Source organism: Pseudomonas palleroniana, assembly GCF_022836895.1.
Taxonomy (GTDB): domain Bacteria; phylum Pseudomonadota; class Gammaproteobacteria; order Pseudomonadales; family Pseudomonadaceae; genus Aquipseudomonas; species Aquipseudomonas palleroniana.
In genome coordinates this window covers 2,369,680-2,600,365 of record NZ_CP092411.1, presented here as the reverse complement: position 1 = coordinate 2,600,365, position 230,686 = coordinate 2,369,680, and the positions used below count along the sequence as shown (strand labels likewise).

Sequence of the window (230,686 nt, the reverse complement as noted above, 5' to 3'; positions counted from 1 at the left end):
AACAAGGTCTGCGGCCCCGCCGTGCGCACGCTCGGCGTACCGGTCAAATCATAAACGCCGTAATACAACACCGCCCCGCTGACCCGCCGGAGCAAGTGCGGCCATTGCTTGAGCGCCAGTAACGTCGCTGCCGCCAGGTGCCCACCCGCCGACTCACCGACGACGATCACCGGCAAGTCGGCGAACTCCGCACAGTCCTCCAGCAACCAACGGGCGGCCGTCAGGCAGTCGTCCAGCAGGCCCTCGAGCGGCGTGTCCAGCGCCAGCCGATAGTCCACCGACACCACTGCCACGTCGCAGGCGTTGACCATGGCCAGGTTGAGGTCGTCATCCATCTGCGCATTGCCGATGACCCAGCCGCCGCCGTGGATATCCAGCACCACGCCCTTGGGTTGGCCGCGTGGGCGCAGGATACGCACGGGCACCGTCCCGATGAGCCGGGTTTCAGCCTCGGGGGCCTTCTTGAGCTTTTGGCTGACCCGCAACAACGCCTGGATCAAACGCGGCGTCACGCGATTGCGGATTTTAAAGCGTGGCATCCAGGCGAGTTTCTGGTTGAAGCGACGCATCTGGGCCAGTTCAGGCTCACTGGCGGACCAGGGTTTAGGCGCCATCAGCGGTTATTGCGCAGGATCGAGAAGTTCAGCGCCGCCGCCACACACAGCCACGCCAGGTAAGGGAACAGCATCAGGCCGGTGATCAGGTCCAGGCGCACCGCCAACACCACCATCGCCGCCACGGTCACCCACAGCACCGCGATAATCAGCATCCCGGCGAGGATCCGATGGGCACCGAAGAACACCGGCGTCCACAGCGTATTCAAGGCAATCTGCGCTGCCCACAAGGCCAGGACGATTTGGCTGCCGGGAATCAGGCTGAGACGATAACCGGCCCAGGCCAGCAGCAGGTAGATAAGGGTCCACGCGACCGGAAACAGCCAATTGGGCGGCGTGAAGCTGGGTTTGACCAGGGATTCGTACCAGGCGCCGGGCTTGAAAAGTAGGCCGGTACTGGCAGCGGCGATGCAGGCGAGCAGGAAGATGAAAAAAGTCATGGTCGGTCCTTGGCTGGGCATTTCATGCTTGGACGTACCGCACTCGGGTAAAAGTTCACTGGCGTACCCAAGCTAAGCAGGCGCCACAATCCTCAACCAAGGCCAACGCGCCTGGTAACTCCTGGCCTTCTGCGCAAACAATGCCGGCTCCGGATGCTGCGGGTTGATACGCAACACCCCCTGCGCCACATCCTCCAACCCGTACGGCGCATACACCTCGCCCGTCGCAATCTCCAGGCCGATGCACGTGCCCGCCACCAGGTAACGATCAATCCCCTGCCTGGCCGTGTGCAACTGCGGATAAGGCCGACCGAACCGCTGCGCGTACCAAAGGTGCACCCGCGCCTGATTCTTCACCTCAACGTTGACGCCCAGGTCCTGGAACAGCACTTCGGCCGAACGGATCACCGCATCCTCGGCCTCGTAGGACAAGTCCGTATCGAAATAAAAAACGTCGTAGTCCTTGACGCCCTGGTCAGCAGGCAGCTTCGCCTGATGATTCCACACCGCCTGGAACAGGCAGCCCGCCGTGAGGAAACACTGGTCCACCCCGAGGTCAGGCAGGCGCGCGGTGATTTCGGCGTTGATAGGGTTGGCCATGGCCAGGTCGAGCAGGGTTTTGACGGTCAATGTCATGGTCATCCCTTTCAATCGTTTTCCAGCGGCCAACTGTACAACAGGGCCACGACTCTTAGCGCAACAGATGCACCGCCAAACCGACCAGCGCGCAAGCGATCAACACCTGAATCACCCCGCGCTTGAAATAAAACAGGGCGACCGCCGCCATCAGTGCGATCAACGCGGAAGGCCAATCAAGGCTGGCGCTGAAACCCTTTGGCCACAGCACGTGATACCCGAAGAAGCACGCCAGGTTCAGGATCACGCCAACCACGGCAGCGGTAATGGCGGTCAATGGTGCGGTGAACCTGAGTTCGTTGTGGGTCGACTCCACCAGCGGGCCACCGGCAAGAATGAACAGAAATGAGGGCAGAAAGGTGAACCATGTCACCAGAGACGCGGCGACAGCCCCAGCCAGAAACATTTGATCGGCGCCAAACACCTGCGAGACGTAGGCGCCGACGAAGCCGACGAAGGCCACCACCATGATCAGCGGCCCGGGCGTGGTTTCCCCTAGCGCCAGCCCGTCAATCATCTGTGTCGGGGTCAGCCAGCCATAGTGCCCCACCGCTCCTTGGTAGACATAAGGGAGCACCGCGTAGGCACCGCCAAACGTTAACAGCGCAGCCTTGGTAAAGAACCAGCCCATCTGGGTCAACGTGCCCTGCCAGCCAAACGACAGGATCAAAACAGCCATTGGCAATGCCCACAGTGCAACGCCAAGCAGAGCGAGCGATGCCAATTTCAACCAACTGAACCGGGCATGCTCTGGGGACGGGGTGTCGTCATCGATCAAGGCCGGGCCAAACGTTCTCTTGGCGGCACTATGCCCCCCTGTTCTGAATTTCTCGGGTGCCAGGCGTCCCCCGACATAACCGATCAATGCCGCCCCCAGGACAATCAACGGGAATGGGACATTGAACGCGAAAATTGCGCTGAATGAAGCGGCCGCTATCGCCCATAGCCAATGGTTCTTCAGCGCTCGCGAGCCGATCCTGTGGGCTGCCTGCACAACGATGGCGGTCACGGCAGGCTTGATGCCATAAAACAGGCCCGCTACCACCGGCACTTCGCCGAACGCAACATACAGCCATGACAAAGCGATCAGGATAAACAGTGAGGGCAGCACAAACAGCCCACCCGCGACCACCCCGCCCCAGGTTCGATGCATCAGCCAGCCGATGTAGGTCGCCAACTGCTGAGCCTCCGGCCCAGGCAGCAACATGCAATAGTTGAGCGCATGCAGGAACCTGCGCTCGGATATCCAACGGCGCCGCTCGACCAGTTCCTGATGCATGATCGAGATCTGCCCCGCAGGCCCGCCGAAGCTGATGAAGCCCAACTTCAACCAGAACCAGAAAGACTCCCGCAAACTGACCGCCTGCGGCCTCGACAACGCTTCTTCACCCACGGGTCTCGACACCTTGCTCATTGCGCTGTTCCTCATTCACGAACCCGATGAGTTGCATAATTCGGGGGCGGTGCAATCGTTCGGCCCCGCAATGACAAGCGCTTCAAAAGTTGCGAATCAACGCCCCAAACAGATCGCCACGCGGCATTTTGTTCAACGGGATGTCGGCATTCTCGAACCATTCGCGACCGGCCTCGGGATGCGGGCCGCTCAGCACGACCACACCCTTTTCATAGATATAGCGCGCCGCCGCGACGTCGCCGTTGCGGTAGGTCGCGATGGTTTTGTAGGGCGCGGCCGGGTCGGCTGCGGGAATGTAAGGGCCGTCCTGGAAGAACACATGGTCAGGCTTTCCTTCCCACACGACCTGCACGGCCGCGTCGGCGATGCCGGGCACTTCAAAGCCGGGGCGGCCGGCTTCGCCGTCGAGGTCCTGGGGGATCAGGCCGAGGTTACCGTCATCCGCCAGATAGGCGCCCATGCACAACCCCAGGTAGCGCCCGCCACCGGCGACATAACCGCGAATCGCCTCGGCGCGCGCATCGCCCAGGCTGCGCAGGGCACCGGGAATGTCCTGGCCGCCGCCGGGCTGCACGTAGAGGTCATAGCGCGCCAGGGTTTGTGGCGTGATGTCGATGGCCTCCTGCGCGCCCACATAATCGATCTGATACTCGGGATTGAGGCGGCGCAAGGCATTCGCCACGTTCTCGGAACAGTCATCGCAGCCCGCCGGACCGCGGTAGATGGCGACGTGCTTGATGGGCGTCGCGGCCTCGGCCGGCGACGGCAGCAAAAGCGCGAATGCAATTAACGTGACGGCGACAGCTCGTAAGTTCATGACCGAAGGCTCCTGTACGGACAACGCAAAGCCTATAGCGATTGCGCCCTTCAATCCGTTAACAGTTGTAAACGCCGTGAAGCCCCTTACTTGGCAAACACATACTCCCCACCCTGCTCCACCGCCTTGCGATACGCCGGCCGCGCCTGGAATTTTTTCACCCACGCCGCCAGGTTCGGGTAAGCCTGCAACTTGCCCTGGGCCTTGGCGATTTCGCCGATGAAACTCATCTGGATATCCGCGCCACTGAGCTCATCGCCCAGCAGGTAGGCTTTATCCGCCAGCACGTCGTTCAGGTACCCCAGGTAATTGGCCACTTCCGATTCGATCCTCGGGTGCAACGGCGCGCCAGCGTCACCAAGGCGGCCGACGTAGAGGTTGAGCATCAGCGGCAGCATCGCCGAGCCTTCGGCGAAGTGCAGCCATTGCACGTATTGGTCATAGGTGGCCGTGGCGGGATCGGGTTGCAGGCGGCCCTGGCCATAATGGCGGATCAGGTAGTCGATAATGGCAGCGGATTCGATCAGAACTTGGCCACCGTCTTCGATCACCGGGGATTTGCCCAACGGGTGGATGGCCTTGAGCTCGGGCGGCGCGAGATTGGTCTTGGGGTCGCGCTGGTAGCGCTTGATCTCGTAAGGCAGGCCGAGTTCTTCGAGCAGCCAGAGGATGCGTTGCGAGCGCGAGTTGTTGAGGTGGTGAACGGTGATCATGGTAGCTCCGCTGAACGAAAGTGAGGTGTCCTGGAAAGAGACTACGCCACCGCCCGGGAGTGCCCACCTAATTTACTTGTAGTGAGCGGGCTCGCCCCGCGCTGGGTTGCGTAGCAGCCCCAAAACCAGGCACCTCGGTCTTTCTGAAACACCGCAGTGACAGGGTTTAGGGCGGCTGCGCCCCCCAGCGCGGGGCAAGCCCGCTCACTACAAACGCTCAGCCCAATCGAAAGCGCGCGGTGTTATCGCTCAATGCCCGGCTGCCTTTGCTCAAGGTGTCCGCCGCCTGATTCACGGCACGCGCGCCATCGAGCAGGCGCCCTGCCGCTTGGTCAACCTGCTGGATATTACCGCTCACTTCATCCGCCGTGGCAGCCTGTTCTTCCACCGCCGCGGCAATCTGCGCCAGGGTGTCGGTGACATTTTGTACCGCGCCTGCGATTTCGCCCAGGCGTGCCCCCAGGCCGGTGACTGACTCGGCGTCGGTCAGGGCTTGCTCGCACGCCGCGCCCATCAAGGTGACCGCCTGGCTGACGGTTGCACGCAGGCTGTCCACGGTGCCGGCGATCTGCGCCGTGGACGCCTGGGTGCGTTGCGACAGGCTGCGCACTTCATCGGCCACCACGGCAAAACCGCGCCCCTGTTCGCCGGCGCGAGCGGCTTCGATGGCGGCGTTGAGCGCCAGCAGGTTGGTCTGTTCGGCAATACCACGAATGGTATCGACCACCGATTGAATCTGCTGGCCTTGCTGGCTGACCTGTTCCAAGGCGTTGGCGGTGTCGGTCAGGCGCTGGTTGAGTTGCTGGATGCTCGCCGTAGTGCGCTGGCTGTCGCGACTGCTGTCCTCGGCAATGCTGCGGGTGTGCTGGGCACTTCCAGAGGCTTGCTCGCAACTTCTGGCGACACCCATCGAAGTGGCGGCCAGTTGGGTGGCGGCGGCGGCAATCTGGCTGATCTGGTGCTGCTGGTCTTCGACCTCGGTGAGGGTGCTGCCCGATTGTGCGTTGAGGGTGTGTACGGCCGAACCGAGTTGCTGGGTTTCGTGATTGACGCCCAACAGGCTGGTGCGCAGTTGCACCACGGCAGCGTTGAGTGCGGCGCTGATCAGCGCCAGTTCATCACGGCCTTCAACCGCCACTTCGATACACAGGTTGCCGTCGCGCAGGGACTCGGCCAGCGTGGTGATGCCGCTGGCGCTACGGCGGATCGAGGCTTGCAGGCACATGAACAGGTACAGTGCGGCCAACGCCAACAGACTGAACGTCGCCGCCACCGGAATAAACTGTTTGAGCGATTGGTCGTGGTAGTAACCCAGGCGCGCATCCAACGCGTGCAGCGACTGGCTGCGCAACGCGCCCAGGGCACCGAGCACGGCGTCGACACTGCTGTCGAACGCGGCAGTATCGAGCTTGATGGTGCCGCCGAATACGCCCTCGTCCAACGTCTTGAGTTGGTTGTCCAGCAACTGCAGGCTGCTGTCATATTGGGCAGTCCACGGCTCAAGACCCGGATATTGCTTGGCCTTGAGCGAAGCGGCGGCTTTGACCAACTGATCCCGGGCATCGCCGATACGGCCGCGCAGGTCACGCATCTGCAAGCGGCTTTGCAAGGTGAACTGCCCCGAGGCAATGGACGACTCACCGACGCTGGCGGTGCGGCCGATGCGCTCGATCAGGTCCGGCGTGTACTGGCTGGAAATCTGCATCAGCAGGTAGGTTTCCAGCCAGGGATCGAGGATCAGGCCGGTATCCAGGGTGATCTGCTCGCGCAGGGTTTGCATGGCGGTCAAGGCGGCGGTGAAGCGGTCATAACCGTCCGGCCACCAGCCCACGGCACGCAAGGACTGGGTGTCCATGCCCTTGACGGCGGCCTGCAACGCCTCGAAACGCGCCAGGGTGTCGGCGCTGGCGTGCTCAGTGTTGAACACATCGCCCAAGGCTTGCAGGCTCTGCTGGATCAGCGGGTTAGCGGCATCGACCTTGTCCATCGCAGCCTGGGCGGCAGGGGTTGGCGCACGCAGGATGTCCACGGCCTTCCAGCGCGCAGCGAGGTTGCGTTGTGCGGTGAGCTGGCTGTCGAGCGCGTCCAGGGCCAACAACTGGCGAACGCCGGACTGTTCGCTGGCAATCACCGCGAGCTTGTCGCGATAGCCCTGCCCGATCAGCCACACGCTCGCGGCCAACGGCAGCATGAACAGGAAAAACAAGACTTGGAACTTGCGTGCGAAACCGAAACGGCCGAGCAAACGGATACCCGGTGATAAAAGACTGTGCATCGCCGACCACTCCCCCAAACAGCTTAGAAATGACTAAAAGCAAAATGCCATGTCATTGATTAAACTGGCTCAAGCAAGATGTGGGCCGTTGGTGCCGAGGCCGAAAACAGGCGCTTCTACACCGACTGCCCACTCAGGCGCGCACGAAAATGGGGCGAAAGCACTCAGTGTTGCGTGCACGTCTGTAACCCGTCGAGACGGGCCTTGGAATTTTATGCTTTCAGCAAAGGATCTGCCCATGCAACGCATCATCATCCTCGGTAACGCCGGCAGCGGTAAATCAACCCTGGCCCGCGAACTGGGTAAGCGCCTGGCAGCACCGGTGGTACACCTGGACAAGTTGTTCTGGGAACCGAACTGGGTAGAGGTCGATAACGAAATCTTCCGCAAGCGGATCAGGCAAGCGATTGCCGCGGACAAATGGATCTGCGAAGGCAATTACGCACGACGTAGCTTCGACCTGCGCCTGCCGCGAGCCGACCTGATCATCTGGCTCGACACTCCGCGCACCACGTGCTTGTGGCGTGTGCTGGTACGCAGCCTGCTGGACCGACCACGTACAGACAAACCGACGGGGTGCAAGGAAAAGCTCGACAGAGAGTTCCTGGCTTTCCTGAGTTACTGCTGGAACTATGACCGCCTGAGCCGAGCAGGCATTGAGGCCGCACGCTTGACGGTCGCACCGCAGGTTCCGGTGATTCACTTACGCAATACGCGGGAGGTGGCTGAGTTTTTGATGAGACTGCCCATCCCAACAACGCTCGCTGAATCTTGCTATACGGCTAGGCCAGCACCGCTGCCGAAAACAGCCGCCCCCCGAAACTGGCATTCATTGGTCAGCAGTTGGGATGGCTTTGACCGCGAGGCCGGTCTACTGGCGATTCGGTCAGAACAAACCAGCGAGCGGTTATCAGCAATTATCGTACGACTCAATGACTGGGTGCCCCAAGTTCGCGAGGCCGCGAAAACCGCACTCGGTGACTATTTGACGCCCAAATATGCACCTTGGCTGATCGCTCAACTTCCCGCACTTCTCGCGCTCGAAATGCGCAAGCGCGAAAACCATCGAGTCACACTCGACAATCTCCAAGCGCTGCTGGCAACACCGGAATGCCTGCCACTGTGCGCCCCTGCCTTGCCCACCAGCCGTGGCCAGTGCGCTCGCTTGCTCTTTCGGGTCCTTGCTCAATCAATGACGGACGATGAACGGGAGCCGTTTCTGATAATGAGCTTGCATCACCCCGACTTCAGCGTACGTCGAGCGGCCCTTGGACGGGCCATGGAACTGCCACAAGCCGCGGCTCAACGGGCTGTCGCATTCGGACTCGCCAGCAACAGCAGCATTCTCAGGAGGCTTTCGTTTCTGGAGGCGGTCCGGATACCAACGGGTCGTACTCGGTTGATCGAAGACTTTTTAACGGACCCCTCACCGGCAACCAGGTCGACAGCGTTATGGGCCGCAAAAAAATATGGCGTCGAACCCATGCATGTCCTGCAGACGCACCTGCGTGGCAATACACCCGAGACGAAAGCGCAATGGCTGGGCGTCCTTGGACTGGCACAGGATTTGAACATGCCGGTCCCTGAAGACTGGTTGACTACGGCATTGGAGCAAAAGAGCGGCGCGGTTCGCTCACTGGTGCTGAACATCGAAGGCGGTAACCGACCTGCACGTTTAATTTGCGCGATCGCAGATCCTTCCAAGAGCGTATTTGAGGTAGCGGTCACAGGCTTGCGTTCTCAACCCTGGAGCGTCATAGCATCGGCATTTACCCGCCAACTTGAAGTCCTTTGGGCCACCTTGACCGCTGATAGACGCCAGGCGCTGCTTGGCTTGATGCCCAAATGGACTCAAGCTGGATTTCTTCTCCAGCAACTTCAAATCGCACCGACTGAGCCGTCTTCACTTGAGCAGATTCGCCTCTGGGCCGACGCCCAGGTCTATGCGATTACCGACCGCGATACGCCGAAAAACGAGCGCGACCCGATCATTGAACGGCTGATGACACTTGAGGCGGGCCGGGCATTGCCAGCCGGTATCATCTCCAGACTCACATAAGGTATGACGTGCAATACAGCGCGCACGGCCCGACGCTCCGCTTACCACTGGAAAAAAACGACAGGCAGACACCGGGACGCGGTGGGCGCAGTCAGTGCCGACGGCCTATTTGGCGAGCATATACCGACTGAAATTATTGATGTGATCATCCAGATTATCCTCAAGCATCATCCGGTACTGATCACAGAAATACTTCAGCATGGCCTCCCGCGCCTCGGCCATTTCTGCGCCGGACTTGAAATTGCGAGCACTGGCCCAGGCGTTGAAACGCGTGGTGCCGAACATCATCGAGGCACTGACCTCGCCAAGGTTTTCACAGGTCTTGAGCTGCTCGTTCGACAGTTCGATGTGCGCGTCGGCACGGTCGTAGAAGGCTTGGTCGGTGGTATCGGCCATGGCGGGGTCCTGGGTCAGCGAATGAAGGGCCGCATTGGAGCATAAGACGTCAACCTCAGGCGACCGAAGCCTGCGCCTTCACGCCAGCAATTCACTAATCCAGCGCACCTCTCGGGCCACTTCCTGCACCTTCGCCGGCGGCACCGCTTGCCGCGCCTGTTCAAAGCTGGCCAGGGTCTTGTGCTTCTGACGCAGCAGGCGTTGCCACTTGGCCAGGAACACCGGGCTGCGCGCTTGCATCTGCAAGGGGCCGAAATACAGTTGTTCGGCGCTGTAGGTCACGGGCCCGGCGCGTTCAGCCACGATGATTTCGTAGTAGAAGCGGTTCTCGTGCAACAGCTCTTCGTGCAGGATCGAGTAGCCATTGTCCATCAACCACTGGCGCAACGGTTGCTCACCACCGTTGGGTTGCAGGATCAGGCGTTCCAGGCCGCTCAGGCACGCCTTCCCGGCGTCGAGGATGTCGCGAATGGTTTCGCCGCCCATGCCGCAGAGGCTGATCGCGGTGATCCCGTCCCCCGGCTCGATCGCCGCCAAGCCATTGGCCAGGCGCACGGTAATGTGTTGTTCCAGGCCATTGTCGCGCACGGTACGTTGGGCGGCGTGGAATGGTGTGGTCGCGACCTCCCCCGCCACCGCGGCGGTGATCACGCCACGGTGCATCAACGCCACCGGCAGGTAGGCGTGATCGGAGCCGATATCGGCCAGGCGCGATTCGGCCGGCACGTTGGCGGCCACGCGCTCCAGGCGCATGGACAGCGTGTGTTCGTTCAACGGTTGGTCCTTTTCATTCCCCGGAAAATCGATCCCGGCTATTGGTCAAATGCAACACCATGGCGGCCCGCGCGGCGTCCGGGTCCTGACGCCTGATCGCGTTGAAGATCGCCTCATGCTCCAGGTTCGCCAGTTGCCCCAGCCTGGCAAAATCCGCCCCGCCGCGTTCGGCGCCCTTGACCTGGGTACGCGGAATCATCGCATTGCCCAGGTGCGCCATGATCTCGGTAAAAAACGTATTACCGGTGGCTTCGGCGATCAATTGGTGGAAGCGCTTGTCTTCCTCCACGCAACTGTCGTTATTGGCCAGTGATGCCTGATAGTCATCCAGCGCCTGGCGCATACGGGCCAGTTGTTCATCCGACCGGCGCAGTGCCGCCAGCGCCACAGCCTGCACCTCCAGGCCCAGGCGCAACTCAAGCATGTTGCGCACACTGGCGACCGTATCCACATGCAGGCGCAAGCCCTGCTGTGCGCGTGGCTCCAGCACGAAGGTGCCGATACCGTGACGCGTCTCCACCAGGCCGGATGCCTGCAATTTGGAAATGGCTTCGCGCACCACGGTACGACTTACGCCGTGCTCCAGCACGATGCTGGATTCGGACGGCAGTTTTTCGCCGGGCTTGAGTTGCCCGAGCAGGATGCGCTGGGTCAGCGCGTCGACCACGCCTTGGGCCAGGTTGCTGGAGCGTCTACGGACAAGTGTTCCGTTTTCAATGGGCATCACTGCAGGTCCACAGGGTTGGGCTGGAGGGAGCTTAACACTCCCTATCCGAGCCTGGCAGGCTAGGTTCACAAGACACTCAACTTGTATGACAACCAACTTGATCAATCTGCATTTCAACGCCCTCTGCCGCCAGCCCCAGATAACGTCGGCTTTGCTCGACAACGCTAAAAAAATCTATAACCACCAATAAACATGGGCAAATAACCATAAAATCTATTTCGATGGCGGCCTTATAAGCACAAAAACATCAATCACCCAATTGCGAATCCAAGAACACCACTTGTATGATGTCTATCAACAACACACAAACCCGCATAAAAATAAATCAGGGGGAGTTTTCGAGTCATGAGCCATTCAAATCCAGCATCCGCCGCTGCAGAAAACGAATCGGTGCTCAGCCGCACCGTCAGCAAAGTGAAGAGCCATGTGCTCCCCCTGTTCGTGATCATGTTCATCCTCAACTACATCGACCGGGTCAATATCGGCTTCGTGCGCACGCATATGGAGCACGACCTGGGCATCGGCGCCGCCGCCTATGGCCTGGGTGCCGGACTGTTCTTCATCGGCTACGCGCTCTTCGAAGTGCCCTCCAATCTGCTGCTGCAGAAGGTCGGCGCACGGATCTGGCTGACCCGCATCATGTTCACCTGGGGCATCGTCGCCACGCTGATGGCGTTCATCCAGAACGAAACCCACTTCTACATCCTGCGCTTTTTACTGGGCGTGGCCGAAGCGGGCTTTTTCCCGGGGGTGATCTACTACTTCACCCGCTGGCTGCCGGGTGTTGAACGCGGCAAAGCGATCGCCATCTTCCTCAGCGGCTCGGCCGTGGCCTCACTGATTTCCGGGCCGTTGTCGGGCGCGTTGTTGCAGATCGAAGGGTTCGGTTTCCACGGCTGGCAATGGATGTTCGCCATCGAAGGCCTGGCGTCCGTGGCGTTGGGGTTCTTCGTGTGGTTCTGGCTCGACTCCAAACCCCACGACGCCCAATGGCTGACCCGTGAAGAACAGGATGCACTGGTGAGCGCCATCGACCAGGAGCAGCGCGACCGTGAAGCGCTGACCACGGTCAAGCCGACCCTCGGCAAGCTGCTCAAGGACCGTCAGATCCTGTTGTTCTGCGCCTTGTACTTCTGCATCCAACTGACGATCTACGCGGCCACCTTCTGGCTGCCCAGCATCATCAAGAAGATGGGCGATTTGAACGACGTGCAGGTCGGTTTTTTCAACTCGATCCCGTGGTTGATCTCGATCATCGCCATGTATGCCTTCGCCGCGCTATCGGGCAAATTCAAGTTCCAGCAGGCCTGGGTTGCCGCTGCGCTACTGATTGCCGCAGCGGGCATGTTCATGTCCACCACCGGCGGACCGATCTTTGCCTTTGTGGCGATCTGTTTTGCAGCCATCGGTTTCAAGTCCGCCTCTTCGCTGTTCTGGCCAATCCCCCAGGGTTACCTGGACGTGCGCATCGCCGCCGCCGTGATCGCCCTGATCAACTCCATCGGCAACCTGGGCGGTTTCGTGGCACCGACCACGTTCGGCTTTCTGGAGCAGACCACCGGCTCGATCCAGGGCGGCCTCTATGGCCTGGCCGGCACCTCGGTGCTGGCGGCGATTCTGGTGTTCTTCGCCAAGACGTCGCCCTCTGCCGCGTTGCCTGCGCCAAGCGTTACACCAACGGCCACCGCTATCAGCAAACCTCTTTGAGCCCATTCAGGACATCACCATGACTACCCCCGTCATCACCCACTTCCAAGTCATCCCCGTGGCCGGCCATGACAGCATGCTGCTGAACCTGAGCGGCGCCCACGGCCCCTTCTTTACCCGCAATATCGTGATTCTCAAGGACAGCAGCGGCCATACCGGCGTCGGTGAAGTGCCCGGCGGCGAACGCATCCGCGAAACCCTGGAGGACGCGCGCAGCCTGGTAGTTGGCCACCCCATCGGCCAGTACCAGCGCATCCTCAACCAGATGCGCAGCACCTTTGCCTCACGCGATGCTGCGGGCCGTGGGCTGCAGACCTTTGACCTGCGCATCACCATCCATGCGGTCACCGCCGTGGAAGCGGCCCTGCTCGACCTGCTGGGCCAATACCTTGAAGTGCCGGTGGCTGCCCTGCTCGGCGAAGGCCAACAGCGCGATGCGGTAAAAATGCTCGGTTACCTGTTCTATATCGGCGACCGCACAACGACCAACCTGGCCTACCGCAACGAGGCGCACGCAGAGGACGAGTGGTTGCGCTTGCGCCACGAACCAGCCCTGACCAGTGAGGCCGTGGTGCGCCTGGCCGAAGCCGCCAAAGCCAGATATGGCTTCAACGACTTCAAGCTCAAGGGTGGTGTCTTGAGCGGCGATGCGGAAATCGAAGCGGTTACCGCCCTCGCCGAACGCTTCCCGGATGCGCGCATCACCCTCGACCCGAACGGGGCCTGGTCACTCAAGGAAGCCATCCGCCTGTGCCGTGACCAACACCATGTGCTCGCCTATGCCGAGGACCCATGCGGTGCGGAAAATGGCTATTCAGGCCGCGAAGTCATGGCTGAATTCCGCCGTGCCACGGGCCTCAAGACCGCGACCAATATGATCGCCACCGACTGGCGCGAAATGGGCCACGCCATCCAGTTGCAGTCCGTGGACATTCCCCTCGCCGATCCGCATTTCTGGACGATGCAAGGCTCGGTGCGCGTGGCGCAGATGTGCAACGACTGGGGCCTGACCTGGGGTTCGCACTCCAACAACCACTTCGATATTTCCCTGGCGATGTTCACCCAGGTCGCGGCGGCGGCACCCGGTGATATCACGGCCATCGACACCCACTGGATCTGGCAGGACGGCCAACGCCTGACGCGCGAACCGCTGAAAATCGAAGGTGGCTACGTGAAGGTGCCGGCCAAGCCGGGCCTGGGTGTGGAGATCGACATGGACGCGGTGGCCAAGGCCCACGAAGTCTATAAAGGCATGGGCCTGGGTGCGCGGGATGACAGCGTGGCCATGCAGTTCCTGATCCCGGGCTGGCGCTTCAATAACAAGCAGCCTTGCCTGGTGCGCTAGGCACGTCGTTCGATGCAGCGCATTGTAAGGTTGGCGGCTTGAGGTATCAGGGCTTGATATTTCTCAATATCGTGAATAAGTGACCAGGCCAGATCCAGCGCTGGGTGGGCTGATCGCGGGTCTCTGCGAGGGCATCCAAAATCGTGCGATTAGCCGCGTCGGTGGCAGGTACACCCAGGGTTGAGGGCGGCGGCGTTTTCTCGCCAGGGGAGTCCGACGGCGTGCTCAATCTGCCAGTGGCCGAGTCAATCGCATAACCGCAAGCCTTGCCATATTCGGTGAGGCTCCAGACACCGTTGATGACGACGGCGACTGATTTGTCGGGCGGCAGCCTTATGGCCTTGTTTGTGGTACGAACGGCATAGTCTTCGAAGCTGATTTTTTTGAAGGTGGCGAACTCGCTGCCAAGGGGCGGTTGATCATCGCCTTCATTGGAGAATTTGTTCACCATTCGCTCCAGGAACGGTATGCCGCCAAGGTTGGTGAACGCCCCGTGGTCCGGATGCAGGATGTACCGCAAAAAACCCTGATCGACACGGGTGCTGTTGATCGCCGAACCGTTCAGGATGCGAGAGGCGATCTGCGCCTCCTCTTTCTTGAAATCGAAAGTGACCCGGTAGCCGTCGGCGTCATAACCATTATTGCCACCCACCGTTTGCCGACCGTCACTGGAGCGCCGATAGTCACCCAGGATCACGGCCACTTGAGTGACATGAGCCAGGTTAGCGCCCTCCGCTTGAGCATAAGCAAACATATCCGCAATTAAGTTTCGATCCTCAATAGTAAGAAAGTCGCAGGGGTTTTGAGCCATGTTGTAGAAGGTGGCAGGTGGAAGGGCAACGGGTGGCTCAGTGCCGCGAAACAAGCGCGAAATCATCAGGTCTCGCCCGTTGACAGGTATCGACTTCAAGCTGGGCGCTGGCGTTGATTGCAACTCTTCCCATGCCGCACGCCGCTCATTGATGGTGAAAGAACCACCCGCGTCATGGGCAATCAAGCTGAGCTGGTCACGCACAACGCCTTTAAAAGGATTGCTGTCGACTCCGTTGACGAAACCTGTCGCTTGACGGGCCCGTGCCAGAAGCTCCGGATCAGTCGTGTCGGGAATCTCTACATCATGCTGTGTTTTATTGGCGAGATAGTAGGTGCCGATAATCGAATCGATTGGGTTGGTGTTCTTCTGGTCGATACGGGCTTCAGCACGCGTTGCGGCTTCATTCAACTGACGAGCAAGCGGCGAAACGCTGCTGGTTGCAGGGTCTCCACCCGTGACAACAGCGACATCCATCTTATTTTTATCAGGTAGAGCGAGGGACGGGATAGCAACGTTACCAGCCTTGCCTGCCACACGGCTGTCAGGCAAGGATGTATAAGAACTTAAAATAATCATGGGCATGCACCCCTGAACAACATTGCTATATAAGAACAACCCTGAATTATCACTACGCAAAACAGCTCACACTAAACTTGACCGAACACACATTACACTTCATTAATCCCTATATCTGAATGTTACCGAATCTACTCCCGCGGGGTGTGCCAAAGGTGGAATCCCTCCCCAGACAGAATGTCGGATAATCACTCGTGAACCGTGATTGAAAGCCTGATCATTAAAGTCCGACAGCGTTCCGGAGGTATTAGGATAAATAACGGCACAATTTTCTTGAGAGCTGTAGGGACGGTAGTAACACAGTTTCACCTCCTCCTTGATACTTTGAGGGTAATAGGTCGTTCTCCATTGGATCTCCAACAACTGCTTGGGATCGGTAAGGGTACCTGTGGGGATATCCGAGGTATTAACATAAAAACTTGTCGATCCGAAGCCTGGATCTTCATTCGAAGTCGACAGAACAAGGACAGAGCCAGGCGCACTTGTTTTAGTGATCAGTCGCTCCAACGCGAAAACTTCTCCGCTGGCAGAAATCAGCGCTGCCCCTAACAAAGCTAGAATAAAATTTCGCGCACTCACACAAAACCACAAAGCCGTCGAGCTTTTCATAATCATCACCATAGCGTCAAAAGTTGAGTACCTAAGGTTCCAATCAATCCAGCCGTATGAATCACGCTATTACCCTTGCACGTTTTATCAACTCAAGTAACCCCACAACTTCCTAAAAACACGAAGTCCTCATCTGTCATACTTGAAAGTAAGACTTCGTCAGCAACTTCCTAGTCCCGCACAGCCTCTACTCAACCCGCCCATTTCACGTCATGATGTGCCCCCCATATCAAGGACGTTAAACAATGAAAGTATCCCTCGCCGCCTGGGTACTGGTGCTTTTACCCGGTGTGGCCTGCGCGCTCCCCGTCCTGAAAGACACCACGCTCTACACCGACACCGCCCACGACTGCCAAGACGTCGATCTCGCCACCTGGCAACACCCGACCCGTGCGCTGCTGGAGAAAAACCATTTTCAGCTTGAACGCATCCAGCTCTGCAACGATGGGCACTACCCGGTTTTCCATGTGCAAGCGCCCTACGACCCGCGCGGCCAGACCAAGGATTTTTACCTGCCGTTGTATGAACGCATGCGCAAGGCCAACGGCAAATGGCCGTTCGCCCTGGTGGATAACAGCGATGCGGTAGTGGTGTATGTGAGCTACCCCAAAGACGATGGGATTTCCCTGAATTACGAGGGCTTCGAAGCGCCGTAGTCATTCGGAGCCCGAGACCTGCTGGATTTTGCTGCAACGTGAACCGGCGCCTCACGGCGCCGGTTTTTTTATCTCGCGATCAGAACGGTTTGGTCGGCAGGTATTTGCCATCCAGAGTGATCACGGCGCGGGAGCCGCCGTCCGGATCATCGACCTTTTTGACGTCCAGCTTGAAGTTGATGGCGCTGATGATGCCGTCGCCAAACTTCTCGTGAACCAGCGCCTTGAGCGTGGTGCCGTAGACCTGAATCATTTCGTAGAAGCGGTAGATCGTCGGGTCGGTGGGAATGCCGTTGCCGAGGCTGCCGCGCAACGGAATCGTTTGCAGCAGGGCGACCGCGTCCGCGTCCAGGCCCAGGGTGTCGGCCACCTTTTGCGCGGCGTCCGCCGGCAGTGGGTGCTGGCCTAGCAAGGCGGCGGTAACGAAGGCTTCATGCAGGCCGGTGCCTTCGGCAATCTGGGCGAACGACAGGTCTTTGCGGGCCTTGGCCAACAGGATGACGTCGGTCAGGGCAAGGCGGGTGTTCTGGCTGATTTGCGACTGGATCATGGTTTATCTCCGTGGGTAAACATCAGGGGTTAGTGCGAAACGGCCCGCACGCTCGGGTTGTCGGCGAGGGCGACGAATTTGCCGGTACGGTTGTCGAAGGCTTGGATGCCGCCGCTTTCGATGTCGTAGACCCAGCCATGCAGGGTCACCCGCCTCTCTTCAAGGGCAAGGCGAACCGAAGGGTGAGTCTGGATATTGGCCAATTGCGCGATCACGTTTTCACGCACCATGGCGGCGACTTTCGCGGGCACATCGACATGCTGGCGGGCCTCGTTGACCACCCGGCCAGAATCGGCGTAACGCAACCAGCCGGCTACGGCGGGCATGTGGTCCAGGCACGTGCAGGTGGCGATGGCGGTCATCGCACCGCAATCGGAATGCCCACAGATCACGATATCGCTGACTTGCAGGGCAGCCACCGCGTATTCCACCGAGGCCGACACACCTCCGGGCTCCGGGCCGTAGGACGGCACGATATTGCCGGCGTTGCGGATCACGAACAGGTCGCCTGGCTCGCGCTGCGTGACCAACTCAGGCACCAGGCGGCTGTCGGAGCAGGAGATGAACAGCGCTCGCGGGCTCTGCTGGTTGGCGAGGTCTTTGAACAAGCCGGCGCGCTCGGGGAAGGCATGGCGTTGAAACTTCAGGAAACCTTCGATGATGTCTTGCATGGGTGACTCCGTGGGTTCGCGATGCGATGGAGCAGAGGTTACGCAGCAGTCTAAATAAGGTAAAAGTCTCAAATATTATCCAGAGCATTAGATAATCTTATGAAATCAAACATGCTGGCACGGCACATCCAGTACTTTTTGGCCGTGGCACAACACGCAGGCTTTACCAAAGCGGCCGAGGCCTTGCATGTCTCGCAACCGGCGCTCTCACAGCAAATACGGCAGTTGGAGGAAAGCCTCGGCGCGCAATTATTCGATCGCTCGGGTCGCAAGACACGCCTGACCGATGCCGGCGAGGTTTACCAGCGTTACGCATTGAGGGCCGCGCAGGAGCTGCAGCAAGGTCAGCGTGCGATTCATGACGTAGGCGATTTGAGCCGGGGGTCGCTACGGATCGCGTTCACGCCCACCTTCACCACTTACCTTGTCGGGCCGCTGATGGAAGCTTTCCACCGCCGCTATCCGAACATCACCTTGAGCCTGCATGAGGTCGCCCAGGAAGCGCTGGAACGCCAGCTACTGGCCGACGAGCTGGACGTGGGGATCGCCTTTGATGAGGTGCACGCGCAGGACATCGAGGCCACCCCACTGCTGGTTGAAACCCTGGCGCTGGTGGTCGGCTGTCAGCATCCGCTGGCCGGGGAACGGACTATCGGCCTGCCGGCGCTGAACGCCGAATCCCTGATTTTGTTGAGCCAAGCGTTCGCTACCCGCGAGCAAATCGACCTCTACTTCAACCAACACGGCATTCGCCCACGCGTGGTGATGGAGGCCAACGTCATCGGCGCGCTGATTGAGGGAGTGCGCAGGACGACCCTGTCGACCCTGTTGCCCGCCGCCATTGCGCGGGCGCATCCGGGGTTGGTCGCGATTGAACTGGGGCCACAGCGCCTGCAACGCACGGCCGTGTTGATGCAGCGTAAAGGGGTGTACCCGTCAGCGGCGGCGCGGGCGTTCAGGGAGGTCGCCGAGGAAGTCGCGTCAGCGCTGGAGGCAAGCCGTTGAGCCTTCGATGGAACGCGGGCAGAGGTCACCTGTGATGAATATTCCAAGCCATTTCTTGACAAAATAAATCGCCGCATCGCAATATTCAAAGCTATTACTTGGCAAATCAAACCAAGCCCGACAGCACAACAAGGAATAGTCGATGCAAACCCATGACAGCAGTTGGGGCGAATTGCTGCGCGGCAAGAACGCCGCTCGTTCCATCGCCCTCTCCGGCGGCATAGCGCTCTATGCCACCAACACTTACATCGCCACCACTATCTTGCCGTCGGTGGTCGCTGAAATCGGCGGGTTGGCGCTCTATGCATGGAGCACCACGCTGTACGTGGTGGCCTCGATCCTCGGTTCCGCCCTCACCTCCAAGCTGTTGCAACACACCGGCCCGCGGCTGGCCTATACCGTCGCCACGCTGATCTTCATGGTCGGCGTGTTGATCTGCGCACTGGCGCCGAGCATGCCGGTGATGCTCGCAGGGCGTTTGATCCAGGGGCTGGGCGGCGGGATGTTGCTGGCCCTGTGTTATTCGATGATCCAATTGGTGTTCGAAGAACGCCTGTGGCCCCGGGCAATGGCCTTGGTGTCGGGCATGTGGGGCGTCGCAACGCTGGTAGGCCCGGCCGTGGGGGGCGTGTTCGCCGAACTGGACGCCTGGCGCTACGCCTTCGGCGCCATGGTGCCGGTGAGCCTCGCCTACATCGTGCTCACTCACCGTGCGCTGCCACCCCGTGACAACGCCACGGACAGCGCCAGCCGCTTGCCCGTGCCGCAACTGGTGCTGCTGGCCGCTGCGGTGCTGGCCGTGTGTGCGGGCAGCGTCTCGTCGCTGCCGAGCTGGAACCTGCTGGGCATTGCGGCCTGTGCCGGGCTGGTATTTCTGCTGATCCGGCACGAGTCCAGCGCCTCGATCCGCCTGTTGCCCAGGGACGCGTTGAGGTTCAACACCCCGCTTTGTGCGCTCTATGCGACCATCTGCCTGCTGGTGATCGGCATGAGCAGCGAAATTTTCATGCCGTACTTTCTGCAGCACCTGCACGGCCAGTCGCCGCTGTATGCCGGTTATATGGCGGCACTGATGGCCGTCGGCTGGACCGTCTCGGAAATCCTCAGCTCCGGCTGGACAGGCCGCAGTGCACAACGCGCCATCCTCGCCGGGCCGCTGTTTATCGTGGGCGGACTGGTGCTGCTGGCAATCACCACCCCCATGGCCAGCCTGGGCGGATGGGCACGGCTGGCGCCCATCTGCCTCGGAATGTTCCTGGTAGGTTTCGGCATTGGCCTGGGTTGGCCGCACCTGCTGACGCGCATTCTGCAAGTGGCGTCGGAGCAGGACAAAGACACGGCCGCTGCGTCGATTACCACTCTGCAACTGTTCGCCATGGCCATGGGCGCGGCACTGGCGGGCGTGATCTCCAACGTGGCGGGCATCAATGATGCGACCGGCAATGCCGGCATCGCCAATGCGGCACAATGGCTGTTCGCGCTGTTTACCCTGGCGCCGGTATTGGCTTGGGTGATGGCACGGCGCGCAACCCGAGCCCAGGCCAGCACCGGCGGGTTAACGGTGTCTTGAGCGTGGATTTCCGTATGGCATCGCCTTGCAGGATACTGGGCCGGACCAACCCCTGATGGGCGCGCCATCATTAGCGGTCGAACGCTTCGAGTGATCATGGAAAAAACCCAGCACAACTCTTTTGCCTATCAAGCCGTGTATCGCTACCTCGTCGAGTTGATCGAGGCGGCCCCTGTGCACACCGAGCAAAAACTACCGTCGCTGCGCCAACTGGCGCGGCGCCTGGGAGTGTCGGTGTCGACCACCAAGTACGCGTATGCGCTGCTTGAAGATGAGGGGCGGGTCGAAGCCAGAGCCAAGTTCGGTTACTTCATCAAAGCCCTCCCCGGCGGCACGTTGGCCCCCCGCCCTTCCAACCTGCTCGATCAGGTATTCGCCAACGCACGTCAACCGGGAATGCTGGCGCTGAGTAGCGATGCACCCGCCCTGTTGCTGTCTCTGGAAAACCCACTGTGGATGATCGAGCGCGAGTTGGCGCGGCAGTATCCGCGCTCGCTTGCGCCCCTGTACCTGCCATTCGGCGAGCCCGAATTGCGCGCCGCATTGGCCGCGCGCTACACCCACTCCACCGACCGCTACTGGCAAGCCGATGAGGTGTATATCGGCGCAGACCTGCACAGCGTGCTGGCCATTGCCCTCAATGCCCTGAACCTGGCGGGCACGGTAGCGCTGGTGGAGTCGCCCTGCTCGTGGGCGGTGTTGCGTCAACTGGAAGCGGCGAAGGTGCGTGTGATCGAGTTGCACCTCGACGCCGACGGGCGTTTCGACCTGGTGGCGCTCAGTGGCTTGCTCCGGCAAGAGCCGATTCGATTGGCGGTGTTCTCGTCGACCGTGAATATTCCCCAGGGCGGCCTGATGCCGGCGCAGGACAAGCAGCAGATCTGCCGTTGGCTGGCGGAACGGGATATCTGGCTGTTCGAGAACGACACCTACGGCGAGCTGTGTTTTGCTGCACACCCTGCGCGCTATCGCGACTTTGCAGACCCCAGCAGACTGCTGGTGTTCTCCACCTTCGACAAAGTGATCGGCTCCGAAGCGCCCTACGGGTACGTGCTATGCCGCGGGCAGCGGCCGGCGTTACAGCGGTTTTTTCTGGAGCGCGGGTTTCGCCTTTCGCCGATCCGTCAGAGAGCCATCGCCAAGCTGTTGACCTCCAAACGCATCGACGCCCATTTAAAAGCACTTCGTGCGCAGCTATTGACGCGGATGAACCAACTCAAAGCCCTGCTGGAGGTCCACGATCTGTGGCACGTTCAAGTGCCCCAAGGCGGCGCGAGTTTCTGGTTGCAGGCCAGGCGCCCGGTGCAGATGCGGCGGGTGTTCGAACCCTTGCTGGCCCGGCGCATCGTCATCGCCCCAGGTGAATTGTTCAGCCAGCATGGCGCCTGGCAGCAGCATCTGCGCCTGAGTTTTACCCTCGACTGGAACAAGGATATCGCCCAGGCGGTACACCAACTGGCCGAGGCGATCCGTCAAAGCCCGTAACAGTGACGCGCTTCGGGAAAGCGGCCATGGCGCACGTCGTCGGCAAAGCGGGCGCAGGCATCGCGAATCACTTCACTGACATCCGCATACTGTTTGACGAAACGCGGCAGGTGCCCGCTGCCCAGGCCCAGCACATCTTCGGTAACCAGTACCTGGCCGTCGCACGCCGGCGACGCGCCAATGCCGATGGTGGGCATGCTTGAGTCCAGGGTGATCTGGCGCGCCACGCCCTCGGCCACACCTTCCAGCAACAGGCTGAAGGCGCCCGCCTCGAGGTTGGCGCGGGCGTCTTCGGCAATCACCGCACCGGTTTGCGCCGTGAGGCCCTGGGCCTTGAAACCGCCCATCACATTGACGAACTGCGGCATCAACCCCACATGGGCCATTACCGGAATCCCTCGCGCCACCAGAAATTCCACCGTTCCCGCCAGCGCCTGATTGGCCTCCAGCTTGACCGCATCGCAGCCCGTGCGCGCCAGCACCTGGGCACAATTGCGGAAGGCCTGCTCGAAGGACTCCTGATAACTGCCGAAGGGCATGTCGGCAATCACACAGGCCAGCTGCGTGCTGTCGACCACGGCGCGGGTATGCCCGATGGTTTCTTCCAATTGCATGCTCAAGGTCGAGGCGCGGCCATAACCGACCATTGCGGTGGAGTCGCCGACCAGAATGAAGTCGACCCAGGGGTCGATCAGCCGGGCGATGGCGCTGGAGTATGCGGTCAATGAGACGATTTTCTGCTGGCCCTTCATCGCCACCAGTTGCGGGACCGTCATACGTTTTGTGCGGGTGTGGGTGCTCATCAGGGTCTTCCGTTTACGCTGGATACCCGACCGGATTATTGGCAAAAGGACTCGCGGTTCAATGTACAGATCGACGCTAAAAAGCGACTCAGGTAACGGGCCGTTTTTTTAAACTGATATCATCCGGGTCTGTACAACCCAGGTAAAAGACATGAATCGCCAAAAGAAACTCCAGCAGCTCTTCAAGGCCAAGGCCAAAAAGGCCAGCGCCAAATTGGCGCCGAAAAGCAAAGACAAATACATCAGCAAAGCCGACCGCGCGAAACTGGCGGCTGAAGCGGCTCAAGAGCCGACCACGTCCGCCGACACGTCCTGCTGAACCATCAGCCGGCATCAACCAGAAGGCGCAGGCTGGAAGGCGTGCCGGCTTCGTATTTGCTCCAGATGCGCCGCAGGTGGCGTGCCGAACCAAAGCCTGCGCGCTCAGCGACCGTTTCAATACCCAGGGCCGACTCGGCCAACAGTTCACGGGCCACGGCCAGTCGCAGCCGATGCAGGTAGTCGAGCGGGCTGCTACCGACGTGCTCGTGGAACAGCCGCGCCAGGTGACGACTGCTGGTGCAGGCCAACGCCGCCATGCGCGTGACGGTCCAGGCTTCACAGGGGGCGGCAGCGATGGCGTCCTGCACCCGATGCACGGCCGGATGCAGATGATTACGCCCGGCGATCCAGGGCGACAATTGCGGGTCGGCACCACTGCGGCGCATATACACCACCATGTCCCGAGCGACCGTGCAGGCCAGGCGTGGGCCGGCCAGCTCGGCAAGCAGGTGCAGCATCAGGTCGATCCCCGCAGTGACACCGGCGCTGCAACTCACCGGACCGTCAGTGACGTAAAGCCGGTTTTCCAGGACCCGGGCCTTGGGCGCCACGGCCTGCAATGTGGCGCACAGCGCATGGTGCGTGGTGCACTGGCGCCCATCCAGCAATCCGGCCCTGGCGGCACTCAACGCTCCCGCACAGACGCATACCAGCCGCTCGCCCGAAGGTGCATACACGTTCTGCAGCCACTGGGTCAGCGCCTGACTGGCCACCTCGAACGCCTGTTGGCGTGCCTTGCTCACCTTCGACGTGGAGCCCACCAACACCACCAGGGTGCCGGGTGCCAGGACCGCTGGAAGTGGAGCCAAGCCGGCCAGCGGCAAACCGATGGAGGTTTGCAGGGACTCCACCGGGCTGACGTACTGCAGGTCAAAATCGATGACGGCCGGGTCCTCGACCTGAGCCGCCAGGCGCAGCACTTCGGCTGGGCCTGCCAGGTCCAGCATCAGCACATTGGGCAGCAACACGAACAGCACCGGCACGCTCACGGTCAGGCCTCCAAGGCCTGGGCGACGGTGACGATGCGCGCAAAGCGGTCTTCGAGCACCAGCTCTGTGCGCTCGCGGATCTCGGCCGCAGTGTAGACCCGCGCACTGCGCGCGTGAGTCATGGGGAAGGTCAGCGTCGCCTCGCTGACAAAGTCGACGGTAAAGCCGCTGTCCGACGCCTGCCGCGTGGTGGTTTCGCAGCATTGTTCGGTGCGAATACCGCTGATGATCAATGTGTCCACCCCCATCTCCGTCAACCGTGCCGCCAGGGGCGTGCCGGCAAAAGCACTGTGGTAGCGCTTGTGGATGACCAAGGCCGGCTCGATCGACAACTCGCTCAAGGTTCTGACGTTGCCCGATGCCATCGAAAAATGCCCCTGGTCTTCAACATGGAAGACTTGTATCACCGGAATGCCTTGCTGGACACACCCATCAATCAGGGCCTGTTGTTTGGCAAGGTAGTCAGGCAGGTCATTTTCGGACCAGTAGGTGGAATGGCGGAACGAATGCTGGGCATCGATCACGATCAGGGCTTTGCGCTTCATGGACAGTCCTCGTGGTATGAATTTCAGACGCCATGGTAGGCGCGCCACCCGGTACGCAACAGGCACAGGCCGGACCAGCCGAGGACGGATTCGGACATCATGACATACCAGCTCTCGGCAACCGCTCGACGCCTCGCGTTGTATAGGGGGGCGGGGTATGCAATGATCCGCCCCATCATAGGTAGGGGGGGTATGCCATGGGCCATATAGCCGCGAACAAAGACAGCTTGATCAAACGCGTCAAACGCATCGCCGGGCAAATCCAGGCAGTCGAAAAAGCGCTGGAGTCAGACGCCGACTGTGCCAAGACCCTGCATCTGGTGGCCGCCACCCGTGGCGCCATCAACGGGCTGATGGAGGAAATCATCGAAGACCACGCCAGGGCCCATGTGGCCGATCCGTCCCTTAGCGAAGAAGCTCGCAACAAAGGGGTCGAAGAGTTGCTCGAAGCCATCCGGCGGTATTCCAAATGACTCTCACGCCCCACACCCACGAGCATGTATTCCTCGGTTCATCCCACGAAGAAAACGCCAGGCGCACCCTCTGGGTGGTGTTGCTGACCGTCGTCATGATGGTGGCGGAAATCGCCGCCGGCGCGTTGACCGGTTCCATGGCCCTGCTGGCTGACGGCTTTCATATGGCTACGCATGCCGGCGCCTTGGGCATTGCCGCTGCGGCCTACGCCTACGCCAAACGTCATGCGAACAGCCCGCGCTACAGCTTCGGCACCGGCAAAGTCGGCGACCTGGGCGGCTTCGCCTCGGCGCTGATCCTGGCGCTGGTATCCCTGGGCATTGCTATCGAGTCGGTGATTCGCCTGCTGCAGCCTGCCGAGGTGCAGTTCGGGACGGCGACGCTGATCGCCGTGTTGGGCCTGGCGGTGAATATCCTCAGTGCGCTGCTGCTGGGTCACGGCCATAGCCACGGGCATGACCACGACCACGATCATCACCCGCACGGCCACGACAACAACATGCGCTCGGCCTATGTGCACGTGATCGCCGATGCCTTGACCTCGGTGCTCGCCATCGCCGCGTTACTGGCGGGCCGCTACCTGGGTTGGGTGTGGCTGGACCCACTGATGGGCATTGTCGGCGCCCTCGTGATTGCGCGATGGGCCTGGAGCCTGATGAAGGCCACCGCCGGTGTGTTGCTGGACCAGACCGATGAACAGGTCGCTGCCGAGATCCGCGAGTTGGTTGAACAACCCGGCGATGCCAGGATTACCGACTTGCACGTCTGGCGAGTCGGCCCCGAGGCATATGCGGCGATTGTCAGCGTGGTCGGCCGCTCGACCAATGCCGAGAGCATTCGCGAGCGCCTTGAACCTGTCCATGAGGTGAGTCACCTCACGGTCGAATTTCACGCCGCCTAACGGCGGCCTTTACTGCGCACCCGGGTGAGACCTTGGCCAAAGATATTGAAAACCCCTGCATTTCCATCTGCCAGCTCAGCGGTGACCTGTGCGTCAGCTGCGGACGCAGCAAGGACGACATCCGCAAATGGAAACGCATGAAGCGTCCCGAGAAAATGGCCGCTGTGCAACGTGCGACGCAGCGGCTCAAGGCATTGAAGAAGGCCAGATAAGGTGGACGGATCAGGTCCGCCCGACGGACCCCGCGACCGGCAAATTACCCAGCAACCTGAGCCCGGTGCTTTTGACAAAAGTGTCGTAGTCCATCGGCTTCTGGATGCGAGTCTCGGCGTTAGGCAGCACATAGGCCCAGGCGCGTTTTGACGAAGCGTCGTACACCAGTTTGAACAGGCGCGTCGGCACCCAGACCTTGTGCGCGCCCATGGTGCTGTAGCCCGGGTCAAACAGCGGCCCAGTGAACACGAAGACATTGCCACCGGCACGGGTGGCAAATTTACGCACGTCCGCTTCGACCTTGCTCCAGATCTTGCGGTTGTTGGTCGGGTCTTGGGGCACCATGTTCGACAGCGCGAAGGATTGCGCCATGGCATTGGCACTCGGTGCGTCGGCGGCCGGGGACTGGTGACCGCGATCCATCGCCGGATGCTGGCCGCGATAGTCGCTCAGTTCTGCGCGACCGTCCTTGGGAATGCGTGGGTCCGGGTAGAACTGGTTGGTGCGCTCCTCGCCCTTGGCATCTTTCAACTGCACGGCATTCAGGCGTTCGACCACCACCAGCGGTGTCCTGCTGGTTTGCGAATAGAGCACTGCGAAGTTGTCCGAGCACAGCGCCAGGGGCTTCATCGAAACCGGCACGGTGGCAAGGTTGATCGGCGTCGCAGCGGGGAACAGATCGGCACAACCGTCAAACGTGGGCTTTTTCTGCTGGTTGGAATAGAGGTCGAGAGCGGCCCCCTGGCTGATCGAACCGGAGTGCGAGCTGTGTGCCTGGGCCGGTGGTTTGATAAAGTCCAACAGACTGCGGGCTTGTGCCCCGGTAGAGAGCAAAACAAGGGCCGACAGCCCAACTGCAATGTTGCGCAGGTGCATGGCGTGATTCTTCGCAAGAGAGTGAGGCGACAGGCTCCGAAATGCGGAGCCAAGTGACTGATATTGCCAGGATTACTGACCAGGCAAAGTCACATTAGTGCCCTGCTGCGAGCGGTTTTCCCGTCGCCCGTGCGCCGGGCTTGAAACCGTGGGCATGCGCGCCCCCGGCAATCGCAAACGACAGCACAATCAACACCAGCATGGCCCACGGAAACGATGCCACGCCCCATGTATCGAGCAATACCCCGCCCACCAGACCGCTGGCGGCGATTGCGCTGTTCCACGCCACCACATTCAGCGACAACGCCACGTCGGCCCCCTCGCCCGCCGCGTCCGCCAGAGCAGTTTGCAACAAGGTGGCGGCGCCGCCGAAACTCGCGCCCCACACCGCCACGCCAAAGTAAATCACCAAGGGCAACTGCCCCAACAAGCCGAATAGCACACTCACGGATGCAAACGTCGCCAGGCTGACCAGCACGGTCTTGCGCAACCACGCCTCGACACATTTTGCCGTAAGCCAAATGCCCGCCAGCGCGGCGATGCCAAACACCAGCAACACGCTATCCACACGCTCGGCCAGCCCGGCCGGTGCCACGAACGGTGCAATGTAGGTGTAGAGAATATTGTGCGCGAGCATCCAACTGATCACTACCGCCAACACCGGCCGCACACCCGGCGTGGTCAAGACCTTGCCCAGGGACAGACGCTGATGCGCGGCCTGCGGTGGATAGTCCGGGACCTTCGCCAGCACCCACACCATCAGCGCCAGCGTCAATCCTGACATCAGGCCGAACGTCGTGCGCCAGCCCACCAGCCCACCAACCCAAGTGCCAAGCGGCACCCCCAGGGACAGCGCAATCGGCGTCCCGACCATCGCCAGCGCAAGTGCCCTGCCCTGCTGGTGTGGCGCGACCATGCGCCGGGCGTAGCCGGCCAACAGGCTCCACGCCAACCCTGCGGCCACACCCGCGAAGAATCGCGCTACCAACGTGACGCCATAGTGAGACGACAACGCGGTGATCGAGTTGAACAGCAGGAAACCGACGATGGTCAGCAGCAACACATTGCGTCGACGCCAGCCCCGCGTCGCGATGGTCATAGGGATCACCGCCAGCACTGAACCCAAGGCATACGCGGTAACCAGTTGCCCGGCCATGGACGGGGTCACGGCCAGGCCTTCGCTGATTAATGGCAAGAGCCCGGCCGGCAAGGTTTCGGTGACGATGCAGATGAAACCGGTCATGGCCAGGGCGAGCAATGCGCCGATGGGCAAGCGGTCAGTTGACTCGGATAAGCTGAGTGAAGGTGTCACGGGGAAACTCCTCGGGGCGACTTAGATACTGATCGATACAAATATTGCGCAGCGTCGCGATGCGTTGTCAACGACTTATGTATCGACTAGTATTTATCTCGTCACCCAGAGGATTTTTGCCATGGCACAAATGGGGCGCCCCCGTAATTTCGACCGCGAACACGCCGTGGAGCAAGCCATGCACTTGTTCTGGCAGCATGGCTATGACGCCACCTCCCTGGCCCAGCTCAAGGCCGGCTTGGGTGGCGGTATCTCAGCTCCGAGTTTTTACGCGGCCTTCGGCTCCAAGGAAGCGCTGTTCGATGAGTGTGTGCAGCGCTACCTGGCAACCTACGCGCAAGTCACCGAATGCCTGTGGGACGAAAGCCTTGCGCCACGCCAAGCGATCGAAACGGCGCTGCGTCAATCAGCGCGCATGCAATGTGAAGATGGACACCCCAAAGGCTGCATGGTGGCGCTCGGCGTGATGAGTGCACCAAGCCCGGACAACGCGCGCGTTACGCAGGCATTGACGCAGTCACGCACGCGAACGCGGGCGGGCATTGTGCAGTGTGTAGAACGCGCGATCAGTATCGGGCAGTTGCCGAGCACACTGAACGCGGCGGCACTGGCCACGGTGTTTGATAGTTTTCTGCAGGGTGTCTCGATCCTGGCGCGGGACAACGTCCCCCATGAAAGCATCGACGCGGCTATCAACCATCTGCTGTTGACGTGGGATATTGCCGCCGCTACGGCGCCGCCGGTACGTCCCGGAACGCCATGACATCTGGAACGACAAACAGGCCATTACCCTCGCACGCAGCCAATCATCAGGCTTTACCCGTCACGCTGAACCTGCAATTCAGAGGCATGATCGGGGTTCTTGTACCCGTGGGCGCAGCCCGCCCTTAACTCTCCGACTCGACCACCAGCGAGTCCGTGAAGTCGAGAATGACAGTGAAACGATGTTGCACGCGAATCACTTCAATGTGCCAACCCAGTTTTGCGCATAGCTGGCGCATCAACTGCAGCCCAAGGCCATAGCCGAAGTCGTTGGACTCCTGTTGCGGCGGGATCTCCCTCATCTGATTGGCAATAAACAAACTGGGGTATTGGAAGCTGATTTCTACTTGCCCCTCCTGCGCGTACTGAAGCGCATTGCGCAGGAAGTTGCCGATCACGATGCGGCATGCGGTGGGAGGCAAGCGGCAAGGTTCGTGGCGGATGTCGATGATCAGCTCGATATCCCGGTTACCGATCAGGTAGCGATGTTTCTCAATCAATTCGCCCACCAGCTCACCCAGGTCAACGTCTGCTTCCGGCAATGGCTCGGGGCTCTCGCGGCTCATCCACAGCAATGTCTCGGCGATGAGCTGCATATTCAGCACGGAGCGCTCGATACGCTGCAAAGAGGTCGGCAGCACACCACCCGCTTGCAGGGTCAACAGTTCCATATTGGCTTTGAGCACCGCCAGTGGGGTGCGCAGTTCATGGCTGGTGTAGCGTAAAAGCCGACCTTCGCGCTGGCTGGCCGCCTGCACCTGCTCGACACTTTTGGCCAGCGCTTCGGCCAGCATATTGAATTCCTTGAAGCTGAAACCCGGTCGGCCGGCAGCCATTGCGTCAGCATTTTTCAACGTACTGGACCATTCGGCCAGGCGTCCCAACGGACGCACCAACCACCACACCAATAAGGCGATAATGAACAGCGCCGGCACGAATACCGCCAGGCTGATGAACGTGACGCTCTGCAACACCTGGTCAAAGTAGGCATCGGACAAGGGTGTTTCGACTTCACCGCCCTCCTCGTGGTCATGGTCGATGTCATACAGGTAAAGGGTTTTACCGTCCCCCAGGGGCTGCTCGAGGATGATCTGGAAGGGGGCATCGTCATCATCGGAGTAAAGATCGCCGAAGATGTGGACCGCGCCGAAGGACAGGCTCGGCGGGCTATCCAGCATCTGGCGGACGTTCTGCGGCAAAGCCTCCTTGCCGATGACGCCGGTATAGAAGTAATTGTGCGGAGGTGGCGTGCTCGGATCTTTCTTGTAGTGCCGGATAAAATATTGGGCTTCTTCTTCCATCATCGAGCTGGCGGTGTAGAGCAAGCCGCGCACGGTGAATACAGGCAGCAGGTGGCTGTAGATCAGCAACACCACCGCAATCAGTAACAGGAAACTCCCGCTGATCACCCACTTCAGGCTCAACCCATTACGCATAGGGTTTTACCTGAATACCGACCCCGGCAAGGGTATGGATCAACGGCCGGTCAAAGGGTTTGTCGACCGTCTTGCGTAGCCGATGCAGGTGCACTTTGAGCGTATTACTGTCCGGTGGCTCATCGCCCCAGACTTTTGCTTCCAGGCGCTCTCGGGGAACGGGTTCAGGACTGGCGCGCATCAGATGCTCCAACAAGGCCCAGCAGATCGGCGACAAATGCAGTTCCTGTCCTGCGCGACTGACCTTACGGGTGGACAGCTCCATCACCAAATCATCCACCTGCAGGCGGCTGGTCTGACCGCTGCGGCGCATGCTCAATGCGCGAATCCTGGCCACCAGCTCGGCCAGCTCGAAGGGCTTGACCAGATAGTCATCGGCTCCAGCGGCAAAACTTGCGAGCTTGTCCGACAACGCATCCAGCGAAGTCAGCATCAGGATCGGCGTCTGCACGCCTTGTTGGCGCAGTCGTTCACATAACTGCTGGCCATCCAGTCGCGGCAGCATGATGTCCAGGAGAATGACGTCGTAATGTTGGTTGAGAGCCAGATTAAGTCCGGCCTGGCCATTACTGGCGTGGTCACAGACGATACCGCTGAACGCCAGATACTCGATGACGGTGGTGGCCAGGTCCAGGTTGTCCTCGACCAGCAGCAGGTGAATATGCACAGTAAAAAGCCTCGGACAGGTAGTGCGCAGAGGCTTGAAGGATAACGGAAGCCGGCCGGCCTTCGAATGATGTTTACCTGATGTTAACCCTCCCCTGCTTAAGCTGAGGCTCTTCTTATCCAGAGCATCACAGCCATGAACCTGTCTTCGATGATCATCGGTGCCCTGCTGGTGTTGATTTTCTCCGCCCTGATGGCCGGCCTCCTCGCACCGAAAGCTCAGTTGATCCGCATGGGAGGCAGTAGCTGGTTTCTGGTGGGTCAGAACGTTGAGCGAACAGGGTCGTTTTATGTCGTCAGTGCGTCCTGATCACGTAAACATCAGCTATACCTATCAGTTGGTATTGTGCGTAGTGCTGATTGTTTGCGTGTCGTTGTCGATGGGGATCTATATCACTCGCGTGAATGCGTATGTTGATCAGCAACGAGAGCTGTCGCCGGTGTATCTGCACGAGTGCCATGAAGGCCGCGGCGGCTTTATTGTCTATGCTGATGGCAGACGCAGCAGTGACAAGTGTTATAGCTGCGATGAAGGTGAATCGGCGGGTGCCGACGAGGCGCAGGGCCTGCCAGGCTCACACCGTACCGGGTGGCTCGAGTACCTCCTGCCTACGGTTGAAGAGCCGCGGATTCTCAAGAGATGGGGCAACCCTCCTACCGACGCCCGGTAACACACCGGTCACAAACCGGACGGAAGGTATGTACCCCATCTAAAGTTAAGGCGCCGGGGACAGATAGACTTTATGTCGTTCACATCTGCAACACTGTTCAAGGACCGAACTCATGACTCAGCGTCAATCCGGCCGTACTTTACCCCCCGTTCCCTTGCCTTTTCGCTGGTTTGCGTTAATCCCGGTCATCCCTGCCATCGCATGGACACTCCTGCAATCAGCCTCGCCGGCCAATCTGGCGGCCTGTGCCGTACTGCTGCTGATCGGTCTTGGTGCATGCGCCTGGAGCACCCGTTCGCAGCGTGACCTGGTGCTGCGAGCGATTGCGCAGGCCAACGCAAACCCGGCAGATGCAGACGCGACACACCACGGCATGGCCGTGCGCGCCCAACTCGACGAGGTGTTGCTGGGCGCCATGCCCATCTGGGCCAAGCAAGTGGAAAGCTCGCGCTTGCAGACCGAAGACGCCATCGTCAGCCTCGCCAACCGTTTCACCGGTATTTCCACGCGCCTGCAGGACACCGTGCAGGCCTCCCAGCAAGCCGCCGGGGAACTCGATGGGCAGGCTGCCGACGGCGCGCTCAAGGTGCTGGCGCGCAGTGACAGCGAACTGAGCCAGGTGATCGACTCGCTCAAGGCCGCTCAATCGAGCCGAGACCAGACCCTCTCCCAGGTGCGCAGCCTCACCGCCTATACCGGCGAACTGCGCACCATGGCCGCCGACGTGGCGGCGATTGCGGCACAAACCAACCTGCTGGCCCTCAATGCCGCGATCGAGGCGGCGCGTGCCGGTGAAGCCGGGCGCGGGTTTGCCGTGGTTGCGGATGCGGTGCGCAGCCTGTCGAGTAAATCCAGCGAGACCGGCCAGCAGATGTCGGCCAAAGTCGACATCATTAACAACGCCATCACCCAACTGGTGCAGGTGGCCTCCACCAGCGCCGACCAGGACAGCCACTCCGTCGCCGCGTCCGAGCAGAGCATCCAGCAGGTGCTCGAACGCTTCCAGAGCATCACCGGGCGCCTGGCCGATTCCGCCGACCTGCTCAAGCAGGAAAGCTACGGCATCCGTGACGAAATGACCGAGGTGCTGGTCAACCTGCAATTCCAGGACCGGGTCAGCCAGATCCTCAGCCATGTACGCGACAACATGCACGCCCTGCATGAGCACCTGCTCCAGGCCAACCAGACGCCCGACCAACTGGCAGCCGTCGATGCCCGCCAGTGGCTGGCGCGCATGGAGGCCACCTATGCCACCGACGAGCAGCGGCGTAACCATCATGGCGATACCGCGGCGCAGCAGAGTTCACAAGACATCACTTTTTTCTAGGAGCACAGCATGGCGAAGAATGTATTGGTGGTCGATGACTCGAGCAGCGTGCGACAAGTGGTCGGCATTGCCTTGAAAAGTGCCGGCTACGATGTGATCGAGGCCTGCGATGGCAAGGATGCCCTGGGCAAGCTCAACGGGCAGAAGGTGCACCTGATCATCAGTGACGTGAACATGCCCAATATGGACGGCATCACCTTTGTAAAGGAAGTCAAGAAGCTGGCCAGCTACAAGTTCACCCCGATCATCATGCTGACCACCGAGTCGCAGGAATCGAAGAAAGCCGAAGGCCAGGCCGCAGGCGCCAAGGCCTGGGTGGTCAAGCCGTTCCAGCCGGCGCAGATGCTGGCGGCGGTGTCCAAGTTGATCCTGCCCTGACCGATGACGGCACGGAGGCCTTATGTCCATCACCTGCGAAACAGTCGACGGCACCGCCCGCCTGGGTATTGACGGCGAACTGACGATCTACACCGTGGCCGAGCTTGCCGCCGCGCTGCTGCCCCAGATTGGCGCGGCGCCACGCCTGGAAATCGACTTGTCACAGGTCACCGAAATCGACGGCGCCGGCCTGCAATTGCTCGCGGTCATCAAGCGCGAAGCCGCCGGCAATGGCACGGACCTGAGCCTTGCCGGGCAGAGCCAGGCGGTCACGAGCACCTTTCAACTGTGTGGCGGCGCGATCTTCTAGTGCGCAGCCCCGCTCAATGAGCGACAAGGAGTGTCCAGGTGAATATTGATCTCGATCAGGCACAGCAGACCTTTATCGCCGAGGCACGCGAGCTGCTGCAGGTCATGGAGCAATCCCTGCTGCAACTGGAGAGCGAACCCGGTGATGAAGATGCGATCGGTGCAGTGTTTCGCGCCGCCCATACCATCAAAGGCTCCGCCGGATTGTTCGGCTTGGCACCGATTGTCGGTTTCACGCATATCGTCGAAGACGTGCTCGACCGCCTGCGCGATGGCAGCGTAAAAGTGGATGCAGCGTTGATCGCACTGCTGCTCAAGTGCGGCGACCACATACTTGACCTGATCGAGGCGGTCGACCATCACGGTGGCGCGCTGCAGCCTGCGACACTGGAACACGGTGAGGTGTTGCGCGAAGCACTGAGCGCCTATCAGCCACTGCAGACGGCAATCGCCGTTGTGGAAAGCGCAGGCCAAGATGACGAGACCCGCGCCGAGGTGCTCTGGCATATTTCCCTGCGCTTCGGCGCAGAGGTGTTCCGCAATGGCATGGACCCGTTGTCCTTCTTGCGCTACCTCGCCACGCTGGGCCAGTTGCTACAGGTCACCCCGCTGACCGAGCGCATTCCGCCCGTGGACGCCTGGGACCCGGAAAGCTGCTACCTGGGCTTTGAAATCGACCTGCGTTCGAATGCCAGCCATGCCACCCTCAATGAAGTGTTCGACTTCGTACGCGATGACTGTGAGGTGCTCATCAGTGCCCTCGACGCGCCAGGCGACAGCAGCACCACAGCCGGCACCGAGTTGGTCACCCAGACCGCTGCCAGCCCGATGGCGACCACGCAACAGCGCGTCGCGACGACCAACGACGTCAAGCCGCGGGATGGCAACTATGTACGGGTCAATGCCGACAAGCTCGATGAACTGATCAACCTGGTCGGTGAGCTGGTCATCGCCAGCGCCGGCGCCAGCCTGTTGGCGCGCTCCTGCAACAACGACCCGCTGGAAGAAGCCGCCTCGACCGTCTCCGGGCTGGTGGAAGAGATCCTCGATGGCGCGCTGCGCCTGCGCATGATCCCCATCGGCGATACCTTCAATCGTTTCCGCCGCGTGGTGCGCGATGTCAGTCAGGAACTGGGCAAGGATATCGACCTGATCATCAGCGGCGCGGAAACCGAGCTGGACAAGACCGTCGTCGAGAAAATCGGCGACCCGCTGATGCACTTGTTGCGCAACGCGATGGACCATGGCATCGAGAACGCCGAGGCCCGACGTGCCGCCGGTAAATCGACCAAGGGTCACCTGAGCCTGAATGCCTACCACGACTCGGGCAGCATCGTGATCGAAATCGCCGATGATGGCGCCGGACTCAACCGCGAACGTATCCTGGAAAAAGCCCAGGAACGCGGGCTGGTCGCCAGCGGTGCGGTGCTCAGCGACCAGGAAATCTACAACCTGATTTTCGAAGCCGGCTTCTCCACGGCCGAGGCGGTGACCAACCTTTCCGGACGCGGTGTCGGCATGGATGTGGTCAAACGAAATATCACCCTGTTGCGCGGTACCGTCGACCTCGACAGCCGCCCCGGCCAAGGCACCGTGGTGCGCATTCGCCTGCCGCTGACCCTGGCGATCATCAACGGATTCCTGGTCGGCATCGACCATTGCACCTACGTGATTCCGTTGGATATGGTCCAGGAATGCGTCGAGCTGGACGAACTCCAGCGCCAATCCAGCCGCGACCAGGGCTACCTGGATCTGCGCGGCGAGGTGCTGCCGCTGGTACACCTGCGCGACCACTTCAACCATGAAGGCCCACCGGCCCGCCGCCAGAACGTGGTGGTGGTGCGCTATGCCGAACACAAGGCCGGGCTGGTGGTGGATGACCTGCTCGGCGAGTTCCAGACCGTCATCAAACCCTTGGGCAAGCTATTCGGTGCGCTACGCGGCATCAGCGGCTCGACCATTCTCGGCAGCGGCGCGGTGGCCCTGATCCTGGATATACCGGCGTTGCTCAACCAAATCGTACAACAGGAAGCCCGCACACCTCAGGCGCCCTCGTCGCCTGCGGTCGGCGTGCGCTGACGCATTCGCAATTCCATGGAGGTTCCCCGATGAAATGGTTCTACGATCTTAAGATTTCCACCAAATTGATCAGCGCGTTCCTGGTAGTCCTGGCGCTCACTGCGGCCATGGGCGTGTTCGCAATCCACCAGCTCGGTGCCGTCAACCAGGCAGCCCAGGAGATCAAGAGCGATTGGATGCCATCCATGCGCGCCGCGGCCGGCATGCGTTTTTTTGCAGCCAATTATCGCCTGAAGGAAAACCGCCACGTCACTACCGAGATCGCCGAAGAAAAGGCCCAGGCCGATCGCGAAGCCGATGAGACGCTGCAACAGTTCAATACCCGCATGGGCACCTACGAGCAATTGCTGTCGGGCGATGAAGAACGTCAGCTTTTGACCGGTTTGAAAAGTGCCTGGTCCACCTACCTGGCGACCAGCAAGCAGTTACTCGACTTGTCCCGGCAGAACCAGGAAGCCGCTGCGACTACCCTGCTCAGAGGGGAGTCCAGGATGCATTTCGATGAGGTGACCAGCCGCTTGCAGAAAATGGTCGAGTTCAATGAAGCCGGCGCGAGCGAAGCCGGTGACAAGGGCTTGGCGTTGTACGACAGCGCACGCGTGTCGATCATCGCGGTGCTGGTCGCCGCCCTGTTGATCGGCCTGGGCCTGGCGGTGTTCATCGCGCGGATTATTTCCCGTCCGCTGAGGCTGGCCGCGACCGCCGCCGAGCAATTGGCTGATGGCAACCTCAGCACCCCTATCGCGCCGGGCGGCAAAGATGAAACCGGCATGGTGCTCAATGCCATGCGCAACATGGTCGGCAAACTGGCGACTATCATCGGTGAAGTACGCAACGCTGCCGACAACCTGGCGAGCGCCTCGGAGCAAGTCAGCGCCACCGCACAGTCGATGAGCCAGGCCACCAGTGAACAGGCCGCCAGCGTCGAGGAAACCAGCGCGTCGGTGGAACAGATGAGCGCCAGCATCAATCAGAATACCGAAAACGCCAAGGTCACCGATGGCATGGCCAGCAAGGCGGCCAAGGAAGCCACCGACGGCGGAGAGTCGGTGCAACAAACGGTATTGGCGATGAAGAAAATCGCCCAGCGCATCAGCATCATCGATGACATTGCCTACCAGACCAACCTGCTGGCGCTCAACGCCGCGATTGAGGCTGCACGAGCCGGTGAGCACGGCAAAGGTTTCGCGGTGGTCGCCGCCGAAGTCCGCAAACTGGCGGAGCGCAGCCAGGTGGCCGCGCAGGAAATCGGCGAACTGTCGTCTAGCAGCGTGGACATGGCGGAAAAGGCCGGAAAACTGCTCGACGAAATGGTCCCGTCGATCAACAAGACCTCCGACCTGGTGCAGGAAATCAGTGCCGCGTCCGAAGAGCAGGCGGCCGGCGTGGCGCAGATCAACACGGCCATGACCCAGCTCAACCAGGTGACCCAGCAGAACGCCTCCAGCAGCGAGGAACTGGCGGCGACCGCCGAAGAAATGAGCAGCCAGGCCGAGCAGTTGCAACAGGCGATGAGCTTTTTCGTACTCGACGCCACCTCCGGCGCCGCGGTTCAAACCAGCAGTGTGGACAGCCCGGGCAACAAGCCCAGCCGCCAGCCACCCCGCCCGGCACCGCAGCCCGCCCGCAAAGCGTTTGCCTACACGATGGCCAGCGCACCGGACGAATCGGAATTTACCCGTTTCTGATGCGAGACATCGACGCGGGCTTACAGGGAGAGTGACATGGGTGCAGTGATGACTAACCGTCAGACCGCAGTGGCGACGGATGAGGATGCGCAATACCTGACCTTCATGCTCGGTGGCGAGATGTTCGCGATCGGCATTCTGGGCATCAAGGAAATCATCGAATACGGCAGCCTGACCGTGGTACCGATGATGCCCGCGTTCGTGCGCGGCGTGATCAACCTGCGCGGCGCCGTGGTGCCGGTGGTTGATCTATCGGCGCGTTTCGGCCGGGCGAACTCGCCGATTACCCGCCGCTCCTGCGTGATCATCATCGAAGCGAGTACCGAAGATGGGCAGCCGCAGGACATCGGATTGCTGGTGGATACGGTATCCGCCGTGCAGGAGATTCCGGCGGCCCAGATAGAACCCCCTCCCAGCTTCGGCGCGCGGATTCGCGCGGACTTCATCGGCGGCATGGCCAAGGTCGAAGGCAAGTTCGTGATTGTGCTGGAGGTGGGCAAAGTCCTTTCTATCGACGAGATGTCCAGCCTGGCCGAAAGCGCGCAGACACCGGCGCTCGACCTTGAGCAGCGTTGAGATACGATCATGGCCGACACTGCCTCGCTCGATGACCGTGAATTCGGTCAATTCCAATCCTGGTTGTACCGTGCGGCCGGCATCAACCTGTCGCCGGCCAAAAAAGCCTTGGTGGCCGGGCGCCTGTTCCAGCGCCTCCAGCATTATGAATTGGAGAGCTATGGGGACTATTTCAAACTGATCATGAACGACCAGCGCAAGGGCGAACTGCAAGTCGCGCTGGACCTGCTGACCACTAACGAAACCTACTTTTTTCGCGAGCCCAAGCACTTTGATTTCCTGCGTCAGCACGTCCTGCCCAAGGCCGCGCCGGGCAAAGTGTTTCGCGTATGGAGCGCGGCCAGCTCCTCGGGCGAAGAGCCCTACAGCCTGGCGATGACACTGGCCGAGGCCCTGGGCACTACGCCTTGGGAAGTGATCGGCTCGGACATCAGCACTCAGATGTTGGCCAAGGCGCGTACCGGGCATTACTCGATGGAGCGCGTCGGCACCCTGCCCCAGCCGCTGCTCACCAAATACTGCCTCAAGGGCATCGGCCGCCAGGAAGGCACGTTCCTGATCGACAAGAGCCTGCGCAACCGCGTCAACTTCGTGCAAGTCAACCTGAACGAGCCGCTGCCAGGCCTGGGCGAGTTCGATGTGATCTTCCTGCGCAACGTGATGATTTATTTCGACCAGCAGACCAAGAGCCAAGTCGTCGCACGCTTGCTGCCGCAGCTCAAGCCCGGCGGCCATTTCATCATCAGCCACTCGGAGAGCCTCAATGGTGTGAACGACACCTTGAAGCTGGTGGCGCCGTCGATTTACCGCAAGCCATGAAAAAGCCTCTCGGTGCAGCCGAAGTGGTGTTGGCGCCCGGCCAAGTCACTTTTGCGACGCGGCCGACTCGCCTGCGCACCTTGCTCGGTTCCTGCGTGGCGTTCACCTTCTGGCATCCGCAACGGCGGATCGGCGGCATGTGCCATTTCATGCTGCCGGCACGCTTGCGGCATGGTCAGCCACTGGATGGCAAATACGGCGACGAAGCGCTGGAGCTGCTGATTCGGCATGCGCGCGCCCATGGCACGCGGCCCCAGGACTATCAGGTGAAGGCGTTCGGCGGCGGCGAGATGTTCCCCACGCAGCATCGCCACCTACCGGCGCAAAATGTGGCCGCCCTGAACATCCGCGCCGCGCTGGCGCTTGCCAAACACCATCATTTGCACTTGGCGGCCCAGGACATGGGCAGTACCGGTTATCGCACTATCGTGTTCGACCTGTGGAACGGCAACGTCTGGGTCCGGCATCAACCTATGGGATTACTCAAAAACAATGCCTAACAAAAAAATCAGCGTATTGCTGGTCGATGACTCGGCCGTTGTCCGCCAAGTGCTGCTGGCGATTTTCAATGACACGCCGGATATCCACGTCATAGGCGCCGCCTCCGACCCGATTTTCGCCATGGACAAGCTCGCCCGTGAATGGCCGGATGTGATTGTGCTGGACGTGGAAATGCCGCGCATGGATGGCATCACCTTTCTCAGGAAAATTATGAGCGAGCGCCCGACACCGGTAGTGATCTGCTCGTCACTGACCCAGAAAGGCGCGGAAACCTCCCTGCAGGCTTTATCGGCCGGCGCCGTGGACATCATCACCAAACCCACCACAGGCCTGAAGAATTTCCTGATCGAATCGGGCCCGGAATTGATTGCGGCAATCCGTGCGGCGGCCAACTCCAATGTCAGTAACCTCGGCAAGCGCATCGCCAAGCCGACCCCGGCGCCCGCGGTCGCCGGCAAGCTGACGGCGGATGCGATCCTGCCCGCCGCCAACGGCCAGGCCATGGCCCAGACCACTGAACGCATTGTCGCCATCGGCACCTCCACCGGCGGCACCCAGGCGTTGGAGGCCGTGCTGACGGCACTGCCGAGGGTGTGCCCGGGCATGGTGATCGTGCAGCACATGCCGGAAAAGTTCACCGCCTCCTTCGCCGAGCGCCTGAACAGCGTATGCCAGATCGAAGTGCGTGAAGCGCGCAACAACGACCGTATCCTGCCGGGCCTGGCGTTGATCGCTCCCGGCGGCAAGCACCTGATGGTCACACGCAGCGGCGCCTACTATCACACTCAGGTCATCGACGGGCCGCTGGTCAACCGCCATCGGCCATCAGTGGATGTGTTGTTTCGTTCAGTGGCCAAATTCGCCGGCAAGAACGCCACCGGCATCATCATGACCGGCATGGGCGACGACGGCGCCCGCGGCCTCAAGGAAATGCTTGTCGCCGGCGCCGCGACGGTAGCCCAGGACGAGGCCAGCTGCGTGGTATTCGGCATGCCCAAGGAAGCCATCAAACTCAACGCCGCACAGCGCATCATGGCGTTGCAGGATATTCACCAGGCGATCCTGCATAAGTGAAGTTGGATGTAACTGCCTGGGCGACGGCACATGATGGGTTGACAGGTGCTGGCCTGGTTTTTCTCGGAGTAATAACGGGATTCGTCGGGACCAACACTGGGGCTCGTCCTTTCCGTGGGCTCACTCGCAAACGCCTTATGCGACAAGCACCGCGCTAAATACAGTCTATGGACTTGGCTCCGCTGGCCCAGTGGGCTGCGAAATCGGACGTGCGGACTGCTGGATCACAACCCAGAATGTCGAAAGTTGCCAACCTGTAAACATCGAACGGGTCCTCGGCGACTATTTGTTGAATGTCCGAGTGGCGCTCACCATACGCAAGGATGAAGCCCCCGCTCTCATCGGTGAGAGGGCCGGCAAACAGTATGATTCCGGACTGTATGTATTTGACCAGCCACGCTTTGTGGGCTTCCAAGTGAGCTTGAATTTCCTCAACAGGGCGAAGGTAGGTAAGTTTGATAGCAAACAGCATGAATTCAAGCCTCCAGACTGGGTGAGTTATTGAGCAGGGGCTGACAGGCTTGCAATGACCGCGGGCATTGCAGCTATGGCTTTTTCAACACCCTGGTCTCGTAATTGTTGACCTCTGGAGACGCCTTCGGCGCGGACGAAGTGGATATCACTAATTCCGAGAAAACCAAAAAATGCCCTGAGATAACTTTCTTGGAAATCCATTTTTTGCAGTGGCCCCTCCGAGTAGAAGCCCCCACGAGCCGAAACCACGATGACGCGTTTACCGCCGGACAAGCCTACAGGACCCTGTTCTGTGTATTTAAAGGTTCGTCCGACTTGGGCGATCCTGTCGAGCCAAGCCTTTAGCTGGCTCGATACGTTAAAGTTGTACATCGGAGCGCCGATGACCAGCACATCGCTCGCCAGGAACTCCATGACTAGAGTTTCTGACAGTTGATGCTCCTGCAAAGTGGTCTCCGTAAAATCATTGATCTCGGTTTGTCGGAATCCTGCTGCAATAGGACCGGTGAGATGCTTCAACTCATCATCGACCAGGTCGCGGTACTCCACATGCGTCTCGCGATGGCTATCTTGAAGATGTGCAACGATGGTTGAGGAAAGTCTACGGGTTATGGAGTTGCTGCCCATTATGCTCGAGTCAATATGCAGAATTTTCATGTTTGAGGACCTACTTGCTGTAGAAAACTTATGAGCACTTTTCATCGTCCGGCTTCCCTGGCGGCTTGATCGATGAACTTGGCTACCGTATCGGGATGAGAAACAAGGGACAGGTGGCTGGATCGGATTGATAAGGTCTGTGCTCCAATCTGTTTCGCGATAGCCAGCTGTACCGCTGGTAAAAGCGCCTTATCGTCAGTTGTCTGCAAGTACCAGCTCGGCTTGTCGTGCCACGCCGCGTGCTGGACCTTGCCGACAAAACAGGCTGCCGCTATAGGCTGTTGAACCGATGCAAGCAACTGCGCTTTTTTCATGGGTAAGTCCGCCGCCATGACTTGATGAAACTGCACGGGATCGTCCAGCCAAACCCAACCCTGCGCATCGGGTGTCAGGCCAGTCATAGGCGCATTCAGTCGCTGCAGAAGGCCCGCTGCTGATTCACCGCTGTCGGGCACTAAAGCGGAGAGATAGGCCAACCCCTTTACATTGGAGGCGTTACCAGCCTGCGTTATAACCGCGCCGGCCCATGAGTGTCCTACCAGCAGCACGTCACCTTGTTGTCGGCGAAGTACGCGCTGCGTTGCCAAAACATCATCTTCCAATGAGGTCATCGGGTTCTGTACGGCGGTGACGTGATAGCCCATATCATTCAGCTGCTTAATCACCGGTGTCCAGTTCGAGCCATCGGCAAATGCGCCATGTACCAGCACGATGTTGCGCACAGTGCCATCAGGTAACGCGGCCATGGCCGGGCCACCGGAGAACAACAGCGATAAACCCAGGGCCAAGCCAAGTCGGCTCAGCCAGTTCAGCGCACCGAGGCGTTTTTGTTCGTGAGGCTTCGTGTGGAGCGGCAGGTTCATGTCGGAGCGCCTTTGCAGTTGACTGTGCAAAGTTTAAGTAGGCCCAACGGGAACTGTTAGATAACAAATAAGCCACACTTCATGCAAAACTCGCCAACTTGATTGCCAAAGCAGGATTTGCCATGCGCGTTGCGATTGTTGCTGTGGAAGGTAGCCTGATGTCTGCCATCACTGGGCTGGCTGATCTGTTCTGGATGACCAATCAGGCGCTGAAATCACCACCGCCTGGTTTGGCTTCGGAAATGAGCGCCAAGATCGATGTTGAATTCGAAACGATCATCGTCAGTGCGGATGGTAAGTCGCTAAGGGATCCTCAGGGCAGGCTTATTCCCGTTGATGCCGATTTTTATGGCGCGGGGCCTCTTGATGCTGTGCTCGTGACTGGCATGGCCTTGGGGCCGGATAGGTTGCCGCCCACTTCCGACTCCCTCAAACACGCGGCAGCTTGGCTCAAAGTGAATCATCAACAAGGCGTACTGGTCGGTGGGGCGTGCGCGGGTACGTTTGTTCTGGGAGAGTCTGGGTTGCTCGACAACAGACGCTGCACCACGACCTGGTGGCTGCACCATGCTTTCAAACAGCGATTTCCAAAAGCCCAGCCGGTGTGGGGCACTGCGGTGGAGGAGCACGACGGCATCATTACCACTGGAGGACCGTTATCCTGGATTGATCTGGCCCTCTACGTGATTAGGCGCTTGGCCGGTGCCGATGTCGCCAAGTTGACCGCAGATATCTCTGTGACCGACAGCTTGCCTCTGCCTCAACTGGTTTATGCACCCCGAGGTTTTATCAATAGTGCCAATCCGCTGCTTCTGGAAACCGAGCAAATCATTCGTCATGCCAAACCCGGGCTGACGGCTGAAGAACTGGCCAAAACATTGAATCTGAGTGAGCGGACACTGCATCGGCGACTCAAGAAATTGACCAATGAGTCGCCTAAAGAACTCATTACCCGCGTGAGGATAGAAACGGCCTGCGTCCTCCTTCAGACACCGGGAGCCAGCGTTAAACAAGTGGCCCTCAAGTGCGGCTACAACGAAGATACCTCGTTCCGACGGGCTTTCATTCAACTTACGGGGATGACTCCTGCGGATTACAAGCGCTGGTCTAAAGGGCGTTGCTCCTGAGCCCAAGACTGGAGACGGAGCGGATCAGCAAGATCGGGCAGTTACCGCCGCGTCCGTTCAGCGAACTTGAAGTGAACCGGGAAAACGCTTGCAACTCAGCTACCCGCTAATGGGTAATGCTCAATACGGCACGCATGACTATGGCCATCGCCTTTACATGTCCCATCCAGATACCGGTAGTTCACACGCACCGACTGGCCTTTTTTGGGCCACTCTCGGCGTGGGATCTGGCTTTGGTAATCAGTAGTTTCTGGGATAAACGTGAGGGTCGCCCCCTCTTCCGGGCACTCTGCCGTGGTCGATGTAGGGCTCACCTTCAGGATCTGCGCCTGTAGCTTGGGGTATGGATGTTTCAATACATCAGTAACACGTAACTCCATACTGCAAATTTGCCACGATGCCGCTTGTACTGGCTGGCACAACATGAAGACAGGAAAAGCAAATAACGCGTAGCGAGCCACATGATTGCCCATTATTGATACTGCCTCGAATATTGATATTCAGGACACTATCAGATTTGAACTCATCGAATCATGGAACGATCAATCTCCTTATGCACATCCAGCCAAGTCGTTGCTCGAGCCGGCATCAACTGAAGCCGCACCCGCTGCGGCTCCTGCCGTGGGCCAGTCAGCGGCGCGGCGTCTGCAAGGCGTGGTAGCCGTAATCGGCGCGAGCTTTGTGTAAAGGAACGCCCGCCTCGATAGCGGCACGAATATGCTCTTCGGCCTGGTGGATTTCTTCGGCCACCTCCAGCACTTGGCTCAGTGAGCCGGCCGGAATCACTACCAAGCCGTCACCATCTCCGCGCAACCAATCATCTGGTTGTACCCGCACGCCGCCCAGCGTCACGGGCGCCTGGATCGCTTCGACACGCACGCGATCCTTGCCGGTGCGCATCCAGTTACCCCGGGAAAATATCGGGTAGTCAAGTTCCAACGCACGGTCGACATCGCGGCAGATACCGTCAATCACCGTCCCGGCCAGCTGCTTGCGGGCGGCAGTAGAGGTCAGCAAATCGCCCCACACGGTGGTGTCGAGCCGCGCCTGGTTGTCGATCACTACCACCTGGCCGGCCTCAAGGTCGTCGATGTAGTCACCCACCGAGCCGCCGTCCAGGCCAATAGGGCCGTAGCGCAGGGTCCAGGCTTTGCCTGTGAGGGTGAACGACCGGTCCAGAGGCATGATGTCGGTGCACTGGCAAACGATTTTCAGGCGGTCCATCGCATCGCTGAGGTCGGTGCAACTCAGGGCGTTGAGACGGGTAAAAATAGAGGTCTGCATGATGTAGCCTTCCTTGTGTCCGGTAGGTTAACGCACGATGGCGGCGGCACTGAATGCATGGATCTTGTCGACGATCTGACGGGACGCCACCCTGATTGCCGTGGTGGTATTGCCGGCGATATGCGGCGTCAGTTGCGCGTTGGGAATGTCGGTCAGTGGCGAGTCGAACCGGTCTTTTTCCAGGGAAAAGGTATCGATGGCGACCGCCTTGATGTGCCTGGGAAACTGGCGCATGAAGGCTGCCAGCTGGTGTTCGTCGACGATCCCGCCGCGAGCGGTATTGATGAGGATTGAACCTTGGCGCATCTGCCCGAACTCGGCGGTGCCGAACAAGCCGCGGGTCAACGTGGTGAGCGGCACGTGGATCGAGACGATGTGCGATTCAGCCAGTAACTGCGCAAGGCTTGCTCGTCGCTCAAGCTCAAGGCTGCGCGCCACCGGTTCGGTAAAACGCTCGGACCCGGTAGCGATCACCTTGATGCCCAGCGCCGCCGCCTTACGTGCCACCTGCCGGGCAATGCTTCCGGTGCCCACCAGCCCAAGCGTGAGTTCGGCGTATTCGGAGGTAGGTGCCAAGGTGCCTTTTGCCCAATGACCGTTGTGCGTTTCGGCGTTGTAATAATCCAGGTCACGAGATAGAAACAGCGCCTGGGCCAGGACGTACTCGGCAACAGCGACCGCGTTGGAGCCTGGCGTGTTGAGTATCGTAACGCCGCACTGCTCGCATTCGAGCCGATCAATATGGTTAACCCCGGCGCCGGCCTGGGCAATGGCGCGCAGTGGCGTGGCCAACGCGGGCGAACTGGCGGCACGGATCAGGCTGGCACCGAGGGGGATGTTCAGGCGCGTCTTGAACACGCTGTAACCCCTGGCTCGACTCACGGCGGCAATAAAGGCAGGCTCGTCGTGACAGTCGATCTCGGCATATTCAATACGCGTAGTGTAGTGCTGCCGGATGCGCTCTTTATCCGCGAAATAGTGCAGGTTGAGAGTGACGTTCAGGCCCAGCTCAAGAAAGCGATCGACTTCCTCAAACAGCAATGGCGGGCCGGGGGCATCGAGTATCAGGATAGTAAATGCCATACAGTTGATCCTCTTGGAGGGTAGCGCCTGCCGATACCCAGGCTGCCCTGGGTATCGGGGCTAATCACCAGTTGAAATGGTGGGCGCTGGTGGGATCGACCAGACCTGCATCGGTACTCACGGCCGCGAGGAACCCGCTGTAGAAATCATTCAGCGATGAGGACTGGATGAACGCGGGATTGCTTTTGGCGTAGATAAGAAACAACCGATAGATTCTCAGGTTCTTTTCCTTGCGGTAGACCTCTGCCTTGAGGCTAGGCCACAAGTTGAGCAAGCTGCTTTCCTTGATTTTCCAAGGATCCGCCGGCTCGGTGCCGGTGGTGGCCTTGTACACGAAGCGCTTACCTTCAATCACTTCCAGGTGCAGGCTGGCCAGCAGTTGTTCGGCCGTGCCGATGGCTTCGGTCTTCAAGGCTTCAGCCAGCGCCAGGATGTGGGCTTTCTCCGGGATGCTGCCGGTCAAGGTCAGCCAGGCGCATTTCAGGTCGGTTCGCGCAATGGCATAGGCCATGCCTTTGACGTAGGTGTGAAAGCTCTCATCCTCGTTGAAGGCCTTCGACAAGTGCGTTACCGGCTCTTGCGCAAACTGCCCGACGCCGATCAGTTCGCTGTGCAACCCACCGGCCAGCAAGGCGCGGGTCCAGGGAATCGCACGAATGGCATCGGGTCGCGACTCGAACACCTTGATGTTGAAGATACGAGAAGGCGGTCGGGTGCCCTTGGCTGTGGCCCTGACCACGTCAAATCGCGCCAGGTCACGTAACAGAGAGGGCAACGCCGGATGCTCGAAGAACGTCGCCTGGTAGCGGCGCACTACTTCCCCCCAACGTTGAATCCTCCCGGCAATGACCTCTTCTGACGGTTGCGGCTGGGGCTCGGCGTGCATACGGTACAACTGGCTGAGAAAGTTGGCGGACTGGTTGCGGGTCAGCAGATGAGCGCGCATCTCCGCGCACCCGGCCAGCATGAACCGGGTTTCCGGCCCCTCCAGCGCGCCGAACTCCTGCAAGGTTTCTGCAATCACTCCATTACACCGCGCGTGTTCCCCGCCCATGATGACGTGGACGACCACCTCGATACCGTAGCGGGCCGCGATCAACTTGTGCTGGTTAGCAATCGCCATATTCAGTTTGTGCATGGCCTTGCCGCCTTGCTTGCCCGTGTCGCTGGGGCCAAACGTGATGTATTGGCGGTTGCCGCGTGCTGCCAGATGCCGGCGGTACACTGGGTTTTCGTACACCTCATGCACCGTGGCAAGCGTGCGCTCGGCACCTGCCAGGTCTTCGGGTTGCAGGGCGATGTCTATACCGTCCCGCACCTGGGCCGCCTTCATCAGGAACAACACCTCCAGCGCGCTAAGGGCCGAAGTGTACTCGGCGATCCCGTGGATTTTCATGCGGTCGCGGTAACGGTCAATCATTTCAAACCGCTCGAGCGCGTTGCGCGCATCGTGCATACGGATATAACTCGGGTCCTGCTCCATCAGCGCAATGTAGTCCTGACCGGCGTATTGCTGAGCTTTCTTGGTGTAAATCGATGTGGTGCGTTGCAGATACCCTTGCCACAGGGCAGCCGGAGCCTGAGCCTCCTCGCCTTCCAGCGCAACCTCAAGCGCGGCCTGGCGCGCACGCTCATCCAGCTCGTGATAGTGCCGGCCCTGGCCCAGGCCGATGGTTTCCAGCCATTGACTGGAAAGAATCTCATCGACCACGCTACTGAACATCTCGGCGTTTTCACGAAACTCGATATCCAGGTAGTGAAAGCCAAACGCATGCACCCGCAGCAGCAGGCGGTCGATGGCAACCGGCTGGGTAAAACGGATGCTGCCCAGTGCCTCGATCAGCTCGGCGGGCTGTTCGAAACGCTCAGGGTGATCCTTACCCAGACGTGCACGAATATCTTCCAGGCGATGCTGTGCACCGCCGTCCTTTATCAGGCTGTCAATATCAGCGATGTAGCGGTTGCGCAGCGCGGTTTCCAAGGCCACAACCAGCGTTTCGGTGTGCTGGTTGGTGTCATAGGGGCGACCATCCTTGTCGCCATATAACCAGGTAAACAAGGTCAGCCATTTTTCCCGCGGCGCCAGGCCCAGGGCGTGATGTACGTCGGGCAACGCGTCATACACACTGTCGGCGTAAAAAATCTGCGACTCGATATCAGTGCCATTACTGCCCGACCATACGGCGTTGTACAACTCCAGCAGAAGCTGCGCAGTGACTTGGGGCTTTTTGAGGCCACGGTCTTCAACGTGTTGTGCCAGTTTCTGCAAGACCAGCACGACAGAATGCTTGAGTTGGTCGGTCTCTTTGCACAGCAGCCCCAGGCTGATATTTACCCCGGACGGCGCTGCAATCAACTGCGAGTCGAGCGTGAGTAACTGACGGGGCAGGCTGGCTTGCGAAGCAATCTGGGTCGCCACACTCCTGACCGATAATTCGAACAGCAGTTGCTTGATCAGCAACAACTTCCAGAACGCCTCGACGTCTTTGCTGGAGCGGGACTCGAAGAATGCCTTACCCAAAGCAGCCGCCAATTTCGAATCAGCCTTGTCCAGATACGACAGCGTATCGATTTCGGCGTAGATCCTCAGGCAGGCTCGGGTGTGCGGGGTCTGGGAAGCGTCGTCCGTGTTTGCCTTGAGTGCGTGCTCAAGTGCTCGCCATAGAATGTCATGTAGTAAAGCGGGGTTAGTATGGCCGAGTGACGGGCGAGTTGATGCATTTTCCAGTATGGAGTTGATCACATGATTCATGGGTTCGAGCCTCGATAATTATACAAATCCCTTGTTTCGCATTGCGCCGAACAGACGCACGCAAAATCATCACTGTCCCAGGCTCAACCCACTGCGCCGCAACGAACGGAACTCACCTGTTCGCCGACAGAAAGCCCTTTTGTCGGTGCCGAAAACGGCAAAAAATGAAACAATTTGTTACATTCGTGCGCAATAAAGCATGCTCCGAAATTTTCAACAAAAGACCTTTTTGGAATAGACGGTTAGGAAAAAATGATAGGAAACCAATAAAAACCACAGTACTGAATTCTGTTTCAGAGCCGATGTTTTTTCTAAAATCCTGATTATTCGAAATTTAAATCCATCCACTCAACAATGTTCGCCCCGGAAAAAATGTCGCGTAGGCACGATCTGCAAGCCCAACCTAAATAATTCTTCATAAACACGACTTTATGAAAAACAGCATAGGGTCCTTGGATATCAATCAGAATCAGATCAATTGGCGCCAACCCTGGTTTTAGTCGGCGTGCCTTGGTTGAAACCACTGCAGCGATTTTCATGTAATCGCAGGATTAGGGACGCAGTCACGCTGGTCGCGCTGCGCGCTTTGATCACCCCGAAGAAATCCAGGGCAAAAAAAAAGCCTGCATCGCTGCAGGCTTTTCTCTATCTGGCTCCACGACCTGGACTCGAACCAGGGACCCAATGATTAACAGTCATTTGCTCTACCAACTGAGCTATCGCGGAATGCGCCGTATGTTACTGATTAAAAAGAAGAAGTCAAGCATCGAGACGCATTTTGACGAATTCATCCTGATAACCGGTAGCCGCCCTACTCCGAATGGGCCATTTCCTTGGCCAAATCCAGCCAGGCACGCGCCGCCGGCGGCAGGTGGGCGCTGGCGCGCCAGGCCAGGGCGATGTGCCAGTCGGTGTGGGGTTCGTCCAAGGGGATCAGGGCGATACCGGTGGGTTGATGCATGTGCGCCAGCATGCGCGGCAGGAACGCGACGCCCAGGCCCGCCGAGACCAGGTCGACGATAAAGTCGATCTGCCCGCTGCGGGCCGTGACCTTGGGAGTCACGCCTTTGCGCTCGCAGGCGGCGAGGATCTTGGCGTTCAGGGCGAAGCCGGCTTCGAACAGAATGAACGGTGAGTCCGCAAGGTCGGTGAAGTCGATGCGCTTGCGCCAGGCCAGCGGGTGGTTCATGGGCAACACGGCCATCAGGGGTTCATTGCGCACGGGTTGGAAGTCGAACCCTTCATCCGTGGGCAGCAGCAACGCCGCGAGGTCAATCTCCCCGGCTTCCAGGCACCCGCGCAGTTTCTTGCTGCCGTACTCGGTGAGTTCGATTTCGATGTCGGGGTAGCGCCTGCGGTAGGTGGCGAACATGGCCGCGAACAGTACGCCGCAACCCACCGGGGGCAGGCCGATGCGCAGCTGGCCACGCTTGAGGCCGCGCAAGTCATTGATCTCGGCCACCAGGTCATTGCTCTCGGCGAGCAGCACCTGGGCGCGACGGTAGACAATTTCACCGGCGGCGGTGAGTTCGTTACGGTGGCCCAGACGATTAAAAAGCGGCGCGCCCAGTTCATCCTCCAGCGTCCTGACGGCCTTGCTCACGGAGGACTGAGTCAGCGACACCACCTCGGCAGCCTGGGAGAAGCCGCCCTGGCGCACCACTTCGACAAAGGCACGCAATGCTCGTAGGTTCATCGGTATTCCTTTTGCGACTGGCTACCATTGATAAAAGTTGTTTTTATCATGCCAGATTATTGCCTATCCTGAATCACCTTGCCCTGTGGAGCCCCTCTTCAATGATCATCTCGTCCGCCTCCGACTATCGCGCAGCCGCCAAGCGCAAGCTGCCGCGCTTCCTGTTCGACTACATCGACGGCGGTGCCTACGCCGAACACACGATGCGCGCCAACAGTTCGGACCTGGCCGAGATCAGCCTGCGCCAGCGTGTCCTGCGCAATGTGGATAGCCTGAGCCTCAAGACCACCCTGTTCGGCCAGCCCCTGGACATGCCGGTGATCCTCAGCCCGGTGGGCCTCACCGGCATGTACGCGCGGCGCGGCGAAGTGCAGGCGGCCAAGGCAGCCGCCAATAAAGGCATCCCCTTCTGCCTGTCGACGGTGTCGGTGTGTTCGATTGAAGAAGTGGCGTCTCAAAGCGCGCAATCAATCTGGTTCCAGCTGTATGTCCTCAAGGACCGTGGCTTCATGCGCAACGCGCTGGAACGGGCCCAGGCGGCCGGGGTGACGACACTGGTGTTCACCGTGGATATGCCCACGCCAGGCGCGCGCTACCGCGATGCACACTCGGGCATGTCCGGGCCATTCGCGGCGTCGCGGCGCATGCTGCAAGCCGTCACCAAGCCGCAATGGGCGTTCGATGTGGGGTTGCTCGGCCGCCCACACGACCTGGGCAATATCTCCAGGTACCTGGGCAAACCCACCCACCTGGAAGACTACATCGGCTGGCTGGCCAACAACTTCGATCCCTCCATCAGTTGGAAAGACCTGGAGTGGATCCGTGAGTTCTGGAAAGGCCCGATGATCATCAAAGGCATCCTCGATCCGCAGGATGCCAAGGACGCCGTGAGCTTCGGGGCCGATGGCATCGTGGTCTCCAACCACGGCGGGCGCCAGCTGGACGGCGTGCTGTCCACCGCCAAGGCCCTGCCACCGATTGCCGACAAGGTCGGCGATGACCTCACCGTGCTGGTGGACTCCGGCATCCGTTCGGGGCTGGACGTGGTGCGTATGCTCGCCTTGGGTGCCAAAGCGTGTCTGCTGGGCCGCGCCACCGCCTACGCACTGGCTGCCGACGGCCAGCACGGGGTGGAAAACCTGCTCGATATCTTCGCCAAGGAGATGCGCGTGGCAATGACCCTGACCGGGGTCACCTCGATTGAGCAGATCGACCGCACGACCTTGGTCTAAGCCCGCCGTCAGCCAAATAACTGACGCAAGCAGGCGACAACCCCACTGAGTTATAAAAGCAATTCATTGATTTGTAAGACGTTTTATACAGCCAAAAGGATTTGGCACGAATCTCGCTCTAATCCCTGCCAAGCAGGTTAAGCGATGACAAGACGTGCGGCAGTGCCCCGGGGTTATAACCCGGACTAAAGCGGTTTAAACTGTTCCTATTGTTTTACGCAACTGACGGAACAGTAAGACGCTTGGCTTCTGCCATTCTCATCCAGCCTGTAAGACAGTTCAGTGCTTAGAGGCCGTCCAACTATGAAAACACCCACCCAGACCAACGCAATTGACTTCGACAGTGCCAAATTGCAACGTCTGGGGTTTGGTCAACCCTCCCTGCGGCCGCAGCGTCCCATCACCCTTAACCAATTGCGCCAGCAGCTGAACCAGCAATTGCAGGTCAGCCTCGAGCCGGAGCGTATCCTCGGCCTGTTCTTTCGCGAAATCCAGCGCCTGGTCCCCGTGGATGCCCTGCAGTACCGTCACGCAACCAGCGACCTGCGCCTGGAGTTCGGCCATCGCGGCCATCATTCAGTGAGCTACAGCCTGAGCCACGAAGGCGAGCACTTGGGTGAGCTGATCTTTCGCCGCAACCAGCGCTTCATGGAAGACGAACTGCACCAGCTCGAATCCCTGCTGGCGACCCTGCTCTATCCGATGCGCAACGCCCTGCTCTACCGCGCAGCCACGCGCAGCGCCCTGCGTGATCCATTGACTGAAACCGGCAACCGAATCGCCATGGACCAGACTCTGCAAAGGGAGATCGACATGGCCAAGCGGCACCTGAGCCCGTTGTCCTTGCTGATGCTGGACATCGACCACTTCAAGCGAATCAACGATACCCACGGTCATGCGGCTGGCGATAGCGTGCTGCGCGAAATCGCCACCACGATCAAAAACCAGTTGCGCAACGTGGACATGGTGTTTCGGTTTGGCGGGGAAGAGTTTCTGATCCTGCTGTCGAATACCGGCCGAGAGGCCGCCGCCATGGTCGGCGAACGTTTGCGCCAGGCAGCACAGGCACAGGATTACTGGGTGGAGGGGACGCGGATCGAATTGACGGTGAGCCTCGGCTGCTCAACCTTGTTGGCCGCCGAGTCGGCTGAAAGCCTGCTGCGCCGGGCCGATAACGCTTTGTACGTGGCCAAGCGCGAAGGCCGTAACCGCTTGGCGATGGCGGGGTAAGCCCCCGCCATCACGCTTGCATCACGCCTCGCTGGCGACGCGTGCCGGCCGCTCGCGAACGGCCGCGAGCATCTTGTCGTTGTCTTTTTCCAACCGCATGCAGCTTTCCAGAAACAGGTACATGTAGTCGTAGCTCTTGCAGACGGCCTGGCGCAACTCGACCTGCAAGGCCTTGCTCGGGTTCATCCCGGCCAGGGTGCAGATGATTTCCAGGGCTTCCCAGGGGTGGGCGTCGTCGTACTGGGCGTGCATCTTCAGCCACTTCATCGCACGCTTGCGGTCTTCCTCAGGGAAGGCGGCGGCATACACACCGGTCGAACACACCACGGCGGACCACTCCCCAGTCGCCCCCTCGATGGCATAGTTGGTTGCGGCAATTGCAACGATCAGCGCATCGGACGAACTGGTATGCCAGCACCAATGGCTCAGGGCATGCAATTCCGGCGGTACATTCTGCGCCTGCAACTCCTCCAGGCTCACGCCATGGGCACGCGCCCAATTCACCCAATAGTCAGCGTGGTTCAGTTCCACACGAATATTGCGCATCAGCCAACGTCGCGCCATATCCTCCCCAGGATGGCGGGCAAACTTGGTCTTGGTGAGGTTCTGTGCCATGTACAAGGCAAACTGTTCCACCACCGGCCAGCCACCAATCAGGTAGTGGCGCATGGTCTTGGCGCTGAGCGTGTTGTCGCGCATGCGCTGGTACAGTTCGTGCTCGACAACTCGGCGCTTGCTCTCGCTACAGTCCTGGATCAATTGTTGCGCCCAGGCGGGGTAACTCGAGGCTTCCATAAGCGGGCCGGTTCTGTTGAATGTGTCGATCACTGTAGGGCTCCTTTTTTAGTGTGATAGTACAGACCAGCAAATGTTTCAGCGGAATGTGCCGGGCGCCTTGAATAACAGAGGCTGCGGACGCACAGGTCGACACTGCAAGCTATCAAAGGTAAACAATTGCGGGCGTTCAATCAGGTAGCCCTGAGCGTAATCCACACCGATCTCAAGTAACGCCTGTTCGATGTGCGTGGTTTCAACAAACTCGGCAATTGTGCGCTTACCCATGACGTGGCCGATGTGATTGATCACTTCGACCATGGCGCGGTTAATCGGGTCGTCCAGCATATCCTTTACGAAACTTCCATCGATCTTCAGGAAGTCTACAGGTAAATGTTTGAGATAAGCGAATGAGGACATTCCGGCGCAAAAGTCATCGAGGGAAAAATGGCAACCTAAGGCTTTGAGTTCATTAATAAAACGGATTGCACTGCCGAGATTGGCAATAGCACTCGTCTCTGTTATTTCAAAACATATCATTTCAGGCGGGATGTTATAAGCCGCGAATTTCTCATGTAAAAAACCCAGGAAATCGTCATCACCAATGGTAATGCCTGACAGATTGATCGCACACATGGCCATGGGCCGGCCCGGACGCTCATGCATGCACTTGGCGATGATCTTGAACACGTTCTCGACCACCCAGCGGTCCAGCGATGTCATCAGGCCGTAACGTTCGGCGGCCGGGATAAAGCTGTCGGGCAAGATGATGCGCCCCCCTTCATCGTGCAGTCGCAACAGGATTTCGATATGCCCACTGCCGGCGTCGGTATGGCCCAGCGGCGAGATTTCCTGGGAGTACAGGCAAAAACGGTCTTCCTCCAACGCCATGTGCAGGCGCTGCACCCAGGCCATCTCACCGAAACGCAAAGACAATTCCGAGTCATCGGCATGGTAGACCTGCACTCGGTTGCGGCCCTTTTCCTTGGCCATGTAGCACGCCATATCTGCCGCCCGCAACGACGTTTCGAGGGTGGTCGGGGTTTGTGAGATGTGCACCAGGCCGATACTGACGGTGGTCATGAAGGGCCGTCCCTTCCACACAAAATGCAGGCTCTGCACGGTATGGCGCAGGCTTTCGGCGATTCTTTCGGCCACCGGCGCCGGACAGTTCTCCAGCAGGATGCCGAACTCGTCGCCGCCCAACCGAGCCAGCGTGTCGCCTTCGCGCAGGTCCGACTGCAGCAGCGCACAAATATGACGCAGCAACTCGTCACCGGCCGCATGACCACAGGTGTCGTTGACCAGCTTGAACTGGTCCAGGTCGAGGAACATCAACGCATGCCGCCCACCCTGCTGGCGCCCCACTTGTTGCAGCACCTGCTCCAGGCGGTACTCGAACTCGCGACGGTTGGCCAGGCCGGTCAAGGCATCATGGGTCGCTTGCCACGACAGGTTGGCGATGTACTGGCGCTCCTGGGTCATGTCGTGCAGCACCAGCACCGCACCGCTGACTTTGCCGGCGCTGCGGATCGGCGCCCCCACCAGCGTCACCGACACCGTACTGCCGTCCAGGCGCTGGATCAGCTTGGAATGTTCGCTGCCGCCACCGAGCCGGCCCTTGATGATGCGCTCGATCAGGGTAAAGCCGTCGGGCTCGGCGCTTTCGTCCAGCAGGTTGAACAACGCCGCCAGGGGCAGGCCTTGGGCCTGGGGGTTTTTCCAGTGGGTCAACGCCTCCGCCGCTGGGTTCATGTAGGTGATGGCGCCATCGACGTCGGTGGTGATCACCCCGTCACCGATCGACTCCAGGGTGATCTGCGCCCGCTCCTTCTCGACTTGCAGGGCATTGGCGAAGGCATGGCGCTGGGCCAGAAGCTTGTGGGTACGCAGCAGCGCCAGAACAATCAGCCCCAACGCGGTGGCCAGGTTGGTGATCAGCAACAGCCGCAAAATCATCCGCGAGCCCTCGCCCAAGGCATCGCTGAATGCCTTGGCCGCCGGGGTCACGCCGTCATTGATCGCAATGATGTGCGCCTTCCAGTCGCGCACGTTGTCGCCACTGACTTGATTGGCGCTGATCGCCCGGTGCATCGACTGGGCCAGTTCATCCAGCTGTACCAGGTAGCCATCGCCCACGGTCCACAGTGCGATGGCTTTTTCCAGGTAGCTGAAATGGCGAAAGTTGAGGTACAGCCAGATCAGGCTGGAAACGTCATCCGGGTGGTTGCCACCCTTGAGAATACCCAGGCGCGCTGCGGTGAGGTCGGGGACGGGACGGTCGAGGGCAATGCGCAGCTCGTGCCCGCCCTGTGGCACGGCGATAGCGTGCTGATACTTGAGGTAAGTGGCTTCGTCGCGATTATCGGCGTAGAGGGTCAGGTAATAGATGGCATCTTTCTGCCCCTTGGACCAAAGACTTTCGCCAGCCACATAGCCACGCACCGCTGAAAGCACGTAGAGACTGACGCAACCCAACAATGCCTGGAACAGCACAACGGCAATAAAAGGCCAGACAATGCCCAACAACCGTGGTGTTCCGAGAGTTCGTTTTTGCTTCATGAAGTCCCTTGCACATGCACAGCTGAATACGCACGCGAAAATCCGCCCCCGACAGCACAGCCTAAGCTAACTCAACGCACTTGTTGCAGGTGACCATACAGCTTGGCGTACAACCCGCCATCGGCAATCAATTGCTGATGGTCGCCATCTTCGGCGATATGCCCACCATCGAACACCAGTACCCGATCGGCCTGTTTCACCGCCGACAGGCGATGGGCGATAATCAGTGTAGTACGCCCGCTGAGAAACCGCGCCAGCGCCTGATGCAGGTTGTACTCGGTGGCGGCATCCAAAGCAGAGGTCGCCTCATCCAGAATCACCACCTTCGGCTCGGCCAGCACCATCCGCGCTATTGCCAGGCGCTGGCGCTGGCCACCGGAAAAGCGCACGCCGGAACGCCCCACCACGCTGTCCAAGCCCAAGGGCAACGCCCTGACGGTAGCATCCAGCTGGGCGATCTCCAATGCCTGCCAGCAGGCCTGGTCGGAACGGGTACGGCCCATGGTCAGGTTGGCGCGCACGGTATCGTTGAACAACGCCGGATGCTGCAGCACCACCGCAACGTTTTCACGAATGGTTGCCAGGCCGATCTCCTGCTGGGTGGCACCGCCAAAACGGATACTGCCCGCCTGCGGGGTATACAAGCCCAGCAGCAGTTGTACCAAAGTACTCTTGCCGCCACCACTGGCACCGACGATGGCGACCTTCTCTCCGGGCGCAATACTCAGGTTAAGCTGGTCGAGGACTAAATCTTCGCCGTAGCCGAAATTGAGGCCCCGTACATCAATACCGACCGTTTCATGCCCGGTAAACGGATCTTCGCCACCGGCATATTGCGGCTCATCGGCGCGCGCCAGCAGCTCGTTGATCCGCGTCAGCGCCCCACCCGCCGCGTAGTAGGCGTATTGCAGGTTCAACAGCTGCTCCACCGGGCCGATCATGAACCACAGGTAACTGAACACGGCGAGCATCTGGCCAATGGACAGGTCGGAAAACAACACGGTGAGCATCGCCGCAGCCCGGAAGATGTCGATACCAAACTGGAACAACAACCCGCTGGCGCGGCTGGAGGCGTCGCTTTTCCATTGGGAATTGATCGCATAATCGCGCACTTCCAGGGCACGCTGGCCGAGGCGCCCGAGGAAAAAGCCCTGGCGGTTGCCGGCGCGCACTTCCTGGATGGCGTCCAGGGTTTCGGTCAGCGCTTGGGTAAAGCGTGAGGTGCTGTCGTTTTCCAGCTTCTTCAGGTGTTTGACGCGTTTGCCCAACTGCACCGTGGCGTAGATCACCAGCGGGTTGAACAGCAGGATCAACAACGCCAGTTGCCAATGCATCCACACCAGAATGGCCGAGGTGCCCACCAGAGTGAGCATGGCCACCAGGAAGCGGCTGAGGGTTTCACCGACAAATTTGTCCAGAGTATCGAGGTCGGTGACCAGATGCGTGGTGACCGTGCCGCTGCCCAGGCTTTCATATTCGCCAAGGGAAATGCGCTTGAGCCGTTCGATCAGGCGCACGCGGATGCGGTACACGATGTCTTTGGCCAGCCGTGCGAACAGCCGCGCCTGCACGACGTTGAATACCAGCGCACCGCAGCGCAGCAGCAGGGTCACCAGCAGCATCAGGCCGATATAACCGGCGGCTTTCTGCCAGCCCAGCGGTAAGACGTGGTTCATCACCTTGAGCGCGGCGTCGCCGTGGCCCAGCAGTACTTCATCGACCAGCAGCGGCAACAGCAACGGAATGGGCACACTGCACAGGGTCGCCAGCACGGCGACGCCGTTGGCGAGCCACAAGGATTTCTTGTGACGCAGGGCCAGGCGACGGATTTCCGCCCAGGTCAGGCGATCAGTGCGTTTGCTCGGCTCGAGGTCAGGCTGGTCATGCACAGGTTGCTCGCTCCAGCCATCGAGCCAGCAACGGCGACAGCTCGGACAGCGGCTGGTAACCATTGGTCAGCAAGGCCAACTGGCCATTGCGCTCGGCGAGCAGCGTCGGGAAACCGGCGATGCCCAGGTCCTGCACCCAGGTGAAATCGGCGGCCGTCGCCGCGTGTTGCTCGGCGCGGTCAAACTCACCGGCAAACTCGATGCGCGGGATGCCCGCCTTCTCCGCCAACTCCACCAGCACACTGGCGAGGGTCACATCGCGGCCCTCGACATAAAACGCACGCTGGATCAGCCCCAGCAGCTTCCACGCGCAATCCGGCGCCAGGCTGCGTGCAGTGACGATGGCACGGCACGCAGGCTCGGTGTCATAGACGAAACCGTCGGGCAATGCGCCTTCAAGCTTGAACGGCTGGCCGGTGGCCTCGGTGACCGCCTGCCAGTGCTCCAGGATGTAGCGTCGGGTCGTAGGCTCCAGCGCCGCGCCGCTGCCGGTGCGCAAGCCGCCCACCACCAGGTGCAGCTCCACGCCGGCGGCCTGGGCCTGCTCCACCAACGCCTCGGCCACCGGGGCAAAGCCCCAGCACCAGGAACACATCGGGTCCATTACATAGAGCAGGCGCGCGGACATGGCTCAGGCCTCGGAAGGGGTTTGCTTGTAGTTGAAGCCAATCGGGTGCGGCATATTGCGGGCCTTGGCCAGTTCAATCTGCTTTTGCCGGTCGATCGCACTGCGACGGGTCTTCTCCGGCAGCTTATCCCAGCAATGCGGGCAACTGATGCCGGCCACATAGTGCTCGGACGCACGGTCTTCGACGCTTACCGGCGTGCGACAGGCATGACATTGATCGTAGTCGCCTTCGCTCAAGTCGTGGCGGACCGTCACGCGATTGTCGAATACAAAGCAGTCGCCCTGCCATTTGGTTTCTTCCTGGGGTACCTCTTCGAGGTATTTCAGGATGCCACCCTTGAGGTGGTAGACCTCATCGAAGCCTTCGCTGAGCATATAGCTCGACGCTTTCTCACACCGAATGCCGCCGGTGCAGAACATCGCGACCTTCTTGTGCTTGGCTGGGTCGAAGTTGGCTTTGATGTAGTCGGGAAATTCGCGAAAACTGGTGGTTTTCGGGTCGATCGCGCCTTCGAAGGTGCCAATGGAGACTTCGTAGTCGTTACGGGTGTCGATCAACAGCACTTCCGGGTCGCTGATCAACGCGTTCCAGTCCTTGGGGTCCACATAGGTGCCGACTTTCTTGTTCGGATCGACGCCTTCGACGCCCAGGGTCACGATCTCTTTCTTGAGCTTGACCTTGGTGCGGTAGAACGGCTGCTCGTCGCAGTACGATTCCTTGTGGTCGATGTCGACCATGCGCGGATCGTTCTTCAGCCAGGCGATCAGGCCATCGATGCCTTCGCGGCTGCCGGAAACAGTGCCGTTGATGCCTTCTTCGGCGATCAGCAAGGTGCCTTTGATGCCGTTGTCGACCATTGCCTGCAGCAGGGGTTCGCGCAGAGCGACGTAATCTTCGAGGGTGACGAACTTGTACAGTGCCGCCACGACAATCGGTTGAGTCATGGGTGTTCTCTCCAGGTGGCTACCCTCGTAAAGGGTGAACCGGATGCAAAAAAAACGCGCCGGCTAAGCGGCGCGTTGCGGATTCTAACAAATGCCCGGTGTCAGAGACACCCGCTCATTAATCATGCCCGCCGGCGCAGGTCGGCGAGGCCGGGGCTGCGTCGATTTTCGCCCATTCGTCAGGCGTGTAGGTATGCAGCGCCAGCGCATGAAACTCGCTCATCAGATCACCCAGGGTGGCGTAGACCTTCTGGTGGCGCTTGACGCGGTTGAGCCCCTCGAACTGCGGGCTGACCAGCACGGCCTTGAAGTGGGTCTGCAACCCGCGGCTGTGCATGTGGCTTTCATCCAGCACACTCAGATGATCGGAGCCCAGGGCGGCAAGCGCCGTTTCGATACGCTGTTGCATGGTCATTCCTGCTTACTTCTTCTTGGCCGGTGCGGCGGCTTTCGGCATCAGCTCGTTGGTCATGTCTTCCAACAGCTTGTTCACGACCGGCACGGCGCTTTCCAGCTTGGCCTGGGTCATCTGGGCCGATTGCTGGGTCAGTTGCGGCATTTTTTCCAGGACTTTCTTGCCCAGTGGCGACTGGTAGAAAGCGACCAGGTCCTTGAGCTCGGACTCGCTGAAGTTGCTGGTATAGAGCTTGACCATGTCCGGCTTCAGCTTCGGCCAGCCGATGGCCTGGTCCAGGGCGGCATTGGCCTTGGCCTGGTAGCTGTCCAGTACGGACTGCTTGGCGGCAGGCGCCTTGGTCTGTTCGAAACGCTGGGCGAACATTTGCTGCACTTGCATGTACACCGGGGTACCCAGCTTGTCGGCGTGGGCCAGGGTAAGGAAGGCTTCGGCACTGGCGTTGTGGCTGGCGGTATCGGCAAGAACCTGGCCGCTGGCGCAAACCAGAGCAACCGCGGTACAGATGGCACGAAGACGAGTCATCGAGTTTCCTTTTCTAGCAGGCGAGGTAAGACCCCAAGGGCGCCCATTCTGCGCCTAAAAAACCTTATGGCTCAACCCCGCCCCTTGTCGGACGTGGATTTGCCGATGAAAAGTCTTTTAGGGAACCCGCCCGGCCGATCACAGCCTAAACTGCGCAAACGAACCTGAAGGAGTGTGCCCGATGAGCCGTATCGAAACCGACAGCCTGGGGGAAGTTCATGTCCCGGAGGACGCTTACTGGGGCGCGCAGACCCAACGTTCGCTGGTGAATTTCGCCATCGGTGAACAACGCATGCCGCTTGCGGTGCTGCACGCCCTGGCCCTGATCAAGAAGGCCGCTGCACGGGTCAACGACCGCAACGGCGACCTGCCCGCCGATATCGCCCGCCTGATCGAACAGGCCGCCGACGAAGTGCTCGACGGGCAGCATGACGATCAATTCCCATTGGTGGTGTGGCAGACCGGCAGCGGCACCCAGAGCAATATGAACGCCAACGAAGTCATCGCCGGCCGTGCCAACGAGCTGGCGGGCAACAAGCGTGGCGGTAAAAGCCCGGTGCACCCCAACGACCACGTCAACCGCTCCCAGAGCTCCAACGACTGCTTCCCCACGGCCATGAGCATCGCCACCGTGCAGGCCGTGCATCAACGGCTGCTGCCCGCCATCGCCAATCTTTCCGGCGGTTTGGCGGAGCAAGCGGCCAGGCACATGAAGCTGGTGAAAACCGGTCGCACCCACATGATGGACGCAACGCCGATCACCTTCGGCCAGGAACTCTCGGCCTTTATTGCCCAACTCGACTACGCCGAACGCGCGATCCGTGGCGCCCTGCCCGCCGTGTGCGAGCTGGCCCAGGGCGGCACCGCCGTCGGCACCGGGCTCAATGCGCCCCACGGTTTTGGCGAGGCGATTGCTTCCGAGCTGGCGGCGTTGTCAGGCTTGCCGTTCGTCACGGCCCCCAACAAGTTCGCCGCCCTCTCCGGCCATGAGCCTTTGGTGACCTTGCACGGCGCGCTGAAAACCCTGGCCGTGGCGCTGATGAAAATCGCCAACGACCTGCGCCTGCTGGGCTCCGGCCCCCGCGCCGGGCTGGCCGAAGTGAAGTTGCCGGCCAACGAGCCGGGCAGCTCGATCATGCCGGGCAAGGTCAACCCGACCCAGTGCGAGGCGCTGACCATGCTGGCCTGCCAGGTACTGGGCAATGACGTGACCATCGGCCTTGCCGCCAGCCAAGGGCATTTGCAGTTGAACGTCTACAAACCGGTGATCATCCACAACCTGCTGGAATCGATCCGCCTGCTGGCCGATGGCTGCAATAACTTCCAGGAGCACTGTGTCGCCGGTCTCGAGCCTGACGCTACGCAGATGGCCGAGCACCTGGAGCGCGGGCTGATGCTGGTCACGGCACTCAACCCGCACATCGGCTATGACAAGTCGGCAGAGATCGCCAAGAAGGCTTACGCCGAAGGCCTCACACTACGGGAGGCCGCGCTGGAGCTGGGCTACCTTACCGATGAAGAGTTCGAGCAATGGGTCCGCCCTGAGGACATGCTCGGCAACTAGGAGGCCATGCGCAAGCGCCGGGCCTTGAGCCCGGCGAGCAACGACGGAGCCAACGCCACCGTCGCCGAGCCCAGCACCACCACCAACGCCCCGGCATAGCCCAGGGCGTTGATCTCTTCGGCCTGCACAGCGTCCGGCCACCACCACGCGGCCAGGGCCACCGCGACAAATGTCACCAGGGGCGTGAGCGCCAGGGTCGCACTGACCCTGGACGCTTCCCAATGGGCCAACGCCTCGGCGAAAGCGCCATATGCCACCAGGGTGTTCATGCAGCAGGCCAGCAACAGCCAGCCTTGCAGCGGGCTCAGGTCCAGCGCTTCCAGTGGATGCGCCCAGGGTGTAAGCAGCAAGGCACAGAACAGGTAGATCACCATCATCACCTGCAGCGAATTCCACACCGTCAGCAGTTGTTTCTGGCCCAGGGCGTAGAACACCCAGATGGTGGTGGCCAGCAGGATGGTCAGCACCCCGGCGGTGTAGGCCCCAAGGGACGTCAGCAGTTCGTCCAGGCGCTGGTTGAAGAACAGGCCAAAGCCGATGATCAGCACCACCAGGCCCAGCCCCTGCCCCAGGCTGAAGCGCTCCTTGAACACAAACACGCTGGCGACCATCAGAAAGATTGGCCCCATCTGCACCACCAGTTGTGCGGTACCAGGGCTGAGCATCTTCAGGCCAACCAGATACAGCACGTAGTTGCCCACCAGGCCGCACGCCGCCATGACCACCAGCCAGCCGCCCCTGGGGCCGAGCACCTGGCGGCTGGGCAAGCGTTTGGTGAGGGCGAGGTAGACGAACAAACAACCGCCGGCCACCGTCAGGCGAAACCAGGTGACGGTGATCGGGTCCATGACCTGCAACACTTGCTTGAGTTTGATGGGCAGAATGCCCCACAGCAGCGCGGTCAGCAGGGTCAGGAGAAAACCATAGACCCAGCGGCCGGAAGAGATGTGCATGAGTGCCCCAGAAGCCAGAGGGAGTGGAGCCGCATTCTAGGGGCACCCGATGCACTTTGTGTAGCGAAGATCAGCGCACCGCTTCGAACAACCCGGTCGCGCCCATGCCGCCGCCCACGCACATGGTCACGATGCCATAACGCAGATTGCGTCGTTGCAACTCACGCACCAGGTGCCCCACCTGCCGCGAACCGGTCATGCCGAAGGGGTGCCCGATGGCGATCGAACCGCCGTTGACGTTGTACCTGGCATTGTCGATTTCCAGGCGATTACGCGCATACAGGCACTGCGAGGCAAACGCCTCGTTGAGTTCCCACAGGTCGATATCCGCCACCTGCAAGCCCTTGGCCTTGAGCAGCTTGGGCACCGAGAACACCGGGCCAATGCCCATCTCGTCCGGCTCACAGCCCGCCACCGTGAACCCACGGAAAAACGCCTTGGGCTTGAGCCCCAGCGCCAGGGCTTTTTCCAGGCTCATCACCAAGGTCATCGAGGCGCCGTCGGACAACTGCGACGAGTTGCCCGCCGTGACCGATCCATCCTCGGCAAATACCGGTTTCAAGCCTTGCAGGCTGGCCAGCGTGGTGTCCGGACGATTGCAATCATCACGGTCAACCACCCCCTCGAGCACCTGCACTTCACCCGTGTGCTTGTCCTCAACCTTGTACTTCACGGCCATCGGCACGATTTCATCACTGAACAGACCCTCAGCCTGGGCCTGGGCCGTGCGCTGCTGGCTCTGCAGGGCATACAGGTCCTGCTCTTCACGGCTGACGTGATAACGGCGCGCGACGATCTCGGCGGTCTGGCCCATGGGAAAATACAGACCCGGCACCTGCTCCTTGAGCAACGGGTTGATCAGGTGATCGGTGTTGACGCTTTTCATGGTCAGGCTGATGGACTCGACGCCACCGGCAATAATGATATCGCTGCAACCCGAAGCGATCTGGTTGGCCGCAATGGCAATCGCCTGCAAACCCGACGAACAGAACCGGTTGAGGGTCATGCCTGCCGTCCCGGTGCCCAACTGCGAGAGCACCGCCACGTTACGCCCGATGTTGTAGCCCTGGGCGCCTTCGTTGGAGCCGGCGCCGACAATGCAATCCTCCACACTCGCCGGATCGATGCCATTGCGTGCGAGCAGCGCGTTGACGCAATGGGCCGCCATGTCATCGGGACGGGTCTGGTTGAACTTGCCGCGAAAGGATTTGGCCAGGCCGGTTCGCACACTGTCGACGATCACTACTTCACGCATGGGCTACCTCGATCTTGTCATTATTGGGAGAGCCCTCGAGGATAGATCCGAGCCCTCCCAACCGCGACGATCATTCACCCCGCGTATGCAAAACCATGATGGTGTAGTGAGCGGCGGGGCAAGCCCTATGCCAGTCAATTAAGCGATAAAGCGGGCGATGAATAAATTGTGGGAGGGGCGGTGCGACGATTCGACTTGCTCCCGATAGGCCGCGCAGCGGCCTCAAAAATGGGCCTGCTACGCAGTCCATCGGGAGCAAGCCCCCTCCCACAGTGACCGCGTTAATCCTTAACTGACTGGCATTAGGGCAAGCCCGCTCACTACCGTTTCTTGTCGTGCTTGTCGGATTTGGCGAACGCTTCTTCCAGCGCCCGGTTGATCGTGCGCAGCACCTTGACCCGCGCCCAGCGCTTGTCATTGGCCTCCACCAGGGTCCAGGGCGAAACTTCGGTGCTGGTGCGGTCGACCATATCGCCCACGGCGGCGCGGTAGTCGTCCCACTTGTCGCGGTTGCGCCAATCGTCCTCGGTGATCTTGAAACGTTTGAAAGGGATATCTTCACGGGCCTGGAAGCGCTCCAACTGCGTCTCCTTGTCGATGGCCAGCCAGAACTTGACCACAATCACGCCCGCGTCGCGCAGTTGCTCTTCGAAATCGTTGATCTCGCCGTAGGCACGCATCCAGTCGGCCGGGGAACAGAAACCCTCGACGCGCTCCACCAGTACGCGGCCATACCAGGAACGGTCGAACACGGTGAACATGCCGCGTGCCGGTATTTTCTGCCAGAACCGCCACAGGTAAGGCTGGGCGCGTTCGTCCTCACTGGGCGCGGCAATCGGCACGATATGGTATTGGCGTGGGTCGAGCGCCGCCGCCACACGACGGATCGCCCCGCCCTTGCCCGCCGCATCATTGCCTTCAAACACGGTGACCAACGCGTGCTTGCGCATGCGCTTGTCGCGCATCAGGCCGGAGAAACGCGCCTGTTCGGTAATCAGCTGTTCTTCGTAATCTTCTTTTTCCAGACGCTGGGTCAGATCGAGGGCGTCCAGCACGCTCTTCTTGTCCACCGAAGCGATCAAGGGCGCCGGGTTCATGCCGCTGGATTTACCTTTGGCCAGCTTCAAGGCGTTTTGCAACCCTTCGAGCAGCAACTTGCCCACCGTGAGGCTGCGGTAATGGGCATCGACCCCTTCGATCACATGCCACGGCGCGTAGTCGCGACTGGTTCGGCGCAGGATACGTTCACCGAAATGCACGAACTTGTCGTAGGTCTTGGATTGCTGCCAGTCCAGCGGGCTGATGCGCCAGCTGTGCAATGGGTCATCCGCCAGAGCCTTGAGGCGAGCCTTCATCTGCTTCTTGGACAGGTGAAACCAGAACTTGAAGATCAGTGCCCCTTCATCACAGAGCATCTTTTCCAGGCGCTCGGCACCGGCAATGGCCTGATCGAGACGGGCGTCCTTGATCTCGCCGTGCACCCGGCCTTGCAGCATCTGGCTGTACCAATTGCCGAAGAACACCCCCATGCGCCCCTTGGCAGGCAACTGGCGCCAGTAGCGCCAGGCCGGAGGCCGGGCCAATTCTTCATCGGTCTGCTGGTCGAAGGTGCGCACCTCGATCAGGCGCGGGTCCATCCACTCATTGAGCAGCTTGACCGTCTCGCCCTTGCCGGCGCCTTCGATGCCGTTGATCAGGATGATCACCGGAAAACGCTTCTGCTGCTGCAGTTCATACTGCACTTCCAACAACGCTTCGCGCAGCGCCGGCACTTCGGCGTCGTAGGTGTCTTTGTCGATGGCGTGACCGATTTCGGCGGATTCGAACATGGGGCAGCTCCGTTTCAAGATGGCTCAAGACTAGCGGATTGGGCTGCAGTGCGCGGGAGGAAATTCGATGTGCACTTGCCTTGGGTCAATTCAACGCCCCGTGATCGGCTAGAATGGCCGCCTTGCCTTTGCCGCTGTTTTTTATGAGTTGCCCATGACCCCCATCACCCACGCCCAGCTCGACTGGGATGACCAAGGCCGCCCGCACTCGCGGGTGTTCGACGATGTGTACTTCTCCGATCAGTCGGGCCTTGAAGAAACCCGTTATGTGTTCCTTGAGCAAAATCGTTTGCAGGAGCGCTTTGCCGCCTTGCCGGTAGGCGGGCATCTGGTGATTGGTGAAACCGGGTTTGGCACCGGCTTGAATTTCCTGTGCGCCTGGCAACTGTTCGAGCAACACGCGGTAGCCGGTGCACGGCTGCATTTCGTCAGCGTGGAAAAATACCCCCTCAGCCACGCCGACCTGCGACGTGCCCTCGCCCTCTGGCCCGAACTGCAACCGTTCGCCGAACAACTGCTGGCGCAGTACATCGCCATCCACCCGGGTTTTCAGCGCCTGGTGCTGGATAATGGCCGCGTGACCCTGACGCTGTTGATCGGTGATGTACTGGAACAATTGCCGCAACTGGACGCGCAGATCGATGCGTGGTTCCTCGACGGTTTCGCCCCGGCGAAAAACCCAGAGATGTGGACCGCCGAGTTGTTTGCCGAACTGGCACGCCTGGCCGCGCCGGGCTCGACCATCAGCACCTTCACCAGCACCGGCTGGGTGCGCCGTCTGATCAATGCCGCCGGGTTCAAGATGAAGCGCACGCCGGGTATCGGCCACAAGTGGGAGATCCTGCGCGGGGAATTTATCGGTTGGCCGAGCGAAGCCCCACCACCACCGGCAACCAAGCCCTGGTTCGCGCGACCGGCGCGTTCTCAAGGCGAACGTAAAGCCCTGGTGATCGGTGGCGGCCTGGCCGGTTGCGCCACCGCCGCCAGCCTGGCTGCACGCGGTTGGCAGGTGCACCTGCTGGAGCGCCATGAGGCACTCGCCCAGGAGGCTTCCGGCAATCCGCAAGGCGTGCTTTACCTCAAGCTTTCAGCCCACGGCACTGCCTTGTCCCAGATGATCGTCGCCGGGTTCGGGTACACCCGTCGTTTGCTGGAACATCTGCAGCGCGGGGTGGACTGGGATGACTGCGGTGTGTTGCAACTGGCCTTCGATGCCAAGGAAGGTCAGCGCCAGGCGCAACTGGCCAATGCGTTTGCCCCGCAGTTGCTGCACCCGCTGAACCGGGAAGAGGCGCAAGCCAAGGCGGGAGTGGCACTGGCACACGGCGGGCTGTTTTACCCCGAAGGCGGTTGGGTACACCCGCCCGCCCTGTGTGACTGGCAAGCGCGTCAGCCTGGCATCAGCGTGCAGCCCCTTCACGAGGCGCTCGAACTGCGCAAGGTCGATGGTCAATGGCAGGCCTGGGGCGGTGAACAGCTGCTGGCCAGTGCACCGGTGGTGGTATTGGCCGGTGCGGCCGAAGTCCAACGCTTCGCCGACCTGCCCCTCAAGCGCATCCGCGGGCAAATCACCCGTTTGCCGCAAACTGTCGAGAGCGCCGCACTCAAGACGGTGGTGTGCGCCGAAGGCTATGTGGCCCCGCCGCGCCTGGGCGAACACACCTTGGGCGCCAGCTTCGACTTCAAGAACGATGACCTCACGCCCACGGCCGCCGATCACGCCGGCAACCTGGCGCTGCTCCAGGACATCAGCGCAGACCTCGCCCAACGGCTGCATGCCGAAGCCCTCGACCCTGCCCATCTGCAGGGTCGCGCAGCCTTTCGCTGCACCAGCCCGGACTACCTGCCCATCGTCGGCCCGCTGGCTGATCGCGCGGCGTTTGACCGGGCCTACGGCATATTGCGTAAAGACGCCCGCCAGGTGCCGGATACGCCCTGCCCCTGGCTCGACGGCTTGTACGTCAACAGCGGCCACGGCTCTCGCGGCCTGATCACCGCGCCACTGTCGGCCGAACTGCTGGCGGCCTGGATCAATGACGAGCCACTGCCGGTTGCCGCCAGTATTGCCGAAGCCTGCCATCCGAACCGCTTTGCCGTGCGCGCGTTGATCCGCGCAAAAGCAGGCTGAGCGCCCCTCAGGGCAAGGGGCAGAGCCCCAGGTCATCGATGCGCAAGGCATCCTCGCTCAGGCGCCGGATCTCGGCCGCCTGGGCTTGTTGCTGCTCGTGCAGGATCACGTTCATCTGGTCGCGATAATCGATGTCACTCAGGGTCAGGCTCAAGTCGAACACCTCGTTCACACGCCGGTTGTACGGCTCATTCAAACGCTCGAAACGGCTGCCGAAGACGCGCTTCAGATAGTCTGTCCAGAACGGCAGCTCGACCAGATAATTCAACAGGCTCGACGACATTTCAGCCGTCCTGACTTGCTGCTCGGCGCTGTCCAGCGCACTGGGCGTCACCCCACCCAGGCGCGCAAATCGCATATGCAGGGGTTGCCCCGGCAGGTGGAAGCGGTCGACCAGCCCAGTGCGATAAGCGAGGCTGACTTCCAGCGGATCTACCGCAGGGTTGCTGTCACTGTGGCGGCGCGCGATACCTTCCAACTGGTCCAGTCGAAACAATCCCCTGGCCAGTTTCAGCAACGGTTTGGCCGTCAGTACCCGGCCCTCGATCAAGCGCGTGGCGTCGCTGATCTCCGTGAGCACTTCCAGTGTGCTGAAATTGTTGGCCGCCGCATCATCGCAACGCAGCGGTGTAGCGGCGCGCTGAAACACCTCCTCGCGCAAATCCTCGTCGTCGGCGGCGGCCATCAGCACGCGCCACACTCGTCGATCGAGGTCTTCATGCACAAAGCGCGCATCCGCCGTGCCGCCCAGTTCGGCGAGCAAGTTGAACAGGCCGTCGGAGCCCGGCTCATCCGCGAGGCCTCGCCACACCCGGTTCTTTTCAGCGTAATAGCTCACGCCTTCATCGCCTAACCACAGCTCCCGGGCGCGCTGTTCGCTCAAGCGCGCAAGGTCATCCTCAAGGAAACCCATGCCGGTGCCGTGGTTGCGCCGATAATTCTTCAGCGCCAGTCGGCTGGAGAATGACAGCGGGTTGAGCCGCAGGTTGAATGCCTCGGTAAACCGTCGGGGCATGGTGAACAACCAGTCCGGCAATACCTGGATTTCGTTCTGGCGCAAGTCGACATGCTCCAGCCACGGCAACCGCCGGCAACCCTCGGGAAAGTCGGTGAGCCTGCAATTGCGCAGCAGCAGTTCGCGGAGGTCGAGCATTTTCCCCACTTGTGGCACATCAATCAGCGGGTTTTCGCTCAGGTTCAGCGAGTGCAGGTTGCGCAGGTCGGCCAGCTTGCGAAGGGTGTGTTCGGTCAACTGCAACTGATTGTTGGCCATGTGCAACCGCACCAACTGCGGCATTTGCCCGAGCACCTCGGGCAGCCGCGTGATGTGATTCTGTGTCAGGTCGAGGGTGTGCACCGCCTTGAAGTGCTTGAGAAAATACGCAACGTCATCGCCCAGGCGCATATTTCTCAAAGACAAACGCTGAACATGCTCGAATTGAATGGACGCCGGCAACGTCGGCAAGCCTCCCAACAGCATGCCGTCGAGTTCAAGGGTCGGCACACGCAAGCCGTGCTCGTCGCGCGCCAGGCTCATCCGCCGCCAGCACTGCTCGATCAGCTTCATGGCCTGGAGCCGGCTCAGGCGCTGATCCCAGGACGCAATCGCTGCGCTGTTACTCGGAGCCCGCTGATTGCTCCAGGTTTTCAGCGCCCCGTGCAGTGAGGCGAAGTCACGCTCAAGCGCCTCCACCCTCATGGCCCGGGACACGTGGTCTTGGCCGGCGCCCTCGATCAATTGTGAAACTTCCACGTCGCTCAAAAGCGGATACAACTTTTTAAGCTTACGCACCAGCGCCGGCGGATGCGCGGCGGGCGTCCTCAGTTGCGCTTGAATACAGGATGACGGCGCGGCTTCAGGCATGCCCCGCTCTGGCCACAGGTAGCCCTTCACGCGGTGCCGTTCGCCCTGGGACTTGAAACGCAGTTGGCTGCGCAGTTGACTGCCGGTGCGCGCGCCAGCCAGGCGCAAGGCAGTGCGCTGGGGATCCAACAGGCAATCGACGATTGCCTCATACAAACCGTCCGGGCCGGTGATGTGCGCGCCGAGAGTATGACCTTGCTCGTCAAACACCTGAAAACCCTCGGCGGACTCGACGATCGTACGGCGCACTGCCGCGCCGGCAGGCCCGACCTGCTCAAGGAGGCGTCCGGTCAAATGCCCTTCGCGCACCTGGAACGAAAAATCCCGTGGCCAACCCGGCAAACGCTCAAGCGTGCCCAGCGCAATACGTCGCGTCCCCGCGTTGGCCAATTGCGGCCAATAAAGGCCCATCAGCGCCTGGTCCTCGTGCAATTTATCCAGGATCTGTCGGGTTTTGCGCGCCAGGCGCAACGGAACACGGCCGCTCTCGTGCAAGACCCGGCGATCAGTCGTGCGGGCCTGGGAGGCCAGCTCCCAGGCCACTCGGCGTGGCAACTGGGGATACTGCGCGATCAAAGGCTCCAGTTCCCCCTGGGCAATACCTTCGTAATCCTGATAAAGACGATGGTGCAACTGCGCATGCTGTGTGTTGACGGTCGCCAGCAGCTGCTTTCGAAGCACCTCGGGCGCCTGTTCCCGCGCAACGGTTTGCCCAAGCAGCTGTGTACGTTCTTCACTGCTGAGCGCTTGCAGCAGCACGTCCATCACCTGACCCTCCTTGAGCTGTTGCTCGCTGATAGGAACAGGCAGGCCCTCATCGTCGAAGGGTTCCCGGAACGCCAGGCTTTCGAGCACATTGCCCGGCTCGTCGCGCACCTCAAAAAAGCGCCGCTTGGGCCACCCCGGCATCAACGGCAAGGCGAGCATTTGCACACGGGCGGTGGCAGCATCGGCGCGCGCGCCCTGCTCAAGCGTATAGGCCAGCGCGCCGATTTTATGATGCAGGCGCCAGCGCGCTACGGCGTTCTGAACACGCTCCGGCAAGGGTTCGTGCTCCAGGGCCAGATGTTGCACGTCGGCCAGTGCCAGTTCGGTGATGGCCGCGAGGCTGTTCAACGGGTCCTCGGGTACTGCACTCAAGGAGGGATCGATCCGCCTCAGGTTATAAGAGGGCGAATGCCAGTCCTGCGGACGCTCGAATGCGTGCTGCCAGCCACCCTGCCGGTTATGCTCCAGGGGCGGGCGCCAGGCCTCAGGTCGTCGCGGGTGCAGGGCGCGCCACTTGCCCATGACCGGATCAAAGCTGATCGCGTACAGCGCGCCATCGATGTTCGCATAGGCACTGCCGTTGGCCTGGTAGATGCCTCTGGAGTCGACGTCCCATCCGCGCTGGAACATTTCCGGCGGCTGACTGTACGGCGCCAGCCGCGGGCGCCACAGCCTCGAGCTCTGATCCTGCAAGGCGATGGGCTCGACTTTTTCAAAGAACCGCGAAGACCGGGTGAGCTGGCGTTTGAGGCTGCCAACGACTTTCCCGCCTGCGGCGAACAGCATCATGCCCACAATGTTTTCCGCCACGTTGAACAAGTGGTGGAGCGCCTCGTCCTTCTCGCCGTGAGCCCAGTCCTCGACGCCTTCAAACACCTCGCCGAGCAGTTGGCCGACAGCCACGCCCATCATCAGTTGGCCCAGTACCGGGACGACAAAACCCGCTACGTTGAGCATGTTCAGCCCGATATCCAGATAGGTTTGCCGGCGTTGCTGCCAGGCCTCTTCATCCACTTCGGCCTTGGGCACCGCCAATACCAGGGCATCGAGCTGGATCTTGCCGATACAGGCCTGAACCAGGAAATCCGACAACCGTACCTGTATCGGGATCACTCGTAACGGGCCGACCTTGCGCGCCGTATCGTAGCGCTGGAAAAACTCCAGGCGCTCAGACTCATCCAGATAAGCCCCGAACGTCTTGCGGTAAGACTGCGCTTGCAACATCAGGCTCAGATAAAGCTTGAAGTCCTCCAGGTGCGCGTATTCGTACCATGGGCGCAGCGGTTCGTTGGGCATGTAGACCACAAAATGCCTGGTCGGCAATTGGCCGGGGGGCTCCCGGCTGAACAACATGACGCCCCACAGGCAGACGCCGTCGATATTCAGGCCTTGCCAGATCCACGGCTCATTGGCCGGAATCGAACTGTGCGATTCATCCGCCGGCTGGTCAGCCTTGATCAGGTTGAGCAACCCGTCGTAGGTCGGCTCGCCGAGGTAACCCTTGGCATAGGCGATATGCAGGTCCATTTGCAGGTCGAGGCTTTTGGATTCGCCAAGATCAAAGATTGTCCGATTGAAACCCTGCCCATCGGCGCCCGGCCCCCGCAGGTTGAATACGCTGCGCACGTGAGCCTGGTAGGCCGCCCCCAGATCCAGCTCACGGCAGTAGCCGACAAACTCGGTAACCGTCATGCCGGCGATGGCCTGCCCGGTAGCCGCGCTGCGCAGCAGCGCCGAAGCGGACAAGCCACCAGGTTCGGCCTGGCTCTCGGAAAAGTTTTTCATCGCCGCCTGCACCAGGCTGAGGGTCTCGACCGTCACGGTCTCTTGCAGGGCGCCTCCCAGGTCCGCGCCGACGCCCGACAAGCTGCGTTTTGACAGCTCCAGCGTGTCACGCTCCACTTCCACGCCCGCTACGCCCTTGCCCAGTAAAAAAGTGCGTAATCGCTCAATGCAAAACCTGTCCAGCGACTGCAGGCGCCCGAGCCGTTGCTGAGCACGCAGGCGCGTCTCCTGGCTGTCACGGTGGGTTTGTTCGATCGCTCGCAGAGTAGTGGACTTGGCCTCCAGCAGCCAATGCGGCAGCGTGGCCTGCAGCGCCCGGGCCTTGCCCAGGTCGCCGGTCATCTCCAGCAGGGCAGCCTCCATCTCGGCTTGGGTCACAGGCTTTGCGGCATTGAGCAACTCGCGTCTCGGCACCATCGACAACGTCTTCCTTTGCGTTGAATAACGATGGATACGATAAGCGCGAAATACAGGAAAACAGATTCGAATACCCCCGCATTGTCCTGTGCGATCAATGCAGATTTTCTATGCAAACTTGCGTTATTTGACGCCAATTCGCTGCACACCGCGCCCGACAAGGACCGGGCAAAAACCGATCGCGGCCATTTGCCTTATAACTTATCGGTCTAAAACTCCCACAAATGCCTCGGGTCAGTTTCAGGGTATGCGCCCTCACGGCGCTGTGAGTTTTTAGTCTCCCCAACGGAAAAACCGGTAAGGAATTTATGTGTGGATTAGCTGGCGAGCTACGTTTTGATCATCAACCTGCCGACCTGGCAGCAATAGAACGCATCACCCATCACTTGGCCCCGCGCGGGCCGGATGCCTGGGGCTTCCACGCCCAAGGCCCGATTGCGCTTGGCCACCGTCGCCTGAAAATCATGGACCTGTCGGACGGCTCGGCCCAACCGATGGTCGACGCCCATCTGGGCCTGTCCCTGGCCTTCAACGGCGCCATCTACAACTTCCCGGAACTCAGGGCAGAACTGGAAGCCCTGGGCTACGCCTTCTACTCCGGCGGCGACACCGAGGTGCTGCTCAAGGGCTATCACGCCTGGGGCGAAGCGCTGCTGCCCAAGCTCAATGGCATGTTTGCATTTGCCATTTGGGAGCGGGATGCCCAGCGCCTGTTTATTGCGCGTGACCGTCTCGGCGTGAAGCCGTTGTACCTGTCGCGCACCGGTCAGCGCTTGCGCTTTGCTTCGGCGTTGCCGGCACTGCTCAAGGGCGGTGACATCAACCCGATCCTTGACCCGGTGGCACTCAACCATTACCTGAATTTCCACGCCGTGGTGCCGGCGCCGCGTACCTTGCTGGCCGGCATTGAAAAGCTGCCACCGGCCAGCTGGATGCGCATCGACGCCAACGGCAAGACCGAGCAGAAAACCTGGTGGACCCTGCCCTACGGCCCGCATGAGGATGAACGCAACCTCACCCTCGAAGACTGGACCGACCGCGTCCTCGACAGCACCCGCGAAGCCGTGGCGATCCGCCAACGTGCCGCCGTGGATGTCGGTGTGCTGCTCTCCGGCGGCGTCGACTCGAGCATGCTCGTCGGCCTGCTGCGCGAAGTCGGCGTAGAGGGCCTGTCGACCTTCTCCATCGGTTTTGAAGATGCCGGCGGCGAGCGTGGCGACGAGTTCCAGTACTCGGACCTGATCGCCCGGCACTACAACACCCGCCACCACCAGTTGCGCATCGCCGAAAGCGAGATTATCGAGCAACTGCCCGCGGCCTTCCGTGCCATGAGCGAGCCGATGGTCAGCCACGACTGCATCGCCTTCTACCTGCTGTCGCGGGAAGTGGCCAAGCATTGCAAAGTGGTGCAGAGCGGCCAGGGCGCCGATGAGTTGTTCGCCGGTTACCACTGGTATCCGCAGGTGGACGGCGCCAGCGATCCCTACAGCGCCTACCGCGAGGCGTTCTTCGACCGCAGCTACGACGACTACGCCGCCACCGTCGCCCCGAAATGGCTGACCGCCAACGACGCTGCGGGCGACTTCGTGCGCGAGCATTTCGCGATGCCGGGGGCGGATGCCGCAGTGGACAAGGCGCTGCGCCTGGACAGCACCGTGATGCTGGTGGACGACCCGGTCAAACGCGTCGACAACATGACCATGGCCTGGGGCCTGGAAGCGCGTACGCCGTTCCTGGACTACCGCCTGGTGGAACTGTCGGCTCGCGTGCCAGGCCAGTTCAAATTGCCCGATGGCGGCAAACAGGTGTTGAAAGAGGCGGCGCGCCGCGTCATCCCCAGCGAAGTCATCGACCGCAAGAAAGGTTACTTCCCGGTGCCGGGTCTCAAGCATTTGCAGGGCGACACCCTCAATTGGGTGCGCGACCTGCTGCTCGACCCCAGCCAGGACCGAGGCCTGTTCAACCCGGCCACACTGGACCGCCTGCTCACCGACCCGCAAGGTCAACTGACCCCGTTGCGCGGTTCAAAACTGTGGCAACTGGCGGCGCTGAACCTGTGGCTCAGCGAACAAGGAATCTGATCGATGAAACCCCATGCAGCGGCTTACAGCCAACGTTTGCTCAAGGGCCAGGCGCCGTCCTACGAGCGCCTGCAAGCCCGACTGGCCGAGGATGGCAACCCGCACCACGCTGAACCGATTGCCGTGCATTGCGGCTGGGGCCGGTTACTGATCGGCCATACGTTTCCCGACCCCGCCAGCCTGGCCGAAGAACTGCTCAAGGAGCAGCCTGGGGAGCGCGATATCGCGTTGTACGTGGCTGCGCCTCAGCAGATTCTCGGGCTCGACCCGCAACAATTGTTCCTCGACCCCTCCGACACCCTGCGCCTGTGGTTCACCGACTATCGCCCGGCCACCCGCGTATTTCGCGGCTTTCGCATACGCCGCGTACAGACCGATGCCGACTGGCAGGCGGTCAACCTGCTGTACCAGGGACGCGGCATGTTGCCCGTCGACGCGGCCCGTCTCACGCCCCGCCACCAAGGCGGCCCGGTGTATTGGCTGGCCGAAGACGAAGACAGCGGCGCGGTGATCGGCAGCGTGATGGGCCTCAATCATCAGAAAGCCTTTCACGACCCGGAACACGGCAGCAGCCTGTGGTGCCTGGCGGTCGACCCGCAGTGCACTCGCCCCGGCGTGGGTGAAGTACTGGTGCGCCACTTGGTCGAGCATTTCATGAGTCGTGGCTTGAGTTATCTCGACCTGTCGGTGCTGCACGATAACCGCCAGGCCAAGAACCTTTACACCAAGCTGGGTTTCAGGGCGCTGACCACGTTTGCGATCAAGCGCAAGAATGGCATCAACCAACCGTTGTTTCTGGGGCCGGGTCCGCAGGCGCAATTCAACCCCTATGCACGGATCATCGTCGAAGAAGCCCATCGCCGGGGCATCGATGTACAGGTTGATGATGCCGAGGCCGGCTTGTTCACCCTCAGCCATGGCGGGCGCCGTGTGCGCTGCCGTGAATCCCTCAGCGACCTGACCAGCGCGATCAGCATGACCTTGTGCCAGGACAAAAGCCTGACCCACAAAGTACTCAAGGCGGCGGGTTTGAACTTGCCGGCACAACAATTGGCAGGCAGTGCCGATGACAACCTCGAGTTTCTCGATGAGCACCAGCGCATCGTGGTCAAGCCGCTGGACGGCGAGCAAGGCCAGGGCGTGGCCGTGGACTTGCAGACCATCGAAGACGTGCAACAGGCCATCGAGGCGGCACGCCAGTTCGACAGCCGGGTGCTGCTGGAAAGCTTTCACCAGGGCCTGGACCTGCGCATTCTGGTGATCGGCTTTGAAGTGGTCGCCGCCGCGATCCGTCGCCCGGCCGAAGTCACCGGCGATGGTCACCACAGCATCCGCGCCTTGATCGAGGCCCAAAGCCGTCGCCGCCAAGCGGCCACCGATGGCGAAAGCAAGATCCCGCTCGATGGCGAAACCGAGCGCACGCTGCATGCCGCCGGCTATGACTACGACAGCATCCTGCCACCTGGCCAGACCCTGGCGGTGCGCCGCACGGCCAACCTGCACACCGGTGGCTGCCTGGAAGATGTCACCGCGATCCTGCATCCCACCCTGGCGGATGCCGCCGTGCGAGCCGCCCGTGCCCTGGACATCCCAATGGTGGGCCTGGACCTGATGGTGCCCGCGGCAGACCAGCCCGAGTACGTGTTTATCGAAGCCAATGAGCGCGCCGGCCTGGCCAACCATGAGCCGCAACCCACTGCGCAAAAATTTGTGGACTTGCTGTTTCCCCACAGCTGAACGATCCGACCTTAGGAGTCTTTATGAGCCGAACCATCCCCGAACCGGATCTGAACTACCTGCAAAAAGTCCTCCTGGAAATGCTCGCCATTCCCAGCCCGACCGGATTTACCGACACCATCGTGCGCTACGTCGCCGAACGCCTGGAAGAACTGGGCATTCCGTTCGAAATGACCCGGCGCGGCACCATTCGCGCCACCCTCAAGGGCCAGAAAAACAGCCCGGACCGTGCCGTCTCCGCGCACCTGGACACTATCGGTGCGGCGGTACGGGCGATCAAGGACAATGGCCGCCTGAGCCTGGCGCCGGTGGGGTGCTGGTCGAGCCGGTTTGCCGAAGGCAGCCGGGTCAGCCTGTTTACCGACAACGGTGTGATTCGCGGTAGTGTGTTGCCGCTGATGGCCTCCGGGCATGCCTTCAACACCGCAGTGGATGAAATGCCGGTGAGTTGGGACCATGTGGAACTGCGCCTGGACGCCTACTGCGCCACCCGCGCCGACTGCGATTCGCTGGGCATCAGCGTGGGCGACTATGTGGCCTTCGACCCATTGCCCGAATTCACCGAGAGCGGGCATATCAGCGCCCGCCACCTGGACGATAAAGCCGGCGTCGCGGCCTTGCTCGCCGCCCTCAAGGCCATCGTCGACAGTGGCGAACCGTTGCTGATCGACTGTCACCCGCTGTTCACCATCACCGAAGAAACCGGCAGTGGCGCGGCGGCCGCCCTACCCTGGGATGTCAGTGAATTCGTGGGGATCGACATCGCGCCGGTCGCACCCGGCCAGCACTCCAGCGAGCACGCCGTGAGCGTTGCGATGCAGGACTCCGGTGGGCCGTATGACTATCACCTGTCTCGCCACCTGCTACGCCTGGCCAATGACAACGAGCTGCCGGTACGCCGCGACTTGTTCCGTTACTACTTCAGCGATGCCCACTCGGCCGTCACCGCCGGCCACGACATCCGCACCGCCCTGCTGGCCTTCGGCTGCGACGCCACCCACGGCTACGAACGCACGCACATCGACAGCCTGGCCGCGCTCAGCCGCCTGTTGGGCGCCTACATTCTCAGCCCGCCGGTATTCGCCAGCGATGCACAACCGGCCCAGGGCTCTCTGGACAGGTTCAGCCATCAGCTGGAACACGAGACGCAGATGGAGAGCGACACTCGCGTGCCGTCGGTGGACAGCCTGGTCGGTCAGAAGTCCTGACGCTGCTGGTAACCAGGGCCCCGGCGCAGTAGGATCGCCGGGACCCTACCTCTGAGGCTTGTATGCTGATTCCCTACGATGCACTTGAAGTCGATACCCTGACCCGGCTCATCGAAGACTTCGTCACCCGCGACGGCACCGACAATGGCGACGACACGCCGCTGGAAACCCGCGTACTGCGCGTACGTCAAGCCCTGACCAAGGGCCAGGCGCTGATCGTATTCGACCCCGAGAGCGAGCAATGCCAGTTGATGCTCAAGCACGATGTGCCCAAGCATCTGTTCGACTGAGGACGTTTCAGGGGTTGGTGGCGGTGTGGGGTTGGGCTGCCTGGCGTTCGAGTATCTTCTGGTAGACCTCGGCACGGTGCACCTTGACGCCCACGGGCGCCGCGATACCGAATTTTACCTGGGTACCGTTCAGTTCGAGGATATGCAAAGCGATGTCATCGCCGATGGAGATGATTTCGCCTATGGCGCGGCTTAAGACCAGCATGGCGGTTGTCCTTTTGGAGTGACAGGACCTTGACCATGCGCGCTTGAATAGGGCCCAGCAATGGCTTGCGGTCAAATCAGGCACTACCTACATCAACAGGTAATTTGCCTGACAGACCGCACGCTAATCAGCCCTTAACGGCTTGCGCCTTGGCCCGCATCTTGTCGGCCATCAGCGTCATTTCGTCGTAGAGCAATTGCGGGTTCTTTTGCTTCAAGGCCCAGGCCATCCGCCCCTGCTCATGGGGCAGAATCATGAATTCACCTGCGGCCACGCGCTGGTAGATGTAATCGGCAATGTCTGCCGCCGAGATCGGCGAGCTTTCCAGCAACTTGCCCACCTGCGCCTTCATCGCCGGGGTCGGCCCCCGGAAAGAGTCGAGCAGGTTGGTCTGGAAAAACGACGGGCACACCACATGCACTCCCACTTCCTGCTGCTTGAGTTCCACCAGCAGACTTTCCGACAGCGCCACCACACCGGCCTTGGCCACGTTGTAGTTGCTCATCGCCGGCCCCTGCATCAGCGCCGCCATCGAGGCGATGTTGATGATCCGGCCCTTGCTCTTCTCCAACAGCGGCAGGAACGCCTTGCATCCCTTGACCACGCCCATCAGATTGATTGCAATCTGCCAGTCCCAATCCTCCAGGGACAATTCGGCGAAGAAGCCGCCCGACGCGACCCCGGCATTATTGACGATGACATCAATGCCGCCGAGCTTCACCTCGCACGCTTGGGCAAGCGCCGTGAGCTGGCTGTAGTCACGCACATCACAGCGCTGGGTAAAGCCATCACCACCGGCCTCGCGCACCTGCTTGAGGGTTTCCTGCAAGCCCGGCTCGCTGACATCCGACAAGGCCAACTGCCAACCTTCACGGGCCCAGCGCAGAGCGATTTCACGACCCAGCCCGGACCCGGCGCCAGTGATCATCATGCGATTTTGCATAGAGAAGTTGCCTTGTGTTCTCGGTAGTAGTGCTCGGCAGTGTAGCGAAGGTTTTTCCCGTACCCACGCACCATCCAATTGATGAATGCCTCGGGCAAACCGGCGAGCGGGTACGAGGCCGGCTTATCGGGTAAGTTCAATCTTTTTCAACTAAGCCTGGCTATTTGCGAGCGCATTAAAAGAAATAAGAAAGTTTGCAAAATGCTTTAAAGAAACAGGGAATTTTCTTTAAAGGGGCACAGTCGGAGTTATCAAGGCGTCCGTGAACAACTGGCGGGCCTCTCGTTAAACAACCGGTCTTTACCCAAGGCCAATAAGGAAGAAAACATGAGCCTCATTCTGATCATTATCCTGATCCTGCTGTTGGTCGGCGGCTTGCCGGTGTTCCCTCACTCGCGTAATTGGGGCTATGGCCCGTCGGGTATCCTGGGTGTCGTGCTGGTCGTTCTGCTGGTGTTGCTGTTGCTCGGTCGCATATAAGCGCGGCCCAAAAAAAGAGGCCTCATATAGAGGCCTCTTTTTTATTGCCGGTTAATTAGTCCGGCTTGCCATCCACCACACCTGCCGTGTTATCCAGCAGGCTCTTGGTTGCGGTTTGCAGGAACGATTCGAGCTTCTGCTTCAACGCCGCCTCATCCGGCGAGTCCGGAATGACTTTGCCGGTCGGGTTTTCGCCCAAGCCGTATTCCCACAGCTTCGGTGGCATGTCCTTAGGCAATACCAACACGCGGTCGTCGGTGAGCAAGGCCACGGTCTGGTCGCTGCCCGATGGCTTGATCACGCCGAAGCCTTTGTCGCCTTCCGGCAGGTTCAGCAAGTCACGGCCCCAGCACTGGTGCAGGGTGTCACCGCCGAGGCGGCCCATGATGGTCGGCACGATGTCGATCTGGGTGCCCACGGTGTGGTCACGCACGCCGAACTTCTCCTGCATGCCCGGTGCAATCATCAGCATCGGCACGTTGAAGCGGCCCAGGTCCATCTCGGTGATCTGCTGTTCGTTACCAAAACCGTGGTCGCCCACGACTACGAACAGGGTTTCCTTGAAGTACGGCTCTTTACGGGCTTTTTCAAAGAACTGGCCCAAGGCCCAGTCGGAGTAACGCATGGCGGTCAAATGCTCGTTGAGGCTGCCACGGTCGGTGACTTTCTCTACCGGCAATGGCGTCGGCAACGCGTACGGCGTGTGGTTGGACAGGGTTTGCAGCAGTGCGTAGAACGGCTTGCCGCCTTCGCGGGCTTTCAACTCTTCCAGGCCACGGTTGAACATGTCCTGGTCGGACACGCCCCAGGTCGGGTCGGAGAACACCGGGTTGACGAAGTCGTTACGCCCGATGAAGTTGGTCATGCCCTGGTTGCTGAAGAAGCCCGACTGGTTGTCCCAGGCGAAATCGCCGTTGTAGACATACACGTCGTCAAACTTGCGGGCACTGAGCAACTGCGGCAGGCCCGATAGCTTGTGGCTGCCTTCGGGTGTCTGCATCAGGTATTCGAAACCCGGCAGGTTCGGGAAGCAGGCCATGGTGGCGAACATACCCTGGTGGGTGTGGGTGCCGTTAGAGAAGAAGCGATCGAACAGCAAGCCTTCCTTGGACAGTTTGTCGAAGTACGGCGTGATATTGCCCGGACGACCCAAGGCGCCTACCGAGTGACCGGCAAAGCTCTCCATCAGGATCACCACGACGTTCTTGATCGGCAGGGTCTTCTCGGCCGGTGGCGTGAAGTCACGGCGCACGGCGGCGCTGGCGGTGTCTACCAGCTTCTCATGGGCCGGCAGCAGCAACATGTCGCGCACGGTCCGGGTCGCCAGCGGCTGGTCCAGGGTGGCCTTCCAGATGTTGGTACGCTCTTCGGAGAAACGCGCCTTGGCGGCGGCAATCAGCGACAGGGTGCCGTTCAAACCCAGCTGGTTGGCGAAATTCGAGTCGGTGGTGTAGACATCCCCCCAACGCAGCGGCGGGCCCTGGCGCAGGGTGCCGCGAATGGCGACGGTAGCAATCAACAGGCAGACCACGAACACCGCAATGCGGGCGTACCACGGCGCCACCTGGCGCGTGCCGATGCTGCCGCCGCTGAACGGGCCACGGGGGCGCGTTGCGCGGTCGGCACCTTTAAAGGCCATGCTCAGGATCAGCGTACCCACGGCCCAGGCCAGCAGGTAACGCACCACCGGGAAACCGTACCAGAGCATGCTCATCACGGTTTTCGGGTCTTCCTTCACGTATTGGAAGACCAGGCCGTTGAGGCGCTGGTGGAACTCGCGGTAGAAGTCCATTTCCATCAGGCCCAGGAACAGGGCAATGCTGGACGCGACGGTCAGCCACAAACGGAAGAAACCCCGCGCCGCCATGGCTCGCACGCTGAACAACGCCAGCAGCAGCGGCACCAGCGCATACATCACAAAGCGGATGTCGAAGCGCGTACCGTTGGCGAACGCTTCGAGGAAGGTCGAGGCCGGCGTATCGAGGATCATCTCACGGTTGTAGACCAGCAGCGCCAGGCGCAGCAGGGAGAACATCACCATCATGACCAGTGCGCAAAGCAGTGTGTACGCCAGATGGGATTTGACGGTCGGTTGCAGCAGGCGATTTGAAGCTCGCTGCTGATTCAGGGCGTCCGGGTTTGCCATGTCGTTTCAGGACCCATTGGAAGTTTAAGTTTCGAAGTAATGCAGTGGCGCGAATGGTGCCCGATCAACGGCGGCAAGGCTATTAATTACTGAACGCGCACCACTGCCCCACCGTGAATGGCACTCGAAATAGAGCCTTTGGATGGGAAATGAAGCCGGCGAATTGTCTTGGATGAGATGTGAAAATTTCGTGCACCGAATATTTCGACACACAAATTTCCCAACTACTGGGAAAGCAAAAGGGGGCTTGCTCCCGATGGCGGTGTAACAGTCAACGAATGTGTTAACTGAAACACCGCCATCGGGAGCAAGCCCCCTCCCACATTATTCACTGTAGCCATATATGGACTGTGGCCACTCCAATGGAGTGACTTGTCAGATCCGCACGTTGCCGCGCGGCCCGGCAATTGCCCAGATGATCAGGCCCAATACCGGCAGCAGAAGGATCAACAAGATCCACAACACTTTGGCGCCCGTGCTCGCGCCGCTTTTGAACACGTTGATGATCGCCCAGATATCCAGCGCCAGAATGATCAGGCCGATCAGGCCATTAAAAGTGGAACCCATGGTGTCGCTCCTAAGTGAGGGCATGCACTTGTAGGATAGTCAGCCCTGGCAGGGGTTCCGTTTTATTTCAGACGTGTACGGCAACGCGCAGGGCTTCCAGGGACGGCTCGGCCTTGATCCCCACTTGCGCGCACAGTTCCAGCACCCGTGGCAGGTCGTTGCCGTACACCAGCACCGCCTGGATTTCGTCATCGAGCAATTGGCTGAAATTCATCAGCACGTAACCGCCCTCTTCCTGGCTGAGGGCACTCATCTGGATCTGAATGCGGTTCAGCGCGGTGAGATCGTCGGTCTTGGCCAGTTGCTTGGGTTTGAGGTTGAACGCCACGCCCGGACCGAACGAGGCAACGATCTGCGCAAACAGGTCGCCGTAGGTGTCGGCCTGGAACAGTGCAGTCTCCGGCAAGCTGCCGACCACCACCCACTCACCCAACGGGATAGGAAACGTATCGTCGTAGTTGATATCCGGGTTGGCGGCCAGAAAAGCCACAGGGTCGGCGTAGGCCTGGGCCGCCTCGTTGGCGATGCGCGCCACTTCGTCCTCGCCCATGACGCCGGCGCTGATTTTGCTGATGAGTTCGACGAGGGCGGTTTTCATGGGCGGATCCTGTGGCGGGCGGGTTTTCGAGGGCGCGTAGCCTACACCAGTTTCTGCAACTGCGCCGCCGTATCCACCGCCCCCATGGTCTGCGCCGCCGCCAGCGCGGTCGCGCCCTGGGCATCGACCGCCTTGGGGTCAGCGCCCTGGCCGAGCAGGTAATCGACCATTTCAACGCGATTGAACATCGCCGCCATCATCAACGCCGTGCGGCCGTCCGAGGACGCGGCATCCACTGGCGTGCCGCCTTCGATCAGCGCCTTGACCACCGGCAGGTTGCCCTTGAACGCTGCGCCGGCGATCGGCAGTTGGTTCTTGTCATTGGCGATCTGCGGGTCAGCCTTGAATTCCAGCAGCACCTTAACCGCCTCGGCATGACCATGGTAGGCCGCGAGCATCAGCAACGTGTCGCCGTTATGGTTGCGAAAGTTGGCCGGCAAGCCTTTCGCCAGCAACGCCGCGAGCATGGCGGCATCGCCTTTGCGGGCCACATCGAAGACCTGTTCGGCAAATTCGGCGGCTTCGTCTTCGGTCATTTGTTTGGCGTGGTCTGACATGCGAGGGCTCCATAAGGGGTGCTGTATAGGGTGCCAGTGTGGCGGCTGAGTTCCTCACGGTCATGGCTTTTTTGTCAAAAGCCCTCATAGGCAGAATCAATAGCGGAACTGGCCACCCTGAATCTGCGCCAGCAATTGCCCGGTCATCGGCACGTAGCAGTCCGAACCCGGCAGCCACGCGTAGACAGGATCATTGCCCGACTTGCCAGGGTCGAAGGCCTCTTCCTTGAGCTTGACCTTCTGGTATTTGAAAGTGCCGGTGGTTTCCATCTGCACCTTGATCCGCAGGAACAACGGTACTGCATAGTGTGGCAACTGGCCGTGGGCGAATTGCAGCAACTCACGCATATCCAATGACGCCAAGGACTCGCTGGGCGTGATCGCGACCATGCCCGCACGGCCATTGGTGTTTTCGATCTCGACGCCGTAGGCCACCACTTCGGCGATCTGCGGGTGCTGCAGCAGCACGTTCTCCACTTCGGTGGTCGACACATTTTCGCCCTTCCAGCGATAGGTATCGCCGAGGCGGTCGACGAATTGCGCATGGCCGAAGCCGATACTGCGCAACAAGTCACCCGTGTTGAAATAGCGGTCACCCTTCTCGAACACGTCGGTGAGCACCACCTTGCGGTTCTTCTCCGGATCGGTGTAGCCGTCGAAGGGCGACTTTTCATCGATCCTGGCCAGCAGCAACCCCTGCCCGCCCGTTTGCACCTTGCGCATCAAGCCGTCGTGGCCACGCAGCGGCTCGCCCGAGTCGTGGGCGTAGTCCACCAACGCCCAGTGCTGCAGGCAAAAACCGATGGTGTTGTCGAAATTCAAGACATTGGTGAAGCCGATATTGCCGTCACTGGCGGCATACAGTTCACAGACATGCTCAACCCCGTAGCGTTGCTTGAACTGCGCCCACACCCCCGGACGCAGGCCATTGCCAACCATCTTGGTCACCCGATTGTCGCAGTCGTGCGCGCTGGGCGGCTGGTCGAGCAGGTAACGGCATAGCTCACCGACATAGCCCAGGGTGGTTGCGTTGAATTTGCGCGCATCGTCCCAGAACTGGCTGGCGCTGAATTTGCGGCGAATGGCGAACCCCGACGCCCCGACGATCGCCGAGCCCCAACACACACACAAGCCGGTGCCGTGATACAGCGGCAAGGTGCAATACAGGACGTCGTCCGTGCCCATGTCCAGGGCAATGCTGCCGAAGCTGACGGCGGTTTTGGTCCAGCGCCCGTGTTTCATGATCCCGGCCTTGGGCAAACCGGTGGTCCCGGAGGTGTAGATATAGAAGCAGGGATCGTTGCAGAAGATGTGCCCGGTGCTGTCGGGGTTGTCCACCGAACAGCCGACGCTGGCGGCCATCAGGTCAACATAGCCATCCGGTACCGCGCTCGTGGCTTGATCCGCGACAAACCAGGTCCTGGCCGCTTCGATCGCTACCTGATCACGCACTGCCGTGTGGGCGGCCACCAACTCCGCGCCCACCACGATCGCCACCGGGCTTACCAGGTTCAGGCTGTGCACCAGCGTCGCCTGGGTTTGGGACGTATTGAGCATGGCGCAAACCCCGCCCAGCTTGGCCACGGCCAGCACGGTCAGGAGCAATTCGGGACGGTTTTCGATAAACACGGCAACCACATCCCCCTTGGCGACGCCCTGGGCGCGCAGGTGGTGCGCAATACAGTTGGCGCGCTGGTTGGTTTCGCTGTAACTGAGCACACTGTCGCCGTACAACAGTGCGGCGCCGTGTGGATTGCGCAGCACCGCCTGTTCGAAATGCCAACCGAGCCCGCAAGGCTGTTGGGGGTCAGTGACATTCGCCGCACGCATGCCCCGCACCACCCTTGGCAGGGCTCGAACAATGGCAGGCACCTTACGCAGCATCATGCCCCAGGTGATCATGTCGTCTTGCTGATGGCTCATGGCGGACGTCCTTTTTCTTATTCTTGGTCTGACCCACAACAACGCTGCTCCTGTAGGCAGGAGCCCAAACGTCTTGCAGGAAAATACGCCAGCGATTCTGTGGGTGTACACGCAGGATTTGAAAAGTTTTGTATCCCGGCCAGGCAAGACACAAAAACGGAATTTTGCGGCGAGCCAGCAGTCATTAACCGTAAGCGCAGTACGAAATGTTCGGCCTCGATAACGCAAAATGCAGGATGCACGATGGCCATTCATGCAAATTGCACGAAACCGAAAATCTATAAATTTTATAACTTATTGATTTATAAAGACTTTTTAACCATCGCAATACTGGCACAATCACTGCACCTATCACTCCATGCTTGCCCACTTGAGCCAACGGAGCTGATAGACATGAGCCTGATCCAAGACAAATTCGCCTCTGTATTCTCCCAATACGAAGTCACCACTCAGCCGCGTCCCGATGGCGGTATCCTGTTGACCCTGCGCAACAGCGAAGGCAAACAGGTCAAGCGTTCGATTTCCTATCAGCAGCTGCACACCGCCGATCAACTGACCTGGGTGATCAGCGCTATTCGCCGTGACCTGGCCGAACAAGCCAGTGAGCTGCCGCAGATTTCGATGCTGCAAAGCCAGAACCGCTTTGCCCTGCCGACTTACCATTCGGCATAAACCCCACGTATAAAAAAGGGCCGCGACGCCATCCAGCGTCGCGGCCCTTTTTGCTGTGCGTCAGCATAAGCCCTGGCGGGCGGCTTCGTTCATCGCCTGTACCCGGTTGGTCACGTCCAACTTGCCATAGATGTTGCGCAGGTGGAATTTCACCGTCGCTTCGGAAGTGGCGCGGATCTGGCTGATCTCCCAGACAGTCTTGCCCTCCGAGGCCCAGCGCAGGATCTCCAGTTCCGCTGGGGTCAAAGGTTTGCCGGACAAACTCATGCGCTTTCTGATCGCCGTCGGCAGGCTGACCAGCGGGTGACCTGACTTGACGGGGCCACTCATTGCTCTCTCCTTTCGTTTACAGAATCCTTGTCACCCTTCGGATTCCTCCTATTGACAGGCGACATAAATATCGAATCCGGAGAGAGTTACATAACGAATGGAATGAAAGCGCAGAACACAAAATAAACAGCCAAACCTTACAAGTAATTAAGCTTGTTCCCACAGCAATTTCAAACTTACCGGGGTTGAACATTCAAATACTGGTGGTTAGTCATCCAGCCCTGGAAAAAGACGCGCAAGGGTGTCACCGGTAAAATCAGGCACTTGCCCTTCAACCGTGTTGAACAAGCGCAGCGTCACACAGTGCGGGTTGTCCCCCATATCGAACCAATGGGGCAGGCCGGCGGGGATCACCAGCAGGTCATTTTTTTCACAGCGCACACCGTACACGTAGTCGCCAATGTGCAGGCTGAACAGGCCTTGGCCCGCAATGAAGAAACGCGCTTCATCTTCTCTGTAACGGCGCTCGTCAAGGAACTGGGCGCGCAACTCATCCTTCTGTGGGTGGTCACGGGTCACGCTGACCACCTCTACGCCCGTATAGCCCAGGGTGTCGATCTGGGGCTGATAGGCCGCGATCATGGCCGTTTCGCTGGCGCCCTTTTCAATGACGCCAGGTTGCCAGCGCTCGAACCTCACGCCGTGTTCAGCCAGGGTCGAGCGGATATCGTCAAAGTGGGTCAGCACCTTGTTCGGGGTATCGGGTGTGGCGACGGGGTAGACGGCTACATAACTCATTGCACGGTTCCTTGGTTCGGCTCTTGCAATCGAAGGCCCATGATAACGGCAGCGGCCAGGGCCGCGACGCTGGCAATACTAAAGGTGAAGGTCGGCCCCAACAGATTCCAGCTATAACCGGAATACAGCGCGCCGACCGCCCCGCCCGTGCCGGCCAAGGCTGCGTACAGCGCCTGGCCCTGGCCTTGCTGGCGGTCGCCGAAGCTGCGTTGCACAAAGGCAATCGCCGCGGCATGAAAACTGCCGAACGTGGCGGCGTGCATCACTTGCGCCAGCAACAGCACCCAGAAAAACTCAGCCAGTGTCCCCAGCAGCAACCAGCGCAGCGCTGCCAACAGGAAACTGGCCAGCAGTACCCGGCGTACCGAAAAGCGCGCGAGGATGCGGCTCATGGCCAGGAACATCAGTACTTCGGCGACCACCCCCATCGCCCACAGCAGGCCGATCACACCTCGGCTGTAGTCCAAGTGTTCAAGGTGCAGCGTGAGGAAGGTGTAATACGGCCCGTGGCTCATTTGCATCAAAGCCACGCAGAGATAAAACGCCAGCACCCCGGGACTGCGCAATTGCCTGAGAAACCCGTCACCGGCCAGGCGGTTGCCCTGGGCGGCTGGCTGCGCGTTGGGCACCCACAGGCTGGCGCCGATGATGCCGGCCATGATCACCACGACCACCACCGGGTAAATATCCAGGCTCAGCCAGTCGAACAGGCGCCCCATGATGACCACGGTCAGGATGAAGCCGATGGAGCCCCACAGGCGGATCTGACTGTAACGCGAGGTCTGTTTTTGCAGGTGGGCCAAGGTGATCACTTCAAACTGCGGCAGTACCGCGTGCCAGAAGAACGCATGCAGCGCCATCACCATGGCCAGCCAGGCGTAGGTCTTGCTGACGAATATCAGTGAAAAGCTCGCCAGGGTGCACACCGCGCCAAACCGCACGATGGCCAGCCGCCGGCCACTGTAGTCGCCGAGCCAGCCCCACAGGTTCGGCGCCACGCAGCGCATCAACATGGGGATGGCCACCAATTCGCCGATCCGTGCGCTGGGGAAACCCAGGTGATCGAAGTACAACGCCAGGAATGGCGCCGTCGCCCCAAGCAGGGCGAAATAGAACAGGTAGAAGCTGGAGAGGCGCCAGTATGGGAGAGCGGGATTCATGCGTAGGGCTGCTTCGCAGCCCAGGGCGAGCAAGCTCGCTCGCCACAGGAGGCTCGCTCAACACCACTGGACGTCACAGCTGGCCCAGCACCGGGGTACTCACCTGTACATCGGCGTTCTGCCCACGATTGCGCAGCAGGTGGTCCATCAGCACGATGGCCATCATCGCCTCGGCGATCGGTGTGGCGCGGATGCCCACGCACGGGTCATGACGGCCCTTGGTGATCACGTCCACCGGGTTGCCGTGCACGTCGATCGAACGGCCAGGCGTGGTGATACTCGATGTGGCCTTGAGCGCCAGGTGCGCAACAATCGGCTGGCCGGAAGAAATACCGCCGAGGATGCCGCCTGCGTTGTTGCTCAGGAAACCTTGCGGCGTCAGTTCATCACGATGCTCGGTGCCGCGCTGGGACACGCAGGCGAAACCGGCGCCGATTTCCACGCCCTTCACCGCGTTGATGCTCATCAGGGCGTGGGCCAGCTCGGCGTCCAGGCGGTCGAAGATCGGCTCGCCCAGGCCCGGCTTCACACCCTCGGCGACCACGGTGATCCGGGCGCCGACGGAGTCCTGATCGCGGCGCAACTGGTCCATGTAGGCTTCCAGTTCCGGCACCTTGTCCGGGTCGGGGCTGAAGAAGGCGTTATCTTCAACGCTGTCCCAGGTCTTGAACGGGATTTCGATCGGGCCCAGTTGGCTCATGTAGCCACGGATGACGATGCCCTGGGTGGCCAGGTATTTCTTGGCGATGGCACCGGCCGCCACGCGCATTGCGGTTTCGCGGGCCGAGCTGCGGCCACCGCCGCGGTAGTCGCGTTCGCCGTATTTGTGATGGTAGGTGTAGTCGGCGTGGGCCGGGCGGAACAGATCCTTGATCGCCGAGTAGTCCTTGGACTTCTGGTCGGTGTTGCGGATCAACAGGCCGATGGCGCAACCGGTGGTGCGGCCTTCGAAGACGCCGGAAAGGATTTCGACTTCGTCGGGCTCTTGACGCTGGGTGGTGTGACGGCTGGTGCCGGGCTTGCGGCGGTCCAGGTCACGCTGCAAGTCCTCCAGGGACAGCTCGAGGCCAGGCGGGCAGCCGTCGACAATGGCGACCAACGCCGGGCCATGGCTTTCGCCCGCGGTGGTGACAGTGAACAGCTTGCCGAAGGTATTGCCGGACATGCAGGGCGCTCCGTGAAATCAGTTGAATCAAGTCAACCGTAATAACTTAAGGCGGCCAGTATACGCAGGCTATCGGACTAGTTCATCCTCGAAACCTTACCGGTAGACGTTGGTCCAACCGGCACCTTCCTGATAATGGCGCGATGATGCTACGAGTTTTGCTTTTGACCCTCACCCTGTTTTCCAGCCTTGGCTTCGCCGCCTCCCCTGTCGTGCTGCAACGGCCTATCAGCCTGGACACCGGCAGCGGCGAGTTATTCGGTTCGCTCCTGCTGCCCAAATCCGACAAGCCGGTGCCGGTGGTACTGATCATCGCCGGCTCCGGCCCCACTGACCGCAACGGCAACAGCGCCGACGGCGCACGCAACGACAGCCTCAAGCGCCTGGCCTGGGTGCTGGCCCGCAATAACATTGCCAGCGTGCGCTACGACAAGCGCGGGGTGGCCGCCAGCCTCGCCGCAACCCCGGACGAGCGCAACCTGACCCTCGACGCCTATGTGGCCGACGCCGTGGCCTGGGGCAAGCTGCTCAAGCACGACACCCGCCTGGGCCCGCTGATCGTGCTGGGCCATAGCGAAGGCGCGCTGGTGGCCGCCCTCGCCGCGCCGCAACTTGACCCCGCGGGCGTCATTTCCCTCTCCGGCAGCGCCCGGCCGGTAGACCAGGTGATTCGCCAGCAACTGGCCGACCATCTACCTCCGGCCCTGCTGCTGCGCAGTAATGAGATCCTCGATCACCTCAAGGCCGGTCAAGTGGATGCCGATGTGCCTCGCCCGCTGGAAGGTATTTTCCGACCCAGCGTGCAGCCTTACCTGATCAGCCTGTTTCGCGCCGATCCTTCGGCCGCGTTCGCCAGATTGAAGATGCCGGCGCTGATCATCCAGGGTACCCACGACATTCAGGTCGGCGTCGCCGATGCCCAACTGTTGAAAAAAGCCAAGCCGGACGCGCAACTCACGGTAATCGAGGGGATGAACCACGTGATGCGCATCATCCCCAAGGATGTGAAGGAACAACTGGAGTCCTACAACGACCCGCAACTGCCCCTCGCGGCCGAGCTGGGCCAGCGCATCGTGCGCTTTATCGACGGACTTGGGCCCCGTTAAGCGACTATTTGCCTCCAGTCCTGAAGAACGCGGCCGATAAGCCCAGAGTCGACAGTAAAAAGACTGCCGACTCGCAAGGCTTGGACAGGATCGCACCGCATGACAACCACCGAAGCTACACCAGAACCTACCGCCGACACCCCGGCTGAAAAAACCGAGGCCGTCGAGGCGGCGGCGCTGCCGTGGGCGGACGTACAGGCCGAACATTTCAAGATGCTGCGCCTGGCGCCGCTGACCACGGACCGCGCGACCGGCGCACGGCCCTTGCGCTTTGTGCAATTCGGTTATGCCGAGCGCCACGACAAACATCGCAGCCTGTTGCGCATGGTCATCCAGTTGCCGGCGCAACGCGTGCGCCGTGAGCAGAACCACCTGGATATCTGGGTCGATCACGATACCCACCGCGTGCACTTCGGCCCGGGCAACAGCCTGGAAATCGAACCGGCCAACCGCGGCCTCGGCCGTTTCCTGGTCGCCCAGGGCGCGGCGTGGGCCAAAAAGAAGTGGTCACACTACCGCGTCGACGGCGTGGACCTGGCCAACAAAGACGCCCTGAATGAAGCCACGCGCCTGCGCCGTGATCATTTCCTGCGCATCCAGGGTTTTGACGTGGCCTACGCCGACGTACAGCACCTCAAAGGCAACGTGCAGCCGGGCAAAGTCAGCGAAGTACTCGACAGCTGGAACACCGAGAAGGTGCAGTTCGTGGAGATTCTCGAGGCCGCACAGATGCTGCAACAGGCCGAGCACAACCTGGCCGAGCATGAAGTGAAGTTGCGCAAGGAAGAGGAAAAGGTCACCAAGTTCAAGCGTGAGGACAGCGGGTTGCGCTTCACCATCACTTGCCTGGTTGCGTTTACCGTGTTTCAGGCAGGCTTGCTGATCTGGATTGCCACGCACCGCTGACAGCGGGATGAAATGCAATAAACAGTGGGAGGGGGCTTTCCCCCTCCCACATTGATCGGGTTCACACTGACCGGCTTAGACCCTGGCAGCAAACACTGCCTGATGCGCCCGGCACTGTTCTGCCGTGAGCATGAATACGCCGTGGCCACCGCGCTGAAAATCCAGCCAGGCGAAGTCCACTTCCGGGTACAACGCCTCGACGTGCACCTGGCTGTTGCCGACCTCGACGATCAGCAAGCCCTTCTCGGTCAAGTGGTCCGCCGCCTCGGCCAGCATGCGCCGCACCAGGTTCAAGCCATCATCACCGCAAGCCAGGCCCAGCTCCGGCTCGTGCTGGTATTCCTCCGGCATGTCGGCAAAATCTTCAGCATCCACATACGGTGGGTTGGACACGATCAGGTCGAACCGCTGACCCGGCAGGCCGTCAAAGCCATCCCCTTGCACGGTGTAGACTCGCTCATCGACGCCATGGCGCTCGATGTTCTGGTTGGCGACTTCCAATGCCTCAAAAGACAAGTCGGCCAGCACCACCTCGGCCTCCTGGAATTCATAAGCACAAGCAATACCAATGCAGCCGGAGCCCGTACACAGGTCGAGAATGCGCGCCGGTGGCTGGGCCAACCAGGGTTCGAAGCGGTTTTCGATCAGTTCGCCGATCGGCGAGCGCGGGATCAACACGCGCTCGTCGACGATAAACGACAGGCCACAGAACCAAGCCTCTTTCAGCAGGTAAGCCGTGGGTAGACGCTCGTGGATGCGGCGATGCAACAAACGCTGCACATGGGAGATTTCCTCTTCTTCGAGGTTGCAGTCCAGGTAGCTGTCGGCAATTTCCCAGGGCAGGTGCAAGGCGCCGAGCACCAATTGCCGGGCTTCGTCCCAGGCATTGTCGGTGCCATGGCCGAAAAACAGATCTTCCCCATGGAAACGGCTGACAGCCCAACGGATATGGTCGCGCAAAGTGCGCAGGCGGGATGTAATCACGGGGCAGACTCCTGGAAAAAACGACTGGCGATTCTAACAGCCTTCGCCTGTCCCTTCGATGTACGAAAACACCTCACCACCCGTCGGATTTCATTCCATTTGCCATCATTGGACTCAACAAGCCACCCTCTTGACATCGCTGCACGTCAACAACGGCGTACCTTACGATGGTAGCGATTCACAGAACCGCTCAGCCAGTGGACAATGTCACAAAAGCCCCCCTCACAGGAGCCCCAGAATGTCCGTTCCAAAGACGATGTTTCAACTCAGCGGTCGTGGTTATGCAGCAGCCAACCTGAATCATGCGACCCTCGTGATCATCGACGCCCAAAAGGAATACCTCAGCGGTCCGCTTGCCCTCTCCGGCATGGATGCAGCCGTCAGTCATATCAAGCAACTGGTGTCATCAGCCCGCAACGCCGGGCGCCCGATCGTGCATGTGCGCCACCTGGGTACCGTCGGCGGCCTCTTTGACCCGCAAGGCGAGCGCGGCGAATTCATTCCGGGCCTGGAACCGCTCGGTGACGAAACCGTTATCGGCAAGCTGTTGCCCAGCGCCTTCCACGGGACCGGCCTGGAAAAACACCTGCAGGACCTCGGCTCCCTGGACTTGATCGTCTGCGGTTTCATGAGCCACTCCAGCGTCAGCACCACCGTGCGCGCCGCCAAGAACCTGGGCTTTCGCTGCACCCTGGTGGAAGACGCCTGCGCCACCCGCGACCTGCCTTACAAAGGTGGCGTCCTGAGTGCCGAGCACGTGCAACAGACCGAAATGGCCATCATGGCCGACAACTTTGCGACCTTGGCGTTGACCAAAGATCTGATCTGATCGACATCTGATGAGCGGCGTGGCGTGTTAATCGCCCCGCTCATCCGCAATGCCCTCTCATTTGGCGCATTTACCTCTCTCCCAGGAACAAGTTGTGTATCTTCCGGTCGAAGGGCCGATACCCTGGAGGAAAGGTCGGAATGAAGATATCCGATGGTTTTGATGCTCGTCGCTTGCGCCCCAAGGGCCCGAGCAACTGGCGTCTGCGCCTGGTCGCCGGCTTTGCCGCGCTGTTGGCGATAGTAGGTCTGCTGTTGGCCGGCGCTGGTGGTGCCGGTTTGTCGGGGCACTCACCCGCCCTGGGTGAGCTGAATACCAGCCCTGGCGGTTCGGCCATTTTGTTGGTGGCCGGCCTGTTGGTACTGTGGTTGGGCGTGTGGTTGTGGCGTCGCAGCCGTCGACGGATGCGCCAACCCTTGTCACTGAACATCGCTGCACACCTGATGAAAAAGCACGACTGATGGCGCTTGGATAGCGTTTCCTGCGCCCTGGCCGCCGCGATTTAGGTAAACTGCCCGCCCTTCGCGGAGGCCGACATGCAAGACGACGATTTTTCCCTGTTCAAAAACGAGCTGCGCGGCGTCAAGCCGATCAAGCACGACCGCGCCGACACCGGCAAACCCAAGACCGACCGGGCGCAGATTGCCAAGTTGCGCCAGGCCGCGACTGTGCGCGCCGATGCCACCACCGTCGACGGTCTGTCAGACCAGTTCGTGATCGATGTCGGCCCCGAAGACGAGTTGATGTGGGCCCGCGACGGCGTGCAGGAAAGCCAGATGCGTAAACTCAAGGTCGGGCAGATCCCGTTCGAAGGCAGCCTTGACCTGCACGGCATGAACGTCGAAAAAGCTCGCGAAACCCTCTGGGCCTTCCTGGCCGAAGCAACGAAATTCGAAATCCGTTGCGTGCGCGTCACCCACGGCAAGGCGGTGCGGCTCGACGGCAAGCGCCCGATGATCAAGAGCCACGTCAACACCTGGTTGCGCCAGCACCCCCAGGTACTCGGTTTTACCTCATGCCAGGCCCGCCACGGCGGCGCCGGCGCGGTGTATGTGATGCTCAAGCGCACCATGATGGAAGGGCGCGACGAGTAACCGGATAAGGCGAAAACACTGAGTTGTTCGTTTTTCGTAGCGGCCGGATAACGTGAAAGGCCGCACATTTACGAAAATCGAATGTTGAAGCTCAAAAATTGACCAAATAGTATTTCGCTCCAACCGAGCGCTCACCTTATGGATATCGTCCTGCACCCGCTCGGTGCCCAGGTTTGTGCGGACGATTAAACATTGAGGTTTGCCATGCGTCTTTCCAAGCTCGCTCCATCCGCAGCACTGCTGAGTCTGATCTGCCTCCCCATCCATGCCGCTGACTTGACCGCACTGACGGGCGCTCTCTCGTCTGCTCTGGGTGGAGCAAACACCAACAACAACACCAACAACGCCAGTATCGCCTCCTGCCAGCAACAGATCCGCGACCTGCAGGCGAACCTCAACGCGGCGAATGCCAAGGGCGATACGTTGCGCGCCAGCGCGTTTCAAGCCGCGCTGACGCAGACAAACAAAACCTGCAGCAATACCGGCTATAACGCCCAAGCCCAAGTGAACACCGACCCACAGCGACAGCAAAACGTGAATAAGGCCGCCGATGCGATCAATGCCATCGGCGGCCTTTTCAAATAGGCCCTGAGTCATCTGAAAAGCCCGCGATTGCGGGCTTTTTTTCAACTGCAAACTGGCTGGTCACGAGCAGCAGGTGCGTCACGCTACCGCACCGAAAAACGGGCATCCGGACGCATGCAGAAGGGGTTTTCTGACCGACAAACCCTGCACGCGGCGCTCGTCGCATTGAAGGGCAATACAACTGCCGCCACACTTACGCTACCATGTGCCCAATGGCAGGTATGAACCAACGCTTGATTGGTAAACATTTTTGGTACAGGCAGAAACCGTACCCTTCTAGAACCCATACGGAATAAAGCTCTGTGACATTGGAACAGAATTACACCGCGATCCTCGGCCAGCTCGGCGAGGACGTTTCCCGCGAGGGCCTGCTCGACACGCCAAAGCGTGCCGCCAAGGCGATGCAGTACCTTTGCCGCGGCTATGAGCAGACCCTGGAAGAAGTCACCAACGGTGCCTTGTTCAGCTCTGACAACAGCGAAATGGTGCTGGTCAAGGACATCGAGTTGTACTCGCTGTGCGAACACCACCTGTTGCCGTTTATCGGCAAGGCCCATGTTGCCTACATCCCGAGCGGCAAAGTGCTGGGCCTGTCGAAGGTCGCGCGGATTGTCGACATGTATGCGCGTCGCCTGCAGATCCAGGAAAACCTCAGCCGCCAGATCGCCGATGCCGTGTTGCAAGTCACAGGCGCCCTGGGCGTGGCGGTGGTGATCGAGGCCAAGCACATGTGCATGATGATGCGCGGTGTGGAGAAACAGAATTCATCGATGATCACTTCGGTGATGCTCGGTGAATTCCGCGAAAACGCGGCCACCCGCAGCGAATTCCTCAGCCTGATCAAATAACAGGTTGGGTAAGAAAAAACCGGCATTCATCGCCGGTTTTTTTTCGCCCGCGAAATTCAGGTAAGCTGCGGCCCCTTCTGTATCGGGCAAGAGGTTTCAGCCATGTTCGTCAAAGCACTTCGAGTGGGCCTCGGCCACGTCATCATCGCGGGCGACTTGCTTACCCGTCCGCGCAAAAAGCAGCGTTCCGCCGAACAACAGGCCACGGTCAACGCCGCCGCCAAGGACCTGACCCTGTATCAGTTCCATGCCTGCCCGTTCTGCGTGAAGACCCGTCGCACCCTGCACCGCCTGAATGTGCCGGTGGCGTTGAAGGACGCGAAGAATAACGAGCACGACCGCCAGACCCTGCTGGAACAAGGGGGCAAGATCAAAGTGCCGTGCCTGCGCATTGAAGAAAACGGCGAGACCACCTGGATGTATGACTCCAAGGTGATCATCGATTACCTGGACAAGCGTTTCGCCGCGATCTGACTGACCGATACCGATCAAATAGTGGGAGAGGGCTTGCCCTAACACCAGTCAGTTAAAGCTTAACGCTGTCACTGTGGGAGGGGGCTTGCTCCCGATGGCGGTGTGTCAGTCACGGTTTCTGAACCTGACACACCGCTATCGGGAGCAAGCCCCCTCCCACAGTTTATCCATCGCCCGCTCTATCGCTTACTTGCCCCCTCCCACAGTCAGCGTGTCGCCAAATCCAGATCCAATAACGCCGAACCCAGGCACTTGCCATGCGCATCCAGCGCCAGCGAACGGGTGACGCCACCGCGCAGAATCCCGGGCAACACGAAGTTCAGCGCCTGCACGTTCGGCAATTCATAACGGCGTACCGGCGCTGCACCCGGCTCGCGCAGACCGGCAAAATACTCGGCCACGCGTTCGGCTGTCAGCTGTTCACATAGCCATGGGTAGTCTTCGGCGCGGTAGGCAATGATCGAGATATTCGACGTATCGCCTTTATCCCCGGTGCGGGAATGGGCCAAGGTATGCAACTTCATGCCTGGATCCTCGGGTTGACCACACTACGCGGCACCATCAACGATGCCACCGCCACTACCTGGCGTACGCTCTTGCTCGCACCGCCGCCGCCTGACGGGCCGTTGGTGTAGAGGGTTTCCACTTCATTGCCGACCCGCACCGCCTCGTCGCGATCTTCGCAACGGGCAGCGACGCGCAGGCGGACTTCCCAGGGTTCGACGCTGCTGCGCGGGCCGTGCAGTGAATCCATGCCGATCAGTTCGGCCCGCACGTCCTGCATCTTCACGCCCGTCCAATCAAGGCGCTTGAGCACGATATCCCGGGCCAACTGCGCCCGTGCGACCGCACCCGGCCCGCCGTAGGACATCTGCCCCTCGCCAATCCAACCGTCCAGGTAACCGACGCTCACCTTCAACTGCTCGGGCCGTGCATGCCCAGCGGCACCCTGGGCGCGAACGCGATCAATCCCCTCCTCCACGAACGCCACCCGAGAGAAGTCCGCTGTCACGTCCGGGGTCAAGTACGCCGCCGGGTCATGCACTTCGTAGATCAATTGTTCGGTGCAGGTGGCACGGCTGACCCGCCCGCCGGAACCTGAGACTTTGGTAATCACCGCCTCCCCCTCGGCATCCACCTCGGCCAAGGGAAACCCCAGACGGGCGAGGTCTGCCACATCCTTCACACCGGGATCGGCAAAATACCCACCACTGACCTGCCCCGCGCACTCCAGCAAATGCCCCACCAACGTGCCGCGCCCCAGGCGCTGCCAATCATCCGCCGCCCAGCCGAACTCAAACATCTGCGGCGCCAGAAACAACGAAGGGTCAGCCACCCGCCCGGTAATCACCACGTCGGCATCCGCGTGCAGCGCCTGCAAAATAGCGTCGACCCCCAAGTAGGCATTTGCCGAAATCAGCCGCTTGCCCAAGGAGCCCAGGGTCTGGCCGTTATCCAGCCGTTGTTCGGGCCGCAGGGTCGCCAAGACATCGTCGCCGATTGCAGCCACTACCCTGAGGTTCAACCCCAACTCATCGGCAATTCGCCGCACTTCAATCGCCGCCGCGACCGGGTTGGCTGCGCCCATGTTGGTGATCACCCGCAGGCGACGACGCCCCGCGTGCCGCCCCACAAATGGCAACACACGGCGCATGCGCTCACTCAACAACGGGTCATAACCGCCCTGCGGGTCGCTGATGCGTGCTTGCTGCGCCAGCGCAATGGTGCGTTCAGCCAGGCATTCGAACACCAGGTAGTCCAGGTCACCCTGTTCGGCCAGTTCCACGGCAGGTTCGATACGGTCACCGGAATAGCCGGCGCCGGAACCGATGCGCAAGGTTTTCATCTCAAATCACTCCCAGGAGCAACGCGGTCAGGGTCATCAACACCGACGCGGCAAACAGAAAAGGGATGGTAAAGCGCTGGTGATCGGCCAGTTCTATCTTGCACAAGCCCACCAGCAGGAAGGTCGCCGGGGTCAGCGGGCTGACCGGGAAGCCGGTGGTGTGTACCCCCAGCAACGAAGCCTGGGCCACTTGCAGTGGGTCGACACCCAGTGCCTTGCCGACTTCGGCGATCACCGGCATTACGCCGAAATAGTAGGAATCGGGGTCAAACAGCAGACTCAACGGCATGGAGATAAAACCCACCACCGCCGGGATCAGCTTGCCGTGGCCCGCAGGAATCTGCGCCACCGCCACCTCGGCCATCGCCTTGAGCATGCCGGTGCCCTGCATGATGCCGGTGAACACGCCGGCGGCGAGCAGGATGCTGGCCATGGTCAGCGCGGTCTTGGCGTGGGCGTCGATGCGCGCACGCTGGGCGTCCACGTTCGGGTAGTTGATGCACAGCGCCACCACGGTGCCGAGCATGAACATCACCACCGGGTCGACCCAGCCGGCAATCATCACCACCATCACCAGCACGGTGAGAATCAGGTTGGCCCAGAACAGCCGAGGGCGGCGCAGCTGGATATCCGCGTCACTGAGCACCCGCTGCGGCACCGCATCCACCGTCGAGCCGGCGCCCAGGCCCAGGCGTTTTTCCTCACGCCGGCCCAGCCACCAGGCACACGCGAAGACAAATACCAGGCCGACGACCTGCACCGGAATCAGCGGCTGGAACAGATCCGCCACCGGCACATGCAGCGCGGCTGACGAGCGCAGTACCGGCCCGGTCCACGGCAGGAAGTTGACCCCGGCCGCCATGGCACATACACAGGCCAGGATGCGCTTGTCGATGCCCAGCCGCGTATACAGCGGCAGCATCGCCGGCACCGTGACCAGAAAGGTCACCGCGCCGGAGCCATCCAGGTGCACGAGCAGCGCCAGGGTCGCGGTGCCTACAACAATTCGCGTAGGACGCGTCCCTACCGTACGCAGGATGCGATCAATGATGGGGTCGAGCATGCCGGCATCGGTCATGATCCCGAAAAACAGGATGGCAAAGACAAACATGCCCACCACCGGGGCGACGTTCTTGATACCGGTGATGATGAAGGCGCTGGTTTGCAGGCCGAACCCGCCGAGCAGCGCGGCGATGATCGGCAAGGCGATCAGGGCCACCAGCGGTGAGAGGCGTTTGCTCATGACGGCAGCGAGCAGGCACAGGATAGTAATGACACCCAGGGTTGCGAGCATGGGGGACTCCAGAGCGGCCTGGTTGGCCGGTTATTGTTTTCCCTGGAGTATTGGAAGCGGGTTAGTCTTTGTAAATTGGAATATTCACCGACCAGCGTTCGGAAAAACAAAATGAAGCAATCCCAATGAAGAATTCAATCCAACACATCCAGGCTTTCCTTGCCGTGGCCCGCACCGGCAGTTTCACCAAGGCGGCCAACGAGCTGCACCTGTCACCTTCGGCCCTGACCGTGCAGGTGCAACAACTGGAGGACTGGCTCGGCGTCGCCCTGCTCGACCGCAGCCCGCGCCACGTCAGCATCACCGCCGCCGGCCGGGACGCGCGCGGCCCCATGGAAAAACTGCTGCTGGACCTGGACAACATCGTCACCGGCTCGCGCGATCTGGCGGCCCTGCGCCGAGGCGTGGTCACCATCGCCGCCCTGCCTTCGGTGTGTGCCGGTGCCCTGCCGCCGGCGTTGCGGCTGTTTCGTGAACGTTTTGCCGGGATCGAGGTACGCCTGCACGACTTGGTGGCCCATCGCATTCATGCGCAGGTGCGTGCAGGTGAAGTGGATTTCGGGATTGGCGTACGCGCAAGGCTCAGCCATGGCCTGGACTTCGTACCGGTGCTCAATGACCGCCTGTGTGCCTTCGTGCCGGTGGATCATCCCCTCACCCGCCATCGCCAACTGACCCTGGAGCAACTGGCGGACCAGCCGATCATCCTGACCGGCCGAGACAGCAGCGTGCGCGAGCAAGTGGATGAGCTATTCGATCAAACACGTTTGACGATGAATGCCGGCATGGAAGCCAACTACATGTCGACAGTGCTGGCACTGGTACGCCAAGGGCTGGGGATCAGCGTACTGCCGGAGTCGGCGGCGGACAGCCTGGAAGGCCTGAGCCGTATCCGTATCGATCATCCCGGGGTGAGCCGGGAGATCGGCTTGATCAGACGTAGCGGCCTGGGCTTGAGCCCGGCTGCGCAACGCTGTTTTGACCTGCTGGGCGAACAACTCGCTCCCTAGCGCCACGCCCGGCAAAGCGATGCTGGTGAGTCACTGCCCGCACGCCGCAATCGCGCACCTCAGCCCAGCATCGGCACATGCCTGGGATGGCTGGCAACGCGAGCCAACCAGGCCTGCACCCCCGGATAAGCGCCCAGGTCAAAACCACCTTCATGGGCCACATGGGTGTAGGCATACAAGGCTACGTCGGCAATCGAGAACTGCTCTCCCACCAGATACGGCGTGAGTTGCAGTTGACGCTCCATGACTCTGAGCGCCTTGTAGCCGCCCTTGTGCAGCTTCTGGTATTCCTCCAGGCGCTCTTGCGGCAGGCCCAGGTAAAACTGGATAAACCGCGCCACGGCAATGTACGGCTCATGGCTGTACTGCTCGAAGAACTGCCATTGCAGCACCTGGGTGCGCAGGCGCGGTTCGGAGGGCAAAAACTCGCTGCCATCGGCCAGGAAGTTGAGGATCGCATTGGATTCCCACAGGCAGGTGCCGTCTTCCAGTTCCAATACCGGAATCTTGCCATTCGGGTTCTTGGCCAGGAACTCGGCGGTCTGGGTGTCGCCGTTGAGGATATCGACATCGACCCATTGGTACGCAATGCCCAGCAGATTGAGCATCAACTTGATCTTGTAGCAGTTGCCCGACTTGTAATCGCCATAAACCTTGTACATGGGGCTCCCCTTATGCCGCTTGCGCGTGCTGTGCTTGACGGACCACCGCGGCCAGGCGCTTGAGACCTTCGTCCAGGCGGGCCGGGTCAATATGGCTGAAATTGAGTCGCAACGAGCCCGGATGCTGATCCGGCTCGGAAAAGAACGGTTCACCGGGCATGAACGCGACGCCCTGCGCCAATGCTTGCGCCAACAAGGTGCGGGTATCGAGGGGTTGTTTCAAGGTCAGCCAGAAGAATAATCCGCCCTGGGGCACTTGCCAGTCGGCCAGTTCGTTGAAATGACGCACCAACGCGGCCTGGAATGCGTCGCGGCGCTCACGGTAAAAACTGCGCAATTGCACCAGGTGCTGCTGGTATTTTTCAGTGCCGATCCATTGCATCGCCTGCCACTGGCCGACGCGATTGGTATGCAGGTCCGCTGACTGCTTGAGCTTGAGCAGATGCGGGAACAAATCCGGGCTGGCGATCAGATAACCCACGCGCAGGCCGGGCAACAATGTCTTGGAAACCGTGCCGGTGTAGATCCAGCTGGCTTTTTTCAGGCGCCCGACGATGGGCTGTGCGCTGCCGCCATCAAAGGTCAGTTCGCGGTAGGGCTCGTCTTCGATCAGGGTCACGCCGAACTCATCGAGCAAGGCGGCTACGGCTTCGCGCTTGGCCTCGCTGTAACGCACGGCCGACGGGTTTTGAAAGGTCGGAATCAGGTAGATGAACGCCGGTTGATGGCGTTCAAGGCTGGCGCGCAATTGCGCCAGGTTGGGGCCGTCGGCTTCCAGTGGCACGGTGAGGCAGTCGGCGCCGAACAGTTGGAAGATCTGCAGCGCGGCCAGGTAGGTCGGACCTTCCAGCATAATCGGCGTGCCCTTGTCGATATACAACTTGGCCGCCAGGTCCAGGGTTTGCTGGGACCCGCTGACCACCAGTACCTGGCTGGCCTGGCACGCCACGCCCAACGCACGGGCCTCGGCCGCCAGCAATTCGCGCAGCGCAGGCTCGCCTTCGCTCATGCCGTATTGGCCCATGTTCAGCGGCATATCGTCCCAATTCAACGCGGGCAACATCGCTTCGGCAGGCAGGCCACCGGCGAAGGACATCACCTCCGGGCGCTGGGCCGCCGCGAGGATTTCACGGATCAAGGAGCTTTTGAGGCGCGTAACACGTTCAGAGAAGGCCATAAGGTCACCGCTAGCGAAGCCTGTGGGAAATACGTCAAACTGGTTGACCGAAATTACGACGACTTGCACGGATACGTCAATATGCTTGACCTTAAAAACCCCACCGCCCAGCAAGCGGCCATGGAAGCGTTCTTCTTCGGCTACCAGGCCTTTACGGCCAAGGCCGACGAGATGCTCGGACGCCGTGGCCTGAGCCGTGTGCATCAGCGCATCGTGTTTTTTATCGCGCGCTACCCGGCAATCAGCGTGAAGCAACTGCTGGAATTGCTCGGCGTGAGCAAACAGGCGCTGAACATGCCCCTGCGCCAATTGCAGGAAATGCACCTGGTCAACAGCGTTGCGTCCGAGACCGACAAGCGCAAACGCCTGTTGGAACTGACCGAAGAAGGCCAGCGTTTCGAGCAGTCATTGCGCCGCGAGCAAGTGAAGTTGTTGCAGCGCGCCTTCAACGAAGCCGGGGAAGACGCCGTGACGGGATGGCTGGCGGTGAATCAGGCGCTGAGTGCGGCGAATTAGCCTTTCATCATCTTTTGCGCAGCTGATCGAAAACATTATTTGCTTTATTTGTATACAAAAGCATAATCCTCTGCGTGCGAGTTCCTGACCTATTGGTCAACAAAACCCGCCAGTACCTCAAAGCGCTGTTGCCCACATTCGTGACCGGCGCGGGAAATAACAATAAAACTCTTGAGGAGTACTCGCTGTGGATAGCCGCAAATCCGAAGCCCCTACGCTGGAAATCGCCCCGCCTGGCAACAGTTGGCTGGAACGCCTGTTCAAACTCAGCTTGCATGGCACCACAGTGAAGACCGAACTGATCGCCGGCCTCACCACCTTCATCACCATGGCGTACATCATCTTCGTCAACCCCAACATCATGGCCGACGCCGGTATCGATCACGGCGCGGCATTCGTCGCCACCTGCATCGCCGCCGCGTTGGGCTGCCTGTTGATGGGCCTGTACGCCAACTGGCCCGTGGGCCTGGCGCCGGGCATGGGCTTGAATGCGTTTTTCACCTACACCGTGGTCGGCACCATGGGCTACCACTGGGAAACCGCGTTGGGTGCCGTGTTTATTTCCGGCGTGCTGTTCATGGGCCTGACATTGTCCCGCGTGCGCGAATGGCTGCTCAACAGCATCCCGGTCAGCCTGCGCCATGCCATGGGCGCGGGCGTGGGCCTGTTCCTCGGGGTGATTGGCTTGAAAACCGCCGGCATCATCGTCGACAGCCCCGCCACGCTGATCAAGCTCGGCTCGCTGCACGAACCGGCACCGCTGCTGGCGGCCGTGTGTTTCCTGTTGATTGCCATCCTCAGCTACCACCGCGTGTTCGGTGCGATCCTGATCAGCATCATCGCCGTGACCCTCGCCGGTTGGGGCCTGGGCCTGGTGCACTACAACGGCATTCTCTCCACGCCGCCGAGCCTGGCACCGACCTGGATGGCCATGGATGTGAAGGGTGTATTCAATGTCAGCATGATCAGCGTGGTATTCGCTTTTCTTTTTGTACACATGTTCGACACCGCAGGTACACTGATGGGCGTCGCGCAGCGCGCCGGGCTGGTCAATGCCGACGGCAAGATCGATAACCTGTCCCGCGCGCTGAAAGCCGACAGTGCTTCCAGCGTGTTCGGTGCCATGGTCGGCGTGCCGCCAGTGACGAGCTACGTGGAAAGCGCTGCCGGTGTCGCCGCCGGCGGCCGCACGGGGTTGACGGCCGTGACCGTAGGCGTGCTGTTTGTGGCGGCGATGTTTTTTGCGCCGCTGGCCGGGATGATTCCGGCCTACGCCACGGCCGGGGCGCTGATCTACGTGGCAATGTTGATGATGGCGAGCATGGCGCATATCCATTGGGATGAAGCCACCGACAGCATCCCAGCGATTGTCACCGCGATCATGATGCCCCTGACTTTTTCGGTCGCCGACGGTATCGCCCTGGGCTTCATCACCTATGTGGCGCTCAAGGCAGGCACCGGCAAGTACCGCGAAATTTCCGTGAGCCTGTGGGTGCTGTGCGCGATCTTTATCGCCAAATTCATATTTCTATAAAAAGGGAGTGACTGATGAACCTGGAAACCTGGCTACTGTTCAGCGGCGCAGCGTTGGTGGTGATCCTGATCCCGGGGCCACTGTCATTGTTGATGATCAGCAACAGTCTCAACTACGGCCTGCGCCGTTCGTATCCAGCGTTTCTCGGTGGGGTGTTTGCCTCGATCTGCCTGTTAAGTGCCTCGGCCCTGGGCCTGGGCGCCCTGTTGCTGGCATCGGAGCAGTTGTTCAGCGCTTTGAAGATCCTCGGCGCGGCCTACCTGTTCTACCTCGCCTGGCAGAGCTGGCAGCAATCTCGCCAGCCAAGCCAGGCGGCCGTGGTGCCGCAGGCGGTAGCGACGCCGCGCTTTCGTGCGCTGTTTGGCCGAGCGTTTGTGCTCGGCGCCAGCAACCCCAAGGACATCCTGTTCTTCGCCGCCTTCCTGCCGCAATTTCTCAGCAGCCAGCAGCCGTTCCTGCCGCAACTGCTGATCATGATCGCCACCTGGACCCTGCTCGACCTGCTGTGCAAACTGGCCTACGGGCTCAGTGCCCATGGCGCTGCGCGTTACTTGCGCAGCGGCAAAGGCCAGAGCTGGTTCAACCGCGTCAGCGCCGGGCTGTTCGGCGGCGCCGGGATGGTGTCGTTGGTCAAGGCGACGGGGCCACTTTGACGAAATAAACGCTGGGTGGGATCTTGCCTGAAACAGGCCATTGAATGCCCGCCACGATCCGCACCAGGCGCCCCTCTTCCAGAGCACGCTTGACTCGCGCGAATATCATCGAGCTCGGATGACGGTTGATGGCTTTATTGAACCAATCATCCGTCAGCCCGCCACGCAATATGATGGACGCTCGCTCAACCCAATGAATGGCGATGTAGTACAGCTTGTTTGAAAGAGGATGGGTGGCGACCAATTCACTCGTGGGCTTTCTGCCATGCCTGACGCTCATCTCCTCTACATCGAAACCCTGCTGTTGCAGCACGCGCCGGACCGCCGGAAGCTGCGCATTGTTTCGTTCGAGTGCCAGCTTACTGCGGGCGGGCCGTAATGCGGGGTCTAACCCAGTCACGCGAAAATCGATACGAGTAAAGCCCGGGGTCTTGTCGTTGTAACCGACAAACAGAGACACCCCGCGCCTTTCGGTGGGCCGCAACATTCTCAGCAAATCATCCGTCTGACCGGGCCTTGCAGGGGCAGCAGGCAACCACTTGTCCAAGGTCGCACGGATATTGAGCAGGTGAGTGGCCGTTGCAGGGCGCCGTGGGCCTGACAACTCAATCATTCTTGCAACCGTGAAGTCTTGGCTTTTACGGGTCAGGGTGGGAAACGCCTCCCCCACGTACTGCGTCAGCGGCTTATCGAACAGCGGCAGATGAAGCTGCCACCCCTGGGCTGAAGTGCGTGAGGCCGGAAGAGGCTGCTCACTCGGCGCCGTGCGGGTCCAACGCTCGATGTCGGCACTGGCCAAGGACACCAGCGGTTCATCCCTTGTAATAAACACGATGCGGTTCAACGGTGCCTGATCGCCCTGGGGAAGCAGCCGGTAATAACCGCTCAAAGGATCCACCAGGCTGGTATTCGCGGGCGCCACTCGCAGGGCGTTGTAGGAAATGCCTGGGCTGGCCAGAGGTACATGAAACACCCCGGGCGCCGGGGAACTCAATTGCTCGGTAACCGGAATCTGCATGCGCCAATCCAGCCAATGGGTCGCCGGGTTGGATGACTGCAGGATGGCGTCCTCCGTCGCGGTGCGTAAAACCGGTGGCCACCAGTCAGGCGGTGCTGACGCGGGCGCACGCCAGGGGTTGAGCACGCCTGAACTCGTCCCGGCCACCGGTTGGGGGGCGTCTGCGCCGAGTAACCGCTCGCTCTGTCGAGGACTGTTCAAGATCAATTCATTCTGGCCGGCGACCCGGGGGTTCTTCAAGCGAAACGCCGGCTCGTTGCCGCGTCGGTAGACCGGATAATGGTGCGTGTCGTCAGCCACAAATGACGCGCCGTCCTTCACATGGATGCCGAACCGATCCGGCCCCTTCAACGCCACGGCCCCTTTGGGCACGCCCTTGATTTTGAAATGTTCCAAGGCTTTGAGCTGCATCACGGGGGGCGGCGCAAGCCGGGTTGAGCCACCCTGCGCGGACATGCGCAGGCGATGAATACGCCCCAACGCAGCTCTTGCGATGGGGCGAGCGACACGCGATGTGCCCTGCCCTGCCGGCTTCGGGCCGGGCATGACATTCACTAGCAGGTCGACGATCAAAAAACTGCTCATGAAGCCCACATCGACAGCATCGTGCGCATCGCCAAAGCGATGGTAGTGGCGCGCCGCAAGCAGCAGCTCATACACATCATTGAGCACGCCGAACAAGGGAAAGAAAAACTGCGAGAGAAACGCGACGATCCGGCGAATGCGAGTCTGGCCCTGCTCACCCAGCCGCTGCGCTCGGTACTGTTCCAGCTCTTGGCCGGAACGGCTGGATGCCTGAGCCTGGCGCTGCAGTTCGAGCACGTTGGCTTGATACAGCAAGGCCTGGGCATCGCTGTGGGAGGTGGCGACAATCGCCAGCCAGTCCTGCGGATCACTGGCGATCTGTTCATGGATGATGCTTTCTATCTCACTCAGTTGCGCCGTGGGCTCCAGGTGCTTGATGTTGAATGAGCGAATGAACTCGATCCCCTGCAGGATCCCCTTGACCATGGAAACGCCCGGCAAGGGATAGGGGATATCGAACACCCCAGCAGGCGTAGCGGCCCGAGCCGGATGATGAGTGAGCGCCTCAAACGCCCAGCCGGGTGCGACCTGCCGCGCCAGCAGCCTGACGTTGCCAGGCAGTGCGCCGACTCGATTCAACTGCGCTCGGGCCTGTTCCAGGCTGCCGTACTCAGTGAGTACCCACCCTTGCGGAGCTTCGGGCCAATAGACCACACACTGATCAGTGAGCAGGTCTTGCACCACCACCAGCCCTGCGATGTAGCGATCATGCTGCATGGTGTGCCCTACCAGGTGCACCACATGCAATTGCAGCGCGGGCTGGAGCGTTCGCGTCGCCAAGGCGCTGCGCAACAACGCCTGCGCACTCGCCGTCAGTCCCTGCTGAGCCGCCGAGTAGGGATGCTGTGCAGCACCCGCTTGCAACGTGCGATTCAATAACGCGGGAATACGCCCCTCAGTCGCTGTGGGGGCAGCACCGGCAGGCGGATAAAACACTGATTGGATCAACCTGTCGTACTCGCCACCGATATCCAGTGAAGCCACCATGGGGATCAGGTAGGCGGCGTTCAGGCGTTCTTGCCACTGGGGTTGCAGATAGCGGGCGCGGTTGAATCGCCAGTGTGTCCAGGGCGCCAACGGGTCCAGGTTATGCAGCGCCAATTGCAGCAGGCTGAACGTCGTGCGCTCAAGGGTAGCGGTCAATATGGGTTTGCGGTCCCCGACTGAGCAGCGGCTTTCCCACCCGCAAAAGCTGTCCTGCACATCATCGGGCAGATCAATCAACGGTTGCTCGATATCCAGCTGCGCCGGCATGCCATCCTGGCGCAGGCGGTCCGTCAGCGCACGGCGGGCAAACGAGCCGAGGTCAGGCAGGCAGTCTTGCAGGTGACGGGCGAAGGCGAAGGCGCTGCTCAACTGCAAACGCCACAAGCGCCTGAAATGCTTGCGCTGGGCACGGGATGCAGCGGCCAACCAGGCCGGTATTTTCTTCGACTCAGACGCGACCTTGCGCATCAGTTCAACATGGGTATGCGCCTGGTTCAGCGCGCTGTTCGCCGGGACCATCAATTGGCCTTGCAGCTCGAACATCAACAGCGAGCGGCTCAACCCGGCATCCGTCACTTCACTGAAAATACGCGCGATGTCCTCAGTGCTGCTGTGCAAACGGTCGTAGGTCCCAAGCAGTTTCTTGAGGCCGGTGAGGGCAGGCTTGCCGGGGATGTCGAGGTAACGCACGTTCAGGGTTTCACGCGCAGCGTGGGCGCGCAGGTCGCGGCGCTTATCGTGCTCCACGCAACCCCATAGCACCGAATCGTCACGGCTGCTCAAACTCACCTTGAGGCTCTGAGTCAAGGCATCCAGCCCGGAAAATGCAAGCAGGCCACCGGCTGCACCGAACGCGTACACCACCACAGGTCGCTGGCGGGTCGGGACCCTCACGGCGGCGGCGGTCGTGATGACCCAGACGTTGTGCAGGGGGTAATAGGCATCGGGTTCGTTGCCGATGGCGATGGACATCACTCGGGTCTGACTGCCCGGACGTCGGGAGGCCAGAGGCTGGTCTATGACTTCAATCATCAGCGCCCGATGCGCGCTACCCAGCAACTGGAGCCGGTGCTGCAGCTCAACCTCAGAGCGCAGCGCCTCGGCTTGAGCATTCAGGAACAACGAAACACGTCTGGGCGTACCTGCCCCGCCGGGCCGCTCGGCCCAAAAAACCAGGTCGAGTGCACGTTGCGGCGCATCCTGCATCAAGGCTTTCAACGCTTGCGCATGAACATCTCGCTGGCTCATCAGTGACCGCAACGCCTGATAGGCTGGCGTCTGTGCACTGGGATCATCCGTGGCCAACAGCGTGACCAAACCCTTTTCGTAGCGTTTGACCTGCCGCTCCACCGTCAGCATCGCCAGCGTGGACGCCGTGCTGGCAAACACAATCTCTGCCTGCCGGCGTTGGCGGTCCCAACGCAGTAATTGATCACGCAGCAGACCCAGCCGAGCGCCGCCGACCTGTTGTTGGCGTGCGCCTTCCACATATGCAAGAAGAGCCCTGGCCTGCAGCGGTTGAGGCCGAGGCCGAGCGGTTGAAAACACCTGCGCGAGATTGACCTGCATCGCACAGGCCAACTCATTGGCCCATTGCCCACTCAATAACGCCTCGGCCCCTTGCGCCAGGGCGTCGCCGGTCACTGCGTGGCCACGCACGAAGCGGGTTGTCGGGGACAAGTCCGCCGGCGGGCAGGCGCCATTGCGCTGATCCAGGGGTAAACACTGCCACAGTTCGTGAAAGCGCTCGCGGCCCAACTCCAGCAAGCCGCATTGAAGGACGTCGAAGCTGGGGTATTCATGAAAATTGCGCCCTCCACCCGGCAGGTAGAGGACATGGGGCGCATCAACGGGCTCGCCTTCACGGTATAGATGCAAGGCACCGGGAATCGCCAGCGCAGGTGAGCCGGGCCACAGCAACCGACCCACTTGCACACTGGCCCAGCTACCGCCGGCACGCTGCCGGGCTTCGGCGCTCGGGGCGTCGATGACCGCCTGGACCATCAGCATTCCCGCGCTCGATAACTCGTCGAGTTGGCGCGCGATGAAGGCGCGATCGGCGAAGAGCTGTGTGTGCAACGCAGCCCAACGTTCCCGCCGCGTCAGCCAGGAACCCTGCACCAGCGTGTCCCAGTAGGCTTTTTGCGCGCCGGCCAAGACCTCGAGCAGCCCCATCGCACACAGTCGTTGCAAGGCTTGCAATGGGGTGTAGGGCAAGCGCCGGCGCGGGCGGCCCTTGATGCTCAACGCGGTAAACGCGTTGACGTTGACCGCCACCGACGGCTGCACCAGCGAGAACAAGGCCCGATCAGTCAAGGTATCGACCTTTTGCGCTGCCCGGGGTGGCTTCGGTTCGGTAAAAATCAGGCTGTCCGGGTCCATCTCGAACGCTTTGCGCAGCTCGGTTCGCAACACATTCAGCACTTTGGGTGAACGACCGAGCAGATGAACCAGCGCTTGGGTCGATTCGCTGCACCGCAGGTCGGCAAGGGCGATCTGATTGATCAGGCGGCTGTGGTGTGGATGGGTGTTGATTCGCCAGCGCAATTGATCGCGGATGCCCTGGAGTGCGGCTTCGGCGGCCACTGCTGAATCATCGGTGTCGAGGAGCGGACCCATGGTGCTTTCTTCTCAATGAGGAAAGCACCCAGCCTAGGCAACGCCGTCGGCCCAAGGGCGCTAGATAATTGATCCCATGCCCCATAAAAAAGCCCGCAGTGTGGGCGGGCGAAAACCAACGAAGAGCTTTGGGGGTGTGAAGCGAGGTGACGCTAGCTACCGCGATAGGTGGAGTAGCTGTAAGGCGAAATCAGTAGCGGCACATGGTAATGCTCCTGTTCGGCGTTGATCCCGAAGCGCAACACCACCACATCCAGGAAAGCCGGCTCCGGCAGTTGCACGCCACGGGCGCGGTAGTAGTCACCGGCGCTGAATTGCAGTTGGTACACGCCGCTGCGGTAGGCATCGCCTTGCAGCAGGGGCGCATCGCAGCGGCCATCGCTGTTGGTGTGTGCGGTGGCGACGCGTTCAAGCTGCGCGCCTTCGACGCGATACAGCTCTATCTTGATCGCGCTGCCGGGGCAGCCGTGTGCGGCATCCAAAACGTGTGTAGTCAAACGTCCCATGGCGTCGGCGCGCCTCCCGTGGTCAGTTAAAGAGTGAGCCGCACTTTTTCAGGGCAGCGAAAAAGCCGGCGATGGCTGATTAAGACACTTTTTAAAAAAATTGTACACAATAAAAATCACAAACCTTTGCATCAGTCCGCGCCTGGTACTCAAACAGGCGATTCATACGTAATCCTTGCTTTTAAACGACCTTTTGTCCATTAGCTGACCAACCAGGCAAGTTTCTTGCTACACCATTCACACAGCGTCCCGCAGAAAAAATGCAGAAATGCGGGCTTACAAAGTGGCTGATAAGTTGTATACAATCACTCATCGCCAACACGACGAACAAGAAGGAAGACTGCAGTGAGCGCTGACTACCCACGCGACCTGATCGGTTACGGCAGTAACCCTCCTCACCCCCATTGGCCGGGCAAGGCGCGCATTGCGCTGTCTTTCGTACTCAACTACGAAGAAGGTGGTGAGCGCAATATCTTGCATGGTGACAAAGAGTCCGAAGCCTTCCTCTCGGAAATGGTCTCGGCCCAGCCGCTGCAGGGCGCACGCAACATGAGCATGGAGTCGCTGTACGAATACGGCAGCCGGGCCGGTGTGTGGCGCATTCTCAAGCTGTTCAAGGCATTCGATATTCCGCTGACCATCTTCGCCGTAGCCATGGCCGCCCAACGCCATCCGGATGTGATCCGCGCCATGGTCGACGCCGGCCATGAGATCTGCAGCCATGGCTATCGCTGGATCGACTACCAGTACATGGATGAGGCCCAGGAACGCGAGCACATGCTCGAAGCTATCCGCATCCTTACCGAATTGACCGGCGAGCGCCCACTGGGCTGGTACACCGGGCGCACCGGCCCCAACACGCGGCGTCTGGTGATGGAGGAAGGCGGTTTCCTCTACGACAGCGACACCTACGACGATGACCTGCCCTACTGGGAACCCAACAACCCCACCGGCAAGCCACACCTGGTGATCCCCTACACCCTGGACACCAACGACATGCGCTTTACCCAGGTGCAGGGGTTCAACAAGGGCGATGACTTTTTCGAGTACCTCAAAGATGCGTTCGACGTGCTTTACGCCGAAGGCGCCGAGGCCCCGAAGATGCTTTCGATCGGCCTGCATTGCCGCCTGATCGGCCGTCCTGCGCGCCTGGCTTCGTTGAAGCGGTTCATTGAATACGTCAAGGGTCACGAGCACGTCTGGTTCACTCGCCGGGTGGACATTGCGCGTCACTGGCAAGCGACCCATCCCTATGCGGGAGCGGCGAAATGACTGCATTCCAGAGCCTGAAACCCTCGACCCTGGGCCGCGACGAATTCGTCAACGCCTTCGCCGACATCTACGAACATTCGCCATGGGTGGCCGAAAAGGCCTTCGACCTGGGCCAGGATGCGTCGATCGACCAGATCGAGACCCTGCACCAACGTATGAGCGATATCCTGTTGAGCGCCGATCACGCCAGCCAGCTGGCCCTGATCAACGCTCACCCGGACCTGGCCGGCAAAGCCGCCGTCCAGGGCCAACTGACCGCAGCCAGCACTGATGAACAGGCCGGCGCGGGGATTCACCAGTGCACGGCCGAAGAGTTTTCTCGCTTCACCGAGCTGAACGAAGCCTATAAGGCCAAGTTCAAGTTTCCCTTCATCATGGCGGTAAAAGGCAGCAACCGGCACCAGATCCTGGCCGCGTTCGAAACGCGCATTCACAACCCGGTGGACACCGAGTTCAAATGCGCCCTGGCCGAGATCAACAAGATCGCGTTGTTCCGATTACTGACCCTCTAAACGACCATCCCCAGCCACTCAATCCAAGGCAGACAAGAAGAATGAAAGCGCAACCCGTACCTTTCGAAAAGTTCGTCAACCTGGCCGATGCCCGCCTGGGCACCAAGATCCTCTCGGTGACCGATGACTGGTTCGCCGACGCCAACCGCCTGTTCCAGCCGACCCCGGCCGTGTGGAAGGAGGGCGTTTTCGATGACAACGGCAAGTGGATGGACGGCTGGGAATCACGCCGCAAGCGCTTCGAAGGCTACGACAGTGCCGTGATCCGCCTGGGCGTACCGGGCTCGATCAAGGGCGTGGACATCGACACTTCATTCTTCACCGGCAACTACCCGCCGTCGGCGTCCCTGGAAGCTTGCTTCCTGGCCTCGGGCGACCCTGACGAAAACACCCAGTGGGTGGAAGTGCTGTCAGCCGTCGAGCTGCAAGGCAACAGCCACCACTACCATGAAATCAACAACGACCAGGCGTTCAGCCACCTGCGCTTCAACATCTACCCGGACGGCGGCGTGGCCCGTCTGCGTGTGTACGGTGTGCCGTTCCGCGACTGGTCGTCGGTGGGTGACAACGAACAGGTCGACCTGGCTGCCGCACTGAACGGCGGTCGCGCCCTGGCCTGCTCCGATGAACACTTCGGCCGCATGAGCAACATTCTGAACCCGGGCCGTGGCATCAACATGGGCGACGGCTGGGAAACCGCGCGTCGTCGTACACCGGGCAATGACTGGGTGATCGTCGCCCTGGGCCATCCGGGCGAGATCGAGAAGATCATCGTCGACACCCTGCACTTCAAGGGCAACTACCCGGACACCTGCTCGATCCAGGGCGCATTCGTGAAAGGCGGCACCGACAGCCAGATCGAAACCCAGTCGCTGTTCTGGCGCGAACTGCTGCCGGCGCAGAAGCTGGAAATGCATGCCGAACACACCTTCGCCGAACAGATCAAGGCACTCGGGCCGATTACCCACATCCGCCTGAACGTGTTCCCGGATGGCGGTGTGAGTCGCCTGCGTGTCCTCGGCAAAGTCGCCAAGTAACGCCTGAGCGGACGCGGAGCGTCCAGGGCAACGTTCCCACGCAGAGCGTGGGAGCGATCAATAGACAAGATTAAGAAGACAGCCATGCGCACACTGATGATCGAACCCCTGACCAAAGAAGCCTTTGCCCCTTTCGGAGACGTTATCGAAACCGATGGCAGCGATCACTTCATGATCAACAACGGGTCGACCATGCGCTTTCACAAGCTGGCGACGGTAGAAACCGCCACGCCAGAAGACAACGCGATCATCAGCATCTTCCGCGCCGACGCGCTGCCGATGCCGCTGACCGTGTGCATGCTGGAGAGACACCCGCTGGGCAGCCAGGCTTTCATTCCGCTGCTCGGCAACCCCTTTCTGATCGTGGTCGCGCCACTTGGCGATGCACCTGTATCAGGCTTGGTCCGCGCCTTCGTCACCAACGGCAGGCAGGGCATCAATTACCATCGCGGCGTCTGGCACCACCCGGTGCTGACGATCGAAAAGCGGGATGACTTCCTGGTGGTTGATCGCAGTGGCACAGGCAATAACTGCGATGAGCATTTTTTCAAAGAGGATGAGCGTTTGATCCTCGCCCCCCACCAATAAGAGAAGGTCTGATCACCCGACAACAAGGGTGACAGGCGAGAGGTAAAGACTGTGGAAGCACATCTGTTGGAATGGCTGAACCTGAGCGTGCGCTGGGTTCACATGATCACCGGCGTCGCCTGGATCGGCGCATCCTTCTATTTCGTCTGGCTGGAAAACAACCTCAACCGCGTCAACCCCAAGGACGGCCTGGCCGGTGACTTGTGGGCGATCCACGGAGGCGGTATCTACCACCTGGAAAAATACAAACTGGCCCCACCGACCATGCCGGACAACCTGCACTGGTTCAAATGGGAAGCCTATTTCACCTGGATGTCGGGCATTGCGCTGCTGTGCGTGGTGTTCTATTCCAACCCGACCTTGTACCTGCTCGCCCCCGGCAGCAGCCTCAGCGGCCCGGAAGGCGTACTGCTGGGCATCGGCTCGCTGTTCGTCGGCTGGTTCGTCTACTCCTTCCTCTGCGACTCGGCCCTGGGCAAGCGCCCTGCCCTGCTCGGCTTGATCCTGTTCGTGCTGTTGATTGCCGCCGCGTACGGTTTCAGCAAGGTGTTCAGCGGCCGCGGCGCCTACCTGCACGTGGGCGCCGTGATCGGCACCATCATGGTCGGTAACGTGTTCCGCATCATCATGCCCGCCCAGCGCGCATTGGTGGCGGCCATCGCGCAAAACCGCACGCCTGACCCGGCCTTGCCGGCCAAGGGGCTGCTGCGTTCGCGACACAACAACTACTTCACCTTGCCGGTGCTGTTCATCATGATCAGCAACCACTTCCCGAGCACCTACGGCAGCCAATACAACTGGCTGATCCTGGCCGGTATCGCAGTGGCGGCGGTGTTGGTACGGCACTACTTCAACACCCGGCACAACAGCCAGAAGTACGCGTGGACCTTACCGGTCGGTGCGCTGGCGATGATTTGCCTGGCCTACGTGACCGGCCCGAAACCGCTGGCCACCACCCCGGACGTAGCCAAGGCCCCCGCCGCCATCGAGTACCAGCCGTTGCCGGAAACAGCGTTGGGTGGCGGCCTGAAACCTGCTGCGCCGACGGCACCCGCAGCTGAACCGGCGGCTGCACCCGCCCAGGCCACGATTGATTTCGACAAGGTGCACGGGGTGATCCAGGAACGCTGCGCCGTGTGCCATTCGGCCAAGCCCACCAGCCCCCTGTTCAGCACGGCCCCGGCCGGCGTGATGTTCGACACCCCGGCGCAGATCCAGCAGCAGGCGGCGCGCATTCAAGCGCAGGCCGTGGCGAGCCAGATCATGCCGCTGGGCAACATCACCCAGATGACCCAGCAGGAGCGGGATCTGATTGGCACCTGGATCAACCAGGGGGCCCGCACCAACTGATTGGTTCACACAGTTCCAATGTGGCAGGGGCTTGCCCCCGATAGCAGTGTGTCATTCAAAACATCAGTGACTGAACCACCGCCATCGGGGGCAAGCCCCCTCCTACAGATTGCGCTCCAAACAACACAACAATAAAAAGATTCGAGGTGTTGCATGTCCCAGTTAGAAACGCAGCCCCCTGCCGCGCCCGCGATGGTGCGCCTGCCCCTCTTGCAACTGCTGCTGGTCGGCCTGCAACACGTCTTGCTCATGTACGGCGGCGCCGTCGCCGTGCCGCTGATCATTGGCCAGGCCGCAGGCCTCAGCCGTGAAGAAATCGCCTTCCTGATCAACGCCGACCTGCTGGTGGCTGGTATCGCCACCCTGGTGCAGTCGTTCGGCATCGGCCCGGTGGGCATTCGTATGCCGGTGATGATGGGCGCCAGTTTCGCGGCAGTCGGCAGCATGGTCGCCATGGCCGGCATGCCCGGGATCGGCTTGCAAGGGATCTTCGGTGCAACCATTGCCGCTGGGTTCTTCGGCATGCTGATCGCACCGTTCATGTCCAAGGTGGTGCGCTTTTTCCCGCCGCTGGTGACCGGTACGGTCATTACCGCCATCGGCCTGTCGTTGTTTCCGGTGGCCGTGAACTGGGCCGGTGGCGGCAGCGCCGCCGCCACGTTCGGCTCGCCGATTTACCTGGCGATTGCCGCGCTGGTACTGGCCACTATCCTGCTGATCAACCGCTTCATGCGCGGTTTCTGGGTGAACATCTCAGTGCTGATCGGCATGGCGCTCGGCTATGGCTTGTGCGGCATGCTCGGCATGGTCGACCTCAGCGGCCTGGCGCTGGCACCGTGGGTGCAAGTGGTGACGCCGCTGCATTTCGGCATGCCCAAGTTCGAATTGGCGCCGATCCTGTCGATGTGCCTGGTGGTGGTGATCATCTTCGTAGAGTCCACCGGGATGTTCCTCGCCCTGGGCAAGATCACCGGCCAGGAAGTCACGCCAAAAATGCTGCGCCGTGGTTTGCTGTGTGATGCCGGCGCATCATTCTTCGCCGGCTTCTTCAACACCTTCACGCATTCCTCCTTCGCCCAGAACATCGGCCTGGTACAGATGACCGGCGTGCGCTGCCGCTCGGTGACGATCATGGCCGGGGTCTTTCTGCTGGTGCTGAGCCTGCTGCCCAAAGCGGCCTTTCTGGTGGCATCGATTCCACCGGCAGTGTTGGGCGGTGCAGCGATTGCGATGTTCGGGATGGTGGCGGCGACCGGCATCAAGATCCTGCAGGAAACCGACATCGCCGATCGTCGCAACCAACTGCTGGTGGCGGTGAGCATCGGCATGGGCCTGATCCCGGTGGTGCGCCCGGAGTTCTTCGCCCAGCTGCCGCTGTGGATGAGCCCGATTACCCACAGTGGGATTGCCATGGCCACTCTCAGCGCATTGTCGCTGAACATACTGTTCAACATCCTCGGGGGGGCCGAACGACCCGCTGTCGCCCCTACCCACTGATTCCTTCGTTAACAATAAAAACAATAACGAACAGGGAACCTCCCATGCACGCCATTCACCTGGGGCCGGCCACAAGCCGCGCCCCATTCTCGCCCCACGCGCTCTGTTACGGCGCACTTGAGCCAAGGCCAGAGAGCCAGTATTCTCCGCGCCCGCTCGAATCGACTCAAAAAAAAACAGCGAATGTAAAAGCTGACTGCAAGGCCAACTTATCCGGGCCTAATGTCTGCGGCCAACGTGCACTGAAAACCACTGGACTCGACTGCATCAACTGCAGCCGAAGGCGTTTTATTGGTTTTTTAAACAGCTTGGCGCAGCTCTTGCTAAAAGCATTAAAGCTGACCAAACAGACGATTTTTGCAGCGAACCAAAGGCGCCACACCAGAGCGCCTGCGTAGAACAAAAAACCTAAAACTTTGACTCGGGAGCACCGAATGAAACCTATGTTGAAAGGCCTGATGCTGGCAGGTTCCCTGCTGGCCGGCGGCCAAGCCGTAGCCGGCGATTTGTTGCAGTGGCAGAACAACAGCCTGACCTACCTGTGGGGCAAGAACTTCACCATCAACCCGCAGATCCAGCAAACTGTCACGTTCGAACATGCCGATGCCTGGAAGTACGGCGATAACTTCCTGTTCGTCGACCGCATCTTTTACAACGGCAAGGAAGACGGCAACGTCGGCCCGGACACTTATTACGGCGAGTTCAGCCCACGGCTGTCATTCGGCAAGATCTTCGACAAGGACCTGTCTTTCGGCCCGATCAAAGATGTATTGCTGGCTTTCACGTATGAGTTCGGCGAAGGCGATAACGAGTCATACCTGTTCGGCCCGGGCTTTGACCTGAACATCCCGGGTTTCGACTACTTCCAGTTGAACTTCTACCAGCGCCAGACCGAAGGCAATCGCCCGGGCGACAACATCTGGCAGATCACACCGGTCTGGTCGTACACCATCCCGGTTGGCGACTCGAATGTGCTGATCGATGGTTTCATGGATTGGGTGGTGGATAACGACAAGACCTCCCGTGGCACCTACCACGCCAACCTGCACTTCAACCCACAGATCAAATATGACTTGGGCAAGGCGCTGCACTGGGGTGAAAAACAGCTGTATGTCGGTATCGAATACGACTACTGGAAGAACAAGTACGGGGTTGAAGACAGCGGCGCATTCAAGACCAACCAGGACACGGCGAGCCTGCTGGTCAAGTATCACTTTTAACTGAACCTGTGGGAGCGGGCTGCTCGCTCCCACATTCAGCTTGGGGACAACCCCAGGAACCGAGTGATTTCCGCGCGCTTGGCCAACGCATCGCGCCGCCCCAGCTCGATCAACTCGCTGCAATAACCGGCCTCGAACAGCAAGTAACTCAATACCCCCGCCCCGCTCGTCCTGGTCGCCCCCGGCCCACGCAGGAACAGGCGCAACGCCGCCGGCAATTCCTGGCGATGCCGCGCCGCGATTTCATCGATCGGCTGGCTGGGTGCAATCACCAACACTTCCACCGGCGCCACTCCGGGGGCGACCTGGCTGAATTGGTTCAAGCGCTCCAGCAGCTCGATATCACTCTCCAGGCTGTCGATGAAGGTGCTGTTGAGCATGTGCCCCCCAATCTGCGCCAGCGTCGGCTGTTGACCGGTGTAGGTGCGTTGCGTGGCAGGCTCATTGCCCCGTGGGTTGCCGCTCACGCCCACCACCAGCACCCGGCTCGCGCCCAGGTGCAAGGCCGGACTGATCGGCGCCGACTGGCGCACCGCGCCATCACCGAAATATTCTTCGTCGAGCTTGACCGGCGCGAACAGCAAGGGGATCGCCGAACTGGCCAACAGGTGCTCCACCGTCAACCGGGCGGGCACACCGATACGCCGATGGCGCAACCAGGCGTCGATGGTACGACCGCCCTGGTAGAACGTCGTCGCCTGCCCGGACTCGTAGCCGAAAGCCGTCACCGCCACGGCATGCAAATGCTGTTTGCGGATGGCCTCGTCAATACCGTGCAGGTGCAGTTTGTCGTTAAGCAGCTCGCGCAGTGGCGTGCTGTTGAGCAGCGCCACCGGCACCTGCGCTCCCAGGCCTAGCAGGCTGTGAATGAAAAAGCGACTGGCCTGGCGGATCACACCCGGCCAGTCGCTGCGCAGCACCAGATGGCTGCGAAAACCCTGCCAGAAGGCGGTAAGGCGTTGGATTGCGGCGGTAAAGTCCGTAGCGCCGCTGGCCAGGCTCACCGCGTTGATCGCCCCGGCGGAGGTGCCGACAATCACCGGAAAAGGGTTCGGCGCTCCCGGCGGCAACAGCTCGGCAATCGCCGCCAACACCCCCACCTGATACGCCGCTCGCGCCCCGCCGCCGGAAAGAATCAAGCCTGTGACCGGTTCAGCTGGGCGCATTGCGTCACTCCATGGGGGAAGTCAGGGTTTACCGACGGCGTTTTTCGTAGAGCTTGGGTTCACCCGGCGGCCGGCTCTTGAAGCGGCGATGCGTCCACAGGTACTGCTCGGGGCATTCGCGTACCGAGGCTTCGACCCACTGGTTGATGCGCAGGCAGTCGATTTCATCGGTTTCGCCGGGGAAGTCCGTCAACGGTGGGTGGATCACCAGGCGATAGCCACTGCCATCGGCCAGGCGCTCCTGGGTGAACGGCACCACCAGTGCCTTGCCCAGGCGCGCGAATTTGCTGGTGGCGGTGACGGTGGCGGCCTGGATGCCGAACAGCGGCACGAAGATGCTCTGCTTGGCGCCGTAGTCCTGATCCGGTGCGTACCAGATCGCGCGGCCGGCGCGCAGCAACTTGAGCATGCCGCGCACGTCGTCACGCTCGACGGCCAAGGAATCGAGATTGTGCCGCTCGCGCCCCCGCCGCTGGATAAAATCGAACAGCGGGTTCCCATGCTCGCGGTACATGCCATCAATGGTGTGCTTCTGCCCGAGCAGGGCGGCGCCGATTTCCAGGGTAGTAAAGTGCAGGGCCATCAGGATCACGCCCTTGCCTTCCAGTTGCGCCTGCTTGAGATGCTGCAACCCTTCGACATGGGCCAACCGTGCCAGGCGCGACTTGGGCCACCACCAGCTCATGGCCATTTCAAAGAAGGCGATACCGGTGGACGCAAAGTTTTCCTTGAGCAGCCGCTGGCGTTCCTTGGCGGACTTTTCCGGGAAGCACAGTTCCAGGTTGCGCTCGGCAATACGGCGACGATCGCCGGCCACGCGATACATGCCGGCGCCGAGTAAACGACCAATGGTCAACAACGCCCGATACGGCAACTGAGTGATCAGCCATAGCAGGCCGAGTCCCAGCCATAACAGCCAAAAACGCGGGTGAAAAAATGCAGCTCGAAAACGCGGGCGATCCATTACAGATTCCGGTAAAGACATGGGCCGCGCATTCTACAACGGTTCGACCCGGCTTGCGGCCCGCGGATGTTCTCGTTATAAGTCTCGACACTTTTCGTGACAAGCCGCTTTTGCCGACCATGAGCCAAACCGAACCGCTAGACCAAGATCCCGTGTTCCAGCTGAAAGGCAGCATGCTCGCCATCACCGTACTGGAACTCGCCCGCAACGACCTCGACGCCCTGGACCGCCAACTGGCCGCCAAGGTCGCCCTGGCACCGAACTTTTTCAATAATGCCCCATTGGTACTGGCCCTCGACAAACTGCCGGCCGGCCAGGGTGCCATCGACCTGCCCGGGCTGATGCGCGTGTGCCGCTCCCATGGTTTGCGGACCCTGGCCATTCGTGCCAGCCGTATCGAAGACATTGCCGCAGCCATCGCCATTGAACTGCCAGTACTGCCGCCGTCCGGTGCCCGCGAGCGTCCGCTTGACCCAACCGAAGGCGAAGTGAAGAAAAAACCGGAAAAACCGCCTGAGCCGACGATCAAGCCTACAAAGATCATCACCTCGCCCGTACGCGGTGGGCAGCAGATTTACGCCCAAGGCGGCGACCTGGTAGTGGTCGCCTCGGTCAGCCCGGGGGCGGAACTTCTGGCCGATGGGAACATCCATGTATACGGCCCAATGCGCGGACGTGCCCTCGCCGGCATCAAGGGTGATACCAAGGCCCGTATTTTTTGCCAGCAGTTGACCGCTGAGCTAGTTTCCATCGCAGGCCAGTACAAGGTTTCAGAAGATTTGCGCCGTGATCCGCTGTGGGGGGCCGGGGTGCAGGTCAGCCTGTCGGGCGACGTGTTGAACATCATCCGGCTTTAACGGATACTGCCGCATTTTCCAAGCATCTCTAGACTCTGATAGCACAGCGAAACCGGCAAGATTTGCGTAGGAATAAGTTAAGACTGGCGCTTCCCCTGCGGAAACAACGGTTTTTTCCTACAAAGGCTGTCCGCCTGCGGCGAGTTTCAAGAGATGTTTTTCAGGGGCTGAAAAGTCCTTTTTCCTTAGGGGTGAAACACCTTGGCCAAGATTCTCGTGGTTACATCCGGCAAGGGTGGTGTGGGTAAGACCACCACCAGCGCCGCTATCGGTACCGGCCTCGCTCTGCGCGGCCATAAAACAGTTATCGTCGACTTCGACGTCGGCCTGCGTAACCTTGACCTGATCATGGGCTGCGAACGCCGCGTGGTGTACGACTTCGTCAACGTCGTCAACGGCGAAGCCAACCTGCAACAGGCCCTGATCAAGGACAAGCGCCTTGAAAACCTGTACGTGCTGGCCGCCAGCCAGACCCGTGACAAAGACGCGCTGACCAAAGAAGGCGTAGGCAAAGTCCTGGCCGAGCTGAAAGAAACCTTCGAATACGTGGTATGCGACTCCCCGGCGGGTATCGAAACCGGTGCTCACCTGGCGATGTACTTTGCCGACGAAGCCATCGTGGTGACCAACCCCGAAGTGTCTTCCGTACGTGACTCGGACCGCATGCTGGGCCTGCTGGCCAGCAAGTCGCAGCGTGCCGAAAAAGGCGAAGACCCGATCAGGGAGCATTTGCTGCTCACCCGCTACAACCCTGAGCGCGTCAGCAATGGCGAAATGCTCGGCGTTGAAGACGTGAAGGAAATCCTCGCAGTGACCCTGCTGGGCGTGATCCCGGAATCCCAGGCCGTGCTGAAGGCTTCCAACCAGGGTGTCCCGGTGATTCTCGACGACCAGAGCGACGCCGGCCAGGCGTACAGCGATGCCGTCGATCGCCTGCTGGGCAAATCCGTGGAACATCGCTTCCTCGATGTCAAGAAGAAGGGATTCTTCGAGCGTATCTTTGGAGGCAACTAAACAATGAAATTTCTCGACTTCTTTCGCGCCAACAAGAAGCCAACGACCGCGTCGGTCGCGAAAGAGCGTCTACAGATCATCGTGGCGCACGAACGCGGCCAACGCAGTACACCGGACTACCTGCCAGCCTTGCAGAAGGAACTGGTCGAGGTGATCCGCAAGTACGTCAACATCGGCAACGATGACGTGCATGTCGCCCTGGAAAATGACGGCAGCTGCTCGATTCTGGAACTCAATATCACCCTGCCCGATCGTTGATCGAAAGGGCGGTCGCCACGGCGGCTCGGTCACCTTGATCCCTGTTGGGGAACGGGGTGGGCGAGCCGCCGTTGGCGTTTGTTACGAGGCTGTTTGATGCCGCTGTCCAATATTCACATCCTGCATCAGGACGACGCCGTCCTGGTGGTGAACAAGCCGACCCTGTTGCTCTCCGTGCCCGGCCGGGCCGATGACAACAAGGACTGCCTGATCACCCGCCTGCAGGAAAACGGCTACCCCGAAGCCCGCATTGTCCATCGTCTGGATTGGGAAACCTCCGGGATCATCCTGCTGGCTCGGGACGCCGACACCCACCGCGAATTGTCTCGTCAGTTTCACGACCGCGAAACCGAAAAAGCCTACACCGCATTGGCTTGGGGCCAGCCTGAGCTGGACAGCGGCAGCATCGACCTGCCCTTGCGCTACGACCCGCCGACCAAACCCCGGCATGTCGTGGACCACGAGTTCGGCAAGCATGCGCTGACGTTCTGGAAGGTGCTGGAGCGCTGCGGCGACTGGTGCCGTGTGGAACTGACGCCAATCACCGGACGCTCGCACCAGCTGCGCGTGCACATGCTGTCGATCGGCCACCCGCTGCTGGGTGACGGCCTGTACGCCCATGAACAGGCCCTGGCTGCCTGGCCGCGGTTGTGTCTGCACGCAAGCATGCTCAGCTTCACGCATCCGCAAAGCGGCGAGCGGTTGCGCTTTGAGTGCCCGGCCCCGTTCTAAGCCGGCAATGCGCTCAAAATGTGGGAGGGGGCTTGCTCCCGATGGCGGTGTGCCAGTCCATGGATTCAGTGACTGACACTCTGTTATCGGGAGCAAGCCCCCTCCCACATTTGTTCTGTGCACTTTTCGCCACCAACGGTAAACTCCGCGCATTGCTGTCTGGAGCTATTTATGCGCGAAGCGTTGAATCAAGGCCTGATCGACTTCCTCAAGGCCTCCCCTACTCCTTTTCATGCCACTGCCGCTCTCGCCCAGCGTCTGGAAGCGGCCGGCTATCAGCGTCTCGACGAGCGCGAAACCTGGGCTACCGAAGCCAACGGCCGCTATTACGTCACCCGTAACGACTCCTCGATCATTGCCTTCAAGCTCGGCCGTCATTCGCCGCTGCAGGGCGGGATCCGCCTGGTCGGCGCCCACACCGACAGCCCGTGCCTGCGGGTCAAGCCCCAGCCGGAGCTGCAGCGCCAGGGCTTCTGGCAGCTGGGCGTGGAAGTCTATGGCGGCGCCCTTCTCGCACCGTGGTTCGACCGCGACCTGTCCCTGGCCGGCCGCGTCACCTTCCGCCGTGACGGCAAAGTCGAAAGCCAGTTGATCGACTTCAAGCTGCCCATCGCCATCATTCCCAACCTGGCCATTCACCTGAACCGTGAAGCCAACCAGGGCTGGGCGATCAATGCCCAGACCGAGCTGCCGCCGATCCTCGCGCAATTCGCCGGTGACGAGCGCGTGGACTTCCGCGCCGTGCTCACCGAGCAACTGGCACGGGAACATGGGTTGAATGCCGATGTGGTGCTCGACTACGAGCTGAGTTTCTACGACACGCAAAGTGCAGCGGTGATCGGCCTCAATGGCGACTTCATCGCCGGCGCACGCCTCGACAACCTGCTGTCGTGCTACGCCGGCCTGCAAGCCTTGCTCACCAGTGACAGCGAAGAAACCTGCGTGCTGGTGTGCAACGACCACGAAGAAGTCGGTTCCTGCTCCGCGTGCGGCGCCGATGGCCCGATGCTGGAACAGACCTTGCGCCGCCTGTTACCCGAAGGTGATGAATTCGTACGCACTATTCAGAAATCACTGTTGGTGTCGGCAGACAACGCCCACGGCGTGCACCCGAATTACGCCGAGAAACACGACGCCAACCATGGCCCGAAACTCAACGCCGGCCCGGTAATCAAGGTCAACAGCAACCAGCGCTACGCCACCAACAGCGAAACCGCCGGCTTCTTCCGCCATCTGTGCATGGCCCAGGAAGTCCCGGTGCAAAGCTTTGTGGTGCGCAGCGACATGGGCTGCGGCTCGACCATCGGCCCGATCACCGCCAGCCACCTGGGTGTGCGTACCGTGGACATCGGCCTGCCGACGTTTGCCATGCATTCCATTCGCGAGCTGTGCGGCAGCCACGACCTGGCGCATCTAGTGAAAGTGCTGGGTGCGTTCTATGCGAGCCACGACTTGCCCTGATGCCTGATACTGGGGAAATGTGGGAGGGGGCGCGGTCACTGTGGGAGGGGGCTTGCTCCCGATAGGCCGCGCAGCGGCCTCAAAAATGGGCCTGCTATGCAGGCCATCGGGAGCAAGCCCCCTCCCACATTTTGATTTGGGTGAACCTGACCTGCATCATCTGCACTTTCTGCAATCCGACCTAGACTTGTCAGTATTCCCACTCCGACAAGGCCGTCGCCCCATGATCTCCATGTCCTCTTTCCACGCCATGCTTATCCCGATTCTGATCGGCATGATCATGCTGGCCGTGGGTTTCAACTTTCGTGACAAGCCCCTCGGCGTATTCGGCATGTGGATCGGCATGCTGCTGATCCTGGGTACCGTGGTGTACAAGATCCTCGCCAAACTGGCGGAATGACAAATGCACTCGCATTGGGCATAGCGGCCTCGTACACTCGGTCAATTCGTCGTTTCCAAGGTTGACCGCCTCGTGTTCTCCCGTCTGTTCGCCCTGCCCTGCTCTATCCTGATCGCCCTGCTCACGCTGTTGCCGCTGGCGCCTGCCCAAGCCGTGAGCTTGCCCGGCCTGCTGGGCAGCACCACCAAACCGCAACCCCAGGCCGAAGTGCCCCTGGGGCAGTCGCTGGATGAGGTGATCAAGACCCTGGAAAACGACCAGCAGCGCACTCAGCTGCTGAGCGACCTGAAGAAGCTGCGCGAAGCCACCCAAAAGGCTCAACCCGCCGCCGAACAAGGCGTACTCGGGCTGATCGGCGGCACCCTGGCGGGTCTTGAATCGCAGTTTTCCGGGGCCGACAGCCCGTTGGGGCGCTGGTCCAATGAAGTCGACCAGGCCAAGGATGAACTCGGCGCCCTGATGCTGCCGGCCAGCGAGTGGCTGCCGATCATTTTCGGCTTTGCCGTGATCCTGGCGGTCTGGAGCCTGCTGGCGGCGGCGCTCATCTGGCTCAGCCACCGCGTACGCGAACGTTTCGGCCTGCCGGAAGAACTGCCGCAACACCCGCGCACCTGGGACATGGTGCGTTTCGCCCTGCGCAAGCTGGGCCCCTGGATGATCGCCTTGATCATCACGGTTTACCTCAGCTACGCCCTGCCCTCGTCCCTGGGCAAATCCCTGGCGATGGTGCTGGCCTATGCGCTGGTGGTCGGCACCTGTTTCTCGGCGATCTGTGTGATTGCGTTCTCCGTGCTCGACGGTCCGCACCGCCACCGCGCCCTGTATATCCTGCGCCACCAGGCTTTCCGCCCGCTGTGGTGGATCGGCAGCTTTGCCGCGTTCGGCGAAGCCTTGAGCGACCCACGGCTGGTCCAGGCCCTGGGGCAGCACCTGGCTCATACCGCCGCGACCGTCGCCAATGTGATGGCGGCGCTCTCCACCGGCGTGTTTATCCTGCGTTTCCGTCGCCCCATCGCGCACCTGATTCGCAACCAACCGCTCTCGCGCCGCCTCACCCGCCGCGCCCTCACCGATACCCTGTCCATCATCGGCACCTTCTGGTATTTGCCGGCGCTGCTGCTGGTGGGCATTTCGCTGTTCGCCACCTTCCTGTCGGCGGGCGACACCAGCACGGCGCTGCGCCAGTCACTGTTGTGCACGGTGTTGCTGGTGCTGTGCATGGTGATCAACGGCCTGGTACGCCGCCACGCCCTCAAGCCGCAACGCGGGCACAAGCGTCATGCCTTGTACTCCGAACGCCTGAAAAGCTTCGTCTACACCCTGGCCCACCTGCTGGTGTGGCTGGTGTTCATTGAACTGGGCCTTCGTGTGTGGGGCCTGTCGCTGATCCGCTTTACCGAAGGCGACGGCCATGAGATCAGCGTCAAGCTGTTCGGCCTGGGCGGCACACTGCTGTTTGCCTGGCTGATCTGGATCCTCAGCGACACGGCCATTCACCACGCCCTGACCCGCTCGCGCAAAGGCCTGGCCAACGCCCGTGCGCAAACCATGATGCCGTTGATCCGCAACGTGCTGTTCGTGACCATCTTCATCATCGCCGCTATCGTCGCCCTGGCGAACATGGGCATGAACGTCACGCCACTGTTGGCAGGTGCCGGTGTGATCGGTCTGGCCATCGGTTTTGGTGCTCAGTCGCTGGTGGCGGACTTGATCACCGGCCTGTTCATCATCATCGAAGACTCCCTGGCCATCGATGACTACGTGGACGTCGGCGGCCACCTCGGCACCGTCGAGGGCCTGACTATTCGTACCGTGCGCCTGCGCGATATCGACGGCATCGTGCACACCATCCCGTTCAGTGAAATCAAGAGCATCAAGAACTACTCGCGGGAGTTCGGCTATGCGATTTTCCGGGTGGCGATCCCCTACAACATGGAAATCGACGACGCGATCAAACTGATGCGCGACGTCGGCCAAAAAATGCGCAACGACCCGCTGCAACGCCGCAATATCTGGTCACCGCTGGAGATTCAGGGGGTGGAAAGCTTCGAATCCGGCAGCGCCATCCTGCGGGCACGCTTCAAAACCGCGCCAATCAAGCAGTGGGAAGTGTCGCGGGCGTTCAACCTGTCGCTCAAGCGTCATCTGGATGAAGCCGGGCTCGATCTGGCGACACCGCGCCTGAGTGTGCAGGTGGTCACTGCCGGCAGCGTGCAGGAGAAAGATCCACAACAATAAAGAGGGAGAGGTCCTTATGCGTTTAACCGGTCTGACACACCCATGGGTTTTCGGCGTGTTGTGCGGGGTCGCCAGCAGCGCGGTGATTGCCGCCGGCGGCGGTCAGGAAAGTGCCCGGGAAGAAATCGCCGCCCAAGCCAAAATACTCGAACCGGCGTTGCTGGAAACCCGCCGCGATCTCCACGCCCATCCCGAGCTGGGCAATACGGAACAGCGCACCGCCGAACTCGTCGCCAGGCAACTGCGCGACTTGGGCCTTGAGGTCAAGACCGGCGTGGCGCGCACCGGTGTCGTCGGCATTTTGAAAGGCGCCCTGCCCGGCCCGACCGTGGCGTTGCGCGCCGACATGGATGCGTTGCCGGTCAAGGAAGTCGCCGACCTGCCGTTCGCCTCCAAGGCCAAGGGCACCTACCTGGGCAAGGAAGTCGACGTGATGCACGCCTGCGGCCACGACGCCCATACCGCCATCTTGCTGAGCACGGCGAAAATCCTCAGCGGTATGCGCGACCGCCTGCCCGGCACCGTTGTGTTCTATTTCCAACCCGCTGAAGAAGGCCCAAGCGACTTCATCCCCGACGGCAAAAACACCTGGGGCGCGAAGATGATGGTGCAGGAAGGCGTGATGAAGGCCCCCAAGCCGGACGCAGTGTTCGGCCTGCACGTGTGGGCCGGCGTGCCCGCCGGGCAGATCGCTTACCGTCCTGGTCCGACCCTGGCCAGTTCCGATGACCTGCGCATCAAGATCCTCGGCAAACAGACCCACGCCGGCCGCCCGTGGGACGGCATCGACCCGATCACCGTCGGCGCGCAGACCATCGTCGGCCTGCAAACCGTGGTCAGCCGCCGTACCGACATCTCGTCATTCCCGTCGGTGGTCAGCATCGGCACCATCAATGGGGGGACGCGCTATAACATCATTCCCGAATCGGTGGACATGAGCGGCACGATTCGCTCCTACGACTACGGCATTCGCCGGAAGCTGCACGCGGATGTGCGTCAGACGGTGGAGAAAATCGCTGAAAGCGGGGGCGCCACGGCCGAAGTCACGATCATCGAGAAATACGACCCCACCATCAACAACCCGGCCCTGACCGAAAAGATGCTGCCAAGCCTGCGCTGGGCGGCCAAGGATGATGTGGTGCAAGGCCCGTTGGTGGGCGGTGCCGAAGACTTCTCGTTTTATGCCAAGGAGGCACCGGGGCTGTTTGTGTTCCTGGGAGTGACGCCACGGGATCAGGACATGAGCAAGGCTGCGCCGAACCATAACCCGGGGTTCTTTGTGGATGAATCAGCGTTGGTGGTGGGCGTGAGGACGCTGGCGTCGTTGGCAACAGACTACCTGTACACCCGCTGAAACACCGCTGTGGCAAGGGAGCTTGCTCCCTTGCCACAAAACTGGATCAGCCGGCCAGCGCCGCACCGTCCATCTTCTGGCGCAGGCTCAGCGGGCGCATGTCGGTCCAGACCTCCTCGATGTAGGCCAGGCACTCTTTCTTCATGCCGCTCTTGCCCACGGTGCGCCAGCCTTCCGGCACGGCCTTGTAGTCGGGCCAGATGGAATACTGCTCTTCATGGTTGACCACAACCTGGAAGAGGATGTCGTCGCGGTCGAATACTGAGGTCATTGCTGTTCTCCATCGCTCAAAGGCTGGCTGCGCACCACGCGCAGCGCTGATATTTGTAGAAACGTACCAGGTGTACGAAAAATTAGAGGCTGGCGAGCGCTGCCACCACGGCACGCCCGAAGATCTCGGCCACACGGTCGATCTCGGCAGCGGTGATCACCAGGGGTGGCAGGAAACGCACCACGCCGCCATGACGGCCACCCAGCTCCAGGATCAGACCGCGCTTGAGGCACTCGCGTTGTACCAGCGGTGCCAATTGACGGTGTACCGGTGGATGGCCCTGGATATCGAGTGTGCCGTTCGGGTCCACCAGTTCCACCCCGAGCATCAACCCACGCCCACGAATGTCACCCAATTGCGGCACATCCCGTTGCAGGATGCGCAGGTGTTCAGCCAGGCGTTCGCCCATGGCGGCGGCGTGGCCGGCCAGGTCGTTTTGCTTGAGATGGCGCATCACTGCCGAACCTGCCGCCATCGCCATCTGGTTGCCACGGAAGGTCCCGGCATGGGCGCCCGGCAGCCACGTGTCGAGCCAGTCGCGATACACCACCACCGCCAACGGCAGGCTGCCACCGATGGCCTTGGACATCACCACCACGTCCGGGATGATGCCGGCGTGCTCGAAGGCGAACATCTTGCCGGTACGGCCGAAGCCGCTCTGGATCTCATCGACGATCAGGGCCACCCCGGCCCGTTCGGTGATGCGCCGCAGGCCGCGCAGCCAGTCGAGATCGGCGGGAATCACCCCGCCTTCGCCCTGCACCACTTCGACAATCACCGCGGCCGGCAGCGTTACGCCGGCTTCCGGGTCATTGAGCAGGTTTTCCAGGTAATGCAGGTTGACCCGCACGCCTTGCGCACCGCCCAGGCCGAACGGGCAGCGGTAATCGTAGGGGTACGGCAGAAATTGCACGCCATTGGCCAACAAGGCGCTCAACGGTTTCTTCGGCCCCAGGCTGCCCATCAGGCTCAGTGCGCCCTGGCTCATGCCGTGATAACCGCCCTGGAATGACAACACCGTACTGCGGCCGGTGGCGGTGCGTACCAGTTTCAGCGCGGCTTCCACCGCATCCGTGCCGGTCGGCCCGCAGAACTGGATTTTCGCTTCCCGCGCCAGCGCCGGCGGCAGCAGGCCGAACAGGTCCTGCACGAATTGGTCTTTGACCGGGGTGGTCAGGTCGAGGGTGTGCAGCGGCAGTTCATCGCTGAGTACCTGTTGAATGGCCTCGATCACCACCGGGTGGTTATGGCCCAGTGCCAGGGTGCCGGCACCGGCCAGGCAATCGATGAAACGCCGCCCCTCCACGTCCTCCACATAGATGCCCTTGGCGCGCTTGAGTGCCAGCGGGATACGGCGTGGGTAACTGCGGGCGTTGGATTCCTGTTGGCGTTGGCGGGCCAGCAGTGGCGTTTCCTCGAAGTGGTAGAGGGTTTCGTGCAGTTGGGTGTCTTCGGTGCGAATGGTGGCGACGGACATTTCTCGATCCCTCAATACGCGGGTGGGGTGAGCAGACGGGTGATCCGTGGGTCTACGGATGGCATGTTCTGAAGACGCACCAGCGGCGGGGGGATTTAGGGGAACGCAATGCTTATGCGTTTTTCGGTAACGCCCGCCCAGGCCATCAGATCCCCCGGTAGCGCTCATTCAACGCATACAGCACCGCACACGTTTCCCCATCCAGCTCCCCGCGATAATCCCGCGACCGAAAGTGCATCTGAAATGCCCGGGTGCGCTGTTCAAATGCCTGGCGATTCTTCGCCGGCGCATAGCCATAGCGCTGGAAAGCCCGCTCCACCTCGACCTCCGGCGGCAGCCCGAGGCAAAACCGGCGTTGGTACATGGCCCGCGTCGCCTCATCGAACCAGGCGCCGATCCCCGCTTCATACAAGCAACGCCAAGGCAGTTGCGGCCCCGGGTCACGCTTGCGCCAATACGCCACGTCCGAATGGCCCAGCACGTCGGCCGGCCCGATCTGTGGGTAGCGCCCCAGAATGTCACCCAACAAGGCAATCAACATATCGACCTGCGCCGCCGGGTATGCCGGAAAAGTAAACACGCCGCCGTCATCGCGCGCCAGGTTGACGATCTCGATGCCAATCGCCCGGCTGTTGAGATTGTCCCGCCCTTCCCAGTGACTTGCACCGGCATGCCAGGCGCGCTTGTCTTCGGGTACCAGGCGAAATACGCGCAACTCGTCATAACCGCTGGCGCGATAGCCGGGCTCATTCGGGTCGGGCAACAAATAGTGCGCGCTGACGCCGCCCTGGGTCAGCATATTCAGGGATGAGCCGAACGGCGCCGCGGTGTAATGCAGCACCACCTGCCGCACGGGCTCGCCGTGACGTTCATTGAAATCCTTGGAAGGGAAACTGCTATCGATGATCAACATAAGGACCGTCCTTTTTCACTACAGGCCGACTCATTCAGCCCGTTCGAGCACAAAAAAATTACCGCCATCCTGAAGCGCTCAAGCTCAGGCGGGCGGTAACTATTTGGCACTTGAAAAAGAACGGCTCAGCGCCGCAGTGGCATCCCCAAGTCGACGCGCAGGCCATCCGGCCGGCTGTCGAACTTCAACGAGCAGGAACAACGCTGGACGATGGCCTGCACAATTGCCAGGCCCAGGCCGCAGCCCTCGCTGTTGCCGTTGCGCCAGAAACGTTGCGTCAGGTATTGCAGGTCCTCGCTGGAGATCTGTTTGCCATGGTCACGCACCCGGAAGATCACGTTATCGGTCGCGGTCAGCACGCTCAGTTCCACCCGCGTATCCGCAGGCGTGTGACGCAGGGCGTTGTCCAGCAGGTTGCGCAGCGCCGCGACCGCCAGGCCCACCGGCATTTCAACCGGGGTGGCCGAGAGGTTGTCGGGCAGGATCAGGTCAATGCGCCGGTTGTCACCCGCATTGGCGTCCTGGATCGCCAGGCGTGCGACTTCCTCGGCACTGGAGTGCATGCCGTCATCGAACGACAGGTTGCCCTCCACCCGCGCCAACAGCAGCAGTTGCTCCAGGGTACGGTGCAGGCGGTCAGCGCCTTCCTCGGCATGGGCCAGGGACTGGTCGCGGGCCGCGCCTTCGGTCATGCGCGCCACCTGCAGGTGGGTCTTGATCGCCGTGAGCGGGCTGCGCAGCTCATGGGCGGCGTCGCCGGTCAGACGGCGTTCGCGCTCGATGGTCTTGGCGATGCGTTGCAGCAGTTGGTTCTGGGTGTCGAGCAGCGGCTTGAGTTCGCTGGGCAACGGGTGGATCTGCAGCGGTTCAAGGGAGTCGACACTGCGGCGCATCAAGGCATCACGCATGCGATTGAGCGGCACCAGGCTCTGGCCGATGCCCAGCCACAGCAGGCACAGGCAACCCAGCAAGGCCACACCGACCGGCACGGACGCCGCCAGCAGGATCGACAGGTTCAACGCCTCGCGCTCCACCTGGCGGTCGGCGGTGGTGATCAGCAGGTCGCCACGGGACAGGGTGAAACTGCGCCAGCTCACACCGTCGATGACCTGGTCGCGAAAGCCGCTCTGGCGCGACTCCAGCCCTTCATCCGGGGTGGTATGGCTGCGTGCGAGGATCTCGCCCCGCAACGAGCTGACCTGGCAAGCCATGCCGCCCGGTACATTCAGTTGTTCGGTGCGCAAATGTGCACCGCCACTCACACTGGCCAGGCCCGGCATCTGCTCGGTCAGCCCCGCCACCATGCGGGCCGACGCCACCAGGCGTTGGTCGAGAGAGAACATCATCTGGTTGCGCAGATCGTTGAGCATCCAGGCGGCCGCCAAGGCCCAGATCAACACAAAAGCGGCGCCCAGCTTGAACGTCAGGCGCAGGCGCAGGCTCATCACGAAGCGTTGTCTCCCGCCGCCGGGCCGTCATCCGCCGTGCCCAGGCGATAGCCCAGGCCGCGCACGGTCTCGACGATACCGTTACCCAATTTGCGCCGCAGGTGATGGATGTGCACGTTCAACGCGTTGCTTTCCAGTTCATCGTTGAAGCCGTAGACGCTGTCCTTGAGCTGTTCGCTGGAGAGCACGCGGCCCTTGTTGTGCAACAAGGCTTGCAACAGCGCCTGTTCGCGACGGGACAGGTCCACCGGCTGGCCGCCCAGGAAGGTCTCGCGACTGCTCGGGTCATACGCCAGCCGGCCATGTTCGATCAGGTTGACGCTGCGCCCCGCCACACGCCGCAACAGGGTTTGCAGACGGGCGGCGAGTTCGCGCAGGTCGAAGGGCTTGAGCAGGTAATCATCGGCGCCGGCTTGCAGGCCGTCGACACGGTTGGTCACCGAATCGCGCGCGGTGAGGATCAGCACCGGGATTTCCAGGCCCTGGCTGCGCTGTTGCTGCAACAGCTTGAGGCCGTCCTCATCGGGCAGGCCGAGGTCGAGCACCATGATGTCGAACGTCGCCGCCTTGAGCATCGCCCGCGCCGCCGCGGCCGAAGCGACGCGCTCGACGGTGAAACCCTGGGCGGTCAGGCCGGCCACGATACCGCTGGCGATCAGTTCGTCGTCTTCACAGACCAGTACGTGCATGCTGAACCCTTCATAAAAGATGGGGAGATTAAAGTCTGGGCGGATTAAGCGCAGATTATGCCGTGAAAAGAGGCGCGCTCAGACTTTCCCTACACTCTAGAATAGCGCCGGTTAATCATCGGTTAATCAACGCCACACATTGTGTGCCTCACTTGCATCGAACTAAGGCTTGACCATGCGGCATCTGTTTACCTTTTTGCTGGTGTTGTTCGCGGGGTTCGCCCAGGCCGCGCCGGGCAGTAATCCTTTCGAGACCAAACCCGACTTCCTCCCGGTGGGCAAAGCCTTCACGTTTACCTCCGAGCGCCTGGAAACTGGCGAGACCCAGCTATATTGGCAGATTGCCGACGGTTATTACCTGTACAAGCAGCGCATGAAGTTCGACGGCCTGGCCGACAAGCCCGCGCTGCCGCAGGGTGAAGCCCATAGCGATGAGTTTTTTGGCGAGCAGGAAGTGTATCGCCAAGGCCTGGAAGTGAAGATCCCGGCGGGTGTCACCGGCCAGGTCAAACTCGGTTGGCAGGGCTGTGCCGATGCCGGCCTGTGCTATCCGCCGCAGTCGATCACCGTGGACCTGGGCGGTAACCCTGCCGTTGCCGCCACCACCCAGGCCCCGGACCAGAGCCTGGCCAGCGGCCTGCAACAACGCAGCCTGGGCTGGAGCCTGCTGGTGTTCTTTGGCTTGGGCCTGCTGCTGGCGTTCGCGCCGTGCTCGTTGCCGATGTTGCCGATCCTCGCCGGCCTGGTCGTCGGCAGCGGCGCCAGCCCGCGTCGTGGTTTCGCCCTGGCCAGCAGTTATGTGGTGTGCATGGCCCTGGTGTATGCAGCGCTCGGCGTGTTGGCTGCGCTGCTTGGCGGCAACCTTGCCGCGTTGCTGCAAACCCCGTGGATCCTGAGCAGTTTTGCCGCGCTGTTTGTGATCCTCGCCCTGCCGATGTTCGGTTTCTTCGAGCTGCAACTGCCGGCCTTCCTGCGTGACCGCCTGGACAACGTCAGCCGCCAGCAAAGCGGTGGCAGCCTGGTGGGCGCGGGCATGCTCGGTGCGCTGTCCGGCCTGCTGGTGGGGCCGTGCATGACCGCGCCGCTGGCCGGCGCCCTGCTGTATATCGCCCAGAGCGGCAATGCGCTGCACGGTGGCCTGATTCTGTTCGCCATGGGCATCGGCATCGGCGTGCCGCTGTTGCTGCTGGTGACGGTGGGTAACCGCTTCCTGCCCAAGCCAGGCACCTGGATGAATGTGCTCAAGGGCATCTTCGGCTTCCTGTTCCTGGGCACCGCCGTGCTGATGATCCGCCCGGTCATCAACGAAAGCCTGTGGCTCGGCCTGTGGGGCGCACTGGCGCTGGTCATGGCCTACTGCGGCTGGATATTGGCCCGCGAATACGGGCTGGCCGCCAAGGTATTGGGTGCAGGCTCGCTGGTGCTGGGCCTGTGGGGCGCGGTGCTGGTGGTCGGCGCGGCCGGTGGCAGCGATGACCTGTGGCAACCGCTGAAGGTCTATAGCGGCTCGCGTGTCGCCGCCGCAACGACTGGCCATGATGCGTTCATGACCATTAACGACCCGGCCGTGCTGCAAAGCCAGCTCGACGCCGCCAAGGCTCAAGGCCAATGGGTGCTGGTGGACTACTACGCCGACTGGTGCGTGTCGTGCAAGATCATGGAAAAACAGGTGTTCGGCAAACCTGAAGTCATGGATGCCCTGAAAGACGTACGCCTGCTGCGCCTGGACGTCACCGCCGATAACGCGGCCAGCCGCGCCCTGCTCGGCCGCTACCAGGTGCCGGGGCCACCCAGCTTCGTGTGGATCGGCCCGGACGGTGAAGAACGCCGCGCCCAACGCATCACCGGCGAAGTGGATGCCGCCGGCTTCCTGCAACGTTGGACACACACCCGGGACGCGCTCTGATGCTGACCCTGACCATCGGCACCTTCGCCATCGCCCTGAATCACATCCTGTTGATCAGCGCGCTGATTCTCGCCACTTTGGTGGGTTGGCGCGTGGCCAAGCGTGGCGGGGAAAACCCGGAATCCGTGCTGTTCAGCCTGTTCCTGCTGGGCATGCTGGTGGCACGCGCCAGCTTTGTGCTGATGTACTGGAACGAGTACCGCAACGATTGGTTGCAGATGGTCGACCTGCGCGATGGTGGCTTTCTCGCCTGGCCCGGCGTGATCGCGCTGGTGCTCGGCGCGCTGGCCTACGGTTGGCGTCGCCCGCCCCTGCGTAAACCACTGAGCGCCGGGGTTATCACCGGGCTGGTGTTCTGGGGCATGGGCAGTATGTCCTTGAGCCTGTACGACAAAGGCGCGCAGTTGCCGGACATCACCTTGCGCAATGCCAATGGCGATGTGGTGCAACTGGCTGATTACAAAGGCGGCCCGCTGGTGATCAACCTGTGGGCCACCTGGTGCCCGCCGTGCCGCCGCGAAATGCCGGTGCTGGAACGCGCCCAACACCAACGGCCCGACGTGACCTTCCTGTTCGTCAACCAGGCCGAAAGCATGCAAAGCGTCAGCACCTTCCTCGCCACCCAGGGCCTGACCCTCGACAACGTGTTGTTTGACGCCAGTGGCCGCCTCGGCCAGGCCGTGGGCTCCATGGCGTTGCCGACCACCCTGTTCTACCAGGCCGATGGGCGGCTGATCAACAGCCACCTGGGCGAGCTGTCCCAGGCCAGCCTGGCCCGCGCCATGGAACCCTTCGACTCAGCCCCTGCCGCCACAAGGAAACCGACATGCCAAGCCTCCGCCACCTGCTGACCCTGCTGCCATTGACCCTGGCCGCTACCCTGGCCCAGGCCGAAGACTGGCCGGCGCCGATCAAACAGATCGAAGCCAAGGGCGCCAAGATCCTCGGCAAGTTCGACGCCCCCAGCGGGCTCACCGGCTACGCCGCGCAATACCAGAACCGCGGCATGGCGCTGTACCTGACCGCAGACGGCAAAAGCGTGCTCGCCGGCAACCTGTACGACGCCCAGGGCAACGACCTGAGCAGCGCGCCCCTGGAAAAACTCGTGTACGCGCCGATGGCCAAGGAAGTCTGGGCCAAGATGGAACACAGCAACTGGATTCAGGACGGCGATAAAAACGCGCCGCGTATCGTCTACCTGTTCAGTGATCCCAACTGCCCCTACTGCAACATGTTCTGGGAACAGGCCCGCCCGTGGGTAAAAGCCGGCAAGGTGCAGCTGCGCCACATCATGGTCGGCATCATCCGCGAAGACAGCCCCGGCAAGTCGGCCGCCCTGTTCGCCGCCCAGGACCCGCAAAAAGCCCTGGCCGAACACGAAGCCGCCGGCAAGGGCAGCAAGTTGCAGGCGCTGGAGAAGATCCCGGCCGCGATCGAAGCCAAGCTGGATGCCAATATGAAGTTGATGGATGAGTTGGAGTTGTCGGCCACCCCGGCGATTTTTTATCTGGATGACAAGGGCGGGTTGCAGCAACAGCAAGGGGCACCTTCGCCGGAGAAGTTGGGGAAGATTTTGGGTAGCAAATAATCGTCCCATCCCCCCAATGCAAAACGCTCCTGCCAATGACAGGAGCGTTTTCTCCTTCAGTACTTGATCGCAGCCCTATAGGTGCTCCACCTTGAGTTCCGTCATACCAAAGTCGTTACCGTCCGCCCCTGAGGCAACCAACGTATGAACTTGCAATACCATTGATGAGCCAGTGGCTACAAAGGTCCCCTCTATTTTTTTCCAAGACATTGAGAAGGTACTTGACGCAAGGTAGTTTCCATTAACCACCAGTGCCAATACTGGCAGTGGCGCTGCCCCGTTATAGGAACAGCCGAGCATGCTGAAACGGTAACTGCGCCCGACCTCAAGTCCAGTGAAGTTTTTATATAAAACGACGCCAGAACTGCCTGAACTGAGTGTGCCGTTGGCTATGCAATACTTACCAAGTTGGTATGAGAGTTGGTTTTCGCCTTGACTCGCAGGCCCGTCAAGCCAGCCATTGCGGCCGTTGCTGAACGGCGTGAAATCGTAGTACGACGATTGGAATATCAAACTCAACGACGGGAAAATTACCGTGTTACTTTCACTCGCACCACCGTCTGGAGTGCTATTGAACGTGAAGGTTAATCGAGAGCCGTGCTTCAAGACCGCCAAGTGCGATCTTGGCACTATATCTTTCATCCCCTCACTGACGTTTGTCACTGCTTTTGCCAGATACACATTGAAAGCGTAAGGACTGCCATTTTGGCGTGTCCCGACACCGCGCATCCAGGCTTTTTGACCAAGCAGAATGAACCACCATTTCTCTACCTCAATATCTGCGTTCCCGACGAACGTACCCAAGCTCAGGATGCCGTCCTGAGTCGCAACGGGTACTGCCTGTCGTACCACGGGAGTCGGTAACCGGTGGGGAATACCGACTTTCAGCCGCAAATCTTCCGAAGTGGCCAACTTGCAGGCACTGCTAACCGTGTAATTGATTGTGACCGTGGTACCGATAGCTTCAATCACTGCTTCACGCGGTAAAGGGAAGTTTACAGGCCCTGGTCTGGTGCCCGGCTTGGGCACCACTGGCCAACAGCTGCCATCCTTTTTCAACCAGCAAAGGCTGATTTCCTGCCGGTGGCTCATACGCTGAAAATCGACGACGACATCTACACCTTCGCGGCCATTGTAGGGTTCCAGGTCATCCTCCACCGCCTGAACGACTTTGGGCTTGCCTAATTGCAGGTCCTCTTGAGTAATATTGAACGTTGTCGTCGGCGCGTCGATGGCCTGTGCGCGATCAGTGACACCACAAAAGCTCGCCGCAAAGTGCAATTTAAAATCGCTGCAATCTGCCAGCTCTTGTAGCGCTTCCCTCAGGATGGGTGTATCAACCCCATGCATCTTCCAATCATCCGTGACAGGCGCTCCCATCAGTATGTCGATACGATGGTCGTTGCCGTCTTCATCTTCACCTGTGATCCACATCCAGCAGCATTCCGAGCATGCAGCGTAGCCCCAGACAGGTACAAAAGCTGTCGCGTCACCCGCGAAGGTATTCAGATCCAACGTGGCAAGGGTTGCGTCTTCAATCTCCGCCGCAGATAGCAGAGGGGCCATTACGTTGACCACCCTTTCAGGTGATGATTGTACTGCCTCACTATTGGGGAACTGAATGGTGTAGGACAGCGTCATCGGTTTGTTGAAGAAACAGGCGACAACACAGGATGGCAACTTGGCGGACGCCAGCTCCCCACCTTCATCAATCGTGACACAGCCGAGCGGCTCCGGTCCGTAACCGACCCCACTCGCATAGAAACAAACCTTATCCTGCGCATATGTATCCAGGTTAGCGGCGTCTATATCACCACCCCCCTTGGTGAGTTCGGGGTTAAGGCACCATTCTTCGTTGTAGGGCACCGACTGCCGAAGATGTGGAGGCGGCAAGTTTTTAAGCACATTATCCACAATGAAAGCAGCAGTTCGGCGCTTTTGGATTTCGAGAGCGTTTTCGGGCAGGAGCGTCTCCAAGTGAGGAGGAACAGGAGCAGGAGGCTTGGCCGCAAGTTTACTGGTGAGCCAGCCACACTGGAGGGTTAGCGACCGCCATGGCTTACGTCGTGCCAGCCAGCCACGCGCTATGGGAAATTGGAGTATGTAGCCCGGAGTTGCCTCTTCAGGAGTCAATTCATGGCCATTAGTCACAGTGTAGAAAACGTGCTTGAGGGCCTCCTGCTCGGTGGCAGCGGTGCAGTAAACTCTATCGCCCGCTTTGGCAAGAGGGGGCACCGGCACGAGGACGGTTTCATCGTCTGGGTGATCGTGCATGTCATAGGTAGGCGTGTTATTTACATTTTTTTCGTGTAGCAAATATGGAGCGAGTGCCTCACTTTCACTGGCTGAGTAAAACGATATTCCTACTTCTTTAACCGACGATGTAGCCGCCTGCCCTTGCGACTTCCCTTCATAGGAAATGAGAGCCGTGAACCCCATGAGTGGCGTCAGGTAATCTAGAGGGATGTCTATCTTCCTGGCGCCCGCCTCACCGCTTGAATCTACAAGATCCTCCAGCACCAACTCAGGCGCCTCCTTTGCGCGGAACTTGACGGTGATAGTCGAACTGTCCATTCGCGAATCAACGGTCAGATATGAACCCGGCATATTGGGGGGCGTAACGGTGCTATCCACCTCACTGGAAATGAGTGGGGCATCCACTTCCAGAGCCTTGGGTTTGACCGATTTGGACGTTTTCACAACGACCGGATCTGAAGGGACTTCGTGCGTTGTTTTTTCTTTTGTCATGACAAGAACTCCTTGTTCCATGGGAAATCCCCTCAAGTCAGAGACCGAGGGGTTTCCTCAAGTGAGCCCTTTTGACATCCGCCTGCCTACTGTCAGAATTGACAGTTCCGACACAACGTCACGCTATATCCGACTAACGGCCGCCTCACAATCCCTCCAATTCCGCCATCAGGTCACTCAACCGATCCACCTTCTCGGCACTGATCTCATTGGCCGCCAACCCGTCGATATATTCAGCCAACTCCGCCACCGTACTGCACTCGAACATCGCCCGCAGCGGCACATCGCGCTGCAAGGTCTTCTGCACCCGCGAGGCAATTTGCGTGGCCAGCAATGAATGCCCGCCCAGTTCGAAGAAGTTGTCCTGCACCCCCACCCGCTCAACCTTGAGGACCTCGGCCCAGATCCCGGCCAGGGTGGTTTCCAGTGCGTTGCGCGGTGCCAGGTAGTCCCGGCTGTGCAACTGGCCGATGTCCAGCGCCGGCAGGGCCTTGCGGTCGAGTTTGCCGTTGGCGTTGAGCGGCAGGCGGTCAAGCCAGAGCCAGTGCAGCGGCACCATGTATTCCGGCAGTTCGGCGCGCAGGCGCTGCTTGATGCGGTCCAGGCGTTCACTGGGGTTCAGTGTGGCATCAGCCGCCACCAGGTAGCCGACCAGATGCTTGCCGTTGACCCCTTCCTGCACGCCGACGGCCGCGTCGCGTACTTCGGGTTGCTCGTGCAGGCGGGCTTCGATTTCACCCAGTTCGATGCGGTAGCCGCGAATTTTCACTTGATGGTCGATACGCCCGACGTACTCCAGCACACCGTCACTGCGACGGCGCGCCAGGTCGCCGGTGCGGTACAGGCGCTCGCCCGGTGCGCCGAAGGGGTTCGGCACAAATACCGGGGCCGTACGCAGCGGATCGCTGACATACCCACGCCCCACCCCCGTACCCGCCACGCACAACTCACCGACCGCGCCCTGCGGCACCAACTCCAGCGCACCATCCAGCAGGTACAAACGATTATTGTCGGTCGGCGTGCCTATCGGTAGATAGCTGCCACGGGTCGACGCCAGGTCGACGCGGAAAAACGCTACGTCATCCGAACACTCCGCCGGGCCATAGGCGTTCACCAGCGCAATCTCGGGATAACGCTGCAACCACTGGTGCGCGAGCTCCGGTGGCATCGCTTCGCCGGTCGGCAGCATCCAGCGCAGGCCGTCGAGGCTGATGCGATCCTGGGCGAGCATACCCTGGATCAGTGACGGCACGCTCTCCAGCACTGTGATGCCTTGCGCCTGGACATGCTCCAGCAAACCTTGCGGATCATGGGCCAGCGCGTTCGGCACGATGTCCACCCGTGCGCCAAACAGCGGCGCGGTGAGGAATTGCCACACGGAAATGTCAAAGCTTTGCGAGGCAGTCTGGGCGATCACGTCCGCCTCACTCAGTTGCAGGTACGGCACCTTGCTCAACTGGTTATTGAGCATGCCGCGCTGTTCGACCATCACGCCTTTGGGCAGGCCGGTGGAACCTGAGGTGTAGATCACATACGCGAGGTTGTCCGGGCCGCTGTAGACACCTGGGTTTTCTCCACGGCCCGGAACGTCCTCCCATACCAGCAACGCGCAATCGGTGCCCTCCAGCAGTTCGATGGCCAGTTCGCGACACGCCTCGGTGCACACCAGCAGCGGTGTGCGGCTCAAGTCGATAATGCTGCGCAGACGCTGGCCCGGCAGCCCGGGGTCCAGCGGCAGGTAACCGGCACCGGCCTTGAAGCTGCCGATGATCATGCCCAGCAGGTCGAGGCTGCGTTCGGCCAGCAACGCCACCGGTTGATCCAGGCCGACACCCGCCGCGATCAGCGCGTGCCCCAGGCCATTGCTGCGACGGTTCAACTCGGCATAGGTCCAGCGTTGCGCCAGGCAACTGGCGACAATGCGTTGGGGATGGGCAGCCACCTGTTCCTCGAACAGTTCGATATAGCTGCGCTCCAGCGGGTAAGCCTGCTCGCTCTGGTTGCAGCCTTCCACCAGGAACTCGCGCTCTTGCTCGCCGATCAGGGGCAGCTCGGCCATGTCGCCATGGAAGCCCTGCACCAGCGCCAGCAGCAGGCGCTTGAACTCGCCAAGCATGCCTTGCACGGTGGTTTCATCGAAATAACGCTGGTCATAGGACAGGTGCAGACCGAGGTCATCGCCGGGGTAGCACACGGCGGTCAGCGGGAAGTTGGTGTGGGTGCGACCGGAGTCCGACGTGGCGTTCAGGCTTTGCGCATGGTCCAGCACCGAGACCTCCACCGGAGCGTTTTCGAACACGAACAGGCTGTCGAACAGCGGCTGGCCCTTGGGCAGCTCGCTGTGTTCCTGGATCGTCACCAGCGGCAAGTACTCGTACTCACGCAGTTGCATGTTGCTGTCGAGCAAGCCGGTCAACCACTGACGCACGCTGCAAGGCTGGTCGTCCTCGGGCAGTTTCACGCGCAACGCAATGCTGTTGATGAACAGGCCGACGGTGCGTTGCATCTCGGGCATTGCCACCGGGCGGCCGGCCACGGTGACGCCGAACAGCACGTCACGCTCGCCGCTCAGACGCCGCAACACCAAGGCCCATGCCGCCTGGGCGAAGGTATTGACGGTGAGCTGGTGGGCCTGGGCCAGTTCGCGCAATTGCGCGCCGTCACGAGCCTCCAGGCGGGTGTAGCAATCGCCGACCACCATGCCGCCGCTGTGGCCCGCGTGTTCACGCAGGAAGGGGCGGTCGCTGGGGATCGGTGTGGTGCGTTCGAACCCCTGCAGGTTCTGTTGCCACCATTGGCGCGCCTGGTTGAGATTCTGACGTTGCAGCCAGGCAATGTAGTCGCGGTAGCGCGGTGGCGTCGCCAGTTGCGCATCGCGGTGCTCGCCCAAGGCCATGTAGATCTCAAAGAAGTCATTCATCAACAGCGAACGGCACCAGGCATCGATGAGGATGTGGTGGTTGCTCATCATGAACCAGTAGCGCGCTTCACCCACGCGGATCAGGCGCAGGTGGAACGGCGCCTGCTTGAGCAGATCGAAACCGGCTTCGCGTTCGGCCTTGAGCAAGGCTTGCAGGCGCGGCTCCTGTTGCTCTTCGGCATCGTGGCTCCAGTCCAGGTATTCAAACGGTGTGCTGCCCGGCTTGTGGATCACTTGCAGCATGTCTTCGCCGACGTTCCAACAGAACGACGCACGCAAGGCTTCGTGACGGGCGATCACCGCCTGCCAGGCCTGGGCGAAACGCTGCGGGTCCAACGCGCTGTTGATACGGTAGCGGTCCTGCATGTAGTAGAGACCGGTGCCCGGCTCCAGCAGGGTGTGCAGCAACAGGCCCTCCTGCATCGGCGTCAGCGGGTAGACATCCTCGATGGCGTTGGCCGGCACCGGCAAGCCATCCAGTTGTGCCTGGGTCAGGTGCGCCAGGGGGAAGTCGGACGGCGTGAGGCCACCGGCGTCGTCCTTGAGGCAGTGCGCGATCAGGCTTTGCAGTTCGGCCAGGTAGCCCTCGGCCAATTCGCGGATGGTCTGGCGATCGTGACGCTCGCGGCTGAAGGTCCAGCGCAGGACCAGTTCCCCGCCATACACCTGGCTGTCGACGCTCAACAGGTTGGGCAGCGGCGCATCCGGGTCATGGGCAACACCTGCCGACTCGTCCAGCGGGTGGAACAGTGCATCGGCACCAAAGCTCTGGTCGAACTGGCCGAGGTAGTTGAAGGTGATCTCGGCGCTCGGCAGCGCAGCCATGGCCTGTTTGCACAGGTCGTCCGCCAGGTAGCGCAGCACGCCGTAACCCAGACCTTTGTGCGGCACGCCGCGCAGTTGCTCTTTGATGGCCTTGATCGCAGCACCCGGCTCCTCAAGTGGCGTCAGGCGCAACGGATAGGCACTGGTGAACCAACCGACACTGCGGGTCAGGTCGATCTCATCGAACAGGCTTTCGCGGCCGTGGCCCTCCAGCTGGATCAGCGCCGAGGCGTGGCCGCTCCAGCGGCACAGCACGCGGGCCAGGGCGGTCAGCAACAGGTCGTTGACCTGGGTGCGGTAGGCGCTCGGGGCCTGTTGCAGCAATTGAAGCGTGTGCTCGGCATCCAGGCGCACACTGACGGTATCGGCATCGCGATTGCGCAGCGAGCCGTGTGCACGATCCACCGGCAAGGCCACCGCCGGGCCTGCCAGTCGGGCCTGCCAGGTGCCCAGTTCTTCACGCAACGATTCGCTGCCGGCATACGCCTGCAGGCGTGCCGCCCAATCCCTTAGCGCACTGGTCTTGGCCGGCAGGCTGACGGACTGGCCATCGCTCAGTTGGCGATAGACCGTTTGCAGGTCTTCAAGCACGACGCGCCACGACACACCATCCACCACCAGGTGGTGGATCGCGATCAGCAGGCGTTGTTGACCTTGCGGACCATCCACCAACAAGGCACGCAGCAGCGGCCCATGGGCCAGGTCGAGGCTGCGCTGGGTGTCGGTGAACAGCGCCGTGCATTGATCCATATCGCGCACGTGCGCCTGCATCAGTACGCCGCCTTCGGGCACCGCCAAGTGCTCGGCGTGCCATTGGGCATCGCGCTCGGTGAAGCTCAGGCGCAGGGCATCGTGGTGTTCCAGTACCGCCAACAGCGCTTGCTCCAGGCGGTGCGGATCGAGCAATTGCTGCGGCGCAAGCAGCAACGCCTGGTTCCAGTGCTGGCGATTGGGGATATCGGTATCGAAGAACCAGTGCTGGATCGGCGTGAGCCCGGAACTGCCGGTCAATACGCCCTGCTCCGCCTTGACCTGCTGCGAACGCGTGGCGATGGCGGCCAGGGTGCGGACCGTCTGATGCTGGAACAGGTCGCGAGGGCTGAAATGAATGCCCGCCTGCCGCGCACGGCTGACCACCTGGATCGACAGGATCGAATCGCCGCCCAGCTCGAAGAAGTTATCGTCCAGTCCGACCTTTTGCACGTTCAATACCGCGCACCAGATCGCCGCCAGGGTTTGCTCCAGCTCGCTGCGCGGCGCGACATACTGTTGGCGGTTGGCCTCCGGGTCCGGTTGCGGCAAGGCCCGACGGTCGAGCTTGCCATTGGCGGTCAACGGCATGCTGTCGAGCACGATCAGGTGCGCGGGCACCATGTAGTCCGGCAATTGCGCCTTGAGGTGAGCCTTGAGCGCGTCACGCAAGCTGGCGTGCTCGGCGTCACTGGCCAGATACGCCACCAGTTGCTTGCCGCTCGGCGAATCCAGCGCCAGCACCACGGCTTCGCGCACGGCTTCGTGTTCCAGCAGGCGGGTTTCGATCTCGCCCAACTCGATGCGAAAGCCTCGCACCTTGACCTGATGGTCGATACGCCCCAGATACTCCACCTCGCCATCGGCGCGTTGGCGTACCAGGTCACCCGTGCGATACAGGCGGCCACCACGGCCAGCAAACGGATCGGCCACAAACCGCTCCGCCGTCATGCCCGCGCGCTGGTGGTACCCCAGGGCCAGGCCGGCACCGCCGACGTACAACTCGCCCGTCGCACCTTGCGGCACCAGGGCCAGGTCGGCGTCGAGAATGTACGCCAGGCGGTCACCGATGATGCTGCCGATCGGCACACTGCCGGCGCCCGCCTCCAACTGCTGCGGCGCCAGGCTGGCCAGCGGCATCACCACGGTTTCGGTCGGGCCATAGGCGTTGAAGAACACCTGCGGCTGGAAGGCCGCCCGAATGCGCTGCAAGTGCTCGCCGGTGAGCGCCTCGCCGCCGGTGATGCACATGCGCACCGGCAAGGTCTGCTGCTGGGTGGCCAGCCATTGCGCCAACTGGCTGCCGTAACTCGGCGTGAAGCCCAGGATGTTGATGCGATGGGTGCGGATCAGCGCGCAGATTTCCTCGGCGTCCCACTGGCCCTGGGCGCGCAACACCACCTGTGCACCGCTGAGCAGCGGCACCAGCAGACGCTCGGTGGCGGCGTCGAAGTTGATCGAATAGAAGTGCAGCTCACAGTCATCCGCACGCATCCCGAAACGCTCGATCACCGCCTGGCAATGCATGGCGATTTCACCATGGCACACCACCACGCCTTTGGGCTTGCCGGTGGAGCCGGAGGTGTAGATCAGGTACGCCTGATGCTGTGGCAGGTTGAGCAATGGCGGCTCGGTCGCCGGATAGTTGGCCAGTACCGGCAGATCCTCTTCCAGGCACCAGCACGCCAGCGTGGCCGGCAACTCGCCAAGGGCTTCGAACATCGCCGCATCGCTGAGCAACAGGCCAATGCCGCTGTCTTCGATCATGTAGTGCAAACGGTCGAGCGGGTATTCCGGGTCCAGCGGCACATAGGCGCCGCCGGCCTTGAGAATTGCCAGCAGGCCGATGACCATTTCCAGCGAGCGCGGCAGCGCCAGGCCCACGCGCACCTGTGGGCCGACTCCGCGCTCGCGCAGCATCCAGGCCAGGCGATTGGCGCGTTCGTCCAGTTCGCGGTAGCTGAGGGTCACCCCGGCAAAGGTCAACGCGGGCGCATCGCCCCGCTTCGCCGCTTGCTGGCTGAACAGCGTGTGGAGGCACTGGTCGAGACGATGTTCACCCGCCGCAACGCCCAGGCTGTGCTGCAATGCACGTTGCTCAGCAGCGCTGAGCAGCGGCAGCTCGCTGAGGCGTTGTTGCGGATCGCCGATCAAGGCTTCCAGCAGGTTGCGCCAGTGCTCGGCCATGCGCGCGATACGCGGCTCGTCGAACAGGTCGGTGCTGTAGGTCAGGCAGCAACCCAGGCGCTGGTCGAGGTCGGTGACTTCCAGGTTCAAGTCAAACTTGGTGGCGCGGGCATCGTTGGCCAGGTACTCGACGGTCATGCCGGCCAGTTGGCGGCTTTGCTGGAACTCCCAGCGCTGCACGTTGCACATCACCTGGAACAACGGGTTGTACGCCGCGCTACGCGTAGGTTGCAGGGCTTCCACCAGATGGTCGAACGGCAGGTCCTGGTGAGACTGGCCCTCGATCACCGTATGGCGAACCTGCTCGAACAACTCGCCGACACGCATTTGCCCGTCGAGTTGGCAACGCAAGACTTGGGTGTTGAGGAACGCACCGATCAGCCCTTCGCTTTCCGGGCGGATACGGTTGGCCACCGGCGCGCCGATGCGCAGGTCGGTCTGGCCGCTGTAGCGGTAAAGCAACACGGCCAGGGTGGCGGTCATGGTCATGAACAGGGTCAGGCCGCGCTCGGCATTGAAGGCACGCACGCGAGCGGCCAACGCATCGCTCAGGTCGAAGCGGTACAACTCGCCCTGGTGGCTTTGCACCGGTGGCCGTGGACGGTCGGCGGGCAGTTCGAGCAAGGGGTGCTCATGGCCCAGTTGCGCCGTCCAGTAATCCAGTTGACGCTGGCGCTCACCGGACTCCAGCCACTGGCGCTGCCAGACGCTGTAGTCCAGGTATTGCACCGGCAACGGCGCCAGCGGCGAATCGCGCTCGTCGATGAAGGCTTCATAGAGCGCGCTGAGTTCACGGGCGAAGATGTCCATGGCCCAGCCTTCGGTGACGATGTGGTGCAGGGTCAGCACCAGGTAGTGCTCCTGCTCACCGGCCTTGACCAGGCAGGCACGCAGCAACGGCCCGGTTTCCAGGTTGAAGGGCGTGTGGGCTTCATGCTCGGCCAGTTGTTGCAGGCGTTGCTGGCAATCGGCTGGAGCGAGTGCCGAGAAATCCCGCCAGTCCATGCGCAGGCCGGTCTGGCGCGAGACCTTCTGATACGCCACGCCATCGACACTCGGGAAGGTGGTGCGCAGGGTTTCATGGCGCATGATCAGGGCTTGCAACGCCGCCTCGAAACGCCCCACATCCAGCACGCCGCGCAGGCGCGCCATGCCGCCGACGTTGTAGGCCGGGCTGTCCGGTTCCATCTGCCAGAGGAACCACATGCGTTGCTGGGAATAGGACAACGGCACCGGCACGCTGCGGTCGACCCGGGCGATGGGGGCTTGCTGGTTGCGATGGCCCGCCGCCTGGATCAGCCCCACCTGCTCGGCGAAAGCGCCCAACTCGCTGGCTTCGAACAAGGTGCGCAGCGGCAGTTCGACGTCACACGCCTGGCGGGTGCGGGAAATGATTTGCGTGGCCAGCAACGAATGCCCGCCGAGGGCGAAAAAGTCATCGCGCAGGCCGATACGGGGCAGGCCCAGCACTTCGCGCCAGATCGCTGCTATCTGCTGCTGCAACGGGGTCTCGGGTTCGATATGTTCACGCAGCTGCCACACCGGCTCCGGCAGCGCACGCCGGTCGACTTTACCGCTGGGGCTCAGCGGCAGGGCATCCAGGCGCATCAGCAGCGCAGGCACCATGTATTCCGGCAGCTCGGCGGCCAGGGCGGTTTTCACGGCCTGCTCGTCCAGCCCGGCCGGCGCGGTGTAATAACCGATCAGCTTGGCCTCACGCACCAGCACCACGGCCTGGGCAATGCCCTCTTGGGCCAGCAGGCGCGCTTCGATTTCTTCAGGCTCCACACGGAAACCGCGCAGCTTGACCTGTTGATCAAGACGCCCCAGGTATTCCAGCACACCGTCGGCGCTCCAGCGGGCGCGGTCACCGGTGCGATACAGGCGGGTGCCGTGTTGGTCTGCGACAAAACGCTCAGCCGTCAACCCGGCGCGGCCGAGGTAACCCCGCGCCAGGCCGATACCACCGATGCACAACTCACCCGGCACACCCAATGGCACCAGGTTGAATTGCTCGTCCAACACGCGGCAGATCACGTTGCCCAAGGGTCGGCCAATCGGCGAGCGCTCGCCGTCTGCCACATGGCAGTGCCAGTGGGTGACGTTGATCGCGGTTTCGGTCGGGCCATAACGGTTGTGCAATTGCACGGCTGGCCATTGCGCCAGCACCCGGTTGCGCAGTTCGGCAGGCAACGCCTCGCCCCCGGAAAACACGCGACGCAGGCTGGTGCATTCACGCGCCAGGGGCTCGTCGATAAACAGCTGCAACAGCGCCGGCACAAAGTGCAGCGTGGTCACGCCGTGCTCTTGTACCAATTGTGCGATGCGCTGCGGGTCGCGATGTTCGCCGGGGCCGGCCAGCACCAGCCGGCAACCGGTGATCAGCGGCCAGAAGCACTCCCACACCGACACGTCGAAACTGATCGGCGCCTTTTGCATCAGCACGTCGGTTTCATCCAGGCAATAGGTGGCCTGCATCCACTGCAAGCGCTCGGCCAGGGCCGCATGGGTATTGCCCACGCCCTTGGGCTGGCCGGTGGAGCCGGAGGTGTAGATCACATAGGCGAGGTTGTCGCCGTTGAGGTGCAAGCCCGGCGCCTGGCTCGGCCAGCTGTCGAGGTGCAGGCTGTCCATGGCGATCACGCACACGCCGTCGGCCGCCGGGAGTTGCTCGAGCAAGGCAGTCTGGGTCAGCAGCAGTTCGACGCCGCTGTCGTTGAGCATGTAGGCCAGGCGCTCGGCGGGGTAGTCCGGGTCCAGCGGCACATAGGCGCCGCCCGCCTTGATGATCGCCAACAGGCCGATCAGCAGCTGCGGTGAACGCTCGGCGGCGATGGCCACGCACACATCCGGGCCAACGCCTTTGTCACGCAGGTAATGCGCCAGGCGGTTGGCCTGGTTGTGCAGTTGGGCGAAGCTCAGGCTGCCGTCCTGCCAGACCAGCGCGGTGTTGTCCGAAGCCTGCTGGCTGAACAACTCGGGCAGCCAGCGGGTGGCCGGCGCGCACGGCGCCTCACTCCAGGGAGCCTGCTCGTTGGTGTGCATCAGCGTCAGCTCACCAATGGCCCGCTGCGGCTGCTCGCACACCGCGTGCAGCAGGTTGATGAAGTGCTCGGCCAGGCGCTGGACGGTGCGGCTTTCGAACAGCTCATCGGCGTAGTCGAACGACAGGCTCAGGCGCCCATTGCGGTCTTCTTCGCTATGCAATTGCAGGTCGAACTTGGCTTCGCGACTGTGCCACGGCAACTCATCGGCCAACATCCCCGGCAAGCGGCGCAAAGCGCTCAGGTCACGTTGCTGATGGTTGAACATCACTTGAAACAGCCCTTGCTCACGGGCTTGCGGGAAGGCTTCGAGCAACTGCTCGAAGGGCAGATCCTGATGGGCCTGGGCTCCCAGCACCGAGTCGCGAGTGGCGGCCAACAGCTGATCGAACGACAGGCGCCCCTCCAGCTCGGCGCGCAGCACCAGGGTGTTGATGAAAAAGCCGATCAAGCCCTGGGTTTCCTGGCGCGGGCGGTTGGCATTCGGCACACCGATACGGATATCGCGCTGGCCGCTGTAGCGGTGCAGCAGGCTTTGGAACGCCGCCAGCAACAGCATGAACGGCGTCGACTCGTGGGCCTGGGCGGTCTGGCGAATCGCTTCGCTGAGGCCCGCGCTCAGGCGCACGCTATGGCGCGAGGCGCTGTGACGCTGCTGCGCGGAGCGCGGATGGTCGGTGGCCAGGCTCAGCGCCGGGTGCTCCTCGCCCAATTGCGCCCGCCAGTACGCCAGTTGCCGCTGGCCTTCGCCCTCGGCCAACCATTGGCGCTGCCAACTGCCGTAGTCGGCGTATTGCAGGGCCAGCGGCGGTAGCGCCAGGGGTTGGCCCTGAGTGGCGGCGGCATACAAGCGGGAGAATTCGTCGATCAGGATGTTCAGTGACCAACCGTCGGCGATGATGTGGTGCAAGGTCACCAGCAAGTGGTGATCTTCATCGTCCAGGCGCACCAGGGTCACCCGCAGCAGCGGGCCTTTCTCCAGGTCGAACGGCGCGCGCGCCAGGTCTTCACGGATCTGTTCGGCACGGGATTCACGCTCGGCAACCGGCAGGTCGCTGAGGTCGATCCGTTGCAGGTCGAACTCGGGGCTTTTGTCGACACGCTGGAACGCCTGGCCGTCACGCTCGTAAAAGCGTGTACGCAGGGCTTCGTGGCGCTGGACCAATTGCGCAAAACTGCTGCGCACCGCGTCTTCATCCAGCTCGCCACGCAAGCGCAGCCCACCGGGAATGGTGTAGGCGCTGCTGTGAGGGTCCAACTGCCAGGTGATCCACAGGCGGTTTTGCGCCAGCGATTGAGGCAACTCGTCCTGACGTGACAGGGCGTGAATCGCGCCTTGGGCAACGCCACCGTCCTGTTGCAATTGCGCTACGTCGGCGGCAAACGCCGACAGGGTCGGCGCTTCGAACAGCAGGCGCAGGTTCAGTTCCAGGCCCAGGGCTTCACGCAAGCGCGCCACCACCTGGGTAGCAGTAATGGAGTTGCCGCCGAGCAGAAAGAAATGATCATCCGCCGCGACTGTGTCGACCTGCAACTGCTCGCACCAGATCGCTGCGATCTGCTGTTGCAACGGCGACTCCAGCGCCGCATCACTGGCCTTGGCTTGCACCTCGGGGAACTGCGCATAACTGTCGAGGCTGCCATCGGCGTGGCGAAGCGCGCACGCCGCACGCTGCAGCTTGCCGCTGGAGGTCTTCGGCAAGGCGCCGGGGTTGAGCAGCACCACCACGCTCGGGGCTTCCTGGCAGGCCTCGGCCACGGCTTGGCGGATGGCCTTGATCAGCGCCTCGGGCGCCAGGATTTTCTGCACGCTGCGGCTGATTTCAGCGGCGATGCCGATGCCCTCCAGGCCCTGATGCTGCACCGCAAATGCAGCGACCCGGCCCTTGCGTATGCCTTGCACTTCGCGCTCGAGGGTTTGCTCGATGTCCTGGGGATACAGGTTGTGGCCGCGCACGATCAGCAGATCCTTGAGCCGGCCGGTGATGTACACCTCACCGTCGCGAATGAAGCCCAGGTCACCGGTGCGCAGCCAGGTACGGCCGGCCTGTTGCACAAACGTCTTGGCGGTGGCTTCGGGGTTGCGCCAGTAACCGTGGGCGATGCTCGGCCCGGTGGCCCAAAGTTCGCCGACGTGGTTATCGGCTAACGCCTTGAGCGTGTGCGGGTCAGCGATCAGCACCGCATGTTCCGGTTGGCTGGTGCCGCAACTCATGATCGCACTGCCCTGCCCTGGCTCAGCGCGGTTGGCGGCCAGGGCCTGTTCGTCCATGCGCATGGCCGGGATGCCCTGCCCTCGCGTGCCGCCGGCGACAAACAAGGTCGCCTCGGCCAAGCCGTAAGAAGCAAAGAAATGGTTTGAAGAGAAACCGCACGCCGCGAACTTCTCGGCAAAGCGCTCCAAGGTGTCGAGGCGGATCGGCTCGGAACCCGAGTACGCCACGCGCCAGCGGCTCAAATCCAGGCGCTCCAGGGCTGACTCGCTGACCCGCTCGCTGCACAGTCGATAGGCGAAATCCGGCCCGCCACTGATGGTGCCGCCGTATTCGCTGATCGCTTCCAGCCAGCGCAATGGTCGCCCGAGGAAATAGGCCGGCGCCATCAATACACAGGGCACGCCGCTGAAAATCGGTTGCAGCAGCCCACCGATCAGGCCCATGTCGTGGTACAGCGGCAGCCAGCTGACAATCACGTCATCCGGGTTCAGGTCGATACCAAACCCGCGCCGGATCAGCACTTCGTTGGCCACCAGGTTGCCGTGGCTGACTTGCACGCCCTTGGGCAACGCCGTGGAGCCGGAGGTGTATTGCAGGAAAGCGATGTCGTCAGCCTGCAATTCAGGCTCGATCCAGCCGTCGGCGACCGCGCTATCCAGGTTGTCGACGCTCAACACCGGCGGCGCATTCTCGATCCGGGCCAGGCCATCGGCGAGGCTGGCGATGGTCAGCAGCAGGCGCGGCTCGGCATCCTTGATGATCGACAGCAAGCGTTCCTGATGATGCCGTCGCGTGGACTCCGGCGGGTAGGCCGGCACCGCGATCACCCCGGCGTACAGGCAACCGAAGAACGCCGCGACGTAATCCGGGCCGCTGGGGAACAACAGCACCGCACGCTCACCCAGTGCCGCATTGGCTTGCAAGGCGGCGGCGATGGTGCGGGCACGTTGGTCCAGGTCACGGTAACTGAGCACTACGTTGTGCTCGGCGGATTCGGCGAGGAAGCGCAGGGCGACCTGGTCCGGGGTCTGCGCGGCGCGACGTTGAAGGGACTGGACCAGGGTGCGGGGAAGTTCGAAGGCGTCCATCATGGGGTTCCTGCCTGAAATCGGCTTACGGGAAAATCGAAAATTGGAAAGCGTTCAGCCGGCGATTCGCTGCCGCGTCGTGCCAGTGCGCCAACGGCTCAGGTGCTCATCGGCATAACGACGCAGGCAGCGCAGCACGGCGCTTTCGTGCTGCACGAGAAAGAAGTGATGGCCGTCGAACATGTCCAGGGAGAAGCCACTGGCGGCATCGATCTGCCAGTCCAGCAACTGGTCGGCACGCACGCTGTCTTGCTTGCCGCCGAACACATGGATGGGCATGCCCAGCGGCTCGCGCTCGCCATACTTGAAGCTGCCGCACAGCAGGAAATCGGCGCGCAGGATCGGCAGCATCAACTGCATCAATTCAGGGTTGGCCAGGGCTTCTTCGGCGGTGCCCTGTAGCTCACGCAGGCGGGCGAGCAATTGTTCGTCGGTCTTTTCGATGGCGTATTCACTGACATCGCGACGGGCCGGGCCAGCCGTGCCGGAGGCGAACAACGCCAGTGGCGCGGGCGCATCGCGCAGGCTTAGCGCATGGGCCAACTCAAAGGCCAGCAGGCCACCGAGGCTATGACCGAACAGCGCGTAGGGGCCATCCAGGTGGTGGCTGATTTCATCGGCTAGCTGGGCCGCCAATGCCTTGATATCACGCTGCAAGGGCTCGTCCATGCGCATGCCGCGCCCTGGCAACTCCAGCGGGCACACTTGCAGCCAGTCCGGCAAGGCACGGCGCCAGCGGGCGTAAACCGAGGCGCTGGCGCCCGAATGGGGCAGGCAGAACAGGCGCAGTCGGGTGGGTGTGCTCATGGTTTGAGGACTCCCCACTGAAACACGCTGTTTGCACGGTAAAAACCCATTTCGCCCTCCTGCGGGTGCTGATCCTTGGCCGTTTCGCTAACGGACCTGTCACCCATGAGAACGGACGGAGCCGGTAAATAATTAGTCGCCCGGGACGCGCGAGACGCGGTTCACACCTTGCAGAAAGGCATAGGATTAGTTCTTTCTCTCATTTGACAATAATTATCATTAAGCATAATTTGTTGCCCGATGTGTAGGAGGCTTCAGCACGGACGCCCTCCCCTAACCTCTTTTGCGACAAGGTGAATTTCCATGACGGAACCAGTATCCACAGGCAGGTGCGACTCACCGCTTCTCCAGGCATTCGTCGACAATCGACTGATCCTGGTGAAGATTGCGGCCAGAATTACCGGCTGTCGCTCCCGCGCTGAAGACGTCGTGCAAGACGCCTTCTTCCGCTTGCAGTCAGCGCCGACGATCACTTCATCGTTCAAGGCCCAACTGAGTTATCTGTTCCAGATCGTGCGCAACCTGGCGATCGACCACTACCGCAAGCAGGCGCTGGAACTCAAGTATTCGGGACCGGAAGAGGAAGGTCTGAATGTGGTGATTCACGGTGCATCACCGGAAACCTCGCACATTAATTTCAACACCCTGGAAAACATCGCCGACGCCCTGACGGAGTTGCCCCAGCGTACCCGCTATGCGTTCGAGATGTACCGCCTGCACGGCGTGCCGCAAAAGGACATCGCCAAGGAGCTGGGCGTATCGCCGACCCTGGTGAACTTCATGATCCGGGATGCGCTGGTGCATTGCCGCAAGGTGTCGGGCAGCCACAGCGATACGTTTGCGCGGCGGGTGTAGGTTCAGGGCACCGGCATCACATCGATGCGATACGGCTCGAAAATCTTCAGCATCTGGCCGTTATCGCGCAAATGCTTGAGCAACGCGGCGAACGCCTCCCCGGTGATCGGCGCTTTCGGCCGCAGCAAGGCATAGTGGTGATACACCTGGTCGATACGTTCCGAGACCAGGAATTTCCCCGCCATGTCCGCATTGCGCACCATGAAGTCACTCAGGTACGAACGCGTCACCAGCGCGATATCGGCACGCCCGCGCACGACCATCAGCAGGTTGCTGTCATGGGAATAGGTCAGCGTGGCGTTGAAATGTTCGGCCAGGTATTTGGGGTCGGCGTTGAAGTTGGCGAAGGCGTAGTGATAACCGCTGAACACCGCGAGGCGCTTACCGGTCAGGTCGGCGAAATAACGCTGGTCGCGCTCAGGCTCACGCTGGGCGACGAAAATTTCCGCATCCTCCAGGCCCATGTCGACACTGGTGTGAGGAATATCCTTCCAACCCCAAGCAGGGTTTTCGAAGATCGCCATATCGACCCGGCCCTGCTCGAAGTCCCTGAAACGCCGGGGGATCGAGGTCGGCACCAGGACAAACTGGTAGTCGCTTTGCAACGTATTCAGGGCTTCGACCAATTGCGGCAGTATCCCGGTGTCGGCCCCTTGTTCGGGACGCACGGTGTAGGGCGGAAAATGCGCGGCACCGATCCTCACCAGTTGCGCAGCAGAAGCCGGCATCCAGCCTCCGGTGCCCACGGCCCATAATGTAAGTCCTGCAGCCAGCCGCCATGGCGATAACATCAAGGCACACACCGTTTAAACTCTGATATCAGTAAGCTAGGCGTTTTTCTCAGGCGAGACAACTTTCGTCGCCAAATTAACAGCTTGCGCCTCAATCGGACTTCAGCACCATCAGCAGGGCTTCGTCAGCCAATTGCTCAAGTGTCAGGCTGCCCTGGGCACGAAACCAGGTGGTGGTCCAGGACAAGGCACCGGTCAGGAAGCGCCGCGTAATAAACACATCCCCCTTGATGTACCCGGCGGCCTTCGCCTCCTCCAGCACTTGCAGCCAGATATTTTCGTACACATCGCGCAGCGCCAATACCCTGGCCTGGCCTTCGGCCGACAGTGAGCGCCATTCGTAGACCAGCACCGCCATGGCCTCGCCACTGCCGCCCATGATCGACTGCAATTCGCAGCGGATCAGCGCCAGCACCCGTTCGCGCACGTTGCTCGCCTCCTCGAGGGAAGCACGCATCATCGCGGTGTTGTAGTGGATGGTTTCCTCCATCACCGCACGCAGAATCTCGTCCTTGCTCTTGAAGTGATGAAAGATGCTGCCGGACTGAATGCCCACGGCGCCGGCCAAGTCACGCACCGTGGTGCGTTCAAAGCCCTTGTTGCGAAACAGGTGAGCCGCGGTTTGCAGCAATTTGCCCCGGGCGCTGTCGGGGTCGGTCAATTGGCCGCCATCGACCATGGTGCGCATCACCCGCTGGGCTTTGTGCTCATCCATGCTGCTCTCCTTTATTTCTACTAACGTCTTGGGCGGCAATTTAGGCTGTGACCGCCACCCAAGCAAGCGCTTGGGCAGAACTTGTGTCGGGAGTTTACAAACCAAGCGCTTGCTTGGTAGTCTCGACCCAGCCATTCGAGGAAGGATTTCTCATGAGCAAGACGGTTCGTATCGGCTGCGCCAGCGCTTTCTGGGGCGATACCAGCACGGCTGCCGCCCAGTTGGTGCATGGCGGCGCGCTGGACTACCTGGTGTTCGACTACCTGGCGGAAGTCACAATGTCGATCCTCGCCGGGGCGCGCTTGAAAGATCCCCAGGCCGGCTACGCCACCGACTTCGTCGAGGTGCTCACGCCACTGTTGGCCGAGATCCAGCGCCAGGGCATCCGCGTGATCAGCAACGCCGGCGGCATCCATCCACAAGCCTGCGCTGCGGCGCTCCAGGCGGCCTGCGATGAAGCCCGGCTGCCGCTGAAAATCGCCGTGCTGCTGGGCGACGACCTGCAACCCCGGCTCAAGCAACTGCACGGCGTCACCGACCTGTTCAACGGCGCGCCGCTGCCGCCGGCCTGCGTGTCCGCCAACGCTTATCTCGGCGCTCCCGGCATCGTCCAGGCGCTGGCGCTGGGTGCCGATATCGTCATCACCGGCCGGGTGGTCGACAGCGCCGTGGTCAGTGCCGCACTGGTGCATGAGTTCGGCTGGTCCTGGCAGGACTATGACCGCCTGGCCCAAGCCGCCCTGGCCGGGCACATTATCGAATGCGGCGCACAGTGCACCGGCGGCAACTTTACCGATTGGCGCGACGTGCCGGACTACGAACACATCGGTTTCCCCATCGTCGAGGTGAGCGCCGACGGCCAGTTCACCGTGAACAAAGTCGAGGGTACGGGCGGATTGATCAGTGAACTCAGCGTGGCCGAGCAACTGCTGTATGAAATCGGCGACCCGCGTGCGTACCTGTTGCCCGATGTGATCTGCGATTTCAGCCAGGTGCGCTTGCAGCAACAGGGCAAAAACTGCGTACGCCTGCACGGCGCCATGGGCTTGCCGCCGACTGCACAGTACAAAGTCAGTGCCACTTACCTGGATGGCTTTCGCTGTACCGCCAGTTGCCTGCTGGCCGGGATCGATGCGGTGGCCAAGGCCGAGCGCGTCAGCCAGGCAATCATCAACAAGACGTCTGAGTTGTTCAGCCAGCGCGGTTGGGGCCCCTACACCGAAGTGAATATCGAACTGCTGGGCAGCGAAGCCACCTATGGCGCCCACGCCCGACGCCACGATAGCCGCGAAGTGGTGGTGAAGCTCGCCGTGCGCCACCCGAACAAGCAGGCACTGGTGCTGTTCGCCCGTGAAATCGCCCAGGCGGCGACCGGCATGGCGCCGGGCTTGACCGGCATCGTCGGTGGGCGACCTTCGGTCTACCCGTTGATCCGACTGTTTTCGTTCCTGGTCGATAAAACCGTGTGTGAGACGCTGGTCGAGTGCCAAGGCCATCGCCACGCCTGCGCGTTGCCGCCCGTGCATGCGCTCGCCACGCCGGCCGCACCGCTTGATCCACCCAAGCCTCAAGGCCGCGCAGATGCCAGCGTACCGCTGGTGAAACTGGCCGTGGCGCGCTCCGGGGACAAGGGCAACCACAGCAACATCGGCGTGATCGCCCGCGACCCCGAGTACCTGCCGTGGATCGCCGAAGCGCTGACCCCGGAAGTGATCGTCGATTGGATGAGCCATGTGCTCGACCCCCTGCATGGCCGCGTCGAGCGCTGGTATTTGCCCGGCAGCCACAGCCTGAATTTCCTGCTGGAAAATGCCCTGGGCGGCGGTGGTATCGCCAGCCTGCGCATCGACCCGCAAGGCAAGGCGTTTGCCCAGCAACTGCTGGAAATCCCCATTGCCGTGCCGCAGCACATTGCCGATCAACTTCGCTAAAGGACCGTTGCCGTGGCCTTCGACTCGATCTTCAAAGCCAACCTGTTCCAAGGGCAAACCGTGATTGTCACGGGAGGCGGCAGCGGTATTGGCCGCTGCACCGCCCATGAACTGGCGGCCCTGGGCGCCCAGGTAATACTCGTGGGGCGCAAACCGGAAAAACTCCAGGCAGTAGCGGCGGAGATAGCTCAGGACGGTGGCAACGCCCACTGGCAGGCTTGCGACATTCGCGATGAAGCGGCGGTCAAAGCACTCGTCAGCCAGCTCATCGGCGAGCACGGGCCGATCCACGGGCTGGTGAATAACGCCGGCGGCCAGTACCCATCGCCACTGGCCTCGATCAACCAGAAAGGTTTTGAAACCGTACTGCGTACCAACCTGGTCGGCGGCTTCCTGATGGCCCGTGAAGTGTTCAACCAATCCATGAGCCAGCACGGCGGCGCCATCGTCAACATGCTCGCCGACATGTGGGGCGGCATGCCTGGCATGGGGCACTCCGGAGCGGCCCGTTCGGGTATGGACAACTTCACCAAGACCGCCGCGTTCGAATGGGGTTACGCCGGTGTGCGGGTCAATGCCGTGGCGCCGGGCTGGATTGCCTCCAGCGGCATGGACACTTACGAAGGCGCGTTCAAGGCGGTGATCCCGACGTTGCGCGAACACGTGCCGCTCAAGCGCATCGGCACCGAGTCGGAGGTCAGCGCCGCCATTGTGTTCCTGCTCAGCCCCGCCGCGGCCTTTATCAGCGGCAGCACCCTGCGCATCGACGGCGCCGCCAGCCTGGGCAGCCGCGCCTGGCCGCTGCACAAGGCGCAGCCACCCAGCGCGTCGTTCAACGGTTTCCATCGTGCCTCTGTGCCCGATGTGCTCAAGGCGGAGCAATAAAACCATGCCGGTGATCGAAACCCAGATCGACATCCATAGCCCGCAATTCGCGCAAAACCGCGAAGCCCTGTTGACCAGCCTTCAACAACTGCACCAACTGCAACAGCAGTTGCTGAGCAAAGCGCAGGAGGCCAGACCCAAGTTCGAGCGGCGCAACCAACTGCTGCCCCGCGAACGCCTCAACCTGCTGCTGGACCCCGGCGCACCGTTCCTTGAACTGGCGAGCCTGGCCGGCTACAAACTCCACGATGACAAGGACGGTAGCGCCGCCGGCGGTGGCTTGATCGCCGGCATCGGCTACGTCAGTGGCGTGCGCATGCTGGTGGTGGCCAATAACAGTGCGATCAAGGGCGGGACTATTTCCCCCACGGGCCTGAAGAAATCCCTGCGCCTGCAACAGATCGCCATGGAGAACAAACTGCCGGTGGTGACCCTGGCGGAAAGTGGCGGCGCGAACCTCAACTATGCCGCCGAGATTTTTGTCGAAGGCGCCCGCAGCTTTGCCAATCAGGCACGCATGTCGGCCATGGGCTTGCCGCAGATTACCGTGGTGCATGGCTCCGCCACGGCGGGTGGGGCCTATCAGCCCGGGTTGTCGGATTACGTGGTGGTCGTGCGCGGCAACGCCAAGCTGTTCCTCGCAGGGCCGCCTCTGCTCAAGGCCGCCACCGGCGAAGTGGCGACCGATGAAGCCTTGGGCGGTGCGCAAATGCATGCGCAAACCGCCGGCACGGCGGAGTACCTGGCGGAAAATGATGCGGACGGCGTGCGTATCGTGCGCGAAATCGTCGCCCTGCTGCCCTGGAATGACCGACTGCCGCCCGCCCCGAAGCGGCCTTACACAGAACCGTTGTATCCCATCGACGAACTGCTGGGGTTGATCCCCGACGACCCGAAAAAGCCCTACGACGTGCGTGAAATCCTCGCACGCCTGGCAGACGGCTCCGCCTTTCTCGAATTCAAGGGCGAGTTCGACGCCCACACCGTGTGCGGGCACTTGCACATCCAGGGCCGTGCGCTGGGCGTGATCGGCAACAACGGCCCGATCACGCCCAAGGGGGCCAGCAAAGCCGCGCAGTTTATCCAGCTATGCGACCAGAGCCGCACGCCGCTGCTGTTCCTGCACAACACCACCGGCTTCATGGTCGGTACCGAATCGGAGCAGCAAGGCGTGATCAAGCATGGCGCGAAAATGATCCAGGCCGTGGCGACGGCGCGGGTACCTAAACTCACGATTGTGGTCGGCGGCTCCTACGGTGCCGGCAACTACGCGATGTGCGGCCGCGGCCTGGACCCAAGGTTCATCTTCGCCTGGCCCAACAGCCGCACGGCGGTGATGGGCGGAGCGCAGGCCGGCAAGGTGTTGCGCATCGTCACCGAAGCCAAGCAACTGAAAGACGGCCTGGTGCCCGACCCCAAGGTGCTGGCCATGCTGGAACAGGTCACCGCACAGAAACTCGACAGCCAGTCCACTGCGCTGTATGGCAGTGCCAACCTGTGGGATGACGGGCTGATAGACCCCCGCGATACGCGCACGTTGCTGGGGTTGCTGCTGGATATCTGCCACGAAGCCGAGGTCAGGCAGTTGCAGCCCAACAGTTTTGGCGTGGCGCGTTTCTAACAGGAGAACAACAACAATGATCTTCACCCAGGAACACCAGGAACTGCGCCGCACCGTCCGTGCCTTTGTCGACCGCGAGATCAACCCGCATGTGGATGAATGGGAAAAAGCCGGGCGCTTTCCCATCCACCACATCTTCCGCAAGGCCGGCGAGCTGGGCCTGCTGGGCATTTCCAAGCCTGAGGCATTCGGCGGCATGGGCCTGAACTACAGCTATTCGATTGTCGCCGCCGAAGAATTCGGCACCATTCGTTGCGGCGGTATTCCCATGTCCATTGGCGTGCAAACCGATATGTGCACCCCGGCCCTCGCCCGCTTCGGCTCCGATGAATTGCGCGACGAGTTCCTCCGACCAGCCATCAGCGGCGAACAAGTGGGCTGTATCGGCGTCTCGGAAACCGGCGCCGGCTCCGACGTGGCCGGGTTGAAAACCCATGCACGCAAGGACGGCGGCGACTACGTGATCAACGGCAGCAAGATGTGGATCACCAACTCCCCCAGCGCCGACTTTATCTGCCTGCTGGCCAACACCTCCGACGACAAACCGCACATCAACAAGTCGCTGATCATGGTGCCGATGAACACGCCCGGCATCCGTGTCAGCCCGCCCCTGGAAAAACTCGGCATGCACAGTTCCGAGACCGCGCAGGTGTTCTTCGATGACGTGCGCGTGCCCCAGCGCAACCGTATCGGCCACGAAGGCGCGGGTTTCATGATGCAGATGCTGCAATTCCAGGAAGAACGCCTGTTTGGCGCGGCCAATATGATCAAGGGCCTGGAGTACTGCATTGACAGCACGATCGACTACTGCAAGGAGCGCCAGACGTTCGGCAAGGCTTTGATCGACAACCAGGTGATCCACTTTCGCCTGGCTGAATTGGCCACCGAAATCGAATGCCTGCGCGCCCTGGTGTACCAGGCCACCGAGCAATACATCAAAGGCCAGGACGTCACGCGCCTGGCCTCCATGGCCAAGCTCAAGGCCGGGCGCCTGGGGCGCGAGGTCAGCGACAGTTGCCTGCAATACTGGGGCGGCATGGGCTACATGTGGGACAACCCGGTGGCCCGCGCCTACCGCGACGTGCGCCTGGTGTCGATCGGCGGCGGAGCCGATGAAATCATGCTGGGCATCCTCTGCAAACTGATGGGCACCTTGCCTGGTAAAAAGTCATGAATACCCTGTTGCTCGAAGCGCATCACGGCGTGCTGCACATCACCCTCAACCGCCCCGAATGCCGCAATGCGATGAGCCTGGAAATGGTCAATGAACTGCGCACAGTGCTGGCAGGGTTGGACAGCCAGATACGGGCGTTGGTGATCACAGGCGTCGGCGGGCATTTCTGTGCCGGCGCGGATGTGAAGGACATGCTCCACGCCGGCGATCAGTTACAGGCGTTGAATCGGGCGTTCGGCACGCTGTTGCAGCAAGTTGAAGCGCTGCCGCAAGTGGTAATCGTGGTGTTGCAAGGCGCGGTGCTGGGCGGCGGGTTTGGCTTGGCGTGTGTGAGTGATATTGCGATTGCCGATCATCAGGCGCAGTTCGGCTTGCCGGAGACCCGCCTGGGCCTGCTACCGGCGCAGATAGCGCCGTTTGTGGTCAAGCGAATCGGGCTGACCCAGGCACGCCGATTGGCGCTGACGGCGGCGCGGTTTGATGGGATGCAAGCTGAGCGGTTGGGCGTGGTGCATTTTGTCGAGACGGATCCGCAGGCCCTGGCGCAGCGCCTGGATGAGGTGTTGGGCGAGGTGCTCAAGTGCGCACCCGGGGCGAATGGACGGACCAAGGCGCTGTTGCTGGCTAGCGTGGATGAGCCGCTCGAGAACGTATTGGATCGGGGGGCACAGTGGTTTGCCGAGGCCGTCAGGGGGGAGGAAGGGATCGAGGGGACACAGGCCTTTGTACAAAAGCGCCAGCCTGAGTGGTGCAAATGATGCCATCGGGAGCAAGCCCCCTCCCACCGTTGGAATGCACTTCAACAATGTGGAAGGGGCTTGCTCCCGATGAGGCCCGAACCGACACCCCATCAACCAAGGGATAACTCAATGCCCGCATTCAGCAAAATCCTGATCGCCAACCGCGGTGAGATCGCCTGCCGTATCCAGCGCACCGCCCAAGCCCTGGGCTACCGCACCGTGGCCGTCTACAGCGACGCCGACGCCGAGGCGCTGCATGTCCAGATGGCCGACGAAGCCGTCAACATCGGCCCCGCTCCCGTACAACAGTCTTACCTGGACATCCCGGCCATTCTCGATGCCGCCAGGAAAACCGGCGCCGACGCCATCCACCCCGGCTACGGCTTCCTCTCCGAAAACGCCCCATTCGCCAAAGCCTGCCTGGAAGCCGGCTTGACCTTCATCGGCCCCAGCGTCGAGGCCATCGAACTGATGGGCAGCAAACGCCTGTCCAAACTCGCCATGCTCGACGCCGGTGTGCCCTGTGTTGCGGGCTACCAAGGCGAGCAACAAGACAACGCCACGCTACAACAGCAAGCCAACCGCATCGGCTACCCGCTGATGATCAAAGCCAGCGCCGGCGGCGGCGGGCGCGGCATGCGCCTTGTGCAGGATGCCGACGCCCTGCTGGAGAATCTGCACACCGCCCGCTCCGAAGCCAAAAACGCGTTTGGCAGCGACGAACTGATCCTCGAACAAGCGTTGATCGAACCGCGCCACGTTGAGATCCAACTGTTCGGCGACCAACACGGCAACCTCATCTACCTTGGCGAGCGCGACTGCTCGATCCAACGCCGTCACCAGAAAGTCATCGAAGAAGCCCCCTGCCCCATCATGACGCCCGCGTTGCGCCAGGCCATGGGAGAAGCCGCCCTCAAGGCCGGGCGCGCGGTGAATTACGTGGGTGCGGGCACCGTGGAATTTTTGCTCGACCGCGACGGCCGGTTCTACTTCCTCGAAATGAACACCCGCCTGCAGGTGGAACACCCGGTCACTGAACTGATCACAGGCCTGGATCTGGTGGACTGGCAGTTGAAAATCGCCGCCGGCGACCCGCTGCCGCTGGAACAGGCCGATGTGCGCCTGAGCGGCCACGCCATGGAAGTGCGCCTGTATGCCGAAGACCCGGCCCAGGGCTTTGTGCCGCAAACCGGCGAGGTGCTGCGCTGGGAGCCGGCCGCCGGTGTGCGGACTGACCACGGCGTACTGCAAGGCCAGCGCATCAGCCCGTTCTATGACGCGATGCTCGGCAAGATCATCGCCCACGGCACTACCCGTGAAGAGGCCCGACGCAAGCTGCTGCGCGCAGTGCAAGACACCCTTCTGCTGGGCGTGACCACCAACCAACGGTTGCTGGCCGACCTGCTCAAGCATCCGGATTTTATCGCAGGCGATTTCAGTACCGGCTTTATCGCCGAACACTTCAGCGAAGTCCCGCCTCAGGCCGCGACAAAAGAACAACTCGCGCTGGCCGCCGCGCTGTTTTATCAACACAGCGCCAGTGCGCATGCACCGGCTCTGGCGGGCTGGAGCAACAATCCCAGCGCCAGTGCGCCTTGGGCCTGCCGCCTGGAGGTCAACGGTGAAATCCACAACGTCAGTGCCGCCCCCCTGCGACTCAGCACAGATGGCGGGTATGCCACCCTGGAACTCGACGGCATTCGCCGACGTGTCGCCTACCACCTTGAGGGCACCCGGTTATGGCTGCCGGGTCTCAGCATTACCCACTGCACCCAGCCAGTCGCCGGCCGCCAGACGAGCGCCGGCAGCGGCACGGTCAAAGCGCCGATGGACGGTGCCATTGTCGACATCCGCGTGAGCGCCGGGCAAACCGTCACCAAAGGCCAACTGCTGCTGGTGCTCGAAGCGATGAAAATGGAGCATCCGCTCACCGCCGGCATCGATGGGGTCATCAAAGGCGTGCAGGTGATGACCGGCGATCAGGTGCGCAATCGCCAAGTGCTGCTGGAGATCGAATAGCGGCAGCCCTGGGCCTCGATGAAAAAACAGCGCGGAACTACAAGGTCACGCTACGCTCTATCCCCATCAGGAAACAAAGAGTACGGGAACCTGCGCGATGCCTCATTGGCTGATTATTGACCTTGAAGCCACAACGGATGAAGGCGGCTGGCCCGTGACGGAGATGGAAGTCATCGAGATCGGCGCCAGCCTGGTCAACCGCCAGGGCCGCGAACTGGATCATTTCCAGCGTTTTGTGCGGCCGCTGCGTCGCCCCTTGCTGACGCCCTTCTGCCGCCAACTGACCCATATCACCCAGGCCAATATCGATGCTGCCGCCCCGCTCAGCGAGGTGTGGCCACTGTTCGAGCGCTGGCTGGGCCAGCATCAGACACGCCTGGAAGGCTGGGCCAGCTGGGGCGACTACGATCGCGTGCAACTGGAACTGGAATGGCAGCGCAATGACCTGACCAGCGTCCTGGCGCAAACGACCCACGTCAATCTCAAGCAGCGCTTCGCCAAGGCCCGGCGCCTGGACAAGCCGCTGGGGCTCAATGGCGCCCTGCAATTGGCGGGGATGCAGTTCCATGGCCAGCAACATCGCGCGCTGGAAGATGCACGCAACACCGCGCGCCTGCTGCCGTTGATTTTGCCGGTCTAGGCAGCTCCTCCGGGCTTGGGCATACTGGCCGACCTTTCCAGACCCTTTTTCCGAGGATTCACCCATGTTTAAAGTCAATGAGTACTTCGACGGCACCGTCAAGTCGATCGCTTTCGGCACCGCAGAGGGTCCGGCGACTATCGGCGTGATGGCCCCGGGTGAATACGAGTTCGGCACCGCCCAGCGTGAAATCATGCACGTGGTATCCGGCGCACTGACCGTCAAACTGCCGGAAGCCAGCGAGTGGGAAACCTTCGCCGCCGGCAGCCAGTTCAACGTACCGGCCAACAGCAAGTTCCAGCTGAAGGTCGCGGTGGACACCGCTTACCTGTGCGAATACCGCGGCTGAGTTTCAGCCCGACAAAAAAATGCCCGTCTCGCAGGAGACGGGCATTTTTTATTCCAGGATCGTGACCGGCATGCCGACTTCGAGATAGCCGATGCCATCGTTGACCAGGTTCTGGCCGAACATCGCGCCACTTTCCGTCTTGCGATAGCTATCGAGCGTGGCGAAAGGTTCGCGGTCGGCGCTACGCTCGCCGGTGGCGGGGTCGATCGTAGTGAGAATGCAGCGTGAACACGGTTTGACCACGCGCAACTCGATGTCGCCAATGCGCAGGCGCTTCCAGCCGTCTTCGGCAAAGGCTTCCCCCCCTTCGATCACCAGGTTGGGACGAAAACGCAGCATCTCCATCGGGCGGCCAACGTGCCGCGAAAGATCGTCCAGAGAGCCCTGGCCGATCAGCAACAGCGGGTAGCCGTCGGCAAACGCCACTTGATCGTCGTCGTTGCCGAACCCCGCCTCGGTGGTACGGGCGCGGGCCAGCGGCATCTGCACCAGCCGCGTGGGCTTGCCGATAAACTCACTGACCCAGGCGGCGGCCGCATCCCCGGCATCCGGCACGCGCAAGGTATCGCGCCAGATGGTCACGCCGCGCAACTCGGCGTCACTGCCGGGCAAGGCCACCTCAAGCGACGCAACGCCTGGGGTGCTGAGGGTCAAGCCACCGGCTGCGTTCCACAGCGCCGATAGCTGGCTCATCTTCGCCACCGCCCGTTGCGTCAGGAAACGCCCACTGGCCTCGTCCACCAGCATCCAGCGTCGGTCCCCTTCCAGCCCCAGTTTATCCAGGCCGATCCGCTGCAAGACCTCGGCCTTGCCGGACTTCAAAGGGTAACGGTACAACGCGCTGAGACGAAGCATGAGCCTGCTTTCCTGGAGGATAAAGCGCCACCCTATACGAGCCGCCCCCCCAGAATCAAAACCACCCTTGTAGTGAGCGGGCTCGCCCCGCGCTGGGGGGCGCAGCCGCCCCAAATCCAGGCACCTCGGTTTTTCTGATACACCGCGGCGTCCCTGTTGGGGCGGCTGCGCCCCCCCAGCGCGGGGCAAGCCCGCTCACTACAGATCCAGCGTCAGGCGTTGGCGGACTACGTCCACCAGTTTGTCCGGCTGGAACTTGGACAGGAAGTTGTCGCAGCCGACCTTCTTGACCATCGACTCGTTGAAGCTGCCCGACAGCGAGGTGTGCAGCACCACATAGAGGCCGCGCAAGCGTGGATCGTTGCGGATCTCGGTGGTCAGGCGATAGCCGTCCATCTCAGGCATTTCGGCGTCGGTGAAGATCATCAGCAGTTTGTCGGTCATCACCTGGCCGCTGTCGGCCCAGGTCTTGAGCATATTCAGGGCCTTGAGGCCGTCGCTGGCGATGTGCATCTTCACGCCGAGCTGCCCGAGGGTGTCGCGCAGTTGCGCCAGGGCGACATTGGAGTCATCCACCAGCAGTACTTCGCGGCCACGGGCGCGCTCCAGCACCGGGTCTTCGAGTTTTTCCCGGGAGACCTTGGCGTTATACGGCACGATCTCGGCGAGGACTTTTTCCACGTCGATGATTTCCACCAACTGATCATCGACCTTGCTGATGGCGGTCAGGTAATGCTGACGCCCGGCGCTGGTCGGCGGTGGCAGGATGGCTTCCCAGTTCATGTTGACGATGCGGTCCACGCCCCCCACCAGGAACGCCTGTACCGAGCGGTTGTACTCGGTGACGATAATGGTGCTGTCGGGCCCCGGCACCAGCGGGCGCATGCCGATGGCCTGGGACAGGTCGATCACCGGCAGGGTCTGGCCCCGCAGGTTGACCACGCCACACACGAATGGATGGCGCTGGGGCATCAGGGTCAGCTTGGGCAGTTGCAGGACTTCCTGCACCTTGAACACATTGATCGCGAACAACTGCCGCCCGGCCAGGCGAAACATGAGAATCTCCAGGCGATTCTCACCCACCAGCTGCGTGCGTTGATCTACGGTGTCGAGAATGCCGGCCATTAAAAGCTCCTGATGTGCGCGTTGAATTCACGCTGAGAAATTGTGCAACTCAGTTAAGACTAGTTATCGGCGGCAATCGCCAGACCTTGACCCCAGTAAAATGCCACGTAAATCAGTTGATGTCACACTGACATCATGGTTTACTGAATTGCGCCTTCATCCGGCATTGCCGCAACGTCGCGCGACACCCGAATCGACTTAGGGTTCCATCGTATAAGGGATTCCCCTATACACAATCAGGTCCAACCTGATATTCGCGATATCTAATAGCCATTAATGTGACGCCATTCTCATTGCATGAATGGAGTCAGGCTTTTGTTTGCCACACCAAGCCCACATCCCACGGGTCTTCCAGGCACTCTGTCGGCGGCAACTAAAGTTGTGCAATCGCCCCGGACAGCGAGGGCCACGCGCGGCTTTTGTGGTCAATTCAATAACGTTCCTACTGCAATCTCAGAACCGACCTACAGATTCCAGTCATATTTCAGCAGTAGTTTTACGCCATTCACCCGGTGCGACATCTCATCACCCGACCTTATGTTGCGGAGACTTACATGATGAATAGCGCAAACGAATGGCAAACCACACTTCCCGAGTTCCTGCTGGAAGCCGAAATGCTGCTGGCCAAATCGGAAGAGTGCTTGAGCCACCTGCATTTGATTCGCAACGACAGCGATGCCATCGACTGCATGAAAGCCAGCCTCGCCAAGCTGGCGGAAAAAGCCGAAGGTCTGGCATTGCAGGCGATCAGTGAATTCTCCAGGCATCTGCAATGCCTGATTGCCAACGCCGTGAACCCCATGCAATTGCATGATCAGGCACTTGACGCCCTGCACGACTGCCTGACGCTGCTGGCCTGGCAACTGGAGTTGATCGACACGCGCACCGGCGAACTGGCGCTGGATGAAAGCGAACAAACAACGCTGATTGCGACGGTCACCTTGCAAATCCCACAAAAAGACTTCGGCAATAAGCCACAATCACGTTCGCACCACACGGTTTGAGCAATGACCAGGTCGTATTTAATCGGTTAGTTATCTAAAAACGACCTTGGGTTAGTCGGTCGAGGCGATCTTGCGCGGCCGATATATCAATTAGCCATGTCTGCAACCCGGTTCATTAATACAACTACTCACTCACTTTGAACTCTGGGATTACCACTCAGGGTATTGGCTTGGTTAATAAGCCAATCGAGCGAGGCGCCAGGCGACCGACGGTAATAGTGGTGGTACTATGCCCCGCTCGAAGTGACTCAACTTCATCATGTCCAAAAACGATTCGGCACCGTATTCCAAACAAAGGCCTGTCACCCCCCATGACCGGCTTTCCCGCAGCGAACCTTCATTGGCTCCATCCGCTATGTACGCCAGCCTCAAGTCACTCATCACAAGGTCCGTGTCCCGCAGCAATGCCCGCCGCCTGGTCCTCGCCTTGTGCCTGTGCTCGTTGCTGGTCAGCCTGTGGGCCTATAGCCACAACGCCCCCCTGCCGCTCTCGATCCTTCTGCTCAACCTCATCACCTTGATCGTGGTGGGCGTTCAGCAATGGCACTCGCGCAAATCCATCAAGTTCCAGCCCCAGGAACTGGCCGACCGCCTGCTGCAAGTCCAGGAAAACGAACGCCACCGGCTCAGCCGCGACCTGCACGATGACATCGGCCAATTGCTGACCGCCGCCAAACTGCAAAGCGAATGGCTCAAGCGCCGACTGCCGGACGACCTGCAAAGCCAATGCACGGTGCTGTGCAATACCCTGAATGAGACCCTGGCCAAAGTGCGTGACGTATCGGCGATTCTCAACCCGCGCCAGTTGGCCAGCCTGGGCCTGGAAGCCAGCCTGCGCGCGCACCTGCTCAAGACCCTGGAAAACACCCCGATCCACTGGAGCCTGGAATGCCAGCAACGGTTGACCGGCATCCCCGAAGAAATGGCCGTGGCCGCCTTTCGCATCACCCAGGAAGCGGTGACCAACATGCTCCGCCACGCCCAGGCGCAGAACCTGCGGGTGCGCCTGCAGCGCCTGCCCGAAGGCTTGTCGCTGATGATCTGCGATGACGGCCGTGGCTTTTCACCCGCGCCCAACCCGGGCCTGATGGGCCAGCGGGGCATGGCCGGCATGGTCGAACGGATCGATCAACTGGGAGGCTCTTTGTCCGTCAACAGCCAACCCGGCCAGGGCACACGGATCGACGCACTTTTCCCCTGGGCGCCCCGCGCCCTCGAACGGGCCAGCGCCCCTAAGGCTCTTGAGTGACTTGCACACTACTCCTGGTGGATGACCACGCTCTGATCCGGGCCGGCGTGCGCGCGCTGATCCAGGATATCCCCGGCTACACCGTGATTGGCGAAGCCGACGATGGCGCGCAAGTGCTGGAAGCCTTCAGCACCTTGCAGCCGGACATCGTGCTGCTGGACCTGTCGATGAAACACACCGGTGGCCTGGATGCCTTGCAGCAGCTCAAAGCGGCCTACCCCAAGAGCAAGGTGCTGATCCTGTCGATGCACACCGACCCCGAGTTGATCATGCGCGCGCTGGAGTCCGGCGCCCACGGCTATCTGCTCAAGGACACCACGGCCAACGAGCTGGAACACGCCTTGCTGGCCCTGCGCAATAATGAGCGCTACCTGAGTCCCGCCATTGCCCACACCGTGATCAACCAGGCATTGATCCGCAGCCAGGGGCCGGCCTCTCCCGTCGCCCACAACCACACCCTCACGGCACGCCAGCTGGAGATCCTGCGCTTGATCGTGCGCGGTAAATCTACCCGGGAAATCGCCCAGGGACTGGGCTTGAGCATCAAGACGGTGGAAGCCCATCGCTCGCAGATCATGAAACGCCTGCAGATCTATGACGTCGCCGGCCTGGTGTTATTCGCCGTTCGCGAGCAGATCATCAGCCTGGACGACTAGGGGCGAGCCCAGCGGCAAGTGCACGCGCAAGGCCTTGGGCAACGCACTGAAGCGCAAATCGTCGCCCTGCAGCGGCTCACCATCCAGGTTGATGTACAACCCTTCGGCCACCTTGATTTCGACCCAGGGCAAACGTGCCCGCACAAACATATTGTCCAGGCCCCAGCCGTCACTCATCAGGGTCAGCAAAGTGCCGACCACTTCCTGGGGCGCCGGCAGAATGCTGATATCCAGCAAGCCATCATCGGCCAACGCGCCCGGGCACAACACATGCCCACCGCCCGCTTGGCGACCGTTGCCGATACCGAGCGCGAGCAGATCACCTTTCCAGTGAAAGCCGGGGCCTTCCAGCTCACCATAGGCCGCCTTCAATTCGCTGAATCGGGTCAGGCCGGTGAACAGGTAGGCGGCGCCGCCCAGGACCTTTTTCAGGTCTTCCGAGGTATTGGCGGTGACCTGGCTGCCGAAGCCGCCAGTGGCCATGTTGAGGAAGATTTGCCCGCCGGCCTGGCCGAGGTCGATGGCCCGAGGTGGCACGTCCAGCAGTGCCAATGCCTGTGCAGGTTCCAGCGGCACGCCGGCGGCGCGGGCAAAGTCGTTGGCGGTGCCCAGGGGCATCAGGACCAGGCTGGCGTCGGTGTTGGCCCGGGCCATGGCTTCGGCGACGTCACGCAGCGTACCGTCGCCGCCACCGGCGATGATGTGGGTGTAGCCGTCAGCCAGGGCTTCATTGACCAGGCGTTGGGCGTCGCCGCCTTCCCATGTGACCCGCACGGCCAACTCATCACCCTGCTCGCGCCGAGCCTGTACGGCCGCGCGCACGTCCTCGTTCAAGGCTTGTTTGCCGTGAAGGATCAATAGAGCTTTGGGGCTGGTCATGGGTGGGTGACTCCAGGGGTTGAGGGTTCCTGAAGGATGTGGACATTCGGTGAGGGGGAAAAAGTCATTGGGTGAGGGAAATTAATTCGTTGGGCCCGAACAACGACACTGTACGAGGGGGCTGCCGATGAGGGTGGGCCAGTGGATGAATCGGGTGCCTGACCCACTGCAATCGGGAGCAAGCCCCCTCCCACAGGTAAGGACCCACTCAGCTCTTGTGAAGCTTGCTCATCAACTGCGCCTCCGCCTGGGTCAACCCACACGACTGCGTCAGCTCATCCACCGTAGCGCCCATGCCGACCAACTTCGCCGCCTGGGCGAACGACAAGCTCGTCGGGTCACGCTGTTCAATCTGCGCCAGCTTGTCCGGCAATGGCCCGAGGATGGCGCGCAGTTCATGCACCTCATCCCCCACCTTCACCGTCGTTTGCTGAAAGTGATCAACACGCTTGACCAGATCGATGATGCGTCGGTCACGCAAGGCATCGCGCTCAGCCTGCTGCTGGGCCAATTCCCGTTGCTGGCGCAGGTAGCGCAGCAGGAAAGCCAAAGTCCCAGCCCACAACAGGGCCAGGACAATCACCGCCGCCTCGAAGAACAATCAGATGCTCTCCAGTTCCGACCATTCTTCTTCGCTCATCATCTTGTCCAGCTCAACCAGAATCAGCAGCTCGTTGTTCTTGTTGCATACGCCCTGGATAAACTTGGCGGATTCTTCATTGCCCACGTTCGGCGCGGTTTCCACTTCCGACTGGCGCAGGTAAACCACTTCCGCCACGCTGTCGACCATGATCCCGACCACTTGCTTGTCGGCTTCGATGATCACGATACGCGTGTTGTCGCTGACTTCGACCGTGTCCAGGCCAAAACGCTGGCGGGTGTCGATCACCGTCACCACGTTGCCGCGCAGGTTGATGATGCCCAGCACATAGCTTGGCGCCCCCGGAACCGGAGCGATCTCGGTGTAGCGCAGCACTTCCTGCACGCGCATCACGTTGATACCGTAGGTTTCGTTGTCCAGTTTGAAGGTAACCCATTGCAGGATTGGATCTTCCGAACCTTGTGCGGACGCTGATTTGTTCATGCTTAGAACCCCTTCAATGCCGGCTCAACCGGCGTGTGTGCTTCGCTAACCGCATTCGCATGCGGGCCTTATTGTTCAATCAACTGCGCGGGTGCGCAGGCATCGACTTGACGGCACCGCTGGCGATCAATTCGGCCAGTTCGGCGACGTCGAGCAATGCGCACATATGTTCGATCACGGTGCCTGCCAGCCAGGGTCGTTGGCCACGGTGGCTGCGCCATTTGATTTCGTTCGGGTCCAGGCGCAACGAGCGGCTGACTTGATGCACCGCCAACCCCCATTCGTAGCCCTGCACCGAGATCACGTATTGCAAGCCCTGGCGAAAATCGTCGCGGTAGCGATCGGGCATCACCCAACGGGCGGTATCCAGCACTTTGAGATTACCGGCCTGGCTGGGCAGGATGCCGAGGAACCAATCCGGTTGCCCGAACAACGGTGTCAGTTCCTGGCCTTCCAGAGAATAGATCGAACCCAGGCACACCAACGGCACCGCCAGGGTCAGCCCGGCGACATCGAATAACAGGCATTCGAAGGGCTCGGCGGCCCAGTATGGGCGGCCGTCACCGGTGTCCGGCGGCGGTGTGATGCTCGGTGGCAGGTGCACATCTGCAACGGGCTCAACCACGACCGGCTCGACCGGCGCCACAACCGGCACTGCCGCCACGACCGGCGCCACCACAGGGGCGACCACGACATAGGCGTCACGCGCCTGCTCTTCCAATACGGCCAGCTGGAATTCATCCAGCATAGTGTCTGCGGCGATCGCCGGTTCAGGTTCCAGCACCGGTTCCGGCGAAGGTTCCTCGGTCGCATCCTGCAGCAAGGCGTCCAGGTAGGACTCCAGTGCCAATTGCGGCCGGGTCTTGAGTTTGACAGGACGGTTCATCAAGCCACCTGCGCTACAAGCTGCTGGGCCAGCAGGTGCTTGAGCAACGCACGATAAGCCAGCACGCCACGGCTTTTGCCATCGAACTGCGAGGGCGTCAGGCCCGCGCGGCTGGCGTCACGCAAGCGCGTGTCGACCGGGATGTAGCCATTCCAGATGGTGTCCGGGTAGGCATCGCGTAATACCCGCAAGGTGCCGAGGGACGCTTGGGTACGGCGGTCGAACAAGGTCGGCACAATGCAGAACGGCAGCGCCTGTTTACGCGAGCGGTTGATCATCGCCAGGGTACTGACCATGCGCTCCAGGCCTTTGACAGCCAAGTGCTCGGTCTGCACCGGGATCACCAGTTGCTGGCTGGCCGCCAAGGCGTTGACCATCAGCACGCCGAGCAACGGCGGGCTGTCGATAATGGCGTAGTCGAAGTCCTGCCACAGCTGCGCCAGGGTCTTGGCGATCACCAGGCCCAGCCCGCTCTGCCCCGGCGACTGGCGCTCAAGGGTCGCCAGCGCGGTACTGGAGGGCAGCAGGGAAATGCTTTCGTTACTGGTGGGCAGCAGCAATTGCCCCGGTAAGTCGCTGGGTACGCTGCCCTTGTGCAGGAACAGGTCGTAGCAACTGTGCTCCAGCGCATCCGGGTCGTAGCCGAAATAGCTGGTCATGGAGCCATGGGGGTCGAGGTCGACCACGACCACACGCTTGCCCGCTTCGGCCAGCAAGCCGGCTAAGGCGATGGAGGTGGTGGTCTTGCCGACTCCACCCTTTTGATTGGCAACTGCCCAGACTCTCATTCGGTTGGTTCCTCCCGGTGGGCAAAAGCGCGACCGAGACATTGCATCAGTTATTGAGCCAGTGACGGGGAATTGACGCTCCCCTGCCGAACCGGCGGCTTGACCACAGGCGGTGCAGTTTGTGTGCCAGCCCGCCTCAATGCCGCATCCGGTGTTGCATTAGCCGTTCCCGTACCCGTCAGGCTACGGCGTACATCGAGGTTGCGCGACACCACCAATACCACACGGCGGTTACGTGCGCGGCCTTCGGCGGTCGCATTATTGGCCACCGGCTGGAATTCACCATAGCCCACCGACGCCAGGCGCTCAGGGTTCACACCCTGCATCGCCAGCATGCGCACGATACTAGCGGCGCGGGCCGATGAGAGCTCCCAGTTGGTCGGGTACTGCGCGGTGTTGATGGGGAAATTGTCGGTAAAGCCTTCGACATGGATCGGGTTTTCAAACGGTTTGAGAATCGCCGCCACCTTGTCGATGATGGTGAACGCCTGATCGCTGGGCATGGCATCGGCACTGGCGAACAGCAGGCTGGAATTAAGCTCGATCTCCACCCACAGCTCATTGCCGCGCACGGTCATCTGGTTGGACTTGATCAGGTCACCGAACGCGGCGCTGATATCGTCGGCGATGCTTTTGAGCGGGTCGCTGGTGCCGCCGATACCGGCGGCGACTTCATCGCTGTCGTTGACCAGCGGCTTGGCCGGGGTCACGGTCTTGGGTCGTTCATCACCGATGGGAATCGGCTTGATCGAGCGATCGGTGTCGTTGAACACCCCGATCAGCGCCTGGGAAATGACCTTGTACTTGCCTTCGTTGATCGACGAGATGGAATACATCACCACGAAAAACGCGAACAGCAAGGTGATGAAGTCCGCGTAGGACACCAGCCAGCGCTCATGATTGACGTGTTCTTCAGGCTCGCGACGGCGACGGCTCACAGGCAGACACCTCTCTGACCAAGATTGACCGCTTCATTGTGATTGTGGCGAGCGAGCTTGCTCGCGCTGGGACGCGAAGCGGCCCCAAAACCAGGCGACGCGCTCCATCTGAAGAAATAGGTAGGCTGTATTGGGGCTGCTTCGCAGCCCAGCGCGAGCAAGCTCGCTCGCCACAGGTTGATAGCCATCGCCATCAATCCATGAAGCCCTGGAGCTTCAATTCGATGGAGCGCGGGTTCTCGCCCTCGGCAATCGACAGCAAACCTTCCAGCAGCATCTCCCGGTAACGTGACTGACGCATGGCGATCGACTTGAGCTTGCTGGCCACCGGCAACAGCACCAGGTTGGCACTGGCCACGCCATAGATGGTGGCGACAAATGCCACGGCAATGCCGCTGCCCAATTGCGACGGATCGGCCAGGTTGCCCATGACGTGAATCAGGCCCATCACCGCACCGATGATGCCAATGGTCGGCGCGTAGCCGCCCATGCTTTCAAAGACTTTGGCCGCGTTGATGTCACGGCTTTCCTGTGTGTAGAAATCCACTTCGAGGATGCTGCGGATCGCTTCCGGTTCGGCGCCGTCCACCAGCAGCTGCAAGCCTTTGCGCGCGTAGCTGTCGGGCTCGGCATCGGCCACGCCTTCCAGACCCAGCAGGCCCTCCTTGCGCGCGGTGAGGCTCCAGTTGACCACACGATCGATGCCACCGAGCAGGTCAATACGCGGTGGAAAAATGATCCACACCAGAATCTGCATGGCACGCTTGAACGAGCTCAGGGGCGATTGCAGCAAGGCTGCGCCCACGGTGCCGCCGATCACGATCAACGCCGCCGGGCCGTTGGCCAAGGCGCCGAGGTGGCCGCCTTCGAGGAAGTTGCCGCCGATGATCGCGACAAACGCCAGGGTGATACCGATCAAGCTCAACACATCCATCAGAGGCAGGCCTCCGCCAGGTGCTTGCCGATGTCGTCCAGGCTGTACACGGCGTCGGCCAGGTCGGCCTTGACGATGGCCATGGGCATGCCATAGATCACGCAGCTGGCCTCATCCTGGGCCCAGACCGTGCTGCCCCCCTGCTTGAGCAGGCGTGCGCCTTCACGGCCGTCGGCGCCCATGCCGGTGAGCACCACCGCCAGAACTTTGTCGCCGTAGGACTTGGCCGCCGAACCGAAGGTGATATCCACGCACGGCTTGTAGTTAAGGCGTTCATCGCCCGGCAGGATTTTCACCGCGCCACGGCCATCCACCATCATCTGCTTGCCACCCGGCGCCAGCAACGCCAGGCCAGGACGCAGGATGTCGCCGTCTTCGGCTTCCTTGACGCTGATGCGGCACAGCTTGTCCAGACGTTCGGCGAAGGCTTTGGTAAACGCGGCGGGCATATGCTGCACCAGCACTATCGGCGCCGGAAAGTTGGCCGGCAGTTGGGTCAATACGCGTTGCAGGGCGACCGGGCCGCCGGTTGAGGTACCGATAGCCACTAGCTTGTAGGCTTTGCGCTTGGGCGCGGGCGAATGAGCGCTCGGCGCCGAAGCACGGACGGGAGCCACGGCGGGCCGCGCCACTGGCGCAGGCGCCGGACGCGCGAATGAGGAACTGGTCGGCGCAGGTGCCGCAGGTGCCGCAGGTGCCGCCACTGGCGCAGGCGTGCTGAACAGGCTGCGGCGGTTGCTGCGGGAAATGCTGTGCACCTTCTCGCACAGCATCTGCTTGACCTTCTCGGGGTTGCGCGAGATGTCTTCGAAATTCTTCGGCAGGAAGTCCACCGCACCCGCGTCCAGCGCATCCAGGGTTACCCGGGCACCTTCATGGGTCAGCGACGAGAACATCAATACCGGGGTCGGGCAGCGTTGCATGATGTGGCGAACTGCCGTGATGCCATCCATCATCGGCATCTCGTAGTCCATGGTGATCACGTCCGGCTTCAACGCAATGGCCTGATCAATCGCCTCTTTACCGTTGGTGGCCGTGCCGACCACCTGAATGGTCGGATCGGCGGAAAGAATTTCCGAGACGCGGCGGCGGAAGAAACCCGAATCGTCCACCACCAGGACCTTGACTGCCATAAACACTCCGTTAGGTGGGGCGGCACGATTGCCCAACCCCCACCAGAATCAAATACGCCGAGCGGCGTAACGCTTGAGCATGCTCGGAACATCGAGAATCAGCGCGATCCGACCGTCACCGGTGATGGTCGCACCCGACATGCCCGGGGTTCCCTGCAGCATTTTGCCCAAAGGCTTGATGACCACTTCTTCCTGGCCCACCAGTTGATCGACCACAAAGCCGATACGCTGGGTGCCCACGGACAGGATCACCACGTGGCCTTCGCGTTGCTCTTCATGGGCAGCCGACGCAACCAGCCAGCGCTTGAGGTAGAACAGCGGCAGCGCCTTGTCACGCACGATCACCACTTCCTGGCCATCCACCACATTGGTGCGCGACAGGTCGAGGTGGAAGATCTCATTGACGTTGACCAGCGGGAACGCGAACGCCTGGTTGCCCAGCATCACCATCAGGGTCGGCATGATCGCCAAGGTCAACGGCACCTTGATCACGATCTTCGAGCCCTGGCCCTTGGTCGAGTAGATATTGATCGAGCCGTTGAGCTGGCTGATCTTGGTCTTCACCACGTCCATGCCGACGCCACGACCAGACACGTCGGAAATCTCGGTCTTGGTCGAGAAGCCCGGGGCGAAGATCAGGTTGTAGCACTCGGTGTCGGTCAGACGGTCGGCGGCATCCTTGTCCATCACACCGCGCTTGACTGCAATGTTGCGCAGGATGGTCGGGTCCATGCCCTTGCCGTCATCGGTGATCGACAACAGGATATGGTCGCCTTCTTGCTCGGCCGCCAGAATCACCTTGCCGCCGCGGGACTTGCCCGAGGCTTCACGTTCTTCAGGGGTTTCGACGCCGTGGTCGACTGCGTTGCGCACCAAGTGGACCAGCGGGTCAGCCAGGGCCTCGACCAGGTTTTTGTCGAGGTCGGTTTCTTCCCCCACCAGCTCCAGGTTGATCTCTTTCTTGAGCTGGCGCGCCAGGTCACGAACCAGGCGCGGGAAGCGGCCGAAGACTTTCTTGATCGGCTGCATCCGCGTTTTCATCACAGCGGTCTGCAGGTCGGCGGTGACCACGTCGAGGTTCGACACGGCCTTCTGCATCGACTCGTCGCCACTGCTCAGGCCCAGGCGTACCAGGCGGTTACGCACCAACACCAGTTCGCCGACCATGTTCATGATGTCGTCCAGCCGCGCCGTGTCCACGCGCACAGTGGTTTCGGCTTCGCTGGCCGGCTTTTCGGCCACTGGTGCAGCGGCGGCACGCGCCGGTGCAGGCGCTGCAGCGGCCGGCGCAGCAGCAGGAGCCGGCTTGGCGGCAGCAGGTGCAGCAGCAGGTGCAGCAGCAGGTGCAGCAGCAGGTGCAGGTGCAGGTTTCGCCGCTACCGGGGTAGCGGTCGCAGCCGCCGTCGGGGGTACTTCACTGAACTTGCCCTTGCCGTGCAATTCGTCGAGCAAGGCTTCGAATTCGTGCTCGGAGATCAGCCCGTCGCCGGCTGGCTGCGCACTGGCAGGCGGCGTAACAGGCGGCTTGGCAGCCGTCGGCGCAGCCGCTGTCGCGGCAACTTCCGGCAGGGCTTCGGCCGCGAACGTGCCTTTGCCGTGCAGTTGGTCGAGCAACGCTTCGAATTCGTCGTCGGTAATGTCGGTGCTGGCCGGGGCCGCAGGCGCTTCGGAAGCTGCGGCAGGCGCCACGGCATCGGCGGCGAACTGGCCCTTGCCATGCAACTGGTCGAGCAAGGATTCAAATTCGGCGTCGGTGATGTCTTCGCTGGTCGGCACGGCAGCAGGTGCCGCCGGAGCTTCGGCTTCGGCCTTCGCCGCGCTGAGGGAGTTGAGCAGTTGCTCGAACTCGCTATCGGTCACATCCGGCTCAGGCTCGGCAACCGGTTCCGGTTCCGGGGCGGCTTCCACCGCCGGCGCGGCCGAGGTGTCGGCAGGCTCTGCGTAGCGCGCCAGGGCGGCCAGCAGCTCGGGCGTGGCAGCCGTGATCGGCGCGCGTTCACGGACCTGGCTGAACATGCCATTGACCGCATCCAGGGCTTCGAGAATCACGTCCATCAATTCCGAATCAACGTGACGCTCACCCTTGCGCAGGATGTCGAACACGTTCTCGGCGATGTGGCAGCACTCCACCAGCTCATGGAGCTGGAGGAAGCCGGCGCCCCCTTTTACAGTGTGAAAACCGCGAAAAATTGCATTGAGCAGGTTCGCATCATCCGGGCGGCTTTCCAGCTCGACCAGTTGCTCGGACAGTTGCTCTAAAATTTCGCCGGCCTCTACAAGGAAATCCTGAAGGATCTCTTCATCGGCGCCGAAGCTCATGTGGGTGCTCCTTAGAAGCCTAAACTGGACAGCAAATCGTCTACGTCATCTTGACCGGATACGACGTCTTCACGTTTATCGGCATGAATCTGCGGACCTTCACCCTTGGCGAGATGTTTTTGTGGATCTTTTTCCGAAAGGATCGCTGCGCGGTCATGTTCGATACCGGCAAAGCGGTCGACCTGGCCGGCCATCAGCACCAATTTGAGCAGGTTGCTTTCCACTTCGGTGACCAACTGGGTCACACGCTTGATCACTTGACCGGTGAGGTCCTGGTAATCCTGGGCCAGCAAAATGTCGTTGAGGTTGCTGGAAACCGTACGGTTGTCCTGCTCACTGCGCGACAGGAAACCTTCAACCCGACGCGCCAATTCACGAAACTCTTCGGCGCCCACTTCGCGACGCATGAAGCGGCCCCAGTCAACGCTGAGGGCCTGGGCTTCGTTGGCCATGCCGTTGACCAGCGGCGTGGCGTTTTCCACCAGGTCCATAGTGCGGTTGGCCGCCGCCTCAGTCAGCCTGACCACATAGGACAAGCGTTCGGTGGCATCGGTGATTTGCGAAATTTCTTCGGCCTGGGGCATGTGCGGGTCAATCTGAAAATTGACGATCGCACTGTGCAGCTCACGTGTCAGCTTGCCCACTTCCTGATACAGGCCGCGGTCACGCGTCTGATTGAGCTCATGGATCAACTGCACCGCGTCGCCGAACTGACCTTTTTCCAGGCTTTCGACCAACTGGTGGGCATGTTTTTTCAGAGTCGACTCAAAGTCTTTCTGTGATGATTCTGTATGCTCCATAGCTCCCCCTGCGATGGCGTTAGCCGTGGATGCGCTCGAAGATTTTTTCGATCTTCTCTTTCAACGCCTGTGCAGTGAATGGCTTGACCACGTAACCGTTGACCCCGGCCTGGGCGGCTTCGATGATCTGTTCACGCTTGGCTTCGGCGGTCACCATCAACACGGGAAGGCTGCGCAATTTTTCGTCGGCGCGCACGTGGCGCAACAAGTCGATACCGGTCATGCCCGGCATGTTCCAGTCCGTTACCAGAAAGTCGATGCTCCCACTGTTGAGGATCGGGATCGCCGTAAGGCCGTCATCCGCCTCGACCGTGTTGGTGAACCCAAGGTCACGCAACAGATTTTTTATGATCCGCCGCATCGTTGAGAAGTCATCAACGATGAGGATTTTCATGTTCTTGTCCAATTCGACCTCCAAGCAGTCTTAAACGCGCCCAGCACCTGGACGCGCCATTTCAATCAACAGGCGTTACACAACAAAGGACTGCCCAGGGCACCACGGCACGACCCCGCAAAAGCCTTCGACTTTCGCGGCGCGTCTACAGTGTCCCCACACTGCCTGTCAGCGCGCGCGCCACTCCCCCAACCGCCCCCGCAAGCGGGCTGCGCACTGGCTATGCAGCTGGCTGACACGCGATTCGCTGACCCCCAGGACCTCACCGATTTCCTTGAGGTTCAGCTCTTCGTCGTAGTACAGCGCCAACACCAGTCGCTCACGCTCCGGCAAATTGGCAATCGCGTCCGCCAACGCCCTCTGGAAACGCTCATCTTCCAGGTCACGCGACGGTTCGAGATGTGCACTCGCGCCGTCCTCGTGCAGCCCTTCGTGTTCGCCGTCCTGCAACAGGTCGTCGAAACTGAACAGGCGGCTGCCCAAGGTATCGTTCAAAATCCCGTAATAATCATCGAGACTCAATTGGAGTTCGGCCGCAACTTCATGATCTTTAGCGTCACGACCGGTTTTTGCTTCAATTGCGCGAATGGCATCACTGACCATTCGCGTGTTGCGGTGTACCGAACGCGGCGCCCAATCCCCTTTACGGACCTCATCGAGCATCGCGCCACGGATACGGATACCCGCATACGTCTCGAAACTCGCACCCTTGCTCGCGTCATATTTGGTCGACACTTCGAGCAAGCCGATCATGCCGGCCTGGATCAGGTCTTCCACCTGCACACTGGCCGGCAGGCGCGCCAGCAAGTGGTAGGCAATGCGCTTGACCAAGGGCGCATAACGCTCGATCAATTCGCCCTGGCTGTCACGTGCCGATTTCTTGTAAAGGTTATAGCCGCTGGCTGTCATAGCACCGGTCCTGCGCTCGTCTGATGCACCAATCGCTCGACGAAAAACTCCAGATGCCCCCGCGGGTTGGCAGGCAACGGCCAGGTATCGACCTTCTGGGCAATAGCCTTGAACGCCAACGCGCATTTGGAACGAGGGAACGCTTCATAGACCGCACGCTGCTTTTGCACGGCCTTGCGCACACACTCGTCATAGGGAACTGCGCCAACGTATTGTAAGGCGACATCGAGAAAACGGTCCGTGACCTTGGTCAACTTGGCGAACAGATTCCGGCCTTCCTGCGGGCTTTGGGCCATGTTGGCCAGCACGCGGAAGCGGTTCATGCCGTAGTCACGGTTAAGCAGTTTGATCAGAGCATAGGCGTCGGTGATCGAGGTGGGTTCGTCGCAGACCACCAGCAATACTTCCTGCGCGGCGCGCACGAAGCTGACCACGGATTCGCCGATCCCGGCGGCGGTGTCGATCACCAGCACATCGAGGTTGTCGCCGATATCGCTGAACGCCTGGATCAGGCCGGCGTGCTGCGCCGGGCTCAGGTGCACCATGCTCTGGGTGCCCGAGGCGGCAGGCACGATACGAATGCCTCCGGGGCCTTGCAGCAGCACATCGCGCAGCTCGCAACGGCCCTCGATCACATCGGCGAGGGTGTGTTTGGGTGTCAGCCCCAGCAGAACGTCCACGTTCGCCAGGCCCAGGTCAGCATCCAGCAGCATGACGCGACGGCCAAGTTCTGCCAGGGCCAGGGACAAATTCACCGACACGTTAGTTTTCCCGACGCCACCTTTGCCGCCGGTCACCGCGATCACCTGTACAGGATGCATGCTGCCCATTTTATTTCTTTACCTTGTCTTGCTTAGACGCAGGCTACACGGCTTGGTCGCGTGAATCGCTTGCAGACCATCAATGTAGATACATTTCACAGTGCTCATCCTGCCTCACCCCACCCGTTTTGCCGGGTTGTGGTAAAGGTCGGCGAACATATCAGCCATCGCTTCCTCGCTAGGCTCTTCTTGCATTTGCACGCTGACAGCACGGCTGACCAACTGATGACGACGCGGCAGATGCAAATCATCTGGAATCCGCGGGCCATCGGTCAGGTAGGCAACCGGTAATTCATGACCGATAGCCAGGCTCAACACCTCACCCAAGTTTGCAGTTTCGTCTAGTTTGGTGAGGATGCAACCCGCCAGGCCGCAACGTTTGTAGCTGTGGTACGCAGCGGTAAGAACCTGTTTCTGGCTGGTGGTTGCAAGCACCAGGTAATTTTTCGCCTTGATGCCACGCCCGGCCAGGCTTTCCAGCTGCATGCGCAGCGCCGGATCGCTGGCTTGCAGGCCGGCGGTGTCGATCAACACCACGCGCTTGCGCAACAGCGGGTCAAGGGCATTGGCCAGGGACTGGCCCGGGTCGACGTGGGTCACCGGCACATTGAGGATGCGCCCCAGGGTCTTGAGCTGTTCCTGGGCGCCGATACGATAACTGTCCATGCTCACCAGCGCGATACTCGACGCGCCGTACTTGAGCACATACCGGGCGGCCAGCTTGGCCAGGGTGGTGGTCTTGCCCATGCCGGCCGGGCCGACCATGGCGATCACACCGCCCTCTTCCAGCGGTTCGAGCTCCGGGGTGACGATCATGCGGGCCAAGTGGGCCAGCAACATGCGCCACGCCTGGCGGGGCTCTTCGACCTCGGTGGTCAGCGCCAGCAGGTCGCGGGACAGCGGGCCGGACAGGCCGATACGCTGCAAGCGACGCCACAGGTTGGCCTGGTGCGGCTTGCTGCCTTGCAACTGTGTCCAGGCCAACGAACCCAACTGCACTTCGAGCAGTTCACGCAGGCCGTTGAGTTCAGAGCGCATCGAGTCGAACACGCGCTGGTCGACCGCAGCCGCCGGGGCCGGCGCTGCGGGACGTGGCGGTTCAACGAAGGTCGGCTCGACCAGCGGCTCGGCGGCCGTCAGCGGCAGGCCGGCGAACAATTGGCGATTGGTGGTAGCGTCGCTGTCGCCACGCATGCTCAGCTCGGCCTGGGCCGACACAATGCGCGAGGCGGTCTTGCGCAACTCGTCTTCGAGTTCCATGTTCGGCACGCGCGGCGCCAATGCCTGGGGGGTGTAATCCAGGGCAGCCGTCAGCTCGACACCGCCGGCAATGCGACGGTTACCGATAATCGCGGCATCGGCGCCCAGCTCATCACGGACCAGTTTCATGGCCTGACGCATATCGGCGGCGAAAAAACGCTTAACTTGCATAACCCACTACCCTCAGCCGTTGGGCCCTACTGTCGCGACGATAGTCACTTGCTTGTTGTCAGGAATTTCCTGATAAGCCAAAACGTGCAAATTCGGTACTGCCAGGCGTCCGAACCGCGACAACATCGCTCGAACCGGGCCCGCCACCAGCAGAATCACCGGATGGCCCGCCATTTCCTGGCGCTGCGCCGCTTCGATCAACGAACGCTGGAGTTTTTCAGCCATGCTCGGCTCCAGCAGAACGCCCTCTTCCTGGCCTTGTCCGGCCTTCTGGATACTATTGAGCAATATTTGTTCCAACCTGGGCTCCAAGGTGATCACAGGCAGCTCAGACTCAATGCCTACAATGCTTTGCACGATGGCACGGGACAAGCCGACGCGCACGGCGGCCACCAGAGCGGCAGTATCTTGACTCTTGGCGGCATTGTTGGCGATGGCTTCCGCGATGCTGCGAATGTCGCGCACCGGCACTTGCTCGGCGAGCAACGCCTGCAGCACTTTGAGCAACTGCGACAGCGACAGCACCCCCGGCACCAGCTCTTCGGCCAGCTTTGGCGAGGCTTTGGCCAGCAACCCCATCAATTGCTGGACTTCCTCATGGCCGATCAGCTCATGGGAGTGCTTGTACAGAATCTGGTTAAGGTGGGTGGCAACCACCGTGCTGGCGTCCACCACCGTATATCCGAGGGATTGCGCCTGGCTGCGCTGGCTGACTTCGACCCACACCGCATCCAGGCCGAAAGCCGGATCTTTGGCGGTAATGCCATTGAGCGTACCGAACACCTGGCCGGGGTTGATCGCCAGTTCGCGGTCCGGGTAGATCTCGGCTTCGGCCAGGATCACCCCCATCAGGGTCAGGCGGTAGGCACTGGGGGCCAGGTCGAGGTTGTCGCGGATGTGTACGGTCGGCATCAGGAAGCCCAGGTCCTGGGACAACTTCTTGCGGACCCCCTTGATGCGTGCAAGCAACTGGCCGCCCTGGTTACGGTCCACCAGAGGGATCAGGCGGTAACCCACTTCCAGGCCGATCATGTCGATCGGGGTGACGTCGTCCCAGCCAAGCTCCTTGGTTTCCTGGGCGCGGGCCGGCGATGGCAACAGTTCCTGCTGACGGGCGATTTCCTGCTGAGCCAGGACCTTCACCTGGTTCTGCTTGCGCCAGAACAGGTAGGCAGCGCCAGCCGCCATGGCCGCCATGCTGAGGAACGACACATGCGGCATACCCGGCACAATGCCCATGATCGCCATAATCGCTGCCGCCACCGCCAGCGCCTTCGGCGAGGCGAACATCTGGCGGCTGATCTGCTTGCCCATGTCTTCGGAACCCGAAGCACGGGTCACCATGATGGCTGCGGCTGTGGATAACAACAGTGATGGCAATTGCGCCACTAAACCGTCACCAATGGTCAGCAAGGCGTAGACCTTGCCCGCATCACCGAACGTCATGCCGTGCTGGAAGATACCGACCGCCATGCCGCCGATCAGGTTGATGAACAGAATCAGCAAGCCGGCAATGGCGTCACCGCGCACGAATTTGCTGGCACCGTCCATGGAACCGTAAAACTCGGCTTCCTGGGCGACTTCCGCACGGCGCGCCTTGGCCTGGCCCTGGTCGATCAGACCGGCGTTGAGGTCGGCGTCGATAGCCATCTGTTTGCCAGGCATTGCATCGAGGGTAAACCGCGCGCTCACCTCGGAAATTCGTCCGGCACCCTTGGTCACCACCACGAAGTTGATGATCATCAGGATCGCGAACACGACGATACCGACCACGTAGTTACCGCCGATCACCACCTCACCGAAGGCCTGAATCACCTTACCGGCGGCGGCGTGGCCGTCCTGGCCGTGCAGCATCACCACCCGGGTAGACGCCACGTTCAGTGCCAGGCGCAACAGCGTGGCAACCAGCAGGATGGTGGGGAAAACCGCGAAGTCCAGGGGCCGCAGGGCGTAGACGCACACCAGCAGCACCACGACCGACAGGGCAATGTTGAAAGTGAAGAACACGTCCAGCAAGAACGGCGGCATCGGCAACATCATCATTGCCAGCATCACCAGCAACAACAATGGCACACCCAGATTGCCCCGCGAGAGGTCAGTCAGGGTGCCACGGGCCGTGCTGAGCATTTGAGAGCGATCCACCGGTATTCCTCGTGTCCCTTGAAGCAAAGTTTTGACGCCGGGAGGCGTCCTGCAGGCCGGGTTGCAAGAAGCCTTCCAACTTTTGCTTCAAGGGACAGATCGCCCTCAGCGAGGGCATGTTGCCGGATTTACGCGGGGCGCACGTTTTCCGCCTGAGGGCCTTTTTGCCCCTGGGTTATTTCAAACTCCACTTTTTCACCTTCGCCAACGGTTTTGAATCCTTCACCTCGAATCGCGGAATAGTGGACAAAAACGTCAGCCCCGCCACCCTCCGGAGTGATAAAGCCGAAGCCTTTTTCCGCGTTAAACCATTTCACAGTGCCTGTTGCCATCGCCGTTCTCCTGACTTATCACTCAAGAACTCGCGGGATAACCCTGACGCCGACTGCATAAATACCGTCGGGTCGGTGTATCCCCTGAAACTCCACGTGCTGGCCCACCGCGAGCCGAATGCAGCGCGAACCGATGAGATCCACTTTCACGTCGTCCTCACCTTTCAGGGCAATCAAACCTTTTCCGGAGTGCGGGTCATAAGATTTGACCTTGCCTCTGAGTAGTTTCAAAACCATTCTCCCTGCATCTCGTTTACAGCCTGCGCGCAGTGCTTGAGGCAATAGAACCGCGAGGGGGCTTTGCTGACTACTGTCAAAGTTGACAGGTAGCGGGCATTCACGACGAGTGGTATGCAGCCCGCTCCTTCCGTCAAGGTTTGGCGAATTAGCGTGGCTTTCAGGAATCCCGACGCAATTCCGGCGGAATCGGCAAGTCCTTGAGGGGATCTGGACGCTTGCCCTTGCCCGCTCGGTATTGGCGGATCTGATAGACATACGCCAGCACCTGGGCCACGGCCAGGTACAACCCGGCGGGAATCTCTTGATCGAGATCGGTGGAATAGAAGATCGACCGCGCAAGCGCCGGCGACTCCAGCAGCAGGATGTCGTTGGCCACGGCGATTTCGCGGATTTTCAGGGCCGTGAAGTCGCTGCCCTTGGCCAGCAGCATCGGCGCGCCGCCCTTCTCCGGGTCGTACTTGAGCGCCACGGCGTAGTGAGTCGGGTTGGTGATGACCACATCGGCATCGGGCACCGCCGCCATCATCTTGCGCTGGGACATTTCGCGTTGCAGTTGCCGGATACGCTGTTTGACCTCGGGGCGTCCTTCCTGGTCCTTGTGCTCGTCGCGCACTTCCTGCTTGGTCATCAGCAGTTTCTTGTGGCTTTCCCACAGCTGGATCGGCGCATCCACCGCCGCAATGATGATCAGCCCGCAGGCCATCCACAGCGCACTCCAGCCCACCACTTGTACGCTGTGGATAATGGCTGACTCCAACGGCTCGTGGGCGATGCGCAGCAAGTCGTCGATATCGGACGACAACACCGTCAGCGCCACGAACAGAATCAGGATGAATTTGGCCAGCGCCTTGAGCAACTCAACCAGTGCCTTGCCGGAAAACATACGCTTGAGCCCCGGCCCCGGGTTCATCCGGCTGAACTTGGGCGCCATGCTGCCGGCGGCAAACAACCAGCCACCCAAGGACACCGGACCGATCAACGCCGCCAGCAGCAGCGTGATCAGCACCGGCTGCACCGCCAGCAGGGCGATCTTGCCCGAGTGCAGCAGGTACAGGCCCATGGCGCCGGGGCTCAGCAACACCTCACGGGGCAAGGCGAAGTTGAGCTTCATCAGCTCCATCAGGTCCAGCGCCAGGCCGCCGCCGTAGATCAACAGGCCACCGGCGCCGGCCAGCATCACGGCGAGTGTATTGAGCTCTTTGGAGCGGGCAATCTCGCCCTTTTCCCGGGATTCCTTCTTACGTTTCTCCGTGGGGTCTTCTGTTTTGTCCTGACCACTCTCGCTCTCGGCCATGGCTCAGCGCGCCCGTGCCAGATCACGTAAAAACTGCAAGGCGTCGGTCGCCAGCGGTTGATACTGATTGAGAATGTCAGCCATGCCGACCCAGAAAATCCCCATGCCCAGCACCAGGGTCAGCGGGAAACCGATCGAGAAGATATTCAACTGCGGCGCCGCACGGGTCATCACCCCAAACGCGATGTTGACCACCAGCAGCGCGGTGATTGCCGGCAGCACCAGCAACAGCGAAGCGCCCAGCACCCAAGTCAGGCGACCGACCAACTCCCAGAAATGGTTGACCACCAACCCCGAGCCCACCGGCAAGGTGGTGAAGCTCTCAGTCATGACCTCGAACACCACCAGATGGCCATTCATCGACAGGAACAGCAACGTCACCAGCATGGTCAGGAACTGCCCGATCACCGCTGCCGACACGCCGTTGGTGGGGTCGACCATGGACGCGAAGCCCATGCCCATCTGGATCGAGATAATTTGCCCGGCGATCACAAACGCCTGGAAGAACAGGGTCAGCGAAAAGCCCAGCAATGCGCCGATCAGGATCTGCTCGGCAATCAGCAACAACGCGCTGAGGTCCAGGGCATTCACCGGCGGCATCGGCGGCAGCCCGGGGACAATCACCACGGTAATGGCAACGGCAAAATACAGGCGGATACGTCGCGGGACCAAGGTGGTGCCGAACACCGGCATGGTCATCAGCACCGCCGTCACACGAAACATCGGCAAGATGAAAGACGCCACCCAGGTACTGATCTGGGTGTCGGTCAAAGCCAACACGGATTGCATGGGCAGGTCAGCCGATCAACTGCGGAATACTGCCGTACAACTGCAGGATGTATTCCATGAAAGTGCGCACCAGCCACGGGCCGGCGACAATCAGGGTGACCAGCATCACCAGCAGGCGCGGCAAGAAGCTCAAGGTCTGTTCGTTGATCTGGGTCGCGGCCTGGAACATCGCCACCAGCAGGCCGACCAACAGGCTCGGTACCACCAGCACGGCGACCATCATGGTGGTCAGCCACAGCGCTTCACGGAACAGGTCGACCGCAACTTCTGGAGTCATCGCGCTATACCCCTCCGAAACTGCCGGCCAACGTGCCGATAATCAGCGCCCAGCCGTCCACCAACACAAACAGCATGATCTTGAACGGCAACGAGATGATCAGCGGCGACAGCATCATCATCCCCATGGCCATCAACACACTCGCTACCACCAGGTCGATGATCAGGAACGGGATGAAGATCATGAAGCCGATCTGGAACGCGGTCTTCAATTCGGACGTGACAAACGCCGGCACCAGGATAGTCAACGGGGCCTGATCCGGGGTGGCGATGTCGGTACGCTTGGACAAACGCATGAACAGCTCAAGGTCGCTGGAGCGGGTCTGCGAGAGCATGAAGTCCTTGATCGGCCCCTGGGCCTTGTCGATCGCGTCCTGGGCGGTGAGCTTTTCCGCCAGGTACGGTTGCAGGGCTTGCTGGTTCACCTTGTCGAATACCGGCGCCATGATGAACAGCGTCAGGAACAAGGCCATGCCGGTGAGGATCTGGTTCGACGGCGTCTGCTGCAGGCCCAGGGCCTGGCGCAGGATCGAGAAGACAATGATGATCCGCGTGAAGCTGGTCATCAGCATGACAAACGCCGGGATAAAACTCAGCGCGGTCATGATCAGCAGGATCTGCAGGCTGACCGAATATTCCTGCGCCCCGGCGGCGTTGGTGCCCAGCGTGATTGCCGGGATCGACAACGGGTCGGCGGCCCACGCCAATGGCGCAGCCAGCAACAGCATGAGCGTCAATAAAACGCGCATTACTTCTTATCCTTCTGATCCTTGCCCAGCAACTCCATCAGGCGCTGGGCGAATTCTGGCGTGGCGGCCTCGGTCTTGGCCGCTTCCACCGGCGTCTTGAGCACATGCAGCGCAGTGATGCGGCCCGGTGTGATACCCAGCAGGATCTGCTCCTCACCGACCTGCACCAGCACCAGGCGATCACGCGGGCCGAGGGCCCGCGAGCCGATCATCTCGATGACCTGACCATTGCCCGGGCCGATGCGCTGCACACGACGCATCAACCAGGCCAGCACGAAAATCAAGCCGACCACCAGCAACAACCCCAGCACCAGCTGGGTCAACTGGCCGCCGATGCCACTGCTGACCACGGGAGCCGCTGCCACTTGCGCGACCGGCTCCGCCGCCAGGGCGCTCAATGGCAGCGCCAGTAACAGTCCCGCCATCGAAGACTTCATATCAGCGCAACTTCTTGATGCGTTCGCTCGGGCTGATCACGTCGGTCAGGCGAATACCGAACTTCTCGTTGACCACCACCACTTCGCCGTGGGCAATCAATGTCCCGTTGACCAGCACGTCCAGCGGCTCACCGGCCAGGCGGTCGAGCTCGATCACCGAACCCTGGTTGAGTTGCAGCAGGTTGCGGATGTTGATTTCGGTACTGCCCACTTCCATGGAAATCGACACCGGGATGTCGAGGATCACGTCCAGGTTCGGCCCGTCGAGGCTCACCGGGTTGTTGTTTTTCGGCATGCTGCCGAATTCTTCCATGGGCAGGCGAGTGCCGGCGGATGAGCTGGCGGCGTCGGCGGCCAGCAGCGCGTCGATATCGTCCTGGCCTACATCGCCGGTCTCTTCCAGGGCTGCCGCCCATTCGTCAGCCAGAGCCTGGTCTTCGGCGGAAGTGTTTTCGTGTTCGGTAGCCATTACATGTCCTCGGCGAAGCAAACATTCATCAATAAATTAGGGCGGGTCAGCGGCGGTTGATCGGTTCGATCACTTGCAACGCCAGGTTGCCCTTGTGGGAACCGAGCTTGACCTTGAACGACGGCACACCATTGGCCCGCATGATCATTTCTTCGGGCAAGTCCACCGGAATGACGTCCCCCGGCTGCATGTGCAAAATGTCGCGCAGACGCAACTGGCGACGGGCGACGGTGGCGTTCAGCGGCACGTCGACATCCAGCAGGTCTTCGCGCAGGGCCTTGACCCAACGCTCGTCCTGGTCGTCCAGGTCGGACTGGAAACCGGCGTCGAGCATTTCACGCACCGGCTCGATCATCGAATACGGCATGGTCACGTGCAGGTCGCCGCCACCGCCATCGAGTTCGATGTGGAAAGTGGAGACCACAATGGCCTCGCTGGGGCCGACGATGTTGGCCATGGCCGGGTTCACTTCCGAGTTGATGTACTCGAAATTGACTTCCATGATCGCCTGCCAGGCTTCCTTCAAGTCGATAAAGGCTTGCTCCAGCACCATGCGCACCACACGCAATTCAGTCGGGGTGAATTCACGGCCTTCGATCTTGGCGTGACGGCCGTCGCCACCGAAGAAGTTATCCACCAGCTTGAACACCAATTTAGCGTCAAGGATGAACAACGCGGTGCCGCGCAACGGCTTGATCTTGACCAGATTGAGGCTGGTGGGCACGTACAGCGAGTGCACGTACTCGCCGAACTTCATCACCTGCACGCCGCCCACCGCCACATCCGCCGAGCGGCGCAGCATGTTGAACATGCTGATACGAGTGTAGCGGGCAAAACGCTCATTGATCATTTCCAGGGTCGGCATGCGTCCACGGACGATGCGATCCTGGCTGGTCAGGTCGTAGCTTTTGATGCTGCCGGGCTCGGCAGCCATGTCGGTCTGTACCAGACCATCGTCGACGCCATGCAACAGCGCATCGATTTCATCCTGGGACAGCAGGTCTTGCACGGCCATGTCGTGATCCTACTGCAATACGAAGTTAGTGAAGAGCGCCTGCTCGACCACGACTTTGCCGAGCTCTTTCTGGGCCACTTCCTGCACACTGGCAGTGACCTTCTGACGCAGCATTTCCTGGCCCACAGGGGTGGCCAGGGTGTCGAAGCTCTGCCCGGAGAACAGCATCACCAGGTTGTTGCGGATCACCGGCATATGCACCTTGAGGGCGTCCAGATCTGCCTGGTTACGCGCCAGCAAGGTGATGCTCACCTGCAGGTAGCGTTGATGACCGTTCTGATTGAAGTTGGCGACAAAGGCCGGAAGCATCGGCTCGAAGATTGCCGGTTGCTTGACGTTAGTGGCGGTTTCGGCGGCGGGGGCCGGTTTGCTGGCACTGCTGTGCATGATGTACCACGTGCCGCCAACAGAGGCGCCAATGGCCAGGAGCAGGCCCAGCACAATCACCAGGATCAGCTTGAGCTTGCCTTTGCCTGCGGGTGGAGTTGCTGCGTCGTCGCTCTTCGCCATGCCAATAATCCGTCACTATTCGGGGATTCATAGATCTACGGAAAGGCAAGAGCAAGTGTTATGCCAGAGTTGTCTGCCATGCAGGCCCAGCACATCAAAGTGGGAGCAAGCCCCTCCCACAGGTGGTTACGAATCAGGCGTAGTAATCAACCGCGCTGGACCCGATCACGCTGGAAATGACGGGCGCCGCTGTTTCAGCCACGTCGATGTGCCCACTACTCTCGCCGCTGTCCCCGCGCCTGCCACTGCCACTCAAGCCGGCCTGGGCCTGAGCCTGAGCTTGTTGCTGCTGCTCCTGGCCACGGGACTGGTCGGAAACGTTGACGTCCACCTGCCCCATGCCCTGCTGGGCAAACATCTCCCGCAAACGTCCGGACTGGCTTTCCAGGGCCTCGCGCACCACGGCATGGCCGCTCATGAACTGGACCTGAGCCTGTTGGTCCGGCGTCATGTTGACCTTGATATCCAGGCGCCCCAGCTCTGCCGGCTGCAATTGGATCTCGGCCGACTTGAGGCCGGCGCTGGACAGGTACATCACGCGGTTGACCACTTCTTCGGTCCAGCCGCTCTGGTGCATGGCCAGCGGCGCATTGGCCACCGGCGGCAAGGCGTTAGCCGTTTTCGGCGTGGCGGCCTGGGTCAGCGCGGCCAGGCGGTTGGCGAAGTCATCGACGCGGGTATCGCTGCTGGCCTCTTTCAAATCCTTGAGGCCACTGTCTATCAGCCCGCTGAAGGCTTTTTCACCGCCATCGGTGCTGTCCTTGGTGGCCTGTTGATCGACCATTGTCGCCAGGCCGGCCGCGAAACTCTGCGCAGCGGTCGGTTGGTCCTGGGTCGGCGCCGATGGGGTTTTCTGCGGCGCCTGGCTGCTGGCCGACACGTGCCCGCCCTGCTCCATTGCCAAACGCACGGTCGGCATCGAGTCCAGTGGGTCGGCCGACGGATCGAACGCCGGCTGCGGGGTGTCATCCGTCGCCGCGACGGGTGCGGCAACCACCGGCTGGGCCTTGTCATCCTTGGCCGCGGCAGCAGGGGCCGGGGTTTCCACAGGAACAGGCACAGCTACCACCGGGGTGACGGCGGCAATCACCGCCGGGTCGACCACGGGGTCAACGGGAGGTTGCTGGACCAGGGACGGGTCGGTGGGCTTGGCGTCGTCACTGCCGGCGCTGTCATCGGACTTGGCCGGCGGGTTGGCAGGCAAGGGATTGCCGCTATCGGCAACCGCTGGCTTGCTGGCGGCAGGCTTGTCGTTGCTATCCACCGACGAGGCGCTGCTAACCGAAGGCTTGTCACGGGTGGATTGGGTCGGGGTGTCGCCGCTCTTCACCGACGACTTCGAACCTTGGCTGGCGAACACTTGAGCAAAGCCAGGGCCCTTGTCCTGCGGGGCCGCAGCAGCTGCCACAGGTGTAGCGGCGGGCGCTTGAGGCTTGGCTGCGGGGGCAGCCTGGAGGAGCGAGTTGGGGGCGACTGGCATAGGTAAAGGTCTCCACTGCACAGGGGTCGGGGATGCTGTGCCAGGAGGTAGAGCAAGAGTCGGGCCAGGTTTGTGTCTGTGCGTATGCAGGACGTCGACTTACGCTTCTTTAACAGCTAAAGCCCAAACCGCTGCTTCTCCGACTCATACATAGGCCGAACCAGAGCAAACTCACGGTCAATCTGATCCACCAGCGCCCCCAGGTCCGCCGTCGCCCCAACCGACTCCACTTCCAGCCGCTGGCACAGCTGCGCCAACCGTACCGCCCCGAGGTTGCCGCTGCTGCCCTTGAAACTATGGGCGATTCGCCCCAGCGCCTTGGCGTCATCGCGCGCCTTGCGCAGGGCTTCGACGCGCTTCTGCGAGTCGTCAAGGAAGGTGTCGAGCAACTTGGGGTACTCGCTCTCCATGACGTCCTGCAAACCCGACAGCACTTCAGGGTCCAGATGAATCTCAGCCACTTGCTCGCTCCTTGATCAAGAATCGGCGGATTATGCCAGAGCCTTCCAGCAAAACTCCACGCAGACACTGCGCCCGCCGTCCGTCCAGCGTACATCGCTGCTCAGCTGGCGCACCAGGCTCAAGCCTCGACCAGACAGACGGTTCAAATCCAGGGGCCGCTTCAGCACCTGATCCACGTCGAAGCCTGGGCCACTGTCTTCGACGCGCAGGATCAGCTTGCCGCCCGTGGCGGTCGGCATCACTTGCATATGTACCCGCACATGACCGCTGTCCAGTTGCGCCAGGCGCTCATTGCGCTGACGGTAGTAGTCGGCGAATCCCTGGGCGTCGCGCTTGAGCTGCGAGTCCAGGCCCAGCACGCCGTGCTCCAACGCGTTGGAATACAGCTCGGCCATCACGCTGTAGAGCGCCCCGCTCTGCTCACGCAGCCCCTGAATCTCCAGCAGCAGCTGCAACAGGTAAGGCAAGGGGTTGTAGCATTTGAGGGTCTGGGCGCGAAATTCGAAGCTCACCGACCAATCCAGGGGGCATGGCTGATTGCTGTCGGCGTATATGGGCTCGGCCGCACGCAACGGCTGGCCGGGCTGCAAGGTGATTTCCACCATGCTGACATCATCGCGCGCTTCACCACGAAAGGCCGCCAGGGCCTGTTCAATCTCTTCGAACAGGCGGTCGGGCTCGCGGTTGGCGGCGAATACCTGCTGCAGGCGCTCCGCGCCGAACAGTTGGTCGTTGGCGTCGGCAGTATCCAATACGCCATCGGAGAGCAAAAACACCCGGTCGCCGAGGGCCATGGGCAAGACCTCAATGCGGTCATCGAACGTCTCCACCGACAGCACACCCAACGGCAAGTGCCGCGACATCAACGGCGTGCGCCCGCCCGTCGCGACCTCATGCACATAACCTTCCGGCATGCCGCCATTCCACACCTCGACCACGCGCCGCTGTGCGCTCAGGCACAACAGGGTGGCGCAACAGAACATGTCCACCGGCAGGATGCGTTTGAGCTTGGCATTCATCTCCCGCAGGATCTGCACCAGCTCGTAACCCTTGGCAGTCATGCCGTAGAACACTTCCGCCAGGGGCATGGCACCCACGGCGGCAGGCAGGCCATGGCCGGTAAAATCGCCGAGCAGCACGTGCATGTCGCCAGACGGCGTGTACGCCGCCAGCAACAGGTCGCCATTGAACAGCGCATAGGGTGATTGCAGGTAGCGAATGTTCGGCGCGTGGTTGATGCATCCCGAATGGGCGACCTTGTCGAACACCGCCTTGGCCACCCGCTGCTCTTGCAGCAGGTACTCACGATGCCGGGCGATCTGATCGCGCTGCTGAAGAACCGTGGCCTGCAGGCGCCGCAAACGGTCCATGGCATTGATCTTGGCGGCCAGGATCAGTGGGTTGTAGGGTTTGGGCAGAAAATCATCCCCGCCGGCATCCAGGCACTCGGCCAGGTCGGCGCTTTCGCTGAGGGACGTAAGAAAGATCACGGGGACCAGCGCTTCCCCCGCCAATTGCTTGATCCACCGCGCAGCCAGGAAACCGTCCATCACCGGCATCATCGCATCCATCAACACCAGTTGAGGTCGCTCACGCGCAAACACTTCAACGGCTTCCTCGCCATTGGCTGCGGTGAGCACGTGATGCCCCTGGCGCCGCAAGATAGTCGCCAGCAGCAGCCGGTCGGTATCGCTGTCCTCGGCGATCAGGACAGTCAGCGGCTCGGACATCGGGGCCAGGACTCTCAATTGATGTCGAACAGCTTGTCGAAGTTAGAGATGGCGAGGATCTTGCGCACGTCGGGACTGCAGTTGATCAGCGTGACCTGCGAGTCGTCACCGCCTGCGTGGTCACGCAACAACAGCAGCATGCCCAAGGCCGAGCTGTCCAGGTAGGTGGCTTCTTTCAGATCGACGGTGTAGGCGTCGGGGACCTTGTAGAAACGCTCGTAAGCCTCACGAAAATGCTGGTGGCTGCCGAAATCGAATCGGCCCTTGATTGCGATCGTCAACTGCTTCCCATCCAGGGATACTTCTGATGTCACCGACATACGACTGTTTCCTTGTCATTGGCCATGTGTAACAAGGTTTAGCAGGCGAACCCGATCTCGGCAAATGCAGGAGCAGCCCCACACCTAATACTGCGACTGACGGGGCAGACGTTGTGACAGCTCATCCAGCAACTTTTGCTCGCGCTTGTCCTCAATCGCCCGCGCTTCGTCGATATAGCGCTGCACCAGCTTGCGCAGGCCCTCGACCCGGGCAAACGCCTGCTGCCAGCTTTCGCGGGCCTTCTCAAGGTTGTTCTGGTGCCAGGCCAGACTCTGGCGCTGCTGGGCGACCGCCGTCTCCAACTGATTGAGAAAGCCCTGATAGCCCATCAACCACTGGCCGGACACCCCTTGGCTGCCGCGCTCGATCCACTGTTGCTGGTATTCGCCGCGAAAGCGCTCCAGGTCGCCCAGCTTGCTTTCCGCCAGGCGGACCTGGCCTTGAAAATAGCCCAGGCGCTGGGCGGCGGTCTTTTCGGCCTTTTCGGCCATGTCCACCACCGGCGCCAGCCGTGAAGAGCGGGTGCTGGCCATAGCTTAGCCGCCTGGCGCCGGGGCGAAGATCGAGCCGAGGTGCGCTTCGCTTTCACCCATGCTGATTTTGTCGTTGAGCCCCTGGCGCAGGTAGGTCACCAACTGCGGTTGCAGGGCGATCGCCAGGTCGGTCTCGCGATCCCCGCCGGCCACATAGGCGCCGACGCTGATCAGGTCGCGGCTCTGTTGATAGCGCGACCACAACTGCTTGAAATGCTGCGCGCGGGCCATGTGCTCCGGCGTGACCACCGCCGGCATCACCCGGCTGATCGAGGCTTCGATGTCGATGGCCGGGTAATGCCCCTCCTCCGCCAGGCGCCGCGACAGCACGATGTGGCCGTCAAGCACGCCTCGCGCCGAGTCGGCGATCGGGTCCTGCTGGTCATCGCCTTCGGACAACACGGTATAGAACGCGGTGATCGAACCACCGCCCGCCTCGGCGTTACCGGCACGCTCGACCAGTTTGGGCAGCTTGGCGAACACCGACGGCGGATAACCCTTGGTGGCTGGCGGCTCGCCGATGGCCAGGGCGATTTCCCGCTGGGCCTGGGCGAAACGAGTGAGCGAATCCATCAGCAACAGGACGTTCTTGCCCTTGTCGCGAAAATACTCGGCGATGCGCGTGCAATACATGGCGGCACGCAGACGCATCAAGGGCGCATCATCCGCTGGAGACGCGACGACCACCGAGCGCTTGAGGCCCTCTTCACCCAGGCTGTGCTCGATGAACTCCTTCACCTCGCGGCCCCGTTCGCCGATCAACCCGACCACGATAATGTCGGCTTCGGTAAAGCGCGTCATCATGCCCAGCAGGACCGACTTACCCACCCCCGTACCGGCGAACAGGCCCAGACGCTGGCCGCGGCCGACCGTCAATAAACCGTTGATGCTGCGAATGCCCACGTCCAGCGGCACGCTGATGGGGTTGCGATTGAGCGGGTTGATGGTGGGGCCATCCATCGGCACCCAGTCTTCGGCCTTCATGCCGCCCTTGCCGTCCAGGGCGCGTCCGGCGCCATCGAGCACGCGACCCAGCATGCCCATACCCATCGGCAGGCGCCCCGTGTCAGCCAGCGGCACCACGCGGGCGCCCGGGGCAATGCCCGCCAGGCTGCCGACCGGCATCAGGAAAATCTTGCTGCCGGAGAACCCCATGACTTCCGCTTCGACTTGCACCGGGTGGTAGCTGTCGTCGTTGATCACCATGCAGCGGCTGCCCATGGCGGCGCGCAGGCCCTCGGCTTCGAGGGTCAGGCCCACCATGCGCAACAGGCGCCCTTCGAGGATCGGCTGGCCGGGCAACTCGGTGGCCTCGGCGTAGCTACCCAGGCGCTTGGCGAAGCTGGTGCGATCAAGGCGCATCAGGGGCGTCCAGGTCTACGCTCAGGTCAGGTTCGGCCGGATGCAGGGCCTGCTCATGGAGTTGATCGAAGAGCTTGGCCATGATCTGGGTGATACGGGTTTCCACCGTCGCGTCGATGCGGCTGTGCTCAGTCTCGACCCGGCAACCGCCAGGCTGCAACGTCGCGTCTTCAACGATGCGCCAGGTTTCTTCATGGCGCTCGCGCAAGGCTTTGACCTGCTCGAAATCCTGCGGGTTGATGTACAGCCGAACATTGCCGACGCCCAACGGCAGCAGCTTGAGGGCTTCGCGCATCACGCTTTCGATATGGCTGGAGTCGAGCACCAGTTCGCGCTGGATCACTTGGCGGGTCATGTGCTCCACCAGGCGGACCATGGCTTTTTCAAGCTGGGAATCCTGCTCGGCGATCGGGTCGAACAGGCTGCTCATCAAACGCTCAAGGCTGGCGAGCTGGACACTCAGCGCCGCCTCGGCTTCCTGGCGGACTTTGAGGGTGGTACTGCGAAAACCGTCTTTTTCCCCCGCCGCGAAGCCCTCGTTGTAGGCTTCCTGGCGGATGGCCTCCAACTCTTCGAGCGTCAGTGGCTGGACTTCCTCCAGCGGCACTTCTTCCATTTGCACTGGGGGCTCTTCGACCGGCTCAGGCTCGGGTTCCGGTACATGCGGATCGAAACTGGGCAACGACCAGATATCGAACCCGCCGACGTCCCGCGCGCGAATCAGATCGCTGGGCGCCTCATCTTTGCTCGACATGGGACGCGCCTTAGATCATTTCTTCGCCGCCCTTCCCGCCGAGAACGATTTCTCCGGCTTCGGCCATACGGCGGGCAATGGTGAGGACTTCCTTCTGGGCGGTTTCCACGTCGCTGACGCGTACCGGGCCTTTGGCTTCCAGGTCGTCGCGCAACAGTTCGGACGCACGCTTGGACATGTTCTTGAAGATCTTCTCTTTGACGTTGTCGTCGGAGCCCTTGAGCGCCAGCACCAGAACGTCCGAGGACACTTCGCGCAGCAACGCCTGGATGCCACGGTCGTCGACATCGGAGAGGTTGTTGAACACGAACATGAGGTCTTCGATCTGGCCGGACAGGGTGTCGTCGATCTCGCGGATCGAGTCCATCAACTGGCCTTCCATCGAGCTGTCGAGGAAGTTCATGATGTCGGCCGCACGCTTGATACCGCCCAAGGTGGTGCGCGAGGCGTTGGAGTTGCCCGAGAACTGCTTCTCCAGAATCGTGTTGAGTTCTTTCAATGCCGCCGGCTGCACGGTGTTCAGCGACGACACGCGCAGGATGATGTCCAGGCGCACTTTATGGTCGAAGTGGCCGAGGACTTCACCAGCCTGGTCCGGGTCGAGGTAAGCCACGACGATCGCCTGGATCTGCGGGTGTTCGTAGCGGATCACGTCGGCAACGGCACGCGGCTCCATCCATTTCAGGCTGTCGAGGCCGCTGGTGTTGCCGCCGAGCAGGATGCGGTCGATCAGGCCGTTGGCCTTGTCTTCACCCAGCGCCGAGGTCAGCATCTTGCGGATGTAGCTGTCGGAGCCGACGCCCAGGCTGGTCTGGTCGCCGACGATCTCGACGAACTCGCTCATCACCTGCTCGACTTGCTCGCGGTGCACGTTACGCATCTGCGCCATGGCCACGCCGACGCGCTGAACCTCTTTGGGCCCCATGTGGCGTAGCACCTGGGCGGCGTCGGTTTCACCCAGGGACAGCAGCAATACCGCCGCTTTATCGACCCGGGTGAGCTTGGCAACAGCGGCTCGATTATCACTCATCTGCGTTGATCCACTCTTTCACGACCTGGGCCACACGACCCGGATCTTCTGCCACCAGACTTTTGATTGCGTTCAACTGAGCGTCATAGCCTTCGCTCGGGCTTGGCAACAGGATGCTTTGCGGGCCGCCCAGGCTGACGCGGTCGTTGGCCAGTTCGCCATCCAGGCCGCCCATGCCACCCAACTCGACGTCGCTGCCACCGAAGGCCGCCAGTTGTTTCTTGCCGTTGCCGGTAATGTTGTTGAGCACCGGACGCAGCACGCCAAACACCAGCACCAGGATGAACAACACGCCCAGCACTTGCTTGACGATGTCCCAGAACCACGGCTGAGTATAGAACGCAGGATCGGCGATCACCTCTCCCCGTTCGGCGGAGAACGGCATATTGATCACGCTGACGCTGTCACCGCGGCTGGCGTCGAAACCGACAGCGTCCTGCACCAGGCGGGTAAAGCGCGCCAATTCGTCGGCGCTCCAGGGCGCACGGGTCACCGCGCCGTCAGCCGGGTTGACCTTGACCTGGTCATCGACCACCACCGACACCGACAGGCGGTTGATTTTGCCCTGTTGCTGCTTGGTGTGGCTGATGGAACGGTCGAGCTCGAAGTTCTTGGTGGACTGGTTACGCTTGTCCGCCGGGTACGGGGCGAGCATCGGCTGGCCGGTGGCCGGGTCCATGATCTGCTGACCATTGGCGTCCAGCAGCGGCTGGCCAGGCTGAATCGCGCCGGCAGTCGCGGCAGCGCCACCGGTGGTTTGCGGTGCCGACGCCGGGGCCGGAGGCTGATTGCTCAAGGCGCCCGGCACCCCTTGCGGGCCATTGCTGGCGGTGCGTTGTTCGCTGGTGGACTGCTCGCTACGCAGGGCGGGCTGGTCGGGGTTGAACTGTTCGGAGGTCGACTCGACGGCACTGAAGTCCACATCGGCGGATACTTCAGCCTTGTAGCGGTCATTGCCCAGCACCGGTTGCAGGATATTGTGCACACGCTGGGTGAGCATGCTTTCCATGCGGCGGCTGTAGTCGAACTGCTTGCCGGCCTGGGTCAACGCCGAGTTCTCGGCCTGGTCGGACAGCAGGTTGCCTTTCTGGTCCACCACGGTAATTTGCGACTTGCTCAATTCTGGAACGCTGGTGGCCACCAGATTGATGATCGCCAGGACCTGACCCGGCTCCAGGGAGCGACCGGCAAACAGTTCGACCAGTACCGAGGCGCTTGGCTTGCGTTCGTCACGCACGAACACCGAGCTTTTTGGGATCGCCAGGTGCACGCGAGCACCCTTGACGTTGTTCAGGCTGGAGATGGTACGCGCCAGCTCGCCTTCCAGGCCGCGACGGTAGCGAGTGGCTTCCATGAACTGGCTGGTGCCCAGGCCCTGGTCCTTGTCGAGGATCTCAAAACCGATGTTGGCGTCGGAAGGCGTCACGCCGGCGGCAGCCAGCTTCATGCGCGCGCGGGCGACGTCGTCGGCCTTGACCAGCAAGGCGCCGGAGTTGGGTTCCACGGTGTAGGCGATGTCGGCGGCGGCGAGGGTTTCCATGATCTGCTTGGAATCCATGCCCGCCAGGCTGCCGTACAGCGGCCGGTAATCGGGTTGCTGCGACCACAACACCACGGCAAAACCAATCGCCACGCTGGCTGCCAGGCCGACCAACAGGCCCACCTGACGCAACATGGTCATTTCGGAAAGGTTTTCCAGGAACGACAGGCCAAACAGCGGCGGCTTGCCGTCTGCCTTGGCGGGTGCGTTGTCCACGACTGCTTCTGCCATGACTTAAATCTCGTCCTTAAACCGGCATCTGCATGATGTCTTGATAAGCTTGAACCAGCTTGTTACGCACTTGGGTCAAGGCCTGGAAGGAAACACTGGCCTTTTGCGAGGCGACCATCACATCGGTGAGGTCCACGCCGCTTTTACCGATTTCAAAGGCGGTGGCCAACTGGTTCGACGCTTGCTGGGTATCACTGACTTTGTTGATTGCCTGACCGAGCATGTCGGCAAAACTGCTTTGGCCCAATTCCGGCGCGGGCGCGACGGATTTCGGTTGAGCCATGGCATCCATTTGCATGGAGCGCATATCCAACATCAACCGATTGAACTCAATACCCTGGCTCATGACCTTCTCTCTCTGACGACCCGCAATTTTTTGACACTACGCAGCGGTTACTACAGGTGGTAGCAACAAGGGTGCCAGATCCGTGGCGACTCGTAAGAAAAGGCGACAAGCCATGTCAGCCCAAGTATTTGTCAGGTAGCGAAAAGATACGCTTCCACATCCATACCGGCGTCACGCATCTGCGCCAGCTTGTAGCGCAACGTGCGCGGGCTGATGCCCAAGCGCTCGGCGGCCTCTTTGCGACGGCCACGCTCGGTACGCAAGGTGTCGATGATCATCTGGAATTCGCGGCGCCGCAGATCATCCCCCAGGGCACCGCCGGTTTCGGCTTCAGCGACCACCGGCGCGGGCGCCAGGGTGGGCAACGGTGCCGCCGCACTGCCCATGGCCAGGCAGAAGTCTTGCGGCTGGATCAGCCCGCCCTGCTGCAAAATCAGCGCACGCTGGATCGCGTTGTCCAACTCCCGCACATTACCGGGCCATGGATAGCCGATCAGGCAAGCCTGGGCTTCAGCCGACAGCCGCGCCTGGGCATGCTTCATTTTTTTGACGTGGTTATTCAGCAGGCGCTCGGCCAGCGGGATGATATCGGCCGGACGCTCACGCAACGGGCGCCAGGCCAGCGGAAAGACCGAGAGCCGATAGAACAAGTCTTCCCGGAACCGCCCCGCCGCCACTTCGCCCGCCAGGTCGCGGTTGGTCGTGGCCACCACGCGGATATCCAGCTGGATCGGCTTGCGCGCACCGACCCGCTCCACCTCACGCTCCTGCAACACCCGCAGCAGTTTGGCTTGCAGGCCCAGAGGCATTTCGGAAATCTCGTCGAGCAAGATAGTGCCGCCATCGGCCTGTTCGAACTTGCCGGCCTGGGCCGCGATGGCGCCGGTGAACGAGCCCTTTTCATGACCGAACAGGGTGGCTTCGAGCATGTTGTCGGGGATGGCCGCGCAGTTGATCGCAATAAAGGGTTGCTTGGCACGACTGGACTGCTGGTGGATATAACGCGCCAACACCTCCTTGCCGGTGCCGGACTCGCCGGAAATCAACACGGTGGAGTCGCTGCGCGCCACCCGTGCGGCCAGCTCCAGCAATTGAGCACTGGCCGGTTCAAAGGCAATCGGGCCTTCGCTTTCGACGGCAGGCATCACCCCCAGGGCATGCCGGGCAACCAGTTCCATCAAGGCTTTGGGCTCGAAGGGCTTGACCAGATAATCAGCCGCGCCCTGACGCATGGCGTCCACCGCGCGCTCCACCGCGCCATGAGCGGTCATCAGCAATACCGGCAACTGCGGCTGACGCGCGCGCAGCAGGCCGAGCAACTGATGACCGTCCATGCCCGGCATGTTGACGTCGCTGACCACCAGGCTGAACGCCTCTTGCTCGACCGCCTCCAAGGCTTCCTCGGCAGAACCGACTGCCCGGTAGTCATGGCCCGCCAACAGCAGCGTGTCAGCCAATGCTTCACGCAGGGCGCGATCGTCTTCCACCAATAAAACCTTGATAGCCATAGCTTCGTTACTCCGCGCTTGCCGGGCTGGTAAACAGCGGCAAGGTCATCAATGCACAGGTGCCACGCCCCAATCGGGAGTGCAGGTGCAATTCTCCCTGATGGGCACGTGCCACCGCCTTGACTACGGTCAGGCCGAGGCCGGTACCGTTGGTCTTGGTGGTAAAAAACGGTTCGCCCATCCGTTGCAACACGACTGGGTCGATGCCGCTGCCGCTGTCACTGATGCACAGCCGCAGGTTTTGCCCGCGCGGGTAGAGATGCACCTTGAGCCGCGCATCCGCGCCGCTGGCCTGGATGGCGTTTTCAATCAGGTTGAGCAAGGCACCCACCAAGGTGTCGCGATTGCACAGCAATTCGCCGAGATGGCTATCGCACTGCCAGCGCACATTGACGTCCTGGATATGGGTGGCAGCCGCCGATTGCAGCGATTGCATCAGCTCTGCCGGCGTGACGCGGTCGGTCAGCGGCAATTCGCCACGGGCAAACACCAGCATGTCGCGCACTTGATGCTCCAACTCGTGCAGGCGCTCCTTGAGGCGCCCGGCAAATCGCTGGTGGGTGGCAGCCGGCAACTGCTCATCAGTCAAATGACTGGCGTAGATCAGCGCCGCCGACAAGGGCGTGCGGATCTGATGCGCCAAAGAAGCGACCATCCTGCCCAGTGACGACAAGCGTTCATGACGGGCCAGCTGGTCTTGCAGGTGACGGGTTTCCGTCAGGTCGTTGAGCAGCACCAACTGTCCGGGCTCGGCGTCCAGGGAGCGGGTGGCAATGGACAGGCGGCGCCCGTCTTTCAGGGAAATTTCGTGGCCGTCATCTTCACGCGGGGCAAAGCAGCGGGTGATGACTTCTCGCCACAACTCGCCTTCCAGCGGCAGGCCGAGCATGTCGCAGGCGGCCGGGTTGGCTTCGCGCACACGCCCTTGGTCGTCGATGACGATCACGCCACCGGGCAACAGGTCGAGGAGGTTTTGCAGACGGTTGGCCAGGCGCTCTTTTTCCGCCAACTCTTCCATGCGCTGGGCGCTGACCACCGCCAGCTCGCCCTTAAGCTCGGAAACCCGGGCTTCCAGCAGGCTGTAGGAGTCGGTCAGTTGGCTGGACATCTGGCTGAACAGCGAAAACGCCTGCTCCAGGCCCTGCCGGCTCTGCTGCTCTACAGATGGGGCGCCCCCCGCAAGATCGGGGGACGAAGATAGTTGGGCGGCGTGGGGCATCATGCTCTCTCGCTGGCTGACCGTCAGTTAAACGGAACGTTGCGAGGGCTGTAGCAATACCCGTGCCGAAAAAAAACTACTGGAATATCAGTAGTTTAAAAAACAGGCGTCAATCATCCGCCTGTTCGTCACCTTCTTTGCGACTCATACCGTACTTGCGCATCTTCTCCACCAGGGTGGTACGACGAATGCGCAGGCGCTCGGCGGCCCGCGCGACGATGCCATTGGCGTCGTCCAGGGCTTGCTGGATCAAGCCTTGCTCGAGGTTGCCGAGGTAATCCTTCAGGTCCAGACCTTCCGGCGGCAGCATGGCCGTGGCGCCGAAGTCCGGGGTATGGCCATTGATGGCTACGCGCTCTTCCATGTCGCTGCGCAGGCTGTCCACCAACTGCTCGTCTTCGTCGTCGACGTAGCGGAATTTTTTCGGCAACTCGACCACGCCGATCACACCGTAGGGGTGCATGATCGCCATGCGCTCGACCAGGTTGGCCAGTTCACGCACGTTGCCCGGCCAGCCGTGGCGGCACAGGGACATGATCGCAGCAGAGTTGAAGCGAATCGAACCGCGCTTTTCGTGCTCCATGCGCGAGATCAGCTCGTTCATCAGCAACGGGATATCCTCGACGCGCTCACGCAGCGGGGCCATCTCGATCGGGAAAACATTGAGGCGGTAGTACAGGTCTTCGCGGAAGCTGCCCACCTCGATCATGCTTTCGAGGTTCTTGTGGGTGGCCGCGATGATGCGTACATCGACGCTCTGGGTCTTGTTGCTGCCCACGCGCTCGAAGGTGCGCTCCTGCAACACGCGCAGCAATTTGACCTGCATCGGCAGCGGCATATCGCCGATTTCGTCGAGGAACAGAGTGCCGCCATTGGCCAGTTCGAAACGCCCGGCACGGCTGGTGATTGCGCCGGTGAAAGCGCCCTTCTCGTGGCCGAACAATTCGCTTTCAAGCAGCTCCGCCGGGATCGCCCCGCAGTTGACCGGCACGAAGGGCCCGTCGCGGCGCTTGGAATGGTAGTGCAGGTTGCGTGCGACCACTTCCTTGCCGGTGCCGGACTCACCGAGGATCAGCACGCTGGCATCGGTGTCTGCCACTTGCTGCATCATCTGGCGCACGTGCTGAATCGCACGGCTGGTACCCACCAGGCTGCGGAACAGGTTGGGTTCGCGGTGGCGGCCACGCTCACGGGCTTGGTCGTACATCTCGCGATAGACCTGGGCGCGGTGCAGGGAATCAAGCAATTTGCTGTAGCTGGGCGGCATTTCCAGGTTGGAAAGCACACGGCGGCGCTGGTCTTCCGGCAGGTCCACGGAAGAAATATCGCCCATCAGCAACACGGGAAGGAACTCATCCCAGGTTGACAGTGTCTTTAACAAGCCCAAAACAGCGCCAGGAGCGTTTACCGTCCCGATCAGCACACAAATGACTTCACGGCTCGACGACAGCGAGCTGACCACCTGCTGCCAATCATGGCTGCCGCAGGGCAAATTTTCTTCACCAAGAAAATTTAAAATCACCGCTAAATCGCGGCGACGGACGCTATCGTCATCAATCAGCAGAATTTTGGTTTCACGCCACATGCAATAGCAACTTCCCTAGTAAAACTTCCTGCCCCAAAGTGAGGGCAATCTAGACGGCTGTAAGACTTCTTACCCTATAGACGTCTGAAATCTGAAAACAGCACTAGTTAAGTCAAAAATGCTGGCACAGTCAAATATATGACGCACCGTTCGGACCAACAGAGCCCGTTCAGCCGAACAGATGGTAAACCTTCGACGCACTTTCCGCTCGATTGATCTGCGACATCTCTTCGAAAATCGCCTGGCGTTCGCCAGTCGTCACCTCAAGCAACTGCTGATAAACCGCCAGCAGGCTTTCCAGCTTTTCCCGCAAGGCATCTTCGTCAACCGGCACATTGTTGAGCGCCTCATCGATTACCGCACGGCAACCCAGATCCAGCTCACCAATGGCATCCCAGTTGCGCTCAGCCAGGGCATCGACCAAAGCGTCGCGGGTCTCGTCAATCCGTTGCAGGGCGTGGCTCATGACATCATCCTCAGGCCCAAGGGCCTACAGTGTTGCAATACCGTCCCAGCCTTCCTTGAGCGTAATCATCAGGCCGGCTACTTCGTCGATCATGGTGACATCGTTCTTGCTGTTGGCTTCCAGCAGGCGCGTAGTCATATAGGCGTACAGATTATCAAGTTGCTGCAACGCGGCCGGATCGTCGGTTTTCTCCGGGTTCAGGCCGTCACGCAAACCGATCAGAATGTCGATCGCCTTGCCCAACAGCAGGCCTTTTTGCGCGATATCACCACGAGCCATGGCGCCTTTGGCCTGAGCCATGCGATCGAGTGCGCCCTCCATCAACATCTGAACAAGACGGTGCGGGCTGGCCTCGGAGACTTGGGCATGGGAATTGACCTTCTGGTATTGGCGAAGGGCTCGCATGGGATTCATGTTTCTACCTCGTGACAGGCAACAGCTAAAAAAGATGGGCTCTGATTATTATGTCGACGGCGCCGCAAAAAACTTTAAGCCGACGGTCTGGCGAAGGGCACGCCCGAACAAGGTAATCACCTTGCCGGGCGACCTCAGTGAGGATCAACTGGTCTTCGGATTATTCAGTGCGTTAAGTGTGGTCATGACGCTGGAGCGCTGGCTGGTAAGCTGAGCGACCAGGTTGTTCATGGTGGTGTACTTGGCCGTCAGGCTCGTCTTCAACGCAGCCATACGCGCCGTCAAAGTATCCTGCTGGGTTTGCAGATCCTTGATGTTGCTCGACAGCGTCGACGAACGCGTAGCCAGAACCCCGGTACCACTCAGCGCATAGCTGTCGGTCGCGGACTTCATGCGCGCAAGCAAACCCGTGTCACCGTTAAAGATACCGCCGATGTCGGTAGGATTGGTCAGCACTGCGGCATTGAAGATCTTGTCATCGATACTCAGCTTGCCGGTTTTCTGATCCGTATTCACACCGAACTGGGCCAGGGATTTCAACGCCCCTGTCCCGCCCATTGCGTTCAGCTCAGTACGGATGGCCGACTGCAAAGTGCGCATGGTGGCATCGCCCGTCAACGCAGAAGACGTTATGGATCCGTCGGCGTTGGTGGTCACGGCGGTTTCAGTGTTGATTGCCGTCATCAACGCGTTGTAGGTGTCGACAAAGCCCTTGACCGAACTCTTGAGGGTGTCGTTGCTTCTTGCCACTGTGATGGTCGAAGCGACGCGTTGAGCCGTTGGATCGGTAACCCCGGTCGGCAACGGCGACACTGCCGTCAACTTGATGCTCACACCACTGATCGCATCGGTCAGGGTATTACTCTTTGACTCCTGAGCCGTACCGTCAATGGTGTACTTCGCGTTCTGTGGAGCGCTACCGACGACCGACGTACCGGCTTCCAGGCCAGAGTTGCCCCCCACTGTAATATCAGTACCGGCGCCAGTATTGGTCGACGTCAGCACCATACGAGAGCCGGTGGAGTCAGTCAGGATGTTGGCACTCAAGCCCGAACTGCTCAGCTGTGCGTTGATAGAGTCCCGCACCTGCTGCAAGGTGGCGCCCGGTGGCACGCTGACAGCGTAGTTCTGGCCCGACTGCGAAATCGTCAGCGACGTGGATGTGGTGCCGGTATTGACGACCGTCTTCGCACCGCCGGCGTAAGTCTGGGTCGCAATCTTCGAGGCCGTCGCCAATTGGTTGACCACCAACTGATAACTACCCGCAGAGGCACCCGCACCCAAGGTAACGCTGGAAACAGTGGCATCCGATGTGGTTGCCGTCAGGCCGCCGATACTGGCGTCCTTGGCCATGTTGTCCATGGCTCCACGAAAAGCGTCGAGCGCCGCTTGAATTTTGCCGATCGAGGACAACTGGGCAGTCGACGTCTGCGTCTGCTTATTGATCTGCGACTGCTTGGGTGCCTGTTCCGCGTTCACCAACGCCGTCACGATAGCTTGGGTATCGATGTTCGTAACTGGGCCGCTAACCGATATATCACCCATGACTGTTCTCCTGATCCGGGGGCTGGCGCTTTCTTGACGGACGACGCCTCAAGCAGCAACAGCAACAAAATTCATGCCAGCTCAGACTTTCGCGTCAAACAGCACGCTACTGGCGTCGTGAAGGCTTTGCGCGAGCTTCAATGCGGCTTCCGAAGGGATCTGACGGATCACTTCACCGCTGTCGGTCGCAATGACTTTGACCACCACTTGATGGGTAGAGTCGTCGATTGAAAATTCCAGGTTGCGCTGGGCATCCTGAACAAATTTGCGAATATCCGCCACCGCCTGTTTAAGGTCGGACGGTTTCGAGTCCTGCTGGGTTTCGACCGCGGCAACCGCAGGCTTGACCTTGGTTGTCTGCGAGTCGTTGCTCACAGGGGCAGGCGCGCTCTGCGGCGGCGCCGCAGGATAAGACAGGTTCAACTTGACGCTCATGTCCATGTCCAGTCACCTCATCACGCAAAAGACAAAAGGGCACGTAAACGCGCCCTTCCGTCAGTCATCTACCCATGGCTATTACTGAAGCAGCTTCAGTACAGCGGAAGGCAGTTGGTTGGCCTGGGACAGGATCGCAGTGGAAGCCTGTTGCAGGGTTTGTTGCTTGGTCAGCTGAGCGGTTTCAGCAGCGTAGTCAACGTCCTGGATCTGACCGCGAGCGGCGGTGGAGTTGTCTGCAATGCTCTGCAGGTTGGCAACGGTGTTGTCGAAACGGTTTTGTACAGCACCAAGGCCGGCACGCTGGGAGTCGATGTCCGAGATCGCCTGGGTGATCACGTCGATCGCGTTTTGCGCGTTGGCAGCGGTAGTAACGTCGGTGTTGTTGACGGTGGTTTTGGTGGAGTTGGCAGCGGTAGCAGCACCGGCAGCGAACACACCGGCTACACCCGCGCCGTTCAGCGCGTAGCTGCTGGAGGAGTTCAGCGAAACAGCACCGGTAGCAATGATAGCGGTGGCGGCCAGTGCAGTAGCAGTACCGTAGGTACCGGTGCCGTCTTTGGTTGCAACCGAGATACCAGCAGCACCGGCGTCACCAGCGTTGAAGGTCAGGTTCTCACCGGTGTCGGACTTGACCGACAGAGCGTTGGTCGCCGAATCGTAGTTAACGCTGATGCCCAGCTTGGCAGCGTTGGACTTCAGTTGGTCAGCCAGGTCGGACGTTTTGGTCACGCCAGTGAACTGAACGGCTGCACCGCTGCCCACTTGCAGGGTGAAGTTAGCGTTCGGAGGAGTAGCCGCAGCAATGGTAGCCGCGTTCACGGTGAACTGAGCTTCGGTGCTGGCGGTAGCAGCCAGGCCGCCGACGGCGCCGTTCATTTGAGCAGCGATCTGCTTGGCGGAAGCGCCAGCTGCCAGGGTAACGGTTGCAGACTGGCCACCACCGGTAACGGTGATAGCACCACCGGCGATACCGGTTGCGGACGGCGTCTGGGCCTGGGTTTTCAGCTGTTGCGAACCGATGTTGTTGGCCGCTACGTTACCGATGCTCATGTCGATGGTCTGGTTGGCGTTGGCGCCGACCTGGAACGACGTGGTACCAAAAGAACCGTCCAGCAGGTTCTTGCCACCGAAGGTGGTGGTGGTTGCAATACGGGTCAATTCAGCAGTCAGAGCGGCGTATTGAGCCTGGTTCGACTTACGGTCTTCAGCACTTGGCGAGCCGTTGGCGGATTGCAGAGCCAGGGTACGCATGCTTTGCAGGATGTTGGTGGACTGCTGCATCGCGCCTTCAGCGGTCTGGGCAATCGAGCTACCGTCGTTGGCGTTTTTGATCGCAACGCCCAGGCCGTTGATCTGGCTGGTCAGACGGTTGGAGATTTGCAGGCCGGCCGCATCGTCTTTGGCGCTGTTGATACGCAGACCGGAGGACAGACGCTGCATGGAAGTTTGCAGAGCGCCGGAAGCCCTGTTCAGGTTGTTCTGAACGGTCAAGGAAGCAAGGTTAGTGTTTACTGTTAAAGCCATGACGAAATCCTCGTGGGTGGTGTACTGCGGCTTCCGGCCCTGGCAACCGCCGGGTGTGGCCTAGAGAACCTTCGTAATAGTTATCGTCGTGAAAGCAAGTTGCTTGAGGACTTTTTTGATTTTTTTTACTAGCACGATGCCACCCTTTGCAATTCAAGCAGTTACGATAGCTCAACCCCCCGCATTTGCTGGGTTTTCTGGCGCCAAATAAAAAACGCCCAGGTTCTTTCGAGCCTGGGCGTCTTTTTGTGCAGTGCTATCAGAGCATCACGAACGATAGAGAATCGCCGAACCCCACGACAACCCCACTCCAAAGCCGCTGATGGCGACACGCTTCCAGCTGCCGTCCAGCATGTGCTTTTCCAGCAACAGCGGAATGCTCGACGACACGGTGTTGCCGGTCTCGACCATGTCCTTGATGAACTTCTCAACCGGTGCATCTTCGAAACGCCGGGCCACCGCGTCGACAATCGCCGCACTGCCCTGGTGAATGCAGAAGGCATCGATTTCGTCAGCTGCAAGCTTCGACTCGTCGAGCAACTCGTGCAAATGCGCCGGCACCTTGAGCAAGGCAAAGTTGAACACCTGGCGACCATTCATGAAGAACACGCCGTCGCTGACCTTCAGGTGTGGCGCACCGGAGCCATCGGTGCCGAACTTCGACTTGCCCAGTAACCACGGTGCATCCTCGCCCATCCAGGTGGCGGTGGCAGCATCGCCAAAGAGCATGGTGGTGTTGCGGTCTTCCGGGTCGACGATCTTCGAATACGGGTCGGCGGTGATCAGCAGGCCGTTTTTCAGGCCAGTGGCTTCCATGAAGCCCTTCATCGCATAGATACCGTAGACGTAGCCGGAGCAGCCCAGGGAGATATCGAACGCGGCCACATGGGTCGGCAGGCCCAATTTGTCCTGGACGATGGCGGCCGTGTGCGGCAAGCCTTCCTCGTCGCCGTTCTGGGTCACGACGATCAGCGCGTCGATGGATTCGCGCTTCAACTGCGGGTTGTTGGCAAACAGAGCGTTGACCGCCTCGACGCACAGGTCGGAGGTTTCCTGCGCAACATCCTTGCGCGGCAGGAACGCCGAACCGATCTTGCCAATGATGAAATCTTCATCCTTGGCGAATTTGGCGCCCTGGGCGTAGTTATCCACCCCGTCTGCCGGCACGTAACTGGCGATGCTTTTTATGCCAATCATTGTGGCTTCCCAATACTAAATAGCTGGAGAACACCCCAGGAACTGCGCCCGGAGTGCTGACAATAAAGGGGAAAACCCCGTAAAAAACTCGCTGAAAGCCGCCTCGCAAGGACCCTGTGACGACTTATCCTTTTCACACGATACAGTGAAGATGCGCTTAATGACTCACAGGTCACTCAATTTTGTTCGCTTTGTGCAAAACCGCGCAACGTTCCTGACACCCGAAACGACAACGGCCCACCCTGTTGCCAGGGTGGGCCGTTGGTCTGGACGCCGATTACATGCGGCTGAACAGGCTCAACTGCGAGATTTTCACGAAGGCCAGCTGCGAGGCTTGCAACATGGTCTGCTGCAAGGTCAGGTCAATGGCCGCCTGCCCCATGTCCACGTTCGCCAGTGACGACATGGTGGTGGTGTTGGCCAGGCCCAGGCTGGTGTTTTCCTGGCTCTGGATATCCAGGGCATTGTTACGCGCACCGATGGAGCCACGTACCTGGTCGATCTGCGCGGTCGCATTCGCCAGGTTGGCGATGCTGGTATTGACCACGTCCTTGAGCTGATTCATCGCCACCTGGCTGCCATCCGACGGCGTTTCCAGGGCCTTGCGCAACTGGCCCAGGGTATCCAGGGCATTCATGTTCTTGTTACTGGTGGCGCCGACCGAAAACTGGTCGCCGGCACCCGGCGTGCCACTGATGCCGAAGGTCACCCCGGCCGTGGTGACCGAAGTGGCGCCGGCGGCGATGGTGCCGCTGGCAATGGCCTTGCTGTCAGTGCTGTAAGGCTGGGCGAACACCTGGTAATCGGTACCACTGGTGAACTTGATCACCGCACCCGAGTTGGGAAAGGTGCTGGCATACGCCGCCTGGTCCGTCACACTGCCGCCGGTCAGCTGCGCCGTGGACGGGTTGCTGGCCGTGCGCGAGACACTGAACGTATCCGGCTTGCTTTCCAGGGTGAACACCTTGCCCGCTACCAGCGCATCCGAAGCGGCACCGGGCGCGACACTCGCCCCCAGGTTCAGCGAGATGTCGAACTTGACCCCACGCAGGTTGACGCTGGAAGCGCCCTCCTTGGTGGCGTCAAACGTGCCGTTACCGGGGATCTCGGACGTCACGTCGTTACCGTCCTTGTCGGTCACGCTGTATTGAGTGCTGCTGGCGAAGGTCAGCTTATACGGCTGGCCGTCGGCAAAGTTCTTGATGTAATTGGTGCTGGAGGTGACCAGGCCTGCCGAAATCGCCACCTTGCCGTCATTGACCGCCGGCGGCAACAACGTGGTCTGGGTACGACCGGTGTTGGACGAACTTTCGAGCAGGGCCTTGCCGGTATCGCCCATGGCGATCGACAGGTTGCTCGATACCTGCAGGCTCAGCGGCGTCTCATCACCCTGGTAGGTGTAGGTGCCGTCGTTGTTGCGTATATAGGGCGGCGTGTCGGTCTTGGACCCGGAGAACATGTAGTTGCCACTGGAGTCCTTGCTGTTGAGCAGGCCCAGCACGTGATCTTCAAGCGCGCCGACCTTGCTGGCCAGCGCCTTGCGGTCGTCATCGCTGAGGCGCTGGTTACCGGCCTGCAACGCCAGCTCACTGGCCGACTGCAACGCAAGGTTGATGCTCTGCAGTACCGTTTCTTCGTTACCGAGCGAGTTCTGCAAGGTGGTGATGTTGCCGTTGAACTGGCCCAGCATGTCCTTCTGCTGCTGCAACATCAGCAATTGGGCGGCCGCCACCGGATCATCCGAGGCAGTTTGCACCCGAATACCGGAACTGGCCTGGTCCTGAGCCTTCACCACGCCCGAATAGTTATCCTGGTACTTGCTGGAGCTGGTGTCGAAATACTGCTGTGTAGAGATACGCATCGTTCCAGACTCCTTTAAAGGGCGTTGATCAGCGTGCTGAAGGTTTCTTGCGCGGCCTTGATGATCTGCGACGACGCGGTGTAGTACTGCTGGAACTTGATCATGTCGCCCGCCTCCTCGTCCAGGTTGACCTGGGACACCGAGTTGCTGGCCGCCTTGTTCGCCGCCAGCAAGGCGCCGGTGGCGGTGGTGTCGGTGTTGGCCTGGGCGGCCTTGGAGCCCACCTGGGACACCAGCCGGCTATTGGCGCTGACCAGGCTCACGCCCGCGTTGCCATCCACCGCACCGACCGTCGCCTTGGTCTGCAAACCCAACAACTCCTGAGCGTTGCGACCATCGGAGGTGGCGCCGCTGTTGAAAGAAAAGGTCGTGCTGTCGCCATTGGCCGGCGTGCCGGCCACCGTGGTATCGAAGTTGAAGCTCTTGCCCGGAATCAGCGCCCCGGTGGCATCGCGCATGGGCACATTGATGCTGATCTTGTTGCCCTGGCCCGGGATGATGCTGCCGGTGCCGATCGGGTTGCCTTGTGCATCGCTGACGGTATATGGCTGGGTACCGTCCGCCGCCGGCTTGCCGAAGACCATCTTCACCGGCATCGAGTTTTCGATCCCGGTGCGCAATTGCGCGGTCGCGGCACCACCGTTGATATCAATGGGCACGGTCAAGGTAGGCGGTGTGAACGTGCCGGCGCCAGTGTTGGTCTTGCTGGCATTACCAGCCAAGGGTGCCGCAAACGCGAGCTTGTTCGGATCCTTGAGTTGGACGCCGATATTACTGGCCCCCGTGGCCGTCGGGCTGACTTTGAAACTGTCACCGGCCGCTACGGGACCGGCGCCGTTCAACGCCAGGGTAAAACCATCAATCACCGGCGGCGGCGTGGTCGTGGTGTCGAACGAGCCCATCGCCTTGCCGTCCGAACGCACCACGTTGTACAGGTTGCCGCTGGTGAAGGTGACCTTGTAGTCGAAGGTCGACAGCTTGCTGGTGTCGGTAATCGTCACATTCAGATTGCCGGAGCCTGCACTGTTACCCGCAGCCGCCTGGCTGCGCTGGGCAATGGTGGCCGCAGTGTTGATATCACTGAACAGCGAGGAGCCGAAATCACTGTTCAGGTCCAGGCCCTGCCCCAACTGGGCGTTGACGCTGTCGGCGGTAGCAATGGCGATGCGTCCCAAATCGTTGATGGCCGGCATCAGCACATCACCGCGATAGCGCAACAGGCCACCGATGCTGCCGCCGGAAATCACCGAGCCGATGTCCATCTTCGTATCGCCCATGTTGAGCTGGATGGTGTACTGGCTGTTATCGGTCTTGCTCGGCACCGCTGAAATGGTATTGGCGATATTGCCCTCTACCAGCGACTGTCCGGTGCCGGTGGTGATACTGAACTGGCCGTTCTTCTCGGTAGCAGTGACGCCAATCAGCTCATTGAGCGAACGCACCGCCTCGTTACGCGCATCCAGCAGGTTGGCCGGCGCACTGGTCGATGATCCCTGGGCGGTTGTGATCTGGTTGTTGAGCGAGGCGATCGACGACGTCAGCTTGTTGACCTGATCACTCAGCGTACCCAGTTGGCTGTTGATGCCTTCTTTCTGCTGGGTCAACTGTGTGGAAATCGAGTTGAAGCGGTTGCTCAAGGTCTGCGCGCTGGTCACCAACAGTTGCCGCGCGGAAACATCGCTCGGCGTGGCGGCGGCGGTTTGCAGGGATGAAAAGAATGCACTGAGCGCAGCGGACATACCCGTGGATTTGTCCGACAGGGTTTTGTCGATCGCCGCGGCCTGGCCCGCGTACGCGGTGGCATCGCTGTTGAGCGCGGTACTGCTCTGGTAGGCGGCTCCCAGAAAATCGTTATAAATGCGGCGCACGTCCGCCAGGGTCGTACCGCTGCCGATGAACACCCCACCGTACTGGTTGTTGGCGCTGGCGTTCTGGGTGGTCTGCTGGCGCGAGTATCCCGGAGTATTGACGTTGGCAATGTTGTTACTCAGGACCGACAACGATCCTTGAGAGGCGTTAAGCCCTGACATCCCGATACTGAGCAAACTCATGATTCAGACCTTATAAATGTGTGGTCGCGCCCGCGGCAGCGTAATTCTGGTAACTGTTCATCGTTTTAGCGATCTGCGAAATCTTGCTGGCGTAGTCCGGGTCGGTTGCATATCCGGCTTTTTGCAACTCGCGTACAAACCGCTCCGGGTTGTCGGCTGATTTCACAACTTCTTTATAGCGATCATTGCTTTGCAGCAATGTCACGAGATCATGGAAGCTGTCCTGGTAGGAGTTATAGGAACGGAACTGCGCCGTTTCCTTGACCATCGCGCCATTGCGAAACTCACTGGTGATCGCGCGTGCCTGGCCACCCTGCCAACTCTGGCCGGCCTTGATACCGAACAGGTTATGGCTGCTGCTGCCGTCTTCGGCGCGCATCACCGATTTACCCCAACCGGTTTCCAGGGCGGCTTGCGCCACCAGGTACTTCGGATCGATACCGATACGCGCCGCCGCCGCCTTGGCCATCGGCAACATGGTGGCGACGAACTCATCCTGCGAACTGAAGGCTTTCTTCGCCGGCGCCAGTGGCGGCTGGGCGATGGCACGGCCATACACCTGCATGCGCCCGCTCGGTACGGCGAAGCTATGGGCGGCACTGTTGACCACGTTGTCATCGGCAGCGCTGTTGCGCAGCGGCGCAGTCTTGGCGACGGTGGCGACCTCCGTACTCGGCACGATGCCCGCCAGCAGGCGATCGGTCAGCTTGCTCGGCAAGGCAATACGGCGCTGGTTCATCAGTTCCATATCATTGGCGTGGGCATTGCTGCCTTCCGGCACCGCCACACGGTAAGCCCACAAAGGACGCTGGCCGTTGGAACGACCCAATGGGCCTTCGGCTTGCGTGCCTGCGGCAATTTCAGTCGGCACATCGACTTTCTTGACCGGCGCATCCGCTGCCGGGCCTTGCAAGGTGGCCGCCTGGGCGTCCACCGGTTTGTTCTTCTGCATCTGACGCATGAGCACGTCGGCCAGGCCGATACCGCCACCTTCGCGCGACAGCGAGACCGCCAGTTGCTGGTCGTACATTTCCTGATACTGCTTGGCGGCCGGGGTGTTCATCGGGTTGTCCTTGCCCAGGGCGTCGGTGGCCGAGCGCATGGACTTGAGCATCTCGTTCAAGAACAGCGACTCGAACTCCTGCGCGACTTTGCGCATGTTGCCGTCGCTGTTCTTATCGCCCACCTTGAGCTGGTTAAGCCGGTTCAGGTCGGAGTAAGCCCCCGAATCCGCCGTGCTGCTGATCCCACTCTTGCGCATATCCATGGCCATGGCCTCAGATCACTATCAGGTCGGCTTGCAGGGCGCCGGCCTGTTTCAGAGCTTCAAGGATTGCCATCAAGTCGCCGGGCGCTGCGCCCACCTGGTTCACCGCACGGACAATCTCGTCCAGGGTGGTGCCGGGGCCGAATTTGAACATCGGCTTGGCTTCTTGCTGGGCATTGACCCGAGAACGGGGCACCACCGCCGTCTGGCCATTGGACAATGGCCCAGGCTGGCTGACGATCGGGTCTTCGGTGATGGTCACGGTCAGGCTGCCATGGGTCACCGCCGCCGGCGACACCTTGACGTTCTGACCGATCACGATGGTGCCGGTACGCGAGTTGATGATGACTTTGGCCACCGCCTGGCCCGGGTCGACTTCCAGGTTTTCCAGGATCGACAGGTAATCCACGCGCTGGCTCGGGTCCAGCGGCGCGGTCACACGGATCGAACCACCGTCGATGGCCTGGGCCACGCCAGGGCCGAGCATGTCGTTGATCTTGTCGACTACGCGCTTGGCCGTGGTGAAGTCGGAGCGGTTGAGGTTCAGGGTCAGGCTGTTGCCCTGGTTGAAGCCGCTCGGCACGGTACGTTCCACCGTGGCGCCGCCAGGGATGCGCCCGGCCGACGGCACGTTGACGGTGATCTTGGAGCCGTCGCGGCCCTCGGCGTCAAAGCCGCCCACCACCAGGTTGCCCTGGGCGATGGCGTAGACGTTGCCATCGATACCCTTGAGCGGCGTCATCAGCAAAGTGCCGCCGCGCAGGCTTTTCGAGTTACCGATGGACGATACGGTAATGTCGACCACCTGCCCCGGCTTGGAAAACGCCGGCAGGTCGGCGCTGATGGACACCGCCGCCACGTTCTTCAATTGCACGTTGCCCGAGCCCGGCGGCACCTTGATGCCGAACTGCGAGAGCATGTTGTTGAAGGTCTGCAGGGTGAACGGCGTCTGGGTGGTCTGGTCACCCGTGCCATTAAGCCCGACCACCAGGCCGTAACCGATCAACTGGTTGGAGCGCACGCCGGAGATACTGGCGATGTCTTTCAGGCGCTCGGCCTGGGCGACTGCGCTCAGGGACAGCAACAGTGCCGCCGCCATCAGCTGTTTGAGTTTCACAATGACCACCTAGAAAGGGAACAGCGGGCTAAGGAAGAAACGGTCGAACCAGCCCGGCTGACTCGCATCGGCAAACGAACCCGTGCCCGAGTAGGTAATGCGCGCATCGGCAATCCGCGTCGACGACACGGTGTTGTCGGTGGAAATATCATCGGCCCGCACCATGCCCGCAATACGCACCAGCTCGTCACCGGTGTTGAGGGTCATCCATTTCTCGCCGCGTATGGCGATGATGCCGTTGGGCAATACGTCGGCCACGGTCACAGTGATCGAACCGGTCAAGCTGTTGCCCTGCCCCGCCGCACTCTTGCCGTTGGTAGCGCGGTCACCGGAATAACCGGCGTTCAGGCTCAGGTCACCGCTGCCCAGTGGGTTGTTGGTATTGGGCACACCCCCGAACAACGAGGTCAGGCCGATGCTGGTCTTGCTGGTCTTGCCGACCTGCGAGTTGGCGTTCTTGCTGGCCTGGGTCTTCTCGTTCAGGGTGATGGTGATGATGTCCCCCACCCGGAATGCCTTGCGGTCGCTGTACAGGTTCTGTTCAAAACCGGCCTGGTAGATCGAGCCATTGTTGGCCGCCGCCGGCAACGGTGTACGAGGCAACACCGGCGCGTAGTACGGGTCATTGGGTTTCGGCGTCGGGGCGACACAGCCCGCGAGCACGGCGATCCCACTCAATGCCAGAACAGAAACATAGCGATTCATGACCCTTACCTCACGGTGTTGCAGGCGCCCTCAAGAGCGCCCCATAGACTTGATTACAGATTCTGCGTGACGAACGAGAGCATCTGGTCGGCAGTGGAAATCACCTTGGAGTTCATCTCGTAGGCGCGCTGGGTGGTGATCATGTTGACCATCTCCTCAACCGTGCTGACGTTGGAGGTTTCCAGAGTGCTTTGCAGGGTGGTACCAAAACCGTTCAGGCCCGGGGTGCCGATTTGCGGCGCGCCGCTGGAAGCGGTTTCCAGGAACAGGTTGTTACCCATGGCTTGCAAGCCGGCGGGGTTGATGAAGTCCGCGGTTTGCAGGTTGCCGATCACTTGCGACGCCGGGTTACCGGCCACGGTGATGGACACGGTGCCGTCGTTGCCCACGGTGAAGGTCTTGGCGTTGGCAGGAACCACCACGGCCGGCTCCAGGGCGAAACCGTTGGCGGTGACGATCTGGCCGTTGGAATCGAGGTGGAACGTACCATCACGGGTGTACGACGTAGTGCCGTCCGGCTGCAGGATCTGGAAGAACCCCCGGCCATTGATGGCCATATCCAGTGGCTGACCGGTTTGTTGCAGGTTACCGGCATTGAAGTTCTTCTGGGTGCCGACGATCTGCACACCGGTACCCAATTGCAGGCCCGACGGCAGCTCGCTGTCCTGGGTCGATTGAGCACCTGGCTGGCGCTTGATCTGGTAGAGCAAGTCCTGGAACTCGGCGCGATCACGCTTGAAACCCGTGGTCGACACGTTGGCCAGGTTGTTGGAAATGGTGGTCAGGTTGGTGTCCTGGGCGGACAGGCCTGTCTTGGCAACCCATAGAGCCGGAAGCATGTTGTTCTCCTTCGTGCGCCTGTTTGTTGGCGCCGCGTTGCAAAATTAGTCGTCAGTCGTCGCCGGCTTCAGCTCATCGATAGAACGCGAGTCATGGCCTGGTCGTCTTCCTTGGCGCTGTTCATCATCTTGATGTGCAGCTCGAATTGTTTGGAAAGCGCCAGCACCGAGGTCATCTCTTCCACCGCATTGACGTTGCTCGCCTGCAGGAAACCCGAGGTCAGCCTGACGTTCGCGTCGGCCTGGGCCGGCTTGCCGTCCTTGGTGTGGATGGTGCCATCGAGGGCCTTGGTCATGTTCTTGAGGTCGGGCTGAACCATCTTGATACGGTCTACTTCCGCCATCACCCGTGGGCCTTCGCCCATGGCGCGGATACTGATGGTGCCATCGGCGCCCACTTCGATTTTCTGCTGGGGCGGCACGGCAATCGGGCCACCGTTGCCCATGATCGGCATACCGTTGCCGGCCCGCAGCACGCCCAGCGCATCCACATTCATGCTGGCGCTGCGCACGTAGGCTTCGCCGCCATCCGGGGTTTGCACGGCCATCCAGCCGTCGCCGCTGACAGCCACGTCCAGGTCGCGGCCGGTTTCGATCATGGCGCCCGGGGAAAAGTCGGTGGCAGGCCGCTCGGTCATCGCAAATGCCCGCGCAGGAAAGCTGTCACCGAACACCGGCATCGAACGCGCCTGCTCCAGGTCACGTTGGAAACCATTGGTGGAAATGTTCGCCAGGTTGTTGGCATGGGCCTTCTGCGCCAGTGCATTCTGGCTGGCGCCGGTCATTGCCACATAAAGGTACTTGTCCACGCTCTTTCCTCTTTCTGACGGACGCTTGCCGCCCACCGCTGTACTGACGAGGCTTAAGCAATTTGCGAACCAACTTTTAAAAAGAACCTGAAGTCCAGGCGGGGCGGGGGTTTTCGGGGGTGTCTTTAAAATTCAGGATCAGGGAGTAGTCGGAAAAACGGCGGACTTATGCCGCCTGCGGCAAGCGCCGGTCTTATCGGCGATAGAGATCAAATGTGGGAGCGGGCTTGCTCGCGAATGCAGTAGACCTGTCACACATGTACTGACTGACACTCCGCATTCGCGAGCAAGCCCGCTCCCACATTTCTGACGGGGTTTTGTCAGTGAGTTATTTGTCGGACTTGAGGATTTCGTAATCACGCAGCTTATTGGCGATGGTGGTGTGAGACACCCCCAGACGCTTGCCCAATTGCCGGCTGCTGGGGTGCTCGGCGTACAGGCTTTCCAGCACCGCCTTCTCGAACCGCCCGACGATCTCTTCCAGGCCGCCGTCCAGGGAAAAATCGCCAAGCGGCTGACGCACGCCGTAGTCCGGCAAACGAATGTGCTCGGCCTTGACCGTGCCGCCATCACACAACGACACCGCCTGGAACAACACGTTTTCCAGCTGCCGCACGTTACCCGGCCAATGGTAGTGACTGAGGCGATCCATGGCAGCCGGCGCCAACTTAGGCAATGCACAGCCGATTTGCCGGCTGGCCTGATCGAGGAAGTGCTCGACCAACGGCGCCAAGCCATCAAGGCATTCGCGCAAGGGGGGGATGTGCAGGGACAGCACGTTGAGACGGTGATAAAGGTCCTGGCGGAACTCGCCGCGCGCGCACAACTCGGACAAGTCCACCTGGGTGGCGCAGATCACGCGCACATCCAGGTACACCTCCTCATCACTACCTACACGGCGGAAGCAACCGTCCTGCAAAAACCGCAGCAACTTCACCTGCAAGCGCGCACTCATTTCCCCCACCCCGTCGAGAAACAGCGTACCGCCTGCCGTCAACTCCAACAGCCCCAACTTACCCTCGGCCCGTGCGCCTTCAAACGCACCAGGGCCGTAGCCGAACAGCTCGGTCTCGGCCATCGACTCCGGCAAGCCTGCGCAATTAAGCGCCATCAACGGCGACTGCCCACGCGGGCTCGCCAGGTGGCAAGCCCGGGCCAGCAGTTCTTTACCGGTGCCGGTTTCCCCTTCTATTAATAGCGGCGCATCCAACGGTGCCATGCGCCGGGCTTCACGCACCACCGCAGCCATGACCTTGGAGCTCTGGAAAATACTGTCAAAGCCGCGCAGTTCCTGCTTGCGCACGTTGTAGATGCGTTCACCGACACGGTCGGCACGGTGCAGCGTCAACACCGCACCGGCCATGGCCTCGCTGTCATCGTGCTCGGACGATTGCAGCGGTGCGATGTCCGCCAGAAACACGTCACCCTTGACCTTGACCCGCAGGCCGTTGATCCGCGACTTGCTGGCGCGCACCAACTCCGGCAGATCGAAGTCTTCGGCATAACGCGACAACGGAATCCCCGGCACCTCGTCCACCCGCACCCCGAGCAACTGCGCGGCGGCACGGTTGGCGGCAACGATGGAACCGCCCATGTCGATCGACAACACCGGAAACTCCAGGGCGCCGAGCAGCGCGTTGAGTTCCATGTGCCGCCGTTCGCTGGGCATCAGCCCGACGCGCTTGACCCCAAACACCCCGGCTATCGCCTCGAATTGCGGGCGCAGCGCCTGGAATTGCATGTTCACAAGGTTGGGGCAAAACAGATAGATCGCGTTGCCATGCTCACCGCCGACTTCGCCCTTGGCGACGTTGACGCCGTACTCTACCAGCAGGTTGAGAATGTCCCGCAGGATGCCGATACGGTTCTGGCAGTGCACTTTGATACGCATGAAAGGGCTCGAAAAGTGGGAAGGCGCCGCGTCTTTTTGTCACTGGGCGCAGATATTCGTCAAGATTATGTGACACCTTGCGCACGTTTCACAGCCCAGCGCAAAGATTAGCCTTACACCTGTAACGAATACTTTACGAAAACCGGTATATTTTCCTACGCATCACCGCTGAAGGTAGGTGGAATCCAACGCCCAGCAGGTTATCAATAGCTCATCGCAGGACATAACAAGAACGAATGCCTAGCAGGAGAGCCGTATGAAGCAGACGCAATACGTGGCCCGCGAGCCCGATGCGCAAGGTTTTATCCACTACCCGCCGGAAGAACACGCGGTGTGGAACACCCTGATCACTCGCCAGTTGAAAGTGATCGAGGGCCGCGCCTGCCAGGAATACCTGGACGGCATCGACAAGCTCGGCCTTCCGCTGGATCGCATCCCGCAACTGGGTGAGATCAACCAAGTGCTGGCCGCAACCACCGGCTGGCAGGTCGCCCGCGTACCGGCATTGATCCCGTTCCAGACCTTCTTCGAACTGCTCGCCAGCAAGCAGTTTCCAGTGGCGACCTTTATTCGTACCCGTGAAGAACTGGACTACCTGCAAGAGCCGGATATCTTCCACGAGATCTTCGGCCACTGCCCGCTGCTGACCAACCCCTGGTTCGCCGAATTCACCCACACCTACGGCAAGCTCGGCCTGGCGGCCACCAAAGAGCAACGGGTATACCTGGCGCGCCTGTACTGGATGACCATCGAGTTCGGCCTGGTAGACACGCCGCAAGGCCGACGTATCTACGGGGGTGGCATTCTGTCTTCGCCCAAGGAGACGGTGTACAGCCTGTCGGACGAGCCCGAGCATCAAGCCTTCGACCCGCTGGAGGCCATGCGCACCCCCTACCGTATCGACATCCTGCAACCGCTGTATTTCGTACTGCCTGAGCTCAAGCGCCTGTTCGAAGTGGCGCAGGAAGACATCATGGCCATGGTCGAGCGCGGGATGCAGTTGGGCCTGCATGCGCCGAAATTCCCGCCCAAGCCCAAGGCTGCGTGAACCTCATCGATTAAGGCCAGGTGAGTCTGTTCCCTGGCCCCGCGTTGCTTTAGGGTGACGCTACTGACCTTCAAACATTCGAATTCAGGACACCCCCATGACCAACTTGAACCAAGCCCACTGCGAAGCCTGCCGCGCCGACGCCCCGCAAGTCAGCGATGAAGAGCTGCCGGTACTGATCAAGCAGATCCCCGACTGGAACATCGAAGTCCGCGACGGTGTGATGCAGCTGGAAAAGGTTTTCCTGTTCAAGAACTTCAAGTTCGCCCTCGCCTTCACCAATGCCATGGGTGAAATCTCCGAAGCCGAAGGCCATCACCCAGGCTTGCTTACCGAGTGGGGCAAAGTCACCGTGACCTGGTGGAGCCACTCCATCAAGGGCCTGCACCGCAACGACTTCATCATGGCCGCACGCACTGACGAAGTGGCCAAGACTGCCGAGGGCCGCAAGTAATGCACTTCGATGCCATTGGCCGCGTGCCCGGCGACCCGATCCTCGGACTGATGGACCTGTACGCCCAGGACACCCACCCGAACAAGTTCGACCTGGGCGTGGGCGTCTATAAGGACGACCAGGGCCTGACGCCGATCCCTCATTCGGTCAAGCTGGCCGAGCAACGCCTGGTGGACACGCAGACCACCAAGACCTACATCGGCGGGCACGGCAACCCTGCGTTCGGCAGCCTGATCAGCGAGCTGGTGCTGGGCGCCGATTCCCCGCTGATCCGTGAACGCCGTGCCGGCGCCACCCAGACCCCTGGTGGCACCGGTGCCCTGCGCTTGAGCGCCGACTTTATCGCCCACAGCCTGCCCGGTCGCGGCGTGTGGCTGAGCAACCCGACCTGGCCGATCCACGAAACGATCTTCGCCAAGGCCGGGATCAAGGTCAGCCATTACCCCTATGTGGGCACTGACAATCGCCTGGATGTGCAGGCGATGCTCGCCACCCTGTCGACTGTGCCCAAGGGCGACGTCGTGCTGCTGCACGCCTGCTGCCATAACCCGACCGGGTTCGACCTGTCCCAGGAGGATTGGCGCCAGGTGCTGCAGATCGTGCGCGAGCGCCACTTGCTGCCACTGATCGACTTCGCCTACCAGGGCTTCGGCGACGGCCTGGAGCAGGACGCCTGGGCAGTGCGGCTGTTTACCGCCGAGCTGCCTGAGGTACTGATCACCAGTTCCTGCTCGAAGAACTTCGGCCTGTATCGCGACCGTGTCGGCGCCTTGATCGTGTGCACGGCAGACGCCGAGAAACTCACGGATGTGCGCAGCCAACTGGCGAATATCGCACGCAACCTATGGTCGACGCCGCCGGATCATGGTGCGGCAGTGGTCGCGACTATCCTGGGTGACGCTCAACTTAAAAAGGTGTGGAGCGACGAAGTCGAAGCCATGCGCTCGCGGATTGCCCATTTGCGCGCGGGCTTGGTCGAGGCATTGGCGCCCCATGGCTTGGCCGAGCGGTTTGCGCATATCGGCGCGCAGCGCGGGATGTTTTCCTATACCGGCTTGAATGCCGAACAGGTGAAACAACTGCGCGAGAAGCACAGCGTGTACATGGTGAGTTCGGGGCGTGCCAGCGTTGCAGGGATTGATGCCAAGCGGCTGACCCTGTTGGCCCAGGCCATCGCCGACGTTTCCAACTGAAGAAACCCGGACTGAAAATGTGGGGCTTGCTCCCGATGGCTGTCTTTCAGCAACTGAAGTGCTGACTGACACAGAGCTATCGGGGGCAAGCCCCCTCCCACATTCGGACAGGGTTGAACACTAGCCGGCAACCATCTCGGCTTTGAGCTGCGCCTCTTTCGCCTGCGCATCCGCCAAGCGGTACAACTCGATACTCCCATCCCAGTGCTCGATCAACGCCGTGCACGACTCTACCCAGTCCCCGCAGTTGAGGTAGTCCACCTCGCCCACCTTGCGAATTTCGGCATGATGAATATGCCCGCACACCACGCCATGCAGCTCGCGCCGGGTCACTTCGTGGGCAATCGCTTCTTCGAAATCGCTGATAAAACTCACCGCCGTCTTGACCTTATGCTTGAGGTAGGCCGACAGCGACCAGTAGCCATAGCCATACCGCGCGCGCCAGTGGTTGAGCCAGCGGTTCAGGGTCAGGGTAAATTCGTAGGCCGAGTCGCCGAGGAACGCCAGCCAGCGGTGGTAACGGGTGATCACGTCAAACTGATCGCCGTGGATCACCAGCAGATGGCGACCATCAGCGGTCACATGCACCGCTTCATCCACCAGTTGGATATTGCCCAGGATCAGCTTGGAATAGCGGCGCAGGAATTCGTCGTGGTTGCCGGTGACGTAAATCACCTCGGTGCCGCGCTTGGCCATGGTCAGCAGGCGCCGGATCACATTGGTATGGGCCTGGGGCCAATACATGCCGCCGCGCATCTTCCAGCCGTCGATGATGTCGCCGACCAGGTACACCTTATCGGCGTGGTACCCCTTGAGGAACTGCGACAGGTGTTCGGCCTGGCAATCCCGGGTGCCCAGGTGCACGTCGGAAATCCATAGGGTACGAACCCGTTGTTTGCGGCTGGGTCTGGCGAACTCGGCACTGGTCATGGGCATCCCTCGACGGTGTTTTCGCGAGCTTGCGCCCTCGCGATTAATAGCCCATGACAGCTTTGCGTCAGTGCGATGACAGCGCCGGGCACCTGCGAAGCGTTGTAGACTGCGCACTTGTTGCTCTGGAGACCGCGATGAGACCGTCCCTCACGCTGCGCCACTACGTCGAAGCCCCCCTCGCCCACAGCCATGACCATGCGCAATTGGTGTTCGGCCTGTCCGGGCATTTGGACCTGGAGGTGGATGGCCGTGGCAGCCAGGTGCACGAAAGCAGCGTGATGGTGCTGCCCTTCAACGCCCATCATGCCTGCGGCAGTCGCGACGGCAGCCGCTGCCTGGTGCTGGATGTGCCGACTGAGCACTGGCTGCTGCAATCTCTGGGCGAACACGCCGATGCCAGCCGCCGCCTGCTGGATCAGCCGACGCGCCTGGCGCTGGATGCCCGGCAAAACCAGTTGGTGCAATGGCTGGCCCACAGCCCGGTGGAAGACCCGTTGATTGTCCAGCAAGGCGCCGTGTTGCTGCTCGCCAGCCTCAATCATCCGCAGGCCCAGCCCTTGCCTGGCCGACGCCTGCCGTATGCAGCGTTCAATGCGCATATCGAGCGGCACGTCGCGCATCCCCTGCAAGTGGCGGACCTTGCGCGAATTGCCGAGCTGTCGGTGGCGCGCCTGCATGCGCGCTTCATGGCCGAATGCGGGCAGACGCCGATGGACTACATTCGCACCCGCCGCCTGCAGAAGGCGTTGAAGCTGCTGCGCGAGACCGTGCTGCCTATCGGAGAAATCGCTGATTGCGTCGGCTACAGCTCACAAAGTGCGTTTGCCGCCGCGATGCTGCGGGAGTTCGGCGCATCGCCCGGCAGGTTGCGTCGCTCATCCTAGGGAAGAGCCTTGCGATAAAAATCGCGAGCCGCACGACAGACGCCCCCCTCGGCAACCCTCTAGACTGCGTTTCTGTTACCCGTCGGTTCAAAGGATCGCAATGACTCCCCGCTCAGCCCTCGGCGCCCTGCATATTGGCGCATTGATGTTTGGCCTCACCGGTGTTTTCGGCAAACTGGCGGCCGCCTCGCCGGCCATCATCGTGTTTGGCCGTGCCGTGTTTGCCGTGATCGCCCTGGCCCTCTTCGCGCGGCTTGCCAGCAACACGGCCTGGAAAAGCCTGGAGCTGCGCGACTGGCGTCGCTTGCTGGTCAGCGGCGTGCTGCTGGCGGCGCATTGGGTGACCTTTTTCATGGCGGTCAAGGTGGCGGGGGTCGCCGTGGCGACCTTGGGGTTTACCGCATTCCCGGCGTTTACAGTGATCCTCGAAGGGTTGATCTTCCGCGAGCGCATTCGCCCCAGTGAATGGCTGCTGGTCGCGCTGGTCAGCGTTGGCCTGGTGCTGGTGACGCCGGACTTCAACCTCGCCAGCGAAGCCACGGGCGGGTTGCTGTGGGGCATCGCCTCCGGCCTGCTGTTTTCCCTGTTGTCACTGAACAACCGCGCCAGTTCCGGGCGGATTCCTGCGGTACAGGCGGCGCTGTGCCAAAACATGGTGGTAGCCGCCTGCCTGTTGCCCGTGGCCGCGCCAGGGCTGGCGGATGTGCGAGCCATCGACTGGCTCTGGATCGGACTGCTGGGCGTGTTCTGTACCGGCCTGGCCCACAGCCTGTTCGTCGCCAGCCTCGCCGTCATCAAGGCGCGCACCGCCTCGGTGGTATTCGCCATGGAGCCGGTCTACGGCATCACCGTGGCCTGGTTGCTGTTTGCCGAGACCCCAACGCTGCGCATGCTGCTGGGCGGTGCGCTGATCATCGCCGCCATCGTGCTCTCCGGCTTGATGGGCAGCGCCAGCCAGGCCAAGCAGCCCGCGGCTACGGCCTGATCTATACTTCAAACATCCGCAACAGTCGGTAGTCGTTCAACGGATAAAAGACACCTCGACGACAGCCATGGCCGTTTCTGAAGTTGCTGCACGCGAGTGGTCACTCCCTTTACGCGATGCAGGGGTTTCACCATGGAAATGTTCATCAGTTTATTGGTTCAGATCATCAGCGGTGCCATCGGCGGCAACCTGGCCGGCATGACCCACCAGAGCCTCGGCAGTACCGGGCTCAACTCAATGGTTGGCGGCTTGGGCGGGCTGGTACTCGGCCAGTTGCTCTCCTGGCTGCTTGGCGCACCGGCAGGCGACGCACTGAACGTTGCGGCGCTCGGCAGCAACATCGTCGGGAGTGGCTTCGGCGGCCTGGTGCTGACGTTTATCATCGGTTTCATCAAGAACAAAATGGCTGCCAAATAGCAGCGCCACGCGGGGTCACCGTTCGTAGGTGGCGGTGACCTCGGTATTCAGGATGCCCGATCGTTATGGCCCAGGTCGCGTTGTGGGTCGATCTGGTCGCGTACGCGCTGCTTGAGTACCTTGGCCTCCGGGAAGCCCCCATCCACCTTGCGCTCCCAGATCTGCACGCCCTCACAGGTGATGCGAAAAACGCCGCCGGTGGCCGGCTCCAGTACTACACGCCCCAGGTCGTCGGCAAAGGTGCTCAACAACTCCTGGGCCAGCCATGCCGCGCGCAACAGCCACTGACACTGGGTGCAATAGGTGATGACGATCTCGGGTTTGCTTGCAGACATAATTTGAGAGGTTCCTGACGTAACGGGCTCGGAAGATCGAGTGGCTATAATACCGACCTTTATCGCCCAGCCTTGAGATTCATGATGCGCCGCCTGCTGTCTTGTCTGTTTCTATGTCTGCTCCCCCTCCTCGCCAACGCCGTTGAGACGCCCCGCCCCAAGATCGGCCTGGTGTTGTCCGGCGGTGCCGCCCGTGGTCTGGCGCATATCGGCGTGCTCAAGGCACTGGAGGAGCAGGGTATCCAGATCGATGCGATTGCCGGCACCAGCATGGGCGCAGTGATTGGTGGGCTTTACGCATCAGGCTATAAAATCGATGAGCTGGAAAAACTCGCGCTCGATATCGATTGGCAACAGGCACTGTCCGATGCACCCCCACGGGAAGATGTGCCGTTTCGCCGCAAACAGGATGATCGCGACTTCCTGGTCAAGCAGAAGCTCAGTTTTCGCGACGACGGCAGCCTTGGCCTGCCACTGGGCGTGATCCAGGGCCAGAACCTGGCGTTGTTGCTGGAAAGCATGTTTGCCCACACCAGCAACATCCGCAATTTCGACAAACTGCCCATTCCTTTCCGTGCCGTGGCCACCGACATCACCACCGGCGAGAAAGTGGTGTTCAACAAAGGCCACCTGCCTCAGGTGATACGCGCCAGCATGTCGATCCCTGCGGTGTTCGCCCCCGTGGAACTGGACGGCCGGCTGCTGGTGGACGGCGGCATGACCGACAACATCCCGCTGGATGTGGCGCGAGAAATGGGCGTCGACATTGCCATCGTGGTGGACATTGGCACCCCGCTACGCTCACGCAAGCAACTGGCGACGGTGGTAGATGTACTCAACCAATCCATCACCCTGATGACTCGGCGAAACTCCGAAGAGCAACTCAAGGCCCTGCATCCCAAGGATGTACTGATCCAGCCGCCGCTGGCGGCCTACGGGGTGACGGATTTCGGTCGCGCCAGGGACATGATCGATGCCGGCTACCGCGCCACTCGTGCCCTCGACGTCCGTCTGGCCCACCTGCGCCCCGCAGCCCCCGTGGACCCGCAACTGGTGAGTGCCCGCACACCGGGCGAACGCACGCCGATCATCACCGCGATCCAAGTGGAGAACGACTCGAAAATCAGCGATGACGTGATTCGCTACTACATCCGCCAAGCCTTGGGTGAACCGCTGAACCTGGGTCGCCTGCAAGCGGACATGGGCACTTTGTACGGCCTGGACTACTTCGAGCAGGTGCAATACCGCGTGGTCAAGAAAGGTCACGACAACACCCTGGTGATCAGCGCACGGGGCAAGCGCAGCGGCACCGACTACTTGCGCCTGGGCTTGAACCTGTCGGATGACCTACGCGGTGACAGTGCCTTCAACCTCGGCGCCAGCTACCGCATGAATGGCATCAACCGGCTTGGCGCCGAATGGCTGACACGGGTACAGATCGGCGATCGCCAAGAGTTGTACAGCGAGTTCTACCAGCCAATGGACACCGGCTCACGCTATTTCATCGCGCCTTATGTCAGGGCCCAGGCGCAGAACGTTGAACTGATTCTGGACAACGACCCCATCTCCGAATATCGCCTGGAGCGTTACGGTTTCGGCCTGAACGTAGGGCGGCAGATCGGCAACAGCGGCGAGATCCGCTTCGGCGTCGGGGAAGCTTGGGGCAAGGCGGACGTGCGCATCGGTGACCGGGACCTGCCGAGCGTCAGTTTCAGCGAAGGCTTCTATGAACTGAAGTACTCGTTCGACTCCCTGGATAACGTGTACTTCCCCCACTCCGGCGAAGACATCGGCCTGGCCATCCGCGAATTCGAGCCCGGCCTGGGTTCGGACCAACGCTACCGCCAATGGGAATTCAAGCTGGACAAAGCCATGAGCCACGGCCCGGACACGCTGATACTGGGCGGGCGTTATGGACGCACCCTGGATAAA

At 61.0% G+C, this 230,686-nt stretch carries 207 protein-coding genes, 1 tRNA gene and 1 pseudogene (2 of these 209 running past the window's edge); 83 read left to right on the top strand and 126 right to left on the bottom strand.

Features of this window, described 5'->3' with window-relative positions:
- The 7 genes from MJP36_RS11930 to MJP36_RS28100 form a co-directional block, all read right to left on the bottom strand.
- A protein-coding gene (locus MJP36_RS11930; protein ID WP_244385415.1) for an alpha/beta hydrolase crosses the window boundary here: on the bottom strand, positions 1-614 show its 5' portion. It extends 358 nt beyond the left edge of the window; the window shows 614 of its 972 coding nt (coding positions 1-614); the start codon lies at positions 612-614; its stop codon lies beyond the left edge, outside the window.
- Positions 614-1,054 (bottom strand): tryptophan-rich sensory protein TspO, encoded by a 441-nt coding sequence (gene tspO, locus MJP36_RS11925; RefSeq protein WP_060755810.1) that lies wholly within the window; start codon positions 1,052-1,054, stop codon positions 614-616. Before tspO ends, MJP36_RS11930 begins: the two co-directional genes overlap by 1 nt.
- Positions 1,055-1,126: 72 nt before the next feature.
- A complete protein-coding gene (locus MJP36_RS11920) occupies positions 1,127-1,690 on the bottom strand; it encodes a nucleotidyltransferase family protein (protein WP_090372344.1) in 564 nt (187 codons plus the stop codon).
- Positions 1,691-1,745: 55 nt separating this feature from the next.
- Positions 1,746-3,104 carry a chromate efflux transporter gene (gene chrA / locus MJP36_RS11915; RefSeq protein ID WP_244385414.1) on the bottom strand — a complete coding sequence of 453 codons (1,359 nt, stop codon included), beginning with the start codon at positions 3,102-3,104 and terminating at the stop codon, positions 1,746-1,748.
- 82 nt (positions 3,105-3,186) lie between these two features.
- Positions 3,187-3,921, bottom strand: coding sequence for a BPL-N domain-containing protein (locus MJP36_RS11910; protein ID WP_244385413.1), 735 nt, complete (start codon positions 3,919-3,921; stop codon positions 3,187-3,189).
- A gap of 86 nt (positions 3,922-4,007) precedes the next feature.
- Positions 4,008-4,634 carry a glutathione S-transferase family protein gene (locus MJP36_RS11905; protein ID WP_244385412.1) on the bottom strand — a complete coding sequence of 209 codons (627 nt, stop codon included), beginning with the start codon at positions 4,632-4,634 and terminating at the stop codon, positions 4,008-4,010.
- A 217-nt stretch (positions 4,635-4,851) separates the two neighbouring features.
- On the bottom strand, positions 4,852-5,544 hold the full coding sequence (locus MJP36_RS28100) for a methyl-accepting chemotaxis protein (RefSeq protein ID WP_411985054.1): 693 nt from the start codon (positions 5,542-5,544) through the stop codon (positions 4,852-4,854).
- Between the two features lie 1,603 nt (positions 5,545-7,147).
- Here MJP36_RS28100 and MJP36_RS11895 point away from each other — a divergent pair.
- A pseudogene (locus MJP36_RS11895) lies at positions 7,148-7,657 on the top strand (AAA family ATPase); the annotation flags it as partial.
- 1,416 nt (positions 7,658-9,073) lie between these two features.
- Here MJP36_RS11895 and MJP36_RS11890 read toward each other — a convergent pair.
- The 3 genes from MJP36_RS11890 to MJP36_RS11880 form a co-directional block, all read right to left on the bottom strand.
- Positions 9,074-9,364 carry a DUF3144 domain-containing protein gene (locus MJP36_RS11890; RefSeq protein WP_060755816.1) on the bottom strand — a complete coding sequence of 97 codons (291 nt, stop codon included), beginning with the start codon at positions 9,362-9,364 and terminating at the stop codon, positions 9,074-9,076.
- A gap of 78 nt (positions 9,365-9,442) precedes the next feature.
- On the bottom strand, positions 9,443-10,138 hold the full coding sequence (locus MJP36_RS11885; protein ID WP_244385410.1) for a tRNA (adenine(22)-N(1))-methyltransferase: 696 nt from the start codon (positions 10,136-10,138) through the stop codon (positions 9,443-9,445).
- 13 nt (positions 10,139-10,151) lie between these two features.
- Positions 10,152-10,862: a FadR/GntR family transcriptional regulator gene (locus MJP36_RS11880; protein ID WP_244385409.1), complete on the bottom strand. Its 711-nt coding sequence runs from the start codon at positions 10,860-10,862 to the stop codon at positions 10,152-10,154.
- Between the two features lie 348 nt (positions 10,863-11,210).
- On the opposite strand from MJP36_RS11880, the gene MJP36_RS11875 reads away from it, so the two are divergent.
- Both MJP36_RS11875 and gudD read left to right on the top strand, forming a co-directional pair.
- A complete protein-coding gene (locus MJP36_RS11875) occupies positions 11,211-12,572 on the top strand; it encodes an MFS transporter (RefSeq protein WP_060755819.1) in 1,362 nt (453 codons plus the stop codon).
- 19 nt (positions 12,573-12,591) lie between these two features.
- Positions 12,592-13,917 (top strand): glucarate dehydratase, encoded by a 1,326-nt coding sequence (gene gudD, locus MJP36_RS11870; RefSeq protein WP_244385408.1) that lies wholly within the window; start codon positions 12,592-12,594, stop codon positions 13,915-13,917.
- A gap of 46 nt (positions 13,918-13,963) precedes the next feature.
- On the opposite strand, the gene MJP36_RS11865 is transcribed toward gudD, so the two are convergent.
- The gene (locus MJP36_RS11865) at positions 13,964-15,307 is read right to left on the bottom strand and encodes a hypothetical protein (protein WP_244385407.1); all 1,344 of its coding nucleotides are present in this window, start codon (positions 15,305-15,307) and stop codon (positions 13,964-13,966) included.
- An 854-nt stretch (positions 15,308-16,161) separates the two neighbouring features.
- On the opposite strand from MJP36_RS11865, the gene MJP36_RS11860 reads away from it, so the two are divergent.
- Positions 16,162-16,572 (top strand): hypothetical protein, encoded by a 411-nt coding sequence (locus MJP36_RS11860; RefSeq protein ID WP_244385406.1) that lies wholly within the window; start codon positions 16,162-16,164, stop codon positions 16,570-16,572.
- A gap of 79 nt (positions 16,573-16,651) precedes the next feature.
- On the opposite strand, the gene cynS is transcribed toward MJP36_RS11860, so the two are convergent.
- Positions 16,652-17,122 carry a cyanase gene (cynS, locus tag MJP36_RS11855; protein WP_060755824.1) on the bottom strand — a complete coding sequence of 157 codons (471 nt, stop codon included), beginning with the start codon at positions 17,120-17,122 and terminating at the stop codon, positions 16,652-16,654.
- 29 nt (positions 17,123-17,151) lie between these two features.
- Positions 17,152-17,793, bottom strand: a complete 642-nt coding sequence (locus MJP36_RS11850) for a carbonic anhydrase (RefSeq protein WP_060755825.1) — start codon at positions 17,791-17,793, stop codon at positions 17,152-17,154.
- A gap of 111 nt (positions 17,794-17,904) precedes the next feature.
- On the opposite strand from MJP36_RS11850, the gene cynR reads away from it, so the two are divergent.
- From cynR to MJP36_RS11835, 3 genes are all read left to right on the top strand, one after another.
- Positions 17,905-18,798 carry a transcriptional regulator CynR gene (gene cynR, locus MJP36_RS11845; protein WP_244385619.1) on the top strand — a complete coding sequence of 298 codons (894 nt, stop codon included), beginning with the start codon at positions 17,905-17,907 and terminating at the stop codon, positions 18,796-18,798.
- A gap of 142 nt (positions 18,799-18,940) precedes the next feature.
- Entirely contained in the window at positions 18,941-20,368 is a 1,428-nt protein-coding gene (locus MJP36_RS11840; RefSeq protein ID WP_244385405.1) for an MFS transporter, read from the top strand.
- Positions 20,369-20,464: 96 nt separating this feature from the next.
- Entirely contained in the window at positions 20,465-21,853 is a 1,389-nt protein-coding gene (locus MJP36_RS11835; RefSeq protein WP_244385404.1) for an aminotransferase-like domain-containing protein, read from the top strand.
- On the opposite strand, the gene panB is transcribed toward MJP36_RS11835, so the two are convergent.
- Positions 21,841-22,656, bottom strand: a complete 816-nt coding sequence (gene panB, locus MJP36_RS11830) for a 3-methyl-2-oxobutanoate hydroxymethyltransferase (protein WP_090369740.1) — start codon at positions 22,654-22,656, stop codon at positions 21,841-21,843. The genes MJP36_RS11835 and panB overlap by 13 nt on opposite strands.
- Positions 22,657-22,807: 151 nt before the next feature.
- Between panB and MJP36_RS11825 the strand changes: the two genes are divergently transcribed.
- Positions 22,808-22,975: a DUF2986 domain-containing protein gene (locus tag MJP36_RS11825; RefSeq protein WP_081087054.1), complete on the top strand. Its 168-nt coding sequence runs from the start codon at positions 22,808-22,810 to the stop codon at positions 22,973-22,975.
- 4 nt (positions 22,976-22,979) lie between these two features.
- Here the strand turns inward: MJP36_RS11825 and MJP36_RS11820 are convergent, their stop codons facing one another.
- Positions 22,980-23,966, bottom strand: coding sequence for a GlxA family transcriptional regulator (locus MJP36_RS11820; RefSeq protein WP_244385403.1), 987 nt, complete (start codon positions 23,964-23,966; stop codon positions 22,980-22,982).
- 2 nt (positions 23,967-23,968) lie between these two features.
- On the bottom strand, positions 23,969-24,511 hold the full coding sequence (locus MJP36_RS11815) for a cysteine hydrolase family protein (protein ID WP_244385402.1): 543 nt from the start codon (positions 24,509-24,511) through the stop codon (positions 23,969-23,971).
- Positions 24,512-24,708: 197 nt separating this feature from the next.
- Between MJP36_RS11815 and MJP36_RS11810 the strand changes: the two genes are divergently transcribed.
- From MJP36_RS11810 to MJP36_RS11800, 3 genes are read left to right on the top strand one after another with little or no spacing between them, the layout of a single operon-like run.
- Positions 24,709-24,984, top strand: a complete 276-nt coding sequence (locus MJP36_RS11810) for a metal/formaldehyde-sensitive transcriptional repressor (protein ID WP_060755830.1) — start codon at positions 24,709-24,711, stop codon at positions 24,982-24,984.
- Positions 24,981-25,886, top strand: a complete 906-nt coding sequence (gene dmeF / locus MJP36_RS11805; RefSeq protein ID WP_198763405.1) for a CDF family Co(II)/Ni(II) efflux transporter DmeF — start codon at positions 24,981-24,983, stop codon at positions 25,884-25,886. Before MJP36_RS11810 ends, dmeF begins: the two co-directional genes overlap by 4 nt.
- Before the next feature lie 32 nt (positions 25,887-25,918).
- The gene (locus tag MJP36_RS11800; RefSeq protein WP_090369728.1) at positions 25,919-26,098 is read left to right on the top strand and encodes a DUF1289 domain-containing protein; all 180 of its coding nucleotides are present in this window, start codon (positions 25,919-25,921) and stop codon (positions 26,096-26,098) included.
- A 10-nt stretch (positions 26,099-26,108) separates the two neighbouring features.
- Here the strand turns inward: MJP36_RS11800 and MJP36_RS11795 are convergent, their stop codons facing one another.
- Both MJP36_RS11795 and MJP36_RS11790 read right to left on the bottom strand, forming a co-directional pair.
- Positions 26,109-26,975, bottom strand: coding sequence for a DNA/RNA non-specific endonuclease (locus MJP36_RS11795; protein WP_244385401.1), 867 nt, complete (start codon positions 26,973-26,975; stop codon positions 26,109-26,111).
- Positions 26,976-27,069: 94 nt separating this feature from the next.
- Positions 27,070-28,287, bottom strand: a complete 1,218-nt coding sequence (locus tag MJP36_RS11790) for an MFS transporter (protein ID WP_060755834.1) — start codon at positions 28,285-28,287, stop codon at positions 27,070-27,072.
- Positions 28,288-28,408: 121 nt separating this feature from the next.
- Here MJP36_RS11790 and MJP36_RS11785 point away from each other — a divergent pair, with 121 nt between their 5' ends.
- The gene (locus MJP36_RS11785) at positions 28,409-29,050 is read left to right on the top strand and encodes a TetR/AcrR family transcriptional regulator (RefSeq protein ID WP_060755835.1); all 642 of its coding nucleotides are present in this window, start codon (positions 28,409-28,411) and stop codon (positions 29,048-29,050) included.
- Positions 29,051-29,174: 124 nt separating this feature from the next.
- Here the strand turns inward: MJP36_RS11785 and MJP36_RS11780 are convergent, their stop codons facing one another.
- Together MJP36_RS11780 and MJP36_RS11775 are read right to left on the bottom strand one after the other, a co-directional pair.
- Positions 29,175-30,485, bottom strand: a complete 1,311-nt coding sequence (locus MJP36_RS11780) for a sensor histidine kinase (protein ID WP_244385400.1) — start codon at positions 30,483-30,485, stop codon at positions 29,175-29,177.
- Positions 30,478-31,152, bottom strand: coding sequence for a response regulator transcription factor (locus MJP36_RS11775; protein WP_244385399.1), 675 nt, complete (start codon positions 31,150-31,152; stop codon positions 30,478-30,480). Before MJP36_RS11775 ends, MJP36_RS11780 begins: the two co-directional genes overlap by 8 nt.
- 135 nt (positions 31,153-31,287) lie before the next feature.
- On the opposite strand from MJP36_RS11775, the gene MJP36_RS11770 reads away from it, so the two are divergent.
- From MJP36_RS11770 to MJP36_RS11720, 11 genes are all read left to right on the top strand, one after another.
- Entirely contained in the window at positions 31,288-31,461 is a 174-nt protein-coding gene (locus tag MJP36_RS11770) for a hypothetical protein (RefSeq protein WP_199777924.1), read from the top strand.
- Positions 31,442-31,822 (top strand): hypothetical protein, encoded by a 381-nt coding sequence (locus MJP36_RS11765; protein WP_104994365.1) that lies wholly within the window; start codon positions 31,442-31,444, stop codon positions 31,820-31,822. Before MJP36_RS11770 ends, MJP36_RS11765 begins: the two co-directional genes overlap by 20 nt.
- Before the next feature lie 112 nt (positions 31,823-31,934).
- Positions 31,935-33,149: a methyl-accepting chemotaxis protein gene (locus MJP36_RS11760; RefSeq protein WP_244385398.1), complete on the top strand. Its 1,215-nt coding sequence runs from the start codon at positions 31,935-31,937 to the stop codon at positions 33,147-33,149.
- A 9-nt stretch (positions 33,150-33,158) separates the two neighbouring features.
- Positions 33,159-33,527 carry a response regulator gene (locus MJP36_RS11755; protein WP_003174214.1) on the top strand — a complete coding sequence of 123 codons (369 nt, stop codon included), beginning with the start codon at positions 33,159-33,161 and terminating at the stop codon, positions 33,525-33,527.
- Positions 33,528-33,549: 22 nt separating this feature from the next.
- Entirely contained in the window at positions 33,550-33,837 is a 288-nt protein-coding gene (locus MJP36_RS11750; protein ID WP_198763415.1) for an STAS domain-containing protein, read from the top strand.
- A gap of 38 nt (positions 33,838-33,875) precedes the next feature.
- Positions 33,876-35,915 (top strand): chemotaxis protein CheA, encoded by a 2,040-nt coding sequence (locus MJP36_RS11745; RefSeq protein ID WP_244385397.1) that lies wholly within the window; start codon positions 33,876-33,878, stop codon positions 35,913-35,915.
- Between the two features lie 29 nt (positions 35,916-35,944).
- Positions 35,945-37,603: a methyl-accepting chemotaxis protein gene (locus tag MJP36_RS11740; RefSeq protein ID WP_244385396.1), complete on the top strand. Its 1,659-nt coding sequence runs from the start codon at positions 35,945-35,947 to the stop codon at positions 37,601-37,603.
- 36 nt (positions 37,604-37,639) lie between these two features.
- A complete protein-coding gene (locus MJP36_RS11735; protein ID WP_244385395.1) occupies positions 37,640-38,179 on the top strand; it encodes a chemotaxis protein CheW in 540 nt (179 codons plus the stop codon).
- A 9-nt stretch (positions 38,180-38,188) separates the two neighbouring features.
- Positions 38,189-38,998 carry a CheR family methyltransferase gene (locus tag MJP36_RS11730; protein WP_244385394.1) on the top strand — a complete coding sequence of 270 codons (810 nt, stop codon included), beginning with the start codon at positions 38,189-38,191 and terminating at the stop codon, positions 38,996-38,998.
- Complete coding sequence (gene cheD / locus MJP36_RS11725; RefSeq protein ID WP_060755843.1) at positions 38,995-39,498, top strand: chemoreceptor glutamine deamidase CheD; 504 nt, start codon at positions 38,995-38,997, stop codon at positions 39,496-39,498. Before MJP36_RS11730 ends, cheD begins: the two co-directional genes overlap by 4 nt.
- On the top strand, positions 39,491-40,573 hold the full coding sequence (locus MJP36_RS11720; protein ID WP_060755844.1) for a protein-glutamate methylesterase/protein-glutamine glutaminase: 1,083 nt from the start codon (positions 39,491-39,493) through the stop codon (positions 40,571-40,573). Before cheD ends, MJP36_RS11720 begins: the two co-directional genes overlap by 8 nt.
- A gap of 154 nt (positions 40,574-40,727) precedes the next feature.
- Here the strand turns inward: MJP36_RS11720 and MJP36_RS11715 are convergent, their stop codons facing one another.
- The 3 genes from MJP36_RS11715 to MJP36_RS11705 are packed head-to-tail and all read right to left on the bottom strand — an operon-like array spanning position 40,728 to position 42,567.
- On the bottom strand, positions 40,728-41,045 hold the full coding sequence (locus MJP36_RS11715) for a YciI family protein (RefSeq protein WP_244385393.1): 318 nt from the start codon (positions 41,043-41,045) through the stop codon (positions 40,728-40,730).
- Positions 41,046-41,071: 26 nt separating this feature from the next.
- The gene (locus MJP36_RS11710; protein WP_104994367.1) at positions 41,072-41,704 is read right to left on the bottom strand and encodes an FMN-dependent NADH-azoreductase; all 633 of its coding nucleotides are present in this window, start codon (positions 41,702-41,704) and stop codon (positions 41,072-41,074) included.
- Positions 41,705-41,745: 41 nt separating this feature from the next.
- Positions 41,746-42,567, bottom strand: a complete 822-nt coding sequence (locus tag MJP36_RS11705) for an alpha/beta fold hydrolase (protein WP_244385392.1) — start codon at positions 42,565-42,567, stop codon at positions 41,746-41,748.
- Between the two features lie 122 nt (positions 42,568-42,689).
- Here MJP36_RS11705 and MJP36_RS11700 point away from each other — a divergent pair, with 122 nt between their 5' ends.
- Positions 42,690-43,694, top strand: coding sequence for a GlxA family transcriptional regulator (locus MJP36_RS11700; protein ID WP_104994369.1), 1,005 nt, complete (start codon positions 42,690-42,692; stop codon positions 43,692-43,694).
- A gap of 630 nt (positions 43,695-44,324) precedes the next feature.
- On the opposite strand, the gene MJP36_RS11690 is transcribed toward MJP36_RS11700, so the two are convergent.
- The 5 genes from MJP36_RS11690 to MJP36_RS11670 form a co-directional block, all read right to left on the bottom strand.
- Positions 44,325-44,978 (bottom strand): RraA family protein, encoded by a 654-nt coding sequence (locus MJP36_RS11690; protein WP_060755848.1) that lies wholly within the window; start codon positions 44,976-44,978, stop codon positions 44,325-44,327.
- Between the two features lie 27 nt (positions 44,979-45,005).
- Positions 45,006-46,061, bottom strand: a complete 1,056-nt coding sequence (locus MJP36_RS11685; RefSeq protein ID WP_104994370.1) for an NAD(P)-dependent oxidoreductase — start codon at positions 46,059-46,061, stop codon at positions 45,006-45,008.
- Between the two features lie 64 nt (positions 46,062-46,125).
- A complete protein-coding gene (locus tag MJP36_RS11680; protein ID WP_244385391.1) occupies positions 46,126-48,813 on the bottom strand; it encodes a phosphoenolpyruvate carboxylase in 2,688 nt (895 codons plus the stop codon).
- Between the two features lie 650 nt (positions 48,814-49,463).
- Positions 49,464-49,539 (bottom strand) — tRNA-Asn (locus MJP36_RS11675).
- Between the two features lie 85 nt (positions 49,540-49,624).
- Positions 49,625-50,509, bottom strand: a complete 885-nt coding sequence (locus tag MJP36_RS11670; RefSeq protein ID WP_104994372.1) for a LysR family transcriptional regulator — start codon at positions 50,507-50,509, stop codon at positions 49,625-49,627.
- A gap of 101 nt (positions 50,510-50,610) precedes the next feature.
- Between MJP36_RS11670 and lldD the strand changes: the two genes are divergently transcribed.
- Positions 50,611-51,741, top strand: coding sequence for an FMN-dependent L-lactate dehydrogenase LldD (gene lldD, locus MJP36_RS11665; RefSeq protein ID WP_090369670.1), 1,131 nt, complete (start codon positions 50,611-50,613; stop codon positions 51,739-51,741).
- Between the two features lie 303 nt (positions 51,742-52,044).
- The gene (locus MJP36_RS11660) at positions 52,045-52,971 is read left to right on the top strand and encodes a GGDEF domain-containing protein (RefSeq protein ID WP_104994373.1); all 927 of its coding nucleotides are present in this window, start codon (positions 52,045-52,047) and stop codon (positions 52,969-52,971) included.
- Positions 52,972-52,992: 21 nt separating this feature from the next.
- Here MJP36_RS11660 and MJP36_RS11655 read toward each other — a convergent pair whose 3' ends face one another.
- The 7 genes from MJP36_RS11655 to MJP36_RS11625 all read right to left on the bottom strand — a co-directional run bounded on the left by MJP36_RS11655 (position 52,993) and on the right by MJP36_RS11625 (position 60,709).
- Positions 52,993-53,766: an iron-containing redox enzyme family protein gene (locus tag MJP36_RS11655; protein WP_218580644.1), complete on the bottom strand. Its 774-nt coding sequence runs from the start codon at positions 53,764-53,766 to the stop codon at positions 52,993-52,995.
- Between the two features lie 78 nt (positions 53,767-53,844).
- Positions 53,845-56,307: an EAL domain-containing protein gene (locus MJP36_RS11650; protein WP_244385390.1), complete on the bottom strand. Its 2,463-nt coding sequence runs from the start codon at positions 56,305-56,307 to the stop codon at positions 53,845-53,847.
- A gap of 71 nt (positions 56,308-56,378) precedes the next feature.
- Complete coding sequence (locus tag MJP36_RS11645) at positions 56,379-58,196, bottom strand: ABC transporter ATP-binding protein (protein WP_060755928.1); 1,818 nt, start codon at positions 58,194-58,196, stop codon at positions 56,379-56,381.
- Positions 58,189-58,791 carry a DsbA family protein gene (locus MJP36_RS11640; protein ID WP_178126907.1) on the bottom strand — a complete coding sequence of 201 codons (603 nt, stop codon included), beginning with the start codon at positions 58,789-58,791 and terminating at the stop codon, positions 58,189-58,191. Before MJP36_RS11640 ends, MJP36_RS11645 begins: the two co-directional genes overlap by 8 nt.
- Before the next feature lie 36 nt (positions 58,792-58,827).
- Positions 58,828-59,769: an oxygen-dependent tRNA uridine(34) hydroxylase TrhO gene (gene trhO / locus MJP36_RS11635; RefSeq protein WP_090369661.1), complete on the bottom strand. Its 942-nt coding sequence runs from the start codon at positions 59,767-59,769 to the stop codon at positions 58,828-58,830.
- 118 nt (positions 59,770-59,887) lie between these two features.
- The gene (locus tag MJP36_RS11630) at positions 59,888-60,184 is read right to left on the bottom strand and encodes a BolA family protein (RefSeq protein WP_060755931.1); all 297 of its coding nucleotides are present in this window, start codon (positions 60,182-60,184) and stop codon (positions 59,888-59,890) included.
- A gap of 6 nt (positions 60,185-60,190) precedes the next feature.
- Positions 60,191-60,709 (bottom strand): DUF2059 domain-containing protein, encoded by a 519-nt coding sequence (locus MJP36_RS11625; protein ID WP_060755932.1) that lies wholly within the window; start codon positions 60,707-60,709, stop codon positions 60,191-60,193.
- 181 nt (positions 60,710-60,890) lie between these two features.
- Here MJP36_RS11625 and MJP36_RS11620 point away from each other — a divergent pair, with 181 nt between their 5' ends.
- Positions 60,891-62,273 (top strand): class II fumarate hydratase, encoded by a 1,383-nt coding sequence (locus tag MJP36_RS11620; RefSeq protein ID WP_104994375.1) that lies wholly within the window; start codon positions 60,891-60,893, stop codon positions 62,271-62,273.
- On the opposite strand, the gene MJP36_RS11615 is transcribed toward MJP36_RS11620, so the two are convergent.
- From MJP36_RS11615 to pap, 3 genes are all read right to left on the bottom strand, one after another.
- Positions 62,270-63,226 carry a DMT family transporter gene (locus MJP36_RS11615; RefSeq protein ID WP_104994376.1) on the bottom strand — a complete coding sequence of 319 codons (957 nt, stop codon included), beginning with the start codon at positions 63,224-63,226 and terminating at the stop codon, positions 62,270-62,272. The genes MJP36_RS11620 and MJP36_RS11615 overlap by 4 nt on opposite strands.
- Before the next feature lie 70 nt (positions 63,227-63,296).
- A complete protein-coding gene (locus MJP36_RS11610) occupies positions 63,297-64,481 on the bottom strand; it encodes a thiolase family protein (RefSeq protein WP_060755935.1) in 1,185 nt (394 codons plus the stop codon).
- A gap of 320 nt (positions 64,482-64,801) precedes the next feature.
- Positions 64,802-66,310, bottom strand: a complete 1,509-nt coding sequence (pap, locus tag MJP36_RS11605; RefSeq protein ID WP_205343456.1) for a polyphosphate:AMP phosphotransferase — start codon at positions 66,308-66,310, stop codon at positions 64,802-64,804.
- Between the two features lie 154 nt (positions 66,311-66,464).
- Between pap and mnmC the strand changes: the two genes are divergently transcribed.
- Positions 66,465-68,438, top strand: a complete 1,974-nt coding sequence (gene mnmC / locus MJP36_RS11600; protein WP_244385389.1) for a bifunctional tRNA (5-methylaminomethyl-2-thiouridine)(34)-methyltransferase MnmC2/FAD-dependent 5-carboxymethylaminomethyl-2-thiouridine(34) oxidoreductase MnmC1 — start codon at positions 66,465-66,467, stop codon at positions 68,436-68,438.
- 7 nt (positions 68,439-68,445) lie between these two features.
- Here the strand turns inward: mnmC and MJP36_RS11595 are convergent, their stop codons facing one another.
- A complete protein-coding gene (locus MJP36_RS11595; RefSeq protein ID WP_244385388.1) occupies positions 68,446-73,272 on the bottom strand; it encodes an NEL-type E3 ubiquitin ligase domain-containing protein in 4,827 nt (1,608 codons plus the stop codon).
- A gap of 308 nt (positions 73,273-73,580) precedes the next feature.
- On the opposite strand from MJP36_RS11595, the gene MJP36_RS11590 reads away from it, so the two are divergent.
- The 4 genes from MJP36_RS11590 (at position 73,581) to MJP36_RS11575 (ending at position 78,588) form a co-directional block, all read left to right on the top strand.
- Positions 73,581-75,353 carry an N-acetylglutaminylglutamine amidotransferase gene (locus tag MJP36_RS11590; RefSeq protein WP_244385387.1) on the top strand — a complete coding sequence of 591 codons (1,773 nt, stop codon included), beginning with the start codon at positions 73,581-73,583 and terminating at the stop codon, positions 75,351-75,353.
- Between the two features lie 3 nt (positions 75,354-75,356).
- Complete coding sequence (ngg, locus tag MJP36_RS11585) at positions 75,357-77,090, top strand: N-acetylglutaminylglutamine synthetase (protein ID WP_060755939.1); 1,734 nt, start codon at positions 75,357-75,359, stop codon at positions 77,088-77,090.
- 23 nt (positions 77,091-77,113) lie between these two features.
- The gene (locus tag MJP36_RS11580) at positions 77,114-78,298 is read left to right on the top strand and encodes an osmoprotectant NAGGN system M42 family peptidase (protein ID WP_090369643.1); all 1,185 of its coding nucleotides are present in this window, start codon (positions 77,114-77,116) and stop codon (positions 78,296-78,298) included.
- A 62-nt stretch (positions 78,299-78,360) separates the two neighbouring features.
- Complete coding sequence (locus MJP36_RS11575; RefSeq protein WP_003192759.1) at positions 78,361-78,588, top strand: YheU family protein; 228 nt, start codon at positions 78,361-78,363, stop codon at positions 78,586-78,588.
- Between the two features lie 7 nt (positions 78,589-78,595).
- On the opposite strand, the gene csrA is transcribed toward MJP36_RS11575, so the two are convergent.
- Together csrA and MJP36_RS11565 are read right to left on the bottom strand one after the other, a co-directional pair.
- On the bottom strand, positions 78,596-78,793 hold the full coding sequence (gene csrA / locus MJP36_RS11570) for a carbon storage regulator CsrA (protein ID WP_060755941.1): 198 nt from the start codon (positions 78,791-78,793) through the stop codon (positions 78,596-78,598).
- A gap of 127 nt (positions 78,794-78,920) precedes the next feature.
- Positions 78,921-79,736: an SDR family oxidoreductase gene (locus MJP36_RS11565; protein ID WP_090369641.1), complete on the bottom strand. Its 816-nt coding sequence runs from the start codon at positions 79,734-79,736 to the stop codon at positions 78,921-78,923.
- Between the two features lie 327 nt (positions 79,737-80,063).
- Here MJP36_RS11565 and MJP36_RS11560 point away from each other — a divergent pair, with 327 nt between their 5' ends.
- The gene (locus MJP36_RS11560) at positions 80,064-80,216 is read left to right on the top strand and encodes a DUF3309 family protein (protein WP_015885095.1); all 153 of its coding nucleotides are present in this window, start codon (positions 80,064-80,066) and stop codon (positions 80,214-80,216) included.
- A gap of 55 nt (positions 80,217-80,271) precedes the next feature.
- On the opposite strand, the gene MJP36_RS11555 is transcribed toward MJP36_RS11560, so the two are convergent.
- From MJP36_RS11555 to MJP36_RS11535, 5 genes are all read right to left on the bottom strand, one after another.
- Entirely contained in the window at positions 80,272-82,362 is a 2,091-nt protein-coding gene (locus MJP36_RS11555; protein WP_244385386.1) for an LTA synthase family protein, read from the bottom strand.
- Between the two features lie 375 nt (positions 82,363-82,737).
- Entirely contained in the window at positions 82,738-82,929 is a 192-nt protein-coding gene (locus MJP36_RS11550; RefSeq protein WP_003172956.1) for a PLDc N-terminal domain-containing protein, read from the bottom strand.
- 67 nt (positions 82,930-82,996) lie between these two features.
- Positions 82,997-83,527 carry a hypothetical protein gene (locus MJP36_RS11545; protein ID WP_060755944.1) on the bottom strand — a complete coding sequence of 177 codons (531 nt, stop codon included), beginning with the start codon at positions 83,525-83,527 and terminating at the stop codon, positions 82,997-82,999.
- A 41-nt stretch (positions 83,528-83,568) separates the two neighbouring features.
- Positions 83,569-84,084, bottom strand: coding sequence for an ankyrin repeat domain-containing protein (locus tag MJP36_RS11540; protein WP_060755945.1), 516 nt, complete (start codon positions 84,082-84,084; stop codon positions 83,569-83,571).
- Positions 84,085-84,180: 96 nt separating this feature from the next.
- On the bottom strand, positions 84,181-86,007 hold the full coding sequence (locus MJP36_RS11535; RefSeq protein ID WP_244385385.1) for a long-chain-acyl-CoA synthetase: 1,827 nt from the start codon (positions 86,005-86,007) through the stop codon (positions 84,181-84,183).
- Between the two features lie 393 nt (positions 86,008-86,400).
- On the opposite strand from MJP36_RS11535, the gene MJP36_RS11530 reads away from it, so the two are divergent.
- Positions 86,401-86,679 (top strand): DUF3509 domain-containing protein, encoded by a 279-nt coding sequence (locus tag MJP36_RS11530; RefSeq protein ID WP_060755947.1) that lies wholly within the window; start codon positions 86,401-86,403, stop codon positions 86,677-86,679.
- 60 nt (positions 86,680-86,739) lie between these two features.
- Here MJP36_RS11530 and MJP36_RS11525 read toward each other — a convergent pair whose 3' ends face one another.
- The 4 genes from MJP36_RS11525 to aroC form a co-directional block, all read right to left on the bottom strand.
- Complete coding sequence (locus MJP36_RS11525) at positions 86,740-87,009, bottom strand: response regulator transcription factor (protein ID WP_060755948.1); 270 nt, start codon at positions 87,007-87,009, stop codon at positions 86,740-86,742.
- 207 nt (positions 87,010-87,216) lie between these two features.
- Positions 87,217-87,747: a 1,2-dihydroxy-3-keto-5-methylthiopentene dioxygenase gene (locus tag MJP36_RS11520; RefSeq protein WP_244385384.1), complete on the bottom strand. Its 531-nt coding sequence runs from the start codon at positions 87,745-87,747 to the stop codon at positions 87,217-87,219.
- Positions 87,744-88,907, bottom strand: coding sequence for an MFS transporter (locus MJP36_RS11515; RefSeq protein ID WP_244385383.1), 1,164 nt, complete (start codon positions 88,905-88,907; stop codon positions 87,744-87,746). Before MJP36_RS11515 ends, MJP36_RS11520 begins: the two co-directional genes overlap by 4 nt.
- Before the next feature lie 73 nt (positions 88,908-88,980).
- Positions 88,981-90,072 carry a chorismate synthase gene (gene aroC, locus MJP36_RS11510; protein ID WP_060755951.1) on the bottom strand — a complete coding sequence of 364 codons (1,092 nt, stop codon included), beginning with the start codon at positions 90,070-90,072 and terminating at the stop codon, positions 88,981-88,983.
- Between the two features lie 143 nt (positions 90,073-90,215).
- On the opposite strand from aroC, the gene MJP36_RS11505 reads away from it, so the two are divergent.
- Positions 90,216-91,178, top strand: a complete 963-nt coding sequence (locus tag MJP36_RS11505) for an alpha/beta hydrolase (protein WP_104994385.1) — start codon at positions 90,216-90,218, stop codon at positions 91,176-91,178.
- Between the two features lie 99 nt (positions 91,179-91,277).
- The gene (locus MJP36_RS11500; protein WP_060755953.1) at positions 91,278-92,084 is read left to right on the top strand and encodes a hypothetical protein; all 807 of its coding nucleotides are present in this window, start codon (positions 91,278-91,280) and stop codon (positions 92,082-92,084) included.
- A gap of 75 nt (positions 92,085-92,159) precedes the next feature.
- Here the strand turns inward: MJP36_RS11500 and prmB are convergent, their stop codons facing one another.
- On the bottom strand, positions 92,160-93,068 hold the full coding sequence (gene prmB / locus MJP36_RS11495) for a 50S ribosomal protein L3 N(5)-glutamine methyltransferase (protein ID WP_060755954.1): 909 nt from the start codon (positions 93,066-93,068) through the stop codon (positions 92,160-92,162).
- A 238-nt stretch (positions 93,069-93,306) separates the two neighbouring features.
- Between prmB and MJP36_RS11490 the strand changes: the two genes are divergently transcribed.
- The 6 genes from MJP36_RS11490 (at position 93,307) to MJP36_RS11465 (ending at position 96,898) form a co-directional block, all read left to right on the top strand.
- On the top strand, positions 93,307-93,897 hold the full coding sequence (locus MJP36_RS11490; protein WP_060755955.1) for a cysteine hydrolase family protein: 591 nt from the start codon (positions 93,307-93,309) through the stop codon (positions 93,895-93,897).
- Between the two features lie 140 nt (positions 93,898-94,037).
- On the top strand, positions 94,038-94,358 hold the full coding sequence (locus MJP36_RS11485; protein ID WP_244385382.1) for a hypothetical protein: 321 nt from the start codon (positions 94,038-94,040) through the stop codon (positions 94,356-94,358).
- A 75-nt stretch (positions 94,359-94,433) separates the two neighbouring features.
- A complete protein-coding gene (locus MJP36_RS11480) occupies positions 94,434-94,991 on the top strand; it encodes a Smr/MutS family protein (RefSeq protein ID WP_244385381.1) in 558 nt (185 codons plus the stop codon).
- Positions 94,992-95,195: 204 nt separating this feature from the next.
- Entirely contained in the window at positions 95,196-95,576 is a 381-nt protein-coding gene (locus MJP36_RS11475; protein ID WP_060755958.1) for a DUF1090 family protein, read from the top strand.
- A 302-nt stretch (positions 95,577-95,878) separates the two neighbouring features.
- Positions 95,879-96,424, top strand: a complete 546-nt coding sequence (gene folE, locus MJP36_RS11470) for a GTP cyclohydrolase I FolE (RefSeq protein ID WP_003175229.1) — start codon at positions 95,879-95,881, stop codon at positions 96,422-96,424.
- A 102-nt stretch (positions 96,425-96,526) separates the two neighbouring features.
- Positions 96,527-96,898, top strand: coding sequence for a glutathione S-transferase N-terminal domain-containing protein (locus tag MJP36_RS11465; RefSeq protein WP_244385380.1), 372 nt, complete (start codon positions 96,527-96,529; stop codon positions 96,896-96,898).
- A 206-nt stretch (positions 96,899-97,104) separates the two neighbouring features.
- On the opposite strand, the gene MJP36_RS11460 is transcribed toward MJP36_RS11465, so the two are convergent.
- Genes MJP36_RS11460 through MJP36_RS11450 form a run of 3 tightly spaced genes read right to left on the bottom strand, consistent with a single transcriptional unit; the run spans position 97,105 to position 100,038 of the window.
- Positions 97,105-97,422 carry an AtuA-related protein gene (locus MJP36_RS11460; RefSeq protein ID WP_060755960.1) on the bottom strand — a complete coding sequence of 106 codons (318 nt, stop codon included), beginning with the start codon at positions 97,420-97,422 and terminating at the stop codon, positions 97,105-97,107.
- Positions 97,419-98,744: an acyclic terpene utilization AtuA family protein gene (locus MJP36_RS11455; protein ID WP_244385379.1), complete on the bottom strand. Its 1,326-nt coding sequence runs from the start codon at positions 98,742-98,744 to the stop codon at positions 97,419-97,421. Before MJP36_RS11455 ends, MJP36_RS11460 begins: the two co-directional genes overlap by 4 nt.
- 1 nt (position 98,745) lies before the next feature.
- Positions 98,746-100,038 (bottom strand): CitMHS family transporter, encoded by a 1,293-nt coding sequence (locus MJP36_RS11450; protein WP_060755962.1) that lies wholly within the window; start codon positions 100,036-100,038, stop codon positions 98,746-98,748.
- A 125-nt stretch (positions 100,039-100,163) separates the two neighbouring features.
- Here MJP36_RS11450 and MJP36_RS11445 point away from each other — a divergent pair, with 125 nt between their 5' ends.
- Positions 100,164-101,048, top strand: a complete 885-nt coding sequence (locus MJP36_RS11445) for a LysR family transcriptional regulator (RefSeq protein ID WP_244385378.1) — start codon at positions 100,164-100,166, stop codon at positions 101,046-101,048.
- Between the two features lie 59 nt (positions 101,049-101,107).
- Here MJP36_RS11445 and MJP36_RS11440 read toward each other — a convergent pair whose 3' ends face one another.
- Together MJP36_RS11440 and MJP36_RS11435 are read right to left on the bottom strand one after the other, a co-directional pair.
- Complete coding sequence (locus MJP36_RS11440; protein WP_090369609.1) at positions 101,108-101,710, bottom strand: glutathione S-transferase family protein; 603 nt, start codon at positions 101,708-101,710, stop codon at positions 101,108-101,110.
- Between the two features lie 10 nt (positions 101,711-101,720).
- Positions 101,721-102,887, bottom strand: a complete 1,167-nt coding sequence (locus tag MJP36_RS11435) for an aminotransferase-like domain-containing protein (protein ID WP_104994388.1) — start codon at positions 102,885-102,887, stop codon at positions 101,721-101,723.
- Between the two features lie 81 nt (positions 102,888-102,968).
- Between MJP36_RS11435 and MJP36_RS11430 the strand changes: the two genes are divergently transcribed.
- The 3 genes from MJP36_RS11430 (at position 102,969) to MJP36_RS11420 (ending at position 105,590) form a co-directional block, all read left to right on the top strand.
- Positions 102,969-103,403 carry a MarR family winged helix-turn-helix transcriptional regulator gene (locus MJP36_RS11430; protein WP_104994389.1) on the top strand — a complete coding sequence of 145 codons (435 nt, stop codon included), beginning with the start codon at positions 102,969-102,971 and terminating at the stop codon, positions 103,401-103,403.
- Between the two features lie 187 nt (positions 103,404-103,590).
- Complete coding sequence (locus tag MJP36_RS11425) at positions 103,591-104,937, top strand: NCS2 family permease (RefSeq protein ID WP_060755967.1); 1,347 nt, start codon at positions 103,591-103,593, stop codon at positions 104,935-104,937.
- Positions 104,938-104,951: 14 nt separating this feature from the next.
- A complete protein-coding gene (locus MJP36_RS11420; RefSeq protein WP_205343439.1) occupies positions 104,952-105,590 on the top strand; it encodes a LysE family translocator in 639 nt (212 codons plus the stop codon).
- Here MJP36_RS11420 and MJP36_RS11415 read toward each other — a convergent pair.
- A complete protein-coding gene (locus tag MJP36_RS11415) occupies positions 105,568-110,799 on the bottom strand; it encodes a dermonecrotic toxin domain-containing protein (protein ID WP_244385377.1) in 5,232 nt (1,743 codons plus the stop codon). The genes MJP36_RS11420 and MJP36_RS11415 overlap by 23 nt on opposite strands.
- Before the next feature lie 152 nt (positions 110,800-110,951).
- Entirely contained in the window at positions 110,952-111,305 is a 354-nt protein-coding gene (gene uraH, locus MJP36_RS11410) for a hydroxyisourate hydrolase (RefSeq protein WP_060755970.1), read from the bottom strand.
- Positions 111,306-111,650: 345 nt separating this feature from the next.
- Between uraH and puuE the strand changes: the two genes are divergently transcribed.
- The 7 genes from puuE (at position 111,651) to MJP36_RS11375 (ending at position 118,781) form a co-directional block, all read left to right on the top strand.
- On the top strand, positions 111,651-112,577 hold the full coding sequence (gene puuE, locus MJP36_RS11405) for an allantoinase PuuE (RefSeq protein ID WP_060755971.1): 927 nt from the start codon (positions 111,651-111,653) through the stop codon (positions 112,575-112,577).
- On the top strand, positions 112,574-113,089 hold the full coding sequence (uraD, locus tag MJP36_RS11400; protein ID WP_060755972.1) for a 2-oxo-4-hydroxy-4-carboxy-5-ureidoimidazoline decarboxylase: 516 nt from the start codon (positions 112,574-112,576) through the stop codon (positions 113,087-113,089). Before puuE ends, uraD begins: the two co-directional genes overlap by 4 nt.
- A gap of 41 nt (positions 113,090-113,130) precedes the next feature.
- The gene (gene alc, locus MJP36_RS11395) at positions 113,131-114,126 is read left to right on the top strand and encodes an allantoicase (RefSeq protein ID WP_090369595.1); all 996 of its coding nucleotides are present in this window, start codon (positions 113,131-113,133) and stop codon (positions 114,124-114,126) included.
- Between the two features lie 84 nt (positions 114,127-114,210).
- Positions 114,211-114,714 carry an ureidoglycolate lyase gene (locus MJP36_RS11390; RefSeq protein ID WP_090369593.1) on the top strand — a complete coding sequence of 168 codons (504 nt, stop codon included), beginning with the start codon at positions 114,211-114,213 and terminating at the stop codon, positions 114,712-114,714.
- Between the two features lie 51 nt (positions 114,715-114,765).
- On the top strand, positions 114,766-116,064 hold the full coding sequence (locus MJP36_RS11385; protein WP_244385376.1) for a urate hydroxylase PuuD: 1,299 nt from the start codon (positions 114,766-114,768) through the stop codon (positions 116,062-116,064).
- 153 nt (positions 116,065-116,217) lie between these two features.
- Positions 116,218-117,561 carry a nucleobase:cation symporter-2 family protein gene (locus MJP36_RS11380; protein ID WP_060755976.1) on the top strand — a complete coding sequence of 448 codons (1,344 nt, stop codon included), beginning with the start codon at positions 116,218-116,220 and terminating at the stop codon, positions 117,559-117,561.
- Positions 117,562-117,995: 434 nt separating this feature from the next.
- A complete protein-coding gene (locus tag MJP36_RS11375) occupies positions 117,996-118,781 on the top strand; it encodes an outer membrane protein OmpK (protein ID WP_090369585.1) in 786 nt (261 codons plus the stop codon).
- A 35-nt stretch (positions 118,782-118,816) separates the two neighbouring features.
- Here the strand turns inward: MJP36_RS11375 and MJP36_RS11370 are convergent, their stop codons facing one another.
- Entirely contained in the window at positions 118,817-119,947 is a 1,131-nt protein-coding gene (locus MJP36_RS11370; RefSeq protein ID WP_161549155.1) for a patatin-like phospholipase family protein, read from the bottom strand.
- A 28-nt stretch (positions 119,948-119,975) separates the two neighbouring features.
- On the bottom strand, positions 119,976-120,911 hold the full coding sequence (locus tag MJP36_RS11365) for a lipid A biosynthesis lauroyl acyltransferase (RefSeq protein WP_060755979.1): 936 nt from the start codon (positions 120,909-120,911) through the stop codon (positions 119,976-119,978).
- 119 nt (positions 120,912-121,030) lie between these two features.
- On the opposite strand from MJP36_RS11365, the gene minC reads away from it, so the two are divergent.
- From minC to MJP36_RS11325, 8 genes are all read left to right on the top strand, one after another.
- Entirely contained in the window at positions 121,031-121,768 is a 738-nt protein-coding gene (minC, locus tag MJP36_RS11360; RefSeq protein ID WP_060755980.1) for a septum site-determining protein MinC, read from the top strand.
- 201 nt (positions 121,769-121,969) lie between these two features.
- Positions 121,970-122,782 carry a septum site-determining protein MinD gene (minD, locus tag MJP36_RS11355; protein ID WP_060755981.1) on the top strand — a complete coding sequence of 271 codons (813 nt, stop codon included), beginning with the start codon at positions 121,970-121,972 and terminating at the stop codon, positions 122,780-122,782.
- A gap of 3 nt (positions 122,783-122,785) precedes the next feature.
- Positions 122,786-123,040 carry a cell division topological specificity factor MinE gene (gene minE / locus MJP36_RS11350; RefSeq protein ID WP_010208824.1) on the top strand — a complete coding sequence of 85 codons (255 nt, stop codon included), beginning with the start codon at positions 122,786-122,788 and terminating at the stop codon, positions 123,038-123,040.
- 96 nt (positions 123,041-123,136) lie between these two features.
- Positions 123,137-123,772, top strand: a complete 636-nt coding sequence (locus MJP36_RS11345) for an RluA family pseudouridine synthase (RefSeq protein ID WP_005789965.1) — start codon at positions 123,137-123,139, stop codon at positions 123,770-123,772.
- 171 nt (positions 123,773-123,943) lie between these two features.
- A complete protein-coding gene (locus MJP36_RS11340) occupies positions 123,944-125,233 on the top strand; it encodes a M18 family aminopeptidase (protein ID WP_161549153.1) in 1,290 nt (429 codons plus the stop codon).
- A gap of 232 nt (positions 125,234-125,465) precedes the next feature.
- Complete coding sequence (locus MJP36_RS11335) at positions 125,466-125,633, top strand: hypothetical protein (RefSeq protein ID WP_162492707.1); 168 nt, start codon at positions 125,466-125,468, stop codon at positions 125,631-125,633.
- Positions 125,634-125,705: 72 nt separating this feature from the next.
- Entirely contained in the window at positions 125,706-127,871 is a 2,166-nt protein-coding gene (locus MJP36_RS11330; RefSeq protein WP_161549152.1) for a mechanosensitive ion channel family protein, read from the top strand.
- Between the two features lie 16 nt (positions 127,872-127,887).
- Complete coding sequence (locus tag MJP36_RS11325; RefSeq protein WP_244385375.1) at positions 127,888-129,225, top strand: amidohydrolase; 1,338 nt, start codon at positions 127,888-127,890, stop codon at positions 129,223-129,225.
- Positions 129,226-129,271: 46 nt separating this feature from the next.
- Here the strand turns inward: MJP36_RS11325 and MJP36_RS11320 are convergent, their stop codons facing one another.
- The 5 genes from MJP36_RS11320 to MJP36_RS11300 all read right to left on the bottom strand — a co-directional run bounded on the left by MJP36_RS11320 (position 129,272) and on the right by MJP36_RS11300 (position 134,023).
- Positions 129,272-129,496: an MbtH family protein gene (locus tag MJP36_RS11320; RefSeq protein WP_028617283.1), complete on the bottom strand. Its 225-nt coding sequence runs from the start codon at positions 129,494-129,496 to the stop codon at positions 129,272-129,274.
- 82 nt (positions 129,497-129,578) lie between these two features.
- Positions 129,579-130,973, bottom strand: a complete 1,395-nt coding sequence (locus MJP36_RS11315) for an aspartate aminotransferase family protein (RefSeq protein ID WP_161549150.1) — start codon at positions 130,971-130,973, stop codon at positions 129,579-129,581.
- A gap of 145 nt (positions 130,974-131,118) precedes the next feature.
- Entirely contained in the window at positions 131,119-131,886 is a 768-nt protein-coding gene (locus MJP36_RS11310) for an N-acetylmuramoyl-L-alanine amidase (protein ID WP_244385374.1), read from the bottom strand.
- 125 nt (positions 131,887-132,011) lie between these two features.
- Positions 132,012-133,331: an ATP-binding protein gene (locus MJP36_RS11305; RefSeq protein ID WP_060755986.1), complete on the bottom strand. Its 1,320-nt coding sequence runs from the start codon at positions 133,329-133,331 to the stop codon at positions 132,012-132,014.
- Positions 133,331-134,023, bottom strand: a complete 693-nt coding sequence (locus MJP36_RS11300; protein WP_060755987.1) for a response regulator — start codon at positions 134,021-134,023, stop codon at positions 133,331-133,333. The genes MJP36_RS11305 and MJP36_RS11300 overlap by 1 nt, the downstream gene beginning before the upstream one ends.
- A gap of 175 nt (positions 134,024-134,198) precedes the next feature.
- Between MJP36_RS11300 and dsbD the strand changes: the two genes are divergently transcribed.
- From dsbD to dsbG, 3 genes are read left to right on the top strand one after another with little or no spacing between them, the layout of a single operon-like run.
- The gene (dsbD, locus tag MJP36_RS11295) at positions 134,199-135,929 is read left to right on the top strand and encodes a protein-disulfide reductase DsbD (RefSeq protein WP_244385373.1); all 1,731 of its coding nucleotides are present in this window, start codon (positions 134,199-134,201) and stop codon (positions 135,927-135,929) included.
- On the top strand, positions 135,929-136,780 hold the full coding sequence (locus MJP36_RS11290; protein WP_060755989.1) for a TlpA disulfide reductase family protein: 852 nt from the start codon (positions 135,929-135,931) through the stop codon (positions 136,778-136,780). The genes dsbD and MJP36_RS11290 overlap by 1 nt, the downstream gene beginning before the upstream one ends.
- Positions 136,756-137,517, top strand: coding sequence for a thiol:disulfide interchange protein DsbG (gene dsbG / locus MJP36_RS11285; RefSeq protein ID WP_244385372.1), 762 nt, complete (start codon positions 136,756-136,758; stop codon positions 137,515-137,517). Before MJP36_RS11290 ends, dsbG begins: the two co-directional genes overlap by 25 nt.
- Before the next feature lie 75 nt (positions 137,518-137,592).
- Here the strand turns inward: dsbG and MJP36_RS11280 are convergent, their stop codons facing one another.
- The 3 genes from MJP36_RS11280 to MJP36_RS11270 form a co-directional block, all read right to left on the bottom strand.
- Complete coding sequence (locus MJP36_RS11280; RefSeq protein ID WP_244385371.1) at positions 137,593-140,265, bottom strand: hypothetical protein; 2,673 nt, start codon at positions 140,263-140,265, stop codon at positions 137,593-137,595.
- 145 nt (positions 140,266-140,410) lie between these two features.
- The gene (locus tag MJP36_RS11275) at positions 140,411-153,298 is read right to left on the bottom strand and encodes a non-ribosomal peptide synthetase (RefSeq protein WP_244385370.1); all 12,888 of its coding nucleotides are present in this window, start codon (positions 153,296-153,298) and stop codon (positions 140,411-140,413) included.
- A 51-nt stretch (positions 153,299-153,349) separates the two neighbouring features.
- A complete protein-coding gene (locus MJP36_RS11270) occupies positions 153,350-154,102 on the bottom strand; it encodes a thioesterase II family protein (protein WP_161549144.1) in 753 nt (250 codons plus the stop codon).
- A 303-nt stretch (positions 154,103-154,405) separates the two neighbouring features.
- On the opposite strand from MJP36_RS11270, the gene MJP36_RS11265 reads away from it, so the two are divergent.
- A complete protein-coding gene (locus MJP36_RS11265; RefSeq protein ID WP_060755994.1) occupies positions 154,406-154,957 on the top strand; it encodes an RNA polymerase factor sigma-70 in 552 nt (183 codons plus the stop codon).
- 2 nt (positions 154,958-154,959) lie between these two features.
- On the opposite strand, the gene MJP36_RS11260 is transcribed toward MJP36_RS11265, so the two are convergent.
- Positions 154,960-155,748: a substrate-binding periplasmic protein gene (locus tag MJP36_RS11260; protein ID WP_090369562.1), complete on the bottom strand. Its 789-nt coding sequence runs from the start codon at positions 155,746-155,748 to the stop codon at positions 154,960-154,962.
- Positions 155,749-155,839: 91 nt separating this feature from the next.
- Positions 155,840-156,463, bottom strand: coding sequence for a TetR/AcrR family transcriptional regulator (locus tag MJP36_RS11255; protein ID WP_060755996.1), 624 nt, complete (start codon positions 156,461-156,463; stop codon positions 155,840-155,842).
- Positions 156,464-156,615: 152 nt separating this feature from the next.
- Here MJP36_RS11255 and MJP36_RS11250 point away from each other — a divergent pair, with 152 nt between their 5' ends.
- From MJP36_RS11250 to ppnP, 8 genes are all read left to right on the top strand, one after another.
- Positions 156,616-158,394, top strand: a complete 1,779-nt coding sequence (locus MJP36_RS11250) for an acyclic terpene utilization AtuA family protein (protein WP_244385369.1) — start codon at positions 156,616-156,618, stop codon at positions 158,392-158,394.
- Positions 158,395-158,406: 12 nt separating this feature from the next.
- Positions 158,407-159,279, top strand: a complete 873-nt coding sequence (locus tag MJP36_RS11245; protein WP_244385368.1) for an SDR family oxidoreductase — start codon at positions 158,407-158,409, stop codon at positions 159,277-159,279.
- A 4-nt stretch (positions 159,280-159,283) separates the two neighbouring features.
- Entirely contained in the window at positions 159,284-160,900 is a 1,617-nt protein-coding gene (locus MJP36_RS11240; protein WP_244385367.1) for an acyl-CoA carboxylase subunit beta, read from the top strand.
- Between the two features lie 16 nt (positions 160,901-160,916).
- The gene (gene atuD, locus MJP36_RS11235; protein WP_244385366.1) at positions 160,917-162,074 is read left to right on the top strand and encodes a citronellyl-CoA dehydrogenase; all 1,158 of its coding nucleotides are present in this window, start codon (positions 160,917-160,919) and stop codon (positions 162,072-162,074) included.
- Positions 162,071-162,832 (top strand): enoyl-CoA hydratase/isomerase family protein, encoded by a 762-nt coding sequence (locus MJP36_RS11230; RefSeq protein WP_104994412.1) that lies wholly within the window; start codon positions 162,071-162,073, stop codon positions 162,830-162,832. Before atuD ends, MJP36_RS11230 begins: the two co-directional genes overlap by 4 nt.
- A gap of 111 nt (positions 162,833-162,943) precedes the next feature.
- Positions 162,944-164,833 carry an acetyl-CoA carboxylase biotin carboxylase subunit gene (locus tag MJP36_RS11225; protein WP_244385365.1) on the top strand — a complete coding sequence of 630 codons (1,890 nt, stop codon included), beginning with the start codon at positions 162,944-162,946 and terminating at the stop codon, positions 164,831-164,833.
- Positions 164,834-164,930: 97 nt separating this feature from the next.
- A complete protein-coding gene (locus tag MJP36_RS11220; RefSeq protein ID WP_060756003.1) occupies positions 164,931-165,473 on the top strand; it encodes a 3'-5' exonuclease in 543 nt (180 codons plus the stop codon).
- A gap of 64 nt (positions 165,474-165,537) precedes the next feature.
- Entirely contained in the window at positions 165,538-165,822 is a 285-nt protein-coding gene (gene ppnP, locus MJP36_RS11215; protein ID WP_060756004.1) for a pyrimidine/purine nucleoside phosphorylase, read from the top strand.
- A gap of 48 nt (positions 165,823-165,870) precedes the next feature.
- On the opposite strand, the gene MJP36_RS11210 is transcribed toward ppnP, so the two are convergent.
- On the bottom strand, positions 165,871-166,677 hold the full coding sequence (locus MJP36_RS11210; protein WP_244385364.1) for an MOSC domain-containing protein: 807 nt from the start codon (positions 166,675-166,677) through the stop codon (positions 165,871-165,873).
- 198 nt (positions 166,678-166,875) lie between these two features.
- Positions 166,876-167,802 carry a chemotaxis protein CheV gene (locus MJP36_RS11205; RefSeq protein ID WP_060756006.1) on the bottom strand — a complete coding sequence of 309 codons (927 nt, stop codon included), beginning with the start codon at positions 167,800-167,802 and terminating at the stop codon, positions 166,876-166,878.
- Between the two features lie 554 nt (positions 167,803-168,356).
- On the opposite strand from MJP36_RS11205, the gene MJP36_RS11200 reads away from it, so the two are divergent.
- The 3 genes from MJP36_RS11200 (at position 168,357) to MJP36_RS11190 (ending at position 170,711) form a co-directional block, all read left to right on the top strand.
- Positions 168,357-168,806 carry a hypothetical protein gene (locus MJP36_RS11200; RefSeq protein WP_178126874.1) on the top strand — a complete coding sequence of 150 codons (450 nt, stop codon included), beginning with the start codon at positions 168,357-168,359 and terminating at the stop codon, positions 168,804-168,806.
- Positions 168,807-169,161: 355 nt separating this feature from the next.
- Entirely contained in the window at positions 169,162-170,055 is an 894-nt protein-coding gene (locus tag MJP36_RS11195; protein ID WP_060756007.1) for a sensor histidine kinase, read from the top strand.
- On the top strand, positions 170,052-170,711 hold the full coding sequence (locus MJP36_RS11190; protein ID WP_060756008.1) for a response regulator transcription factor: 660 nt from the start codon (positions 170,052-170,054) through the stop codon (positions 170,709-170,711). The genes MJP36_RS11195 and MJP36_RS11190 overlap by 4 nt, the downstream gene beginning before the upstream one ends.
- Here the strand turns inward: MJP36_RS11190 and yegS are convergent.
- The 52 genes from yegS to MJP36_RS10930 form a co-directional block, all read right to left on the bottom strand.
- Positions 170,670-171,590 (bottom strand): lipid kinase YegS, encoded by a 921-nt coding sequence (gene yegS / locus MJP36_RS11185; RefSeq protein WP_244385363.1) that lies wholly within the window; start codon positions 171,588-171,590, stop codon positions 170,670-170,672. The genes MJP36_RS11190 and yegS overlap by 42 nt on opposite strands.
- 208 nt (positions 171,591-171,798) lie before the next feature.
- Positions 171,799-172,191: a DUF2802 domain-containing protein gene (locus MJP36_RS11180; protein ID WP_060756010.1), complete on the bottom strand. Its 393-nt coding sequence runs from the start codon at positions 172,189-172,191 to the stop codon at positions 171,799-171,801.
- Positions 172,192-172,674, bottom strand: a complete 483-nt coding sequence (locus MJP36_RS11175) for a chemotaxis protein CheW (RefSeq protein ID WP_060756011.1) — start codon at positions 172,672-172,674, stop codon at positions 172,192-172,194.
- A gap of 79 nt (positions 172,675-172,753) precedes the next feature.
- Positions 172,754-173,560: a CheW domain-containing protein gene (locus tag MJP36_RS11170; protein ID WP_244385362.1), complete on the bottom strand. Its 807-nt coding sequence runs from the start codon at positions 173,558-173,560 to the stop codon at positions 172,754-172,756.
- The gene (locus MJP36_RS11165; protein ID WP_060756013.1) at positions 173,560-174,348 is read right to left on the bottom strand and encodes a ParA family protein; all 789 of its coding nucleotides are present in this window, start codon (positions 174,346-174,348) and stop codon (positions 173,560-173,562) included. Before MJP36_RS11165 ends, MJP36_RS11170 begins: the two co-directional genes overlap by 1 nt.
- Before the next feature lie 50 nt (positions 174,349-174,398).
- Positions 174,399-175,286 (bottom strand): flagellar motor protein MotD, encoded by an 888-nt coding sequence (gene motD, locus MJP36_RS11160; RefSeq protein WP_060756014.1) that lies wholly within the window; start codon positions 175,284-175,286, stop codon positions 174,399-174,401.
- A gap of 193 nt (positions 175,287-175,479) precedes the next feature.
- A complete protein-coding gene (locus MJP36_RS11155; RefSeq protein WP_060756015.1) occupies positions 175,480-176,220 on the bottom strand; it encodes a flagellar motor protein in 741 nt (246 codons plus the stop codon).
- Positions 176,220-177,353: a protein-glutamate methylesterase/protein-glutamine glutaminase gene (locus MJP36_RS11150; protein WP_244385361.1), complete on the bottom strand. Its 1,134-nt coding sequence runs from the start codon at positions 177,351-177,353 to the stop codon at positions 176,220-176,222. Before MJP36_RS11150 ends, MJP36_RS11155 begins: the two co-directional genes overlap by 1 nt.
- A gap of 48 nt (positions 177,354-177,401) precedes the next feature.
- Positions 177,402-179,672, bottom strand: coding sequence for a chemotaxis protein CheA (locus MJP36_RS11145; RefSeq protein WP_244385360.1), 2,271 nt, complete (start codon positions 179,670-179,672; stop codon positions 177,402-177,404).
- Positions 179,673-179,683: 11 nt separating this feature from the next.
- A complete protein-coding gene (locus tag MJP36_RS11140) occupies positions 179,684-180,472 on the bottom strand; it encodes a protein phosphatase CheZ (protein ID WP_060756018.1) in 789 nt (262 codons plus the stop codon).
- A gap of 19 nt (positions 180,473-180,491) precedes the next feature.
- Positions 180,492-180,866 carry a chemotaxis response regulator CheY gene (locus tag MJP36_RS11135; RefSeq protein ID WP_160385018.1) on the bottom strand — a complete coding sequence of 125 codons (375 nt, stop codon included), beginning with the start codon at positions 180,864-180,866 and terminating at the stop codon, positions 180,492-180,494.
- Between the two features lie 168 nt (positions 180,867-181,034).
- Positions 181,035-181,775, bottom strand: a complete 741-nt coding sequence (gene fliA / locus MJP36_RS11130; RefSeq protein ID WP_060756019.1) for an RNA polymerase sigma factor FliA — start codon at positions 181,773-181,775, stop codon at positions 181,035-181,037.
- A complete protein-coding gene (fleN, locus tag MJP36_RS11125) occupies positions 181,772-182,605 on the bottom strand; it encodes a flagellar synthesis regulator FleN (protein WP_003192912.1) in 834 nt (277 codons plus the stop codon). The genes fliA and fleN overlap by 4 nt, the downstream gene beginning before the upstream one ends.
- 105 nt (positions 182,606-182,710) lie before the next feature.
- Positions 182,711-184,027 (bottom strand): flagellar biosynthesis GTPase FlhF, encoded by a 1,317-nt coding sequence (flhF, locus tag MJP36_RS11120; RefSeq protein WP_161549132.1) that lies wholly within the window; start codon positions 184,025-184,027, stop codon positions 182,711-182,713.
- A 12-nt stretch (positions 184,028-184,039) separates the two neighbouring features.
- On the bottom strand, positions 184,040-186,154 hold the full coding sequence (gene flhA, locus MJP36_RS11115) for a flagellar biosynthesis protein FlhA (RefSeq protein WP_218580543.1): 2,115 nt from the start codon (positions 186,152-186,154) through the stop codon (positions 184,040-184,042).
- A 143-nt stretch (positions 186,155-186,297) separates the two neighbouring features.
- Complete coding sequence (locus tag MJP36_RS11110; RefSeq protein WP_244385359.1) at positions 186,298-186,501, bottom strand: cold-shock protein; 204 nt, start codon at positions 186,499-186,501, stop codon at positions 186,298-186,300.
- An 18-nt stretch (positions 186,502-186,519) separates the two neighbouring features.
- Positions 186,520-186,732 carry a S1 domain-containing protein gene (locus tag MJP36_RS11105; protein ID WP_372241678.1) on the bottom strand — a complete coding sequence of 71 codons (213 nt, stop codon included), beginning with the start codon at positions 186,730-186,732 and terminating at the stop codon, positions 186,520-186,522.
- Between the two features lie 166 nt (positions 186,733-186,898).
- Entirely contained in the window at positions 186,899-188,035 is a 1,137-nt protein-coding gene (flhB, locus tag MJP36_RS11100; RefSeq protein WP_060756024.1) for a flagellar biosynthesis protein FlhB, read from the bottom strand.
- A gap of 3 nt (positions 188,036-188,038) precedes the next feature.
- Positions 188,039-188,824, bottom strand: coding sequence for a flagellar biosynthetic protein FliR (gene fliR, locus MJP36_RS11095; protein WP_060756025.1), 786 nt, complete (start codon positions 188,822-188,824; stop codon positions 188,039-188,041).
- Between the two features lie 7 nt (positions 188,825-188,831).
- A complete protein-coding gene (gene fliQ / locus MJP36_RS11090; RefSeq protein ID WP_060756026.1) occupies positions 188,832-189,101 on the bottom strand; it encodes a flagellar biosynthesis protein FliQ in 270 nt (89 codons plus the stop codon).
- Positions 189,102-189,105: 4 nt separating this feature from the next.
- A complete protein-coding gene (gene fliP / locus MJP36_RS11085; RefSeq protein WP_060756027.1) occupies positions 189,106-189,849 on the bottom strand; it encodes a flagellar type III secretion system pore protein FliP in 744 nt (247 codons plus the stop codon).
- Positions 189,849-190,286, bottom strand: coding sequence for a flagellar biosynthetic protein FliO (gene fliO, locus MJP36_RS11080; protein ID WP_161549131.1), 438 nt, complete (start codon positions 190,284-190,286; stop codon positions 189,849-189,851). The genes fliP and fliO overlap by 1 nt, the downstream gene beginning before the upstream one ends.
- Position 190,287: 1 nt before the next feature.
- Positions 190,288-190,755, bottom strand: a complete 468-nt coding sequence (gene fliN, locus MJP36_RS11075) for a flagellar motor switch protein FliN (protein WP_104994424.1) — start codon at positions 190,753-190,755, stop codon at positions 190,288-190,290.
- A 46-nt stretch (positions 190,756-190,801) separates the two neighbouring features.
- Positions 190,802-191,770: a flagellar motor switch protein FliM gene (fliM, locus tag MJP36_RS11070; protein WP_090369530.1), complete on the bottom strand. Its 969-nt coding sequence runs from the start codon at positions 191,768-191,770 to the stop codon at positions 190,802-190,804.
- Positions 191,771-191,779: 9 nt separating this feature from the next.
- On the bottom strand, positions 191,780-192,280 hold the full coding sequence (gene fliL / locus MJP36_RS11065) for a flagellar basal body-associated protein FliL (protein ID WP_060756031.1): 501 nt from the start codon (positions 192,278-192,280) through the stop codon (positions 191,780-191,782).
- Between the two features lie 133 nt (positions 192,281-192,413).
- Positions 192,414-193,760, bottom strand: a complete 1,347-nt coding sequence (locus MJP36_RS11060) for a flagellar hook-length control protein FliK (RefSeq protein ID WP_244385358.1) — start codon at positions 193,758-193,760, stop codon at positions 192,414-192,416.
- 116 nt (positions 193,761-193,876) lie between these two features.
- Complete coding sequence (locus MJP36_RS11055; RefSeq protein ID WP_060756033.1) at positions 193,877-194,221, bottom strand: Hpt domain-containing protein; 345 nt, start codon at positions 194,219-194,221, stop codon at positions 193,877-193,879.
- Between the two features lie 30 nt (positions 194,222-194,251).
- Positions 194,252-195,970, bottom strand: coding sequence for an ATP-binding SpoIIE family protein phosphatase (locus tag MJP36_RS11050; protein ID WP_279613781.1), 1,719 nt, complete (start codon positions 195,968-195,970; stop codon positions 194,252-194,254).
- Positions 195,967-196,272, bottom strand: coding sequence for an STAS domain-containing protein (locus MJP36_RS11045; RefSeq protein WP_060756035.1), 306 nt, complete (start codon positions 196,270-196,272; stop codon positions 195,967-195,969). Before MJP36_RS11045 ends, MJP36_RS11050 begins: the two co-directional genes overlap by 4 nt.
- A gap of 84 nt (positions 196,273-196,356) precedes the next feature.
- A complete protein-coding gene (gene fliJ / locus MJP36_RS11040) occupies positions 196,357-196,806 on the bottom strand; it encodes a flagellar export protein FliJ (RefSeq protein ID WP_060756036.1) in 450 nt (149 codons plus the stop codon).
- Positions 196,807-196,809: 3 nt separating this feature from the next.
- Complete coding sequence (fliI, locus tag MJP36_RS11035; RefSeq protein ID WP_060756037.1) at positions 196,810-198,168, bottom strand: flagellar protein export ATPase FliI; 1,359 nt, start codon at positions 198,166-198,168, stop codon at positions 196,810-196,812.
- A complete protein-coding gene (fliH, locus tag MJP36_RS11030) occupies positions 198,158-198,922 on the bottom strand; it encodes a flagellar assembly protein FliH (RefSeq protein WP_060756038.1) in 765 nt (254 codons plus the stop codon). The genes fliI and fliH overlap by 11 nt, the downstream gene beginning before the upstream one ends.
- A gap of 10 nt (positions 198,923-198,932) precedes the next feature.
- Complete coding sequence (gene fliG / locus MJP36_RS11025) at positions 198,933-199,952, bottom strand: flagellar motor switch protein FliG (RefSeq protein ID WP_060756039.1); 1,020 nt, start codon at positions 199,950-199,952, stop codon at positions 198,933-198,935.
- Positions 199,945-201,723, bottom strand: a complete 1,779-nt coding sequence (fliF, locus tag MJP36_RS11020; RefSeq protein ID WP_060756040.1) for a flagellar basal-body MS-ring/collar protein FliF — start codon at positions 201,721-201,723, stop codon at positions 199,945-199,947. The genes fliG and fliF overlap by 8 nt, the downstream gene beginning before the upstream one ends.
- 16 nt (positions 201,724-201,739) lie before the next feature.
- Positions 201,740-202,069: a flagellar hook-basal body complex protein FliE gene (gene fliE, locus MJP36_RS11015; protein ID WP_016972029.1), complete on the bottom strand. Its 330-nt coding sequence runs from the start codon at positions 202,067-202,069 to the stop codon at positions 201,740-201,742.
- Positions 202,070-202,200: 131 nt separating this feature from the next.
- The gene (locus MJP36_RS11010; protein ID WP_198762715.1) at positions 202,201-203,577 is read right to left on the bottom strand and encodes a sigma-54-dependent transcriptional regulator; all 1,377 of its coding nucleotides are present in this window, start codon (positions 203,575-203,577) and stop codon (positions 202,201-202,203) included.
- Between the two features lie 7 nt (positions 203,578-203,584).
- Positions 203,585-204,796 (bottom strand): sensor histidine kinase, encoded by a 1,212-nt coding sequence (locus MJP36_RS11005; RefSeq protein ID WP_161549169.1) that lies wholly within the window; start codon positions 204,794-204,796, stop codon positions 203,585-203,587.
- Positions 204,797-204,905: 109 nt separating this feature from the next.
- On the bottom strand, positions 204,906-206,381 hold the full coding sequence (locus MJP36_RS11000; RefSeq protein WP_060756043.1) for a sigma-54 dependent transcriptional regulator: 1,476 nt from the start codon (positions 206,379-206,381) through the stop codon (positions 204,906-204,908).
- A 169-nt stretch (positions 206,382-206,550) separates the two neighbouring features.
- The gene (gene fliT, locus MJP36_RS10995) at positions 206,551-206,847 is read right to left on the bottom strand and encodes a flagellar protein FliT (protein ID WP_060756044.1); all 297 of its coding nucleotides are present in this window, start codon (positions 206,845-206,847) and stop codon (positions 206,551-206,553) included.
- Positions 206,848-206,871: 24 nt separating this feature from the next.
- A complete protein-coding gene (gene fliS, locus MJP36_RS10990; protein WP_104994430.1) occupies positions 206,872-207,261 on the bottom strand; it encodes a flagellar export chaperone FliS in 390 nt (129 codons plus the stop codon).
- Positions 207,262-207,405: 144 nt separating this feature from the next.
- Entirely contained in the window at positions 207,406-208,806 is a 1,401-nt protein-coding gene (fliD, locus tag MJP36_RS10985) for a flagellar filament capping protein FliD (protein WP_244385356.1), read from the bottom strand.
- Between the two features lie 81 nt (positions 208,807-208,887).
- A complete protein-coding gene (locus MJP36_RS10980; protein WP_060756047.1) occupies positions 208,888-209,247 on the bottom strand; it encodes a flagellar protein FlaG in 360 nt (119 codons plus the stop codon).
- 75 nt (positions 209,248-209,322) lie between these two features.
- On the bottom strand, positions 209,323-210,768 hold the full coding sequence (locus tag MJP36_RS10975; protein ID WP_244385355.1) for a flagellin N-terminal helical domain-containing protein: 1,446 nt from the start codon (positions 210,766-210,768) through the stop codon (positions 209,323-209,325).
- A 267-nt stretch (positions 210,769-211,035) separates the two neighbouring features.
- A complete protein-coding gene (locus tag MJP36_RS10970; protein WP_060756049.1) occupies positions 211,036-211,965 on the bottom strand; it encodes a ketoacyl-ACP synthase III in 930 nt (309 codons plus the stop codon).
- A 277-nt stretch (positions 211,966-212,242) separates the two neighbouring features.
- Complete coding sequence (locus tag MJP36_RS10965) at positions 212,243-213,826, bottom strand: flagellar hook-associated protein 3 (RefSeq protein WP_090369509.1); 1,584 nt, start codon at positions 213,824-213,826, stop codon at positions 212,243-212,245.
- Between the two features lie 14 nt (positions 213,827-213,840).
- Complete coding sequence (flgK, locus tag MJP36_RS10960; protein ID WP_244385354.1) at positions 213,841-215,877, bottom strand: flagellar hook-associated protein FlgK; 2,037 nt, start codon at positions 215,875-215,877, stop codon at positions 213,841-213,843.
- 10 nt (positions 215,878-215,887) lie between these two features.
- Positions 215,888-217,150, bottom strand: a complete 1,263-nt coding sequence (flgJ, locus tag MJP36_RS10955) for a flagellar assembly peptidoglycan hydrolase FlgJ (protein ID WP_244385353.1) — start codon at positions 217,148-217,150, stop codon at positions 215,888-215,890.
- A gap of 4 nt (positions 217,151-217,154) precedes the next feature.
- Positions 217,155-218,264 (bottom strand): flagellar basal body P-ring protein FlgI, encoded by a 1,110-nt coding sequence (locus MJP36_RS10950; protein ID WP_161549168.1) that lies wholly within the window; start codon positions 218,262-218,264, stop codon positions 217,155-217,157.
- Positions 218,265-218,270: 6 nt separating this feature from the next.
- Positions 218,271-218,966 (bottom strand): flagellar basal body L-ring protein FlgH, encoded by a 696-nt coding sequence (flgH, locus tag MJP36_RS10945; RefSeq protein ID WP_060756053.1) that lies wholly within the window; start codon positions 218,964-218,966, stop codon positions 218,271-218,273.
- A 53-nt stretch (positions 218,967-219,019) separates the two neighbouring features.
- Entirely contained in the window at positions 219,020-219,805 is a 786-nt protein-coding gene (gene flgG, locus MJP36_RS10940; protein WP_060756054.1) for a flagellar basal-body rod protein FlgG, read from the bottom strand.
- A 68-nt stretch (positions 219,806-219,873) separates the two neighbouring features.
- The gene (locus MJP36_RS10935; protein WP_060756055.1) at positions 219,874-220,614 is read right to left on the bottom strand and encodes a flagellar basal body rod protein FlgF; all 741 of its coding nucleotides are present in this window, start codon (positions 220,612-220,614) and stop codon (positions 219,874-219,876) included.
- A 328-nt stretch (positions 220,615-220,942) separates the two neighbouring features.
- On the bottom strand, positions 220,943-222,505 hold the full coding sequence (locus tag MJP36_RS10930) for a sigma-54-dependent transcriptional regulator (RefSeq protein WP_244385352.1): 1,563 nt from the start codon (positions 222,503-222,505) through the stop codon (positions 220,943-220,945).
- A 256-nt stretch (positions 222,506-222,761) separates the two neighbouring features.
- On the opposite strand from MJP36_RS10930, the gene phhA reads away from it, so the two are divergent.
- The 3 genes from phhA (at position 222,762) to MJP36_RS10915 (ending at position 225,200) form a co-directional block, all read left to right on the top strand.
- Positions 222,762-223,553, top strand: a complete 792-nt coding sequence (phhA, locus tag MJP36_RS10925) for a phenylalanine 4-monooxygenase (protein WP_060756057.1) — start codon at positions 222,762-222,764, stop codon at positions 223,551-223,553.
- A 97-nt stretch (positions 223,554-223,650) separates the two neighbouring features.
- Positions 223,651-224,007 carry a 4a-hydroxytetrahydrobiopterin dehydratase gene (locus MJP36_RS10920; RefSeq protein WP_060756058.1) on the top strand — a complete coding sequence of 119 codons (357 nt, stop codon included), beginning with the start codon at positions 223,651-223,653 and terminating at the stop codon, positions 224,005-224,007.
- A complete protein-coding gene (locus tag MJP36_RS10915) occupies positions 224,007-225,200 on the top strand; it encodes an amino acid aminotransferase (RefSeq protein WP_161549119.1) in 1,194 nt (397 codons plus the stop codon). Before MJP36_RS10920 ends, MJP36_RS10915 begins: the two co-directional genes overlap by 1 nt.
- Before the next feature lie 120 nt (positions 225,201-225,320).
- Here the strand turns inward: MJP36_RS10915 and MJP36_RS10910 are convergent, their stop codons facing one another.
- Positions 225,321-226,130 carry a UDP-2,3-diacylglucosamine diphosphatase gene (locus MJP36_RS10910; protein ID WP_060756060.1) on the bottom strand — a complete coding sequence of 270 codons (810 nt, stop codon included), beginning with the start codon at positions 226,128-226,130 and terminating at the stop codon, positions 225,321-225,323.
- 137 nt (positions 226,131-226,267) lie between these two features.
- Here MJP36_RS10910 and MJP36_RS10905 point away from each other — a divergent pair, with 137 nt between their 5' ends.
- From MJP36_RS10905 to MJP36_RS10895, 3 genes are all read left to right on the top strand, one after another.
- Positions 226,268-227,017 (top strand): helix-turn-helix transcriptional regulator, encoded by a 750-nt coding sequence (locus MJP36_RS10905; RefSeq protein ID WP_104994440.1) that lies wholly within the window; start codon positions 226,268-226,270, stop codon positions 227,015-227,017.
- Between the two features lie 100 nt (positions 227,018-227,117).
- Complete coding sequence (locus MJP36_RS10900; RefSeq protein WP_060756062.1) at positions 227,118-228,002, top strand: DMT family transporter; 885 nt, start codon at positions 227,118-227,120, stop codon at positions 228,000-228,002.
- A 132-nt stretch (positions 228,003-228,134) separates the two neighbouring features.
- Complete coding sequence (locus MJP36_RS10895; RefSeq protein ID WP_060756063.1) at positions 228,135-228,419, top strand: hypothetical protein; 285 nt, start codon at positions 228,135-228,137, stop codon at positions 228,417-228,419.
- A 47-nt stretch (positions 228,420-228,466) separates the two neighbouring features.
- Here MJP36_RS10895 and MJP36_RS10890 read toward each other — a convergent pair whose 3' ends face one another.
- On the bottom strand, positions 228,467-228,754 hold the full coding sequence (locus tag MJP36_RS10890; protein ID WP_060756064.1) for an Rdx family protein: 288 nt from the start codon (positions 228,752-228,754) through the stop codon (positions 228,467-228,469).
- An 84-nt stretch (positions 228,755-228,838) separates the two neighbouring features.
- Here MJP36_RS10890 and MJP36_RS10885 point away from each other — a divergent pair, with 84 nt between their 5' ends.
- Positions 228,839-230,686, top strand: the 5' portion of a protein-coding gene (locus tag MJP36_RS10885; protein ID WP_060756065.1) for a patatin-like phospholipase family protein. 342 nt of this gene lie beyond the right edge of the window; 1,848 of the gene's 2,190 nt are visible here — the first part of the coding sequence; its start codon is at positions 228,839-228,841; its stop codon lies off the right edge, out of view.

Excerpts from the sequence above, each read along its gene's own strand:
- tspO (WP_060755810.1), bottom strand. The coding sequence starts at position 1,054 with ATGACTTTTTTCATCTTCCTGCTCGCCTGCATCGCCGCTGCCAGTACC.
- MJP36_RS11920 (WP_090372344.1), bottom strand. The coding sequence starts at position 1,690 with ATGACATTGACCGTCAAAACCCTGCTCGACCTGGCCATGGCCAACCCT.
- chrA (WP_244385414.1), bottom strand. The coding sequence starts at position 3,104 with ATGAGCAAGGTGTCGAGACCCGTGGGTGAAGAAGCGTTGTCGAGGCCG.
- MJP36_RS11910 (WP_244385413.1), bottom strand. The coding sequence starts at position 3,921 with ATGAACTTACGAGCTGTCGCCGTCACGTTAATTGCATTCGCGCTTTTG.
- MJP36_RS11905 (WP_244385412.1), bottom strand. The coding sequence starts at position 4,634 with ATGATCACCGTTCACCACCTCAACAACTCGCGCTCGCAACGCATCCTC.
- MJP36_RS28100 (WP_411985054.1), bottom strand. The coding sequence starts at position 5,544 with ATGGGTGTCGCCAGAAGTTGCGAGCAAGCCTCTGGAAGTGCCCAGCAC.
- MJP36_RS11890 (WP_060755816.1), bottom strand. The coding sequence starts at position 9,364 with ATGGCCGATACCACCGACCAAGCCTTCTACGACCGTGCCGACGCGCAC.
- MJP36_RS11880 (WP_244385409.1), bottom strand. The coding sequence starts at position 10,862 with ATGCCCATTGAAAACGGAACACTTGTCCGTAGACGCTCCAGCAACCTG.
- MJP36_RS11875 (WP_060755819.1), top strand. The coding sequence starts at position 11,211 with ATGAGCCATTCAAATCCAGCATCCGCCGCTGCAGAAAACGAATCGGTG.
- gudD (WP_244385408.1), top strand. The coding sequence starts at position 12,592 with ATGACTACCCCCGTCATCACCCACTTCCAAGTCATCCCCGTGGCCGGC.
- MJP36_RS11865 (WP_244385407.1), bottom strand. The coding sequence starts at position 15,307 with ATGATTATTTTAAGTTCTTATACATCCTTGCCTGACAGCCGTGTGGCA.
- MJP36_RS11860 (WP_244385406.1), top strand. The coding sequence starts at position 16,162 with ATGAAAGTATCCCTCGCCGCCTGGGTACTGGTGCTTTTACCCGGTGTG.
- cynS (WP_060755824.1), bottom strand. The coding sequence starts at position 17,122 with ATGATCCAGTCGCAAATCAGCCAGAACACCCGCCTTGCCCTGACCGAC.
- MJP36_RS11850 (WP_060755825.1), bottom strand. The coding sequence starts at position 17,793 with ATGCAAGACATCATCGAAGGTTTCCTGAAGTTTCAACGCCATGCCTTC.
- cynR (WP_244385619.1), top strand. The coding sequence starts at position 17,905 with ATGCTGGCACGGCACATCCAGTACTTTTTGGCCGTGGCACAACACGCA.
- MJP36_RS11840 (WP_244385405.1), top strand. The coding sequence starts at position 18,941 with ATGCAAACCCATGACAGCAGTTGGGGCGAATTGCTGCGCGGCAAGAAC.
- MJP36_RS11835 (WP_244385404.1), top strand. The coding sequence starts at position 20,465 with ATGGAAAAAACCCAGCACAACTCTTTTGCCTATCAAGCCGTGTATCGC.
- panB (WP_090369740.1), bottom strand. The coding sequence starts at position 22,656 with ATGAGCACCCACACCCGCACAAAACGTATGACGGTCCCGCAACTGGTG.
- MJP36_RS11825 (WP_081087054.1), top strand. The coding sequence starts at position 22,808 with ATGAATCGCCAAAAGAAACTCCAGCAGCTCTTCAAGGCCAAGGCCAAA.
- MJP36_RS11815 (WP_244385402.1), bottom strand. The coding sequence starts at position 24,511 with ATGAAGCGCAAAGCCCTGATCGTGATCGATGCCCAGCATTCGTTCCGC.
- MJP36_RS11810 (WP_060755830.1), top strand. The coding sequence starts at position 24,709 with ATGGGCCATATAGCCGCGAACAAAGACAGCTTGATCAAACGCGTCAAA.
- dmeF (WP_198763405.1), top strand. The coding sequence starts at position 24,981 with ATGACTCTCACGCCCCACACCCACGAGCATGTATTCCTCGGTTCATCC.
- MJP36_RS11795 (WP_244385401.1), bottom strand. The coding sequence starts at position 26,975 with ATGCACCTGCGCAACATTGCAGTTGGGCTGTCGGCCCTTGTTTTGCTC.
- MJP36_RS11785 (WP_060755835.1), top strand. The coding sequence starts at position 28,409 with ATGGCACAAATGGGGCGCCCCCGTAATTTCGACCGCGAACACGCCGTG.
- MJP36_RS11780 (WP_244385400.1), bottom strand. The coding sequence starts at position 30,485 with ATGCGTAATGGGTTGAGCCTGAAGTGGGTGATCAGCGGGAGTTTCCTG.
- MJP36_RS11770 (WP_199777924.1), top strand. The coding sequence starts at position 31,288 with ATGAACCTGTCTTCGATGATCATCGGTGCCCTGCTGGTGTTGATTTTC.
- MJP36_RS11765 (WP_104994365.1), top strand. The coding sequence starts at position 31,442 with ATGTCGTCAGTGCGTCCTGATCACGTAAACATCAGCTATACCTATCAG.
- MJP36_RS11760 (WP_244385398.1), top strand. The coding sequence starts at position 31,935 with ATGACTCAGCGTCAATCCGGCCGTACTTTACCCCCCGTTCCCTTGCCT.
- MJP36_RS11755 (WP_003174214.1), top strand. The coding sequence starts at position 33,159 with ATGGCGAAGAATGTATTGGTGGTCGATGACTCGAGCAGCGTGCGACAA.
- MJP36_RS11750 (WP_198763415.1), top strand. The coding sequence starts at position 33,550 with ATGTCCATCACCTGCGAAACAGTCGACGGCACCGCCCGCCTGGGTATT.
- MJP36_RS11740 (WP_244385396.1), top strand. The coding sequence starts at position 35,945 with ATGAAATGGTTCTACGATCTTAAGATTTCCACCAAATTGATCAGCGCG.
- MJP36_RS11735 (WP_244385395.1), top strand. The coding sequence starts at position 37,640 with ATGGGTGCAGTGATGACTAACCGTCAGACCGCAGTGGCGACGGATGAG.
- MJP36_RS11730 (WP_244385394.1), top strand. The coding sequence starts at position 38,189 with ATGGCCGACACTGCCTCGCTCGATGACCGTGAATTCGGTCAATTCCAA.
- cheD (WP_060755843.1), top strand. The coding sequence starts at position 38,995 with ATGAAAAAGCCTCTCGGTGCAGCCGAAGTGGTGTTGGCGCCCGGCCAA.
- MJP36_RS11720 (WP_060755844.1), top strand. The coding sequence starts at position 39,491 with ATGCCTAACAAAAAAATCAGCGTATTGCTGGTCGATGACTCGGCCGTT.
- MJP36_RS11715 (WP_244385393.1), bottom strand. The coding sequence starts at position 41,045 with ATGCTGTTTGCTATCAAACTTACCTACCTTCGCCCTGTTGAGGAAATT.
- MJP36_RS11710 (WP_104994367.1), bottom strand. The coding sequence starts at position 41,704 with ATGAAAATTCTGCATATTGACTCGAGCATAATGGGCAGCAACTCCATA.
- MJP36_RS11705 (WP_244385392.1), bottom strand. The coding sequence starts at position 42,567 with ATGAACCTGCCGCTCCACACGAAGCCTCACGAACAAAAACGCCTCGGT.
- MJP36_RS11700 (WP_104994369.1), top strand. The coding sequence starts at position 42,690 with ATGCGCGTTGCGATTGTTGCTGTGGAAGGTAGCCTGATGTCTGCCATC.
- MJP36_RS11690 (WP_060755848.1), bottom strand. The coding sequence starts at position 44,978 with ATGCAGACCTCTATTTTTACCCGTCTCAACGCCCTGAGTTGCACCGAC.
- MJP36_RS11685 (WP_104994370.1), bottom strand. The coding sequence starts at position 46,061 with ATGGCATTTACTATCCTGATACTCGATGCCCCCGGCCCGCCATTGCTG.
- MJP36_RS11680 (WP_244385391.1), bottom strand. The coding sequence starts at position 48,813 with ATGAATCATGTGATCAACTCCATACTGGAAAATGCATCAACTCGCCCG.
- MJP36_RS11670 (WP_104994372.1), bottom strand. The coding sequence starts at position 50,509 with ATGAACCTACGAGCATTGCGTGCCTTTGTCGAAGTGGTGCGCCAGGGC.
- lldD (WP_090369670.1), top strand. The coding sequence starts at position 50,611 with ATGATCATCTCGTCCGCCTCCGACTATCGCGCAGCCGCCAAGCGCAAG.
- MJP36_RS11660 (WP_104994373.1), top strand. The coding sequence starts at position 52,045 with ATGAAAACACCCACCCAGACCAACGCAATTGACTTCGACAGTGCCAAA.
- MJP36_RS11655 (WP_218580644.1), bottom strand. The coding sequence starts at position 53,766 with ATGGAAGCCTCGAGTTACCCCGCCTGGGCGCAACAATTGATCCAGGAC.
- MJP36_RS11650 (WP_244385390.1), bottom strand. The coding sequence starts at position 56,307 with ATGAAGCAAAAACGAACTCTCGGAACACCACGGTTGTTGGGCATTGTC.
- MJP36_RS11640 (WP_178126907.1), bottom strand. The coding sequence starts at position 58,791 with ATGTGTTCCTGGTGCTGGGGCTTTGCCCCGGTGGCCGAGGCGTTGGTG.
- trhO (WP_090369661.1), bottom strand. The coding sequence starts at position 59,769 with ATGACTCAACCGATTGTCGTGGCGGCACTGTACAAGTTCGTCACCCTC.
- MJP36_RS11630 (WP_060755931.1), bottom strand. The coding sequence starts at position 60,184 with ATGACCATGCAACAGCGTATCGAAACGGCGCTTGCCGCCCTGGGCTCC.
- MJP36_RS11625 (WP_060755932.1), bottom strand. The coding sequence starts at position 60,709 with ATGACTCGTCTTCGTGCCATCTGTACCGCGGTTGCTCTGGTTTGCGCC.
- MJP36_RS11620 (WP_104994375.1), top strand. The coding sequence starts at position 60,891 with ATGAGCCGTATCGAAACCGACAGCCTGGGGGAAGTTCATGTCCCGGAG.
- MJP36_RS11615 (WP_104994376.1), bottom strand. The coding sequence starts at position 63,226 with ATGCACATCTCTTCCGGCCGCTGGGTCTATGGTTTTCTCCTGACCCTG.
- MJP36_RS11610 (WP_060755935.1), bottom strand. The coding sequence starts at position 64,481 with ATGCGTGAAGTAGTGATCGTCGACAGTGTGCGAACCGGCCTGGCCAAA.
- pap (WP_205343456.1), bottom strand. The coding sequence starts at position 66,310 with ATGTTCGAATCCGCCGAAATCGGTCACGCCATCGACAAAGACACCTAC.
- mnmC (WP_244385389.1), top strand. The coding sequence starts at position 66,465 with ATGACCCCCATCACCCACGCCCAGCTCGACTGGGATGACCAAGGCCGC.
- MJP36_RS11595 (WP_244385388.1), bottom strand. The coding sequence starts at position 73,272 with ATGGTGCCGAGACGCGAGTTGCTCAATGCCGCAAAGCCTGTGACCCAA.
- MJP36_RS11590 (WP_244385387.1), top strand. The coding sequence starts at position 73,581 with ATGTGTGGATTAGCTGGCGAGCTACGTTTTGATCATCAACCTGCCGAC.
- ngg (WP_060755939.1), top strand. The coding sequence starts at position 75,357 with ATGAAACCCCATGCAGCGGCTTACAGCCAACGTTTGCTCAAGGGCCAG.
- MJP36_RS11580 (WP_090369643.1), top strand. The coding sequence starts at position 77,114 with ATGAGCCGAACCATCCCCGAACCGGATCTGAACTACCTGCAAAAAGTC.
- MJP36_RS11575 (WP_003192759.1), top strand. The coding sequence starts at position 78,361 with ATGCTGATTCCCTACGATGCACTTGAAGTCGATACCCTGACCCGGCTC.
- csrA (WP_060755941.1), bottom strand. The coding sequence starts at position 78,793 with ATGCTGGTCTTAAGCCGCGCCATAGGCGAAATCATCTCCATCGGCGAT.
- MJP36_RS11565 (WP_090369641.1), bottom strand. The coding sequence starts at position 79,736 with ATGCAAAATCGCATGATGATCACTGGCGCCGGGTCCGGGCTGGGTCGT.
- MJP36_RS11560 (WP_015885095.1), top strand. The coding sequence starts at position 80,064 with ATGAGCCTCATTCTGATCATTATCCTGATCCTGCTGTTGGTCGGCGGC.
- MJP36_RS11555 (WP_244385386.1), bottom strand. The coding sequence starts at position 82,362 with ATGGCAAACCCGGACGCCCTGAATCAGCAGCGAGCTTCAAATCGCCTG.
- MJP36_RS11550 (WP_003172956.1), bottom strand. The coding sequence starts at position 82,929 with ATGGGTTCCACTTTTAATGGCCTGATCGGCCTGATCATTCTGGCGCTG.
- MJP36_RS11545 (WP_060755944.1), bottom strand. The coding sequence starts at position 83,527 with ATGAAAACCGCCCTCGTCGAACTCATCAGCAAAATCAGCGCCGGCGTC.
- MJP36_RS11540 (WP_060755945.1), bottom strand. The coding sequence starts at position 84,084 with ATGTCAGACCACGCCAAACAAATGACCGAAGACGAAGCCGCCGAATTT.
- MJP36_RS11535 (WP_244385385.1), bottom strand. The coding sequence starts at position 86,007 with ATGAGCCATCAGCAAGACGACATGATCACCTGGGGCATGATGCTGCGT.
- MJP36_RS11530 (WP_060755947.1), top strand. The coding sequence starts at position 86,401 with ATGAGCCTGATCCAAGACAAATTCGCCTCTGTATTCTCCCAATACGAA.
- MJP36_RS11525 (WP_060755948.1), bottom strand. The coding sequence starts at position 87,009 with ATGAGTGGCCCCGTCAAGTCAGGTCACCCGCTGGTCAGCCTGCCGACG.
- MJP36_RS11520 (WP_244385384.1), bottom strand. The coding sequence starts at position 87,747 with ATGAGTTATGTAGCCGTCTACCCCGTCGCCACACCCGATACCCCGAAC.
- MJP36_RS11515 (WP_244385383.1), bottom strand. The coding sequence starts at position 88,907 with ATGAATCCCGCTCTCCCATACTGGCGCCTCTCCAGCTTCTACCTGTTC.
- aroC (WP_060755951.1), bottom strand. The coding sequence starts at position 90,072 with ATGTCCGGCAATACCTTCGGCAAGCTGTTCACTGTCACCACCGCGGGC.
- MJP36_RS11505 (WP_104994385.1), top strand. The coding sequence starts at position 90,216 with ATGATGCTACGAGTTTTGCTTTTGACCCTCACCCTGTTTTCCAGCCTT.
- MJP36_RS11500 (WP_060755953.1), top strand. The coding sequence starts at position 91,278 with ATGACAACCACCGAAGCTACACCAGAACCTACCGCCGACACCCCGGCT.
- MJP36_RS11490 (WP_060755955.1), top strand. The coding sequence starts at position 93,307 with ATGTCCGTTCCAAAGACGATGTTTCAACTCAGCGGTCGTGGTTATGCA.
- MJP36_RS11485 (WP_244385382.1), top strand. The coding sequence starts at position 94,038 with ATGAAGATATCCGATGGTTTTGATGCTCGTCGCTTGCGCCCCAAGGGC.
- MJP36_RS11480 (WP_244385381.1), top strand. The coding sequence starts at position 94,434 with ATGCAAGACGACGATTTTTCCCTGTTCAAAAACGAGCTGCGCGGCGTC.
- MJP36_RS11475 (WP_060755958.1), top strand. The coding sequence starts at position 95,196 with ATGCGTCTTTCCAAGCTCGCTCCATCCGCAGCACTGCTGAGTCTGATC.
- MJP36_RS11465 (WP_244385380.1), top strand. The coding sequence starts at position 96,527 with ATGTTCGTCAAAGCACTTCGAGTGGGCCTCGGCCACGTCATCATCGCG.
- MJP36_RS11460 (WP_060755960.1), bottom strand. The coding sequence starts at position 97,422 with ATGAAGTTGCATACCTTGGCCCATTCCCGCACCGGGGATAAAGGCGAT.
- MJP36_RS11455 (WP_244385379.1), bottom strand. The coding sequence starts at position 98,744 with ATGAAAACCTTGCGCATCGGTTCCGGCGCCGGCTATTCCGGTGACCGT.
- MJP36_RS11450 (WP_060755962.1), bottom strand. The coding sequence starts at position 100,038 with ATGCTCGCAACCCTGGGTGTCATTACTATCCTGTGCCTGCTCGCTGCC.
- MJP36_RS11445 (WP_244385378.1), top strand. The coding sequence starts at position 100,164 with ATGAAGAATTCAATCCAACACATCCAGGCTTTCCTTGCCGTGGCCCGC.
- MJP36_RS11440 (WP_090369609.1), bottom strand. The coding sequence starts at position 101,710 with ATGTACAAGGTTTATGGCGATTACAAGTCGGGCAACTGCTACAAGATC.
- MJP36_RS11435 (WP_104994388.1), bottom strand. The coding sequence starts at position 102,887 with ATGGCCTTCTCTGAACGTGTTACGCGCCTCAAAAGCTCCTTGATCCGT.
- MJP36_RS11430 (WP_104994389.1), top strand. The coding sequence starts at position 102,969 with ATGCTTGACCTTAAAAACCCCACCGCCCAGCAAGCGGCCATGGAAGCG.
- MJP36_RS11420 (WP_205343439.1), top strand. The coding sequence starts at position 104,952 with ATGAACCTGGAAACCTGGCTACTGTTCAGCGGCGCAGCGTTGGTGGTG.
- MJP36_RS11415 (WP_244385377.1), bottom strand. The coding sequence starts at position 110,799 with ATGGGTCCGCTCCTCGACACCGATGATTCAGCAGTGGCCGCCGAAGCC.
- uraH (WP_060755970.1), bottom strand. The coding sequence starts at position 111,305 with ATGGGACGTTTGACTACACACGTTTTGGATGCCGCACACGGCTGCCCC.
- uraD (WP_060755972.1), top strand. The coding sequence starts at position 112,574 with ATGACTGCATTCCAGAGCCTGAAACCCTCGACCCTGGGCCGCGACGAA.
- alc (WP_090369595.1), top strand. The coding sequence starts at position 113,131 with ATGAAAGCGCAACCCGTACCTTTCGAAAAGTTCGTCAACCTGGCCGAT.
- MJP36_RS11390 (WP_090369593.1), top strand. The coding sequence starts at position 114,211 with ATGCGCACACTGATGATCGAACCCCTGACCAAAGAAGCCTTTGCCCCT.
- MJP36_RS11380 (WP_060755976.1), top strand. The coding sequence starts at position 116,218 with ATGTCCCAGTTAGAAACGCAGCCCCCTGCCGCGCCCGCGATGGTGCGC.
- MJP36_RS11375 (WP_090369585.1), top strand. The coding sequence starts at position 117,996 with ATGAAACCTATGTTGAAAGGCCTGATGCTGGCAGGTTCCCTGCTGGCC.
- MJP36_RS11370 (WP_161549155.1), bottom strand. The coding sequence starts at position 119,947 with ATGCGCCCAGCTGAACCGGTCACAGGCTTGATTCTTTCCGGCGGCGGG.
- MJP36_RS11365 (WP_060755979.1), bottom strand. The coding sequence starts at position 120,911 with ATGGATCGCCCGCGTTTTCGAGCTGCATTTTTTCACCCGCGTTTTTGG.
- minC (WP_060755980.1), top strand. The coding sequence starts at position 121,031 with ATGAGCCAAACCGAACCGCTAGACCAAGATCCCGTGTTCCAGCTGAAA.
- minE (WP_010208824.1), top strand. The coding sequence starts at position 122,786 with ATGAAATTTCTCGACTTCTTTCGCGCCAACAAGAAGCCAACGACCGCG.
- MJP36_RS11345 (WP_005789965.1), top strand. The coding sequence starts at position 123,137 with ATGCCGCTGTCCAATATTCACATCCTGCATCAGGACGACGCCGTCCTG.
- MJP36_RS11340 (WP_161549153.1), top strand. The coding sequence starts at position 123,944 with ATGCGCGAAGCGTTGAATCAAGGCCTGATCGACTTCCTCAAGGCCTCC.
- MJP36_RS11335 (WP_162492707.1), top strand. The coding sequence starts at position 125,466 with ATGTCCTCTTTCCACGCCATGCTTATCCCGATTCTGATCGGCATGATC.
- MJP36_RS11325 (WP_244385375.1), top strand. The coding sequence starts at position 127,888 with ATGCGTTTAACCGGTCTGACACACCCATGGGTTTTCGGCGTGTTGTGC.
- MJP36_RS11320 (WP_028617283.1), bottom strand. The coding sequence starts at position 129,496 with ATGACCTCAGTATTCGACCGCGACGACATCCTCTTCCAGGTTGTGGTC.
- MJP36_RS11315 (WP_161549150.1), bottom strand. The coding sequence starts at position 130,973 with ATGTCCGTCGCCACCATTCGCACCGAAGACACCCAACTGCACGAAACC.
- MJP36_RS11310 (WP_244385374.1), bottom strand. The coding sequence starts at position 131,886 with ATGTTGATCATCGATAGCAGTTTCCCTTCCAAGGATTTCAATGAACGT.
- MJP36_RS11305 (WP_060755986.1), bottom strand. The coding sequence starts at position 133,331 with ATGAGCCTGCGCCTGCGCCTGACGTTCAAGCTGGGCGCCGCTTTTGTG.
- MJP36_RS11300 (WP_060755987.1), bottom strand. The coding sequence starts at position 134,023 with ATGCACGTACTGGTCTGTGAAGACGACGAACTGATCGCCAGCGGTATC.
- dsbD (WP_244385373.1), top strand. The coding sequence starts at position 134,199 with ATGCGGCATCTGTTTACCTTTTTGCTGGTGTTGTTCGCGGGGTTCGCC.
- MJP36_RS11290 (WP_060755989.1), top strand. The coding sequence starts at position 135,929 with ATGCTGACCCTGACCATCGGCACCTTCGCCATCGCCCTGAATCACATC.
- dsbG (WP_244385372.1), top strand. The coding sequence starts at position 136,756 with ATGCCAAGCCTCCGCCACCTGCTGACCCTGCTGCCATTGACCCTGGCC.
- MJP36_RS11280 (WP_244385371.1), bottom strand. The coding sequence starts at position 140,265 with ATGACAAAAGAAAAAACAACGCACGAAGTCCCTTCAGATCCGGTCGTT.
- MJP36_RS11275 (WP_244385370.1), bottom strand. The coding sequence starts at position 153,298 with ATGATGGACGCCTTCGAACTTCCCCGCACCCTGGTCCAGTCCCTTCAA.
- MJP36_RS11270 (WP_161549144.1), bottom strand. The coding sequence starts at position 154,102 with ATGAGCACACCCACCCGACTGCGCCTGTTCTGCCTGCCCCATTCGGGC.
- MJP36_RS11265 (WP_060755994.1), top strand. The coding sequence starts at position 154,406 with ATGACGGAACCAGTATCCACAGGCAGGTGCGACTCACCGCTTCTCCAG.
- MJP36_RS11260 (WP_090369562.1), bottom strand. The coding sequence starts at position 155,748 with ATGTTATCGCCATGGCGGCTGGCTGCAGGACTTACATTATGGGCCGTG.
- MJP36_RS11255 (WP_060755996.1), bottom strand. The coding sequence starts at position 156,463 with ATGGATGAGCACAAAGCCCAGCGGGTGATGCGCACCATGGTCGATGGC.
- MJP36_RS11250 (WP_244385369.1), top strand. The coding sequence starts at position 156,616 with ATGAGCAAGACGGTTCGTATCGGCTGCGCCAGCGCTTTCTGGGGCGAT.
- MJP36_RS11240 (WP_244385367.1), top strand. The coding sequence starts at position 159,284 with ATGCCGGTGATCGAAACCCAGATCGACATCCATAGCCCGCAATTCGCG.
- atuD (WP_244385366.1), top strand. The coding sequence starts at position 160,917 with ATGATCTTCACCCAGGAACACCAGGAACTGCGCCGCACCGTCCGTGCC.
- MJP36_RS11230 (WP_104994412.1), top strand. The coding sequence starts at position 162,071 with ATGAATACCCTGTTGCTCGAAGCGCATCACGGCGTGCTGCACATCACC.
- MJP36_RS11225 (WP_244385365.1), top strand. The coding sequence starts at position 162,944 with ATGCCCGCATTCAGCAAAATCCTGATCGCCAACCGCGGTGAGATCGCC.
- MJP36_RS11220 (WP_060756003.1), top strand. The coding sequence starts at position 164,931 with ATGCCTCATTGGCTGATTATTGACCTTGAAGCCACAACGGATGAAGGC.
- ppnP (WP_060756004.1), top strand. The coding sequence starts at position 165,538 with ATGTTTAAAGTCAATGAGTACTTCGACGGCACCGTCAAGTCGATCGCT.
- MJP36_RS11210 (WP_244385364.1), bottom strand. The coding sequence starts at position 166,677 with ATGCTTCGTCTCAGCGCGTTGTACCGTTACCCTTTGAAGTCCGGCAAG.
- MJP36_RS11205 (WP_060756006.1), bottom strand. The coding sequence starts at position 167,802 with ATGGCCGGCATTCTCGACACCGTAGATCAACGCACGCAGCTGGTGGGT.
- MJP36_RS11200 (WP_178126874.1), top strand. The coding sequence starts at position 168,357 with ATGATGAATAGCGCAAACGAATGGCAAACCACACTTCCCGAGTTCCTG.
- MJP36_RS11195 (WP_060756007.1), top strand. The coding sequence starts at position 169,162 with ATGTACGCCAGCCTCAAGTCACTCATCACAAGGTCCGTGTCCCGCAGC.
- yegS (WP_244385363.1), bottom strand. The coding sequence starts at position 171,590 with ATGACCAGCCCCAAAGCTCTATTGATCCTTCACGGCAAACAAGCCTTG.
- MJP36_RS11175 (WP_060756011.1), bottom strand. The coding sequence starts at position 172,674 with ATGAACAAATCAGCGTCCGCACAAGGTTCGGAAGATCCAATCCTGCAA.
- MJP36_RS11170 (WP_244385362.1), bottom strand. The coding sequence starts at position 173,560 with ATGAACCGTCCTGTCAAACTCAAGACCCGGCCGCAATTGGCACTGGAG.
- MJP36_RS11165 (WP_060756013.1), bottom strand. The coding sequence starts at position 174,348 with ATGAGAGTCTGGGCAGTTGCCAATCAAAAGGGTGGAGTCGGCAAGACC.
- MJP36_RS11155 (WP_060756015.1), bottom strand. The coding sequence starts at position 176,220 with ATGGATGTGTTGAGCTTGATCGGTATCACCCTGGCGTTTGTCGCGATC.
- MJP36_RS11150 (WP_244385361.1), bottom strand. The coding sequence starts at position 177,353 with ATGGCAGTCAAGGTCCTGGTGGTGGACGATTCGGGTTTCTTCCGCCGC.
- MJP36_RS11145 (WP_244385360.1), bottom strand. The coding sequence starts at position 179,672 with ATGAGCTTCGGCGCCGATGAAGAGATCCTTCAGGATTTCCTTGTAGAG.
- MJP36_RS11140 (WP_060756018.1), bottom strand. The coding sequence starts at position 180,472 with ATGGAGCATACAGAATCATCACAGAAAGACTTTGAGTCGACTCTGAAA.
- MJP36_RS11135 (WP_160385018.1), bottom strand. The coding sequence starts at position 180,866 with ATGAAAATCCTCATCGTTGATGACTTCTCAACGATGCGGCGGATCATA.
- fliA (WP_060756019.1), bottom strand. The coding sequence starts at position 181,775 with ATGACAGCCAGCGGCTATAACCTTTACAAGAAATCGGCACGTGACAGC.
- fleN (WP_003192912.1), bottom strand. The coding sequence starts at position 182,605 with ATGGGCAGCATGCATCCTGTACAGGTGATCGCGGTGACCGGCGGCAAA.
- flhF (WP_161549132.1), bottom strand. The coding sequence starts at position 184,027 with ATGCAAGTTAAGCGTTTTTTCGCCGCCGATATGCGTCAGGCCATGAAA.
- flhA (WP_218580543.1), bottom strand. The coding sequence starts at position 186,154 with ATGCTCAGCACGGCCCGTGGCACCCTGACTGACCTCTCGCGGGGCAAT.
- MJP36_RS11110 (WP_244385359.1), bottom strand. The coding sequence starts at position 186,501 with ATGGCAACAGGCACTGTGAAATGGTTTAACGCGGAAAAAGGCTTCGGC.
- flhB (WP_060756024.1), bottom strand. The coding sequence starts at position 188,035 with ATGGCCGAGAGCGAGAGTGGTCAGGACAAAACAGAAGACCCCACGGAG.
- fliR (WP_060756025.1), bottom strand. The coding sequence starts at position 188,824 with ATGCAATCCGTGTTGGCTTTGACCGACACCCAGATCAGTACCTGGGTG.
- fliQ (WP_060756026.1), bottom strand. The coding sequence starts at position 189,101 with ATGACTCCAGAAGTTGCGGTCGACCTGTTCCGTGAAGCGCTGTGGCTG.
- fliP (WP_060756027.1), bottom strand. The coding sequence starts at position 189,849 with ATGCGCGTTTTATTGACGCTCATGCTGTTGCTGGCTGCGCCATTGGCG.
- fliO (WP_161549131.1), bottom strand. The coding sequence starts at position 190,286 with ATGAAGTCTTCGATGGCGGGACTGTTACTGGCGCTGCCATTGAGCGCC.
- fliN (WP_104994424.1), bottom strand. The coding sequence starts at position 190,755 with ATGGCTACCGAACACGAAAACACTTCCGCCGAAGACCAGGCTCTGGCT.
- fliM (WP_090369530.1), bottom strand. The coding sequence starts at position 191,770 with ATGGCCGTGCAAGACCTGCTGTCCCAGGATGAAATCGATGCGCTGTTG.
- fliL (WP_060756031.1), bottom strand. The coding sequence starts at position 192,280 with ATGGCGAAGAGCGACGACGCAGCAACTCCACCCGCAGGCAAAGGCAAG.
- MJP36_RS11060 (WP_244385358.1), bottom strand. The coding sequence starts at position 193,760 with ATGCCAGTCGCCCCCAACTCGCTCCTCCAGGCTGCCCCCGCAGCCAAG.
- MJP36_RS11045 (WP_060756035.1), bottom strand. The coding sequence starts at position 196,272 with ATGTCGGTGACATCAGAAGTATCCCTGGATGGGAAGCAGTTGACGATC.
- fliJ (WP_060756036.1), bottom strand. The coding sequence starts at position 196,806 with ATGGCCAGCACCCGCTCTTCACGGCTGGCGCCGGTGGTGGACATGGCC.
- fliI (WP_060756037.1), bottom strand. The coding sequence starts at position 198,168 with ATGCGCCTTGATCGCACCAGCTTCGCCAAGCGCCTGGGTAGCTACGCC.
- fliH (WP_060756038.1), bottom strand. The coding sequence starts at position 198,922 with ATGTCGAGCAAAGATGAGGCGCCCAGCGATCTGATTCGCGCGCGGGAC.
- fliG (WP_060756039.1), bottom strand. The coding sequence starts at position 199,952 with ATGAGTGATAATCGAGCCGCTGTTGCCAAGCTCACCCGGGTCGATAAA.
- fliF (WP_060756040.1), bottom strand. The coding sequence starts at position 201,723 with ATGGCAGAAGCAGTCGTGGACAACGCACCCGCCAAGGCAGACGGCAAG.
- fliE (WP_016972029.1), bottom strand. The coding sequence starts at position 202,069 with ATGAGCCAGGGTATTGAGTTCAATCGGTTGATGTTGGATATGCGCTCC.
- MJP36_RS11010 (WP_198762715.1), bottom strand. The coding sequence starts at position 203,577 with ATGGCTATCAAGGTTTTATTGGTGGAAGACGATCGCGCCCTGCGTGAA.
- MJP36_RS11005 (WP_161549169.1), bottom strand. The coding sequence starts at position 204,796 with ATGCCCCACGCCGCCCAACTATCTTCGTCCCCCGATCTTGCGGGGGGC.
- MJP36_RS11000 (WP_060756043.1), bottom strand. The coding sequence starts at position 206,381 with ATGTGGCGTGAAACCAAAATTCTGCTGATTGATGACGATAGCGTCCGT.
- fliT (WP_060756044.1), bottom strand. The coding sequence starts at position 206,847 with ATGAGCCACGCCCTGCAACGGATTGACGAGACCCGCGACGCTTTGGTC.
- fliS (WP_104994430.1), bottom strand. The coding sequence starts at position 207,261 with ATGAATCCCATGCGAGCCCTTCGCCAATACCAGAAGGTCAATTCCCAT.
- fliD (WP_244385356.1), bottom strand. The coding sequence starts at position 208,806 with ATGGGTGATATATCGGTTAGCGGCCCAGTTACGAACATCGATACCCAA.
- MJP36_RS10980 (WP_060756047.1), bottom strand. The coding sequence starts at position 209,247 with ATGGACATGAGCGTCAAGTTGAACCTGTCTTATCCTGCGGCGCCGCCG.
- MJP36_RS10975 (WP_244385355.1), bottom strand. The coding sequence starts at position 210,768 with ATGGCTTTAACAGTAAACACTAACCTTGCTTCCTTGACCGTTCAGAAC.
- MJP36_RS10970 (WP_060756049.1), bottom strand. The coding sequence starts at position 211,965 with ATGATTGGCATAAAAAGCATCGCCAGTTACGTGCCGGCAGACGGGGTG.
- MJP36_RS10965 (WP_090369509.1), bottom strand. The coding sequence starts at position 213,826 with ATGCGTATCTCTACACAGCAGTATTTCGACACCAGCTCCAGCAAGTAC.
- flgK (WP_244385354.1), bottom strand. The coding sequence starts at position 215,877 with ATGAGTTTGCTCAGTATCGGGATGTCAGGGCTTAACGCCTCTCAAGGA.
- flgJ (WP_244385353.1), bottom strand. The coding sequence starts at position 217,150 with ATGGCCATGGATATGCGCAAGAGTGGGATCAGCAGCACGGCGGATTCG.
- flgH (WP_060756053.1), bottom strand. The coding sequence starts at position 218,966 with ATGAATCGCTATGTTTCTGTTCTGGCATTGAGTGGGATCGCCGTGCTC.
- flgG (WP_060756054.1), bottom strand. The coding sequence starts at position 219,805 with ATGCTTCCGGCTCTATGGGTTGCCAAGACAGGCCTGTCCGCCCAGGAC.
- MJP36_RS10930 (WP_244385352.1), bottom strand. The coding sequence starts at position 222,505 with ATGCGTATCAAAGTGCACTGCCAGAACCGTATCGGCATCCTGCGGGAC.
- phhA (WP_060756057.1), top strand. The coding sequence starts at position 222,762 with ATGAAGCAGACGCAATACGTGGCCCGCGAGCCCGATGCGCAAGGTTTT.
- MJP36_RS10920 (WP_060756058.1), top strand. The coding sequence starts at position 223,651 with ATGACCAACTTGAACCAAGCCCACTGCGAAGCCTGCCGCGCCGACGCC.
- MJP36_RS10915 (WP_161549119.1), top strand. The coding sequence starts at position 224,007 with ATGCACTTCGATGCCATTGGCCGCGTGCCCGGCGACCCGATCCTCGGA.
- MJP36_RS10910 (WP_060756060.1), bottom strand. The coding sequence starts at position 226,130 with ATGACCAGTGCCGAGTTCGCCAGACCCAGCCGCAAACAACGGGTTCGT.
- MJP36_RS10905 (WP_104994440.1), top strand. The coding sequence starts at position 226,268 with ATGAGACCGTCCCTCACGCTGCGCCACTACGTCGAAGCCCCCCTCGCC.
- MJP36_RS10900 (WP_060756062.1), top strand. The coding sequence starts at position 227,118 with ATGACTCCCCGCTCAGCCCTCGGCGCCCTGCATATTGGCGCATTGATG.
- MJP36_RS10895 (WP_060756063.1), top strand. The coding sequence starts at position 228,135 with ATGGAAATGTTCATCAGTTTATTGGTTCAGATCATCAGCGGTGCCATC.
- MJP36_RS10890 (WP_060756064.1), bottom strand. The coding sequence starts at position 228,754 with ATGTCTGCAAGCAAACCCGAGATCGTCATCACCTATTGCACCCAGTGT.